Origin of the sequence: Pseudomonas sp. p21 (assembly GCF_001642705.1) — a bacterium.
Taxonomy (GTDB): Bacteria; Pseudomonadota; Gammaproteobacteria; order Pseudomonadales; family Pseudomonadaceae; genus Aquipseudomonas.
This window is the reverse complement of the sequence record NZ_LWBV01000009.1, coordinates 170618-332588: the sequence shown is the minus strand read 5'-3', so window position 1 is coordinate 332588 and position 161971 is coordinate 170618. Positions and strand designations below refer to the sequence as shown.

The window sequence follows — 161971 nt, the reverse complement described above, 5'->3', positions numbered from 1 at the left end:
CCGCAGCCTGAAAACATGGCGCAAATCACAGCGTGATCCTGTGGGAGCGGGTTACCCGCGAGACGACACCGCGGTGGATGGCACGGGCTTCGCCCGTGTTCGCGGGCACGCCCGCTCCCACAGGGGGCGCGCCAGCTTTTAGAAATTGAGCAAGACAGTTGCTCCCACAGGGATATATGTTGCCTCACGTTATGTATGGCAGCAGTGAGGTTTGTCCGGCTGCCCTTCATAACGGTCATGGTGCCGCACCCAGTCCATGGTCCCACCCTCATTGCGCCCCAGTGGCGCAATGTCGAGGAAGTTGTAGGTATTGACCAGGATATCCAGCCCGCGGGCATAGGTTGAGTAGGTGTGGTACACGCTGCCATCCGGCTCGCGGTAGAACGCACTCAGCCCGGGAAGCTCGCTTTCGTTGCCGTCATAGGGCTCATAGTTGTACTGCCGCTGGCCCTCACTGCCAACGCTGACGCCAAAGTCCTCGTTGAACCCGCTGCCATGTGACGAATACCAGGGGAACTGCCAGCCCATGCGCCGGCGGAACGCCTGGAACTCGGCATACGGCGCCCGCGACACCGCCACCAGCGACACGTCGTGATGCGCCAGGTGCAGGTTGGCGCCGTCAAAGTGGTCGGCCAGGAACGAGCAGCCGGGGCAGCCTTCGCTCCAGCCCTCGGCGAACATGAAGTGGTAGACCAGTAATTGGCTGCGGCCCGCGAACAGGTCGGCCAGGCTCAGTTCGCCGTCCGGCCCGTGGAAGCGATAGCCGTGCTCCAGCTTGACCCAGGGCAGGGCGCGACGGGCTGCGGCCAGCGCGTCGCGGTGGTGAGTAAAGGCTTTTTCGTGCAGCCACAGCTGCCGGCGGGCCGCCAGCCACTGGCTGCGGGAAACCACCGAGTGACTGCTTTCGCTCGTGCTCATGGTGCTATCTCCACATTGGGGGATTCACACACTAGTCGAGCACGGGCGGGTTGAATCGACAGGCCGCGCAGGCCGGGCGATGAGCGGTACTGCGCTCAGCCCGAATGGGCGATATGCCCCTCGCTCAGTTCATCCGTTGCCTCATCTTCCCCAGGCAGCGCGGTGATCACGCTGAAGTCGCTGATTTCCACCTGGCCACCGCCATAGCCCAGCAAATGGAAGGAAAACGCCTTGCGTGCGGTCGGGTTGTCGAAACTGAACTCCATCTCCAGCGGCTCATCGGTGGTGACTTTCACTTCATCAGGCAAGCCCAGCGGTACGTCCTGCTCCAGCTGCTTGGCCTTGAGCTGGATATAGGCTGCGCGCTGAGGGTCCAGCGAGCGTACCTTGACCCGCACGCGGGTATGCGAGCCCTCGGGCATTTCCAGGTACTGGGCGCCGATCAGGTTGTCGGCCCAGTCATCGTGAATGCGTTTGCGCAGCCGGATCGGCGATGGGCTGCCGAACTGGTAACGCAGGTTGAGCGGTGTTTGCAGCAGGGACTGGTCGAGCACCCCGGCGAGGGCACTGATCTGCTGGCCGAGCAGGCTGTCGCCCGGACCAAGGTAACGTGCCTGGTCGGCGATGAAGCCCTCGCTGGCGTAACGCCGGCAGCGCTGTTGGAAGTCGCATTCGGTGAACACGCCCTGGCCGTCGTGATAACGCAGCATGCCGTTGGTGTAGGAGATCATCTCGCGACCGCTGTCGTAGTCGCGGTACAGCGAGCGACCGCCGAGCGCCACTGGGATGGGCAGGGCAAAGTAGTCGAGCAGGGAGGTGGCCAGGTCGATGTGGCCGTAGGTTCCGCGCTTGATCCGTGGCAACTGCGCCTGCTCCGGCGCCAGGGTGAGGTTGAAGCCCCAGGACGAGGCCAGGCGCACACCGTCGATGCCGTGGGACTCGTCGGAGGTGACCACCACCAGGGTGTCCTTGAGTACGCCCTGGCGTTCGAGGTTGTCGAGGAACGCCCCGAGCGCGTCGTCCAGGTAGGCGACTGCCGCCTGTTTCGGCGTGTCGTAGCGCTCCAGGTAATCGGCCGGTGCCGAGTACGGCTGGTGGGTGCCCACGGTGAGCAGGGTCAGCATCCAGGGCTTGTCCTGCTTTTGCAGCTGCCCGACATAGTCCAGCGCACCTTCGAAGAAGGACCGGTCATCCTTGCCCCAGGGGAAGTCCAGGTAGTTCTTGTTGCGGAACCACTCCTGGCCGTGCACCGCGTCAAAGCCGATGTGCGGCATGATGCGGTCCTTGGCCATGAAGCGCAGGCCGGCGCCTTGCAGGTAGTGGGTGGTGAAGCCAGCCTGGCGCAACTGCGCCGGCAGGCAGGCCTGGTTGCGTTCGTTCTGGGTCAGCAGCTCCACGCCTTTGGGTGTGCCGTTGGCCAGCTTGTCGTAGTCACCGCACAGCATTGCGTACAGGCCACGGATGGTCTGGTGGGTATGCAGCACGTAGTCCGGGGTGTTCATGCCGCGCTCGGCCCACTGGCTGAGCTTGGGCATCAGCTCTTCGTCGAAGCGGCTGTGCAGGGCCTGGCGGTTGGGCCGCAGGTAGGCCCCGGGGATGCCTTCCACGGTGATGACCAGCAGGTTGCGGGCGTTACCTGGCCCGGCGAGCAGGCGTTGGCCATGCAGGTCGGACTGGGTCAGGCCAGTGCTGGCCAGGGGCGTGAAGGTTTGCGTCCGGCCCATCCAGCCTTCGACCTGGCGTTGCAGGTTGCCGGCCCCGGCCGACAGCAGTTGGTGGGTGAGGTTGTATTGCCGCCATTGATCGGCGTCGGAAGGTACCAGTTGCTGGCTGCCCCAATGGGCGCCAAACAGCAGCAGCGGAATGGCCCAGGCCTTGCGTGGCAGTGGCTGGCTGCGCTGTGTGCGGCTGCGCCAGGCGGTGGCCAGCCAGGCCAGCAGGCCGGCGCCCATGGCCCAGGGCAGCCAGGCATGGGCCAGACCGCCACCGGTCGAATTTCCCATGAACTGCGGGTCGACCAGGTACGTCAGGTCGGCGCTGGTGGGCAGGCGGCCCACTGCGCTCACCAGTTCGGCCGAAGCCACCCAGAGGGCCACCCAGGCCAGCAATACGGGCAGCGCCAGCCACCACGGCCGACGGTGCAGCAGCAAAACCAGCAGGCTGCCGAGGGCAAGGTCGGACAGGTAACCGAGCGGGTTGGACCAACCCAGCATGGCGCGCGTACCCAGTGGGATCACCAGTACCAGGGTCGCCAGGGCGACAAGCCGGGTACGTGGGTGGTCTGACAGGTTCTTCACAAAAACATCCCTTTTGCCATTAAAACGTCATGCATCCGTGCTTGATGATAACAGGCCGGGGCAGGGAAGGCGGTCCGGGACAAGGCTGGTAACCAAAAGCCGGGCCCGTTCGTGCGGGCCCGGCGATGGCAAGTATCAGAAGTAGTAGGGGAATTTCAGGCTGAAGGAAAAGTCTGGCGCGTCATCGGTCAGACCAATGGCCAGGTTAGGCACGATGGTCAGATTGTCGGTGGCGGCGAAGGTCATGCCGATGTTGAAGTTGGCCGCGTTGTAGTCGCTGTTGGAGATCGACTGCCAGTCGCCGCCATCCGGTTTGATCTTGCTCTTGCGGGCGAACTGGTCGGACACCGAGAACGACATGCTCATCTTCTCGTTCAGGGCAAAGGCGATACCGCCGCCGATCTGCCAGGAGTCGCCCAGCTTCACGTCACCGGGCACCTTGCTGTTGGCCTGCGGGCTGATGTCGCTGAACGAGTCTTCCATGTTGTAGGTGTAGGACAGGCTGCCGAACAGCACGGCCGGGTCGAAGGTCTTGACCAGCGAGATGCCCGGCGTGATCGACCAGACGCCGTTGCCGGTCGGCAGGCTTTCCGGCACTGACAGGTTGTCGTTGCCGGGCACTTCGCGCAGCTTGATGCCATACGGGTCCTTGCCGGTGGGTGCCTTGATGCGCAGGGTGGCCACGGCGTCGGGCCAGGTCTCCGACTCGTCGAGGAACTTGTAGGCCACGCCAACGTTGATATCGCCGATTTCCGGGTCGCGAGTGACGGTTTCGTCGGAGGTGCTCGGCCCGGCACCGCCCGCGCCGCCGGAGGAATAGGTGGACTGGCGATACACCACCGGTACGTTGATGTCGAACTGCCAGCGCTGCGCCACGTTATAGCGCGCGGTCATGTCCAGGGTCCAGTTGTCTGCCTTGATCCGGTCGAGGTTGATGCTGCCGAGGAAGATAGAGTCCAGCGCCAGGAAACCGTTGAGCACCAGTGCCCGGGTATCGTAGTGGGTGTAGGTGACGCCGGTCTCGAAGCTGAACTTGCCGCCGCCGAAGAAGCCGCTGGCCTCGTCATACAGGTTGGATACGCTCTGTGCCGGTTCGGCGTCGGCGGTCAGCGCCTGGCCATAGGAGCTGCCGGTGGTGCCCGGCGCGCCCGAGGCCACTGTCTGCGCGCCCTTGACCCCTTCGGCGGGGGACCTGACCAGGCGTTTTGGGGGCGGCGCTGCCGGGGTTTCCTCAACCTGGCGTACGCGCTGCTCCAGCACCATCAGCGCTTGTTGCTGTGCCTCGTAGCGTTGCTTGAGCTCGAGCAGTTCTTGCTTCAGTGCTTCGACCTGCGGGTCGGCAGCTGCGAAAAGGGCGGTGGCCGGAGCCAGGCTGGTCAAACAGACAATGGCGCTGAGCGTAAATGATCGGTGCATGGATTTGCCGTCCCTTTCGACTGCCAGTGAACTTGGAGATCAATAGCCGAACGTGCGCAGGCCCTTGAGCTGGTCAAGGCTGCCGTTCAACGAAGCGGCTGTGGGTACGTTCTCGCGCATGACCACGTTGAGGGATGTGACGTTGTTGACGTGGTTGCCATTGCCAAGCAGTGTCGAGTTCTGCATCAGGCCACCCTGGGCCAGGCGCTGTACGCTGCTGCCCTGGTTGTTGTTGGCGTTGATGTTGAGTTGCACACCCACACCGGTCGACGACACGCTGAGCGAGCCGGCACCGTTTTTGCCGACCAAGGTCTGGCCCGCGGCCAGTACCTGGCCCTGTGGTTGTGTGGCGGGTGCCTGGTTGGCCTTGGTCACATTGATGTCAACGTTGTTGTAGGCGGTGTTGTTGTCACCGGCCGCGCGCACCACCTGGGTCACCCCTTCGGTGTTGTTGAGCCCGCTGCCGCCGGTGACCGTACCGTTGCCGGCGGAGGCAGCGCCGCCGGCGGTCGAACCGGTGCCTTTTTCGTCGATCAGCGACACATAGAACTGTGGCTTGATGGTCGACTGCTGGATCTGCAGGGTGGAAGTCGCACCGATCACCTCACCGTTGGCGTTCTGCCAGGTGCTGGTCATGACGATGCCGAAACTGACGATGCGCCCCGGCAGCACATAGCGCCCGCGCAAATTCGCCAACTCCTGGTCTTTCAGTTCGATGGGCTTGAACGTTTCGGCGTGGGCCGGCAGGCTGGCTGCCAGGCAAACCACTGCAAGCCAGAAAGGATTCTTCATTGGGGTGCTCCCCGGAGCGTCGTGCTCCTTGTCGTTGCAAGCGTCGTTAGAAGAAGTCGCTTTTGATGAAACCGAAGTCCAGAAGCTCTGCGTCCTGCACCGGGCTGAAGTCGTTCACCCGGCCCTTGGCGGTCAGGGGCAGTGGCGGGTCGAGCAAGACGTTGTTCTTGTCGTAGCCCTTGCCGATCACGGCGAAGATGATGCCGTTCCAGCCTTTGAGAAAATCGTCGACCTTGTAGCGTTTGTGGCCCAGTACCGGGTCACCGATGTACACCCAGCCCTTGTCGACCTTCTGCATGACCACGAAGTGCTTGTAGCCGCGCACATCCATCAACACCACGACCGGAATACGCACGCTGTGCAGGGTCTCGGGCGCCACCCGGTAGCCGCGGGCACGCATCCCCAGGCTTTCCACGTAGCGTTTCATGTCGAGCATCGAGAAACCTTGGGTGCGCACCAGATCCTGGTCGGCGTGGGCCAGCATGCCTTCGATGATCTGTTGTTCGTCCACGTCCAGCCAGTAGGCCTGGCGCAGGATGGTGGCCAGCGCGGCGGCGCCGCAGCTGAAGTCGGTCTTTTGTTGCACCAGGTCGGCGAACTTGCGCTCGCGTACGCTCTGGATGGGCTTGAACACCACGGCACCGCCCGGCAAGACGGACAGCGGCATTTGTGCCGCTTCGCTCACGCTGGCCAGGCACAGCAAAAACGCCAAGGCAATAATGCGCATGATCGGATGCCTTCCGGTTCTGTTGAAGAAAGGCCCCCCGGAGGGGGCCTCGAGCACAGCGATCAGAACGAGGTGTTGGAGATGGCCAGCGAGTTGCTCTGCTGGTTGCCCACACCGGCTGCCACGTTCACGCCCAGGTTGCCGCTGCCACCGTTCACCGAACCGCTAAGGGTTGCAGTGTTGGTCACAGGGTTAGCCCATCCGGTCGGAGTCAGCACTTGGAAGGACACGGTATTGCTCAGCTCGAACGAGCTGCTTTCGCGGATTTTCTTGTCCACGTCTTCCGACGATTTGGACTGGTTCTTGGCCGACTTCTCGAAAGACGCATCAAACGATTTCTTGAACGAAGAATCGTAGGAATTTTCGGACGTGGATTTGTCCGATTTCTCATGCGACTTCTCGACGGTCACATCGAGTTTGGCGTACAGGTCAGCGTCTACGGATACCGTGCGGCTGCGGTCGTGACGGCCATGATCCACGGTGACGGTTTTCGAAGCATCCAGCGATGCGTCCAGGGTGGCGTCCAGCGTCGCCTTGCTGTGGGATCGGGCGTCGTAGCTGTTGGCGTTTTTGCTCTCCCAGCTGTTGGTGCCTTTGGCATCGAAGTGCTTGGCGCCGGAGGCCATCCAGCTTGACGAGTCCTCCTTGTCAACATGGAGCTCGAAGTCCTTGTTGTAGGAGGACATGCCGCTGCTGGTCTTGGTGAAGGTCAGCGTATCAACCCGGTAGGTGCGGTCGGCGCTGTTGTTCACCACCAGGCCTGGGCCGTTCTGGTCGGCAGAGGCCGTGGCCGTGGCGTTACCCAGTGGTGCGTGGGTGTTGGCGATGGCCATGGTGTTTTTCTGCTGGTTCAGGTCGCCGCCAGCAATGTTGACACCCACGTTGCCTTCCGCGCCGTCGGCCGAGCCGCTCATGATCGCCGAAGACTGGGTAGACCAGTTGTCGACGCGGTTGCCGTTGCTGTACTGGCGGACGTCAGCGGTGGCTTCGGCAGTGCCGAAGACGAAGCTGTTGTCCAGGCTCGAGTCGGACGCTGCGTTGGCAATGGCCGCGGCGTTGTCCTGCTGGTTGCCGTTACCGGCCGCAACGTTGACGCCGACGTTACCGCTGGCGCCAACGGCCGATTGGTTCATCTCGGCTTCGTTGATGGTCCCTTGGTTGGTGATGGTGTTGTCGGTACTGCTCTGGCTGTCCCAGGCATTGGCCGTTGCATACACAGGGATCTTGGTTGGTGGAGGCGTGTGATGACCATTGTTATGGTGGTGGCCGTTATGGTGGTCATTACGCCGATCGTTTTGCCCAGCTTGTACAGCAACAGCCATGACCGCAGCAATTGCGAAAACCAGAGGCTTTATTGCCATCGAGGGTTTCATGGTGATTCTCCGTACTTTTTTAGGTTAAGTGTTGTTCTTAACTGAATGGGTCAATCCGCGACCCGTATGCTCAAGGTGTTGGCCATTCGGTTTCCCACCCCGGCACTCTGATTCAACTGGATCACCCCGCGGCTACCGGTGAATGCCTGGTCACTGGTGGTGACCTGGCGATGGCCGAGTGAGGCGTCAGCTGGATCGGAGCTGTTGCGCAGCGCCACGTTCTGTTGCATGAGGACGCTGTCGTCGATGCTTTGCGGCTGGGCACTGAGGCTGATGCGCAGTGCGTTGGCTTGCTGGGTGCCGGCGCCGGCGCTCTGGTTCACCCCGAGGGCACCACTGCCGTTGCTGAAGGCGTTGCCCTGGATGCTCGAGCGGGCATCCATCGCCGGGGCTGCGGGGGTGTTCAGGCGCTGGCGGATCTGCGTGGTGGCGCTGGCCTCGGGCCCCACGGCGAAGGCGCGCGCGTTGGCCTGTTGCTGTTGGTCACCGGCCGCCTGGTTGACCGACAGGTTGCCATGGTAACGGCTGCCCGAGCTGTCGATGTCGGCGTTGTTGATCACGGGAACCGGGGATTGCGCGAAGGCCGAGGTACTGCACAGCGTGGCCAGGATCAGCAGCCTGTGCTTCATCTCACTTGCCTCCGGTCAGGATCTGCAGCGGCGCCAGGCCGCGCTGCACACTCGAATTGACCATGTTCGAGATGCCACTGCCCGAGCCTGTACCACGGCCACCGGCGAGGTTGGGCAGCTGGGTCTGATTGTTGAGGTTGCCGCCCAGGTTGTTGGTCTGCTGGGTAATCAGCGTGCTGATACCCGCACCGCTGCTGATGTTGGCGAAGTCGCCATCACTCAGTTCGCTGGTATGCTTGAGGATGTGGGCGGAAGGGTTGGCGTTGGCGGTGGTGGGGTTCGGGTCGGGTCGCAACGGCGGGACCACGGCGTTGCGTGTCTGCACATCACGGGTTATCACGATGATGCCGTTGTCGGCCTGGGCCGTCAGGCTCAACGAGCCCAGCACACAGCTCATCAGCAAAAGGTAATAAAGGCCTTTGTCAGGTTTCCTCACGACGGCAACTCCTTTATAGAACGCTGGCCCTGTTCAGCGATACGAAGGAGCGAGCAGAAGGTGTGCCGCTTTTGAGAAGCGTTTTCAGATCAACAGCTTAAGGTGAGCGCATGACAAGCTGCGGCGTATTCTGTCTCAGGGGTGAAACAGGCAGCCGCGAGCGTTGCCGGCAAAGCCAGTGGTGGTCTTGATTGGAAGGGTTTTTGCCGGGGTGTATCAGCAGCTTGACACTACCCCCGAAGCAGGGGAAAGCCCCGCAATTTCGGGGCCTTTGCCCATGGGAGTGTGTCAGTGGGTTAACACTCGGTGGGGCAGGCTGGCGCATCGCTATCAATGAGCTTAGCCACTGTTTGCAGTGCCAGCAACTGGCGCTGTGGCCAATTGCCTTCAATTATTTGGTATGCCTGGTCATGCCGTTGCAGCCAGTGCAGGCTGTCGTCGAAAAAGCGCTGGCGGTCGCTCAGTTCGGGCTGGCTGCGCTGGCCATCGGCAACCCAATCCACGCCTTGCGGGCTTAGCAACAGGTGCAGGTGGTAATGCCGAGCCAGCAAAGCCTGTTCCAGCCAGGCCGGGCAGTCGTCGAACAGGGCGTGGCTCCAGAGCATGTTACTGAGCAGGTGGGTGTCGAGAATCAGCAGCGGCGGCGCCTGCTCGCGGGCGTGGTCTTCCCAGGCCAGCTGGCCGCGGGCGATGGTGGGGATATCGGCGTAGCAGGTGTCGCGGCCTTCCTGGTCGATGAAGTGGCGCACGTATTCGGCCACCACCACGCCGCCGAAATGCGCCTGGATCACCCCGCTGAGCCAGCTTTTACCGCTGGATTCCGGACCGCACAGCACCACCACTTTCATGGCCTGCGCCGCGCTCATGGCTGCACCAGTGCCGGGTCACGGCGCCATTCCAGCCAGCCGCGCACGGCAATCAGGGTCAGCACGGCGAAGAAGCCCGCGGTGAAGTACAGCTGCTGGTGCAGGTACAGGCCCACGTAGGCGATGTCTACCACCACCCACAGCGGCCAGCACTGCAGGCGCTTCTGCGCCATCCACAGTTGTGCCACCAGGCTGAAGCCGGTCAGGCTGGCGTCCAGCCAGGGCAGGGCGGCGTCGGTCCAGTTGGCCATGGCCGCGCCCAGGGCGGCGCTCAGCAGCACCCCGACGGCCAGGCCGGTGAACAATGCCGGGCGTTGCAGGCGTGAGACCTGGCGGGCGTCTTCAGCATGGCCTGGGCGCTTCCATTGCCACCAGCCGTAAACTTGCAGGATGGCGTAGGCCAGTTGCAGCAGCATGCCCGAATACAGCTTTACTTCGTAGAACAGCCAGCCATAGATCAGCACCATGACCAGGCCGATCGGCCAGCACCAGGCGTTCTGCTTGACCGTGAGCCAGACAGCGGTGACGCCGAGGGCAGCGGCGATGAGTTCAAGGCCGGACATCGGCGATCCTTGGAGACTACGGGGGAGGGGCGCGATTGTAGCGGGTCGGCCGGGGAAGGTGTAGGGCGTAAGCGGTGGAGATGCACATACCCCCCCTGTGGGAGCGGGCATGCCCGCGAACACCGGCGAAGCCGGTGCCATACACCGCGTCGCATGCTTCGCGGGCATGCCCGCTCCCACAGGGGCTTGGCCTTATACCCGGAACTGCCGCAACAGCTGCTCCAGCTCTTCGCTCAACTGCCCCAGTGCCACCCCGGCATCGCTGGACTGCCGTGCCGCATCAGCGGTCTGCTGCGACAACCCGGCCGTATCCAGCACATTGCGGTTGATTTCTTCGACCACATGCGACTGCTGCAAGGTGGCGCTGGCAATGGAGGCATTCAATGCGGTGAGGTTGTTCAGCGCCTGGTTGATGGCATCCAGGCTGGCACCTGCCTCGCGGGCCTGCTCGACGGTCTGGCGCGAGGCTTCGCTGCTGGTGTCGATGGCTTTGACCGCGGCGTCCGACTGGCTTTGCAGGTGCTCGATCATGGTATGGATCTCGGCCGTCGACTGCGCCGTGCGCTGGGCCAGCAGGCGGACCTCGTCGGCGACCACGGCAAAGCCACGACCTTGCTCGCCGGCCCGCGCCGCCTCGATGGCTGCGTTCAGCGCCAGCAGATTGGTCTGTTCGGCGATGGAGCGGATCACATCCAGCACACCACCGATGCGTGTGCTATGCCCGGCCAGGTCGCGGATCACCTGCACGGCCTGGTCGATGGTCAGTGACAACCGGTCGATCTGCGCCAGGCTGCCGTGAATGGCCTCCTGACCGTGTGCCACCTGCTGTTGTGCGGTGCGCATTTCCCCGGCGGCCTGCTCGGCGGTCTTGGCCACGTCCTGCACGGCGTAGGTCACTTCGTTGACCGCAGTGGCCACCTGGTCCATCTGCAGCGATTGCTGGGCGCTGTGCTGTTGCGCGGCCCCGGCATTGTCGCCGACATGCCCGGCGGACTGGGCCAGGGCGTGTGCTGCCCCTTGCAACTGGCCGACCACGCCTTGCAGCTTGCCGTTGAAGCGGTTGAAGTGCTCGCTCAGGTGGGTGATCTCGTCGCGGCCGTGAGTGTCCAGGCGCCGGGTCAGGTCGCTTTCGCCGCTGGCGATGTTACCCATGGCCTGCACTGCCTCTTGCAACGGGCGGGCGATGCTGCGGGCAATCAGCATGACCACCAGCGCCATCAGCAGGGCAATGGCCACGCCCACCAGCGAGGCGTCGCGCAACTGGCGGGCGAACTCGGCTTGCACGTCGTCGACGTACACGCCTGAGCCGATAATCCAGCCCCACGGCTTGAACAGCTGGATATAGGACGTCTTGGCCACCGGCTCGCTGGCACCGGGCTTGGGCCAGCGGTAGTTGACCGCCCCGGCATCCTGCTGACGGGCCAGGGCGACCATCTCGTTGAACACGGCAAAGCCGTCGGGGTCGCGGATGGCCGAGAGGTCCTGGCCGTCGAGCTTGGGGTTGGCCGGATGCATGATCATCTTCGGCCCCAGGTCGTTGATCCAGAAGTAGTCGTCGTGGTCGTAGCGCAGCGCGCGTACCACTTGCAGCGCCTGTTGCTGGGCGGCTTCGCGGCTAAGCGTGCCGGCCGCCTCCAGGCCTTGGTAATAGGCCAGTACACCAGCTGCGGTCTGTACCACGTGGCGGGTCTTTTCCGCTTTGGCCTGGTACAGGTCACCGTGGATCTGGCGCAGCATCAGCAGGCCCAATACCACCAGCATGGCCACCGCCACCAAAAGGATCAGCCACAGACGGCGGCTGATAGACATCGATCTCAGGGTTTTCATCCCACAGCTCCCGCATTGTTCTTTTTATTCAGGCGCATCCAAGCATGCTTTGCGTCCGGCCCCCACTCGACTAATGGCTAAGTGCTATCCATCCAATAGTCTGCAGCGGGTTGTACAAGGCGTTTGCAAAGGCGCTCTGCTAGGATTTCGGCCGCGCAAGATGAAACCTTTAGGCGGCGTGAACTTTTCTACTGGCATTGCGCCCAACAGTCGCTGTAAAACAGCCGGGCCGCGTGCGGCAAATTCAAGCAAATCAAGAACAAGGGGCCTGCAACGAGCAGCGCTCCATCGGGGGAACGATGGATTTTTGGACTGCCTTCCAGGCAATCATATTAGGCGTGGTCGAAGGGCTGACGGAGTTTCTGCCGATCTCCAGTACTGGCCACCAGATCATCGTCGCCGATCTGATCGGGTTTGGCGGCGAACGGGCCATGGCCTTCAACATCATCATTCAGCTGGCGGCGATCCTGGCGGTGGTGTGGGAGTTTCGCGGCAAGATCTTCGACGTGGTCTTCGGCCTGACCAGCCAGCCCACGGCGCGACGTTTCACCGGTAACCTGTTGCTGGCGTTCCTGCCGGCAGTGGTGCTGGGCGTGCTGTTCGCCGACCTGATTCACGAATACCTGTTCAACCCGATCACCGTGGCGGCGGCGCTGGTGGTGGGCGGGGTGATCATGCTGTGGGCCGAGCGCCGCGAGCACCGTGTGGAGGTGGACCACGTGGACGACATGCGCTGGAGCCACGCGCTGAAGATCGGCTTCATCCAGTGCCTGGCGATGATTCCGGGCACTTCGCGCTCCGGCTCGACCATTATCGGTGGCCTGTTGTTCGGCCTGTCGCGCAAGGCAGCGACCGAGTTCTCGTTCTTCCTGGCGATGCCGACCATGGTCGGTGCGGCAGTGTATTCGGGCTACAAGTACCGCGACCTGTTCCAGCCCGGCGACCTGCCGGTATTTGCCATTGGCTTCGTGACCTCGTTCATTTTTGCCATGATTGCCGTGCGTGGCCTGCTCAAGTTCATTGCCAACCACAGCTACGCGGTGTTCGCCTGGTATCGCATTGCGTTTGGCCTGCTGATTCTGGCGACCTGGCAGTTCGGCTGGGTTGACTGGGCGACGGCTCATGGCTGAGGCCGCGCGGGGGCAAAGGGGGGAGGGCGTACGTAATGTGCGCCTGAAGCTGCTGGTATTGGGCCTGCTGTGCCTGCTGCCGGGGCTGGGCGCGGCGCGCATGGCCTGGGTCGATCAGGCCTGGTGGCCGCTGGCGCTGTACCCGGCAATGAGCCTGATCAGCCTGTTGCTGTATTGGCAGGATAAACAGCAGGCGCGTACCCAGGCCTGGCGAACGCCCGAGAAAGTGCTGCATGCCAGTGAGCTGCTGGGCGGCTGGCCGGGGGCGCTGCTGGCGCAGCAGCTGTATCGGCACAAGACGCGCAAGGTGTCGTACCAGTTGGTGTTCTGGGGCATTGTGCTGGTGCACCAGGTGTTCTGGGCGGACTGGCTGTTTCTTGGTGGGCGCTATCTGGCTTTTGGTTGACAGGTGGCTGTGTCGGCCTCTTCGCGGGCTTGCCCGCTCCCACAGGTACTCCACAGGTCTTGAGGGCAGTGAAAATCCTGTGGGAGCGGGCAAGCCCGCGGTACAAACCGGAGACATCGTTTACATTTCAAACCGGGGACATGGTTTACAGGCTAATACGCATGATCAGGAGGTATCTGATCATGCCCTGGAACCAAGAGTCCCCCATGGATCAACGAGTCAGATTGGTTGGCGAGTGGCTTTCCGGTGATTACACCAAGAGCCAGCTCGCTCGCCGGTACAACGTCAGCCGCCCGACGGTCGACAAGTGGATATCGCGATATTCGGCAGGCGGTGCTGAAGCCCTGACTGATGCCTCACGACGCCCTAACAACAGTCCTAACAAGACAAGTGATGAGTTATTGGCTCGGATTGTTGCGATGAAAGAGGCGCACGATAAATGGGGCCCCAAGAAGCTGATTGAACTGCTGCGCCTTGAAGATCCATCGATTGATTGGCCGTCTCCGAGCACAGCTGGGCAGTGGTTGGACCGGATGGGCATGGTCCACAAGCGCGGGCCAAAACGGCGCTACGGAAAAAGCCCCACGAAAATGCGAGAGGCCAACGAGCCGAACCAGACCTGGTGCATCGATTACAAAGGCCAGTTCAAAATGCTCAACGGCCAGTGGTGCTAGCCGCTGACAGTTACGGATCATGCCTCACGCCTCATTTTGGCCTGCAAAGCCCACAAGAACATCATGACGCAACCGGTCATGCAGACGCTTGAGTGGCTTTTTCAGGAGCATGGCATGCCGGAGGTCATCCGCTCTGACAACGGCAGCCCGTTTGCGTCGACGGGCTTGGCAAGGATGTCCACAATTGCTGTCTGGCTGATCCGTCTCGGCATCTACCCCGAACGAACGGCCCCCGCGCGCCCTGACCAGAATGGCCGTCACGAGCGGATGCACCGCAGCATGAAGCTTGAACTGCCTGTGGGGCACAATTTGATTGATCAGCAGTTGCTGCTTGAGCACTTCAGGCAGGAGTTCAACTATATCCGCCCCCACGAAGCACTGGGGATGAAACGCCCATTCGAGCTGTATGTGCCATCCAACCGGCCTTACCCAGGATGTCTGCCTATCGTGGAGTACCCCACCGCAATGGTGGTCCGCAGTGTTAGGCAGAATGGCTCAATCAAATGGAAGAACAAGCTGCTGTTCATCAGCGAGGCCTTGTCTGGCGAGAGGATAGGCCTGAAGGAGGTGGAAGATGATGTTTGGGATGTGTTCCTGTGTGACCATCTCCTGGGGAGGCTTGAACGGGGTGCAAACCGCGTCCAAGCCTCAAATGTGTAAACCATGTCCCCGGTTTACGATGTAAAGGATGTCTCCGGTCGTACACCGCGAAGAGGCCGGCACAGGGTATCTAGATCACCAACCCCACCTGCAACCGCTTCGGCAACCGCCGCACCACCAACTGGTGCGAGCGTTGCAACGCATCACACAGCTCATCACGCCCCATGGGGTAGGGCAGCGCCATGCTGATCCATCGCGCCCTCGCCAGGTACGGCGCAGGCCGCACCCCCGGGCGGTCGCAATAGCCGAGAAACAGTTCGTCGGCCACCTTGAACGACAACCCCGCACCTGCCAGGTCGAGCACCGCGAACATCTTGTTGCCTGCCACCGAAAACACCCGAATGCCGCCCCATTTGTAGTCTTCCCGCGCACCCGGCAGGCTCAGGCAAAACGCCGCCACCTCGGCTTCGCTCATGTTCCGCTCAGACATACTGCTCTCCACAGGCCTCGAACGACGCCGCCAGATGATCGATCCACACTCGCACCGCAGGCAGCAAACCGCGCCGGTGCGGGTACACGGCCTGCAAGTAGCCACCCGGTAGCGACCAGTCGGGCAGCAGGCGCACCAGTTCGCCGCGTTCCAGCTCTTCCTCGCAGAACATGCTGGGCAGCGCGGTAAACCCGAGGCCAGCCCGTACAGCAGCATTACGTACTACGAAATCATCGATGGCAAGGCGCGGTTCCAGGGCGATTTCCTGCTGCTTGCCATGGGGGCCGAACAGGCGGAAGTGTACCAAGCGGTCTGCCTCGGCGGCGCCCAGCACCGGCAATGACGCCAGTTCGCCCGGTTCGCGAATGTGGTCGGCGAAACCAGGCGCGGCAACCAGTTGCATCTGTGCCTGGCGCAGGCGGCGGGTGACCAGGGCCGGGTCTTCATCGCCCAGGTCGCGCACGCGCAAGGCCACGTCGATGCCTTCGGAAATCAGGTCGACCCGGCGGTTGAGCAGCACCATGTCCAGTTGCACCAGCGGGTACTGCGCGAGAAAGCGGCTGATCACATCTGGCAGGAAGGCGTGGGCCAATGCCACCGGGCAGGACACCCGCAAACGCCCGCGCGGTTCGCTGCTCATGCTGGCCACGGCTTCATCGGCGGCTTCGGCTTCCAGCAGCATGGCCTGGCAATGGTGCAGGTAGCGCTCGCCCACCGCGGTGAGCTTCAGTTGCCGCGTGGTGCGTTGCAGCAGGCGTGTGCCCAGGCGTTCTTCAAGCTCGGCGATACGCCGCGACAGGCGCGACTTGGGGATGCCCAGCTGGCGGCCGGCAGCGGCGAAGCCGCCGGCTTCGACTACGCGGGCAAAGTAGAAGAGGTCGTTGAGGTCTTGCATGGGAATGTCTCACTGTTCCACCTGTGGGACAAACTAGCGCATTTTTGCCGACTTATCAGCCATTGGTGAGGTCGGTAGGATTCTCCCCATCGTGATCGCCCAACGTCGCGGTCTTCATTCACAGGAGAGTCCCATGAAACTGTTGCATATCGATTCGAGCATCCTGGGCGACAATTCCGCCTCCCGCCAACTGAGCCGCGAAGTGGTCGAAGCCTGGAAAGCCGCCGACCCGAGCGTGGAAGTGGTGTACCGTGACCTGGCCGCCGACGCCATCGCCCACTTCTCTGCGGCTACCCTGGTAGCGGCTGGCACCCCGGAAGACATGCGCGACGCAGCCCAGGCCTTCGAAGCCAAGCTGAGCGCGGAAACCCTGGAAGAGTTCCTGGCTGCCGATGCCGTGGTGATTGGTGCGCCGATGTACAACTTCACCGTGCCGACCCAGCTCAAGGCCTGGATCGACCGCGTCGCCGTCGCCGGCAAGACTTTCCGCTACACCGAAGCCGGCCCGGAAGGCCTGTGCGGCAACAAGAAGGTAGTGCTGGTTTCCACCGCTGGTGGCCTGCACGCTGGCCAGCCGACTGGCGCCGGGCATGAGGATTTCCTCAAGGTGTTTCTGGGCTTCATCGGTGTCACCGACCTGGAAATCGTCCGTGCCCATGGCCTGGCCTATGGCCCTGAGCACCGCAGCCAGGCGATCGATGCTGCCCAGGCGCAGATCGCCAACGAGCTGTTTGCTGCTGCCTGACCCTGCTGGTTTGCACAAGCGCTAAAGGCTTGCGCAAACCTTGTGGGAGCGGCCTTGTGTCGCGAATGGGGCGCAAAGCGGCCCCAGAGATCTCGGTGTAAAACGCTGGCATCCTGGGGCCGCTACGCGGCCCCTTCGCGACACAAGGCCGCTCCCACAATCAACCTCAGGCCACCGGTATAGCCGGGTCAGCGGCTGCCAGCGCCGCAGCACGTTCGGCCGCTGGCGGATAGATCCACACCGTATTGATCTGCGCCTTCAGCACCTTGGCCTCAGCCTTGTCCTCCGGTGGCGACACCGTGCGCTCCCACCCTTCGGTATACACCGCCCCCCAGGCCCCAAGGTCCAGGCAGGTCACGTACTTGGGCTGGCTGTAGGTCTTCGGTGCCACGCCAATCAGCTCGGCCGCCGCATTGTTGCCCGCATGACGCCCCAACGGAATCGAATGCTGGCAGGACATCACCGCGTAGTTGCCAAGCTCGTCGCAGGCGGCGTAGGCCACATCACCCGCTGCGTACACGGCATCATTGCCTGTCACCTTGAGGTTGCCATCGACGTGCAAGCGGCCCTGGCGGTCGCGCTCGCCACTGATCTGTTCGGTGAGCGGGTTGGCCTTGAAGCCCACGGTCCAGATCACCGTGCTGGCGTCGATGCGCTGGCCGTTGTCCAGCTGCACGCCGGCAGGGTCCACCGAGGCTACCGTGGCGCCACAGATCCACTCCACGCCCAGGGCCTCGGAGGCCTGCTCGATGGCGGGGCGGATGCCATCACCCAGGGATGCGCCAATCCTCGCCCCACGGTCGACCACCACCACGCGCAACGCCGGGCCCTCGCCGAGGATTTTGCGCAGGCGGGCCGGCAGTTCGGTGGCGGTCTCGATGCCGGTAAAGCCACCGCCGGCCACCACCACGGTATTGCGTGCCGGTGTGTCGGGCAGGCTGGCCAGTGATTTCAGGTGGGTTTCCAGGCGCGCGGCGCTGTCGAGCTTGTCGACATCGAACACATGCTCGATGCCGACCATGTCAGGCCGGTTTAGCACGCTGCCGCAGGCCATGATCAGCCGGTCGTAGGGCAGGGCGCACTGGGTGCCGCTGCGGGTGCGGTAGCTGACGCGGCGGGCCGCTTCATCGATGTGGAAGGCCGTGCCTTGCACGAAGCGGACGTTGACGGCATCGAACAGCTCCTGCAACGGCGCGGCCATGGTGTGTACGTCGGGTTCGTAGAAGCGCGGGCGCACATGCAGCTCGGCCTGGGGGGCAAGCAAGGTGACCTCGACATCCTTGCGGCCATGGAGGTCAAGCTGGCGGACGGCGCTGAGCGCGCTCCACAGGCCGGCAAAGCCCGCGCCAATGATCAGGATCTGCTTCATGTTTGTGCTCCTCTAAAGTTCGGTTAACAAGGTAGACCCTGTTGCTGGATATTGGGGAGCGAGCATGCTTCAGAATGTTGGCGGCGTGATCACCCAGATCACCACGGCATCCACCTCACCGGGGTTGCCATAGCGGTGCGGTTCCTGGCTCGAGAAGCTGAAACTGTCCCCCTCACCCAGCTGGAAATGCCGTTCGCCTACCCACAGTTCGAAGCTGCCGCTGAGGATGTAGCCAGCCTCTTCGCCGTCATGGCTGTAGCTCTGCTGGCTGTAGCTACCCGGGGGGAAGCGCGAATGCAGGATTTCCAGCTGGCGGTTGGGCTGGGGCGTGAGCAGTTGATCGACGATGCCATCTTCGTAGTGCACGCTCAGGCGGCTGTTGCGTCGTACTACATAGCCCTGGTCCTCGGGCGCAGTGGTGGCTTCACTGGCGAAGAACCACTGGATGGTTACACCCAGGCTGCGGGCGATGTTGAACAGCGCCGGGATCGACGGATAGGAGAGGTTGCGCTCCAGCTGGCTGATGTAGCCAGCGGTCAGTTCACTGTGCGTGGCCAGCTCCGCCAGGGTCATGCCACGGCGCTTGCGCAGGCCGCGAATGCGGCTGCCGAGAAACTGCGGCGCGGCGCCCCCGGCTTCGCTGGTGGGGGGCTGGGGGAGTTGGCTCATGCACGTCGGTCCATCGTAAAAGCCGCAGTATGTACAGCCTCAGAGCGCCCAGGCAACCGTCAGGCCATCATGAATCGCTTCTTCGGCGGTACGTGGCGCCAGGCAGTCGCCAACGCGGCGCACCTCGACCAGGCCAGCCAGCTCCGTGGCCAGGCGGTCTTCCGGTTGATGGCCCAGGCACAGTACCAAGGTGTCGATGCCTTCGAAGATCATCGGTTCGCCGCTGGCGGTGTGCTGCAGGTACACCGTGTTGTCGTCGCTGCCATACAGGCGGGCGTACGGTGTGATGGGGATTCCCAGGCGATGCAGCTCGCCGGCCAGTTGGTCGCGCACATACAGCGGCAGGCTTTCGCCGCAATGGGTGCCATTGACCGCCAGTTGCACCTGGTGGCCCTCGCGCACCAGGCGTTCGGCGATGCCGGGGCCGATCCAGTCGCACCGCCAGTCGATTACCAGCACCGAGCGCCCCGGTTTTGCCTCATTGCGCAGTATTTGCCAGGCATCCACCACCTGAAGATCACCAGTGCGCTCGAAGGCCGGCCAGTAGGGGGTGGCACCGGTGGCAGCGATTACCAGGTCGGGGCGCTCGCGCTCGACCAGTGCGCGGTCGACCCGAGTGTTGCGTACCACTTCCACGCCCGCCAGGGCCATTTCCCGCTGCAGGTTGGTGCTGGCGCCACCGAACTCGCTGCGTCGTGGCAGCAACTGGGCCAGCAGCACCTGGCCGCCGAGTTGCGGGCCAGCCTCGTACAGCGTGACTTGGTGCCCGCGTGCAGCGGCCACGGCGGCGGCTTTCATGCCGGCGGGCCCGCCACCGGCCACGAGGATGCGCTTGGGACGGGTGGTGGGTGTCAGTTGCCCGTACTGCAACTCGCGGCCGGTTTCCGGCCGCTGGATGCAGGAAATGGGCAAGCCACGGTGGAAATGGCCGATGCAGGCCTGGTTGCAGGCAATACAGGCACGTACGTCTTCTACCTGCCCATGCTCGGTCTTGTTCGGCATTTGCGGGTCACAGATCAGCGCGCGCGTCATGCCGCAGACATCGGCCTGGCCACGGGCCAGGATCAGTTCGGCTTCCTGTGGCTGGTTGATACGCCCGGTGACGAACAGCGGGATGTCCAGGTGTTGCTTGAAGGTGCCGGCCTCACGGGCCAGGTATGCCGGCTCTATGGCCATCGGAGGCACGATATGCACGGCACCGCCCAGGGACGCCGACGTGCCGGCAACGATGTGCAGGTAATCGAGCTGGTCCTGCAAGGCAACCGCTGCGGCCAGCGACTCGTCCTCGCTCAGCCCCAGGCTGTCGCGCTCGTCGGCACTGATGCGCAGGCCGACGATGAACTGCTCGTCGGTCGCCGCGCGTACGGCGGCCAGCACTTCGCGCAGGAACCTCAGGCGCTGCTCCAGTTCACCGTTGTAGCCATCTGTGCGCTGGTTTACCCGCGGGTTGAGGAACTGCGCAGGCAGGTAACCATGGCTGGCCACCACTTCAACGCCATCCAGCCCGGCCTGGTGCAGGCGGTGGGCAGCGCTGGCATAGCCCTGGACGATCTCGTCGATCATCGCCTGGTCCAGCGCGCGCGGCATCACCCGGAAGCGCTCATTGGGCACCGCGGACGCCGAGTAGGCCACCGCCAGCAAACCGTCCGCCGATTCCATGATCTCCCGCCCGGGGTGGAACAGTTGCGACAGCACCACGGTGCCATGCTCATGGCAGGCCTTGGCAAGCTGGCGGTAGCCGTCGATGCAGGCATCGTCGGTGGCCATCAGCACATGCGAGGTGTAGCGGGCGCTGTCATGTACCCCGGCCACCTGCAGCACGATCAGGCCGACGCCACCGGCGGCGCGGTCGCGCTGGTAGGCGATGAGCTTGTCGTTGACCAGGTTGTCGGTGGGCAGGCAAGTGTCGTGGCCGGTGGACATGATGCGGTTTTTCAAGCGTTTGCCGCGGATCTGCAAGGCTTCGAACAGGTGAGGGAAGGCGGTCTGCATACAGGCGGCTCCGGTGCGGTGTTGTTCTTGTTTTTCCTATAAAAGTGCAGTCACAGTAAAAAATCAAACTGTTTTTTTACTGATGCGCGACCAGGCTTTCTCATCCTCACGGCGAGGACATGGCGAGCGGCAGTTCAACGTGCCGGGGAGGGAACTGAAACAGGGGGCGTCCTTCCCTGGCACCGCGTTGGTGGTGCCAGGGCGAGACGTTTGTACGTTGGTGGCGAGAGGACTCAGTGTGCGTCAGGTACGATCATCGCTGCCGGTGCCTCTTGCACCCGCCGCCGTGCCACCCAGTAGTACAGCACGCTCGGCACTACCAGGCCGATCAGCCACGAGATATCCACGCCGCCCAGGTGAGCGACCAGCGGACCTGTGTACAGTTTGGTGTCGATGAACGGCATCTGTATCAGCACGCCCACGGTGTAGACGATGATTCCTGGCCAGTTCCAGCGGCCGTAGCGACCCTGCGGGTCGGCAAGGGCGGGGATGTCGTATCGCTCCTTGGTGATGAAGTAGTAGTCGACCAGGTTGACCGCGCTCCAGGGCACGAAGAACGTCAGCAGGAAGAGGATGAAGGATTTGAACGCGCTGAGAAACGAATGCTGGCCAAGCAAGGCCACCAGGGTGGCGGCGCCGACGATGCCCAGCACGAACAGCAGGCGCTGTGCACGGCTGATCGCCAGGTGGCCACGGAAGCCGCTGATGATGGTGGCAATGCACATGAAGCTGCCATAGGAATTCAGCGTCGAGATGGTCACCTTGCCAAAGGCGATGCAGAAATACAGCAGCGCTGCGGTGCTGCCGGCGCCACCCAGGCCGACGATGTAGGCCACTTCGTGACCGGAGAACCGGGCACCGGCGATGGCGGCGGCGAACACCCCGAGGATCATTGACGCCTGGGCGCCGATCACCGAACCCAGACCCGCGGCGAGGAAGGTTTTGAGTGGTGAAGTGTTACTGGGCAGATAGCGCGAGTAGTCGGCCACATAGGGGCCGAAGGCGATCTGCCAGGACGCCGCCAGCGATACGGCGAGCAGGAACGATGCCCAACTGAAGTGGCGGTTGTCGAGTAACTGCCCGATGTCGGCCAGCAGCATGATGCGACTGAACAGGTAGACGAAGGCGATGATGCCCAGCACGCTGGCGACCCGGCCGATCCAGTGGATCACCCGGTATCCGGCCAGGGTGGCGAGCACGATTATGCTGGCGAATATCAGGATACCGGTGCTGTCGCTGACGTTGAGCAATTGTCCGATCGCCTGTCCGGAGAGCACTGTGCCGGTGGCGGTGAAGCCCAGGTACATCAGGCATACCAGCACCATCGGGATGGCCGCGCCGTAGACGCCGAACTGCACGCGGCTGGAAATCATCTGCGGCAGCCCCAGACGAGGGCCCTGAGCGGCATGGAGGGCCATGACCGCGCCGCCAATCACTTGACCGAGCAGCAGGCCTATCAGCGACCAGAACACGTCGCCACCGAGCACCACGGCCAGGGCTCCGGTCACGATTGCCGTGATCTGCAAGTTGGCTCCGAGCCACAGGGTGAACTGACTGTACACGCGTCCATGGCGTTCAGTCTCGGGTATGTAGTCGATCGAGCGTCGCTCGAGTACGGGTTTGCTGGACATACAGTGGCTCCGCTTCATTGTTCTTGTGTAGCGAGTCAGTCATCGGCGGGGACTCGAGGCCGATGACCTCTTCGTCATGTGAGCATGTATATACAAGCTAGGTCAAACAATGTCTTGCGCGTTAAACAGTGTGCTGTTGCGCAATGATCGGCGGCAACTGTGCAGGTCCCTGGCAACGAAATAACCTTATGCTGTAACGAAATATGTCTAGAAAACCTGAAGAAGGAAGCTGCAATGCCACTCAAGGACCTGCTCATCGCGCTGGTGGTGATTGTCGCGTGGGGAGTCAACTTCGTGGTCATCAAGGTTGGCCTTGATGGCTTGCCGCCGATGTTGCTGGGGGCATTGCGCTTCTTGTTGGTGGCGTTCCCGGCGATCTTGCTGGTAAAACGGCCCAAGCTGCCCTGGCGTTGGCTGATCGCTTACGGTGCGACCATTTCGTTGGGCCAGTTCGCCTTCCTTTTCCAGGCCATGTACAGCGGCATGCCGCCGGGGCTGGCCTCGCTGATCCTGCAGTCGCAGGCGTTCTTCACCCTCGGCTTTGCCGCACTGTTCCTCGGTGAGCGGCTGCGCCTGGCCAGCGCGCTGGGGCTGCTGGTCGCGGCCAGCGGCCTGGCGCTTATCGGCAGCGAAGACGGTGGCCATGTACCGATGCTGGCGCTGGTGCTGACCCTGTGTGGCGGCGCCATGTGGGGCTTGGGCAACATCATTACCCGGCGCTTTGGCTCGGTTGACCTGGTGGCGCTGGTGATCTGGGGCGGGCTGATCCCGCCACTGCCGTTCCTGGCACTTTCCTGGTGGCTGGAAGGGCCGGAGCGCATTGGCCATGCCCTGGCCAATATATGCTGGAGTTCGGTATTGGCCCTGGTCTACCTGGCCTTTGTCGCCACCATGCTCGGCTACAGCCTGTGGAGCAAGCTGCTGTCGCGCCACCCGGCCGGCAAGGTAGCGCCGTTCTCGCTGCTGGTGCCAGTGATTGGCTTGAGTTCGTCGGCGTTGTTGCTGGGCGAGCGTTTGACTGCAACCCAGGGTTGGGGTGCCTTGCTGGTGATGGCCGGGTTGCTGGTGAACGTGTTCGGCGCCCGCATTGGCCAACGGCTACGCGCGGTCAGCGCGTAGTCGACCCCTCAAGCTGTGGGAGCGGGCGTGCCCGCGAACACCGGCGAAGCCCGTGCCAAGCAACGCGCTGCCTGCTTCGCGGGCGCGCCCGCTCCCACAATGGAGGCGTATCTGCGAGGGGAATTGCGCTCTGTTAGAATCGGCCTCTTTTGCCAGGCCAATGGAGCGCAACCCATGATCATTTCCACCACCAGCCAGCTCGAAGGCCGCCCGATTGCCGAATACCTGGGCGTGGTCAGTTCCGAATCGGTGCAGGGCATCAACTTCGTGCGCGATTTCTTTGCACGTTTTCGCGACTTCTTCGGCGGCCGTTCGCAAACCCTGGAAAGCGCACTGCGCGAAGCCCGGGAACAGGCCACCGAAGAACTGAAGGCGCGGGCACGCCAGTTGCAAGCCGATGCGGTAGTGGGGGTGGATTTCGAGATCAGCATGCCGTCGGTACAGGGCGGCATGGTCGTGGTATTTGCTACCGGCACGGCGGTGCGCCTGAAGTAGAGCGTTCTGCCGCTGGTCGGGTCCAGGGCTCTAGCCTGGGCGGTCCGCAAATGACCAGCTAGTCTCACTTTCACTGGTCGCGTTTACCTGGGCAACTGTTCTGGTTGCCGGCGCGTCCGCCACTGGAGGGAGACAGGGCATGAGCGAATCCTTTTTCGAAGACCTGAACGACGCGTTCCCGATCAACAGCCAGGTGCGTTGCGGCCAGGCGGCATTCCGTCTGGGCTTCGCCCACATGACGCTGGATGATTCCGAACAGCTCCAGCCTGCACACCTGCAGCGCAGCAAAAAAGGCCGCTTCATGCCGCGGGTTCCGCTGAAGAAGTGATCCCGCTCCAGCACAACCCCGCCAAATGGCGGGGTTTTTATTGCCATTTCTTGATCCGCCTCATGGCATTGCCGGGTAGCGCTCGCAGGATGGCCAAGGCTGTGGTTTTCTGGCGCGGCATTCCAGCAACGGAGGATTGAATGCTCATGCGAGTCAGGGAAGAGACCTATTGGCAGTGGGCCGACACCCAGCTGCACAGCCGCTGCCACGAAGAAGCACTCAGTGACGGCACCACGCTGGACGTGCAGGTTCGCTTGTCGCGCTTGGGGGCGACCCAACTGTTCCTGGGGCTGTATGCCGGGGATGGGCGGGCACTGCTGGAGGAGTATTACCCCGCACGGCCAGGCGAGACCATGACCCGCGCCCTGGTGTGGGGTGTTGACCGCGCCCGGGCGATGGCAACCGGCGCATTGCCACTGCCGGAGCCCCGCAGCCAGCGGCGCCGGGCGTGAAAAAGCCCGGCCTATGCAGGCCGGGCTCAGGTAAGGGTGGGAACCCTCAGTTGAGCGGTTCGATCACCTTGACTGCCTGCTGCTCACGGGCAGCGGGCCATTCTTGTTGCAGGGTCTGCAGGACGCGGCCAACGAACTCGGTGTCGGCGGCAGCCTTCTTGCCGACGTAGCCTTGGCCACGGCGGTAGACCTTGAAACGGGCACGCATGCTGGGCAGGTGCTCTTCGAATTCATCTTCGACGGTGTTCGGTGGCAGGCGGTCGAGGCGCACTTCACCGGTCTGGCTGACCCACAGCAAATGGTCGTCAAGGCTGTCCTTGCGTACGGCGAACAGCTGGGCCAATTGGTCGATAGTCGGATTGTTGTTCAAGTTCATCATAAAGCCCCCATTACCCATTCGTAGGTGATTTTTCACAGTTGGCGCTACCACGGTGTAGCGCACTACCAAGGCTGCTACAGCAGCATCGCAACAGGGGCTTTCTCACGCTGCCTTTTGGACAGTTTCCCTCTCCACGGACGGCCTGCGTTACCGCGCAGGCCGTCTGGAACACCCTTGCCACCGCTCCCGATCGGGGAGACGGCTTCATCATGCCCAAGGGCGATGAACGGCGTCAACCGTTTTGTAGTGAATATTTTTTCTCACTACATTCTGTCGTTTTGTTCGACAATCGTTGCCGGCACTACAGCCCGGACAGAATGTCGAAGGCTGCACGCACCCGGGCTTCGTTCGGGTAATTTCGGTTGGCCAGCAACACCACGGCCAGTTGTTCGGCGGGCACGAACGCGGCGTAGGCGCCAAAACCATTGGTCGAGCCGGTCTTGTTGTACCAGGCTGCCGGCAGCGCGGGCAGGGCGGGTTGCAAGCGCTTGGTTGCCTGCGGTTCACGGATAAGCTGCGGGCCATTGCCATCTACCAAGGTGCCCAGCGTGACCGGGTAGGGGTAGCGCTCCCAGCCCAGGCCTTGGGTCATGGCGCCGACCTGGAAGTAGCCCTGCCGGGTAATGGCCGTGGCTTGCACCAGCGCCGGGGGCAGACCCTCCGGCTGCATGTGCAGGCGCACATAGCGCAGCAGGTCGCTGGCGCTGGTCTTGATGCCGTAGGCTTCGTCGGCGTAAGGGCCGGGGCCGACGCGCACCGGCTTGTCGTCGGCATCGTAACCTTGGGCATATAGCCCCTGGGCGCTGGCCGGAACGTGCAGATAGGTGTTTTCCAGGCCCATTTTTGCCAGTAGGCCCTCGCTCATCAGTGTGGAAAACGGCTGATGTTGCGCGCGGGCGGCCAGGTCGCCGAACAAACCCAGGCTAGGGTTGGAGTAGCAGCGCTGGGTGCCTGGTTTGGCGCGGGGTTGCCAGTGGCGGAAGAAATCGACCACTTGCTGCGGTGTCTGTACCGCATCCGGGAATTGCAACGGCAGGCAGTCGGCACTGTAGGCGCCCAGCTCCAGCACGCTCGCGTCGCCGATGGATGTGCCGGCAAGGGCCGGGTGATAGCGCTTGGCCGGAGCATCGAGGTCCAGCTTGCCTTCGGCACTGGCCAGTGCGGCCAGGGTGGCGGTGTAGGTCTTGCTCAGCGAACCGATCTCGAACAGCGTGTCGCGGCTGACCGGCACATTGTCGGCCTTGCTGGCCACGCCATAGCTGAAGTAGTGCGCGTGGTCGCGAGCATAGATCGCCACGGCCATGCCGGTGATGCCTTGCTCCTGCATCAGCGGGCGGATGATCTGGTCGACCTTGGCCTGCAACTGGTCATTGGCGTGGGCGGCACTGTGGCCCAAGGTGAGGGTGATGGCGGCAGCAAGTGCAGCCAGGCGGGAGAGGGGCATGGGCGGGTCCTGTGCTGGAGCGTGTCCGTTGAGCGATACCGGTGGGGGTTCCGGCGTTAGCGGCGAAAAGCCGAAGACCTTATCGTCTGCCCTTGCACAATGACAAGACGGAAACTGTGATGAAGTATTTGCGCATGTTATTCGACAATTTCACCCTGGCCTTGCTCGGGGTGGTGCTGATAGCCACCGTGCTGCCTTGCTCGGGCGACGGCGCGGTGTATTTAGGTTGGCTGACCAACCTGGCCATCGGCCTGCTGTTCTTCCTGCACGGCGCCAAGCTGTCGCGCGAGGCGATCATCGCCGGTGCCGGGCACTGGCGCCTGCATTTGCTGGTGTTTTCCTGCACCTTCGTGCTGTTCCCGCTGCTGGGCCTGGCGTTCAAGCCGCTGTTCGTGCCGTTGGTGGGCAACGAACTGTACCTTGGCGTGCTCTACCTGTGTGCGTTGCCGGCCACCGTGCAGTCGGCCATCGCCTTCACCTCGCTGGCGCGTGGTAATGTGCCAGCGGCCATTTGCAGCGCGGCGGCATCCAGCCTGCTGGGCATCTTCCTCACGCCGTTGCTGGTGATGATGTTGCTGGGGGCCAGCGGTGATACCGGTTCTGGCCTGGATGCAGTGCTGAAGATCACCCTGCAGCTGCTGGTGCCGTTCGTGGCCGGGCAGGTCGCCCGGCGCTGGATCGGCGCCTGGGTCAAGCGCAATGCGCGCTGGCTCAAGGTGGTGGACCAGGGCTCGATCCTGCTGGTGGTCTACACCGCGTTCAGCGAGGCGGTGGTTACCGGGCTGTGGCACACGGTATCGCCGCAGCACCTGGCCGGGTTGTTTGCCGTGTGCGGGATATTGCTGGCGGTGGTGCTGTTCGGTACCCGGCTGCTCGGCAAGCTGCTGGGCTTTGACCTGGAGGACCGCATTACCATCCTGTTCGCCGGTTCGAAGAAGAGCCTGGCCACTGGCGTTCCCATGGCCCAGGTACTGTTCGTCGGCAGTGGCATAGGTGCGATGATCCTGCCGCTGATGCTGTTCCACCAGATCCAGCTGATGGTTTGTGCGGTGCTGGCGCAGCGTTATGCCAGCCGTGAGCAGGTGGCTGAAGAAGCTTCGGCGGCGTAACGGTTGTGGGAGCGGCCTTGTGTCGCGAAAGGGCCGCAAAGCGGCCCCGGCAATATATGCCCCACGCCGAACTCAGGGGGCTGCTGCGCAGCCCTTTCGCGACACAAGGCCGCTCCCACAGGGTAAAGCAGCCGCTGCTGCTATCTCGCCTGCCCTGAACCACGCTCGCGCAGCGCCTTGCTGACCTCGGCCTCGATCTTGTAGGCCGGCGCTTCCAGGTCGTCGTAGTTGCGCGTATAGCGCCGGGCGAACTCTTCCACACCCAACTGCTGATACTGCTGCACATGCTTGAGCTCGTGGGCCCACAACGCCACGTTGTCCTCGGCATCGGCGGGGCGGCGGAAGATGATCGTGTCGATCAGCGTCACGGCGTTCACGTCGGGGTTCTGCAGCAGCGCATTGGCCGCGCTCATCTGCTGTTCGTCACCTACCCGGAAGCGTGCCGCGTCGAGTACGGCAAAGTCGTACCAGGGTTCGAGTTGCGCGCGGATATGCAACGGGATCGGCTCGACGCCGCTGGCGGTGGCTTCGTCGCGTGCCTGGTGCAAGGCGTAGGTCAGGCTGGACGAAGCCAGCACTTCCACATCCTTGAAAATCTGCCCGGCTTGCCCGGGGTCGATGGGCGCACAGAAACACCCCATCAGGCACACCTGGTACTGCCCTGGCGGGCAGGCTTGTTCGGCGAGCGCAGGCAGGGCCAGCAGTACCCCCAGCAGGAGACTAATCCGCTTCATGCAGGGCCTTCTCGACAAAGTGGCGGCTGGCGCCCAGGACCTGCGACTGCACGCTTTCACTGGCCAGCATGCGCCCGACCAGCAAGGCGCCTACGCACTGGCTGATCAGCACCCAGGCCAACTCGTCGTCTTCCAGGGTCGCGCTCCAGGCCCGGTGCAGTTCCACCAGCCAATGCTCAGCCACCGCGCGCACGGGTGCTTGGGCCCGGGCAATCTCCACCCCCAATGGCGGCAGCGGGCAGCCACCTTCGGCATTGTGCAGATGGGCCAGGCTCAGGTACTGCTGCAGGCAACGGCCCAGGCGTTCGCGGCTGGCCTCCTGGTTGGCCAGGCGCGCCAGGGGGCTGTTGCACAGTTCCTGCCGCACTACCTCGGTGAACAGGTCATCCTTGGACGGGAAGTGGTTGTAGAAGGCGCCGCCGGTCAGGCCGATCGCTTTCATCAGCCCGGCCACACCGGTGCTGGAAAAACCCCCGCGTTTGGCCAGCGCGCCGCTGCTGGCCAGCAACCGCTCACGGGTTTGCTGTTTGTGTTCGTTGGTGTAACGCATTCACTTGCCTCTGCAGGCGGGCTTGACGGTGGCGGCGATCATAACATAGCGTTCGTTTACTAAACGATCATTCACCTATGGAGGCGGGCATGGCAGAACAACAAAAAGTAGTGCTGGTGATAGGAGCGGGGGATGCCACCGGTGGCGAGATCGCCAAGCGCTTTGCCCGCGAGGGCTACATTGCCTGTGTGACTCGGCGCCAGGCTGACAAGTTGCAGCCGCTGCTGGACGAAATCCGCGCTGCCGGCGGCCAGGCCCACGGTTTTGGCTCCGATGCGCGCAAGGAGGAGGAGGTGACCGCGCTGGTCGAAACCATCGAGCGTGATATCGGCCCGATCGAAGCATTTGTGTTCAATATCGGCGCCAATGTGCCCTGTAGCATTCTTGAGGAAACCCCGCGCAAATACTTCAAGATCTGGGAGATGGCCTGTTTTGCCGGTTTTCTTACCGCCCAGGCGGTGGCCCGGCGCATGGTCCAGCGCGAGCGCGGCACCATTCTGTTCACCGGCGCCACCGCCGGCACCCGTGGCGCGGCGGGCTTTGCGGCTTTCGCCGGGGCCAAGCACGCCTTGCGCGCCCTGGCCCAGAGCATGGCACGCGAACTGGGGCCGCGGAACATCCATGTCGCCCATGTGGTGGTGGACGGGGCTATCGACACTGCTTTCATTCGTGACAGTTTCCCTGAGCGCTACGCCCTCAAGGACCAGGATGGCATCCTCGCCCCGGCCCACATCGCCGACAGCTACTGGTTCCTGCACGCCCAGCCCCGAGACGCCTGGACCTTCGAGCTGGACCTGCGCCCCTGGATGGAACGCTGGTAAACCTCTTTCACCGAGCAAGGACCGTAACCATGCACAAGACTGTCGATTTCTTTTTTGACCTAGGCAGCCCGGCCAGCTACCTGGCATGGACCCAACTGCCTGGCCTGTGTGCCCGCCAGGGTGCCACGCTGCGCTACCGGCCGATGCTGCTGGGCGGGGTTTTCCAGGCCACCGGCAACGCCTCGCCTGTCATGATTCCGGCCAAGGGTCGTTACATGTTCACCGACCTGGCGCGCTTCGCCGCGCGCTATGGGGTTCCGTTCGAGTTGCCGCCGGGGTTCCCGGTCAATACCTTGACCCTGATGCGCGGGGCAGTGGGTACCCAGCTGCGTTCGCCGGAGCGGTTCGAGGCGTTACTGGCGGTGCTGTTCAACGGGCTGTTTGTGCAGCGCCGCAACCTGGGCGATAGCGCCGTCCTCGACGAGACGCTCAGCCAAGGCGGCTTCGACCCGCAAGCATTTCGCGCGCTGGCGGGTGATGACGAGGTGAAGGCTGCGCTCAGGCACGCGACCGAAGAGGCAGTGGGGCGCGGGGTGTTTGGCGCGCCGACCTGCTTCGTCGGTGACGAGATGTTCTTCGGCCAGGACCGCCTGGACTTTGTCGAAGAGGCTCTGCGTCAGGGCGCCGGCAGCCCCACCTGAATGCGCGCTCCCACAGGGTTGGCGCTTTACCTGTGGGGGCGGCTTTAGCCGCGAACACCGGCGAAGCCGGTGCCATCCCCCACGCATGAAGCAATCAGAAGTTAGCCGGGGTGTTGGCGCTGATGATCTCGGCCTCGTCCGGGCCGATGTTCTTGAAACTGTGCGGCAGGGTAGTGGGAATGTAGTACCCGTCGCCCGAGTTCAGCACGCTGACCTGGCCATCGACCCACAACTCGACGGTGCCGCGGGTGACCAGGCCACACTCTTCACCCTCGGCATGCACGATCGGTTCGCCCGAATCGGCACCCGGTGCATACAGTTCACGTAGCATGCGCATCTGCCGGCCTTCGACACTGGCACCGACCAGCAGCATACGCAGGCCGTTGCGGCCCAGGTCTGGCTGTTCGCCGCCACGGAACACGTAGCGCTCTTCGCGCACTGGCTCGTCGAAGCTGAAGAACTCCGCCAGGCTCATCGGAATGCCTTCGAGCAGTTTTTTCAGGGAGCTGACCGAAGGGCTGACGCGATTCTGCTCGATCTGCGAGATCGTCGAATTGGTCAGCCCGCTGCGGCGGGCCAGTTCCCGTTGGGAGAGGTTGTTGCGTTCACGCACCAGTTTGAGTCGCGTCCCCGTGTCCATAGCCGCCTTGTAATCAGAGGTGTCAAAAATAATGAGCGATGCGCATTAAAACACACTCTGCACGCTTGCGCGCTGTGCTTGTCAGGCCCGCTGATCGCGCGGTATCGGCCATAACCCGACCAGCAGCAACAGCGCTGCCACCGCCAGGAATGGCAAGCGTGGATCGATGGCATATACCAAGGTGCCGGCCAGTGGTCCGATCACTGCGCCCATGCCTTGGGCAGCACCGATAGAGCCGGCCGTGGCGCCTTGCTCGGAGGCGTGCATGGCATTGGCCGCCAGCGCCGAAAACGCCGGGAAGACAAAGCCCATGCCCGCCGCCGCGACGAAGTAGCAAGCCCACAGCCAGGGTGCCGTAGTGGCGAGCGAGCCGCAGGCAAAGCCCAAGGCCGAAACCGTGGCGCCGACCCGGATCATCTTAAGCGGCGACCATTCCAGCTGGCGCAGCAGCACCTGTGCCAGGATCAGCGCCACGCCCACCGTGGTCAGGGCGATGCCGGCGGCCTGGGCGGCTTCGGCTGGGCCCAGGTGCAGGCGGTCGAGGGCGAAGAAACCAACGATGATTTGTGACACCGTGACGCTGAGCATGGCGCTGAATGCCACCAGCAAGGGCCGGCGCAGGCGCGGGTCGTTCAGCCGCACCGGGCTGGGGGTATGGCTGTGCGGCAGCGCCTGCGGCTTGAGGGTGAACAGCAGGACCAGGAAGGCACAGGCAGGCAGCAGCGACATGATATGGAACGGCAGGCTCAAGCTATGCCGCGCCAGCAGCGCCGCCAGCGCCGGCCCCACCACCAGGCCAACGGCGTTGGCCGCCCCCAGCGAGGCCATGGCCCGGGCCCGGCGTTGCGGTTCGACATGGTCGGCGATCAGCGCATTGCAGCCCACCGGAATGGCCGCATAGAAGGCGCCGATACAGCCGCGCGCGACCATCAGGCCGATGAAGGCAAGGCTCGCCCCCGGCAGCCAGCGCAGCGCGCCTTCGACGAACAGGCATAGCAGCCAATAGGCCAGGGTGAAGCCGGCGCTGCCCAGCAGCAGGATGCGCCGACGGCCCAGGCGGTCTGCCGCGCGTCCCCAGGGCCGGGCCAGCAGCACCCAGACCACGCCCGCCACGGTTACGGCGGCACCGGCTTGCCAGGTGGCCATGCCGAGCTGACGGGCGATCGGGCCGATCAGGGCGACGAAGGCCATCATCGACATGGTACAGGCCATGTTGGCCAGCAGCAGGGGACGCAAGTCCAGGGTGCTGGCGGGTGCAAGGGTGGCAGGATCCTTTGCGACGTTCATAGGGCAGTCCAGGGCGGTACGGCAAATAGAAAGCCGATCTTGATAAGAATTATTGTCGATTGTCGAGGCCCTGGCTGCCGAGCGTCATTCGCTGCGGCGCAATGGGCCAGGCCACATGCTACGCAACACGCCGTCGCGGCGCACCCATGCGTGCATCAAGGCCGCGCCCACATGCACCAGCACCGTGGCAAACAGCAGGTAGCCAGCCCAGCCATGGGCCTGGCGCAGCACGGCGTACAACTGCAGGTCGCGGGGGGCGATGGCTGGCAAATCCAACGGGCGTGGGTAGCCACCGGCCGACAGCATGGCCCAGCCCAGCAACGGCATGGCCAGCATCAGGCCATAGAGCAGCAGGTGCGAGGCCCCGGCGGCCCAACGTTGCAGTCTGGGCAGGTCGTGAGGCAGGGGCGGGTGGGGCAGGGCCAGGCGTACGCCGATGCGCAGCAACACCAGTACTAGCAGGGCCAGGCCGGTGGCCTTGTGCAGCCCGATCAGCACGGGGTGGCGTGGCGACAGGTCGGCGACCATGCTCACACCGATGAACAACATGGCCAGGATCAGCACGGCCATCAGCCAGTGCAACAGGCGGGCAAGGGGGTGGAAGGCGTCGGTTTTCATGGGCGGGCTCCGGTGCCGAGCGATTCGCGGCTGCGGCGGTTGAAGGATTCCGAGTAGGCGGCCGAACGGGCGGCGAGGATAGGGTCGGCGGAGGCCTGGATGCCCCGGGGCAGGATCAGCGGGTCGAAGTTGAGGTCGCGGCAGGCCCCTTGCTCGGGGCCGTCGACCTGCTCCAGCACCAGCGTGCCGGCGTCCACGCTGCGCCGTTCGGCAGGCCAGGGTCTGGCAGGGTCGTCCACCGCATCGCCAGGCTCCGCCAGTACCAGGCGCAGCGTCCAGCGCAGCGGGCCTTGGGCCAGGCGTTGCTGCAGGTCGTGCTGCAGGAACTGTTTGTCATCGACTTGGGCCGGCAGGGCGGCAAACGCCGTTTGCGGCTCCAGTTGCCAACGCACCGGGTGGGCCGCACCGCTTGCGTCGATCAGGCGGAAGGTGTTGATGCTGTGGTATTGCGTGCTGGCGAAACTGTTGCTGGGCTTGTAGCCCGCCGCCCACTGTCGAAACGCCGCGCTTTCCGGGTGGGCGGCGAAGAATGCCTGCAGTTTGCCCGGGTCCGGTTTGCCTGTGGCCGGGTCTGGTGCTCCCGCCAGTACCTGCTCATAGAAGGCTTGTGGCGTGCTTACCGCCAGCACCGGTGGGTTGTTCATGCCGGTGCGCCAGACTTGCCCGTCGTCGGTGCTCAGCTCGATGGCCAGGCTGCGCACCGGTATGCCGGTATCCGGCGCGAACGGGTTGGCGCCGCCGATGGCGAAACGGCCGATCACGGGCACCCGCGGCTGGCTGAACGCCCGCGCCGTGGACAGGCTGGCGGCCTGCCTGCTGGGCTGGAAGTAGCCGCTGACGCACAGGCCCTTGGCGTGGTTCTTGCGATAACCCGGGTAGTGCCCGGCCTGGGCTTCGAAGGTGTCGATGATGCGCTGCGGGGTCAGCCGGGGTTCGCCGAGCCAGCCGGCGGCATAGGCAAAGCCGGCGCCCGCGGCCAGCATCACGGCGCCGATGGCGGCCAGGCGCAGGGCCTTGGCCGGGCCGTGCAGGGGTGAGTTCATGGTGATTGTCCGGTTCAGTGAAGGTGCCGGTACGACGGCGCAGCGAAAAACTTATTCCCTTGTTGGGAATAGAATTTCCTCACAGGCGTCTGCCTTTTACACTGATAACCCCAGAGGCCGGGACTTTGCCATGCATGATCTGGACGACCACCAGTGGCGCGAGCTGCTGGCCCGCCTGCGCCGCTTTGCCGTGTGGCTGACCCGCGAGCCGGGCAGCGCCGACGACCTGGTGCAGGCCACGGTCGAGCGGGCCTTGAGCCGGCGCGACCAGCAACGCGACGCCGATGCACTGCGGGCCTGGCTGTTCACCATCCTTTATCGGCTGTTCCTCGACGGTAAGCGCCGCGAGCGCCTGCATGCGCGCTGGCTGTCCTGGTTCGGCCGCGCCGAGCACGACGAAGAGCCGGTCGGCGGTGACCTCGAGGCCATTGTCCTGGCCCAGGCCGACCTGCAGGCCTTTGCCCGGCTCACGGCCGAGCAGCGTGCGCTGCTGCTGCTAGTCAGCATCGAAGGTTTGAGCTACAAGGAGGCCGCCCAGGCCCTGGGCATCCCCATCGGTACTGTGATGTCGCGCCTGTCGCGCGCCCGCAATGCCTTGCGCGAACTGACCGAGGGCAAACCCCAGCCCCCGGCCTTGCGGAGACTGAAATGACGCGCCTGATTCCCAGCGAAGACGAATTGCACGCTTACGTCGACGAGCGCCTGGAGCCTGTGCGCCGGGCCGAGGTGCAGACCTGGCTGGCGGCCAACCCGCAGGCTGCGGCGCGGGTAGAAGGCTGGCGAGCTGACGCGCGGCGTTTGCGTGCGGCGCTGGCCGGGCTTGGCGAACTGCCCGCGACCGGGCAACTGGAGCTGGGCCAGTTGCGCCGGCAATTACGCCAACGCCGGCAGCGGCGCTGGGCCACGGCGGCGGTGTTGTTGTTGGCGTTGGGCGTGGGTGGCCTGGGCGGTTGGCAGGTGCGCGATGTGACCTTGGCGCGTGGCGACCTGCCGATGGCCGACGCCGTCCAGGCGCACCGCTTGTTTGCCGGCAGCGAGGCGCTGGATATCCAGGCCAGCGACCCGGGCCAGTTGCGCGACTGGCTGGGGCGCCACTTCAGCCGCGTGGGCCAGTTGCCGGACCTGGCAGGTTATGGCTTCAAACCGGTGGGTGCGCGCCTGCTCAGCAATGAGCAGGGGCCGGCGGCGTTGCTGGTGTTCGAGGATGGCAAGGGCCAGCGCATCAGCCTGTTCCTGCGCTCACCTGGGGATCAGTACCGGCGCATGCCGGACGGGCAGCGGGTGGATGGCCAACTGGAGGCGCGGTATTGGTCGCATGGGGCCTACAACTTTGCTCTGGTCAGCGCGGCGGACGATGTGCGCGGGGCGGGGGTGGGGGAGGCGTTGCGGTTGGGTTTGTGAGCAAGGAAGGTTGCCTTGAGTCTCTTTCGCTCGTGTCATTTTGTGGCCGCTTTGCGGCCCATCGCCGGCAAGCCAGCTCCCACAGGTATCGCACAATTCTTGAGCTGTGCGCTGTATCTGTGGGAGCAGGCTTGCCGGCGATGGACTGCGCAGAAGCCCCCGGCGATCAGCTCAATTCCAGCCAGATCGGCGCATGGTCCGACGGCTTTTCCATCCCGCGCAACTCATAGTCCACGCCCGCCGCCTTGATCCGCGGCACCAGGTGCTGCGAAGCCATGATCAGGTCAATGCGCAGGCCGCGCTTGGGCTCGTCCTCGAAGCCGCGGCTGCGGTAGTCGAACCAGCTGAAGCGGTCGCTCACTTCCGGGTACAGGTGGCGGAAACTGTCCACCAGGCCCCAGCCTTTCAAACGTTCCATCCACTCGCGCTCTTCCGGCAGGAAGCTGCACTTGCCGGTCTTGAGCCAGCGCTTGGCGTTGTCCGGGCCAATGCCGATATCGCAGTCCTGCGGCGAGATATTCATGTCGCCCATCACCAGCAGTGGCTGGTCGTTGCGGAACTGGCCTTCCAGCAGCGCCTGCAGGTCGCTGTAGAAGCGCTGCTTGGCCGGGAATTTGGTGGGGTGGTCGCGGCTTTCACCCTGGGGGAAGTAGCCGTTCATGATGGTGATCGGGGTGCCATCGGCATCGGCGAAGGTGCCCCAGATGAAGCGGCGCTGGGCGTCTTCTTCATCGCTGGCGAAGCCCTTGTGCAGGCTCAGCGGTGCCTGGCGCGACAGCAGGGCCACGCCATAGTGGCCTTTCTGGCCGTGGTAATGCACGTGGTAGCCCAGCGCCTGCACGTCGGCCAGTGGGAACTGATCGTCGCTGACCTTGGTTTCCTGCAGGCCGATCACGTCCGGCTGGTGCTTTTCGATCAGCGCCGCCAGCTGGTGCGGGCGGGCTCGCAGGCCGTTGATGTTGAAACAGACGATCTTCATGGAAAGATAATCCCGGTAAAAGGCGCGATGCTAGCCGACATCGCTTGCCATCACCAGCATGGCGGCTTCGGGAGGCTGCTGCTAACGTCCTTTCCAGGGCACTGTACGCCCATTCCAGGAGGACTGCCCGCAATGCCCGAAACCACTGCCGTTCCGGCCCGAGTCTGCCTGCTCGATGATGGCTACAGCCGCGAGGCGCGTTCGCTGTTGTACAACGCCTACCGCCATGAACCTACCTTCGCCTATATCTTCGAGGCCCAACGCCCAGGCTATGAGCAGCGCCTGCGGGTGATGGTGCGCGAATGGGTACGCCAGCACTTCTACCTGCAGTTGCCTGCCATCGGCTTGCTGGTGGAGGACCGCCTGATCGCCCTGGCCCTGATCGTGCCGCCGCTGCGCCGGCTGGGGGTGGCCGACAGTTGGGCCTGGCGCCTGCGCATGATATTAGGTACCGGCCTGCGCTGTACGCGCCGCTACATGGACTACCAGGCCGCCCTGGGCACCTGCCTGCCCACCGATCAGGTGCATGTGCTACCGCTGTTGGGCGTGCACCCGCAATTTCAGGGCAAGCACTACGGCGAGCAATTGTTACAAGCTGTGCATGACTGGTGCGCAGACGACCCTGGCACCCAGGGGGTGGTGCTGGACACCGGCAACGAGCACTACCTGGCCTTTTACCAGCGCCAGGGCTATGAGGAAATTGGCGAGGTAGCTGTAGGACCAATCCGGGAGAGGGTGTTCTTCCATCCCAACCCGGTCTCATCCAATTCCGCTTTTGCCTGAGCAGGCCGTGCGGCGGCTCCCTTGAGCGCCCGGCTCTGGTAGCATGCGCCGCATGACGTATTCAGGAAGATTGACCTGGGGCCTGGTTATCTGGGCCGCCAGTTTCGCAGCATGGGGCCAGAGTGAGTTGCTGGTGAAGGTCAAACCGGCCAACAAGGCGCTCAAGGCCAATGTCGAAGGCTATATCGGTACCCTTGGCGACCGCGATGAAGAAGCGCTGCTGCGCTTCAGTCGCGGCGCCCAGGAGCAGGCGCGCAAAGCCGCGCAGGCACTTGGCTACTACCAGGCGCAGATCGATACCGAGGTCAAGCCCGCCAGCGAGGCTGACCGTTCCCCGCAACTGATCATCACCATCGACCCCGGTGAGCCGATTAGACTGCGCAACGTGACCGTGCGCATCGAAGGCCCCGCCAGCGAGATGAAGGCCTTTCGCGTGCCCGATAGCAGGGCCCTGCGCGCGGGCGAACAACTCAACCACGGCCATTACGAAGATGCCAAGCGGCTGATCCAGAACCAGGCGTCGCGCTATGGCTTCTTCAGTGGGCGCTTCAGCCGCCAGCGCCTGGCGGTCGACCCCCAGGCTGGTGTGGCCGATATCGAACTGGTCTACCAGAGCGGCCCGCGCTATCGCCTGGGCGCCGTCACCTTCGGTGGCGACACGCCGCTGGACGACGACCTGCTGCAGCGCATGGTCTCGTTCAAGCCGGGCACGCCTTACGACTCGGAACTGATCGCCGAGCTGAACAATGACCTGCAATCGAGCGGCTACTTCGAAGGCGTGCGCGTGGATGCGGCGCCCACCGCTGCGGTAGGCGAAGAAGTCCCCGTGGATGTCCGCCTGGATACCCGCAAGCCGCGCACCATGGGCCTGGGCCTGGGCTTCTCGACCGACGTCGGGCCACGCGGCAAGGCCAACTGGACCCGCCACTGGGTCAACCCGCAGGGTCATAGCTACGGCTGGGAAACCGAACTGTCGGCGCCACGGCAGAACGTCGGTCTTTGGTACGACATTCCCCTCGACCCGCCGCTGACCGACAAGCTGCGCTTTGCCGGTGGCTACCAGAACGAAGAAATTGCCGGCACCGATACCCTCAGCAAACTGCTGACGGTGGGCCCCGAGTGGCACAGCAAGCTGGCCAGTGGCTGGCAGCGGGTGATTTCCCTCAAGTACCAGCGCGAGGAATACCGCCTGGGTGATGACTCCGGGTTGAGCAACCTGCTGATGCCGGGTGTGAGTTTCTCCTTCCTGCGCAGTGACAACCGCATCGACCCCCATAACGGTTACCGCCTGCAGTTCGATGTGCAGGCGGCCAAGGAAGGGCTGGTCTCGGACACCAACCTGCTGCATGGCAACGTGCTGCTCAAGGGCCTGACCACCCTTGGCCATGACCACCGCCTGCTTGGCCGGGTGCAGTTCGGTGGCAGCGCGACCAATGGTTTCAAGAACAACATTCCGCCCTCGCTGCGCTTCTTCGCCGGTGGCGACCAGAGTGTGCGCGGCTATGACTATCAGACCCTGTCGCCGAAGAACAGCGACGGTGACCGCATTGGCGGGCGCTACCTGGTGGCCGGCAGTGTCGAGTACCAGTATTCGCTGGCCGAAAAGTGGCGGCTGGCAACCTTCGTCGACCAGGGCAACTCGTTCAACGACCTGGAACTGCCAAGCCTCAAGACCGGTATCGGTTTTGGCGTGCGCTGGGTGTCGCCAGTCGGGCCGCTGCGCCTGGACCTGGCCAAGGCGCTGGATGATGAAGGGGGAATTCGCCTGCACTTTTCCATGGGGCCTGAGTTGTGAAGCGCGTGATCAAGTACATTCTGCCGGGCCTGCTCGGGGTCGTCGCGAGCCTGGGCCTGGCTCTCGGCCTGCTGTTGGGGACCGAGGCTGGCAGCCGCTGGGTGCTGGGCAAGGTGCCCGGGCTTGAGGTCGCTGACTTCCAGGGCCGCCTGGCAGGTAGCTGGCAAGCCAGTCGGCTGAGCTGGGCCGATGGTGGCAGCACGGTAGAGGTGCAGGCACCGCTGCTGGCCTGGTCGCCGGCATGCCTGTTGCGCTCTGCCTTGTGCATTGACCAATTGCAGGCACAGCGTATCGACATGGCCTTTGCGCCCGGCGCCGAATCGGCCGACAGTGGCCCGCTGCAGTTGCCGGCCCTGCGCTTGCCGCTGGACATCGAACTGGGTGAGGTCAAGGTTGGCCAGTTGCGCCTGGATGGCAGTGACCTGCTTGGCGACTTGCAACTGGCGGCGCACTGGACCAACACCGGGCTGCGCATCGACAGCCTGCACCTGCAGCGTGACGCCCTGCAATTGAACCTGCAGGGCGACCTGCAGCCCGAAGCTGACTGGCCGGTGCAACTCCAGGCGCAGCTGCAACTGCCTGCGGTAGACGGCAAACCCTGGCAGCTGGCGCTGACCGCCACTGGTGAGTTACAGAAAACCCTGAAGCTTGCCGGCGCCAGCAGCGGTTACCTTGACGCCACGTTGAGCGGGCAATTGCAGGCGTTGGGCGAGCACCTGCCGGCGACCTTGCAGATACGCTCCGAGGCATTCAAGCCGGTTGGCTCGTTGCCCGATACCGTGCAGTTCAACCAGCTCAAGCTCGATGCCAGTGGTGACCTGCTCAAGGGCTATCAACTGTCGGGGGCGGCCAGCCTGCCGGCCGAGCAGTCGCCGATCGCCCTGCTGTTGTCCGGGCTGGTCGACAGCAAAGGCGTCAGGCTCGATGCCCTGGACCTGAATGCCAGCGATACCCAGCGGGTCAAGTTGCAAGCCACGGCTGACTGGCAGCAAGGCCTGGTCGCCGATGCCCGACTGGACTGGCAGGACTTCCCGTGGCTGCGCCTGTATCCACTGGAGACGCCGCCCGAGGTCACGCTCAAGCGCTTCATGGCCCAGGTGCATTATCGCGATGGCAACTATCAGGGCACCTTCAATGGCGATCTGGATGGCCCGGCCGGCGCGTTCAGCCTGGCCAGCCCGTTCGAGGGTGACCTGAGCCAGGTAAAGCTGCCGCAGTTGGTGCTGACCGCCGGGCAAGGCAAGGCCGCCGGCAGTGTCGCCGTACGTTTTGCCGACAACCTGGCATGGGATGTCGACCTGCAGCTGTCGGCGCTCGACCCGGCCTTTTGGCTGGCCGAGCTGCCGGGTGCCCTGGCGGGGCCGCTGCGCAGCAAAGGCGAACTGAAAGGCGACGCTTTGACCCTCGATGCCCAGCTTGACCTGAAAGGCCGTTTGCGCGGCCAGCCGGCAATGCTCAAGGTGCAGGCCCAAGGGGCAGGGCAGAGCTGGACCTTGGGCGCCTTGGCAGTCCAGTTGGGTGATAACCGTATCAATGGCAGTGGCAGCCTGCAGCAGCGCCTGGCCGGGCGGCTCGACCTCGACCTGCCGCGCCTGGGCCAGTTGTGGCCAGGGTTGCAGGGCCAGGTCAAGGGCCGGCTGGACGTCGCCGGCACCTTGCAGGCCCCGCAAGGTACGCTGACCCTGCAGGGCCTGCGGCTGGCACAGGCGGAAAACCGCCTGCAGCAGCTGGACCTTGATGCCCGCCTGGACAACGCCCAGCGCGGCGTGATCGAGCTCAAGGCCAGCGGCATTCAGCTGGGTGACACGGCATTGGGCACCTTGCATGCCAACGGCAAAGGCGACATTCGCCAACAAGCGCTGACCTTGGCGCTGGACGGCCCGCAACTCAAGCTCGACCTCGGCCTGGATGGCCAGTTGAACAAGGGTGACTGGCGTGGGCGCCTGGTCAGTGGGCGGGTCCAGGCCGGCGGCCAGGACTGGCAGTTGCAGGCACCGGCGCGCCTGCAGCGGCTGGCCAGCGGGCAGCTGGACTTTGCTGCGCACTGCTGGCGCTCCGGCCAGGCCAGCTTGTGTGGCGACGACCAGCGCCTGGCCCCCGAGCCACGCTTGCGCTACCACCTCAAGCAGTTTCCGCTGGACAGCCTGGCCCAGTGGCTGCCGAAGGACTTTGCCTGGCAGGGCCTGCTCAATGCCGACATCAATCTGGACATCCCGGCCAGCGGCCCCAAGGGCAACATCGTCGTCGACGCCAGTGGCGGTACCCTGCGCGTGCGTGACAAGGACCGCTGGCTCGACTTCCCGTACCAGGCCCTGCGCCTGGATAGCACGCTGGCGCCACGGCGCATCGATACCCGCCTGGCGTTCCGCGGCGAGCGCCTGGGCGAGCTGAACGTCAACACCCGCCTCGACCCACTGGGCAAGAACAAGCCACTGTCGGGTGATTTCCGCCTGGCCGGCCTTGACCTGTCAGTGGCGCGCCCGTTCGTGCCGATGGTCGAGCGCCTGGCCGGGCAGCTCAATGGCAGTGGCCGGCTGTCGGGCACCTTGCTGGCCCCGCAGGTCAACGGCAACCTGATGCTCAGCGGCGGCGAAGTCAGTGGTGCCGAGCTGCCGGTCAGCCTCGAGGACTTGTCATTGCAGGCATTGATTGCCGGCGAGCAGGTACAGCTCAATGGCGGCTGGCGCAGTGGCGAGGCGGGGCGTGGCCAGTTGAGTGGTAATCTCACGTGGGGCCAGGCACTGGGCATGGACCTGCGTCTGCAGGGTCAGCAACTGCCCGTCACGGTCGAGCCCTATGCGACGCTGGAGGTCGCTCCCGACCTGACCTTGCGCCTGATCGATGACAAGCTGGCGGTGACCGGCAAGGTCCAGGTGCCCAAGGGCACGATCACCGTACGGGAGCTGCCACCCTCCACTGTCAAGGTCTCGGATGACACGGTGATCGTCGGCCACCAGACCGAAGAGGGCAAGCCACCCATGGCGATGGCCATGGACATCGATGTCGAAGTGGGCCGCGACAAGCTTTCGTTCAGTGGCTTTGGCCTCAAGGCCAACCTGCTCGGCCATGTGCACATTGGCGACAACCTCGATACCCGTGGCGAGCTGAGCCTTGCCGACGGCCGCTACCGTGCCTACGGCCAGCGCCTGACCATCCGCCGTGCGCGGCTGCTGTTCGCAGGCCCAATCGACCAGCCCTACCTGGACATTGAGGCGATCCGCAAGGTCGACGATGTGATTGCCGGTATTCGCCTGAGCGGCAGTGCCGAACAGCCCACCAGCAAAGTGTTCTCGGAACCGGCCATGAGCCAGGAGCAGGCGCTATCGTACCTGGTATTGGGACGGCCTCTGGGCGCCTCCGGCGAAGACAACAACATGCTCGCCGAGGCGGCCTTGGGCCTGGGGCTGGCGGGTAGTGCCGGCATTACCGGCAGCCTGGCCTCGAACCTGGGCATCGACGACTTCCAGCTGGACACCGAAGGTTCGGGCAATACCACCAGCGTGGTCGCCAGCGGCAACCTCACCGAGAAACTGAGCCTGCGCTACGGGGTAGGGGTGTTCGAGCCCGCCAACACCATTGCGTTGCGCTACAAGCTGAGCAAGAAAGTGTACCTTGAGGCCGCCAGCGGGCTGGCCAGCTCACTGGACATCTTCTACAAGCGCGACTTCTGAGCCGGCGCGGGGCGGTCATCAGCGGACGGTGGCCGCCTCGATGAACTCATTGGTATCGGGCGAGGGCGGCGGGCTTGGGGCTCGTACCGGGACGATCAGGCTGGTGTATTCCTCGATCAGCCGGTTGAGGGCTTCTGGTGGTTCGCTGGCCTGGAACTGCATGCGGATCTGCACTTCATCGGGGTCACGGCTGTCGCCCTGGCGGCCTTGGCCGCCGATGGTGACCTTGAAGCTCGCGGCCTTGTTTTCGCCCTCGGTCAGCACTGCCTGCTGTGCTTCGGTGCCTTTGACCCTTACCGACAGGTCGACCTGCATGCGTTCAAGGGCCAGGCCCTTGGGCGACACCAGCGCGAACAGCGGCACGCGCATGACGTGCTGGCCGTCCATGGCCACCTCGACCATCTTGGCTTTCATGGGGGCGCCCAACGCTTCGGTGTCGCAGTCGAAGAACTGGTCGAACAGGTTGATGTACTGCTGCGCGATCAGGCTGTTGGTAGCGCTGGCGGCTTCCTGCAGGCCGCGGGTAATTTCGCGCAGGTCGATGGAGGTCATGGGGGCGGGGGCTTTGTCCATTCACTTGCTTCCTCTGTGCCGATGGTGCCCCCATTTACATAATGGGGGCTGTTTTGCAGGTGGCAGCAGTTCAAGGTGTTTGGGCACCAGCACCAGCACCAGCACCAGCACCAGCACCAGCACCAGCACCAGCACCAGCACCAGCGCCCGCACCGACCGATTTGCCATTCAGGGTATCAGCCTGCGAGATCTCGTCGGGGCTTTCCAGGGCTGCAGTCTTGACCACGGTCGGTTTGGTGGCCGCGTCTGTAAGGAATTCGATCACCCGCATCATCGCCTCAGGTGGTTCCTGGCGCTTGAGCGTGGTGTTGAAGGCATAGCGGGCGCGGGTATCGGTCTTGCGGGTTTGCGTGGACTTGTGGCTGATGCTGCCCTTGACGTTCAGCCGGAACGGTCCCCAGCCCAGTGAACCGGTCGCGGTTGCACTCATGTCCTTGGTGGATACATCTTCCGACATCTGATTGATGGTCAGTTCGAACTCGACATTACCCTCTTCGATGGAGATGTTCGGGTGGGTGATGGCCGCCACCAGCGGCACTTTCATGGTCTTGCTGACCACGCCCTTGTATTCGCCTTGTTCGTCGACGATGGTTTCGTCGTAGTCGAACTGGATGGCAACGGCCTTGCCGTCCTGGACGCACACTTGCATCAGGAAGTCAGCGTACGACTTGCTTGCGGTGACCTGCGCCTGGACCATGGCCTGCAGGGGGCCTGCGATCATGCGGTCCATCGGCAGGGCATTGATTACGGAGCCGATGAGGCTGTTATCGATCGACATATCGGGATGCTCTTTCTAGTGGGGTAAGGTGGCCGTCAATGGCGGCCACGATGTTTGGGCTTCAGCGAGCGCAAGGTTCCTGGCGACGGATGTTGCCGATCTGGCGCAGGCTCAGGCCGTACTTGTCGGCCAGCAGACTGCGGGACAAGCCGCTGGCGCTTTCCTTCTGGATCTGCAGGTTGCGCAACTGGCGCAGGAAGTGGTCAGCCTTGGGGATTTCCAGGGCGACACCGGCAAAGCGCTTGATCAGCGCGTCGAGCGCCTCGGCCGGCAGCACGTCGGCAAGCTTGGTGCGCTCGCGGTGCTTGGGGATGTACTTGGGCCTGCCGCCGTAGGCGCAGGTCAGCTGGTAGGCGTTGTCGATGCCGATGCAGTCGATCAGGGCCTGCAGCGAGTGGGGCAGTTGGCTGATATCGATGTGGCTCAAGTCTGGCAATTGCATATGGCGCTCCTTCGGGGCGTATGGGCTTTGCTACCCGATCACCAGCGGCGTTATGTCGAAGGTGTGACTGGATTTTCTGTGACAGCCGAGGCGCGTCGCTAGGCGGCATATGGGTTGGGGTTTGTAGCTTCAGCGAACAGGTTTTGCAGGCAGCGATATCCGGCGTTGTAGGACATGGCTTCAACGTTTGGATGTGGCGGTTGATTTCCCATCAGGTTTCTCCCTGTGTTGCGTGCTGGGTCTGGTAACCCTCAATCGCACGGATAGCTGTTCAGCAGACTGGCGCTGCGCAGGTAGGCCTGTGGGGTGTCGCGCATGCCTTGTGGCAACGTGCGCCAATCGACCAGCAGGCACAGCGCATGCAGCGGCTGCCCGTCACGCCGGCCGATGATCTGGTCGGCAAAGCTGCGGCGGTACAACGCCTGGGTCTGGTGCAGCGCTTGTACCTGGTCGGCCCGGGCCAGGGTTTGCCGGGCCAGTTCGGGCAGTTGCGCCGGCGGTGCGCTGAAATGCAGCGGAACACCATTCGCCTGCAGATAACCCGCCTGGCGTACGCGTTGCCAGAGTTGTTGCCATTGGCTGGCGCCGGCATGGGCAGCCAGTTCGCGACCCAGTTCGAGCAGTTGCTCGGCCGGGACCTGGCGGGTGTCCAGTGCATGAAGGGAAAAGGGTGTCAGAAACAGCGATGCGAACAGCAGGGGTTTGTACATGGTGCCTCCGGCATAAGTGCTTGGGAGCCCCATGCTTTCAGGCAGTCGCCGCCCCACCCAGCAGGAAATGCAGCGCCGGGGTTGGTGGCCGTTGTATCATTGCCGCGGCTCGTTGCGAGCCATTTGCCCCTGATGTTGCAAGGAACCTTCGATGACACACGTGCAGCGCCTCAAATATTCTCTTCTGATCATCCTGGTGGTATTGGGCCTGATGCTGGGCCTGTCCCACCTGCAGAAGCAGGGCACGATCAGTGAGCAGACCTTCCAGATGCTGGCCATCGCCATCGCGGTGGTGGTCGTGGTGATCAACGGCATTCTGCGGCGCAAGGTCAAGCCTTGAGCGTGGCGGGCCGGCCAGTCATGGCCGGCCATGCGCTCAGCGCGAAGGCGTTTGCTCCAGCACGGCGCGCGCCTGGGGGTTGAGGCTGTAGCATTTGTCGCTGCCCAGCTGGATGACGCCCTCGGCGCACAGCCGCTTGAGCACTTCGCGCACGCTGAGGAACGACAGCGGGATGTCCAGCTGTTCCAGTTGCGCGTGCACGCCGCGCACGCCAATGCTGCGGCCATTGCGGTCGGCGGCGTGCAAGGCATCGATGACTTTCAGGCGGATCAGGCTGGTGCGCAGGCCGAAGCTGCGCAATAGCTCGCGGATATGTTCGTTGCCGATGCGTTCGTCAGCAAAAACGCCCTGTCCCTTGGGCGCTTTGTCTGGGACGCGCCCAGCCTGGATCGAGGTTTGCGGGTTGTACATGTGAATGCTCCTTTTCGTGGACGAACCCGAAATATGGGTGGCTCACTTACTAGGACGAATGAGAACGGAAAAACTGCAGCCCACTCGCAAAAAAAATTGCCTGGTTCTGTTCGAGACGTTCCATTGCCTTGTAGTACGTAAAATTTTCACCTGGCCATTCGTCTGATCGGGATGACCCCGAAGCCGAGGAGTGCCCGTGTTTCCACTTTCCCGTCCCATGACTTGCGCTGGCCTGGCCGCAGCCCTGATAGCCTTCAGCGTCGGTGTAGTGCCGGCGCAGTCCGTCGCAGCCGATGCCAGTGCGCAGATTCGCCGAACCAGTTACGGGGTGCCGCACATCGTGGCCAAGGACGAGCGTGGCCTGGGCTACGGCATCGGCTACGTCTACGCCCAGGACAACCTGTGCCTGCTGGCCAATGAAGTGCTGACCGTGAGCGGTGAGCGCTCACGCTACTTCGGTGCCAAGGGCAAGACCCTGGAGCAGCGTGACAACCTGGCCAGTGATGTGTTCTTCACCTGGCTCAACACGCCGGCGGCAGTCGATGCGTTCTTGCAGGCGCAGCCGGTGCCGGTACAGGCACTGCTGGCAGGCTATGCCAGCGGCTACAACCGGGCGCTGGTCGAGCGCCGCAGCCAAGGGTTGCCCGCCGAATGTGGCAACGGCGAGTGGCTGCGGCCGATCAGCAGCGAGGACCTGGTCAAACTGACTCGTCGGCTGCTGGCCGAAGGCGGTGTCGGGCAGTTCGTCGAAGCGCTGGCGGGGGCGCAACCGCCAACACTGGCTAGTCAGCAAGCACCGACAGGGTTTGCCACGGCGCTGGCCCGGCAGCAACGCTTTGCCACGGAACGCGGTAGCAACGCAGTGGCCGTCGGGGCGCAGCGTTCGGCTAATGGCCATGGCCTGTTGCTGGCCAACCCGCACTTCCCATGGATGGGCGGCATGCGCTTTTACCAGATGCAGCTGACCATTCCCGGCCAGCTCGATGTGATGGGGGCGGCATTGCCGGGCCTGCCAGTGGTCAACATCGGTTTCAACCAGCATCTGGCCTGGACGCACACCGTCGACACGTCGAATCACTTTACCCTGTACCGCCTGCAGCTCGACCCCAAGGACCCGACCCGCTACCTCCTTGATGGCAAATCGCTGCCGCTGGCCCGGCAAACCGTCAGCGTTGCGGTCAAGGCCGAGGATGGCGGCCTGAGCCAGGTACAGCGCCAGGTCTACAGCTCGCAGTTCGGCCCAGTGGTGCAATGGCCAGGGCGCCTGGACTGGGATGCACATGTGGCCTACAGCCTGCGCGACGCCAACCTCGAGAACACCCGGGTGTTGCAGCAGTGGTATCAGATCAACCGTGCCGATAGCCTGGTGACGTTGAAAGGCTCGATCGAACAATTGCAGGGCATTCCCTGGGTCAACACGCTGGCGGTGGACCAGGCAGGCAAGGCCTTGTACCTGAACCAGTCAGTGGTGCCATATGTGGATCAGCAACTGCTTGACGCATGCAGCAACCCGCAAGCACAAGGGCGCCTGGTAGTACTGGATGGCTCACGCAGCGCCTGCCAGTGGAAGGTCGATGCACAGGCCGCGCAGCCGGGGATCTTCCCGGCACGGCTGCTGCCGAGCCTGGAGCGCGAAGATTTCGTGCAGAACTCTAACGACCCGGCCTGGATGGCCAACCCGGCGCAGCCGCTGACCGGTTATTCGCCGCTGGTCAGCCGCAGTGACCAGCCGCTGGGCATGCGGGGCCGCTTTGCCCTGCAACGCCTGCAGGGTCAGGCCCGGTTGGGCGTTGACGACCTGCAGCGCATGGTGACCGATGACGAGGTCTACCTGGCCAGCCTGGTACTGCCTGACCTGTTGCAATGGTGCAAGGGCGCCGATGCGGATCTGCGTGCCGTATGCAGTAGCCTGGCGGCTTGGAATGGCAAGGCTGACCTCGACAGTGGCATTGGCCTGGTGCACTTCCAGAACCTGTTCGATGCCCTCGCCGAGCACCCGGAAAGCTGGCGGGTGGCCTTCGACCCGGCCGATCCGCAGCACACCCCGCGTGGGCTGGCGGTCGAGCAGGCGGCCGTGCGCAAGCTGCTGCACCAGGCCGCGCTGGCTTCGCTCAAGCAGGTGAGTGACAGCGGCATAGCGGGGGAGGCGCGTTGGGGGCAGGTGCAACAGGCGAGCGATGGCACGCCGGTGCCGGGTGGCCCGCAGGCATTGGGTGTGTACAACGCGATCTACAGTGTGCCGCAAGGGCAGGGCAAGCGGCTGGTGGTCAGTGGTACCAGCTACCTGCAGCTGGTCAGCTTTACCGACAAGGGGCCAGAGGCCCGTGGATTGCTGGCGTTTTCCCAGTCGAGTGAAGCGGCGTCGGTGCATGCCAGTGACCAGACCAAGGCGTTTGCGGCCAGACAACTCGCGGTGATTCCGTTTACCGAGGCGCAGATCAAGGCTGATCCTGAGTACCGGGAAGTGGTGATCAGTGAGCGGGACAAGGGGGCGGTAGTCCAGCAGTAAGGCATACCGGCCTCTTCGCGGGCTCGCCCGCTCCCACAGGTACTGCACCAGGGCTACAAGCGGTGCGGCACCTGTGGGAGCGGGCGAGCCCGCGAAGAGGCCGGCCCTGCAAGGTCAGGAAAACTCGAACGGCGCCAGCTGAAACCCTTGCTCGTCAACCTGCAAGGCCCAGCCCCGGCGGTCCCAGTCGCCCAGCACGATACGCCGTGCCGGTTGCCCGTCGACCACCAGCTTGTGTATCGCCGGCCGATGGGTATGGCCATGCACCAACGTGCGCACACCATGCGCCGCCATCACCTTCGGCACTTCCTCCGGCGTGACATCGACGATCTCGGTGGATTTCATCCGTGTTTGTGTGCGGCTTTCGCTGCGCAGCTTGCGTGCCAGCTTGTAGCGGGCCGACAGCGGCAGGTGCCGCAACAGCCACAGGCTCAGCGGGTTGCGCAGCAGACGGCGCATTTTCATGTAGGCCAGGTCGCGGGTGCACAAGGTATCGCCATGCATCAGCAGCACCTCTTCACCGCCCAGTTCGATCACGCTGGGGTCGTGCAGCAGCGTGCAGCCGGCAGCGTCGCAGAAGGCCTGGCCAATCAGGAAGTCACGGTTGCCATGCATCAGGTAGATGGCCGTGCCGCTGTCGCTCAGCCGGCGCATGGCGTGGCAGACCGACTGCTGGAAGGGTGTCATGGCATCGTCGCCGATCCAGGCTTCGAAGAAGTCGCCAAGGATGTACAACGCCTGGGCGTGGCGGGCACGGCCATCGAGCAGATCAAGAAACGCCCGGGTAATGTCCGGGCGTTCTTCTTGCAGGTGCAGATCGGAGATCAGCAGGATCACTCAATGATCTCGGCTTTCTCGATGATCACGTCGTCTTTCGGCACGTCCTGATGGCCAGCCTTGGAACCGGTGGCGACCTTTTCGATGGCGTCGACGATTTCACGGCCTTCGATCACTTCGCCGAATACCGCGTAGCCCCAGCCCTGCACATTCTTGCCGCTGTGGTTGAGGAAGTCGTTGTCGGACGAGTTGATGAAGAACTGCGCCGAGGCGGAGTGCGGCTCCATGGTACGGGCCATGGCGATGCTGTACTTCTTGTTCTTCAGGCCGTTGTCGGCTTCGTTCTGGATGCTGGCGCGGGTTTTCTTCTGGCTCATGCCAGGCTCGAAGCCGCCGCCCTGGATCATGAAGCCCTTGATCACACGGTGGAACACGGTGCCATTGTAGTGGCCGTCCTTGACGTACTGAACGAAGTTTTCGGTAGTCAGCGGCGCTTTCTCGGCGTCCAGTTGCAGGACGATGTCGCCGTGGTTGGTGCTCAGTTTGACTTTGGACATGCTGAAACTCGCTCTTTCAAGGCAATCGGGAATTAGGGTGCGCAGGGCGCGGGTTATCACCTGACGCAGGATCAGGCGATCGCGACACATGGCGCGCGCTGGCCATTTTGCCAGGCTGCGGCAAAAAGCCGTGATAAATCACGCCAGTTTGTCCGGGCCCGACTGTCAGCAGCTTGACTGCTTCGGCTATGATAGGCCCTTTGATTCAATCGGCCTACCCAGGCCGGACACGTGCATTCAAGGATCCTATGAGCAAGCCCACTGCCGACAACGCGCCCAACGCCGCTGCCAAAGGCGCCCCCGCTGTCCCTGCGAACTTCCTGCGGCCGATCATCCAGGCCGACCTGGACTCGGGCAAGCACAGCAGCATCGTCACCCGTTTCCCGCCGGAGCCCAATGGCTACCTGCACATCGGTCACGCCAAGTCGATCTGCGTCAACTTCGGCCTGGCCAAGGAATTCGGGGGTGTCTGCCACCTGCGTTTCGACGATACCAACCCGGCCAAGGAAGACCAGGAGTACATCGACGCCATCCAGAGCGATGTCAAGTGGCTGGGCTTCGACTGGGCCGGCGACGTGCGCTACGCCTCCGACTACTTCGACCAGTTGCACGATTGGGCGGTCGAGCTGATCAAGCGTGGCAAGGCCTATGTCTGCGACCTTACCCCTGACCAGGCCAAGGAATACCGCGGCAACCTCAAGGAGCCGGGCAAGAACAGCCCGTTCCGCGAGCGCAGCGTGGAAGAGAACCTCGACCTGTTCGCCCGCATGAAGGCTGGCGAGTTCAAGGATGGCGAGCGCGTGCTGCGGGCCAAGATCGACATGGCCTCGCCGAACATGAACCTGCGCGATCCGATCCTGTACCGCATCCGCCATGCCCACCACCACCAGACCGGTGACAAGTGGTGCATCTACCCCAACTACGACTTTACCCACGGCCAGTCGGACGCAATCGAGGGCATCACCCACTCGATCTGCACCCTGGAGTTCGAAGGGCATCGTCCGCTGTACGACTGGTTCCTCGACAACCTGCCGGTGCCAGCTCACCCGCGCCAGTACGAGTTCAGCCGCCTGAACCTGAACTACACCATCACATCCAAGCGCAAGCTCAAGCAGCTGGTTGACGAAAAGCACGTCGAAGGCTGGGACGACCCGCGCATGTCGACCCTGTCCGGCTTCCGTCGCCGTGGCTACACCCCGGCCTCTATTCGTAACTTCTGCGAAATGATCGGTACCAACCGTTCCGACGGCGTGGTCGACATGTCGATGCTCGAGTTCAGCATCCGTGACGACCTGGACCGCACCGCACCGCGTGCCATGTGCGTGCTGCGCCCGCTGAAAGTGGTCATCACCAACTATCCGGAAGGCCAGGTCGAGCAGCTCGAACTGCCGCGCCACCCGAAGGAAGACATGGGCGTGCGCGTGCTGCCGTTCTCCCGTGAGCTGTACATCGACCGTGACGACTTCATGGAAGAGCCGCCGAAGGGCTACAAACGCCTGGAACCGGCCGGTGAAGTGCGCCTGCGCGGCAGCTACGTGATCCGCGCCGACGAGGCGATCAAGGATGCCGACGGCAACATCGTCGAGCTGCGCTGCTCGTACGACCCGGACACGCTGGGCAAGAACCCGGAAGGCCGCAAGGTCAAGGGCGTGATCCACTGGGTGCCGGCCGAGGGCAGCGTCGAGTGCGAAGTGCGCCTGTACGACCGTCTGTTCCGCTCGCCGAACCCGGAAAAGACCGAGGAGGGCGGCAGCTTCCTGGACAACATCAACCCAGGCTCGCTGCAAGTGCTCAGCGGCTGCCGTGCCGAGCCGTCGCTGGCCCAGGCGCAGCCCGAGGACCGCTTCCAGTTCGAACGCGAAGGGTACTTCTGCGCCGACCTGAAAGACAGCCAGCCGGGTCGCCCGGTGTTCAACCGCACTGTCACCCTGCGTGACTCCTGGGGCAGCTGAGGAACCGCCGTGCTTACCATCTACAACACGCTGAGCAAAGCGAAGGAAGTCTTCAAGCCGCTGGATGGCAACAAGGTACGCATGTACGTGTGCGGCATGACCGTGTACGACTACTGCCACCTGGGCCATGGCCGCAGCATGGTGGCCTTCGACCTGGTCACCCGCTGGCTGCGCAAGAGCGGCTATGAGCTGACCTACGTGCGTAACATCACCGACATCGATGACAAGATCATCAACCGGGCCAACGAGAACGGCGAAAGCTTCGACGCCCTGACCGCCCGCATGATCGACGCGATGCACGAAGACGAGCGCCGCCTGAACATCCTGCCGCCGGACCAGGAGCCGCGTGCCACCGACCATATTGCCGGCATGCACGCGATGATCCAGACCCTGATCGACAAGGGTTACGCCTACGCCCCGGGCAATGGCGACGTGTACTACCGCGTCGGCAAGTTCGTCGGCTACGGCAAGCTGTCGCGCAAGAAGATCGAAGACCTGCGCATCGGTGCCCGTATCGAGGTCGATGAAGCCAAGCAGGACCCGCTGGACTTCGTGCTTTGGAAGGGCGTCAAGCCGGGCGAGCCGAGCTGGGAATCGCCATGGGGCCCTGGGCGTCCGGGCTGGCACATCGAGTGCTCGGTGATGTCCACCTGCTGCCTGGGTGAAAGCTTCGACATCCACGGTGGCGGCAGCGACCTGGAGTTCCCGCACCACGAGAACGAGATTGCCCAGAGCGAGGCGGCCACCGGCAAGCAGTATGCCAACGCCTGGATGCACTGCGGCATGATCCGTATCAATGGCGAGAAGATGTCCAAGTCGTTGAACAACTTCTTCACCATCCGCGACGTGCTCGAGAAGTATCACCCGGAAGTGGTGCGCTACCTGCTGGTGGCCAGCCACTACCGCAGCGCCATCAACTACTCGGAAGACAGCCTGCGTGACGCCAAGGGCGCACTGGAGCGCTTCTACCACGCCTTGCGCGGCTTGCCGCGGGTGGCGGCCAAGGGTGGCGAAGAGTTTGTCGAGCGCTTCAGCGTGGCCATGAACGACGACTTCGGCACCCCCGAAGCCTGCGCCGTGCTGTTCGACCTGGTGCGCGAAATCAACCGCCTGCGCGACAGCGACGTGGAGGCCGCTGCCGGCCTGGCCGGTCGCCTGCGCGAGCTGGGTGATGTGCTGGGTGTGCTGCAGTTGGAAGCCGATGACTTCCTGCGTGCTGGTGCCGAAGGCAAGGTGGATGCCGCTGAGGTCGAGGGCTTGATCCAGGCGCGCCTGCAGGCACGTGCGGACAAGAACTGGGCCGAGTCCGACCGTATTCGCGACCAGCTGACCGCCATGGGGGTGGTGCTGGAAGACGGCAAGGGTGGTACTACCTGGCGTCTGGCTGACTAATCGGCGTAAATGGGGCTGCTTTGCAGCCCATTCGCAGCACAAGGCTGCTCCTACAAGGGAACACGTGTCCCTGTAGGAGCAGCCTTGTGCTGCGAATGGGCCGCATGGCGGCCCCCAGCCTTTACTTGGGCAGCCCGGCAAGCGGGCAGTGCAACACCAACCTGGCCCCACCCAGTTCGCTGTCCCCCACCTCCAGCCCGAATCCATGCAGGTCGACGATCGCCGCAACGATCGACAACCCCAGTCCGAACCCCGCATGGCGGTGGCCTTCATCGCTACGGTAGAAGCGCTTCAGCACTGCCGCCCGTTCCTCTTGCGGAATACCCGGCCCGCTGTCCTCGATGGCCAGGTGCAGGCCCTTGTCATCCTGCGTCGCAGCAATCCGCACCAGCCCACCCTCGGGCGTGAACTTGATGCCGTTACCCACCAGGTTGGCCAGCGCCTCGAACAGCAGCTCGCGGTCGCCGTGCAGTGCTGGCAGCTCATCTGGTTGCAGCAGTTCCAGGCGAATGCCGCCATCTTCGGCCAACGGCAGGTAAAAGTCGTGCAACTCCACCAGCAGTTCGTGCGGGTCAAGCTGGACGAAACCGGCCCGACGCTGGCGGTCTTCCAGTTCACTGATGCGCAACAACCCGCGAAAACGCGCCATCAGGGTGTCGGTTTCGCCGATGGCCTGGTCCAGCGCCTCTGCCTGGGTGGAGTCGACGTCACTTTGCTGGCGAATGCGGTACAGCTGGGCGCGCAGGCGCGTGAGCGGGGTGCGCAGGTCGTGGGCGATGTTGTCGCACACGCCCTTGACCTCATGCATCAGCCGCTCGATGCGGTCGAGCATGGCGTTGACGATGGCCGCCAGCATGTCCAGCTCGTCACGCCGGGCTGACAGCGGCAGGCGGTGGGTAAGGTCACCGGCGACGATCAGTTCGGCCTGGGCCTGGATCGCGCGGATGCGCTTGAGCGGTCGGCGCCTTAGCAGGTACCAGCCGGCAAACCCCGGGATCAGGGTCAGCGAGATCCCCCAGAGCAGGGCATGCAGGATGATCCGGGTGACCACGAACAGCGAGCCGTTGTCGCGCACCAGCACCAGCCAGCGGCCATCCTGCACCTTGATTGCCACCGCGTCGCAGCTGTCACGCGGCATGTGCGGGTCGTCGGCGTCCAGGCAGCGCTTGAGTTCGTGAACCTTGCCGTCCAGCCCCAGCTCTGGCGGGACGGCACGAATGCGCCCGCCGATCGGGTTGAGCTGGTTGTCGAACAGGCCATAGGCGTCGAAGCTGCGTTCCTCGAAGGCCTGGCTGGCGACCAGGGCGTCGTCCAGCTGTTTGCCGCTCATGTGTGCGAACAGGTGCTGGCGCTGCAGCATGGAATGGCGGGTGAGTTTGTTCAGGTAGCTGGACACCTCGAAGTACAGCACCCCCATGAGGATGCTGCTCCAGGCCACGAACAGAAAGCTGTACAGCGCCAGCAGGCGGCTGGTCGAGGAGCTCCAGCCCTTAGACGGGTTCAGCAATGGCATAGCCGGAGCCCCGTACTGTACGGATCAGCGGCGACTGGCCGGGTGAGTCGATTTTCTTGCGCAGACGGCCGATGTGCACGTCAATCAGGTTGGTGCCCGGGTCGAAGTGGTAGCCCCAGACTTCCTCGAAAATCATCATCCGCGTGATCACCTGGCCGCTATGGCGCATCAGGTACTCCAGCAGCTTGTACTCGGTGGGCAGCAGGTTGAGGGTTTGTTCGCCGCGGCGGGCTTCGTGGCTGATCAGGTCCAGTTGCAGGTCGGCGACCTGCAGGCGGGTCTGGGTCATGGGCACGCTGTTGCGGCGCAGCAGTACTTCCACTCGTGCGGCCATCTCGTCGGAGGCGAACGGCTTGGTCAGGTAGTCGTCACCCCCGGCACGCAGGCCGCGCACCCGCTCGTCGACATCGGAGAGGGCGCTGATCATCAGGATCGGTGTGGCGATCTTGAGGCTGCGCAGGGTGGTAACGATGGTCAGCCCATCGACCTCGGGCAGCATGCGGTCGAGGGTGATCAGGTCGTAGCCGCCGGCAATGGCCTTGGCCAGGCCTTCACGGCCATTGTCGGCCCAATCCACCTCCAGGCCGTGGCTGGTAAGTTCGGCGACGATTTCCTGGCCGGTGACGGCGTCGTCTTCGATGGTCAGTACGCGAGGCATGCTGGTTCCCGGGCATCTAATGGAGACTTGATTGTGCCAAAGAATAGCCAAACGGCGATTTAAGAAAAATTCATCTAGCGTCTTTTGCCTGCACTGGCCTCTTCGCGGGTAAACCCGCTCCCACAGGTGCAGCGTCGCCCCCAAAGAGTGGTGACATCCCTGTGGGATCAGGTTTACCCGCGAAGCAGGCGCCGTGGTGTTTCAGCGTGCGCCAATCCCTTCGGCATGCATGATCTGCGCAATGATCGGCACCGGGGTCATCAGGTGCGAACGCATCATGGCACTGGCGCGCTTGGCGTCACGGGCCAGAATCACTTCGACCAATGCAGCATGCTCCTGGCGCTTGAGCTCCAGGGCCTGTTCGGAAAATACCGTCTGGGTCAGCCACAGGTGCCGGTAGCGTTCGGCCTGGTCGAACAGATAGGTGCGCGCCTGCAGCAGGTGCTTGGAGCCGCAGCCCGAGGCAATGGCAGTGTGAAACGCCTTGTGCCGCTCGTCCCATACATCCAGGCGCTGTTCGCGGGTCTTCACTTCCACCACCTTGGCCAGGGTATGCGAGTGGGCCAGTACCGACGCCTCCCAGGCGTCGTCGCCACGCTCGATGGCCAGGGTGATGATCATCGCCTCCAGGTTGGCGCGGGCATCGTAGATGTCGTTCATCTCGTCCAGCGACATGGGCGCCACGCGGTAGCCCTTCTGGCTGATCGCGTTGACCAGGTGCTCGGCCACCAGCTGCGACAGCGCTTCGCGCAGCGGGCCCACGCCCAGGTCGTAGCGGTCCTTCAGGGTGCTCATCAACAGCTTTTCTCCGGGCTTGAACACGCCGCGGATGATGTCCTTCTTGAGCCTCTCATACCCGCTGAATGCTGAGTTTTGTCGGGGGGCGAGCGCTTCCAAGATCCTGTTCCTCAAACGGTTTTGTCGATCATACCGAAAGCGTTCGCTGGCGAAAAACAATGGACAAACAAGTGTTTTGTCGCCGAACAACAAAAATGTAGACATTTTAAGTTTGTGGCGATATTTTTACCTCGCCCGCACTGATCCAGCTCATGCCCGGACGGCGCCACCCACTTTTCTTTGCCAGGACACTGCCATGAACGCTTTTACGCAGATCGACGAACTTGTGATGCCACTGCCGCTCGAACCGCGTGGTTACACCATCGCCCCCTCGAAACAGTCGCCGCGCCTGCTTGAACTCACTTTTGCCCGCGAAACGGTCGAAGCGTTCGTCCAGGCCGTTGCCCAGTGGCCGGTGCAAGCGTTGGAGTACAAGTCGTTCCTGCGCTTTCGGGTTGGCGAGATCCTCGACGAGCTGTGCCAGGGCACCCTGCGGCCGGTGCTGCTCAATACCATCCTCAATCGCGCCAGCGGCGGCATGCTGATCACCCCGGTCGGCCTGGATGACGTGAGCCAGGCCGAGGACATGGTCAAGTTCACCACCGCCTGCGCACACCTGATCGGCCGCTCCAACTACGACGCCATGAGCGGCCAGTTCTATGCCCGCTTCGTGGTGGTCAACACCGACAACTCCGACAGCTACCTGCGCCAGCCGCACCGGGTCATGGAGCTGCACAACGACGGCACCTTCGTCAACCAGATCACCGACTACGTGCTGATGCTGAAGATCGACGAAAAGAACATGGAAGGCGGCAACTCGCTGCTGCTGCACCTGGACGACTGGGAGCAGTGCGACGAATTCTTCCGCCACCCGCTGGCTCGTCGCGAAATGCGCTGGACCGCACCGCCGAGCAAGAAGGTGTCCGAGGATGTGTTCCACTCGGTGTTCGACACCGATGCCGAAGGCCGCCCGACCATGCGCTACATCGACCAGTTCGTGCAGCCGGAGAACTTCGAGGAGGGCATCTGGCTGAACGCCCTGTCCGAATCGCTGGAAGGCAGCGATAAGAAGCTGTCGGTACCAGTGGGCGTGGGTAGCTTCCTGCTGATCAACAACCTGTTCTGGCTGCATGGTCGCGACCGCTTCACGCCGCACGAAGGCCTGCGCCGCGAGCTGATGCGCCAGCGTGGCTACGTAGCCTTCCCCAAACCGCTGTACCAGCGCGGGCAATAATGACAGGGCGCGGGGCGGGCGCCCGCCCACGCGTCTTTGCACAAAACGATGCCATCAGGGCCCGCGCGGGCCATGGTGAGCCAGTCAGGCAATGCCTGCGTGTGAGGTAAGGCTGTGTACGATTTCATCATCATTGGCGGTGGCATTGTGGGCATGTCCACGGCCATGCACCTGATCAAGGTCTACCCGGACGCGAAGATTCTCCTGCTGGAGAAAGAGTCCGGCCCGGCCCGCCACCAGACCGGCCACAACAGCGGCGTGATCCACGCCGGCGTGTATTACACCCCCGGCAGCCTCAAGGCGCGCTTCTGCCTGGAAGGCAACAAGGCCACCAAGGCCTTCTGCACCCAACACGGCATCCGCTTCGATGAGTGCGGCAAGCTGCTGGTGGCCACCAACGACCTGGAAATGCAGCGCATGAAAGCGCTGTGGGAGCGCACCGCGGCCAATGGCCTGGAGCGCTACTGGCTGTCGGCGGCCGAACTGCGCGAGCGCGAGCCCAATATCGTCGGCATGGGCGGCATCTTCGTGCCCTCCAGCGGCATCGTCAATTACGCCGAAGTGACTGCGGCCATGGGTGCCGAGTTCCAGCGCGCCGGCGGCGAAATCCGCTATGGTGCCGAGGTGGTCGGCCTGCAGGAACTGGCCAGCGAAGTGATCGTGCGCACGCAGGGTGACGAATTGCGCAGCCGTTTCCTGGTGACCTGCTCCGGCCTGATGGCTGACCGCGTGGTGAGCATGTTGGGCTTGCGTACCGAGTTTGTCATCTGCCCGTTCCGCGGCGAGTACTACCTGCTGCCCAAGCAGCACAACCAGATCGTCAACCACCTGATCTACCCGATTCCCGACCCGTCCATGCCGTTCCTGGGTGTGCACCTGACACGCATGATCGACGGCACCGTCACCGTTGGCCCCAACGCCGTGCTGGCGATGAAGCGTGAGGGTTATCGCAAGAGCGACGTCAGCCCCAGCGACCTGTTCCAGACCCTGACCACCCCCGGCATCCTCAAGGTGCTGGCGAAGAACTTCCGCCCGGGCCTGATCGAGATGAAGAACTCGCTGTTCAAGGGCGGCTACCTCAAGCAGGTACAGAAGTACTGCCCGAGCATCACCAAGGCCGATCTCACGCCTTACCCGGCCGGCGTGCGTGCCCAGGCCGTGTCGCGTGACGGCAAGCTGATCGACGACTTCCTGTTCGTCAACACCGCACGCAGCGTCAACGTGTGCAATGCGCCGTCGCCGGCCGCCACCTCCGCCATTCCGATCGGCGCCTACATCGTCGACAAGGTCTGTGAGCAGGTTGGCCACCAGGGCAGCGGTTTCCCCAAGGCCGACCTGGCACCCCGTCGGCGGGTTGCCGGCTGACCTACCGGTAATACGTTCTGCGGTTTCGTTTTACTCAACCCGTACTGCCCTACTCACCATCTAGGGCAGGGCGGGCTTTTTCGCGCCTGCGTCGGTGACGTGCAAGCCGGCGGCCCCCGCGTGGGCATGACAAAAACAACAAGGTAGCGCCATGCAAACCCACAAGAACAATTTGAGTCATGGATTGAAATCACGGCATGTCACCATGCTGTCCATTGCCGGCGTGATCGGTGCCGGCCTGTTCGTCGGCTCCGGCCGTGCAATTGCCGAAGCAGGGCCCGCCACCATCCTGGCCTATATCCTGGCCGGCGCACTGGTGGTGCTGGTGATGCGCATGCTGGCCGAAATGGCCGTTGCCTCGCCGGACACCGGTTCGTTCTCTACCTATGCCGACCTCGCCATTGGCAAGTGGGCCGGCTACACCATCGGCTGGCTGTACTGGTGGTTCTGGGTACTGATCATCCCCATCGAGGCCAATATCGCCGCCACCATCATCAATTCCTGGGTCCCGCAGATGGAGATCTGGGTATTGTCGCTGGTGATTACCCTGTTGCTGACCGCCACCAACCTGTTCAGCGTGAAGAACTACGGTGAATTCGAGTTCTGGCTGGCGTTGGTGAAGGTGGTGGCCATCGTCGGTTTCATTGCGCTGGGTGTGTGCGCCATCTTCGGCCTGCTGCCAGGCTCCGGTGTCAGCGGTGTGTCGCGCCTGTGGGATAGCGGCGGTTTCATGCCCAACGGTTTTGGTGCCGTACTGAGTGCCATGCTGATTACCATGTTCTCGTTCCTCGGGGCCGAGGTGGTGACCATCGCCGCGGCCGAATCCGACGAAGCAGGCAAGCATATTTCCAAGGCCACCAACTCGGTGATCTGGAGGATCACCCTGTTCTACATCCTGTCGATCTTCATTGTCATCGCGCTGGTGCCGTGGACTGACCCACGCCTGGCCACCGAAGGCTCTTATGTCACGGTGCTGGACACCCTCGGGGTGCCGAATGCCAAGGCCATCATCGACTTCGTGGTGCTGACGTCGGTGACCAGCTGCCTCAACTCCTCGCTGTACACCGCCTCGCGCATGGTCTATTCGCTGAGCCGCCGCGGTGACGCCCCTGCCTGCGCCCAGGTGACCAGCCGCAGTGGCACGCCGGTGGTGGCGGTGCTGCTGTCTACCGGTGCGGCGTTCCTGGCGGTGATCGCCAATTACCTGGTACCGGCCAAAGTGTTCGGCTTCCTCATGGCAAGCTCCGGCGCCATTGCCCTGCTGGTGTACCTGGTGATCGCCGTTTCCCAACTGCGCTTGCGCCAGCGCCTGACCGCACAGGGCAAGACATTGGGCTACCGCATGTGGCTGTTCCCGTGGCTGACCTGGGGCGTGATCCTGTTCATCAGTGGCGTGCTGGTGCTGATGCTGTTCCGCCCGGACCACCGCCTGGAAGTGGTATCGACCATGGTGCTGGCGGTGCTGGTGGTGTGTTCCGGGCTGCTGGTGACACGGCGTCGGGCGCGCGGGGTGGCGGTTGGCAGTGTAGGGCAGGGCGCCTGAGACGTTCGCCCTGAAGACAGACGAGCAAGTCGCATCAGGCTGTGAGAGGATGTCCGCCAACACAGCCAGGACCCCGAACGCAGCCTGATGAAGACACCCAAAAGAATCGAACCCCTGATCGAAGACGGCCTGGTCGACGAAGTACTGCGGCCGTTGATGAGTGGCAAGGAAGCCGCCGTGTATGTGGTGCGCTGCGGCAGCCAGGTACGCTGCGCCAAGGTCTATAAAGAAGCCAACAAGCGCAGTTTCCGCCAGGCCGCCGAGTACCAGGAGGGCCGCAAGGTGCGCAACAGCCGCCAGGCCCGGGCCATGGCCAAGGGCAGCAAATACGGCCGTAAAGAAGCCGAAGACGCCTGGCAGAACGCCGAAGTGGCGGCACTGTTCCGCTTGGCCGGCGCTGGCGTGCGGGTGCCCAAGCCCTACGATTTCCAGGACGGCGTGCTGTTGATGGAGTTGGTGACCGATGCCGACGGTGACGCGGCCCCACGCCTGAACGACGTGCACCTCGACGCCGAGGATGCCCGGGCGTTCCATGCCTTCGTCATTCGCCAGATCGTGCTGATGCTGTGTGCCGGGCTGGTGCATGGCGACCTGTCGGAGTTCAACGTGCTGCTTGGTCCGGACGGGCCAGTGATCATCGACTTGCCGCAGGCTGTGGATGCAGCGGCCAACAACCATGCCTTCAGCATGCTGCAGCGCGATGTGGCCAACATGGCCCACTACTTCGGGCGCTTTGCGCCGGAGCTGAAAAGTACCCGGTATGCACAGGAAATGTGGGCCTTGTACGAGGCGGGCGAACTGCGCCCGGACAGCCCGCTGACGGGGCTGTTCGAGGATGACGAGCAGGCGGCCGACGTGGCCGGGGTGATGCGCGAGATAGATGCAGCGCGGCTGGATGATGCGCGCCGGCGTGCCGCGCGGGTCGAGGCCGAGCATGGGGTGGCCAGGGCAGAGGAGCCTGCGCCGCCCTGGCTGCAGTAACAGGTTGCTTGCAGTGGCCTCTTCGCGGGTAAACCCGCTCCTACAAGTACAGCGCGAATCCTGTGGGAGCGGGTTTACCCGCGAAGAGGCCGGCCCAGGAAAAATGCAGCCATTGCTTTTGACGCAAGACAATATCTCGTCATCTGGCCTTTTCACTGGCGCGAGACAGGCATAAGGTATACGCCGTTCAAATTCCCTGGAGCTGTCATGTCCAACCAATTCCCGTCCGTTCGTCCACGCCGCCTGCGCCAGAACGAGTCCCTGCGCACGATCTTCCAGGAAACCGAGTTCCGCCTTGAAGACCTGATCCTGCCGATCTTCGTCGAAGAGGGCATCGATGACTTCGTGCCGATCACCAGCATGCCGGGCGTCAACCGCATCCCCGAGAAGCTGCTGGCCCGGGAAATCGAGCGCTATGCCCGCGCCGGTATCAAGTCGGTAATGACCTTTGGCGTTTCGCACAACCTGGACGCCGTTGGCAGCGACACCTGGAACGAAAACGGCCTGGTGGCGCGCATGTCGCGCATCTGCAAGGACACCGTGCCGGAAATGGTGGTGATGTCCGACACCTGCTTCTGCGAATACACCAGCCACGGCCACTGCGGTGTGTTGCACGACCATGGCGTGGACAACGACGCCACCCTGGCCAACCTGGGCAAGCAGGCAGTCATCGCCGCCGCTGCCGGTGCCGACTTCATTGCCCCGTCGGCGGCGATGGACGGCCAGGTCCAGGCCATCCGCAGCGCGCTGGATAGTGCCGGTTTCCACGATACCGCGATCATGGCCTATTCCACCAAGTTTGCCTCGTCGCTGTATGGCCCGTTCCGTGAAGCCGGTGGTACCGCGCTGAAGGGCGACCGCAAGAGCTACCAGATGAACCCGATGAACCGCCGCGAAGCCGTGCGTGAGTCGCTGCTCGACGAGCAGGAAGGGGCGGATGTGCTGATGGTCAAGCCGGCCGGTGCCTACCTCGACGTGATCGCCGATATCCGCGCAGCATCGCGCCTGCCGCTGGCGGCCTACCAGGTGAGCGGCGAGTACGCGATGATCAAGTTCGGCGGCCTGGCTGGTGCCATCGATGAAGGCCGGGTGGTGCGTGAAAGCATTGGCGCGATCAAGCGTGCCGGTGCCGACCTGATCCTCACCTACTTCGCCATGGACCTGGCCCGCGAAGGCATCTGATTTCAGTGCGCGCCGCTTTCGCGGCGCATCGCCAACCAGCTCCCACAGGTGATCAGCGCGGCATGTAACCGCGCTGCCAGGCGCCCGGGATGAAGCGCGACACCATGGCCAGTACGCAGGCCAGTGCGCAGCTGCCGGTCAGTGCCAGCAGGCCCAGGTGGTGTTGCAGCCAGGCACCCAGCGCGGCACCCAGCAGCATGCCGGCCCAAGGCACCAGTTGCACCCGCCAGCCATTGCGCCGCTCGCCCAGCAGCCAGCGCCCCAGGCCACGACCGAAGCGCGACAGGGCACCGGTGACGTAGGTCAGGCCGATAGGCAGGCCATTCACCTGTTCGACCACGGCATTGATCATGCCCATGGCCAGTGTGGCCGCGAGCAACGCCGGAAAAGTGACCGCCAAGGGCCATGCCGCCGCGAAGGCCAGCAGGGCGGCGACCACCAGCAGCATCGGCCAGGCCCGACGGCGGAAGCCGCGCGCCAGCAGCACGCCCAGGGCGTTGCCAGCGACGAAGCCCAGCACCGCAGCACTCAGGCGCAGCACCAGAGCCAGGTCCGCCTCGCTGATGGCGACGGCCAGGCGCGTGGTATTGCCACTCATGAACGATACGAAGTCGCCCAGGGCCAGCAGGCCAATGGCATCGGTCATGCCGGCCAGCACCGACAGGCCGGCGACCAGGCCAAGGCCGACACGGCCACGCAGAATTTGCAGGCGCAGCCGTTTGGCTGTGCGTGCGGGGAGGGCGGTAGGCAGCATGGGCGGGTCTCAGGGCAGCAGTTTTTCGCGGGCCAGGGTGCCTTTGATGGTGCGCTCCACCACATCGACCAGGACCATGGTCTGGTGGTCCACTTCGATATTGAGCAGCTCGCCGGCCTTGTAGCTGGAGAAGGTAGTCTGGCGCAGGGTTTCCGGGATCAGGTTGATGGTGATCACGTTGTCCTCGACATCGGCGACGGTCAGGCTGCAGCCGTTGACCCCGATGAAACCGCGCGGGAACACGTACTTGCCCCATTCCGGTGGCATGCGGAACTTGATGAAGGCACCGGTTTCCTTGATCGACAGCTCGACGATTTCGGCGGTGGTGGCGATGTGGCCCGCCATCAGGTGGCCACCGACTTCGGCGTTCATCTTCGCCGAGCGTTCAATGTTGACGCCCTGGCCGGCCTTGAAGTTGCGCAGGTTGGTGCGCTCGAGGGTGGCGGTCATGGCGTCGAACCTGACCTGGGTGCCGTCGATTTCGGTGACCGACAGGCAGGTGCCCTCGACACTGACGCTGGCGCCGATCTTCAGCTCGTCGAGCAGTTCCGGGGTGAGGTCGATGGTGAACTGGTTGTGGCCCGGGTAGGTGGTCACATCAAGCAGAGGGCGGACGGCCTGGACGATGCCGGTGTACATGGAGTTGCTCCTGGGCACAGTAAAGAAAACTTCCGAACGCTATGCCCGTGGAGCGGTAAAAGCAAGCCGGCCTTGGTCTGGATACTTGAAAGCTACGCGGCCCCTGTGGGAGCGGGCATGCCCGCGAAGAGGCCGGGCCTGCAAAAACCTGGTCAGCGCCGTGCCGACAACTGCTGCGGCGCCAGAAATGCATCATGGAAGTAATTGCGCACGGCCTGCATCGCCGGGCTGAACGCCCGTTCCCGGTGCCAGGCCAACCCCACGCTCATCGGCGTCACCGGGTCGCTGATGGTCACCGTCTCGATACGCTTGCCCTCCAGCGACCACGGGCGGTGCACCAGGTCCGACAGGATCGCCACACCGCTGCCATTGGCGACCATACTGCGCACGGCTTCCACCGAACTGGTCCGCACCCGCACTTTCGGCCGCTGCCCGGCCTGTTCCCAATAGCGCATGGCGCTTTGCTCGGCTTCATCCACGGTCAGCAGGATGAACGGCTCGCAAGCCACATCGGCCAGGCTTACCGCCGAGCGCTCGCACAGCGGATGGTGGCCGGGCAGCCACAGGCGGCGTTCGGAGTTGAACAGGGTTTCCGAGACGATGTCCGGGTGGGTGAGGTTGGCGGTGAGCACTACCGCCATGTCGAAACGCCCCTCCAGCAGGCCTTGCTCGATGGCGCTGCGCTCTTGTTCGTAAAGCTCCAGGGTCACGTCCGGGTGCCAGTGTTCCAGGCGTTGCAGGTGATGCGGCAGGAAGTAGCCGATCACCGTATAGCTTGCTGCCAGGCGCAGCAGGCCGCTGGCGCGCACATCCGGCAGCGGGCTGTTAAGTGCATCGTCCACGCTGCGCAGGATCACGTAGGCGCGGTTCAGGAAGTGCCGACCGGCCTCGGTCAGGCTCATGCCCTGGGCCGAGCGCTGGAACAGCATCACGCCGAGCATCGCCTCCAGCTCCTTGATCGCCGTGGTCACGGCAGACTGGGAAATGTTCAGGTGGATCGCCGCCTGGGAAATCTGGCCGATCTCGGCGGTGGCGACGAAGTAGCGGACCTGGCGCAGGGTCAGTGACACGGTAGGCTCCCTGGGTATCTGATTTTCCGAAGACACCCTATCTGTTTATAGATCTTCCCAAGGGGGTGCGGAGAATCTAACGTGGCTTGCATGCAGTCACAAGTGCCAGGAGAGACAGTCATGCAGGTGGTGGATTTCAACTCGGACATGGGGGAGGGCTTTGGCCCGTGGACCATTGGCGACGGCGTCGACAACGAGCTGATGGGCTACATCAGCACGGCCAACATCGCCACCGGCTTCCATGCCGGTGACCCCGGCACCATGCGCCGCACCGTCGAGCGGGCCAAGGCCTTTGGCGTTGCTGTGGGGGCGCACCCTGGGTTCCGCGACCTGGTCGGCTTCGGCCGCCGGCACATCAATGCCCCGGCCCAGGAACTGGTCGACGACATGCTCTACCAGCTCGGCGCACTGCGTGAAATTGCCCGCGCCCAAGGCGTGCGCCTGCAGCACATCAAACCGCACGGTGCGCTGTACATGCATCTGGCACGTGACGAACAAGCCGCGCGGCTGCTGGTGGAAAACCTGCGGGTGATCGAGCCGGAGCTGCTGCTGTACTGCATGCCGGGTTCGGTGATCTGCCGCATTGCCCAGGCACTGGGCCAGCCGGTGATTCGCGAGTTCTACGCCGACCGCGAGTACGACCTGAGCGGGTCGATCGTGTTTACCCGCAATGTGCGGGGCTACGAGCCCAGGGCCGTTGCTGAGCGGGTGTTGCGGGCTTGCCAGCAAGGCGTGGTACGCACGGTCGAGGGGCAGGACCTGGCCATCGAGTTCGATTCCATCTGCCTGCACAGTGATACCCCAGGTGCACTCGACCTGGTCGAGGCCACGCGCAAGGCGCTGGACGCTGCCGGTATCGTGGTACGCGCGCCACGCTGAGCCTGTGCAGTTTGCTTTCGCCTGCCTTTCTATAAAGACTCCAAGAAAAGGAACAGTCATGGCCGAACCGCTTGTTACAACCCCGATCCGCTACAGCTTTGGCGCCGACGAGCACCTGTTTGCCGAAGTCAGCGAGAGCATGTCGCTGGAGGCTTTTTTCAAGGGTATGGCCGTTACCCGAGCGGTGGAACGGCTGGCCCTGGATGGCGTGCTGGATGTGTGCCTGGCCAACGCCTCGTTCCAGATCCGCTTCGACCCGGACCGTATTGCGCCGCAGGCGCTGCTGGCGGCGGTGCGTGGGGCTGAAGCGCAGGCGGTGGCCGAGCGCTCGTTGCAGACGCGGATCATCGAGATTCCGGTGCTGTACAACGACCCCTGGACCCATGAAACGCTGATGCGTTTTCGTGACCGCCACCAGGACCCGGGCAGTACCGACCTGGAGTACGCCGCGCGGGTCAACGGCCTGGCCGATGTCGAGGCATTCATTGCCGCACACAGCGGCGCACCGTGGTTCGTGTCGATGGTGGGCTTCGTCGCTGGCCTGCCGTTCATGTTCCAGATGGTCGAGCGCGAGCGGCAACTGCAGGTGCCCAAGTACCTGCGCCCGCGTACGGACACCCCCAAACTCACCCTCGGCCATGGCGGCTGCTTCGGGTGCATCTATTCCGTGCGCGGGGCCGGCGGCTACCAGATGTTCGGCGTGACCCCGGCGCCGATCTACGACCCGCAGCAGACACTGAACTACCTGAAGGAGCATATGGTGTTCTTCCGCCCGGGAGACATCGTGCAGTTCAAGCCCATCGATCGCCGTACTTACGACCAGGCGGTAGCGAATGTAGCAGAAGGCCGTTTCGACCTGCGCATTCGCCCGGTGGAATTCTCCCTGGACGCGTTCCTCGCCGACCCGGTCGGCTATCCGCAGACCCTGCAAGAGGTGCTGGCATGATCAAGGTACTCAAACCCGGCCTGGCTACCTCGGTGCAGGACCTGGGCCGCGAAGGCTACTACCACCTGGGCATCCCGCCGTCCGGCGCTCTCGATCAGTACGCCCTGAGGGCGGCCAACCACCTGGTGGGCAACCCGGCCGGCACCGCGGGCCTGGAGTGCGCGCTGGTGGGGCCGGAGCTGGAGTTTCAGCAGGATGCACTGGTGGCGGTGTGCGGTGCGCAGATGCCAGCCTTGCTCGATGGCCGCGAGCAACGCCCGGACACCGCATTTGCCGTGCGTGCCGGGCAGGTGTTGCGTTTCAGCTTCCCTACCGCAGGCGCCCGGGCGTATCTGGCGGTGGCCGGTGGTATCGATGTACCCGAGGTGCTCGGCAGCCGCTCCACCTATGCGCTGGGTGCATTGGGTGGCTTCCATGGGCGCAAGCTGATGGCGGGCGACCTGTTACCGGTCGGCGTACCCAGCGGCAAGACCCGCGCCGGTGCAAGCCTGCCGATGGCCTTGCGTCAGGCCCTGGGTGGCGAGGTGGTGCTACGGGTGGTGCCGGGGCTGTATTTTCACCGCCTGACCAAGGCTGCGGCGCAGAGCTTTTTCACCGAAGCCTGGACGGTCGGTTCCGAGGCAGACCGTATTGGCTATCGCTACAAGGGCGGCAGTGCCTTGAGCTTCCAGCCGCGCGAGCAGCCGTTCGGGGCCGGCTCGGACCCGTCGAACATCGTCGACAGCTGCTACCCGATCGGCTCCATCCAGGTACCGGCGGGGCTGGAGCCGATCATCCTGCACCGTGATGCGGTGTCGGGTGGCGGCTACGCCATGATCGGCACGGTGATCAGCGCCGACCTGGACCTGATCGGGCAGATGCAGCCCAACCAGCAGGCGCGGTTCCTGGCGGTGAGCCTGGAGGATGCGTTGGAAGCACGGCGCTCGTACAAGAAGAAGCTGGGTTTTCTGGCCAGGTTGTTTGGCTGATTGACCGGTGCGGTGCAGCCGGTGCCATGCACCGCGTCGCGTTCTTCGCGGGTGAACCCGCTCCCACAGCGCGCTTACGGAATCTGTTGGCCTGGGAAACCATATCAGCATGCCCTCCGGCATTACCCGTCCATTGGCCTAAGCTTGTGGCTTGAATCATGGACAGCAGCGATGCACGGGAGAGGTTATGAAGATTACCATCAAGCCGCTACTGGCGCTGACCGGGCTGACCTTGGCATTCGGCATGCTCGATGCCCAGGCAGCGGAAACCAGAAAGGTCGATGTCATGCTGGTGGGCGGCGGCATCATGAGTTCAACCCTGGCCGTCTGGCTCAATGAGCTGGAGCCGGGTTGGTCGATGGAAATGGTCGAACGCCTGGACAAGGTCGCCGAAGAAAGCTCCAACGGCTGGAACAACGCCGGCACTGGCCACTCGGCCCTGGCCGAACTGAACTACACCCCGGAGAAGGACGGCAAAGTCGATATCAGCAAGGCGGTGGAGATCAATGAGTCGTTCCAGGTCACCCGGCAGTTCCTCGCCTGGCAGGTGAAGCAGGGCGTGCTGAAGAACCCGCATTCCTTCATCAATACCACCCCGCACATGAGCTTCGTCTGGGGCGACGACAACATTCGCTTCCTGAAGAAACGCTACGAGGCGCTACAGGCCAGCCCGCTGTTCAAGCCCATGCAGTACTCCGAGGACCACGAGCAGATCCGCAAGTGGGTACCGTTGATGATGGAAGGCCGCGACCCCAACCAGAAACTGGCCGTGACCTGGACGCCGATCGGCACCGACGTCAACTTTGGCGAGATCACCCGGCAATACGTGGGTTACCTGCAGACTCGGCCGAACTTCGACCTCAAGCTGTCGAGCGAGGTGCAGGCCATCACCCGCAATGACGACGGCTCCTGGCATGTCGAGTACAAGAACCTCAAGGACGGCAGCAACGCGGCTACCGACGCCAGATTCCTGTTCATCGGCGCTGGCGGCGCGGCGCTGCCGCTGCTGCAGAAGTCGGGCATCGATGAAGCCAAGGACTATGCCGGCTTCCCGGTCGGTGGTTCGTTCCTGGTCACCGACAACCCGGTCATCGCCCAACGTCACATGGCCAAGGCCTACGGTATCGCTGCCACCGGCGCACCACCGATGTCGGTGCCGCATCTGGACACCCGCGTGCTCGACGGCAAGCGCATGATCCTGTTCGGGCCGTTCGCCACCTTTTCGACCAAGTTCCTCAAGCAGGGCTCGCTGCTTGACCTGTTCGCCAGTGCCAGTGTGCACAACGCCTGGCCGATGGTACGGGTCGGGGTACGCGAGTTCGACCTGGTGCAGTACCTGATCGGCCAGGTGCTGCAATCTGACGATGACCGTTTCGAAGCGTTGCGCACCTACTTCCCCGGGGCGAAAAAGGAAGACTGGCGGCTGTGGCAGGCGGGCCAGCGGGTGCAGATCATCAAGAAGGACGAGGCACTGGGTGGCGTGCTCAAGCTCGGCACTGAAGTGGTGACGTCCAAAGATGGCAGCATTGCCGGGTTGCTCGGGGCTTCGCCCGGCGCCTCGACCGCGCCGCCGATCATGCTTGAGGTGCTGAGCAAAGTGTTCAAGGACAAGATGGCATCGCCGCAGTGGCAGGCGAAGATCAGGCAGATCATCCCGTCCTATGGCATTCGCCTGAATGACCACCCGGACCAGGTGCAGAAGGAGTGGGCCTACACCAACGAGGTGCTGCAACTCAATCCTCCTGAGAGTGCCGTTATGCCTTTGTAAAGCAACGTCCGGCCCTTCGCGGGCACGCCCGCTCCCACAGGATCCTGCTAATTCAATGAGGTATGTGCAGTTCTATGAGAGAGGGATGCCCGCGAAGGGCTGCAAAGCAGCCCCAATAGAGCCTGCAGAAGCTTTGACTGACAGGCCCTAAGGCGAGCCCGCCCAGTCGAAGCGGTAGACGTGACTTGGGGCTGTGGCCTTGCACTGGCCGTTATCGGCATCGGCGCCGACCACATACCACTCGGCGCGCGAGGTCTCGCCCAGCCTCTGTGCCTTCTCGGCAGCGAAGCAGCGGCCCAGTTCCGAAGCCGGGATCAGGGCGAAGGCCGTGGGGTTGTGGCGCAGCCAGTAGGCGGCCGCATCTGCCTTGGACTGGCCGGTGAAGCCGAAGTGCACGATGGGTTGCCGGGCAAACAGCCAATGCCCCTCGCGCCAGTCGACCAGCACCAAGTCGGCGCCGCCGGTGGCCCGTGCGGCTTCACTCATCAAGGTCTCATGCGGGTTGCGGCCTTCCTTCAGCGGCTCGACGAAGCCGCGCGCGAACCACAGCGCGAACCATGCCAGGGCCACGACCGTGAATGCCCTGCGCCAGGCCGGTCGGCGCTGCAGCCAGCGCTTGAGCAGCCACGGCAGCAGTGGCGCGATGGCCAGCACCAGCCCCGGCAGCGCCGGGAAGATGTACAGCTTGCGCTTGCCGCTGCTGAGGCTGAAAAACAACAGCACCAGCGCCACCCAGCCAAGCAGCAACAGGAAGCGCCCGTCGCGTTTTTGCAGCTGCCGGCGCCAGGCCGGCACCAGCCAGGGCAGGGCCAGCACCAGTGGCAGCCAGTATTTGGGGATGACCATGACGAAGAAGTACCAGAACGGTTCGCGATGGTCCCAGGCATTGGCATAACGGCTGGCGGTCTGGCGCAGCAGGATTTCCTTCAGGTAGGCCAGCTCCGCCTCGCCACCGCCATGGGCGATCGATACCAGCAGTGGCAGCAGCCACACCGCGCAACCGGCCAGCAACCACAGCAGCCCCAGGCTCCAGCGCCAACCCTGGCCGGGCATGGCCACCACCCCGTGCCAGCGCTGGCGCACCGCCAAGGCATAGGGCAGCAGCATCAGCGCCGGCACAAAGCCCACGCCCTTGCTGATGATGCCCAGGCCCATGGCCGCGCAGGCCAGATAGAACCAGCCCCAGGCCGGCCCCAGCAGCAGATGGCGAACCATGCCGTAGAAACCCAGCGCCACCCACAGGCACAGAAAGCTGTCGATCTGCCCGGTGCGCAGGATGCTGTAGCTCTGGTAGGTGGCCAGGAACAGTAAGGCGGCAATCACGCCGATGCGCCGGTGCCACAGGCGTTGCCCCAGGTCATGCAGCACCCAGGTGATGGTCGCCGCCGACAGCAGCCCTGGCAGGTACAGGGCAACCTTGGGCGAGCCGGTCAGGTGGCTGAACAGGGCCACGGTCCACATGAACAGCGGCGGCTTGTCGCCGTAGATTTCCGCCGCCCGGTGCGGGATGAACCAGTTGCCGCTCTGCAGCATTTCAAGGGCGACGCCGAGAAAGCGTTCTTCATCCACATTCATCGGCTGGCGCCAGCCGATGCCCGCGCCTACCAGCAACACCGCGAGGGCAATCAGGGCCAGGCGTTCGGCCCTTAGCGTCTTGAACCTTGGCAAGGGCTATTCCTTCTGTTCCTGGTGGCGGGCGATCAGTTGCAGGTTGCGCAGGTAGACCAGGAAGCCGAAGCTCTGGCCGATGATGAACACCGGGTCCTGGCGATAGATGGCGTAAGTCAGCAGCAGTGCGCTGCCGAGCATGCTCAGGTACCAGAAACCCACCGGGATCACGCTGCGGCGCTTGAACTCGCTGTACAGCCACTGCAACACGAAGCGCCCGGTGAATACGGCCTGGCCGGCGAAGCCGATGATCAACCACAGGGTTTCTCGGGTCATCCTTCCAGCTCCTGGGGATGCGTGTCCAGGCGGGTGCGACGGATCAGCCACCAGACCCCGAACAGGTCGAGGATACCGACCAGGGCGCGGTCCAGATTGCCGTACTTTGACACCCCGGCATGACGTGGCCGGTGGTTGACCGGGTGCACCAGCATACGGCCGTTGTGGCGCAGGATCAGTGCCGGGATGAAGCGGTGCATGTGGTCGAAATAGGGCAGGCGCAGGAAGGCCGCGCGCTCGATCAGTTTCAGCCCGCAGCCGGTATCTGGTGTGGCGTCCTTGAGCAGGCGGCTGCGCAGGCCATTGGCAAGGCGCGAGGCCCAGCGCTTGCTGGCGCTGTCGCGGCGGTTGATCCGGTGCCCGGCCACCAGCTTGACGCCACCGGCCAGGCCCTGGTTGGCGCGCACCAAGGCCAGCATGCCGGGGATGTCTGCCGGGTCGTTCTGACCGTCGCCGTCCAGGGTCGCCAGCCAGCGACCGCGCGCAGCCTGGGCGGCATGCCACAGTGAGGTGCTCTGGCCCAGCGAGCGCTCGTGGCGGAGGATGCGCAGTTGCGGGTAACCCTGGCTTTTCAGTTGCTGCAGTACGCTCAGGGTGCGGTCGCTGCTGCCGTCATCGACCACCAGCACTTCATAGTCTTCAGCCGCCAGCGCGGTGCGTATTTCCATCAGCAGTGATGGCAGGTTGTCGACCTCGTTCTTGGCGGGGATGAGTACCGAGAGGTCAAGTGGATCTGTCATGAGGCTACCTGTGATCTTGTGGTGATTGCACGGCTCAAACCCGGTAGAAATCCCGGTACCAGCCAACGAAGGCGTCGACGCCGTGTTCCAGCGATGTGTCCGGGGTGTAGTCGATCCAGCGCGCCAGCGAGCCGACGTCGGCCCAGGTTTCCAGCACGTCACCCGCTTGCAGCGGCAGGTAGTCGCGCCGGGCCTTGATGCCCAGTGCACGCTCCAGGTTTTCGACGAAGTGCAGCAGCCGTACCGGCTGGCCTCGGCCGATGTTGAACAGCTGGCAGGGCGGTTGCCCCTCAGCCGGCAGTGGCGGCTTCAGGCGCAAGCGCACGATGCTCTCGACGATGTCGTCGATGTAGGTGAAGTCGCGCCCCATCAGGCCGTTGTTGTAGACCTCGATCGGTCGGCCCTCGAGCATGGCGCGGGTGAACTTGAACAACGCCATGTCCGGGCGGCCCCAGGGACCGTAGACGGTAAAGAAGCGCAGGCCGGTGGTCGGTAGCCGGTACAGGTGTGCGTAGCTGTGCGCCATCAGTTCATTGGCGCGCTTGCTGGCGGCATACAACGACACTGGTTGCTCGACCGGGTCGTCGACGCTGAACGGCAGCTTGGCGTTGGCGCCGTACACCGAACTGCTGGAGGCGTAGATCAGGTGGCGGGGGGGCTGCTGGCGGCAGGCTTCGAGGATGTTGAGAAAACCGACCAGGTTGGCCTGGCCATAGGCACCAGGGTTGTCCAGCGAATAGCGCACCCCGGCCTGCGCCGCCAGGTGGATAACTTCACTGAACGCCTGCCCGGCGAACAGCTGTTGCAGTTCGCTCGGGTGGGCGATGTCGAGGGTGTGGAAGCGGAAATTGGCAAAGCCGAACAGCTGCTGCAGGCGCGCCAGCTTCAGCTGGACGCTGTAGTAGGCATTGAGGTTGTCGATGCCGACCACCTCGATGCCTGCCTCGCACAGGCGCCGTGCAACGTGGTAGCCGATGAAGCCGGCCACGCCGGTAATCAGTACGGGCATGCTGGCTGCACCTGGCCACGGCCGATGCCGTAGTAAGTCAGACCGGCGGCGGCCATGTGCTCGGGTTCGAACAGGTTGCGCCCGTCGAACACCACCCGGTCGGCCAGTTGTTGCGGCACCTTGTCCAGGTTGAGCACACGGTAGTCCTGCCATTCGGTGACGATCACCAGGGCATCGGCGCCGCGCAGCGCATCCTCCTTGCACGGCACCAGTTGCAGGTCGGCGCGCGGGCCATAGTGGCGCTGGATCTCTTCCATGGCCTGCGGGTCGTGGGCCTGCACCCGCGCACCGGCTGCCCACAGCGCTTCCAGCAGGACCCGGCTGGAGGCTTCGCGGATGTCGTTGGTATTGGGCTTGAACGACAACCCCCACAAGGCGAAGACTTTGCCGCGTAGGCCACGTGGGTAGTGGCGCTGGATCTTGCTGAATAGCCGGCCCTTTTGCTGCTCGTTGACCGACTCCACCGCACGCAGCAACTGCGGCTCGAAGCCTTCGGCCTCGGCGCTGCGACGCAGGGCTTGCAGGTCCTTGGGGAAGCACGAGCCGCCAAAGCCGCAGCCGGCGTAGATGAAGTCGTAGCCGATGCGCGGGTCCGAGCCGATGCCGCGGCGCACCATTTCGATGTCGGCGCCCAGGTGCTCGGCCAGGTTGGCGATTTCGTTGATGAAGGAGATCTTGGTCGCCAGCATGCAGTTTGCCGCGTACTTGGTCAGCTCGGCACTGCGCGCATCCATGACCATGAGCTTTTCGCGGTTGCGGCTGAACGGCAGGTACAGCTCGCGCAGCAGCTCTACCTCGGCGGGCTCCGCGCCCCCAATGATGATGCGCTCCGGGCGCATGCAGTCATCGACTGCCGAGCCTTCCTTGAGGAACTCGGGGTTGCTGATGACGTGGAAGCGGCTGGTATCGGCCACGGCCTGGGCGATGCGCGCCTTGATGCGCTGCACCGTGCCGACCGGTGCGGTGGATTTGTTGACGATCACCTTGGGGCCGTCGGCATGTTCGAGGATGCTGTCGACCACGGCGAATACGTGCTTCAGGTCGGCGCTGCCATCGGCTTGTGGCGGGGTGCCGACGGCGATGAACTGCAACCTGGCGTAGTTCGCCGCTGCGCTGGCGTCGGTGGTGAAGCGCAGGCGACCGCAGGCCAGGTTCTTCTCCAGCATCGGCGCAAGGCCGGGCTCGAAGATCGGACAATGGCCTTCATTGAGGCTGGCGACCCGCTCGGCGTCGACATCCATGCACAACACCGAGTGCCCCACCTGTGCCAGGCACACTGCCTGGGTGAGGCCGACATAGCCTGTACCGAAAACCGTGACCTTCATTTGACAGCTCCTTGGCGAGAAAGCTGAAAAAAAATGTCACATTGTTGTTTAGAAATTGTTACTTGCGCCGGCCGCTGCCTCCTGGGCAACGCTCCATAGCTGTTGGCGGAACCAGCGCCGCAAAGGATCGGCATGGGTGCGTTCGTGCCAGATCTGCATCACCTCGACCGCTGGCAGTGTCAGCGGCAGCGGGTACATGAGCAGGTCGTCATCACGCTCGGTGGCTTCGATGGCCAGCGAGTGCAGGCAGGTGAGCAGCAGGTTGGTACCGCGCAGCAGGCGCGTGGGTGCTACGAAGCTCGACAGGCCAGCCACGACCCGTCGTTGCAGTCCCAGGCTGCGCAAGGCGCGGTCGACCAGGCCATCGAGGTCGCCGGTGAGGGTGGTGAGCAGGTGGTCGCTGGCGAGGAAGGTATCGAGGTCCAGGCCTTTGTCCAGGCCTGGATGGCTGCGCGAGGCCAGCACCACGAAGTGCTCGGTGAGCAGGCGCTGTTGGTGGAAGGTTTCTGGCAGGTCGGTGTAGAACCCGGCAACGGCCAGGTCACAGGTGCCTTTCTCCAGTTCTTCGCGAGGTAGCTGTCCGCGGGTGTTGTGGGTGACCAGTGTCAGGTTCGGTGCCTGGCTGCGCAGGATCGGCAGCAGCCTGGGCAACAGCGTCTGTTCTACATAGTCGGTGCTGTACAGGTGCAGGCGGGCAGGGCGGGCGAGGAAATCCTGTCCTTCGCAGCGCTCATAGAAACCCTCCAGGCCCACCACCAGGCGTTCTACCTCGGGCGCCAGTTCGTGGGCGCGCGGTGTCGGGGTCAGGCCCCTGGGGGCGCGGACGAACAGGGGGTCACCAAACTGATGACGCAGCTTGTTGAGCTTGTGGCTGAGCGCGGGCTGGCTCAGCGCCATGCGCTGGGCGGCAAGGGTGGCGTTGCGTTCCTGATACAGCACATGGAACAGGTACAGCAGGTTGAGGTCCTTGCTGGTGATATTCATTTTCTGGATCACAGGCATGCGAGCTTTCGAATTATCGAATCATAGCCTTGCCTTTAGCATGAACGCATCCCGCCAACGTGAGCGGAAGGCCCTATTTGCCAAATCAGGAGATTGTTGCATGACCAAGATGTCCCGGCTTGCCTTGGCTGTTGCCGGCACCCTGCTTGCCGCCGGTGCCCATGCTGCACCCAAGGGTGAAGTGCTGGTGCTGCTGTCCAGCGAGCACCAGCTGCCGTTGCAGGACGGCAAGCGCTACGCAACCGGCTACTACCTCAACGAGTTCGGCGTGCCTGCCGACCGATTGCTCAAGGCTGGTTACAAGCTGGTGCTGGTTACCCCCAAGGGTAATGCCCCGCGCGTCGACCAGGGCTCGATCGACCCAAGCTACTTTGCCGGTGATGCGGCGGAGATGCGCCGGATCGAGCAGGTCGTGCAAGGCCTGCCGGGCATTGACGATACCCTGTCGGTGAAAGAAGTACTGGCAGGTGACCTGGGGCGCTATGCCGGGCTGTTCATCCCCGGCGGCCATGCGCCGTTGATCGACCTGGCCAACAATCCGGACGTGGGCACCTTGCTGCGGCATTTCCACCAGGCTGGCAAGCCCACAGCCGCCATCTGCCACGGCCCCATCGCCTTGCTCTCGGCCCAGCAGGACCCGGCAAGCTACCAGTCGGCGCTGGCACGTGGTGAAAAGCCGGCAGCCAACGACTGGTTGTACAAGGGCTACAAGATGACCATTTTCTCCGACCCGGAGGAGCAGGTGTTCGAGGGATCGCTCAAGGACCAGCGGCTGTTGTTCTACCCGGCCAACGCCATGGCAATGGCAGGGGGCGACATGGGCTACGCCAAGGCCTGGCAACCCAATGTCGTGGTAGACCGCGAACTGATCACCGGGCAGAACCCGTTCTCGGACAAGGCGCTGGCCAAGGTGCTACTGGAAAAGTTGGCTGGGCAGGCAAAGCCTTCTGATCAGGGCATCTAGACTTACAAGTGGCCTGCGTTGGGCAACGCTCGGCAGGCCCACACCATTCAATCGACCACCGCCTCCCCGGAGCGGATGTCCCTCGCTGGCGATGGCCTTCTTGCAGAGGAGGGCAGGTCATGGACGAGGCAAGGCTTCACGACTTCATGGGCAAGCTGGTGGGCGACATGGGCGCTGCGGCGACCTTGGCCAACGTGATTCTTGGCGATGAGCTGGGGTTGTATCGGGCCATGGCCGACAGCCAGCCGACCACCCCCGAGGCGCTGGCGGAAAAGACCGGCTGCCACCCGCGGCTGGTGCGCGAATGGCTCAGCGCCCAGGCCGCCTCGGGTTACATGGTGCATGACAAGGGCCGTTTCGTGTTGCCCGAAGAGCAGGCCATGGCCCTGGCGCTGGAGGATTCCCCGGCCTATATGGCCGGTGGTGCGGCGGTGGTGGCAGCGCTGTTCCATGACAAGGACAAGTTGGTCGCAGCCATGCGCGGTGACGGCGGGCTGGCCTGGGGCGACCACCACCCCAGCATGTTCAGCGGCACCGAACGGTTCTTCCGGCCGGGCTACCGCACCTTCCTGGTGGCCGAATGGTTGCCGGCACTGGAGGGCGTCGTGGCCAAGTTGCAGGCGGGCGCCAAGGTGGCGGATGTGGGCTGTGGGCATGGTGCTTCCACGCTGGTCATGGCCCAGGCGTTTCCGGCATCCACCTTCGTCGGCTACGACTACCACGGGCCTTCCATCGCCACCGCCAACGAGCGTGCGCGCGAGGCGGGGTTGGCGGGAAGGGTGAGCTTCCAGCAGGCCAGCGCCAAGGACTACCCGGGGCATGACCATGACCTGGTGTGCTTCTTCGATTGCCTGCACGACATGGGCGACCCGGTGGGGGCTGCGAAGCATGCTTACCGCGCGTTGAAGGCCGACGGCACGGTGATGCTGGTGGAGCCTTACGCCGAGGATTCGCTGGAGGGCAACCTGACACCGGTTGGGCGCTTGTTCTATGCGGCATCGACGTTTATCTGCACGCCGAATTCGTTGTCGCAGGAGGTGGGGCTCGGGCTGGGCGCGCAGGCCGGGGAAGCGCGGTTGCGGGCGGTGTTCGAGGAGGCGGGGTTCAGCCGGTTCCGGCGGGCGACGCAGACGCCGTTCAACCTGATCCTGGAGGCTCGGAAATAGAGGTAAGCCTGTGCCGGCCCTTTCGCGGGTAAACCCGCTCCCACAGGCATGTCACAGGTCTGTAGGAGCGGGTTTACCCGCGAAGAGGCCGGGCCTGCAAAAACAGAAGGGGCGCCTTGATGGCGCCCCTCTGTCTTGCTGCTTAGGCTTCAGCGTCCCAAGGACGATCACCTTTTTCATCCTTGACGCGGGTCGGCAGGCCCATCACGTCCAGCGCCTTGAGGAACGGCTCGGCTGGCAGCTCCTCGACGTTGACCATGCGCTTGGCATCCCACTCACCACGGGCAACCAGCAGGGCGGCAGCCACTGGCGGTACTCCGGCGGTGTAGGAAATGCCCTGGCTGTCGGTCTCGGCGTAGGCTTCTTCGTGGTCAGCCACGTTGTAGATGAACACTTCGCGCGGCTGGCCATCCTTGGTGCCCTTGACCAGGTCACCGATGCAGGTCTTGCCGGTATAGCCCGGAGCCAGCGAGGCTGGATCCGGCAGCACGGCCTTGACCACTTTCAGCGGTACCACTTCCAGGCCTTCGGCGGTTTTCACCGGTTGCTCGGAGAGCAGGCCCAGGTTCTTCAGCACGGTGAACACGTTGATGTAGTGCTCGCCGAAGCTCATCCAGAAACGCACGTTCGGCACGTTGAGGTTCTTCGAAATCGAGTGAACTTCGTCGTGGCCGGTCAGGTACAGGTTTTGCGAACCTACCACCGGCAGGTCGTCGGTACGCTTGACCTCGAACATGGTGTTGCTGGTCCACTGGCTGTTCTGCCAGCTCCACACTTGCCCGGTGAACTCGCGGAAGTTGATTTCCGGGTCGAAGTTGGTGGCGAAGTACTTGCCATGTGAGCCGGCATTGACGTCGAGGATGTCGATAGAGTCAATGCTGTCGAAATACTGTTGCTGCGCCAGCTTGGCGTAGCTGTTCACCACACCCGGGTCGAAACCGACGCCGAGAATGGCGGTAATGTTCTTTGCCTGGCACTCTTCGAGGTGTTTCCACTCGTAGTTGCCGTACCACGGCGGGGTCTCGCAGATCTTGCCCGGCTCTTCGTGGATGGCGGTGTCCAGATAGGCGGCACCGGTATCGATGCAGGCACGCAGCACCGACATATTGAGGAAGGCGGAACCAACGTTGATCACGATCTGCGATTCGGTCTCGCGGATCAGCGCCTTGGTTGCCTCGACATCGAGGGCATTGAGCGAGAAGGCCAGGATGTCGGCGGGTACCTTGAGGCTACCCTTGGCCTTGACGCTGTCGATGATGGCCTGGCATTTGGAGATGTTCCGTGACGCAATAGCGATACGACCCAGTTCGTCGTTATGCTGCGCGCACTTGTGGGCCACCACCTTGGCGACACCTCCTGCACCAATGATAAGAACGTTCTTCTTCAATTTGTCACTTGCTCCTTACTGAAAGCCGGTCTTACGACAGGCTGGAAACGTAGTCTTCGAAACCGAACTCGCGCACCACTTCGACGCTGCCGTCGAGTTGCTTGACCACGATGGATGGCATTTTCAGACCGTTGAACCAGTTTTTCTTGACCATGGTGTAACCCGCCGCGTCGACGAACGACAGGCGATCACCGATGGCCAGCGGACGATCGAATTGGTACTCGCCGAAGATGTCACCGGCCAGGCACGACTTGCCGCAGACCATGTAGGTGTGCGCGCCGTCGTTGGGGGCCATCTTGGCGTTGAGGCGGTAGATCAGCAGGTCGAGCATGTGCGCTTCGATCGAGCTGTCGACCACGGCCAGGTGCTTGCCGTTGTACAGGGTATCGAGCACGGTCACCTCCAGCGAAGCGCTGTTGGTGATGGCAGCTTCGCCCGGCTCCAGGTACACCTGCACGCCGTACTTTTCCGAGAAGGCTTTCAGGCGCGCACAGAAGGCGTCCAGCGCGTAGTCCTCACCGGTGAAGTGGATGCCGCCACCGAGGCTGACCCACTCGACCTTGTGCAGCAAGTGCCCGAAGCGTTCTTCGATGTGCGTGAGCATCTTGTCGAACAGGCCGAAGTCGCCGTTCTCGCAGTTGTTGTGGAACATGAAGCCGGAGATCTGCTCGATCACCTGTTCGACCTTGGCCGGGTCCCATTCGCCCAGGCGGCTGAACGGGCGGGCCGGGTCGGCCAGCAGGTAGTCGGAGCTGCTGACCTGCGGGTTGACGCGCAGGCCGCGGACCTTGCCTTCGGACTGAGCGGCAAAGCGTTGCAGCTGGCCGATCGAGTTGAATATGATCTTGTCGCAGTTCTCGAGCATTTCCTCGACCTCGTCGTCGGCCCAGGCCACGCTGTAGGCGTGGGTTTCGCCGGCGAACTTCTGGCGGCCGAGCTTGAGCTCGTACAGCGACGAAGAGGTGGTGCCGTCCATGTACTGTTGCATCAGGTCGAAGACCGACCAGGTGGCAAAGCACTTGAGGGCGAGCAGCGCCTTGGCACCGGAGTGTTCGCGCACGTAGGCGATCTTCTCCATGTTGCCCAGCAGCTTGGTTTTATCGATGAGGTAGTACGGCGTCTTGATCATTTAAAGGCCCCCGGCCAGGCCGGCCAAAAAAAGGACACGCATTGTGCCTTCACTTGCCGCAGACCGAAAGGGTGGGTTACGCATTTCGTCGTGGTTGACGCCGTTGCGAGGGGATTTTTCCGGTTGCGGCGGGCTTAGTAGAACAGCGGCATGTGACTATCGTAATCACCGCTGGGGGGTGGCAAGGAGTATCCGATGAGTGTTGTATCGGATGGCACCGGCTCCGCCGGTGTTCGCGGGCTTGCCCGCTCCCACAGGTTTAGCGCGAGGCTAAGAAAATGCGCGGTTCCTGTGGGAGCGGGCAATCCCGCGAAGAGGCCGGTATCGGCAACCTCAATCAACCTGCTTCAACCACGCCTGGATCTGCTCCAGCGTGGCGGTAGCCCCACCACAAACCACCACCAGCACATTCTGGTACTGCGCCAGGGCGCCTGGTGTATAGGCCAGTGCCAACGCCGCCCCACAGGCAGGTTCCACCAGCACGCGATGGTCTCGCAGGAACCGCTCGCAGGCTTCCAGGGCAGCGCGGTCACTGACCAGATGGCTGTGCACCGGATGCTGCTGCACGCACACCAGCGCCTGGTCAGCCACACGCTTGGCCCCCAGCGACGTCGCCACCGAGGCAATACGTTCCAGCTCCACCGAATGCCCCGCCTGGATGGCCGCATGCAGCGATGCCGCGCCTTCGGTTTCCACCGCCAGCACCGGCACATCGCCCCAGCCGTTGCGCTGCAGCCCCTCGACCACGCCACTGAGCAAACCGCCACCGCCCACCGACAACACCACGGCATCCGGCTTCATGCCGGCCTCGGCGACTTCATCCACCAGGCTGGCATGCCCGGCCCACAGCAGCGGGTCGTCAAATGGGTGGATGAAGGCGTCATCCGGGCCGACCAGGGTCTGCGCCAGGGCGTTGGCTTCTTGCCAGGAGCTGCCATGCACCACTACCTGTGCGTCCTCCAGGCGCAGCAGCTCCTTGGCCCGCTCAGTGGTGGTCTCGGGCACCACCACGGTCACCGCCACGCCCAGCTTGCGCCCGGCATAGGCCACTGCCAGGCCCGCGTTACCGCCCGAGGAAGACACGAAATGCCGCGCGCCACGGGCATGGTGCACCTCGCAGGCGTGGCCCACGCCGCGCAGCTTGAACGAGCCGCAGGGCTGCAGGGCCTCGAGCTTGAGCCAGACGTTGCGGCCAGCGGCCAGCGAAAGCGGCCGGGATTCGATCAGGGGGGTATGAATATGCAAGGTCATTGGCTGGCTCCGCGCAGTTGCTCAAGGTAGTTGTAAACGGTGTAGCGGGTCACGCCAAGGGCGCTGGCGGCCTTTTCCACGCCGCCCTTGACGATGAACAGGCCACGCTCCTGCATCACTCGTACGGCCTCGACCTTGGCCTGTTTGTTCATCCGCCCTTGGCCGCTGCGCTGCAGGGATGCCTGGATTATCTCGCTCATCAGCAGTTCCATGTCGGCGGGTTCACTGACGGCAGGCGCTGCCCCCAGCGGCTGGAACTGCTGGAGAAAACTCATGGCGGCGTCGAGGCCGGTGACGTCGGTGTTGACACAGAGGCTGGCGAAGGGGTGCCCGCTGCGGTCGCGGAAGATCGCCGTGGCGCTGCGCAGGGTGCGGCCCTTGAGGGTGGTAGGGTAGTCGGGCAGCACTACCGGCGTGCAGCCGTGCTGGTCGGCCGACGCCTGCATCAGTGCCTTGAAACCTTGGTCCTGTTCCGGGGCGGCGAGGATCGGGCTACCGACGCTGCGGCCGGAAAGGTGGCCGTTGACGATCGCCACCACGGAGTGTTCCGGGTGGTCGAGGTCGTGCAAAAGGATTTCCATGTTGCGCGCGGCAACGCTGCCCAGGGCCTGGATGGCGGCCTTGAGGACGGTGAGGGTGAGCTGGCGTTCTTCGCTGGGGGTGATAGGCATGGCAGATCGCAAAATCAACGTTTTGTGTATTTTTACACATGAAGTTGAATTTTGCGATTTGCTTTTTCAGGTCTATTCGCGGGTAAACCCGCTCCCACAGGTTCACCACAGGTCTTGAGTACTGTGGGGTCCCTGTGGGAGCGGGTTTACCCGCGAATGGGCCGCAAAGCAGCCCCTTCAGGCCTCAGCTCAGGGCCGGGGTACGCGGCGGGATCATCCGCCGCGACCCGGTTGCCTCGAAGGCTGCACCGAAGCTAAGCAGCGCATTGTCGCTGTAAGCCCGGCCCGCAAAGGTCAACCCCACTGGCATGCCGATATCGGCCATCACGCCCATCGGCACAGTCACGGTCGGCACCCCCAGGTGACGGATCGCCAGGTTGCCGTTGGCCACCCAGATTCCGTTGCTCCAGGCGATGTCGGCCGATACCGGGTTGACGTCGGAATCAGCCGGGGCCACATCGGCAACGGTGGGGAACAGCACCGCATCCAGGCCCAGCTTGTCCATCCAGTCTTCCAGGTCCATCTTGCGGGTCTGCTCCAGACCGCGCAGGCCGTCGGGCAGGGTCTCGATCTGGTCCCAGGTCTTCAGGCCACGCTTGGCCATGTTGACGTATTCGTCCATGCCGGCAGCCAGGTCGTCCTCACGGTTGGGCAGGGTGCCCGGGTCGTGGGGGAAAATCTGCGGCCCGTCGACGTCGGCCAGGCGGTTGAGCCTGGGGTCACCATTGGCGCGCAGGAAGTCGTCAAAGGCCCAACCCGACAGCTCCCACAGTTCGTCATGCAGGAACTCCTTGCTGACGATGCCGCGGTTGTACACGGTCGGTGCGCCCGGGCGATCACCTTCGCAGTTCGACACCAGCGGGAAGTCCACTTCCAGCACTTCGGCACCGGCCGCTTCCAGTGCCTGGCGAGCCTGCTGCCACAGGTCGATCACCGTGGCGCGGGTGTTGATGCGCTGGCCGGTCGGGCCGCCAATGCCAGGCTTTTCGGAAGTACCGGCTTCGGCATCGGCATTGATGTACATGCGCGGCACGCCAAAGCGCTTGCCCTTGAGCGCGCTGGCATCAACGGCCAGGTCCAGGTACGAAGCCGGGCGCACCGTCGAAGCCGCCGGGATGGGCACCCAGGGTTGCAGGCGCCACAGGTCGCCACGCTTGTCGGCGTCGTCAGCTACGACTACATCGAGAATTTCCAGCAGGTCGGCCATGGTGCGGGCATAGGGCACCACCACGTCCATGGTCGGTGTGAGCGGCCAGTTGCCACGCACCGAAATCACCCCGCGCGACGGGGTATAGGCGCACAGGCCGTTGTTGGACGCCGGGCCGCGGCCGCTGGACCAGGTTTCTTCGGCCAGGCCGAAGGCACTGAAGCTGGCGGCGGTGGCGGTGCCGGCACCGTTGGACGAGCCCGAGGCGAACGGTGCGGTCAGGTAGTTGGCGTTGTACGGGCTTTCGGCGCGGCCATATACGCCGCGCTGCATGCCGCCGTTGGCCATGGGCGGCATGTTGGTCTTGCCCAGGCACACGGCGCCGGCGGCGCGCAGGCGTTCGATGGTGAAGGCGTCGCGCTGGGCCACCAGGTCCTTGAAGGCCGGGCTGCCCGATGCAGCGGTCAGGCCCTTGACCAGGTAGCTGTCCTTGGCGGTGTAAGGGATGCCGTCCAATGGGCTCAGGACCTGGCCTTTGGCACGACGGGCGTCGGAGGCCTCTGCTTCTTTCAGTGCCTCGGGGTTGCGTACCACTACGGCGTTCAGGGCAGTGGCGGTGTCGGCGCCATCGTAGGCGTCGATGCGTGCCAGGTAGGCCTGGACCAGCTCGACCGCCGTCGTGCGACCCGATTCGAGCGCGTCGCGCAGCTCGGCAATGGAAACCTCGGTTACCTCGATCATGCGTTCACCAAAAAAAAATGTGCAGGTGGGGGCTAATGCGAGGAGTGTACAAGAAGGGCTTGCCGGGCGCAGGTTTGCGCGGGGGCAAATGGTTTTTTGCAGGCGGGCATTGTCGGGGCCTTCCCAAGCACTGCACGGACTCTTGTGGGAGCGGCCTTGCGTCGCGAAAGGGCCGCAGAGCGGCCGCGGCGATTTCACAGTGGTACGAAGACCCTGGGGGCGCTTCGCACCCCTTTCGCGACGTAAGGCCGCTCCCACAAGGGGGCGCGTCAACCGTCCAGGTCTGCCGCCGCATGCCGCTCCGGCACCTGGCTGGCTTCATCCCCCCAGGTCCGGTTCACCCGGGTGCCGCGCTGTACCGTCGGGCGCAAGGCAATCTCCTCGGCCCAGCGCTGCACATGTCGGTACTCGTCCACCGCCAGGAACTCTGCAGCGCCATACAGGTTGCCGCGCACCAGCTGGCCATACCACGGCCACACGGCGATGTCGGCGATGCTGTATTCCTCGCCGCCCAGGTAGCGGCTTTCGGCCAGGCGCCGGTCGAGCACATCCAGCTGGCGCTTGGCTTCCATGGTGAAACGGTTGATGGCGTACTCGAACTTTTCCGGCGCATACACATAGAAGTGGCCAAAGCCACCGCCCAGATAAGGCGCCGCCCCCATCTGCCAGAACAGCCAGTTCAGGCTCTCGGTGCGTGCAGCTGGCGCTTTCGGCAGCAAAGCACCGAATTTTTCCGCCAGGTACAGCAGGATCGAACCCGACTCGAACACCCGCACCGGCGGCTCGACGCTGCGGTCGAGCAGGGCGGGGATTTTCGAGTTGGGGTTGACCTGGACGAAGCCGCTGGAGAACTGCTCGCCCTCGCCAATGCGGATCAGCCAGGCATCATATTCGGCACCCTGGTGGCCCTGCGCGAGCAGCTCTTCGAGGGCGATGGTGACCTTGACGCCATTGGGCGTGGCCAGGGAGTACAGCTGCAGCGGGTGCTTGCCCAGCGGCAGGTCCTTGTCATGGGTCGGGCCGGCAACCGGGCGGTTGATGCTGGCGAACTGGCCGCCGGACGCTGCGTCGTTGCGCCAGACCTTGGGTGGTACGTAGGCGGGCTTGCTCATGCATGAATCTCCTTCAATGGCGCGAAACGGTCACGTAAGAACGTGGATCTGCATCTATGCCACGGGTTCGACGAATAGCGCAAATGCATAGGGTGCGAGCGTGAAGTGCATGACTTCGGTTTCATCCAGGTTTCATCCGGCGCAGGCCAGGCCGGTTCTATGCTGGGCTATCTCTTCGCCCTGCAAGGAACCGCCGGCCGATGACTCTTGCACGCTGCGTGTTGGCGCTGGCCTTGCTCGGCGGCCTGCTGGCCCACGCCGAGGCCGCGCCCTGGGTTGCCGGCCTGCACTACATGACCTTGGCCGACCCGGTCGACGCCCGGCCCATGCAGGCACTGGCGTTCTACCCGGCCATTGGCAAAACCCGCACCAGCCGCATCGACGGCTACCCGGTCAACGTGACTGAAGAGGCGCCGGTAGCGTTGGGCCAGTTCCCGTTGCTGGTGCTGTCCCACGGCAACACTGGCAGCCCGCTGGCCTTGCACTACCTGGCGACGTCGCTGGCGCGCCAGGGCTTTATCGTGGTGGCGGTGGTACACCCCGGGGACAACGCCCGCGACCACAGTCGCCTGGGCACCCTGAGCAACCTGTATGGCCGGCCACTGCAAGTCAGTGCCGCCATCACGGCCGCTCGCGATGATGCCTTGCTGGGGCCCTACCTGAACGACGGCAAGGTGGGGGTGATCGGCTACTCGGCCGGTGGTGAAACCGCTTTGATTCTCTCCGGCGCGCGCCCCGACCTGGACCGCCTGCGACAGTATTGCCTGGAGCGCCCGAACGACGGCGACGCCTGCAAGACCCACGGCGTACTGATTGCTGATCGCAGCGAGCTGGCGCCCGAGGCCGACCAGCGGGTGGGGGCGGTGATGCTGATGGCACCGTTGAGCCTGTTGTTCGGGCGCCATGCCCTGGCCGGGGTGCAGGTGCCGGCACTGATCTACAGTGGCGACAGCGACCAGTTGGTGGCTGTGGACCGTAACGCCGAAGCCCTGGCCCGCAAGCTGCCTGTCACACCGGATTACCGCCTGTTGGCCGGTGCCGGGCACTTCGTGTTCATGGCCCATTGCGATGCCGAGCAGTACATGCGGATGCCAGCGCTGTGCAAGGACGCCGAAGGTGTGGACCGCCGTCATATCCATCATTCACTGCAGCGTGAAACCGCGGCGTTCTTCAGCCAGGCGCTGGGCGCGCCGCAGCCGGCCGAGCGTTCAGCCGCGACCAGCGCACCGCGCCAGCAACAGCGTTAGGCCGACACCGGCCAGGGCGAGCAGGGCCGCCACACAGAAGATCGAGGCATAGCCCAGGTGCACGGCCACCGCGCCCATCACCGGCCCGGCGATGGCCAGGGCGATGTCGAAGAACACCGCGTAGGCGCCCAGCCCTGCGCCACGACTGCTGCTAGGCACCTGCTTGATCGCCTCCACCCCCAGCGCCGGGTATACCAGCGACAGCCCGAACCCAGTAAGCCCGGCACCGATCAGCGCCCACGATGGCGACGGTGCCAGCCACAGCAGGCTCAGGCCGAGCACTTCAGTGGCCATGCACGTGACTGCGACGTTGTAGCCGCCAAAACGGTTGACTGCGTTGACGAACAGCAGCCGCGAAATGATGAAGCACACGCCAAAGGCACTCAGGCACCAGGCCGCGCCCACCCAGCCGCGCTCCAGGTAATACAGGGTGACGAAGGTGGTCAGGGTGCCGTAGCCGATAGAAGCCAGGGTCAGGCCCAGGCCGCACGGTGCGACGCGGCCGAAGGCCGACCAGAAGGGCAGGCGCTCGCCGCGCACCACCACTGCGTCTGGCCGCCTGCGCAGCACCAGCAGGGCCGATACCGCCAGCACCAGCAATGCCGGCCCCAGCACGCTGAAGCCCAGCCCGTCCACGGTCAGTACGCCCAACGGGGCGCCGATGGCGATGGCGCCATAGGAGGCGATACCGTTCCAGGAAATCACTCTGGCGGTATGCTCGGGCCCGACCTGGCTGATACCCCAGCTCAGCGTGGCCACGCCGATCAGCCCTTGGGCGATGCCCAGCAGCAAGCGCCCGCCGAGCAACAGCACCAGGCTCAGCAGCGGTAGCGTCAGGGTCCAGGCCGATAGCAGGGTCAACGCCCCGCAGCCGGCAATCCCCAGCAAGCCGAAGCGAATGGCCCGCTTGCCCCCCAAGGTATCCGCCACGCGCCCGGCAAACGGGCGGCTGAGCAGGGTGGCCAGGTATTGCAGGCCAATGGTCAGCCCGGCGACCACCGCGCCATAGCCCAACTGGTCGTGCACATGGCTGGGCAGCACGGCGATGGGCAGGCCGATGCAGAGGAAGGCAATGAAGGTGTAGAAAACGATCGACAGGATCTGCAGGGTGATTTGCAGCGTGTTGCTGGCGGGGACGGGCTGTTGCGCGGTCATGGGCTCGTTCGCGGGCGGGCGGTTGGGCGTGGTCCCATCATGGCCGTTGCGTGAAGGAAATGAAAGCAGGCTAACGAATTATTCGTCGGGCAGTGCCAGACTGTGGGATTGACGGTGGATTGTTCGCGGGTGAACCCGCTCCCACAGGATTTGCATAGGCCTCAAATGCTACGCAGTCCCTGTGGGAGCGGGTTTACCCGCGAAGAGGCCGGCCCTGCCATACAACATGGCCAGGCCGCCCTGTCAATCAGACCAGTACGCCCTGGCTACGCAGGTAATCGTCGTAGGTACCGCTGAAGTCCACCACGCCATCAGCCGACAGCTCGATGATGCGCGTGGCCAGCGACGACACGAACTCACGGTCGTGGCTGACGAACAGCAGGGTGCCTGGGTAGTTTTCCAGCGCCAGGTTCAGCGCCTCGATCGATTCCATGTCCAGGTGGTTGGTCGGCTCGTCCATCACCAGTACGTTCGGCTTCTGCAGGATCAGCTTGCCGAACAGCATGCGGCCTTGCTCACCACCGGAAATCACCTTCACCGACTTGAGGATCTCGTCGTTGGAGAACAGCATGCGCCCGAGGGTGCCGCGGATCACCTGCTCGCCGGAGGTCCACTGGCCCATCCAGTCGAACAAGGTCATGTCGTCTTCGAAGTCGTGGGCGTGGTCCTGGGCGTAGTAGCCCACTTCGGCGCTGTCGGTCCACTTCACTTCACCCTTGTCCGGGGCCATTTCACCGACCAGGGTGCGCAGCAGGGTGGTCTTGCCGATACCGTTGGGGCCGATGATCGCCACGCGCTCGCCAGCTTCGATGGTGAAGCCCAGGTCCTTGAACAGCACCTTGTCGTCGAAGGCCTTGGCCATTTTCTCGACGGTAACGGCCTGGCGGTGCAGCTTCTTGGTCTGTTCAAAGCGGATGAACGGGCTCACCCGGCTCGACGGCTTGACCTCGGCCAACTGGATCTTGTCGATCTGCTTGGCCCGCGAGGTGGCCTGCTTGGCCTTCGAGGCGTTGGCCGAGAAGCGGCTGACGAAGGTCTGCAGTTCAGCGATCTGGGCTTTCTTCTTGGCGTTGTCCGACAGCAGTTGCTCGCGGGCCTGGGTGGCAGCGGTCATGTACTCGTCGTAGTTGCCCGGGAACACGCGCAGCTCGCCGTAGTCCAGGTCGGCCATGTGGGTGCAGACACTGTTGAGGAAGTGCCGGTCGTGGGAAATGATCACCATGGTGCTGTTACGCGCGGTGAGGATGGTTTCCAGCCAGCGGATGGTGTTGATGTCCAAGTGGTTGGTCGGCTCGTCGAGCAGCAGCACGTCCGGGTCCGAGAACAGCGCCTGGGCCAGCAGCACGCGCAGCTTCCAGCCCGGTGCCACTTCGCTCATCGGGCCGAAGTGCTGTTCCAGCGGAATACCCAGGCCCAGCAGCAGTTCACCGGCGCGGGATTCGGCGGTGTAGCCGTCCATCTCGGCGAATTCGGTTTCCAGCTCTGCGACGGCCATGCCGTCTTCCTCGGTCATTTCCGGCAGCGAGTAGATGCGGTCACGCTCGGCCTTGACCTTCCACAGCTGGCCGTGGCCCATGATCACCGTGTCGATCACGGTGAATTCCTCGTAGGCGAACTGGTCCTGGCGCAGTTTGCCCAGGCGAGTGTTTGGCTCGAGCATGACCTGGCCACCGGACGGCTCCAGGTCACCGCCGAGGATCTTCATGAAGGTCGACTTGCCGCAACCGTTGGCGCCGATAAGGCCGTAGCGGTTGCCGTTGTTGAATTTGACGGAAACGTTTTCGAACAGCGGCTTGGAGCCGAACTGCATGGTGATGTTGGCGGTGGAGATCAAAAGGCTTACCTATCAGTCACTTACAGAGCTGGTTTTCAACCTGATACCGATTTGATACCAATCTTGAGTTTTTCCAGCTCGCTCCAGTCGGAGCTTGAGTTGAGCCAACGGGCATACGTCGACAGCAGCATTTGAACGCTGTGACCCAGCTGTTGGGCGATAAATGCGGGGTTGAGGCCGGACATTAAGCATATTGTCGCATAGGTGTGCCGGCAGTTATATGGGGGACGACGCCGAATGCCCAGCTCATTCAGCACCGGCACCCACTGTTTGTGCAGATCGGAGGTCTGTTTCACGTGCTCGGCGTTCTTCGACGGCGGGAACGAGAATGGCGTTTCGGTCACCGCTCCCTTCCCATGCCGGCGGCGGTCCGCATATTCCCTGGTGAACTGGATCGCGCGCAAGGCCCGGTCATTCAGCAGCACGAAGCGATCCCTGCCTGTTTTCGTCCTTTCCTCCACCTCGCCCAAGGCGACGGTCCTCTTTACGTGCACAGTCCTCTCTTCCATATCGATCACATCCCAGCGCACTGCCAAGGCCTCCGACAAGCGGAGGCCGTTGAAGAACATAAACTCGAACAGCGCGGCATAGATGAGGCTCGGCCAATGCTTGTGTTCGTAGAGCTTGTCGATGATGGTGTTGGCTTCGGCCAGGGTGAACGGGTCGATCTCCTTATGCGACCGCTTCGGCAACTCAATCACCTCGGCGGGGTTCTTGGTCAGCAGTCCTTCCCGGGTTGCCGCAGCCATGCGCCGTATCGTGGCGCTCAGATCCTTGTTGCGGCACTATGCAGTCTCTGTACAGATATCTCAGGGAGTGAGGCGTGAAGAATTTTTTTAAAGCGATCTGCATGGGATCGTTGCTCGTGATGGGTGCTGCCCATGCTGATGTGGGCCGTGAAGAAGAGCTGGATGAGGCGGTCCGTCAGTTCGCAGCCAAGGTGGAGGCCGTGTGGCAGCAGTGCCTTAGGAGACCAGACGTGCACACTACGAACGATAGCGATATGTGTCTCTTGGCGATGGTGCGCTCAAGTAACGAAGCGGTCGAACAGAAGTACCAGGAGAAACTGATCACTGCTCGAGATGTGGCCGAGCATCCAAACGCGTTTGCGACATTTGAGACGGTTCCGATCTTGCTGGAGGAATCTCAGGCGCGGTGGAAGCAATACGTCAAAACAGACTGCGACGGAATAGGTGCACAGAGTGCTGACGGGACCGCTCGCGCCACCTATGCACTCCGCTGTGAATATCAACACGCCCTCCAGCGCTTACGCGCACTGGATGCGTGGTACTGACTGCTTAAGGCTTCTATCCACCCGCATTGGCCGCATGTCGACTGCACATTGATCTCTACCAATACCGGCGACATGCCATCCTAAGAAGGCACAAGTGACCCATGAGCAGACCGACGCCGCCGTCTGATCTGCGCGAGTGCTTGTGGCTGGCGCTGCGTCCGGCCACTGATGTGTGGGACTGGGTGCAGAGCGAGATCCTGGCCGACACCGGCAGCATCCATAACCCCGAGCACGCACACCTCATCGACGCCAACATCTGAGTGCTGTGGGCATCGACTGAGTTCGCCAAGCCAGCGGACCCGGTCAGCTGAGGTTGATTTGTAAAAGACTCGCCTCCATATCAGTCATGGCATTTCGCCGCATGGAGAGCTTCATGGACAACCTACAGTTGCTGTGAAGGCCGCTATGGCCCCTAAGCTGCCGCTGGCAAGAGCCGCTAACGGCCGGAACAGGGAATTCGGATGGCGTTTACCCACCGGGTTTCCTGTACGGTTAACTCGAACATTCAAATTACCGTACAGGACACTAGCGAATAAACCTGTGGCTCAAGCGGATCGCCGTGCTCGATGCGCTGAAATGTGATATTCACGTTTCAGGATCGGTTATTACCCTTTTTGCTTGGTTTGAAGAGCATAGCCGCCGAGATCCCAATGAGAGCCAGGATCATCCCAATTAATACTGTCAAGTCCCAGTTTGACCTCGTCGGCAGATTGGCAAGAGCTCCATAGCGGCCGTTTATCACATCCTGATAAAGCTTGGCTGCGAAATGGCAAGCTAGAGAGAAGCTAATTGCAGCAACTATGATGCGCTGTATGAAAGCCAATGTGGACTGTTTACAGATGATCGCACAGGCGACCAAAAAAATCCCGATTGCCAGCAGGCCAGAGCCCTCTGCCCAACTACCTGGAAGTCTGGTATAACCGGAGTACGAAACAACGCCTCCTAGCATCAGCCAAGCTCCTCGGCGCCGGTCACTGCTTTTTTCGTCTTCGTGGCTCGGTTCAGTGCCGGTTTGTTTGGCACGCCACGGCAGGAACTTTTTGAGAGGGCTGGGTTGGGGCATCATGTTTTGGATGATGCCGAACTGATCGGCAAGCTCTCCCACCTTGGTGATCAGCTTCGCAATGTCTTGTTCCGGGTCGACGTAGAAGTACTCGATCACAAAGCGAAGCGTCGTGCCGAATTGCTCTCCAATAGGCGGAAGCGCCAAGGACCTGACCTGAATAGGCTCACCACCGCGCGCAGCATCGCGCACGCACCAGGAGATAAGCTCCAGAGCTTGAAGCCCTGCTAAATCTCGCGAGATGCCAAAGTTAACGGTAATTATGACTTCGTCCGCCAGGCCGCCGTGAGTACGGCGCAGTGCGCCGAGCGGCAAGTCCCCGTAGGGAAGAAGACTAAAATGATCCTCTGAGAGTTCCGACACGTATTCCTTATCAACCACTGCATCGGTGACGCCAGTAATTGCTTCAATTGTTTTTTGCAACTTTTCTATTTCAGGGGGCATCCCAGTCCTCGGAAACAAGGGGCAATCAAGTACCGGCAACGGCGGGAGTTCACTCTATCCGGGCGATAGCCCTAGTATGCGTAAGGCAGCGCACCGTACAGAAAGCCAGTTGTCGGTTTAGGATTGTGAGGCTAGCAGATTTTCAAAGTGCAAGTAACCACTGCAGTCATGCAGGGTGTAGTTACCGTCGTCCAGGCGGTGAGCTCGGGCTGCTAGAGCGTAAACGGATTCCACCCTCTCTTGCGCAAGGTTATGTGTGCACGCTTTTGTAGATAATCCTCACCGGCTGCTTTGGGTCGAAAGCGGACAGCCAACGGCGGCTACCAGGTGATACCAATTTTGATACCACTGACGGGGAAATGAGGGGGGCAGGAGGGGTGTTTTGCCGAATAAACTCAACCCCTTAGCACCGCCAGACACCCCTAGGAAACTACATGGTGATGTTGGTGGTGGAGATCAAGGAGCTTATCTATCAATAACTTACGTGGCTTCTTCGCAGCTACGGACCAATTTCGGACCAATCTGGAGCTTTTTCGGCTCCCGCCAGTCGTTGGACGAGTTAATCCAGCGCGCATAAGTCGATAGAGCATCTGCACGCCATGCCCGAGCTGTTGGGCGATAAATGCGGGGGGTGAGACCAGACATTGAACCTATTGTCGCATATGTGAGACGGCAGTCATACGGGGGCGGCCAGGCACCGCGCTTGCCACGATGCAGGTCAAACGGATTCAGCGCCTGCCCGCAACCGGGTCAGCCCGCCGCTGCGGGCGCCGGCTGCAGGCTGCCTGCCTGCTCGGGAATCCTGACGAACACGCTGTATTTGCCACCTTCCATTTCTTCGAAGGCAATCAGTTTTTTTACCAGCAGACCGCTCAGTACCTTGCCGGCATTCAATAACAGCATGCCGTTGTCGGCATTGAGGTTGCGCGCCAGTATCATGCCCTCTGCCAGCTCGTGGGTGCTCAATACCTTGATCGCCGGGTCGGTCAAGGTAATGTCACGCATGTACTCGGCACAGACGTTGACGAAGTCTTCCACCAGGTCTGGGTCATACAGCTTTCCAGAATATTTGCGTATGTAGAGCAGTGCCTCATCGCTGTTGAGCTGGCGATCCAGGACCAGTCCGCGCTGCAATTCGATGAAATCCACGGCCATTTTCAGCCAGCGGGCGCCCAGTGGAATTGCCGCGCCTTTCAGGTGGCCCGGAAAACCGCTGCCGTCCCAGCGTTCCTGGTGGTGAAGTATGAGTTGTGCGGCCTCCTTCATTGGCTCCAGGGTCATGACCAGCGCTTCGCTCTGTTTCGGGTATGACCGGTATAGTTCGCGCTCTTGTGGAGGTATGAGATCGGCAGGGCAGGTGAGCATGCTGTCGGTCCAGCTCATCTTGCCGATGTTGTAGAGGGCTGCAGCCATGGTCAGGTTGCGACAGGTACCTTCGTCCAGCCCATGGCTGGCGCAATACACCCGTATCAATTCTATGACTTGCCGGTTGGTCTGCTTGGCCTTGGGCAGGCGCATGTTGCCTAACTGCGAAAAGAACTCGGTGCTGGTCACGTAACTGCGCTTGAGTTCTTCATAGGCAAGGTCAAGCATGTCGGCAGTTTGTTGCAACTCGGCGGTGCGCGCCGCTACACGCTGTTCAAGGCTTTCGTTAAGCGCCTTGAGCTGCTTGATCTGAACCTGAGTAAGCTGTTCCAGGCGCTTACGTTCGCTTTCCGAATGTTGGTGGGCCAACGCCTGGCGCAAGGTGACCACCAGCTCTTCATCATTCCAGGGTTTGCTGATGTAACGATAGATATGCCCATCATTGATGGCTTTTGCGATGGTGTCCGTGTCAGCGTAACCCGTAAGCAGAATGCGCAAGGTGTCGGGAAAACGCTCATGTACGTGCGCCAATAGCGTGGCCCCGTCCATGTTTGGCATGCGTGCATCACTCATCACCAGATTGATCGGGCGCTGCTGGAGCAACTGCAGGGCATCGGCGCCGCTTTCGGCGAGGAGGAGTTCGTAGGGTTGGTTGCGTAGCAGACGACGAAGGCTGTTGAGAATCGAGGGTTCGTCGTCAACCAGAAGTATCACGGCTTTGTCTGCTGTGCCATCGGTAACGGGTAGCTCCATGGGTCCCTCCCTTGCCGGTCTCAGCCAGACTAGTCCCTGGCCACAGCCTAGATGATATTTGCCCCGGCCGTTAGCTTTTGTCGGTTGGCCTCACTATGCTCGGAGACAGGTGCTTCTTGCCAGGGAGGGTTGCGCTGTGCCGATCTGTCTGCAGGTTCGCATCGTTGCCACGATGCTTGTGGTTTTGCCAGCATTGGCGTTGGCCCAGAGCATCGGTGGTCCGCTGACGCCATTGCCGGCGGTGCCTGAGCTTGACCCTGCCCGGGTGGAGCTGGGACGCAAACTGTTCAATGACCCGCGTTTGTCCCCCGATAACAGCCAGTCCTGTGCTGATTGCCATCGCCTGGACCGTGGTGGCGCGGACGGGCAGGTGCGCTCGCCTGGTGCAGATGGCAAGCCCTTGGCAGTTCACACCCCCAGCGTTTTCAACGCCAGCCTGAACTTCCTGCAGTTCTGGGATGGGCGTGCGCAATCGTTTGACGGCCTGGTGCACCTGGCAACCGGCAGTGCGGACGACAAAGGAGATGGCTGGTCTGCCGTGGTTCAACGAATTGCTGGCGATCCGGCCTACCAGGCTGGTTTTGCCCAAGCCTATGGCAAGCCAGTGACTACCCTCGATGCCAGGGATGCCCTCGTCACGTACCAGCGTACCTTGCTGACACCCGATTCACGCTTCGATCGCTATCTGAAGGGCGATACCAGCAGCCTCAGCCTGGAAGAGAAGCATGGCTATCAGCGCTTCCAGGAATACGGTTGCATAGCCTGCCATCAGGGCGTGAACATCGGCGGCAATATGCTGCAGAAGTTTGGTGTTTTCGATGATTATTTCGCCAACCGTGGCAATGTTACCGAGGCGGATCGGGGGCGCTACAACGTGACCGGTGACCCGGATGACCTCTATCTGTTCAAAGTTCCCAGCCTGCGAAACGTAGCGGTTACTGCCCCTTACTTTCATGACGGATCGGCGCCTACCTTGGAAGCCGCTGTCGATGCCATGTTTCATTTTCAGTTGGGACGTACGCCGAGCGACGATGATAAAGCGCTGATCATCAAGTTTCTCCAGACTCTCACAGGCCAGTGGGAGGGTAAACCGCTATGAGACTGAACGCTCGGCGCAGTCTGCTGCTGTTGGCTACGTGTGCCATGTCGCTGGCGTCCGTGCTGGTCTATCTGTACTGGATGTCCCGGTCCGATGAGAGTGGTACCTACGCCCAGGCGCGTGATCTGATCCGCCAGATCAAGCAGTACGACGCACAGTGGGAAGGCGCAGTGCTCAAGTCGCGCACCACTACCAATTACAACTATGACCCGCTGGTGCTGCCGTTGCTGGAAATGAAGCGTCTTTGGCGGGAATTCGGGACGCTGGAGGGGCGTCACCCACAAACAGATATGCTTGCCTGGCAAACGGCCTTTCGCGATTACCAACAAGCCTTTGACGACAAGGTGCTGCTGGTCTCGCGCTTCAAGTCGCACAATGCGATCCTGCGAAACTCCCTGGCTTTTCTACCGGCTGCAGCCGATGTAATACAAGTGCACCTTCGTCAATTGGTCGATGCCGATACGCTGCGCCTGCGCAGAACCACCAGCGATACCTACGACTTGATGCTAAGCAGCCTTGAGTTTGCCCAGACCACAACCGATGACAAAGCTGCCGACATCCTGGTTGGGCTGAACAATCTTTCGGTCAACAAGGAGCGCTTGCCTGTCGACTTTCAGGTGCCCATCGATACCATCAGCAAACACATAGAGTTGATTCTTCGTGAGCAACCCAAGGTCGATCAGCTGCTTGAAGCGATCGAGGCGGTTCCGATCGCCGAGCGCCTGGACGCCATTGCCCTGATGCTGGACCGCGACGAGCAAGCAGCAGCGCTGACGGCTCAGCGATACCATTTCTACCTGTTGGTGTTTTCCACCCTGCTGGTTTTGCTGTTGCTGTACATGGGGATGTGGCTGATGCGCAGCTACGCCGAAATTAACCGTGTAAACCGAGCGCTGGTGAGCGCCAATGACGAATTGGAACAGCGGGTTGAACGGCGCACCCAGGCACTGACCCAAGCCAGCGCTGCACTGCAGCGCGAGGTGGATGAACGCCGGCAGCTCGAAAACCAGTTGGTCCAGTCGGAAAAGCTCGCCTCGCTCGGTCAGCTGGCAGCCGGCGTCGCCCATGAGGTCAATAACCCGATTGGTTTTGTCTCGTCCAACCTCGGCGCACTGGATGATTATTTTGGCCGTTTGCAGGACATGCTCAAGGCATATGCTGACGCGGAAAATACCCTGATTCCGAACGGGCTCAGCGCGGAGCTGGCGAAATTGCGCACGGAAATCGAGCTGGACTACTTGCTGGAGGACATTCCGGCGCTGATCCGCGAATCCAAGGACGGTATCAGCCGCGTTGCGCGGATCGTCAAGGACCTCAAGGACTTTTCACGAGTAGACAGCAGCCATGACTGGCAACTGGCAGACCTGCATCACGGCATAGAGTCAACGCTGAACATTGTTGCCAGCGAACTCAGGCACAAGGCAGACCTTGTCAAGAATTACGGCGCATTGCCGCAGGTCGAGTGCCTGCCTTCGCAGATCAATCAGGTAATCATGAATCTGCTGGTCAATGCCACCCAGGCGATGGGCGCCGAGCGTGGCAGAATTACCCTGCGAACCGGCGCCAGTGACAATTGGGTGTGGATCGAAGTTGCAGACAATGGGTGTGGCATTCCTGCCGAAAGCCTGCAAAAGATCTTCGATCCGTTCTACACGACGAAGCCCATCGGCGAGGGCACCGGGCTGGGGTTGTCACTTTCCTACGGAATCATCAAGCGTCATGGTGGCGAGATCCGCGTAGACAGCGAGGTGGGAGTCGGTACGACATTCAGGGTCGAACTACCCATCCATCAGGCCAGGTCGGCCTGAACCCGCCCCCGAGGGCACCACGGCGGTGGATTGCAAATTGCTGTGCCCCCTGGACCATTAGCACGAACAAACGATTCAAGTGTAGTGGTGAGGATAAAGCTTCATGTCATGTTCCAGCTTTTCGGCATCCCTCACCCGTTTGCGAACCTCGGCATAAAATTGCTGGCTGTGATTCTGGAATCTTTTGTAGTTTTGCGCACTTGCTTTCAGGGCTGCCTTCAGTTCGTCTCCGCTCAGGCCTTCAGCATTTTTTTGGGAAACTACATATTTTTGCCAGCTGTTCTCTACTTGCGAGAGCCCTTGTGCTAGGGCTTGTGTCTCGATTGTCGCCATGGGTGCATCCTCTTCAAGGCCAGTTCTGGCCAGATGGTATGGATCGCTAGAGCGACTATGCAGATGCAGGGTGCTGAGGCCATCGAAAAAGCGCCCGAACGTGGAGCTTAGCTTGTATGCAGAGCTTTGCGGGGCCGTTCAGTGTCAAGATGTTGGAACGGGAATTGCTGCGACCCTGAGGCATCGATCATGCGGGGTACGCAGAAATGACTCAGAATGACCGCTACTACATGATCTTCGTTGTGGTTGCTGTGCTGGTCCTGGATCTGGCAGCGACGTTTGTGTTTCTGAAGGCCATCGCCTGATCCCCGATTGTGGGACCAACTGCACCCGAAATCGGGGGCATCTGCAGGGTGACAATCCGGTTTGGGACAAGTTTTGCCAGCCCCTGTCTGGTTCATGGCCGTACGGCACTGCAGGCCCTGAGTCGACCACCAGCTGAAATTTCGCGGGCAAGAAGACCAGCGGCGTACCTTTGCCTGAACATGCCACCTTTGTGCGGTCCAACATAAGCAAGGCCTGGCTTTGCCTGTCCGGAGGTAGGCACCACCACCGGCATTACTAGGACGGGGACCATGGTGGCCAGGAGTACCGCCGCTATTGATGCAGGGCAGCAGTCCCTTCCGCCTGCGGCCACGCCTGTGCGAACCCACTGTAAATAACGGAAGCTCGCCCAGGCTGGCCGGTCTGGAACTTGCCGGGCAATCGATGCATGAAGGTTATCTTCGCGGCAAAAGCCCGTCCTGAAACCGATATAGCAAACAAGCATATTGCCCGGCCGACATTGAGCAGTACCATGGGCAAACGAAAACAAAAAAAGGGCATGCGGCTTTGCAACACTTTCCCAGGTTACTCGATGGGGCAGCAGGAGCGTGTCGCGTGAAGAACTCAAGATCGGTAGCAGGCGCAATACTGATGTCAACTTTCGCCACACTGTTCATGGCGGGCTGCGCGCATGACCCCGATGTGCGTGAGGGCCATGGGTATGCGTCCGGAGCCACGGAAAGAAGTACGCCGGCGTACCTGGGATGCGTCAAAAGCGAACTTCCAGGGAGTGTGACAACCTACCAGGTCGATGGTGACAACTCGGTCAAACTGTTCGTCGATAGCACCGACCCCAACAAGGCGGGTGGCTTGGTCGAGGTGCGGGGCACGGGAACCCGGCAACGGTTCACGGCCTATCAACGCGATGCCTGGTACGACCATGGCAGGCTGCTGGACGCCGCGCTGATGTGCTCAAAAGCTTGATCAACTGGCCCTAAAGCACACGAAGCCCGCCTACGAGAGCGGGCTTTTTGCATTTGCCGACCCCAGCCGCAATAGTCCTCCCATTTGAACGGAGAGCACCGGGATGGAAGCAAGAAGCGTTGTCGCTGACTGGATGCGTTCTACGTACTCAGTGGGTGGGCATTGAGCAGAGTGGCCAAGCTCAAGTTAAGCTGAGCGATGTAGCGTCAGGTCATCAACACGGATGCCAGTAGCTTGATTGCCGACGTGCGGTGATGGCCAGTACTGTAGGCGAGCACTATGTCGCGGCAGTACCTTGGATCATCGCTCAGAATCAGCGCGTTTGACGATTGCTCCAGCAATGACGGCCATTGCGGTACCAAGGAAACGCCTTGCCCCAGCGACACGAGCAGGCTGATGGCCTCGAGCGCATCCAGATCGCAAGCAACGCAGGGCGCGAGACTCAAATCGTCCAGATAACGCTGTGTTATCAAACCTCCCCAGGAATTGACGGCATACCGGATATAGGGCCCGGTGGCCAGCATGCTGTGTGCTTCAGCCTGTGAGGTCGGGGCAGGTGTCAACAGGCACAGCGGTTCGCTGCGTAACGTGAACATTCTCAACGATTTCGCTGTTTTGAAGGGTGGGGCGACCAGAATTGCCGCATCCAGTTCTTGATTGATCAGCTTGTCATAAAGCAGTTTCGAGTCACCGGGTGTGATCGTGAGTTTGAGGTCAGGCGCGGAGGATGACAAATGCTCCAGTGCTGCCGGTAAAAGGCCGGTGAGGGCGGTTGATATAGCCCCGATGCGCAGTTCCCCAGTCAGTGTGTCGGCGTTCAGGTCGCTCCTGAGTTGATGGGCATGTTCGACGATGCAACGCATCCGTGGAAGCAATACCAGCAGCTTTTCTGTTGGCCTTATGGCATGTGCCTCTCTATTGAAGAGCGCACACCCCAGTTGTTTCTCCATGTTTCGAATGCGTAAACTTATTGCAGCAGCTGAAATATTTGCTCTTTTTGCTGCACCAGCAATGGAACCGCAATCGACAACGGATAGGAGGCTTTCCAGATTCTGAATGTCCATAAGGAATGCTTATGCTCAGGCCGAGTGTTAGTTGGTGTACATGGCTGCTGCGTGGTGTGAGGATAGTGGCTCCGTTTCAGGAGTACCATCATGTTGACACCCTTTCATGTTGCTTATCATGTTAGAAATCTGGATGAGGCGAGAAAATTCTATAAGGAAGTTCTAGGCTGCGTCGAGGGGCGTAGCACTGATACATGGGTAGATTTCGAGTTCTTTGGTCACCAAATATCTCTGCATGTGGGCGAGCCCTTTGAAACCAGCCGCACTGGCAAGGTTGGCCCGCACCTTGTACTGATGCCTCACATCGGGGTGATACTGCCTCTGGATCGCTGGCAGGCCTTGGCTGAACGCCTTGAAGTGCTGGGCGTGCAGTTCGACATTCCGCCGGTTGTACGTTTCGAGGGCGAGCCTGGTGAGCAGAGGACAATGTTTTTCCTGGATCCAAGTGGTAACCCGATTGAAATCAAGGGTTTCAAAAATTTTCGTGCCATCTTTGCCTGCTAGCGCGCTTTATAAAAACCAGAGATGAATCCTGTGAGAATAAAAATAAATTTAATCACGCAAATTGCAATGGGCCTGGCCATCGGTGTATTCGTGGGGCTGTTGTTGAACTATTCTCCCGATTACAAGGGTTGGTGGATCGAGCAGGTACTACAGCCAGCGGGCGACGCGTTTATAAAACTGATGAAAATGATCATCGTGCCGTTGGTGTTTTCCTGCATGGTGGTAGGCATAGCTGGCTCTGGAAGGCGCTCCCTGGGGCGGGTGGGAACAAAGAGCCTTGTCTATTTCTTTGCGGTGACCGGTGTCGCAATCATTTTTGGCTTGCTGGTTGGTAACGTGCTCCAGCCAGGAACCGGTGCGGATTTCGCTGTCTCATCGGTGAGTGAAGCAGTCACACCTGTGCAAAATGGTTCGGCGGGGCTCGGCAAGGTACTGTTGGGCATCATTCCGGATAATATAGTGGCCGCAATGGCAGAGGCAAAGCTGTTGTCGGTACTGTTCTTCGCAATCTTGTTCGGGGTGGCACTGTCTACGCTGGAAGAACATAAAAGACGGCCTTTGGTTGCTGTACTGCAGACGGTAGTGGACACCATGTTCAAGGTCACTCATATGGTCATGGCCTACTCACCGATCGGCATCTTTGCCCTGATAGCCGTCACGGTGTCGACCTTCGGGATTGATTCGCTAATGCCCTTGGCAAAGTTGATAGCGATTACTTATGTGGCGGTATTATTCTTCGCAATCGCCGTGTTAGGCCTTGTTGCCAGGGCTGTTGGCGAGAATATTTTTGAAATCATCAGAGCCTTCAAGGATGAACTGATACTGGCCTTCAGTAGCGCGAGCTCTGCCACCGTCATGCCGCAGTTGATGGCCAAAACTGAAGCACGGGGCGTCCCGCGAGCGATCACCTCGCTGGTGATTCCATTGGGCTACTCATTCAACCTGGATGGCGCGTCGCTGTTTGCAGGCCTGGGTACGCTGTTTATCGCGCAGGCTTACAATATTGAGTTGGCACTGGCAGACCAGGTCATGCTGGTATTCATCATGGTATTGACGTCCAAAGGCGCTGCCGGAGTGCCCGGGTTCATGTTTGTGATACTCACTGCAACCCTGACAGCGGCAGGTTTGCCATTGGAAGGCGTGGCCCTGATTGCAGGGGTATATCGATTGATGGACATGCCCGTTACGGCACTGAACGTGCTCGGCAATGCGCTGGCGCCGATCGTGGTCGCAAAATGGGAAAGCCGCTCTGGCTCATTACCGGCTGATTCGGGTGTTCATGACGGTGATGTTGTGGTTACGGAACAATCATCTCGATAACAGGTGGGCAGCCTCGTCCAGCGAGGCGTTTGGAACGGGAATTGCTGCATCCCTGAAAACCGTGCATTTGGGGATACGGCCATGCTTCCAGAAGATCTGTACGTCATGTTCCTTTTCGCCGTTGCCGTGCTGGCCCTCGATGTGGCAGCCATCGTGCTCTATCGGGGGGCCAAGCCCTGACCCGCGTCTGGGGACTTTCACCCTGAACCGGGTTTTGGTCTACAGTGCGGGGACGTCCCCTTGTGTAAGGAAACAGCATGGCAATGCATCGATGGGCAGTCGTGGCTACTTCAATCGCGTTGGCAGTGGCACCTGCGCTCACTTATGCCGACCCGGGTAATGGTAAAGGGCAGGGCCATGGCAAGGACAAGGGCCAGCACAGTCAAGGTCACGGTGCCGCCTATGGTGGCCCGTCGATAAACCGTGGCGATGTGCTTGGCATTCTCGACGGGCACCGCAACTACTGGAGCGCTGGGGCGGCGCTGCCCCCCGGCATCCAGAAGAACCTGGCCCGTGGCAAACCACTGCCGCCGGGTATCGCCAAGAAGCTGGACGGCAGGCTGCTGGGGCAGCTCCCTCATTATGATGGCTATGAATGGATGCAGGCGGGAGTGGACCTGATCCTGGTGGCAGTCGCTACAGGGGTCATCTACGAGGTGTTGAACGGCGCGCTGGATTGACGTCAGGCGCTGTTGTCAGCATGCGCCTTGAATGGCGTCGATCCTTGCCGCTACAGAGCGCAACTCATCGGTCACTACATCGATGGATTTGATATTCGCCCTGACATCGACCTTGTCCTCCAGGCTGCCTCGCGCCTCCATGAACCTGGCGTGCCCACTAGTGGCCTGGCTGAGTTCATCCAGATGGTCGGCCGTTCTGACCAAGTCTGATTTGATGTTTTGAAGCGTTTCCATGGTGTTCTGTGCATTCCTTGACAGTGGCTTCCAAGACGCTGTGAGGAGCGCCGTAGACCAAGGTGCAACGCAACCTTTTTGTAGGCGTGGATGGCACCGGTTGCGCCGGTGTTCGCGGGTGAACCCGCTCCCACAGGATCACCACAGCCTTCAAGGCAGATGCAGTACCTGTGGGAGCGGGCATGCCCGCGAAGCAGGCGACGCGGTGGATGGCACCGGCTGCGCCGGTGTTCGCGGGCGCGCCCGCTCCCACAGGGTCAGGTGTTTTCCTGCACGTTCAGCACTGAACTCTTGTCGTCCGTCGCCAGAAATCTGTTGGGGTGCGTGCCTTTCGTTGGCGTTTCGGCGAGCGGCACATCTGCAGCACGAAGAATGCTGCGACCTTGTTCACCAATCTTCAGGGTGACGAGTTTTCCATTCTGATAGAAGAAGCGCGTGCTGTCGGTATGCTTTTGCATGGCGTGTGCTCCGATGTCTATTGGTCATTGCACTTTGTCAGCGTCCATCCGTCCATGCCACTGGCAGAATTATCAGGTGCAGCCTGTGCCGCGAGACTTTGGTTGATTGGTAAGCCAGCACAACCCCCGTTAGAATGCAGCGTATCCTTGATGGCCAATTGCAAATGTCTACGTTTCGTATCTTTCTCGCTGCTCTGCTGGTCACCGGCCTTGCCGGCTGCGCAACCCCTGGCAAACCCACTGCCAGCAAACTGACCCACAAATCGCCCCAGCAATACGCCGCCTGCGTACTACCCAAGTGGCAAGCGTTGGCGCCACAGGCCACGCAGAAGTCGATCGCCCACGGCTACCGGTTGACGGCACCCAGCGCCGTGGCATCCGATGATGTGCTAGACGTAGTCGACTCTCGCGAGGGCAGCCGCGCGACGTTCTACAAGGGCAGCTTCCTGTCTGGCGACAAATTGCGCCAGGCTGCCAAGGAATGCCTGGACTGATTCAGTAGCCGGAGCCGCTTGAGCCGCCCATGCTGGGCAGGCGGGCCTTGCGCTGGGCATTGCTCCACTCGGCGCAGGTCATGAACGCGGTATTGTCCACTTTGCCGGTGCCGTCGAAGCTGACGCTGTAGGGTTGCCGGTTGTCGGCCTTGGTCAGCATGTAGTCGAAGCAGGTGCCGGGCACCACGGTGCGCTCGGTCTCGGCAGCGGGTTTGCCGCCGATCTGCACGACTTGGTCTTTGCTCATGCCGTTGTCGACTTTCGCCACCAGCGGCTGGTCGTGGTACAGCGCGGAATTGGACGAGCAGGCAGAAAGCGCTGTCAGTGCAAAGATCAGCGCGTGAAAGGGTTTGTTCATGGCAGTGCTCCGGTAGAGGATGCCAATCGCCTGATTGCCGGTTGGCAGCAGGGCGAGATCACGAACACATGACACCCTGTGGGAGCGGCTTTAGCCGCGAACACCGGCGCAGCCGGTGCCATGCAGCGCGTTGGATTCTTCGCGGCTAAAGCCGCTCCCACAGGGTACGCGGACCGCTTGCGAACTCAGCTCTCTACATGACAGCGCAACCCGAAAGGCTGGGTGATCTCCCACAGGGTTCGAGCAAGGCAATTGCTTGCTCGGTCAGCCTACATCACCGCGCTTGTTCAACTGCTCGCACTGCACCTGCGCATCCGTCCTGCTTGGATAGCTGGGCTTGAGCCGCTCCTTCGCTTGGTTGTCGTAAATGTCGAACCCCCCACAAACGGTAGCGGCGTAATAGCGGCTACCCACGCGGAACGACTCCTTTTCGATCGGTACAGCGGGAACGATAACGAATCTTGGTTGCATTTTTCGTGCCTCCCCAGGCAGAGACTTAAGTATTAGTCTGACCATGGATAAGCATCAAGGAGGCTCATGAATAAAACGCGGTTTTCGTGAACGACAGGTCGACGCCCGTACTGTCATCAAATGAAAACCCGCTGTCGTCCGATGCGAAGCACCCCGCACACCAAGGGCATACAGTCCAATCACCCAGAACTGACGCCATGCGTCCAGATCGATGATTGGAGAGACAAGCATGTCCAAAGTCGTACGTTTCCATCAGACCGGTGGCCCCGAGGTGCTGCGCTACGAGGACGCCGAGGTCGGCGAGCCCGGCCCGGGGCAGGTGCGCTTGCGCCAGGTGGCGGTGGGCCTGAACTACGCCGATACCTATTTCCGCAACGGCACCTACCCGATCCCGCTGCCCAACGGCATCGGCGTGGAGGCGGCCGGTGTGGTCGAGGCGGTGGGCGAGGGCGTGACCCAGGTGGCGGTCGGTGACCGGGTCACCTACACCGGTTTCCTCAACACCCTGGGCGCTTATTGCACCGAGCGCCTGATCCCTGCTGCTGCGCTGATCAAGCTGCCAGATACCATCGCCTTCGAAACCGCCGCCGCCATGACCATGCGCGGCCTGACCTCCGCCTACCTGCTGCGTCGGCTGCATGATTTCAAACCCGGCGACAGCGTGCTGCTGCATGCCGCTGCTGGCGGGGTCGGCCTGATCGTCGCGCAGTGGGCGCGGCTGCTTGGGTTGAACGTGATCGGCACGGTGTCCACCGAGGCCAAGGGCGAAGTGGCTCGCGCCCATGGCTGCAACCACGTCATCAACTACAGCGTCGAGGATGTGGCCACGCGCGTGCGTGAGCTGACCGACGGGGTGGGGGTGAATGTGGTGTTCGACAGCGTTGGCAAGAACACCTTCATGGGCTCGCTCGATTCGCTCAAGCGCCGCGGCCTGATGGTATGCGTCGGCACGGCGTCGGGCACCATCCCGCCGTTCGACCCGCAGTTGCTGGCGATCAAGGGCTCGCTGCAGCTCACCCGCCCGGCACTGGCCGACTTCATCGCCGACCCGGCGGAAAAGGCCGACCTGGCCGGCGAGCTGTTCGACCACGTCGGCAGCGGGCGCATCCGTATCGAGATCAACCAGCACTACGCACTGCAGGATGCCGTCCAGGCCCACCGCGACCTGGAAGCGCGCAAGACCACCGGCTCGTCGATCTTCGTCATCTGAAGAGGGCAACAGCATGCACATCGAACAACTGACCTGCGCGATCGGTGCCGAGGTAAGTGGGGTCAACCTGGCCGACGCGATCCACGACGACGACCTGTTCGCCCAGCTGCGCGCGCAGTTGCTCCGGCACCGTGTGCTGTTCCTGCGCGACCAGCACTTCAGCCGCGCCGAACACGTGGCCTTCGCCCGCCGCTTCGGCGACCTGGAGGACCACCCGGTGGCCGGCAGCGACCCGGAACACCCGGGGCTGGTGCAAATCTACAAGCGCCCGGACCAGCCCAACGACCGCTATGAAAATGCCTGGCACACCGACGCCACCTGGCGCGAGGCCCCGCCGATGGGCTGTGTGCTGCGCTGCATCGAATGCCCACCAGTGGGCGGCGACACGATGTGGGCGAATATGGTGCTGGCCTATGAAAACCTGCCAGGCGATGTGAAGGCCAAGATCGAAGGCTTGCGCGCCCGCCACAGCATCGAGGCCAGCTTTGGCGCCGCCATGCCGCTGGAAAAGCGCCTGGCGCTGAAGGCGCAGTTCCCCGATGCCGAGCACCCGGTGGTGCGCACCCACCCGGAAACCGGCGAGCAGGTGCTGTTCGTCAACGCCTTCACCACTCATTTCAGCAACTACCACACACCGCAGCGGGTGCGCTTCGGCCAGGACGCCAACCCCGGTGCCAGCGACCTGCTGCGCTACCTGATCAGCCAGGCCTACCTGCCGGAGTACCAGGTGCGCTGGCGCTGGCAGCCCAACAGCGTGGCGATCTGGGACAACCGCAGCACCCAGCACTACGCCGTCATGGACTACCCGCCGTGCCACCGCAAGATGGAGCGCGCCGGGATCAAGGGCAGCGCCACGTTCTGAGTTCGTCGCCGTCGCTGGCGGCAACCGCACAATAACAATAGCGAGGACTACAGCATGCAATTCTTCGACGATTCGTTGCACCCGGAAAACATGGAAAAGGTGGTGATCACCGTGGCCCCCTATGGCCCGGAGTGGATGCCCGAAGACTTCCCTGAAGACATTCCCCTGACCATGGACGAGCAGGTGCAGAAGGCCGTCGACTGCTACGAGGCAGGCGCCACCGTGTTGCACCTGCATGTGCGTGAACTGGACGGCAAAGGCTCCAAGCGTCTGTCCAAGTTCAACGAGCTGATCGCCGGGGTGCGTGAGGCGGTGCCGGACATGATCATCCAGGTTGGCGGGTCGATTTCCTTCGCCCCGGAAAGCGAAGGCGAGGCGGCCAAGTGGCTGTCGGACGACACCCGGCACATGCTCGCCGAGCTGACGCCGCGCCCCGACCAGGTGACCGTGGCCATCAACACCACGCAGATGAACATCATGGAGTTGCTGTACCCCGAGTACCTGGAAGGCACCTCGCTGGCCAGCCCGGCGATTCATGCCGCCTACAGCGAGATGACCGTGCCGGCCGGCCCGGCCTGGGTCCGCGAGCACCTGCGTCGCCTGCAGGCCAGCAACATCCAGCCGCATTTCCAGCTGACCGGCATGCATGCCCTGGAGACGCTCGAACGCATCGTCCGCCGCGGTGACTACATGGGGCCGCTGAACCTGACCTGGATCGGCATCGGCGGCGGCTTCGACGGCCCCAACCCGTTCAACTTCTTCAACTTCATCCACCGCGCGCCGGACGGTTGCACCCTGACCGCGGAATCGTTGCTGAAGAACGTGCTGCCGTTCAACACCATGGCCCTGGCGATGGGCCTGCACCCGCGCTGTGGCAACGAAGACACCATCATCGACCAGCATGGCAAGCGCTTCACCTCGGTGCAGCAGATCCAGCAGACCGTGCGCGTGGCCCACGAGCTGGGCCGCGAGATTGCCAGCGGCAAGGAAGCACGCGCCATTTACCGCATCGGACAGCAGTACGACAGCATCGAGCAGACCCTCAAGGCCAACGGCATGGCGCCGAATCGCCAGCCGGGTGTGAAGGGTGTGCCGCAGCGTACCTGACACGGCAGGTACGTCCTCTTCGCGGGCATGCCCGCGAAGAGGCCCGCAAAGCAACATGAATGTTGGCTGTAACCCATAACAACAAGAACAACCTCACGCCCCACACCCAAGGAGGCAACATGGCCACCTATCTCGCCAGTGCCGAACATTCCGGTACCGACACCGCCCCCAGCGTCCCCCGGCGCTATGCCTGGGTGGTCTTCGCCCTGACCTTTGGCCTGTTGATCTCTGACTACATGTCGCGCCAGGTGCTCAACGCGGTATTCCCGCTGCTCAAGGGCGAATGGGCATTGAGCGACAGCCAGCTCGGCCTGCTCAGCGGTATCGTCGCGCTGATGGTCGGTCTGCTGACCTTTCCGCTGTCGCTGCTGGCCGACCGCTTCGGCCGGGTGCGCAGCCTGGTGCTGATGGCGGTACTGTGGAGCCTGGCTACCCTCGGCTGCGCCCTGGCGGAAAACTACCCGCAGATGTTCATCGCACGGTTTCTGGTCGGGGTGGGCGAGGCAGCCTACGGCAGTGTCGGCATTGCAGTGGTGGTCGCCGTGTTCCCCCGCGACATGCGCTCGACCCTGGCCGGGGCGTTCATGGCCGGTGGCATGTTCGGCTCGGTGCTGGGCATGGCCCTGGGCGGTGTACTGGCCCAGCACCTGGGCTGGCGCTGGGCATTCGCCGGCATGGCGCTGTTCGGCCTGGTGCTGGCGATGCTGTACCCGCTGATCGTCAAGGAGGCGCGTATTGTGCCTCGGTGCGCGCAGCATTTGCAGGGCAAGGCCAGTCGCCCGCTGCGCACCCTGTACAGCAGCCGTTCGGTCATCGCGGCCTACGTCGGCAGTGGGCTGCAGCTGTTCGTCGGCGGCACCGTGATCGTGTGGGTGCCCAGCTACCTGAACCGCTATTACGCCATGGGCACCGACCGCGCCGGGGCAATTGCCGCGGTCATCGTGCTGTGCAGCGGCATCGGCATGATCCTCTGCGCCATGCTGTGCGACCGCCTCGGGCGGCAGCGCCCGGACCGCAAGATCAGCCTGGCAATTACCTACTGCCTGGGCAGTTGTGCGCTGCTGTCCATCGCTTTCGCTCTGCCAGCCGGCACCGCGCAACTGGTGCTTATCTGCCTGGGCATGATGATTGCCGCCGGCACCAACGGCCCGTCCAGTGCCATGGTCGCCAACCTCACCCACGCCTCGGTGCACGGCACCGCGTTCGCAACCCTGACCCTGGCCAACAACCTGTTGGGCCTGGCAACCGGACCGTTGATCACTGGGCGCGTTTCCGACCTGATCGGCCTGCATGCCGCCTTCCAGCTGGTGCCGCTGATGAGCATCGGCGCGGCGGCCGTGTTTTTCCTTGCCAAACGTCATTACCACCGCGACATGGAGCGTCTGCATGCACCGGCACAGAACGCTGCTGGCGTACCCCGGGAGTTGAAACCGTGAAACAGCTGTTGTCCGTCGAAGTGTTCTTCGATTTCGTCTGCCCGTGGTGCCTGATTGGCCAGCGGCACCTGCAGGCCGCCCTGTTGCTGTTGCAGCGCGAACAGCCGCAAGTGCAAGTACAACTGCAATGGCGAGGTGTGCAGTTGTTGCCTGGCTTGCCAGCTGGTGGCGTGCCGTTCCATGCCTTTTATCTGCAGCGCCTGGGCAGCGAGGAGGCGGTGCGCGAGCGCCAAGCCCAGGTGCGCGCCGCTGCTCGCGTGGTCGGTGAGGACATCGACTTCACGCGTATTCGCCGCATGCCCAACACCGCCAATGCCCATCGGCTGCTGCAACGGGCCACCCGGCTGCTCGATGCATCGCAACTGGAAAACCTGCTGGCACAGCTGTTCATCGCCTATTTCCACCAGGGCCGCGACCTGGGGGATAGCCGCACATTGCTCGACATCGCCCAGTGTTGTGGGCTGGAGGCCGTACAGGTTGCCGACTGCCTGCGTGACGACGGCAGCCCGTTCCTCGATGGGGCAGGGCGCGCAGGCAGTGCCGTGCCGCGTTTCCGCTTCAATCAGGGGCCGCTCATCGCTGGCGCGCAGCCTGCCGAGGTGCTGTTTGCGGCCATGACCGAAGCGCTGCAAGAGGTTGAACGGGTATGACCCGGCGTATTGCACTGGCCCCCCATCAGGTGCCGGAACGTAACGGCCGCGTGCTGCTGGCCTGCGAAGGGCGCAGCGTGGCGTTGTTCAACGTGGCCGATTCGCTCTATGCCATCGAAGACAGCTGCCCGCACCAGGGCGCGTCGTTGTGCGGCGGGCGGCTGGAGGGCCGTGTCATCCAGTGCTGCGCGCATGGACTGCGCTTTGACCTGGCCAGCGGCTACCTGGTCAATTCCAGGGCTTTGAAGGTTGCCAGCTACCCGGTCGAGCAGCAGGGTGGGCAGGTCTACATCGTGTTTGACAGTGAGGAAGCGGGGCAATGAATACACTGGCACTGAGCGCTACCCATCAGCGTATCCGCACCCTTGCCCCGGGGGTGGTGGTCAGTCTTGTCGTCGGCGCGGCCGCCAGTTTCCTCAGCGAGCATTACGCGGCGCCGGTCATGCTGTTTGCCCTGCTGCTGGGGATGGCGCTGAACTTTCTCGCGGTCGACGGCCCCTGCAAGGCCGGTATCGAATTTACCGCCCGCACGGTACTGCGCCTGGGTGTGGCGCTGCTCGGCATGCGTATCACGCTTGACCAGATCGCCAGCCTGGGCTGGAAACCCGTGGTCCTGGTCATCACCCTGGTGGTGGTGACGATCCTGGTCTCGGTGGTGGTGGCCAAGGTGCTGGGTTTTTCACGGCTGTTCGGCATGCTCACCGGCGGTGCCACGGCCATTTGCGGTGCCTCGGCGGCGCTGGCACTGGCAGCGGCCTTGCCCCAGCACCCGCGCAAAGAGCATGCAACGCTGTTCACCGTGATCGGCGTGTCGGCGCTGTCGACCCTGGCGATGATCCTCTATCCGATGATCGCCCAGTGGTTGCACCTGTCACCCGCGCAGGCCGGGGTCTTCCTCGGTGCGACCATCCACGACGTGGCGCAGGTGGTGGGGGCCGGCTACAGCATGTCCACCGAGACCGGTGACATCGCCACGGTGGTCAAGCTGATGCGGGTGGCCATGCTGTTGCCGGTCATTGTCTGCGCGGCCATGATCACCCGGCGCCAGGGCCTTGAGGCCGGTGGCCAGCGGCCGCCCTTGCTGCCATGGTTCGCGGTCGGCTTCCTGCTGCTGGCCTGCGCCAACAGCACAGGCTGGGTGCCCGCCGCTGTGCAGGGCGGTATCAACGACCTGTCGCGTGGCTGCCTGGTGGTGGCGATCAGTGCCCTGGGCATGAAAACCCAACTCAAGGCGCTGGCTTCGGTCGGGGTAAAACCCATTGCGCTGATGGTGGGGGAGAGCGTGTTTCTGGTGCTTTTGGTGCTGGCGTTGATGCGTTGGGTGGGTACGGCTTGAGATGTGTGGCGCCTGTGAGATCGAGCGCCGCCCGCGCGGCGCTCGATCTCAAAATCACCAAAAATATCAGCTCAGGCGGCTGGTGGCCCTGACACAATCTGTCCATCCCGCTGGGCCCGCCAACTGGCCGGCGGCATGCCGAACTGGGCGATGAACCAGCGGGTGAACGAGCTGGGCATCGAATAACCCAGCATGTCGGCGATACGCCCCAGCGAATAGCCGGGGTTTTCCAGGTAGCGCATCACCAGGTCACGGCGCACGCTGTTGATCAGGTCCTTGAAGGTCAACCCGCTTTCTTCCAGGCGTCGCTGCAGGGTGCGCACGTTCATGCCCTGGGTCTGTGCCACCTGCTCGATGGTGGCGCGGCCCATGGGCAGCAGCAGGTAGATGGTCTTGCGTAGCTCCAGCTCCAGCGACGGCGTGCCGCCCGCCGGCAGGCTGTCCAGGTAGCGCTGCGCCAGGCGCGCCATGGCATCGTTGGCCTGCGGGCTGGCGCTGTCGAGATCGGCGGCCGGGCAGACGATGCCGTTGAACTCGCTGCCGAACACCAGCGTGCAGCCGAAAATGCGCCGGTGGGTGGCCAGGTCGGCAGGCGCCGCGTGGGTGAAGTTGGCACTGACCGGGTGCCAGTGGGCACCTAGCAGTGCCGCGCACAGGCGCATCATCACGCCAATGGCAAGCTCGGTGGCCTGGCGACTGCAGGGCGCGCGTTCGTTGACCACCTCTTCGCGAATGACCACGGTCTTGCCGGCTTCCTCGATATGGATGGCCAGGGCGTCGTTGAGCAGGTGGCGGTACTGCACGATCACCTGCAGCGCATCACGCAGGGTGCGTTGGTGGCTGAGCAGCAGGCTGATTTCGCCGAAGTCCGACAGTTGCCGCAACTCGGCCATGCGCAGGCCGAAGCTTTCGCAGCGGGTGGCGCTGGCGGAGGCCTCCAGCAAGGTGATGACGCTGGCAACCGGGATGCGCCGGTTGGGGTCATCGAGCAACGCGGCGCTCAGGCCAACCTGTGCCAACAGCGCATGGGGATTGAGGCCCAGGTGGCGGGACACCTCAAGGTAATTGGTCAAACTGGCGGCACGGACTAGGGCAGGCATCTTTTGTTGTTTTCCATGCGGTTTCTTGTTGTTGGGTATGCCGACATGCGTTTTGTGTCTTATAGCCTGCGTGTCATGAATTGAAAAGCAAAGCCCTGCCTGGGCTATTGTCATCAAATGAAAAGCCCCTGACGCCCAATGTGAAGCACCCGGTGGGTGGGCTGTTTACTGTGAACCTCAAGAGCTACACCGCACACGAGGTTCACCGTGGAAAAACTGCAAACCACTGCCACCGTGCTGATCGTCCCCGGCCTGCGCGACCATGTCGCCGAGCACTGGCAGACCCTGCTCGCAGGCCGCCTGGCCAAGGTGCGCAGCGTACCGCCGCTGCAGGTCGATGGCCTGTGCTGCGAGGCCCGGGTCGAGGCGATCCAGCGCGAGCTGGACCAGATCGAGGGTGAAGTGATTCTGGTGGCGCACAGCGCTGGCGTGCTGATGGTCGCCCACTGGGCGGCGCGCTACCGGCGGCCGATCAAGGGTGCATTGCTGGCGGCTCCGCCCGACCTGAACGCGCAATGGCCGGCCCACTACCCAAGCCCGGCCAGCCTGGCCGAACACGGCTGGTCGCCATTACCCCATCAGCCGCTGCCGTTCCCCAGCATTGTCGCGGCCAGCAGCAATGATCACCTGGCCAGCTTTAGCGCGGCCAGCGCCCTGGCCCACGGCTGGGGTAGCGAACTGGTCGCACTGGGGGCCGTCGGCCACCTTAACCCGGCCTCCGGCTTCGGTCCCTGGCCGCAGGCCGAGGCCTTCATCCAGCGACTGGACCAGCCCAACCTGCAATAGCGCATGGACGCCCCAGCCACGCTCGCAAAAGACGGGCGGCGCAAAAAACAATAACAACACGTGGAGCCATCGTAATGCCAGAACACCGCATTCACCGTGCTGTGAAACCACAGCGCTGCCTGCTCGCCTGCGCCATCGGCCTGCTCACGCTGCCCGCTGCCCAGGCGTTCGAAGTCGATACCGGCAATGAAAACTGGGCCGTGCGCTTCGACAATACCGTCAAGTACAACTATGGCGTGCGCACCGAAAGCGCCGACAAGCGCATGCTGGGCACGCCCAACAGCAACGACGGTGACTACAACTTCCGCAAGGCCGGCACCAACATCACCAACCGGGTCGACCTGCTGACCGAACTGGACGTGGTCTACCAGGGCAACACCGGGTTCCGCGTCAGCACCGCCAGCTGGTACGACAAGGCCTATGACAACACCGGTTCCAATAGCAACCCGTTCGTCAACGGCAACGGCGACCAGTCCGGCATCAACCCCAGCCTCAATGGCTTGCCCGGCACCGGTGTGCCGCTGGGCAGCCCGCACCTGAGCAACTACGCCCAGCGTTACTACAGCGGCCCGTCCGGTGAAGTGCTGGATGCCTTCGTGTTCTTCAGCCGTGAAGTCGGCGAGGCCTCGCAGGTCAGCGCCAAGCTGGGCCAGCACAACCTGTTCTGGGGTGAGACCCTGCTCAACCCGGTGCATTCGCTGAGCTACGGCCAGTCCGGCCTCGATCTGGCCAAGCTGGCCGCCTCGCCGGGCACCGAGGCCAAGGAGCTGTTTGTTCCGCGCAACCAGCTGTCGACCTCGTTCCTGGTCAACTCCGAACTGACCCTGGGCGCCCAGTACTTCTTCGACTGGGACGCAGCCCGCCTGCCCGAAGCCGGTACCTACTATGGCGGCTCGGACGTGGTAGGCGAGGGCGCCCAAAGCTTCCTGCTCGGCCACACCGGCACCCCGGGGCTGATCCCGGTGCGCGGCGCGCTGACCACCATCCGCCGTGGCCATGACCTGAAACCGGGCAAGAGCGGCGACTGGGGCATCATGGCCAAGTGGTCGCCCGAGTGGCTGGGCGGCACTCTCGGCTTCTACTACCGCAAGACCTCCGAAATCCTCCCGCAGGCCTGGCTCGACGCACGTGGCATGACCGTCGCCAACGGCCCGTTCGGCAACCCGCCGGGCAGCCGCCAGGGCGCGGTCGGCAACCTGTACAACTCGCTGCAAAGCACTACTTACCAGTTCGCCTACGCCGACGACATCGACATCTACGGCCTGAGCCTGTCCAAGGATGTGGGCGGCATCAGTGTCGGCAGCGACCTGAATATCCGCCACAACATGCCGCTGGCGAGCATCCCGGCAATCGTCAGCGCCCCCGGCCAGGGTGGCCTGGGCGGCGGCTTCGGCCTGCTGCCGGCACGCCTGCCCAGCAGCGGGGTGGTCTACGACCTGCCCAAGGATGGCGACAGCCTGAGCGCCACCGGTGACACCCTGCACTGGACCTTGAACGGCCTGATGACCATTGGTGACACGCCGCTGTTCGATTCGGCAACCCTGCTTGGCGAACTGTTCTACAGCAACCTGCTCAAGCTCGATAGCCACAACGAGGCCTTGTACAAGGGCAAGAGCAGCTACCGCGGCATCGACAAGGCTACCCGCGACAACTGGGGCATCGCCGTCAATTTTACCCCTACCTGGTACCAGGTGCTGCCGGGCATGGACCTGAGCATGCCGCTGTCGGTCAACGTTGGTCTGGACGGCGTGTCGCCGGTGCAGGGCGGTGGCGCCGAGAACACCGGCAACTATGCGGTAGGCGTGAGCGCCGCGATCTACAACCAGTACTTCGTCGACCTCAAGTACGTAGACAGTTTCGGTGAGACCAAAGCCTGCAAGGACGGCCAGACCGACGGCAGCACCCCCAACGCCCTGGACGGCGAACAGGATTACACCTGCTACGGCGGCGGCTACGCCTCCTTCTCCGGCGGTGGTGCCACCACCGAGGACCGTGGCGCCCTGTACCTGACCGTCAAGACGACCTTCTGAGTCGTGTTTCCTACAGCCTACACAGGAAGACAACCATCATGAATTTCGTACGTACCCTGCTGGCCTCGTGCCTTTCACTGGCCGCCCTGAACGCTGCCCAGGCCGCCGTCTCCAATGACCAGGCCGCACGCCTGGGCACCAGCCTCACCGCCATTGGCGCGGAAAAGGCCGGCAACGCCGATGGCTCGATCCCGGCCTACCAGGGCGGCCTGCTGACACCGCCGGCCAGCTACCAGAGCGGCGCCAGCATGCGCCCCGACCCGTTCGCCAGCGACAAGCCGCTGCTGGTCATCGATGGCAAGAACGCCGAGCAGTACAAGGGCCAGCTGACCGCTACCACCCTGGAACTGCTCAAGCGCTACCCTAGCTACCGCGTCGATGTGTACCCGACCCACCGCAGCGTGGCGCTGCCGCAAGCGGTACTCGACAACACCCGCAAGAACGCCACTGGCGCCAACAGCAAGGAGGGTGGCACCGCGGTAGACAACGTGCTGCCCGGCATACCGTTCCCGATCCCGCAGAACGGCGCCGAGGCCATGTGGAACTTCCTGCTGCGCTACCAGGGCGTGAGCATGACTGCCAAGTACGACTCGTGGAACGTCGACGCCGCCGGCAAGCCATCGCTGTCGACTACCGGCCAGGCCAATATCAGCTACCCGATCTACGAAGACATGGCCAAGCCGATCGGCGCCAAGGACACCTACTACCAGATGAAACTGGTGTACACCGGGCCCGCACGCCGTGCCGGCGAAGCGATGATGCTTCGCGATGCTGCCAACCCGCTGGTGCAGCCACGCAGCGCCTGGCAGTACCTGCCGGGCCAGCGCCGGGTCAAGCTGGCACCGAACCTGGCCTACGACACGCCCAACCCGGGTACCTCGGGTTCGGGTACCTACGATGACGTGTTCGTCTTCAACGGTGCGCTGGACCGCTACGACTGGACCCTGGTCGGCAAGCAGGAAATGTACGTGCCGTACAACACCTACCAACTGACCTACAACACCGACGTCAAGCAGGTGATCACCCCCAACCACCTGGCGCCACAGTTCGTACGCTGGGAGAAACACCGGGTGTGGGTGGTGGAAGGCAAGCTCAAGGACGGTGCACGCCATATCTACCACAAGCGCCGCTTCTACCTCGACGAAGACAGCTGGATCGCCCTGGCCTCGGACCAGTACGACGCCCGTGGCCAGCTGTACCGCGGCTCGTTCGCCTTCCTCACCCAGAGCTACGACAAACAGACCCCGGACGCCACGCCGTTCATGATCTACGACCTGATCGGCGGCACCTACAACCTCAATGGTGTAGTCGGAGCCTACGGCGGCATCCGCTACATCGACCCGCTGTCGAAAACCCAGTGGTCGCCCGAGTCGCTGGCCGGCAACGGCATCCGCTGAACGCACGGAGCATAGATGGCAATGTCTGTCTTCAAACGATGCAGCGTGGTCGTTCTGGCCTTGGCCGCGCTGCAGGGCGCGGCCCAGGCGGCGCCCTTCACCGATGTGCTGGACCTGCCCGCCATGCCCAGCGCCCTGGTCGCCAGCAGCGCCTTGCGCGATGTAACCCAAGCCGGGCAGCGCCTGGTTGCGGTGGGCCCGCGTGGGCACATTGTGTATTCCGATGACCACGGCGCGCACTGGCAGCAAGCCCAGGTGCCGGTCAGCGCCGACCTCAATGCCGTGAGCTTCGCCACGCCCGAACTGGGCTGGGCGGTGGGCCACGATGGCGTGGTGCTGCACAGCCGCGATGGCGGCGTGCACTGGCAGAAGCAGCTGGATGGCCGGGCGCTGGCCGAACAACTGCCGGGCACGGGTAGCGACAATGCCTTGCTCGACGTGTGGTTCAGCGATGCCCGCAATGGCTATGCGGTCGGTGTGTTCAACCTGCTGTTGCACACCGTTGACGGCGGCGAGCACTGGCAGCCCTGGCTCGACCACAGCGATAACCCGCAAGGCCTGCACCTGACCAGCCTGGCCGCGGTGGGGGACGAACTGTACATCACCGGTGAGCAAGGCCTGCTGCTGAAGCAGGACGGCGAGCGTTTCAGCCGTGTCGAAACACCCTACGCCGGCACACTGTTCGGGGCTGTCGGCAAGCCCGGCGTACTGCTGGTGTACGGCCTGCGCGGGCATGCCTACCGCAGCACCGACGGCGGCCGGCAATGGCAAGCGGTCAGCACCGGTGTGAACACCAGCCTTACCGCCGCCGGCGTCGACCGTGACGGCCAGCTGTGGCTGGCCAGCCAGGCCGGCGACCTGTTGCTCAGCCAGGATGATGGCGCCAGCTTCAGCCCGGTGCCGCAAAGCGCCCCTGGCCCGGTGACCGCGCTTGCCACCGATACCGGCAACGGCCTGGTACTGGTCGGCGAGCGGGGCGTGCGCAACCAGGCCGGTAACCCCACGCTGCACCCATAACAAGAGAAGACCCTGATGGCCGCTACCCGCCAAGAAACCCTGCCGGTAATCCGCAATCTCGACGATTTCGACCCACGTTCGGGCAACCGCCTGGAGCGCCTGGTGTTCAACCATCGCCTGCCGTTCCTGCTTTGCATGCTGCTGGCGACCCTGGTACTGGGCTACATGGCGTTGACCCGCCTGGAGCTACGCCCCAGTTTCGACAAGATGCTGCCGCAGAGCCATCCCTACATCCAGAACTACCTGGAAAACCGCCCATCGCTGCGTGGCCTGGGCAACGCGGTGCGGGTGGTGGTGGAGAACACCCAGGGCGACATCTACGACCCGGGCTACCTGCAGACCCTGCGCCACATCAACGACGAACTGTTCCTCAGCCAAGGTGTGGACCGGGCCTGGGTGAAGTCGCTGTGGAGCCCGGCGGTGCGCTGGACCGAGGTGACCGAGGAGGGCTTCCAGGGCGGCCCGGTGATGCCCGACGGCTATCAGGGCGCGGCGGGTGACATCGAGCAACTACGGCAGAACATCGAGCGCGCGAACATCGTCGGTAGCCTGGTGGCGCGCGACTTCAAGTCGAGCATGCTGATCGTGCCGCTGCTGGACCAGGACTCGGCCACTGGCAAAGGCCTCGACTACCACGCCTTCTCGCAAAAACTCGAACAACTGCGCAGCCAGTACCAGGCCAGCGGCCAGTACCGCATCCATGTCATCGGCTTTGCCAAGCTGATGGGTGACCTGATCGACGGGCTGATCCAGGTGATGGCGTTCTTCGCCCTGGCGGTGTTGACCAGCCTGCTGATCATCTACTGCTATACCCGTTGCGTGCGCAGCACCTTGCTGGTGGTGCTGTGTTCGCTGACTGCGGTGGTGTGGCAACTGGGCATCGTCGCCTGGCTGGGCTACGCCATCGACCCGTATTCGATCCTGGTGCCGTTCCTGATCTTCGCCATTGGCGTATCCCACGCGGCGCAGAAGATGAACGGCATCCTCCAGGACATCGGCCGTGGCACCCACCGCCAGGTGGCGGCGCGCTATACCTTCCGCCGCCTGTTCGTGGCCGGGGTGACCGCGTTGCTGGCCGATGCGGTGGGTTTTGCCGTGTTGATGCTGATCGACATCCCGGTGATCCAGGACCTGGCGATCACCGCCAGCATCGGCGTGGCGGTGCTGATCTTCACCTCGCTGCTGCTGATGCCGGTGGCGCTGTCTTATGCAGGTGTTGGCCGCAAGGCTGCCGAGCGGGCCCTGGAAATTGATGCTCGTTGGGGCTGCAACGCAGCCCCAATCAATCCATGGGGCCTGCTCCACCGCTTCACCGAACGCAAATGGGCCAGCGCCGCACTGCTGGTGGCCCTGGCCCTGGGCGCCCTTGGCATCTGGGGCAGCCTGCAGCTGAAAATCGGCGACCTCGACAGCGGTGCCCCCGAGCTGCGCGCCGACTCCCGCTACAACCTCGACAACGCCTACATCACCCAGCACTACGCGCTGTCCAGCGATACCTTCGCGGTCATGGTCAAGACCGCTCCGGAAGGCTGCCTGCAATACCAGACGCTGGTCCTTGCCGACCGCCTGGCCTGGCAGCTGCAGCAATTGCCGGGTGTGCAGACCACCGTGTCGCTGGCCAACGCAGTGCGCCAGATCACCGCAGGCACCTACGAAGGCAACCCGCGCCTGAACAGCCTGCAGCGCAATCAGGACGTGCTCAACTACGCCGCCCAGCAGGCCTCGGTCAACGCCCCGGAGCTGTTCAACAACGACTGCTCGCTGATGCCGGTAATCGCCTACCTCAAGGACCATCGCGCCGACACCCTGGCCCAGGTGGCCGCCGTGGCCGAGCGTTTTGCCCAGGTCAACAGCAGCACCAAACAGCAGTTCCTGCTGGCCGCCGGCAGCGCTGGCATCGAGGCCGCCACCAACGTGGTCGTCCGCGAGGCCAACCACCGCATGCTGTTGCTGGTGTACCTGGCGGTCACGCTGTTCTGCCTGTTCACCTTCCGCAGTTGGCGCGCCACGTTGGTGGCGATCCTGCCGCTGATGCTCACCTCGGTGCTGTGCGAGGCGCTGATGGTGGTCATGGGCATTGGCGTCAAGGTTGCCACCTTGCCAGTGATCGCCCTGGGCGTGGGCATAGGCGTGGACTACGCGCTGTACCTGCTCAGCGTGCAGCTGCACTACCAGCGCGCCGGGCTGAGCCTGGCCCAGGCCTACCAGAAAGCCGTGGCCTTCACCGGCCGGGTGGTGGGGCTGGTCGGCATTACCCTGGCGGCCGGCGTGGTCGGCTGGGCCTGGTCGCCGATCAAGTTCCAGGCCGACATGGGCCTGCTGCTGACCTTCATGTTCCTGTGGAACATGCTCGGCGCGCTGGTGCTGATTCCTGCGTTGTCGCATTTCCTCCTGCGTGGCCAGGCCGCCCCGGCGCCTGCCGAGGCCCAGGCCACGCCGCTTCCGCAAACCCAAGAAACCGAGTGCTCGCCTCATGTCTGATTACCGTGCACCACTGCGCGACATGGATTTTCTGTTCAACGAAGTGTTCGACATCCCGGCCTGGTGGGCGCAAACGCCCGCCCTGGCCGAGCAGGTCGATGGCGACACTGCCCGGGCCGTGCTGGAACAGGCCGGCAGGCTGATTGCCGAGGTGGTGGCGCCGCTCAACCGCAGTGGCGACGAGCAGGGCTGCCGCTGGGAGGCCGGCCAGGTGCGTACCCCTGACGGCTTCGCTGACGCCTACCGGGCATTCGCCGCGGATGGCTGGGTGGGCGTGGCCGGCGCCCCTGAGTACGGGGGCATGGGCATGCCGAAAGTGATCGGCGCCCAGCTCGAAGAAATGCTCAATGCCGCCAATCTGTCGTTCGGCCTGTACCCGATGCTGACCGCCGGGGCTTGCCTGGCGCTGCTCAACCATGCCAGCGAGCCGTTGAAGGCGCTGTACCTGCCGCCCATGTACCAAGGGCGCTGGACCGGTTCGATGTGCCTGACCGAGCCGCATGCTGGCACCGACCTGGGCCTGATTCGCACCCGCGCCGAGCCGGTTGCCGATGGCCGTTATCGCATCAGCGGGACCAAGATCTTCATCACTGGCGGTGAGCAGGACCTGACCGAGAACATCATCCACCTGGTGCTGGCGCGGCTGCCGGATGCGCCCGCCGGGCCCAAGGGCATCTCGCTGTTCCTGGTGCCCAAGGTGCTGGTTGACGCCGACGGCGCGCTGGGTGAGGCCAATGCGGTGAGTTGCGGTTCGATCGAGCACAAGATGGGTATCAAGGCCTCGGCCACCTGCGTGATGAACTTCGACGGTGCAATCGGCTACCTGGTGGGCGAGCCGAACAAAGGCCTCAACGCGATGTTCACCATGATGAACTACGAGCGCCTGGGCGTAGGTATCCAGGGCCTGGCCCTGGGCGAACGCTCCTATCAGGGCGCCATCGCCTATGCCCGTGATCGCCAGCAGGGTCGTGCACCGAACGGCGCCGAAGCACCGGAGCAAAGCGCTGACCCGATCATCGTCCACCCGGACGTGCGGCGCATGCTGCTGACCATGAAAGCGCTGAACGAAGGCGGGCGGGCCTTTTCCACCTATGTGGCGCAGCAGCTGGACCTGGCCAGATACAGCGAGGCCCCGGTCGCGCGCGCGCAGGCCGAGGCCAGGGTGGCGTTGCTCACGCCGGTGGCCAAGGCCTTTCTGACCGACATGGGGCTGGAGACCACCGTGCACGGCCAGCAGGTGCTGGGCGGTCATGGCTATATCCGTGAGTGGGGCCAGGAGCAGCTGATCCGCGACTGCCGCATCACCCAGATCTACGAAGGCACCAATGGTATCCAGGCCCTCGACCTGGTGGGGCGCAAGCTGTTTGCCGATGGCGGCCAGGCCTATCGCAGCGTGTCCGACGAAATCAGCGCCTTTGTCGAAGCGCTGCCCGCGGCGTGCACCGAGTTCGGCGCGCCGCTGCTGGCTGCCGTGCGCAACCTCGACGATCTGAGCGCCTGGTTGCTCGACCGGGCCCAGGGTAACCCGCGCGAGCTTGGCGCGGCGGCGGTGGAGTATCTGCAGGTATTTGGCTACACCTTCTACGCCTACCTGTGGGCACGCATGGCCGTGGCATGCCAACAACATACGGCCCCCGAGCCGTTCCACCTGAGCAAGCTGGGCACCGCGCGTTTCTACTTTGCCCGCTTGCTGCCACGCATTCATTCGCTTAGCGCCAGCGTCAGGGCCGGTAGCGATAGCCTGTATCTGCTCGAGGCCGGGCAACTATGAAGGCCGCCGACATGATCACCACGCGCGTCATGCCCGCGGCCGAGCAGGCCTACGCCTATCCGCTGCTGATCAAGCGCCTGCTGCTGTCGGGCGTGCGCTACCAGCCCAATCAGGAAATCGTCTACGCCGACAAGCTGCGCTACACCTACACCATGTTGCTCGAACGCATCCAGCGGCTCGCCAATGTGCTGACTGCCGCCGGGGTCAAGCCTGGCGACACCGTGGCCTTGCTCGACTGGGACAGCCACCGGGCGCTGGAGTGCTTCTTTGCCGTGCCGATGCTGGGTGCGGTGCTGCACACGGTGAACGTACGGCTGTCCACCGAGCAGGTGCGCTACACCATGAACCATGCCGAGGATCGCCTGGTGCTGGTGCATGACGACTTCCTGCCATTGATGGCGCAGTTACGCGAGCACTTGCCGACGGTCGAGGGCTTCATCCGCCTTGGTGACGGCGGCCCCGTGATGCAGGGCGTGCCGTTGCTGGGCGAGTACGAAGCGTTGCTGGCGGCTGCCGAGCCGCAGTTCGACTTCGCCGATTTCGACGAGCACTCTCTGGCCACGCTGTTCTACACCAGCGGTACCACCGGCAACCCCAAGGGCGTGTACTTCAGCCACCGGCAACTGGTGCTGCATACCCTGGTCGAGCAGGGCACCCTGGCTGCCTGTGGGGAGGTGCCGCTGCTGCGCAGCGGCGACGTCTACATGCCCATCACGCCGATGTTCCACGTGCATGCCTGGGGCGTGCCCTATGTGGCTACGGCGTTGGGCATCAAGCAGGTCTACCCCGGGCGCTACGAGCCCAACCGCCTGGTGCGCCTGTACCGCGACGAGGGCGTGACGTTTTCCCACTGCGTGCCCACGGTGCTGCAGATGATGCTCGACAGCGAGGAAGGGCGCCGCGCCAATCTGACCGGCTGGAAGATGCTGCTGGGCGGCAGCGCCCTGACCCTGGGCCTGGCGCAACGCGCCAGCGAGCGCGGCATCAGTGTGCATTGTGGCTACGGCATGTCGGAAAGCTGCCCGCTGCTCAGCATCACCCACCTGAGCGCCGACCTGCTGGCACTGCCCATGGCGCAACAGTTGCCGCTGCGGATCGATGCCGGTGTACCGATTGCCCTTGTGGACCTGCGCATCGTCGACGCTGAAGGCAATGATGTGCCCCGCGATGGTGAAAGCCTGGGTGAAATCGTGGTGCGTGCGCCATGGCTGACCCAGGGCTACCTGCACGAACCGGAGCAGGGCGCCGCGTTGTGGCTGGGGGGCTGGATGCACACCGGTGACCTGGCCTGCATTGACCCGGCGGGTGTGGTGCGTATTCGTGACCGGATCAAGGATGTGATCAAGACCGGTGGCGAGTGGGTCAGCTCGGTGGCACTGGAAAACCTGATCAGCCAGCATCCGGCCGTCGCGTCGGTGGCAGTGATCGGCATTCCGGACCCGCAGTGGGGTGAACAACCGTTGGCCTTGGTGGTCCGTTGTGACGGCATGCAGTTCGACCAGGCGGCATTGGCCGGGCACCTGCAGCCGTTTGTCGACAGCGGGCACCTGAACAAATGGGCGATACCGCGGCAGCTGCGTTGCGTGGACGAGATCCCCAAGACCAGTGTTGGCAAGATCGACAAGAAGCGGATCCGGCAGGCATTTCTCTGAACGCTGACAGGACTGGCTGATGGGCACCTGTGGGAGCCGGCATGCTCGCGGAGCAGGCGACGCGGTGGATGGCACCGGCTGCGCCGGTGTTCACGGCTAAACCCGCTCCCACAGATATGGCGCATTCCTTCAGCTGGTGGGAGCCCTGTGGGAGCGGGCATGCCCGCGAAGCAGGCGACGCAGTGGATGGCACCGGCTGCGCCGGTGTTCGCGGGCGCGCCCGCTCCCACAGGTATGGCGCATTGCTTCAGCTGGTGGGGGCCCTGTGGGAGCGGGCATGCCCGCGAAGCAGGCGACGCGGTGGATGGCACCGGCTACGCCGGTGTTCGCGGGCGCGCCCGCTGCCACATTGCTTGAGCAAGAAAGCGGATGCAGGCGGGGCTGTGGATGCGTACAGTAGGTTGATCGCAACCTGGCAGGAACCCGCTTATGTCCAGCGCATTCACCTTCATGCAGTCGCCCGTCGGCACCTTGACCCTGGTAGCACGTGGCGAGTGCCTGGCAGCCGTACTCTGGGAGGAGGAGCGGGAAAACCGTGTGCGCCTTGGCGCCCTGCACCGTGACGACCAATGCCCGGTACTGCTGGAAACCGCCCGCCAGCTCGGCGAGTACTTTGCCGGCAAACGTCAGCGTTTCGAACTGGCGCTGGATTTTGCCGGCACCGAATTTCAGCGCCAGGTGTGGGCCGCGCTGCTGGCGATACCGTTCGGAGAGACCCGCAGCTACAGCGACATCGCCCGGCAGATCGGCAACCCCAGCGCGGTGCGTGCAGTCGGCGCCGCCAATGGTCGCAACCCGATCTCTATCATCGCCCCGTGCCATCGGGTAATTGGTGCTTCGGGCAGCCTCACCGGCTTTGCCGGCGGCCTGGCCGCCAAGCAGTACCTGCTAGCGCTGGAGGGCCGGCAAAGCCTGGCGCTGGACCTGTAAGGTGTCAGAACCAGCTGGCGACCAGGCAGGCCAGCACGGCCAGCGCCGTGCCGGCCATCAGGGTGTACTGCCGATGGGCACGGCGTGCATGGGGCTTGACGGCGCGCAGGTACTCGCCGGGTGTCGGTGCATCGGGCCGGTGGCGCAACCCCTCGGCCACATCGGCTAGTTGCCCCTGAATGAGCAAACCAGTCAGGTAGTAAGTACAGGCATAGCTCAGCAACGCCAGAAACAGGTAGATCATGCCGGGTGCGGGTCCAGGGGTACCGCCATGGCACTGGCGTTGGCGGTGTCTAGCACGATCAGCCCTTCGCTGTGGTCGTCCAGGCTGGCCAGCAAACGCCCCTGGCTGTCCCACGCCGCCGAGCCTCCGGCGCCGATGAAGGTGTCGGCCGGCCCCACGCAGTTGGCCAGTAACACCGGCATGCCCAGTTCGCGAGCCACCTCGGGGTAGTGCAGGTAACCCTCGTGGATGCCCTTGGCAGTTTTCGCCACGCTGACCAGGTACAGGTCGGCGCCGTGTTCCCGCGCTGCGGCCGCATGCGCCATGAACATCGATTCGTAGCAGATTGCAGGCGCTACCCGGTGCGCGCCCACCTGCAGCAGCAAGGCTTGATCGCCTGGGGTGAACCACGGCAATTCATCATCATGCAGGCGCCGCTTGGCATAGGCCTGGCGCGGAACCCCGGGGCTGAGGATTGGCATGCCGATGCGGATGCCATCGGGTGCCGGTAGTGGCAGGCCCACGGCGACGGTGATACCCAGCCGGTCGCAGGCTGCCTGGAGCGGGTCCAGCCGTGCCGAGCTGACGGGCAGGGCAGCCTGGCGCGCGAGGCTTGGCTCATAGCCGGTCAGCGACAGTTCGGGGAACACCACCAGTTCGGCGCCCAGGGCCGCGGCCTGCTCGACGCAGGCCAGGTGGCGTTCGAGGTTGGCTTGCACATCGCCCTTGAGCGACGCCAGTTGCACGGCGCACAACTTCATGAAAAACCCTTCCCTGGTACAGGTTGAAGGGCCGAGCATACTACTGGCACCAAGGCCTGTTCCAGTGAAGGGTTTTTCAGGATGCCGGGTGGACGGCGAAGCGCTGGCGGAACCAGTCGTTGAGCATGGCCTTCTCGGCATACAGGCGGTCGCTGCTGCTGGCGACCCGGCCCGGGCGGCTGAGGTACATCTTGTCACTGACCCGTTCCTGCGCCTGCTGGTCGGGTTTGCCCGGTTGGCTGAGGGTGTAGCTGAGGTCGATGGTCGGCCAGGTGATTTCGCGCATGAAGCGTACATCGTAGGCCTGGCTGTGCCAGGGTTCGAAGCGCCCGGCCAGGTCGATGTCGCGGATGTCGATGACCAGTTGCTGGCCGGGTTGCAGGTAGCGTTGGCCAAGCTTCTGCAAGTACTGGGTCAGGGTGTTCATCACATAGGCGTCGGCGCCACGCTCGTACCCGTGGCTGTCGAGGCTGGCATCGCGGAATTTTTCCGGGTGGTCGAAACGCACCTCGACCTGCGCGGCCGGGGCACCTTGTGCCATGCTGTCCAGTGACAGCACCATGAGCACGGCACACACGAGGGCGGTACGCATGATGCACCTCCGGAGTGGTTGGCTGTGCCTCCATTTTACCCCTGGCATGGCGGCACCAGCAGAGGAAGATTGTAATGGGACGGTTTCGGCGTCTGATTGCCAACCTGCGGGGACGTGACCTGGCGGTGGGCGATATCCATGGTCACTTCCAGCGCCTGCAGCAATGCCTGGATGCGGTGGGGTTCGATCCGGCCGTGGACCGCCTGTTCAGCGTGGGTGACCTGGTCGACCGTGGCCCGGAAAGCGAAGCGGCGCTGGAATGGCTCGCGCAGCCCTGGTTCCATGCCGTGCAAGGTAATCATGAGGCCCTGGCAATTACCCGCGTACGCGGCGGGCGGCTCGATCTGGACATGTATCGCGCCGCCGGGGGGCGCTGGTTTCTTGACCTTCCGCGAAGCGAGCAGTTGCGTTTCGTAGAGCGCTTCGAGAAGCTGCCGATTGCGATAGAGGTTGAAAGTGCAGCGGGTCTGGTAGGCCTGCTGCATGCCGACAGCCCGTATGCCGATTGGGCAGTATTAAGGACCTGGCTGGAACTGTATGACGACCCTGAAGTACGGGAAGTGTGCCAGTGGTCGCGGCGACGGCTGAAGGTAGGCGATACCCAGCCCGTGCAGGGCCTGCGGGCCTTGTTGGTGGGCCACACGCCGGTGCTGGAAGCCAAGCTGCTGGGCAACGTCTGGCACCTGGACACCGGGGGCTGGGCCAGTGGCCATTTCACCCTGATGGACATGCGGACCTTGCAACTGGTCAGCCCCAGGCCAGGTGAGACAGCAATGCCGCAGCCAATAGCACCAACATGACCCCGGAGCCCCGCTCCAGCCACGGCAGGCTGCGGGCGAAGCGCCGCAGCACCAGCGGGTTGCCGATGGCCACGGCAACCAACAGGTCCCAGAGCAGCACGATGCTGAACATCCACATGGCGTAGGTTGCTTTCCAGGCAATGCTGGCGTTGGCGACCATGCTGACCAGGCTGGCATAGAACAGCGCATTCTTGGGGTTGAGGATACCGGACAGGAACCCCATGCCCAATCCCCGCCACCACCCCTGGACTGTTTGCTTGCCAACGACGGAGCCCAGACTGGTTTGCCCGGCATGGCGCAGGAACAGGGTGCCGATGTACAGCAGGTAGCCAGCCCCGGCCAGTTGCAGAAGGGTGAACGGCAGGCTGCCTTCCTGTAGTGCCGACAGCCCGGTGAAAGCCATGGCGATGAAAACGCCATTGGCCAGGGCGATGCCCAGGCAGGCGCCGCTGGCAACCCGCCAGCCACTACTGACCGAGGTACGTGCGACCAGGAAGAAGTCCGGGCCGGGAGAGAGCAGGGCGAGGAAGTGGGCGAGGGCGATGATCAGGAATTGTTCCATTGGGGTGGGCGGCTCTGGCGGAAAAGCCGAACTCTGCCCTTCGGCGTACAGGCCGTATTGAACAATATTGCAGGCTCATTGCCGGGGCTGCTGCGCAGCCCTTTCGCGACACAAGGCCGCTCCCACATTGAACGGCGTACGCAGCACCTGCGGTCGCGAAAGGGGCGCAAAGCGCCCCATGGTCTCAGAGTCCGTGCAAATCCCGATACTGCCCTGGCGTCACCCCCACATGGGCCTTGAACACCCGCTGGAAATGACTCTGGTCGGCAAACCCGAGCCGATAGGCCACCTCAGCCAGGGCCTGCCCCTCGCTCAGCAGCTGGCGCCCACGGTTGACCCTGGCATTGAGCAGGTAGGCATGCGGCGTAAACCCGGTAGCCGCGCGAAATGCGCGAATCAACTGGTAGCGCCCAAGCCCGGCCTGCCGTGCCAGTACCGCCAGGCTCAACTGCGCCGGGTCCTGGCCTTCGATGTGCGCGATCAGCCCACTCAGCTCGCTCGCCTCCAGGGCAGGTGCCGGCGCCAGCGGCGCGTGCCTGGCAAAGTCCAGGTCACCCAGAAAGGCAATCAGCGCCGCATCCTTCTCACCATTGCTGGCGTTGGAGAACAGCAGACTGTTCAGTTCGCAGAACTGCCGATACACCTCCGGCACCTGGCAGATACGTGCCGGCTCGCCGGGCCCGGTAGCCTCCAGCCCGGACTCCAGGCGCAGCTGCGCCAGCCAGTCGGCATCCACATGCAGCATCTGGTAGCTCCACGCTTGCCCGGGCTCGGGGTTGCAGGCATGTACCCGGTGGGCCGGGACCAGCACCAGCGTGCCGGGCGTCAGGCATTGCTGGCCGTTGCCGGCACCGGTGAAATGACTGTGGCCGGCATCCACCACACCGATGGAAAACGTCGGGTGGCTGTGGGCCTTGTAGCAGGCGCGGCTATGGCAGGCGCGGCGGCTTTCGACATGCGGCAGGGCCGGGTCGCGCCACAGCGCGGCATGGGAGCGGGGCATCACAGGGTCCTCGGTATGCCCGGCAGCTTATCAGGCGCTGCGCACCCATACAGTTTTTTCCGCTGGCTGTAACTTGACCGCACGGCCCGGTACCCGCCGAAATAGACGGCTGTTGCCAAAGGAAAACAATTATGGACCTTTCAAGCCTGCTGCTTTTCATTCCCGCCTGTTTCGCCCTGAACATGGCGCCGGGGCCGAACAACCTGCTGTCGCTGCACAATGCCAGCCGCTACGGCCTGCGCACGGCCTGCGTGGCCGGTGGCGGACGCATCGTCGCCTTCAGCGGCATGATCGCCCTGGCGGCCATGGGCCTGGCCGTGGTGCTGCACACCAGCGAATACCTGTTCCTGGCCATCAAGTTGGCGGGGGCTGCCTACCTGTTCTATATCGCCTGGCAACTGTGGCGGGCACCGGTGGGCGAGGCGGCGGTGGCAGGTGATCAGCCGCGCGGCACCTGGCGCTTGGTACGCCAGGAGTTCTGGATGGCCGCCGGCAACCCGAAGGCTATCCTGATCTTCACCGCGTTCCTGCCGCAGTTCGTTTCGGTCGGCAGTACCACTCCGGTAAGCGAGCAGTTCCTCTGGCTGGGTGCGTTGTTCCTGTTGCTGGAATGGGCCGCCATCGCCATCTACGCCGGCCTGGGGGCGTACATGCAGCGCTGGTTCAGCCAGCCCGGCCCGCGCCGGTTGTTCAACCGGGTCAGCGCCTCCTTGCTGGGTTGCGCAGGTCTGGGTCTGCTGGCTGCGCGTCGCGCTTAATCGCGGTAGAAGGTCTGCACCAGGTGGTAGCCGAACTTGCTCTTGATCGGCCCATGTACCACGCGCAGGGGCTTCTTGAAGATCACCTGGTCAATGGCGCCGACCATCTGCCCGGGGCGGATTTCACCCAGGTCGCCGCCCCGCTTGCCCGAAGGGCAGATGGAGAATTTTTTCGCGAGCACGTCGAAAGCCTCGCCATTGGCGATGCGCTGCTTGAGCTTTTCGGCTTCATCAGCGGTCTTGACCAGGATGTGGCGGGCTTGGGCTTTCATGGGGTACCTGTGCTTCAGGGGCGAAAAAGGCGCGCATTATGCCTGATCGAGCCGGGTTGAGGCCATTGTGGGAGCGGCCTTGTGTCGCGATAGGGCTGCAAGGCAGCCCCAGGATTTCAGCAGCGATGCATGAACTTCTGGGGCCGCCCTGCGGCCCTATCGCGACACAAGGCCGCTCCCACAATGACGGTGAATACCTTCATTATGGGGTACGCAACTCCTCGCGATCCCGAAACTGCTCCAGCGCCTCGGGGTTGGCCAGGGCATCGGTGTTCTTCACCGGCAGGCCATGCACCACATTGCGAATCGCCAATTCCACCAGCTTGCCGCTGATGGTACGCGGGATGTCATCGACCTGGGCGATCACCGCCGGGACATGGCGGGGCGTGGTGTACTGGCGGATCACCTGGCGGATGTGCTGGCGCAGGGGCTCATCCAGTTTCAGGCCGTCACGCAGGCGAACGAACAGCACCACCCGCACATCGCCTTGCCAGTCCTGGCCGATGGCCACGCTTTCCAGCACCTGCTCGACCTTTTCCACCTGGCGGTAGATCTCCGCCGTGCCAATGCGCACCCCGCCCGGGTTGAGCACGGCATCGGAGCGGCCGTGGATCACCAGCCCGCCATCGGCACGCTGTTCGGCATAGTCGCCTTGGGCCCACACCCCCGGGAACTGGCTGAAGTAGGCATCGTGGTAACGGCTGCCGTCCGTATCCTTCCAGAACCCCAGTGGCATGGACGGGAAGTTGCGCGTGCACACCAACTCGCCTTTTTCGCCCTGCACCGGCTGGCCGTGCTCGTTCCACACCTCCACTGCCATGCCCAGGCCCTTGCACTGGATTTCGCCACGGCGCACCGGCAAGGTCGGGTTGCCCAGCACGAAACAGGAGACGATATCGGTGCCGCCGGACATCGACGCCAGGCACAGGTCGGCCTTGATCTTGCGGTACACGTAGTCGTAGCTGTGTGGCGACAGTGGCGAGCCGGTGGACAGTAGCAGGCGCAAGCTCGCCAGGCGGTGGCTTGCCGCAGGCTCCAGGCCCGCCTGCTCCAGCGCCGCCAGGTACTTGGCGCTGGTACCGAAGGCCTGGATGCCCTCGGCGTCGATCAGGTCCAGCAGCCGCTCGGGGCCGGGGTGGAAGGGCGAGCCGTCGTATAGCACCAGCGTGGCGCCCACCGCTAGGCCGCTGGCCAGCCAGTTCCACATCATCCAGCCGCAGGTGGTGTAGTAGAACAGCACGTCATCGGCCTTCAGGTCGTTGTGCAGGCCATGTTCCTTCAGGTGCTGCAACAACACGCCGCCGGCGCGGTGGACGATGCACTTGGGCACACCGGTGGTGCCGCTGGAGTACAGGATGTACAGCGGGTGGTCGAAGGGCAGCGGGGTGAAGCTGGGGTCGCCGCCAGGCTGAAAGAACTCATCCCACAGGCTGACGTTGGCGGCCAGGAACTCGTCGGCGCGCGTACCACTGCGGGTATGGGGCACCACGATCAGCCGCTCCAGACCGGGCAACTGCGCGCACACCTGGTTCACCTTGTCCACCTGGTCGATGTTTTTGCCGGCGTACTGGTAGCCGGCGCAGGCGATCAGCAGCTTGGGCTCGATCTGGCCGAAGCGGTCGATGATGCCGTGTACGCCGAACTCCGGCGAGGAACTGGACCAGACCGCACCGAGGCTGGTGCAGGCAAGCATGGCGACCAGTGTCTGCCAGGTATTGGGCATGACGGCGGCTACCCGGTCGCCGGGGACGATGCCGGCGGCCTTGAAGGCTTTTTGCAGGCCGGCCACCTGGGCGGCCAGCTGGGCATGGGTGAACTGCTGGCGTTGGCCGTCTTCGCGCACGGCGACCAGGGCCGGGCGGTCGTCGCGGCGGCGCAGCAGGTGTTCGGCGAAGTTGAGGGTGGCGTTGGCGAACCACTGGGCATCGGGCATCTGCGGCCCTTCGCTGAGCACCTGGCTCGGCGGTGTATGCCAGTGAACGTGGAAATAGTCGGCAAGGGTTTGCCAGAAGGCAGGGCGCTGCTCGATGCTCCAGCGGTGCAGCGCCTGGTAGTCGTCGAGTTGCAGGTTGTAGCGCAGGTTGACCCGGCGGCGGAAGGCATCCATCCGGCTGGCCTCGATCTGCGCCGTGGAGGGGCGCCAGAGCACATCGTTCATGCCGAACCTCCAGGTGATCATTTGGATTCGACGGCCTATTCGCGGGCACGCCCGCTCCCACAGGTACAGCGTAGACATCCAGCCTAGTGATATCCTGTGGGAGCGGGCGTGCCCGCGAAGAAGCCCCCTGGCAGCAGGGGCTTGCGCGTTACTCTACTTTAGCCTTTTGCACGTCCTGCGACGCGGTCCAGACGCGGTAGCGCACTTCGACATCCTTGGGCACATACACCACCACCGGTAGCTTGCTGTTGTAGCGCAACATGAAGCCTTCACCGACCACCGGCACGAAGGCCTCGGTCTTCTTGCCATCGGGGCAGGCCATCAATGTGCTGACCGGGCCGCTGACCTTGTCCAGGCGGTAGTAGCTGTAGCCCCAGCCTTCCAGGGTGCGTTCCTCCAGGCTGCCGCCCAGGCGCTGGCGATTGCAGTCCACCTTCAGGGTCTTGCCGGCGAGGATTTCCAATTGATAGGCCGATTCATCAGCCTGGGCCGGCAGGTGGATGACCTGCCGGGTGAAGCCTTTTTCCGCCTCGGGGTAGGGCGCGACGTCCTTCAGGCTGGCTGCCATCGCGGGTGCGGCGGCAGCCAGGGTCAGGGCCAGGATCGCGGTCATCGGGGTTGGGCGCATAGGGCCTCCTTGCTGATAAACGAATGCAAGACCGCCGCCAGGCCCAGGCCGCCCGTCACTGGGCCAACCAGCCACCATCGACGTTCCAGGCGGCACCGCGAACCTGGCTACCGGCCTCGCTGCACAGGAATAGTACCAGCTCACCCAGGTGTTCGGGGGTGACGAAGGCCAGTGATGGCTGTTTTTCTGCCAGCAGATCGTGCTGCGCTTGCAGCGGATCGCCACCGTTGGCAGCACGATCGTCGATCTGCTTCTGTACCAACGGGGTCAGCACCCAGCCAGGGCAGATGGCGTTGCAGGTGACGTTGCTGGTGGCGGTTTCCAGGCCCACCACCTTGGTCAGGCCGACCACGCCGTGCTTGGCCGCCACATAGGCCGCCTTGCCGGTCGAGCCGACCAGGCCATGCACCGAGGCGATGTTGATGATGCGCCCCCAATTGCGCGTGCGCATGCCGGGCAGGGCCAGGCGCGTACCATGGAACACGGCCGACAGGTTGAGGGCGATGATCTTGTCCCAGCTTTCCGGCGGGAACTGCTCCACCGGCGCCACATGCTGGATCCCGGCATTGTTGACCAGGATGTCGACGCCGCCAAACTCGCGCTCGGCCAAGGTGAACAGGGCTTCGATCTGGGCCACCTCCGACAGGTCGGCCGGGTGATGGGCTACCTTCACCCCGTGCCGGGCGATCTCGGCCAGCGCCGGTGCCGGGTCGCCGAAGCCGTTGAGCATGATGTTGGCGCCTGCGCGGGCCAGCACCTGGGCAATGCCCAGGCCTATGCCGCTGGTGGATCCGGTGACGAGTGCAGTCTTGCCTTTGAGGGTCATGCAAAGCTCCTTAGACGATGCCGGTGGCGTAGAACGTGGCGATGACCACGAACACCGCCAGGGTCTTGATCAGGGTAATACCGAAAATGTCCTTGTAGGCCTCGCGATGGGTCAGCCCGGTTACGGCCAGCAAGGTGATGACCGCGCCGTTGTGCGGCAGGGTGTCCATGCCGCCGCTGGCCATGGCAGCCACCCGGTGCAGCACTTCGAGCGGGATGTTGGCGGCATTGGCGGCGGCGATGAAGCTGTCGCCCATGGCCGCCAGGGCGATGCTCATGCCGCCCGAGGCAGAGCCGGTGATGCCGGCCAGCAAGGTCACGGTGATGGCTTCGTTGACCAGCGGGTTGGGGATGCCGCGCAGGGCATCGGCCAATACCAGGAAGCCCGGCAGCGAGGCGATTACCGCGCCAAAACCGTATTCCGAGGCGGTATTCATGGCCGCTAGCAAGGCACCGCCCACGGCGCTTTTGCTGCCTTCGGCCAGGCGGGAGCGGATGGCGCCGAAGGCACACACCAGCACCATCAGGATGCCTACCAGCAACGCCGCCTGCACTGCCCAGATGGCGGTGAGCTTGGCCACATCGCTTTGCACCGGCGCGCTCATGCCGGGCAATTGCAGGCTGTGGCTGGGGCCGTACCATTGCGGGATCCAGTGGGTGAACAGCAGGTTCATCACCCCAACCAGCAGCAGCGGCGACAGGGCCAGCCAGGGGTTGGGCAGGGCCAGGTCGGCAGCGGTTTCCGGCTCGTTGCGCAAGTCGCTGCCATAGCCTTCGCCGGCGCGCAGGGCCTTGTTGCGCTGGCGTTGCAGGTAGGCCATGCCGACGCAGAACACGAACAGCGTGCCGATCAGGCCCAGCCAGGGCGCGGCCCAGGCGGTGGTGTTGAAGAAGGTGCTGGGGATGATGTTCTGGATCTGCGGGGTACCGGGCAGGGCGTCCATGGTGAACGAGAACGCGCCCAGGGCAATGGTTGCCGGGATCAGGCGCTTGGGGATATTGCTCTGGCGGAACATCTCGGCAGCGAACGGGTACACCGCGAACACCACCACGAACAGCGAGACACCGCCGTAGGTGAGCAGGGCGCAGACCAGCACGATCACCAGCATTGCCTGGCGGGTGCCGAGCACGCGGATGGCGGCGGCAACGATCGAGCGGGAAAAGCCGGACAGCTCGATCAGCTTGCCGAACACGGCGCCCAGCAGGAACACCGGGAAGTAGAGCTTGATGAAACCGACCATTTTCTCCATGAACACCCCGGTGAATGCGGGGGCCACGGCGGATGGGTCGGTGAGCAGTACCGCGCCGAGGGCGGCGATGGGGGCAAAGAGGATTACGCTGTAGCCACGGTAGGCAGCCAGCATCAGCAGGGCCAGCGCGGCAAGGGCGATGAGCACGGTCATCGGGGTGGGTCTCCTGGGTGAGTCTTGTTTTTATCGGTGAGCAGGAGGTAGCGGGAATCGTGCCAGTTTTTAACTCGTTGATTTATATGGGTATTTTGTTTTCTTGTGATTTTTTGTCTCTGACTTGAGACGTTGCGGCCGCTTTGCGGCCCATCACTACACAAGGCCGCTTCTACAAGTGAACCGCGAACTCCTGTAGGAGCGGCCTTGTGTCGCGATCAAGGGCAAAGCCCTCGCGACAATCTTGAAATGGAAACAAAAGTCTCCAATCAGAGACCAAGTGCTACCATCTTCTTGTACAGCGTCGACCGCCCCAGTCCCAACGCCGACGCAGCTTCCGGTACATTTCCCGCATGTTCGGCCAGTGCCCCGGCAATCAGCTCCCGCTCAAACGCCTCACAGGCCTCACGGTAAGTCAGCCGCACAGGCTTAGCCGCGACCGGGCTCAACGGCCCCAATGCCGCCCGTAGATCCGCCACCCCCAGCCGCGGCTGGTCCGCCAGCAGCGTGGCCCGCTCAAGCACATTGCGCAGCTCGCGAATGTTCCCCGGCCATGCATGCCGCGCCAATAGCTGCTGCGCTTCGGCCTCCAACTCGTACTGGCTGCCCAGCTCACCCAATATGGACTCGCACAGCGCCGGCAGGTCCTCCAGCCGGTCCCGCAGTGGCGGTACCTCGATCGGCAGCACATTCAGCCGGTAATACAGGTCGGCGCGGAATGCCCCGCGGGCAATGGCGGCCTGCAGGTCGATGGAGGTGGCGGCAATGATGCGCACATCGCTGCGCAGCATCTGGTTCGAGCCTACCGGCTCATACTCCTTTTCCTGTAGCACCCGTAACAGCTTGCTCTGCAGGGCCAGTGGCATGTCGCCGATCTCGTCGAGGAACAGCGTGCCGCCTTCGGCCAGTTGCAGCTTGCCGCTGCGGCCCTTGCGATCAGCGCCGGTAAAGGCGCCGGGGGCGGTGCCGAAGAACTCGGCTTCCAGCAGTGTCTCGGGGATCGCCGCACTGTTGATGCTGACGAACGCCTTGTGCGCCCGCGCCGACGCCGCGTGGATGGCATGGGCCAGCAGTTCCTTGCCGGTGCCGGTTTCGCCCAGCAGCAATACCGGCGAATCACTGCTCGCGCCACGCCGGGCGCGGCGCTTGGCTTCCAGGCAAGCGGCGCTGCTGCCGACGAACTGGGCGAAGCTGTACTTGGCCTGGCGGGCGCGCAACTGGGAGCGGGTCGAGGCCAGCTCCTGCTGCATGCTGGAGTAGCGTTTGAGCAGCGGCGACAGGCTGCGCAACTCATCGAACAGGGCAAAGCCGATGGCGCCGATCAGCGCGCCCTGGTCGTCGTGGATGGGCAGGCGCATCACCACCAGCGGCTCGTTCGGGGTGTCGAGCATGTCCAGCAGTATCGGCCGGCCATTGCTCACCACCTCGCGCATCAGGCTGCCCGGGATCACCGCCTCGCACGGCTGGCCGATGGCACTGGCGGCGTCGGCCAGGCCAAAGCGCCGGGCGTAGCGCTCGTTCATCCAGACGATACGCGCCTGGCGGTCGACGATTACCGTGCCCTCGCTGGACTGCTCGATGATCTCGAACAGCGAGCGGATCGCCAGTTGCCGTACCTGAGGGTAGTCCTTGAGGCTGTCGCTGTCGTGCATGGGGCTCCCCTATGAGTAACAAGGGAGTATGCCTTGTTCCCCTTGTCATTAGAATGGTGCGTGGTACTAGTAAAACTGCCAGTTTTACCTGGCGCGCAAAAAATATATGTTGGGGCAGTGCGTCAGATATCAAGTGAAGGAAATGCATACTCGACGATTCTACAAAATGGATAAAATGATTACCCTTTTAGAAGCGGGGGAATCTGTCTCGCTATTTCAGGTGAAGGCTGCATGCTTGGCAACGTTGTCCGGCAAGAAGTGTACGATGGTAGCTAGTGATGCGAAGCACACGGGATTGGCGTTTCTGCGTAATCGCACGCTTGATATTCATACGTATTTACCCTTCGGGTATTCTGCCCAGGCGCTTATCCATCCGTTGAGGCCTGGATATAACGGAGAATGGTTGTGTTCAGCTTCAGGTGGGTATCTGTTAGGGAATGGTCATCGCTTATTCAAGCCACAACGCATGGGTTTCGAATCGCCAGACGCATTAAGCCCCTTGGGGATCGGAGGTATTAACGCTTACACTTATTGCCAAGGCGACCCTCTAAACTATGTGGACCCGTCCGGACAGTTCAGGATTGGCCGACTAAAATTTTCTAATCTCTTCAGGTGGCCATTCAGAAAACGTTTTCGAGTCAGCGACAGTCAAGCGAACAAGGGCGTCGCGGCTGTTACGAAAGAGCTGGCGGGTGGGGCGGAGGAGCAAAAAGCATCGCTGCGGAAACTCAGTGAAGATCGCCGTGCTTTTATTGAAATCTCACATGAGGTGTTATCGCTCGGATTGACTGCCTCTAGAATTATGTGGCGTGGCTCTGATTATCGCGGCATCATTAATAATATTATTATTGATCCGTTGGTTTGGAAGCAAAGAAAATATTCGTATGCACATCAAGTTAGTCTGCTGGAGAAGCAAAAGGCCTTTCTAACAGCATTTGTGGGGGCTGGGCCGGATCGAGATCTCATTCCTTTGGCAGAATCTATAAGCGCCAATCAGGCGTTGATCAGGTCCGGGGATCAAAGGCCTCCCGCAAGGCATCCCCTGTAAACACCAGCAGCGACAGGATCACCGCCAATGCAAAGAACGCGGTAAAGCCCAGCCACGGTGCCTCCAAGTGTTGTTTGCCCTGGGTCACCAGCTCACCCAGCGAGGCACTCCCGGCCGGCATGCCGAAACCGAGAAAATCCAGTGCAGTCAGGGTGGTGATCGACCCGGTCAGCATGAACGGCACATAGGTCAGCGTTGCGTTCATGGCGTTGGGCAGGATGTGCCGCAGCATCACCTGGCTGTCTGACAGCCCCAACGCCCGGGCGGCCTTCACGTACTCCAGGTTGCGACCGCGCAGGAACTCGGCGCGCACCACATCGACCAGGGTCAGCCAGGAGAATAACGCCATGATCCCCAGCAGCCACCAGAAGTCTGGCTCGACGAACCCGCTGAGGATGATCAGCAGGTACAGCACCGGTAACCCCGACCACACCTCCAGCAAACGCTGGCCGAACAGGTCGACCCAGCCGCCGTGGTAGCCCTGCAAGGCACCGGCCGCCACCCCGATCAGCACGCTGACCAGGGTCAGGGCGAAGGCGAACAGCAAGGATACCCGCGTGCCATACAGCACCCGGGCCAGCACATCGCGGCCCTGGTCGTCGGTCCCCAGCCAGTTGCTCGCGCTTGGCGGGCTGGGGGTGGGCACTTGCAGGTCGTAGTTGGGGGTGTCGGCGCTGAACGGGATCGGTGCGAACAGCATCCAGCCGCCTTGCTGTTCGATCAGTTGGCGTACATAGGCGCTGCGGTAGTCCGGCTGGAACGGCAGCTGGCCGCCGAACTGCTGCTCGGTGTAGCGCTTGAGCGCCGGCACGTACAGCTCGCCCTTGTAGCCCAGCAGCAGTGGTTTGTCGTTGGCCACCAGCTCGGCACACAGGCTCAGCAGCAGAAGGCCGGCGAACAGCCACAGCGAGACCCAACCGAGGCGGTTGCGGCGAAAGCGTTTCAGGCGACGACGCGAAATCGGTGAAAGCATCAGCGCGCCCTCGTGTCGAAGTCGATACGCGGGTCGAGCAGGGTGTACGACAGGTCGCCGATCAGGCGGATCAGCAGGCCCGCCAGGGTGAAGATGAACAGCGTGCCGAACACCACCGGGTAATCCCGCGACACGGCCGCTTCGTAACTCATGCGGCCCAGGCCATCGAGCGAGAAGATCACCTCGATCAGCAACGAGCCAGCAAAGAACACCGTGATCAATGCCTGCGGCAACCCGGCCACCACCAGCAGCATGGCATTGCGCAGCACGTGGCCATACAGCACGCGGCGCTCGCTCAGGCCCTTGGCGCGGGCGGTAACCACGTATTGCCGTGAAATCTCGTCGAGGAAGGCGTTCCTGGTCAGCAGTGTCAGGGTGGCGAAGCCGCCAATCACCAGGGCGCCGACCGGTAGCACCAGGTGCCAGAAGTAGTCGGCGACCTTGCCCAGCAGGCTGAGCTCGTCGAAGTTGTCCGAGACCAGGCCGCGCACCGGGAACCAGTCGAGCGAGGTTCCGCCGGCGAACAGCACGATCAGCAACAGGGCGAACAGGAACGAGGGCAGGGCATAGCCAACCACGATCAGCGCGCTGCTCCAGGCATCGAAGCGGCTGCCATGGCGAACCGCCTTGCGGATGCCCAGCGGGATCGACACCAGGTAGGTGATCAGCGTGGCCCAGAAGCCTAGCGACAGGGTGACTGGCAACTTGTCGAGGATCAGGTCGGTGACCTTGGCGCCGCGGAAGAAGCTGTTGCCGAAGTCCAGCCGGGCATACTGGCCCAGCATCAACCACAGGCGCTCGGGGGCGGATTTGTCGAAGCCGTACTGGCGCTTGATCTCCTCGATCAGTTTCGGGTCCAGGCCACGGGTGGCCCGTGACTCGCCGTGCACCACCTCGGCCCGGGCGCCGGGAGCGCCGCCGCCAATCCCTTGCAAGCGTGCCACCGCCTGTTCCACCGGGCCACCCGGTGCGGCCTGGACGATGGCGAAGTTGACCAGCAGGATCGCCAGCAAGGTCGGGATGATCAGCAGCAGGCGCCGCAGGATGTAGGCGGTCATGGCGAGGATTTCCGGCGTTCGGCCATTTGCGCGTTGGTCAGCGCGGTGGGGCTGACTTCCCACCAGGTGTCAAGGCCTTCGTCATAGGCAGCCTGGACCTTGGGCACGCCGAAGCGGTTCCACCAGACGGTGGAACTGCCAGGCGGGTAGTAGTTGGGGATCCAGTAATAGTTCCATTGCAGGACCCGGTCCAGGGCATGGGCGTGGTGCAGCATGTCGGCCTGGGTGTCGGCGCGCACCAGGCCGTCGATCAGGCGGTCCACGGCGGGGTCCTGCAGCACCATCAGGTTATTCGACCCGGGGTCGTGGGCCGCTGCCGAGCCAAAGTAGTTGTACAACTCGGCACCGGGCGACAGGGTGACCGGGTAACCGGTGACGATCATGTCGTAGTCACGCGCCATCAGGCGGTTGACGTACTGGGCGGAGTCGACGTTGCGGATGTCCAGGGTCACACCAATCTGGGCCAGGTTGCGCTTCCACGGTAGCAGCAGGCGTTCCATGCCTGCCTGGCCATTGAGGAAGGTGAACGCCAGCGGCGTGCCCTGGCTGTTCACCAAGCGGTCGCCTTCGGGGCGCCAGCCGGCTTGCTCGAGCAGCGCCAGTGCCTGCAGCTGCTGCTTGCGGATGATCCCTGATCCATCGGTGACCGGGGCGGTGAACACGGTGCTGAAGACTTCGTCCGGTACCTTGCCGCGCAACGGTTCGAGCAGTTTCAACTCGCCTGCATCCGGCAGTTTGCGGGCGGCCAGTGGGGTATTGGAGAACACGCTCTGCTGGCGGATGTACATGTTGCGCATCATCTGCCGGTTGCTCCACTCGTAGTCCCACAGCATGCCCAGCGCCTGGCGCACGCGACGGTCCTTGAACTGCGGCTGGTCGAGGTTGAACACGAAGCCCTGGGCCACCTGCGGCTTGGCCGGGCCCAGGTGGGCGCGCTGCAGGCGGCCGTCGTCCAGTTGCGCGCCGTTGTAGCCCAGGGTGTAGGCGGTGGCGGAGAATTCGCGGTTGTAGTCGTAGCCGCCGCCCTTGAGCACTTGCCGCGCCACTTCGGTATCGCCGAAGTACTCGATGCGCAGTTTAGCGAAATTGTAGCGCCCACGGCTGACCGGAAGGTCGCGCGCCCACCAGCTAGGGTCGCGCTCGAAGGTGATGCTGCGGCCGTTGTCGATGTGCCCGATACGGTACGGCCCGCTGCCGACCGGCTTGTCGAAGCCGGCACCGTTGGCGAAATCGCGCTGCTGCCAGTCGTGTTCGGGCAGTACCGGCAAGCCGGCGAGGTCCAGCGGCAGGGTGCGGCCGTGGTCGGGCTTGAAGTCGAAGCGCACGCTGTGCGGGCTTTCCACGATGACGGCGGCAACATCAGCGAACTGGGTGCGGTACTTGAGGCTGCCCTTGCTCATCAGTAGGTCGAAGGTAAAGCGTACGTCCTCGGCGCGCACCGGCTTGCCATCGGCGAAGGTGGCGCGCGGGTCGATCTCGAAACGCAGCCAGGCATCGTCCGGGCCGCGCTCCATGCGCCGGGCGATCAGGCCGTAGACGGTGTAGGGTTCATCGAACGAGCGCACGGCCAGTGGCGCGTACAGCAGGCCATCGACCTCGCTGACGCCGATGCCTTTGTCGATGTACGGCAGAATATGGTCGAACTGGCCGATCTCGATGGCCGAGCGGCGCAGGATGCCGCCTTTGGGGGCGTTTGGATTGACGTAGTCGAAATGCTGGAAGCTGGCGTTGTAGCGGGGGGCTTCGCCGTAGACGGTGAGGGCGTGGGTGGAGGCGGCGTGGGCGTTGAAAGCCAGGCAAAGCAGGAACAGGCACCACAATCCCTGTGAGAGCGGCGGTGCGCCGCTGCGCTCTACCCGCGAATGCGTCCGAGCATGCTGCCTCGTTGCCTGAGCTGACGCATTCGCGGGTAAACCCGCTCCCACAAGGGATCTCATCACCTGAACAGGTGAATCAGTCCTGGCGGCTGGTCACTTCCAGCAGGTGGTAGCCGAACTGGGTCTTCACCGGGCCTTGCACGGTGTTGATCGGGGCGCTGAACACCACGGTGTCGAACTCCTTGACCATCTGGCCCGGGCCGAACGAGCCCAGGTCACCGCCCTGGCGGCTGGACGGGCAGGTGGAGTTGGCTTTGGCAATTTCAGCGAAGTCGGCGCCTGCTTCGATCTGGGCTTTCAGTTCGTTGCATTTGTCTTCGCTGCTGACCAGGATGTGGCGGGCGGTTGCACGGGCCATGGGTACTGCTCCTTGGGGTAAAAAGGCAAGCCTAGCGCACTTGTCCGGGGTATGTCTCGCCAGGCTTGCAACCCGCTGCCTACAGTTTTTGTGCCGCCTCACGCAACAGGGTTTCGGTCGAGGCCCAGCCCAGGCAACCATCGGTGATCGACACGCCGTATTTCAGCGCGCCCTTACCCAGCGCCTGGCAGCCGTCGAACAGGTGCCCTTCGATCATCACGCCAACGATCGAGCGGTCACCGGCCATGCGCTGCTCCAGCACATCGTTGAATACCGCCGGCTGACGCGCCGGGTCCTTGCCGCTGTTGGCGTGGCTGCAATCGACCATGATCCGCGCTTGCAGCCCGGCCTTGGCCAGTGCCTGGCGGGCCATGGCGATGCTGTTGGCGTCAAAGTTCGGGCCTTTGTGGCCGCCGCGCAGCACCAGGTGGGTGTCCGGGTTGCCCAGGGTTTCGATGATGGCCGGGTAACCCTGCGCATCCATGCCGAAGTGGCGATGCGGGTGGGCGGCGCTGCGCATGGCGTCGCTGGCGATGGCGATGCCGCCGTCGGTGCCGTTCTTGAAACCGACCGGCAGCTCCAGGCCACTGACCATTTCGCGGTGGATCTGCGATTCGGTGGTGCGTGCGCCAATCGCGGCCCAGGCCAGCAGGTCATCGAAGTAGCCGGCGGCCATGGGCTGCAGCAGTTCGGTGGCGACCGGCAGGCCGCGCTCGATCATGTTCAGCATCAGCCCGCGGGACAGGGCGATGCCGGCGTGCATGTCGTCGCTGCCATCGAGGTGCGGGTCGTAGGCCAGGCCTTTCCAGCCGACCGTGGTGCGGGGTTTTTCGACGTAGGCGCGCATCACCAGCAGCAGCTTGTCGTCGACCTCGCGGCTGAGGGCGGCCAGGCGGTCGGCGTACTCCAGGGCCGAGCGCGGGTCGTGGATCGAGCACGGGCCAACGATCACCAGCAGGCGCTGGTCGCGGCCTTCGAGGATGTCGCGGATGGCCTGGCGGTGGGCATGGACTTGCTGGGTAAGTTCGCTGGACAGCGGCATTTGCTGCTTGAGCAGGTGCGGGCTGGGCAGGCGCTGGCTGACGGTGGTGTTGGCGGCTTGCGGCTGGGTCAGGGCGAGGCTGGAAGCTTGCATGGCGTTTTTTCCCTGGGCGGACGGCGGGTTCTGGCCCGCGTGGTCGGCCCTATCGAGGTGTTCGACAGATCGTTGAATTCGTATTGGCTGCTGCATTGCCACCTGTGGAAGACCGAACGGAGGCGGCAGGCTGGCCCGAACGGGATTGGCTAAATCGCCAGGCGTAGGTGTTTGCGTAGTAATAGGTGGCGTAGTTCATGAATCTGTCCTCAATGTGAATCGGTGTTGTTCAAAGGCCTGAAAAGCAAAACCCCCGGTCGGGAAGCCGACCGGGGGTTTGAGTATTCTCATGTTCGGCGGCCCCTCGAAGGTGGGCGCCGTGTGGGTATCGGCGCCTAGTGGCTAAACCAATACCCGAAGTAATAGCTGGCAGGTGCCACGCAGCCGGCAACGGCCAGCACAGGACGCAGGGTGCGACCGGTGTGGTTGGCGTGGTTGCGGGTGTGTTTTGGCATGTTGCTCTCCAGTGAATGAGCCCGAGCTTACTTCAGTTCGGTCGGGCCATTCAATGGATAAATGCTATGGGGGCGATCATTTGTTTTTGTACTGGATGGTTCAATGGCCATAGCGCCCGACCAGACTCTGCGCCCCTAGCGCGTGGCCTTGCAGCAGTTGCAGCAGGCCACTGCGGTCCAGGCCCTCGGGCAGGGTGCCCAATGGCAGGTCGGTGGCGATCAGCGTCAGTGCGTAGTGGTGCGGGTTGTCGCCGGCGGGTGGGCAGGGGCCTCGGTAGCTGAGCGTGCCCCGCGAGTTGCGACCCACGGTCACGCCTGGCCCGGTCAGCCCGGCGATGCCTTCCTTCAGCCCATCCTGGGCCGGGTCAATGTTGTAGGCGATCCAGTGGACCACGCCAATACCCTTGCCGCCGTCCGGGTCGAACATGATCAGGGCCAGCGACCGGGTGCCTGCGGGGAGGTTGTCCCAGCTCAGTTGCGGGGTGCGCTCTTCGCCAGCGCCGCAGGCCGGGTCCGGGCCAACCTGCTGCAGGGCGATCACGCCACCATCGGTGAACGACGACGAACTGATCGACAGCGCACCCTGGCCGCCAGCGACGGCCAGGGTGCTGCACGGCAGCAGGGCGGCAAGCAGCCAGGGTTTGAGGTTCATGGTGAATCCTTGGCAGGGCGTTCGGGCGCAGTGTAGCCCAGGCTGGTCTCAATGGCTGTCCTGGTCCTCGGCGGTGCCGCCGGTGCGCCCGGCGCCGGAACCGGTGGCTTCGCCGGTGCTGTTGGAGCCGCCAGCGGCGCCGTCGGCGGCATCGCTGTTGCTGCCGGTGTCGCTGCTGTCGTTGCCTTTGCTGCTGCCAGGGCTGTTGACGCTGCTACCTTCACCGGCAGTCTTGCCACCGGACTGGTCGGTTTGCGGGTGGCTGTCGGTATGGGTGTCGGTGGCGGCCAGGCTGGTGCCAGTGGCGGCGGCCAGGGCAAGGGCAAGGGCAAGGGCAAGGCACAGCGAGAGTGGGCGAATGCGGATCATGGAACGTCTCCTTTGCGGATGATCTGTCATTCGTTGGGCTGGGGGCGGGGAGTGGGGTGCCGTCTGGGCGACGGATGGTCATTCGATCAGGCTGCTGTGCAGCCCGATCGATTGCAAGGGGGCCGATCAGCGGCAGTTGCCCGCCTTGCGATACCCCGCTGCCTGCGCCTCACCCTCTGTGGCGAAGGTGACCTGGTTCTTCGCGGTAACCTGGGTATAGCCCGGGCAGCCGACGGAGAGGTGATAGACGTGGCTGTTGCGGTTGCCAAGCACCGCTCCTACCGACTCGGCACTGGCCAGGCTCGGCTTGGCCTCTGGCTTGGCAGCCTTCGCCGGCACCGCTTGCACCACGCCACTGCCGACCGGCTTGTAGTTGGCGGTCCATTTGCGTTCCCCGGTCACGAAGGGGTTGGCATGCCCCATGATCGCGGCAATGCGCCGGTCACGCTCTTTTTCCCAGGCCGACACCGGGTGCTGTTTGTCCCAGGCCATCAGCAACTGTTGCTGTTGGCGCGACATGCTCAGCTTGTAGCGGTCGTACATATAGAAGGTGGTGCGGGCGACCAGGCCTTTCACTTCGTCACGGGGTTCGGCAGCACGCTGCACGAAGTTGACCTTGGTGCTGCACTGCCCGTATTGCCCTGCATTGCCAGCAACCATGCCGTAGTTGAAATTGCTGCGGTCGCCGTTGACCTCGCCTACTGCCGGGTACAGGTTGAACAGGTCGGCCTCCATGGCGCGGAACACCGGGTCGTCATCCACGCAATGCTCGCGGCCACCGTTCTTCCAGCACTGGCGCTGGTTGCCAAAGGTATAGGCCGGCACGATGTGCTCCCATTCGGTGCGCTCTGCTCGGTTCTGCTGCTTGCGGGTCTGGTAGCCGCACGAGGCGGCATCGATGCGCCCGCCGGACTTGCCCACCCAGGTCCATTTGCAGCCGCAGTACAGGTCGCCCATGGCACTACTGGCCTGGTCCATGTACACCTTCTGCTTGGCCACTACCTTGGCCTCGGTGAAGGTCGCCGGCGGGTTGGCCAGGGCGGGGAGGGTGAAGGAAAATAGTAAGGATACGGCGTAAAGCAGTGATTTCATGAGAAAAACATATTTCAGGTCGGGGCGCGCATTGTAATCATTTCCTCGGGGCTGGCCAGCCTGGACAAGTTGACTGTCAACTTGCGCGCTCTTACAGCGGCTCGCAGTAAAGGCTTCAATCCGTGAGGGTCGGCACGAAAAGGCCAGTCTTCACATTGCTCATCGACACCAGTGTCTTGAAGCGCTTGACGTTGTTGTTCTCGAAGAACAGCTCACGGGTCAGCTGGGTGTACTGCTCCATGTGCCGCACCAGCATGATCAGCACGAAATCGCATTCCCCGGCCACGTAGTAGCACTGTTGCACCTGCGGGCAGGCGAGGAAGGCGCGTTTCATCTCGTCCAGCAGGTCCAGGCGCTCGTTCTCCACTTCAACCTCGGTGATCACGGTCAGCGTGTACCCCAGCTGCTCCGGGTTCACCTGTGCCACCGTGCCGCGGATCACGCCGTCGGCCGCCAGCTTCTTCAGGCGCCGGTTGACCGCCGCCGAGGACAGGTTGACCTGCGCACCGAGGTCCAGCTGTGAAGTGCCGGCGTCGCGCTGCACGGCATCGAGCAGGGCCAGGTCGAAGTGATCGAGGGGCATGGGAGGGGCTCCGTAGGCGAACAGCGGTAAATGCCGAAAGTGCGTAATAAAAGTGCATGAATTGGCCAAAAATCAAGATTTTCATACGCAGCGAGCGAATAGAATTTCCCGTGAACAAAAACGGCGGTGTAGAGCCAAGGCTTTTCACCCAGGGAGAAACGGTTGATGAATGCGAGTACCCCACTGCAACTGAACGGCGCTTTGCTGCTGCAGCAGATCCGTGCACTCGGCCAGGTAGGTGTTGACGCCACGCATGGCGGGCGCACCCGGATCGCCCTGAGCGATGCCGACAAGGCCGGGCGCGACCTGCTGGTCGGCTGGATGCGCGAGCTTGACCTCGACGTGCAGGTCGACCGCATCGGCAACATTTTCGGTACGTTACGCGCAGCCGCTGACAGCGGCGAGCAAAGCCCGCTGATGATGGGTTCGCACATCGACACTGTCACCAACGCCGGAGCCCTGGATGGCTGCTATGGCGTGCTGGCCGGATTGGCGGTGGTTCGGGCGTACCGTGAGGCCGGGCGCTTGCCTGAGCGTTCGATCACGGTCGGCGCGTTCACCAATGAAGAGGGTGTGCGCTACCAGCCCGACATGATGGGCTCACTGGTTTACGCTGGCGGCCTGCCTTTGCAACAGGCACTGGATACCCTTGGCACCGACGGTACGCGCCTTGGCGATGAACTGGCGCGCATCGGCTATGCCGGCACGCTGGAGCCTGGCGCCATCGTGCCACACGAATACCTCGAACTGCATATCGAGCAGGGGCCGGTTCTCGAAGCCGAAAACACCCTGATCGGCGTGGTCGAGAACCTGCAGGGCATTTCCTGGCAGCAAGTAGAGGTGAAGGGGCACGCCAACCATGCCGGCACCACGCCGACCCACTTGCGCCATGATGCAGGCTTCGTCGCCAGTGCCATCGTCGCCGAGTTGCGCGCCATGGCCGTGGATTCCGGCACGACCTTGGCCACGGTCGGCTGCATGCAGTTCGAGCCGAACGTGATCAATGTCATCCCGCGCAAGGCCACCTTCACCGTTGACCTGCGCGACCCCGACGAAACCTGCCTGGCTTACGCCGAAAACCGCCTGAGCCAATACCTGGAGGCGCTCGCCGAGCGTGAAGGGGTCACCATTACCACCGAGCGGCTGGTGCGTTTCGAGCCGGTGATCTTCGACGCAGGGCTGGCCGATGCCATCGAAGCCTCGGCCCGGCGTTTCGGTTTCAGCCATCGGCGCATGACCTCTGGCGCCGGCCACGACGCGCAAATGATCGCCCGCATTGCCCCCGCCGCGATGATCTTCGTGCCCAGCCAAGGCGGCATCAGCCACAACCCGCGCGAGCATACCGACGACGAACAACTGATCCAGGGCGCCCAGGTGCTGCTGGATGTTGTCAGCCGTCGCCTGACCCACGCCTGATCCCCACTGTAATGCCCCGCCCGCTGAAGCCTGGTTTCAGCGGCATGGGCTTCCTGTTGCCTGTAGAAAGGAGTGCCGCATGTTTGTTTCCAACCCCAAGGCTGGCCGCCAGCCTTACCCGCAAGCGTTGCAGAAGGTAATGAGCATCGCCAAGGCTGAAGAAAGCCGTCAGTGGCTGGCCGGCTGGGCGCGCTTGAACGCGGGTGCTACGCCGCTGTACAGCCTGCCTGACCTGGCCGCCGAGCTGGGTGTCGCCAAGGTGTCGGTGAAGGACGAATCGGTGCGTTCGGAACTGGGCAGTTTCAAGGCGCTGGGCGCGCCGATTGCCCTGGTGCGGTTGATCCTGCGTACCTTCCCCGCGCAGCAATTCGACCCGCGCGGCTTGCTGGCAGGCCAGTACGCGAACCTGCTGGCCCCCTTCACCGTGGTCAGCGCCACCGATGGCAACCATGGCAAGGGCCTGGCGGCCGCCGCGCAAAGCATTGGCTGCCACTGCGTGATCGTGCTGCATGCCAACGTCAGCATAGAGCGCGAGCAGGCGATTGCCGCCTACGGCGCGCGGATCGTGCGCATTGCCGGCAATTACGACGAGTCGGTCCAGCACGCTGCGGAGCTGGCGGCCAGCAACGGCTGGACCGTGGTTTCCGATACCTCTTATGAGGGCTACGAAGTGATCCCGCGTGATGTGATGCAGGGCTACGGCACCATCGCCGCAGAAATCATCGAAGCCACTGCCGGCCAGCCGCCTTTCACCCATGTGTTCCTGCAGGGCGGGGTGGGTGGCCTGGCGGCTGGCATCGTCAGCTACCTGTGGGAGCACTACGGCGCACAACGCCCACTGATGGTCATGGTCGAGCCGGAGCAGGCGGACTGCCTGTACCAGAGTGCCTTGCTCGGCAAACCGGCCAGGGCGACCGGTTCGGTGGACTCGGTAATGGCGGGCCTGGCGTGCGGCGAGACATCGCCGTTGGCCTGGCGCTTTCTCGAGCCGAGCGTCGATTACTTCATGACTATCACTGATGAGCAGGCCGTCGCCGCCATGCGCCGCCTGGCGGCTGGCAGCGCTCGCGACATTCCGCTGGTGGCCGGTGAGTCCAGCGTCGCCGGCCTGGCCGGGCTTGCCCGCCTGGTAACGGATGCTGGCGCAGCTGCCGACCTGGGTATCGACGGCAACGCCCGTATTCTCTTCATCAGCACCGAAGGCGCCACCGCCCCTGGCGTGTATGCCGATCTGCTGGGCGAGCCGGCCAGCTCGGTACTGGCACGCCAGCAAGCCTGGGTACGCACCTGATCCACCCCTGAGGGCCAGGTTATACCGGCCGTTCCGGTCAACGCCCGACGTTGGCCCAGCAACAGGAATTTCAAGCATGAGCAATGACCCTGCATTCGAACAGCGCCTCAAGCACTGGCGGCACGCGTTTCACCGCCACCCGGAAACCGGCTTCGAAGAGTTCGACACCGCCGAACAGGTCGCCAGCATCCTGGCCAGCTTTGGCCTGGAGGTGCACCGAGGCATCGGCGGCACTGGCCTGGTTGCCAGCCTCACTGTCGGTGACGGCCCAGGCGTGATCGGCCTGCGTGCCGACATGGATGCCCTGAACATCACCGAACAGGCGCATGAACGGCCCCATGCGTCCTGCAACCACGGCAAGATGCATGCCTGCGGCCACGACGGGCACATGGCGATGGTACTGGGGGCCGCAGACCTGCTGTGCCGTGAGCGCAACTTCAACGGCACCGTGCGTTTCCTGTTCCAGCCGGCCGAGGAGCATGGGCGCGGGGCCAAGGCGATGATGGCCGATGGCTTGTTCGAGCGCTTCCCGGTCGATGCCCTGTATGGCGCGCACAACATGCCGGGCATGCCGGCTGGCCATATTGCCACGCGGGCTGGTGGGATCATGGCCAGCGAGGACAACTTCGTCATCCACATCCAGGGCAAGGGCACCCATGCGGCACGGCCGCACATGGGGATCGACCCGATGGTGATCGGTGCCGAAATCGTGCTGGCCTTGCAGACCATTGTTGCGCGCAATGTCGACCCGAGCCTGTCGGCGGTGGTTTCCTGCACCGAGTTCATTACTGATGGCATCCGCAATGCGATACCGACCCATGTCACGATCAAGGGTGACACCCGCAGCTACAGCCCCGAGGTGCAACGCCTGCTGGAAAAGCGCATGCGCGAGATCAGCGAGGGTATCTGCCACTTGCACGGTGCATCCTGCCGGTTCGAGTACAGCCACGAGTTTGCGCCGACGGTGAACTGGGCGGCGAACACGGAAATTGCCGTGACGGCGGCGCGCAATGTGGTGGGGGCGCAGGCGGTGAATGCCGAAGTGATGCCGATGATGATTTCCGAGGACTTCGGTGCGTTCCTGCAGCAGGTGCCGGGCAACTTCGTGTTCATCGGCAATGGTACCGAGGGCGAGGCGGGGGCTACGCCGTTGCATAACGCTTCGTATGATTTCAACGATGCGATCCTGGCGACCGGGGCCCGCTATTTTGCCGAGGTGGCAAGGGTCAGCCTGCCGCGTTGATCGTTGAATCAGGGGCCGCACAGGGACCGCACAAATTTAAAGCATTGTGCGGTCTCTGTGGGAGATTGCCCAGCCCTTTGGGCCGCGCTGTCGCACAGATAACTGAATTCGCAAGCGATACTCGTACCCTGTGGGAGCGGCTTTAGCCGCGAAGCATCCAACCGCGGTGCATGGCACCGGCTGCGCCGGTGTTCGCGGCTAAAGCCGCTCCCACAGGGTCCCTGCTAATTCAATGACTTATGGGCTCATGGCAGCCCCGTTTCAGTGCCCGCCCTTCATCCGCCGTGCCACCAGGTAGATCCCCAGCCCGACCAGCGCCGTCGCTGCGCCGATGTAGCCGGTGCTGGTCCAGCCCATGCCCGCGGTAATCGCCATGCCACCCAGCCACGGCCCCAGCGCATTGGCCAGGTTGAATGCCGCATGGTTCGACGCCGCCGCCAGGCTTGGCGCTTCATGGGCAATGTCCATCAGGCGGATCTGCAACGGTGCCGCCAGGGCAATCATGGTCCCCACCAGGCCAATGCCCAGCAGCAGGCTCCACAGCGCCTGCGCGGCAAAGCTGAAGAACAGCAGCACGGCAATCGACCACACCAGCACCAGCCCCACGGCGCGGAACTGCAGGCGGTCGAACAGTTTGCCGCCGGCGATGTTGCCGACGATGCCGCCCACGCCGAACGCTGCCAGGCCGAACGGAATCCACTGCGGTGACACCTGGGTTACCTGCAACATGGTCGGCGCCAGGTAGCTGAACACACAGAACATGCCGGCAAAGCCGATCGAGGCGATGCCCAGCGCCATCCACACTTGCGGCAGGGTGAAGGCTTGCAGTTCCTTGCGCGGGTTGCTGCGCGTTTCATCGTGGCGCTGGGGCACGAAGCGCCAGACCAGGGCTATGGTGCACAGGGCTATCGCGCCGACCAGCACGAACGCCGAGCGCCAGCCGAAATACTGGCCCAGCAAGGTGGCGACCGGGTTGCCGAGCAACATGGCCAAGGTCAGGCCCATCATCACCCGGGCCACGGCCCCCGCCCGCTGGTCTTTGGCCACCATGCTCGACGCCACCACCGCCGCAATGCCGAAGTAGGCGCCATGGGGCAGGCCGCTGATGAAGCGGAAGGCGACCAGGCCACCGAACGAGGGGGCGAAGGCGGTAGCCAGGTTGCCAAGGGCATACAGCGCCATCAGCAACAGCAGCATGTGCTTGCGCAACAGCTTGGCACCGATGATCGCCAGTGCCGGGGCGCCGACCATCACCCCCAGCGCATAGGCGCTGATGGCATGGCCCACCTGGGGCTCGCTCAATTGCAGGTTACTGGCGATGTCGGGCATCAGGCCCATGATGGCGAACTCGCCAGTGCCGATCGCAAAGCTGCCCAGCGCCATGGCGGCTTCCAACTTTGCGACGGTGCTTTTGCTAGGGAGAGGGGGTAATTCCTGAACTGACATCTGGATCCTTGTTGAAACATGCTGAAACGTTCAAGGCGGGATCATAGTCAATCCGTGATGGCGACGTCGAGGAAGGTGGCTGGCTTCCTCGTACGTCTGTCGGGAGCACATGTGGGAGCGGGCATGCCCGCGAAGAACCCTGCGCGGTGGATGGCACCGGCTGCGCCGGTGTTCGCGGGCACGCCCGCTCCTACAGGTATCGCGCAGATTTCCTTTGGGAGCGGGCGTGCCCGCGAAAAGGCCGGAACGGGCTGGCTTCAACGCTCCAGGTAATGGGTCTGGGCGGCAAAGTCGATGAAGCGCTTGCTGGCCAGCGACAGGTATTCCCCCGAGCGCCAGCACAGCCTGAAGCTCATCAGCTGCGCCGGGCGGAACGGTACGCCGACGATGCCCGGGGTGCGCTGTTGCACCGAGCGCAGCAGGGTCGCCACGCCCATGTTGTCCAGCGCGGCCTGCACCACCAGCGATACGAAGTTGCTTTGCAGCGCCACCTGGTAAGTGATGCCATGTTCGGCGAAGAACGCGTCCAGCAGGTGGCGCTGCACGAAGGTGCGGTCGAACACCACCATGTCGGTATTGCGCAGGTCTTCGGCTGTAAGGAAGGCCTTGCCGGCATAGGGATGGTCAGGGTGCATGCACGCCAGCATCTCGTCGCTGCCCAGCAGGATCGATTCCTTGTCGGGCGGCACGCGCCTGGACTCTAGCAGTGCCAGGTCGATTTCCCGTTGCTCCAGGCGATGGCCAATGTCCTCGGCGCTGCCTTCGAACACGGTCATGGCTATGCCCGGGTACAGCTTGCGGAAGGCGTTCATCAACCCGGGCACATAGTGCAGGCCGAACATCGGCGGGATACCCAGGCGTATTTCGCCGCGTTTCAGGTCGGCCATGTCGCGCAGCTCCTGGCGGGCCACATCCATTTCGCGCAGGGCCGATTCGATACGTGGCAGGAACCGTTCGCCCTCGGCCGTCAGGATGACTTTGCGCGTGGTGCGGTTGAACAGGGTCACGCCCAGTTCTTCTTCAAGACGGGTAACGGCCATGCTCAGTGCCGGCTGGGCGATATGCAGGTGCTGCGCGGCTTTGGTGAAGCTGCCTTGGCGTACGATCTCGACGCAGCAGCGCAATGCCTTGAGGTTCATTGAGGGGGTTACCGTTCATAACAAACTGTGATGCCAAGCATCATAACAATATATTTATTATTATTAACCAGAGGGCCTACGATGCGCGCCACTGAGACATCCTGCAACATCTCAGTCACGCAGCTTAATAAATCTGCAATCCCATAAAGATTTTGAGGTAGTACCCCAAATGGCCAAGGCCGCCGATGTCGTTGTGCAATGCCTGGAAAACGAAGGTGTCGAGTATGTGTTCGGCATTCCCGGTGAGGAAAACCTCGACCTGCTCGAATCCCTGCGCAAGTCGAAGATCAAGCTGGTACTTACCCGTCACGAGCAGTCCGCAGGTTTCATGGCTGCTACCTATGGTCGCCTGACCGGCAAGACCGGCGTCAGCCTGTCGACCCTCGGCCCTGGCGCGACCAACCTGGTCACCGCCAGCGCCTACGCCTACCTGGGCGGCATGCCGATGATGATGATCACCGGCCAGAAGCCGATCAAGAAGTCCAAGCAGGGCCGCTTCCAGATCATCGACGTGTGCGGCATGATGGACCCCATCACCAAGTACACCCACCAGTTTGCCTCGGCCGACAACATCCCGGCCCGTATGCGCGAAGCCTTCCGCCTGGCTGAAGAAGAAAAGCCGGGCGCCGTGCACCTGGAGCTGCCGGAAGACATCGCTGCCGAGCAGACCGACGCACTGCCAATCCCGCCAAGCCTGCACCGCCGTCCGCTGGCCGAGCACGTGGCGATCGACGCTGCCGTGCAAAAGCTGAAAAACGCCCGTAACCCGATCCTGGTGATCGGCGCCGGCGCCAACCGCAAGATGACCGCCAAGGTCCTCAAGCAACTGATCGACAAGACTGGCATCCCGTTCATCACCACCCAGATGGGTAAAGGCGTGGTCGACGAGCGTCACCCACGCTTCCTGGGCAACGCCGCGCTGTCGTCGGGTGACTTCGTGCACCGCGCCGTCGAAGCTGCCGACCTGATCGTCAACATCGGCCACGACGTGATCGAGAAGCCGCCGTTCTTCATGGTCCGTGGCGGCACCGAGGTCATCCACATCAACTTCCGCTCCGCCGAAGTCGATGCCGTGTACTTCCCGCAGGTGGAAGTGATCGGCGACATCGCCAACGCCGTTTGGCAGATCAGCGAAGCGCTGAACGACACTTCGCACTGGGACTTCACCCGCCTGATGGCCATCCGTGAAGCCAACGAAGCACAGATCGCCGAAGGTGCCGACGACAACCGCTTCCCGGTCTACCCGCAGCGCATGGTCGCCGACATCCGTCGCGTGCTGCCGTCCGAAGGCATTGTTGCCCTGGACAACGGTATCTACAAGATCTGGTTCGCCCGTAACTACAACCACTTCCAGGTCTACCCGCAGCGCATGGTCGCCGACATCCGTCGCGTGCTGCCGTCCTAAGGCATTGTGGCCCTGGACAACGGTATCTACAAGATCTGGTTCGCCCGTAACTACAAGGCGCACAAGCCGAACACCGTACTGCTGGACAACGCCCTGGCGACCATGGGCGCCGGCCTGCCATCGGCCATGGCTGCGCACCTGGTGCACCCGGACCGCCCGGTGATCTCGGTTTGCGGTGACGGCGGCTTCATGATGAACAGCCAGGAGCTGGAGACTGCGGTACGCTTAGGGATGCACATCACCGTGGTGATCCTGCGTGACGACGGCTACGGCATGATCCGCTGGAAGCAGGCGAACATGGGCTTCACCGATTTCGGCCTGGACTACGGCAACCCGGACTTCGTCAAGTACGCCGAAGCCTACGGTGCCAACGGCCACCGCGTGGAAAGCGCCGAAGGCCTGCTGCCGCTGCTCGAGCACTGCATCAAGACCCCGGGCGTGCACGTGATCGACTGCCCGGTCGATTACAGCGAGAACGACCGCATCCTCAACAGCGAGCTGCGTGAGCGCGCGCTGGCGGTGTAAGGCCTGACAGGTACGGTTTTATCAGTTAAACCAATTGGGGCCGCTTTGCGGCCCTTCGCGGGCTTGCCCGCTCCCACAGGCGATGATTTGCGCGATCCCTGTGGGAGCGGGCAAGCCCGCGAAGGGCTGCAAAGCAGCCCCTATTAGACTGGGAAACCTTAACTGACTGGCAGTTTCAGCTGGCGCTGTAGCGAGGTGCCAGTCGGTTGCTGGAAAGCTCACCGAACAGGGCCTGACGGCTGCTCTCGTAGGTTTCGTAGCGCTGCAGCTCGTGCAGGGCCGGTATGGAAACCAGTACCTTGTTGTCGAAGTCCTGCAGGGCGCCTTCCACCAGATCATCAACCGACATCACGATACCTGGGTCCAGGTTCTCTATCGGCAAGCCGCCAATCGCCCAGAAATCGGTGGCCGTCGCGCCAGGCAGCACGGCCTGAACCTGGATGCCGTGTGGCGCGAGTTCCTTGTGCAGCGACTGGCTGAAGGCGGTGACATACGCCTTGCTGGCGCCATATACGCCATTGAGCAACTCCGGGGCCAGGCTGACGATCGACGAAATGTTGATCACTGCACCTTGCTGGCGGGCAACGAAACCCGGGGTGACGGCATAAGTAAGGCGGGTGAGGGCAGTGACGTTGAGGCTGATCATTTCGGCCATGCGTTCGACATCGCTTTCCAGCAGCGGGGTATGGGTGCCGATACCGGCATTGTTCACCAGCAAGGTGATGCTCGCATCTTCACGCAGCTTGCGCTCTACCCGGGCGAGTTCATCAGGGCGGGCCAGGTCTGCGGGGAAGACTTCGACACTTTGCCGGGTTTCCTGGGTGATGCGGCTGGCCAGTGCATTGAGGCGGTCTCGGTTGCGTGCGACCAGCACGAGGTCATAGCCGAGGCGAGCCAGGCGTTCGGCGTAGACCGAGCCGATACCCGAGGATGCGCCGGTAATGAGCGCGGTGCCTTTGTGCGAGTGAGTCATGATTCGAGCTCCAGTGGGTGGGGACTGGGGCCATGATGCGGTAGATTTTCACTGGCTCAAATGACGTATATGGTAGTGTTTTCGGACGCTACAAGATGGAGCCCAGTCATGCATCGCATCGGCTATCTGATCACCGAAGGCTTTCAGCTCATGGGCCTGGCCACGCAGACGGTGTTCGAATTCGCCAATATCGTCGCCGGGGAGGAGGTTTACCGAGTGCAGAACTTCTCGGTAGGTGGTGGCATGGTGCGCTCATCACTGGGCATGTCCATCGATACCCTGCCGTTGGCTGCACCAGGCCTGGCTGATACCTGGATGGTCAGCGGTACCCTGACCCCCGAGACACCGCCCGCCGATCAGGTGCTGGCATGTGTGCAAGGCTTTGTCGCCAGTGCGCGCAGAACCGCCGGGCTGTGTACCGGCACCTTTGTGCTGGCGCAAGCCGGCGTGCTGGACAATCGCCGGGCCACCACCCATTGGGCTTATGCCAAGGCGCTGCGCATCATGCACCCCAGGGTCGAGGTCGACGATGACCGGATCTTCATCGTCGACGGGCCGGTCTGGACATCGGCGGGCATGACGGCGGCGCTGGACATGGCGCTGGCGATGGTGGAGAAAGACCTGGGTGCCGAGCTGGCCAGGTCGGTGGCGCACAAGCTGGTGATGCACCAGCGGCGCTCGGGTGGTCAGTCGCAACATTCTGAACTGCTCGCGCTGGCACCGAAGTCGGACCGTATCCAGAGCGCCCTGGAATACGCCCGCCAGCACCTGAGCCGCCCGCTCAGTGTCGAAGAGCTGGCCGGTGTAGTTCACCTGAGCCCCAGGCAGTTCACCCGGGTGTTCACTGCCGAAACCGGGCAGTCTCCGGCCAAGGCCGTGGAAAACCTGCGCCTGGAGGCTGCCCGCTTGATGATTGAGCAAAGCCGGCACAGCCTGGACGTGGTGGCCAGGGAGACCGGCTTCAGAGACCGCCGGCACCTGCGCGAGGTGTTCATCCGCGGGTTTGGCGTGCCGCCGCAGGCTGTGCGCAGGGATGCCAGGCGAGTGATCTAGAGGGCTGCTCAGGCTTCCTCGAAATGCATCCGCCGTACTGCATGGGCCCACTGATATGCGGTGAATCCTGTGGGCGATCGCCCAGTACTTTGGGCTGTGCTATCGCGTAGAAAACTGATTTCGCGAGCGGTCCGCGTACCCTGTGGGAGCGGCTTTAGCCGCGAAGAATCCAACGCGGTGCATGGCACCGGCTGCGCCGGTGTTCGCGGCTAAAGCCGCTCCCACAGAGTCCCTGCTGATTCAACAAGTGATGTGCAGTTCCAAGAAAGCGGGTACCCCCGCTCCTACAGGCCCCCGTTGCGTCGCTGGCCTCCACAACCCTTGAAGGCAGACCACGATCAATGGTTTTATCCCGCCCCTGGCCCGACTGGTAATGATAAATGACCCGCCCGCTGTTTGTTTCCATCGATGGGCCCAAGGGCACCGGTAAAACCACACTTCTTGAGGCCGTTACCAAAGCCCTGAGGGCTGACAACAAGAAAGTGATCCGGCTTTGCGAGAAAAAAAGCGACCCCTACCGGGGGGAAACCATGGCCCTCGTCAATCAACTGGCCAGAAACCCCTCCCGGGACCTGGAGCTGAGGGTTTGCGAGCGCTTTGCCGAAAGCCGTGCCTGGATTTCCAGGCACGTGCTCCCCAGGCAGCCAGCGGGCAGTATCATCCTGATCGATCGCTGGTACCCGTCTGATGCCGCATTTCGCCGTACCGTGCCGTTCGACGAGATCCTGCGCCTGAACATCGAGCGAAATGTGCAAGTGCCCGATTTGCACGTAGGCGTTGTCACGGCCCCCGATACCTCATGGGCAAGGGCCGCGGCACGAACGCGTGGGCTGGGCAGTACGGTAATCCATAGCCTGGACGAGCAGGTTGCCTGTACTGAGGCGTTCGAGCGTGCGATTGCGGATCACGGCTGGGTTCTATGCCGTAATGAAGGCACCATCGAGGACGCAACACGGCAAGTGGTGGCCGAGATCGATAGCGTGCTTCGACCACGCCATCGATCGCGCTGCGATCACTGCTGACACAACGGCGGAGTACTGGTTACTGCTTCATGGGCATATCCATCATCGACGACTGCTGATCCATCATCTTCATCATCATGTCCATCATTCCGTCGCCCATACCCATGCCACCCTTGGCTCCCGACATTCCCATGCCCGAGCCCATGCAGCCCGCAGCATGGTGCTGGTGCATCATGGCCATGCTCTCCTTCATCGTCTTCATGCCCTCGTGCATGGCGGCTTGCCGCTCGGCAGGGGTCTTCGCTGCGGCAGCTTTGTCATGAGCAACCTGCATCTTGTGCATTTGTTCGCTCATTGCCTTGTTCATGGCCGACTCGGAAGTTGTACTGGCGGCTGGTGCGCTGGCGGAGGCATCGCCAGCGTGATGTTTTTCTTCGGCATGCGCCACGAGCGCACTACCGGCCAGAACAACAGCAAGAAACAATTTCAATTGCGTTTGCATGGCGAACTCCACGTTTCTGGGTATGGATGGCGTGCTTCAAGGCCTTGGTATGCCTGGACGTTTTCAGTGTAGGCAGCCAGTTGGTCGCTGGTTTGACTTGAATCAAGCAAGAGTGGTCCATGTGGTTCCGATGGGCTGATCATCCATCCAATGTCTGCTTCGTACAGTTCCATTGCGTTGGTCCATCCGGTTCTCGCATATCCTGTGTCTCGTCATTACATTGCCAGCCCAAACCACATTGCCCCGAGGATGATGATCTGCGCTGGAACGAGATAACGCGCAAACCGGAAACCGCCATTGCTGAGCGCCAGCACACATTTGGTCAGCGTGTTCCCGGTCACGGCCATCATGCCCGGAACCACAACATCGGCTACCTCCAGCCGTCCGGCCTTCACTAGCGAGGCCACCGACGCAGTTGCTGCGTGGGCATCACCCAGCCCGCTGACGAATGCCGCAATGCTGACGCCGTTGTGGCCCAGGTGCTGAAGAAGAAACGCTGAGAACAGGGCGACGCCGGTCAGGGCAAGCGTGATGATCAGTGCGGTCCAGAGACTGAAGGCACCGTTACCCTGATGTGCCGCGGAACCGCCAGAAGCGGCACGCCAAGGTGCCAGCAGTAATATTCCGTAAACCACCGTGACCAATGCGCCAAGCCCGATCGATATCACGAAAGGGCTCAGCAGGTGCCGGTCGATGATAGTCAGCACCAAGGCGAATTGCGTAATGCTGGCAAGGTTGGAGAGCACCGCCGCTGCCGCGAAAGATCTGACTGCAAGTTTTTGTTGCCGCGCTTCACGGGCCAGCAGCGCAATGGTGGCCGTGCCTGAGGCAAAGCCTGACGCTATTGCGCTCAAAGGCAAGCCATATCGAGGGCCCATCAGGCGCATGGCGATATGGCCCACTGCACCGACAGCCATCAGCAGGACGACCAACGTGCAGATCGTGCGGGGGTTGAGCACGCTGTAGGGGCCCAGGAACCGGTCCGGCGTCAACGGCAGTACCACTAGTGCAACCGTTAGCAACATCAAGCCATCGCGCAGTTCTTCTTCACTCAGCTGCTGCAGTACGAAGTGATGAAGCTCACGCTGCATGGCCAACAGCACCGTCAGTACCACGCCTACCGCTGTAGCAAGCTCGGGCTCGTTCAGGCTCAGCGCGCCCAGAGTCAGCACCAGCAGCAGAGCGATTTCGCTGGTGACCTCAGGATCTTTGTCGGCATGCTTGCGGTAGTGCATGCAGAGCATCAGTACCAGGCCCAGACTGGCTACCCCGACCAGCATCGGGCCTGCCAGCAACATGCTGACGTAACCCAGCAGGGCGGTGATAGCGAAGGTCCTGAGTCCGGCTGCGGCATGGTCTTCGTTGCGGCCTTTCTTGCGTTCGCGCTCAAGCCCTACCAGCATGCCGATGCCCAGCGCCACGGCGCCGTGTCCGACATTCAGGGTGTCGAGCATGGTGCCTTCAGGCCGCTGCCCCGGCATTCCCTGCACAAGGTCATCAGCGGTTTCAGGTAAATCGGATTTGCCACGCGCGACGAAACAGACTGATCAAGAAGCGTGACTTTCAATTGATCGGGCACTTTCAGGCCTCCGAGCATCGGAGATTGGCAAAGCGGGGGCGGGCTTACCAATCAGCGAATCTTCATGACACCATCGCGCAGATGGGCGAACAGTTCATAGGCAGCCTCAATTTCACCGAGTCGATAGCGGTGCGTGACCAGTTGTGAACGTCAACCCGGCCGTTGGCGACTACCGCCATCAACCGGCGCATGCGCTCTTTGTCGCCATGGCGCGCCTACAAAGCAAGAAATCATTGTTGATATGCCAGTAGCGTGCTCCGTTAGCGGCTAGAAGCCTTGATCCGCATCAAATTCCCGCGCCATCCAGAATGCCGTTTGTCTGCGCGGAAGCGGGTAGTTGACAAACATCAAATTTGCAAAAGATGAGTGGCAGATGCTCCAGGTACGTACCGCAACCGCAGAGGTGTGCCATGGAAAATCCACAAAGACTGCTGCTGATAGCATCAGCCCTGATGCGCCGGACTCCGGTCTATGATCGCGCAGCAGCGCTGGCCAAGGCCAAGGGCATGGCGCTGCACATTGTGGCGTTCGATTATCTGGAAGGGCTTGCCACGGCGGGCCTGGTCAATGACCAGGCGCTGGCTGCCATGCGCGAAGGTTATGTGCAGCAGCACCGTGACTGGCTGGAGTCCCAGGCGCTGTCGATGCGGCGCAACGGTGTCACGGTCACCACGGAAGTGGTGTGGGTGCAACATCCGATGGACGAGATCCTCGCGCACTTGCGCGAGCAGCCTTTCGCCATGCTGATCAAGGAGCTCGAGCATGAGCCCTGGTGGATACGCGCCATGTTCACGTCACTGGATGTTCAGCTCCTGCGCGATACACGCATCCCGTTGCACCTGGTACACAACGCCAGCCATGCGTTGCCGCGCAGGATCCTTGCAGCCGTCGACCTGTCCAGGCCTGAAGATCAGTATGAGGGCTTCAACGACCAGATCATCAGTGAAGCGCTGAAGTTGGCATTGCAATGCAATGCCCAGATCGAATTGTTATATGCCTATGACCTGGGCTCGATGTATCTGGACGCTGGCGGCAGCCGGGAACATTCGTTCCTGTTCGACTCGAATTCCGCCCGAACCCTTCATGAGGCCCAGAGCGAAGCTTTCCAGTCGCTTGCCGAGCGCAATGGTATCGCCGCCGAACACCGCCACATGCGAATAGGCGATCCAGCCAAGGTCCTGGCGGTGTTCATGGATAACAATGATATCGATGTGCTGGTCATGGGCAGTTATCACCATCATGGCATCGGCTGGTTTATCGGCAGCACGGCGGAACGGGTGATGCATCGGCTGTCCAGCAGCGTACTGGTTATTTCACCGGAGCATTCCCAAGGCTGAAGGGCAAGGCCCGCAAGGGCCTGCTTTCAAAGCTTTCAAGGACGCAACATGCGCTCGTAGCCATTAGGGCGTGCTGCGTCTATCAAGTGTGCCAGCAGTTGCGGCTGATCGGCGGGAGGTGTTCATGAACACGCAAGCAAGGGCAAAACTCAGGGCTTGGATGCATCGCCCCAAGGGCAGCCTCGGGTGGATCGTGGCGATCCTTGCATTGCTCCTCGCCGCGTCGGCCTACCGTGGGCTTAGCCCGATCTGGCGCCTGCCCATGCGCGATCCGGCGGTATTGCTGGCCTTGCTGGGCTTGAGTGTGGCGCTGGGCTGGGCGGTGCAGCGCGGCGTGAAGCGCACGGTCGGCAAGGCCATTTTCAACGGCCAGCAGACGGGCTGGCCGGCCAGACTGGCGTTCCTTCGTTCAGTGACCCGGGAATCGAACATCCTGCTGGTGATGCTGTTGTGCCTGGCCCTGCTGGGTACAGGCACCTTGTGGTTGGCGGGGCGCTCCGTGGCGCAGATCGTGGCGATTTGCGAGGCAAACCTGCAGGCCCAGGTGGATATCCCCGAAGATGAAAAACTCACCGCGCTGGTCGGTAAACCTGTTTGCACCTGCCTGGCGCAGACCTTTCTGGAACGCAATGGAGTACTGCGCATGGCGTTGTTCGAAACGCCCATGCAGGAAGTGAGCGGCTTGAAGGCGCTCACACCCGTTGATGAGCAGCGCTGCCTTGAGCAGTTCGACCTGCTGCCCGAGGAGGCTCGCGCAATCGTGCCTTGAACCCGGTGCCCGCCAGAAGCTGAAACGACAGGCGCCATCTCGGCGCGGGAGGTTTCCATGTCATATGACCTTGCAGTGCAGACCTTGTTTCCAGACCGTTGCGAGGCCGGGCGTTGCCTTGTCGAACCGCTCACCCGGTTCGCCGGCAGGTCCGATGTGATCGTGTTAGCGCTGCCGCGCGGCGGTGTTCCCGTTGCTTATGAGGTTGCGACTGCCCTCGGGGTTCGCCTGGATCTGCTGGTGGTACGCAAGCTCGGCATGCCTTCTCATCCCGAGTTCGCCATGGGGGCAATTGCCGGGGACGGGGTAATGTTCCTGAATGACGACATGCTGCAGGCCTATCCAGTGGATCCGGCGTTGTTCAAGGCTGTAATCCTCAGGGAAACGGAGGAGCTGGAGCGACGGGAGCGGGCCTACAGGGGCGGTCGTGCACCTCTTGATCTCAAGGATCAGGTAGTGATTCTCATCGATGATGGGCTAGCGACTGGCTCGACCATGAGAGCGGCAATTCTGGCTGTACGTGCTCGGTCACCTGCATGGGTCGTGGTCGCGATCCCGGTTGCGCCACCGGAAACCCTGGACGTGATGCACCGCGAAGTGGATGAACTGGTGTGCCCGCTGGTACCCGAGCGGATGATATCGGTTGGCTATTGGTATCAGGAGTTTCCGCAAACTTCGGATGAAGAGGTCATGGTGCTCATGCGTCAAGCGGACGCGCGTGTGCTTTCCCAGGATACTTCCCAGGAGCGACGACATGACTGAGGTACGATCGCAGACTATCAAGCTGCCCGGCGTCGAATTGCTGGCCGACTTACGGTTGCCGGGCAATTGCCGCACTCTGGTCATTTTCGCCCATGGCAGTGGCAGCGGTCGTTTGAGCGCCCGGAACCAGTTCGTAGCTGACATCCTCGCGGCACGTAGCCTGGGATCGTTGCTGTTCGACCTGCTGACGCAAAAAGAGCAGCGATTGGATAACGAGACCGGGGAACTGCGTTTCGATATT

At 63.1% G+C, this 161971-nt stretch carries 155 protein-coding genes and 6 pseudogenes (1 of these 161 only partly in view); 71 read left to right on the top strand and 90 right to left on the bottom strand.

All coding sequences use genetic code 11. The features are described from left to right. Positions 1 to 189 precede the first annotated feature (189 nt). The 11 genes from A4C63_RS23790 to mcpP all read right to left on the bottom strand — a co-directional run bounded on the left by A4C63_RS23790 (position 190) and on the right by mcpP (position 11844). On the bottom strand, positions 190 to 918 hold the full coding sequence (locus A4C63_RS23790) for a thioredoxin family protein (protein ID WP_063914879.1): 729 nt from the start codon (positions 916 to 918) through the stop codon (positions 190 to 192). Between the two features lie 95 nt (positions 919 to 1013). Then, positions 1014 to 3215, bottom strand: coding sequence for an LTA synthase family protein (locus A4C63_RS23785; RefSeq protein WP_063914878.1), 2202 nt, complete (start codon positions 3213 to 3215; stop codon positions 1014 to 1016). Positions 3216 to 3350: 135 nt separating this feature from the next. After that, positions 3351 to 4631 (bottom strand): hypothetical protein, encoded by a 1281-nt coding sequence (locus A4C63_RS23780; protein ID WP_063914877.1) that lies wholly within the window; start codon positions 4629 to 4631, stop codon positions 3351 to 3353. Between the two features lie 39 nt (positions 4632 to 4670). Further along, positions 4671 to 5423 (bottom strand): hypothetical protein, encoded by a 753-nt coding sequence (locus A4C63_RS23775; protein WP_063914876.1) that lies wholly within the window; start codon positions 5421 to 5423, stop codon positions 4671 to 4673. Between the two features lie 46 nt (positions 5424 to 5469). Then, positions 5470 to 6150 carry a C39 family peptidase gene (locus A4C63_RS23770; protein ID WP_063914875.1) on the bottom strand — a complete coding sequence of 227 codons (681 nt, stop codon included), beginning with the start codon at positions 6148 to 6150 and terminating at the stop codon, positions 5470 to 5472. Positions 6151 to 6212: 62 nt separating this feature from the next. After that, positions 6213 to 7523, bottom strand: a complete 1311-nt coding sequence (locus A4C63_RS23765; protein WP_063914874.1) for a hypothetical protein — start codon at positions 7521 to 7523, stop codon at positions 6213 to 6215. 50 nt (positions 7524 to 7573) lie between these two features. Beyond that, positions 7574 to 8152 (bottom strand): hypothetical protein, encoded by a 579-nt coding sequence (locus tag A4C63_RS23760; protein WP_063914873.1) that lies wholly within the window; start codon positions 8150 to 8152, stop codon positions 7574 to 7576. 1 nt (position 8153) lies between these two features. Next, positions 8154 to 8588: a hypothetical protein gene (locus A4C63_RS23755; protein WP_063914872.1), complete on the bottom strand. Its 435-nt coding sequence runs from the start codon at positions 8586 to 8588 to the stop codon at positions 8154 to 8156. A gap of 296 nt (positions 8589 to 8884) precedes the next feature. After that, entirely contained in the window at positions 8885 to 9454 is a 570-nt protein-coding gene (locus tag A4C63_RS23750) for an AAA family ATPase (protein WP_063914871.1), read from the bottom strand. Continuing rightward, positions 9451 to 10017, bottom strand: coding sequence for a nicotinamide riboside transporter PnuC (gene pnuC, locus A4C63_RS23745; protein ID WP_063914870.1), 567 nt, complete (start codon positions 10015 to 10017; stop codon positions 9451 to 9453). Before pnuC ends, A4C63_RS23750 begins: the two co-directional genes overlap by 4 nt. Before the next feature lie 192 nt (positions 10018 to 10209). After that, entirely contained in the window at positions 10210 to 11844 is a 1635-nt protein-coding gene (gene mcpP / locus A4C63_RS23740) for a methyl-accepting chemotaxis protein McpP (RefSeq protein WP_063914869.1), read from the bottom strand. 299 nt (positions 11845 to 12143) lie between these two features. On the opposite strand from mcpP, the gene A4C63_RS23735 reads away from it, so the two are divergent. The 3 genes and pseudogenes from A4C63_RS23735 to A4C63_RS27145 all read left to right on the top strand — a co-directional run bounded on the left by A4C63_RS23735 (position 12144) and on the right by A4C63_RS27145 (position 14714). Beyond that, positions 12144 to 12974: an undecaprenyl-diphosphate phosphatase gene (locus A4C63_RS23735; RefSeq protein ID WP_025339410.1), complete on the top strand. Its 831-nt coding sequence runs from the start codon at positions 12144 to 12146 to the stop codon at positions 12972 to 12974. Next, positions 12967 to 13380 (top strand): DUF1294 domain-containing protein, encoded by a 414-nt coding sequence (locus A4C63_RS23730; protein ID WP_063914868.1) that lies wholly within the window; start codon positions 12967 to 12969, stop codon positions 13378 to 13380. The genes A4C63_RS23735 and A4C63_RS23730 overlap by 8 nt, the downstream gene beginning before the upstream one ends. A gap of 182 nt (positions 13381 to 13562) precedes the next feature. Then, positions 13563 to 14714, top strand: a pseudogene (locus A4C63_RS27145) (DDE-type integrase/transposase/recombinase). Positions 14715 to 14784: 70 nt separating this feature from the next. On the opposite strand, the gene A4C63_RS23720 reads toward A4C63_RS27145, so the two are convergent. Continuing rightward, positions 14785 to 15144, bottom strand: a complete 360-nt coding sequence (locus A4C63_RS23720; RefSeq protein WP_063914867.1) for an MmcQ/YjbR family DNA-binding protein — start codon at positions 15142 to 15144, stop codon at positions 14785 to 14787. Beyond that, positions 15137 to 16039 carry a LysR substrate-binding domain-containing protein gene (locus A4C63_RS23715; protein WP_063914866.1) on the bottom strand — a complete coding sequence of 301 codons (903 nt, stop codon included), beginning with the start codon at positions 16037 to 16039 and terminating at the stop codon, positions 15137 to 15139. The genes A4C63_RS23720 and A4C63_RS23715 overlap by 8 nt, the downstream gene beginning before the upstream one ends. A 133-nt stretch (positions 16040 to 16172) precedes the next feature. Between A4C63_RS23715 and A4C63_RS23710 the strand changes: the two genes are divergently transcribed. Continuing rightward, complete coding sequence (locus tag A4C63_RS23710; RefSeq protein WP_049277030.1) at positions 16173 to 16784, top strand: FMN-dependent NADH-azoreductase; 612 nt, start codon at positions 16173 to 16175, stop codon at positions 16782 to 16784. Positions 16785 to 16950: 166 nt separating this feature from the next. On the opposite strand, the gene A4C63_RS23705 is transcribed toward A4C63_RS23710, so the two are convergent. The 4 genes from A4C63_RS23705 to A4C63_RS23690 form a co-directional block, all read right to left on the bottom strand. Then, positions 16951 to 18153, bottom strand: coding sequence for an NAD(P)/FAD-dependent oxidoreductase (locus tag A4C63_RS23705; protein ID WP_063914865.1), 1203 nt, complete (start codon positions 18151 to 18153; stop codon positions 16951 to 16953). 69 nt (positions 18154 to 18222) lie between these two features. Next, complete coding sequence (locus A4C63_RS23700; RefSeq protein ID WP_063914864.1) at positions 18223 to 18822, bottom strand: helix-turn-helix domain-containing protein; 600 nt, start codon at positions 18820 to 18822, stop codon at positions 18223 to 18225. Positions 18823 to 18861: 39 nt separating this feature from the next. Beyond that, positions 18862 to 20814 (bottom strand): FAD-dependent oxidoreductase, encoded by a 1953-nt coding sequence (locus A4C63_RS23695; RefSeq protein WP_063914863.1) that lies wholly within the window; start codon positions 20812 to 20814, stop codon positions 18862 to 18864. Between the two features lie 233 nt (positions 20815 to 21047). Further along, positions 21048 to 22445, bottom strand: a complete 1398-nt coding sequence (locus A4C63_RS23690; RefSeq protein ID WP_063914862.1) for a cytosine permease — start codon at positions 22443 to 22445, stop codon at positions 21048 to 21050. A 234-nt stretch (positions 22446 to 22679) separates the two neighbouring features. Here A4C63_RS23690 and A4C63_RS23685 point away from each other — a divergent pair, with 234 nt between their 5' ends. From A4C63_RS23685 to A4C63_RS23670, 4 genes are all read left to right on the top strand, one after another. Then, complete coding sequence (locus tag A4C63_RS23685) at positions 22680 to 23564, top strand: EamA family transporter (RefSeq protein WP_063914861.1); 885 nt, start codon at positions 22680 to 22682, stop codon at positions 23562 to 23564. A 174-nt stretch (positions 23565 to 23738) separates the two neighbouring features. Continuing rightward, positions 23739 to 24059 (top strand): YbjQ family protein, encoded by a 321-nt coding sequence (locus tag A4C63_RS23680; protein WP_003258990.1) that lies wholly within the window; start codon positions 23739 to 23741, stop codon positions 24057 to 24059. A 139-nt stretch (positions 24060 to 24198) separates the two neighbouring features. Then, positions 24199 to 24387: a hypothetical protein gene (locus A4C63_RS23675; RefSeq protein ID WP_003253897.1), complete on the top strand. Its 189-nt coding sequence runs from the start codon at positions 24199 to 24201 to the stop codon at positions 24385 to 24387. 140 nt (positions 24388 to 24527) lie between these two features. After that, positions 24528 to 24839 carry a hypothetical protein gene (locus A4C63_RS23670; protein WP_063914860.1) on the top strand — a complete coding sequence of 104 codons (312 nt, stop codon included), beginning with the start codon at positions 24528 to 24530 and terminating at the stop codon, positions 24837 to 24839. Between the two features lie 46 nt (positions 24840 to 24885). On the opposite strand, the gene A4C63_RS23665 is transcribed toward A4C63_RS23670, so the two are convergent. Beyond that, positions 24886 to 25218, bottom strand: a complete 333-nt coding sequence (locus tag A4C63_RS23665) for a hypothetical protein (protein WP_003253895.1) — start codon at positions 25216 to 25218, stop codon at positions 24886 to 24888. Positions 25219 to 25519: 301 nt separating this feature from the next. Beyond that, entirely contained in the window at positions 25520 to 26662 is a 1143-nt protein-coding gene (ampC, locus tag A4C63_RS23660; RefSeq protein WP_063914859.1) for a class C beta-lactamase, read from the bottom strand. Between the two features lie 119 nt (positions 26663 to 26781). Between ampC and A4C63_RS23655 the strand changes: the two genes are divergently transcribed. Further along, positions 26782 to 27771 carry a bile acid:sodium symporter family protein gene (locus A4C63_RS23655; RefSeq protein ID WP_063914858.1) on the top strand — a complete coding sequence of 330 codons (990 nt, stop codon included), beginning with the start codon at positions 26782 to 26784 and terminating at the stop codon, positions 27769 to 27771. 140 nt (positions 27772 to 27911) lie between these two features. Here A4C63_RS23655 and A4C63_RS23650 read toward each other — a convergent pair whose 3' ends face one another. Together A4C63_RS23650 and A4C63_RS23645 are read right to left on the bottom strand one after the other, a co-directional pair. Next, positions 27912 to 28505 (bottom strand): DUF4157 domain-containing protein, encoded by a 594-nt coding sequence (locus A4C63_RS23650; RefSeq protein ID WP_063914857.1) that lies wholly within the window; start codon positions 28503 to 28505, stop codon positions 27912 to 27914. Further along, positions 28492 to 29055: a TetR/AcrR family transcriptional regulator gene (locus A4C63_RS23645; RefSeq protein ID WP_063914856.1), complete on the bottom strand. Its 564-nt coding sequence runs from the start codon at positions 29053 to 29055 to the stop codon at positions 28492 to 28494. Before A4C63_RS23645 ends, A4C63_RS23650 begins: the two co-directional genes overlap by 14 nt. A gap of 89 nt (positions 29056 to 29144) precedes the next feature. Between A4C63_RS23645 and A4C63_RS23640 the strand changes: the two genes are divergently transcribed. Together A4C63_RS23640 and A4C63_RS23635 are read left to right on the top strand one after the other, a co-directional pair. Further along, positions 29145 to 29876, top strand: coding sequence for an SDR family oxidoreductase (locus tag A4C63_RS23640; RefSeq protein WP_063914855.1), 732 nt, complete (start codon positions 29145 to 29147; stop codon positions 29874 to 29876). A gap of 29 nt (positions 29877 to 29905) precedes the next feature. Beyond that, positions 29906 to 30517 (top strand): 2-hydroxychromene-2-carboxylate isomerase, encoded by a 612-nt coding sequence (locus tag A4C63_RS23635; protein WP_063914854.1) that lies wholly within the window; start codon positions 29906 to 29908, stop codon positions 30515 to 30517. Positions 30518 to 30611: 94 nt separating this feature from the next. Here the strand turns inward: A4C63_RS23635 and A4C63_RS23630 are convergent, their stop codons facing one another. The 4 genes from A4C63_RS23630 to A4C63_RS23615 form a co-directional block, all read right to left on the bottom strand. Next, the gene (locus A4C63_RS23630) at positions 30612 to 31157 is read right to left on the bottom strand and encodes a cupin domain-containing protein (RefSeq protein ID WP_003248033.1); all 546 of its coding nucleotides are present in this window, start codon (positions 31155 to 31157) and stop codon (positions 30612 to 30614) included. An 81-nt stretch (positions 31158 to 31238) separates the two neighbouring features. After that, positions 31239 to 32444, bottom strand: coding sequence for an MFS transporter (locus A4C63_RS23625; protein WP_063914853.1), 1206 nt, complete (start codon positions 32442 to 32444; stop codon positions 31239 to 31241). 84 nt (positions 32445 to 32528) lie between these two features. Beyond that, positions 32529 to 33062 carry a cytochrome b gene (locus A4C63_RS23620; protein WP_063914852.1) on the bottom strand — a complete coding sequence of 178 codons (534 nt, stop codon included), beginning with the start codon at positions 33060 to 33062 and terminating at the stop codon, positions 32529 to 32531. Next, the gene (locus tag A4C63_RS23615) at positions 33059 to 34111 is read right to left on the bottom strand and encodes a catalase family peroxidase (RefSeq protein WP_063914851.1); all 1053 of its coding nucleotides are present in this window, start codon (positions 34109 to 34111) and stop codon (positions 33059 to 33061) included. The genes A4C63_RS23620 and A4C63_RS23615 overlap by 4 nt, the downstream gene beginning before the upstream one ends. A 124-nt stretch (positions 34112 to 34235) precedes the next feature. Here A4C63_RS23615 and A4C63_RS23610 point away from each other — a divergent pair, with 124 nt between their 5' ends. Together A4C63_RS23610 and A4C63_RS23605 are read left to right on the top strand one after the other, a co-directional pair. Next, a complete protein-coding gene (locus A4C63_RS23610; RefSeq protein ID WP_063914850.1) occupies positions 34236 to 34757 on the top strand; it encodes a sigma-70 family RNA polymerase sigma factor in 522 nt (173 codons plus the stop codon). Next, positions 34754 to 35506, top strand: a complete 753-nt coding sequence (locus A4C63_RS23605; protein WP_063914849.1) for an anti-sigma factor — start codon at positions 34754 to 34756, stop codon at positions 35504 to 35506. Before A4C63_RS23610 ends, A4C63_RS23605 begins: the two co-directional genes overlap by 4 nt. A 166-nt stretch (positions 35507 to 35672) precedes the next feature. Here A4C63_RS23605 and xthA read toward each other — a convergent pair whose 3' ends face one another. Further along, positions 35673 to 36485, bottom strand: coding sequence for an exodeoxyribonuclease III (xthA, locus tag A4C63_RS23600; RefSeq protein ID WP_063914848.1), 813 nt, complete (start codon positions 36483 to 36485; stop codon positions 35673 to 35675). A 132-nt stretch (positions 36486 to 36617) separates the two neighbouring features. Between xthA and A4C63_RS23595 the strand changes: the two genes are divergently transcribed. From A4C63_RS23595 to A4C63_RS23585, 3 genes are read left to right on the top strand one after another with little or no spacing between them, the layout of a single operon-like run. Continuing rightward, complete coding sequence (locus A4C63_RS23595; RefSeq protein WP_063914847.1) at positions 36618 to 37268, top strand: N-acetyltransferase; 651 nt, start codon at positions 36618 to 36620, stop codon at positions 37266 to 37268. A 52-nt stretch (positions 37269 to 37320) separates the two neighbouring features. Further along, positions 37321 to 39063: an autotransporter assembly complex family protein gene (locus A4C63_RS23590; protein ID WP_063914893.1), complete on the top strand. Its 1743-nt coding sequence runs from the start codon at positions 37321 to 37323 to the stop codon at positions 39061 to 39063. Continuing rightward, positions 39060 to 42734 (top strand): translocation/assembly module TamB domain-containing protein, encoded by a 3675-nt coding sequence (locus A4C63_RS23585; protein ID WP_063914846.1) that lies wholly within the window; start codon positions 39060 to 39062, stop codon positions 42732 to 42734. The genes A4C63_RS23590 and A4C63_RS23585 overlap by 4 nt, the downstream gene beginning before the upstream one ends. A gap of 18 nt (positions 42735 to 42752) precedes the next feature. Here the strand turns inward: A4C63_RS23585 and A4C63_RS23580 are convergent, their stop codons facing one another. The 4 genes from A4C63_RS23580 to A4C63_RS23565 form a co-directional block, all read right to left on the bottom strand. After that, complete coding sequence (locus tag A4C63_RS23580; RefSeq protein WP_063914845.1) at positions 42753 to 43307, bottom strand: DUF2589 domain-containing protein; 555 nt, start codon at positions 43305 to 43307, stop codon at positions 42753 to 42755. Positions 43308 to 43377: 70 nt separating this feature from the next. Further along, positions 43378 to 44085: a DUF2589 domain-containing protein gene (locus A4C63_RS23575; protein ID WP_063914844.1), complete on the bottom strand. Its 708-nt coding sequence runs from the start codon at positions 44083 to 44085 to the stop codon at positions 43378 to 43380. Positions 44086 to 44146: 61 nt separating this feature from the next. Then, positions 44147 to 44527 carry a Mor transcription activator family protein gene (locus A4C63_RS23570; RefSeq protein WP_063914843.1) on the bottom strand — a complete coding sequence of 127 codons (381 nt, stop codon included), beginning with the start codon at positions 44525 to 44527 and terminating at the stop codon, positions 44147 to 44149. A gap of 251 nt (positions 44528 to 44778) precedes the next feature. Continuing rightward, positions 44779 to 45237, bottom strand: a complete 459-nt coding sequence (locus A4C63_RS23565) for a hypothetical protein (RefSeq protein WP_063914842.1) — start codon at positions 45235 to 45237, stop codon at positions 44779 to 44781. 151 nt (positions 45238 to 45388) lie between these two features. Between A4C63_RS23565 and A4C63_RS23560 the strand changes: the two genes are divergently transcribed. Beyond that, positions 45389 to 45577, top strand: coding sequence for a hypothetical protein (locus A4C63_RS23560; RefSeq protein ID WP_003248064.1), 189 nt, complete (start codon positions 45389 to 45391; stop codon positions 45575 to 45577). Between the two features lie 36 nt (positions 45578 to 45613). Here A4C63_RS23560 and A4C63_RS23555 read toward each other — a convergent pair whose 3' ends face one another. Then, positions 45614 to 45988: a hypothetical protein gene (locus A4C63_RS23555; RefSeq protein WP_063914841.1), complete on the bottom strand. Its 375-nt coding sequence runs from the start codon at positions 45986 to 45988 to the stop codon at positions 45614 to 45616. Between the two features lie 217 nt (positions 45989 to 46205). Between A4C63_RS23555 and A4C63_RS23550 the strand changes: the two genes are divergently transcribed. Beyond that, positions 46206 to 48497 (top strand): penicillin acylase family protein, encoded by a 2292-nt coding sequence (locus A4C63_RS23550; protein ID WP_172827553.1) that lies wholly within the window; start codon positions 46206 to 46208, stop codon positions 48495 to 48497. Between the two features lie 114 nt (positions 48498 to 48611). Here A4C63_RS23550 and A4C63_RS23545 read toward each other — a convergent pair whose 3' ends face one another. Further along, a complete protein-coding gene (locus tag A4C63_RS23545; protein WP_063914839.1) occupies positions 48612 to 49334 on the bottom strand; it encodes a UDP-2,3-diacylglucosamine diphosphatase in 723 nt (240 codons plus the stop codon). Beyond that, on the bottom strand, positions 49331 to 49831 hold the full coding sequence (locus tag A4C63_RS23540) for a peptidylprolyl isomerase (RefSeq protein ID WP_063914838.1): 501 nt from the start codon (positions 49829 to 49831) through the stop codon (positions 49331 to 49333). The genes A4C63_RS23545 and A4C63_RS23540 overlap by 4 nt, the downstream gene beginning before the upstream one ends. A gap of 248 nt (positions 49832 to 50079) precedes the next feature. Here A4C63_RS23540 and A4C63_RS23535 point away from each other — a divergent pair, with 248 nt between their 5' ends. Both A4C63_RS23535 and cysS read left to right on the top strand, forming a co-directional pair. Next, positions 50080 to 51783, top strand: a complete 1704-nt coding sequence (locus A4C63_RS23535; protein WP_063914837.1) for a glutamine--tRNA ligase/YqeY domain fusion protein — start codon at positions 50080 to 50082, stop codon at positions 51781 to 51783. Between the two features lie 9 nt (positions 51784 to 51792). Beyond that, positions 51793 to 53175 carry a cysteine--tRNA ligase gene (gene cysS, locus A4C63_RS23530; protein ID WP_063914836.1) on the top strand — a complete coding sequence of 461 codons (1383 nt, stop codon included), beginning with the start codon at positions 51793 to 51795 and terminating at the stop codon, positions 53173 to 53175. A 121-nt stretch (positions 53176 to 53296) separates the two neighbouring features. Here the strand turns inward: cysS and A4C63_RS23525 are convergent, their stop codons facing one another. From A4C63_RS23525 to csiR, 3 genes are all read right to left on the bottom strand, one after another. Then, positions 53297 to 54688, bottom strand: a complete 1392-nt coding sequence (locus A4C63_RS23525) for a HAMP domain-containing sensor histidine kinase (protein ID WP_063914835.1) — start codon at positions 54686 to 54688, stop codon at positions 53297 to 53299. Further along, on the bottom strand, positions 54666 to 55346 hold the full coding sequence (locus tag A4C63_RS23520; protein WP_025338946.1) for a response regulator transcription factor: 681 nt from the start codon (positions 55344 to 55346) through the stop codon (positions 54666 to 54668). Before A4C63_RS23520 ends, A4C63_RS23525 begins: the two co-directional genes overlap by 23 nt. Before the next feature lie 201 nt (positions 55347 to 55547). Further along, a complete protein-coding gene (csiR, locus tag A4C63_RS23515; protein ID WP_063914834.1) occupies positions 55548 to 56243 on the bottom strand; it encodes a DNA-binding transcriptional regulator CsiR in 696 nt (231 codons plus the stop codon). 196 nt (positions 56244 to 56439) lie between these two features. Here csiR and glaH point away from each other — a divergent pair, with 196 nt between their 5' ends. The 5 genes from glaH to hemB all read left to right on the top strand — a co-directional run bounded on the left by glaH (position 56440) and on the right by hemB (position 62488). Then, positions 56440 to 57417 (top strand): glutarate dioxygenase GlaH, encoded by a 978-nt coding sequence (glaH, locus tag A4C63_RS23510; RefSeq protein WP_063914833.1) that lies wholly within the window; start codon positions 56440 to 56442, stop codon positions 57415 to 57417. Positions 57418 to 57531: 114 nt separating this feature from the next. Continuing rightward, positions 57532 to 58782, top strand: a complete 1251-nt coding sequence (gene lhgO / locus A4C63_RS23505) for an L-2-hydroxyglutarate oxidase (RefSeq protein WP_063914832.1) — start codon at positions 57532 to 57534, stop codon at positions 58780 to 58782. Between the two features lie 151 nt (positions 58783 to 58933). Continuing rightward, positions 58934 to 60325 (top strand): GABA permease, encoded by a 1392-nt coding sequence (gene gabP, locus A4C63_RS23500; RefSeq protein WP_063914831.1) that lies wholly within the window; start codon positions 58934 to 58936, stop codon positions 60323 to 60325. Between the two features lie 87 nt (positions 60326 to 60412). Then, a complete protein-coding gene (locus A4C63_RS23495; RefSeq protein ID WP_063914830.1) occupies positions 60413 to 61306 on the top strand; it encodes a PA4780 family RIO1-like protein kinase in 894 nt (297 codons plus the stop codon). 207 nt (positions 61307 to 61513) lie between these two features. Further along, positions 61514 to 62488: a porphobilinogen synthase gene (hemB, locus tag A4C63_RS23490; RefSeq protein ID WP_063914829.1), complete on the top strand. Its 975-nt coding sequence runs from the start codon at positions 61514 to 61516 to the stop codon at positions 62486 to 62488. Positions 62489 to 62540: 52 nt separating this feature from the next. Here the strand turns inward: hemB and A4C63_RS23485 are convergent, their stop codons facing one another. The 3 genes from A4C63_RS23485 to A4C63_RS23475 all read right to left on the bottom strand — a co-directional run bounded on the left by A4C63_RS23485 (position 62541) and on the right by A4C63_RS23475 (position 64951). Next, positions 62541 to 63242, bottom strand: a complete 702-nt coding sequence (locus A4C63_RS23485; RefSeq protein ID WP_063914828.1) for a YoaK family protein — start codon at positions 63240 to 63242, stop codon at positions 62541 to 62543. Positions 63243 to 63251: 9 nt separating this feature from the next. Next, positions 63252 to 63881 carry a riboflavin synthase gene (locus A4C63_RS23480; protein WP_063914827.1) on the bottom strand — a complete coding sequence of 210 codons (630 nt, stop codon included), beginning with the start codon at positions 63879 to 63881 and terminating at the stop codon, positions 63252 to 63254. A gap of 152 nt (positions 63882 to 64033) precedes the next feature. Further along, entirely contained in the window at positions 64034 to 64951 is a 918-nt protein-coding gene (locus A4C63_RS23475; RefSeq protein ID WP_063914826.1) for a LysR family transcriptional regulator, read from the bottom strand. A 120-nt stretch (positions 64952 to 65071) separates the two neighbouring features. Here A4C63_RS23475 and A4C63_RS23470 point away from each other — a divergent pair, with 120 nt between their 5' ends. From A4C63_RS23470 to mqo, 4 genes are all read left to right on the top strand, one after another. Then, entirely contained in the window at positions 65072 to 65830 is a 759-nt protein-coding gene (locus tag A4C63_RS23470) for a 5-oxoprolinase subunit PxpA (protein ID WP_063914825.1), read from the top strand. 58 nt (positions 65831 to 65888) lie between these two features. Next, positions 65889 to 66776: an allophanate hydrolase subunit 1 gene (locus A4C63_RS23465; protein WP_063914824.1), complete on the top strand. Its 888-nt coding sequence runs from the start codon at positions 65889 to 65891 to the stop codon at positions 66774 to 66776. Further along, the gene (locus tag A4C63_RS23460) at positions 66773 to 67744 is read left to right on the top strand and encodes a biotin-dependent carboxyltransferase family protein (RefSeq protein ID WP_063914823.1); all 972 of its coding nucleotides are present in this window, start codon (positions 66773 to 66775) and stop codon (positions 67742 to 67744) included. Before A4C63_RS23465 ends, A4C63_RS23460 begins: the two co-directional genes overlap by 4 nt. A 187-nt stretch (positions 67745 to 67931) precedes the next feature. Beyond that, positions 67932 to 69512, top strand: a complete 1581-nt coding sequence (gene mqo / locus A4C63_RS23455) for a malate dehydrogenase (quinone) (protein WP_063914822.1) — start codon at positions 67932 to 67934, stop codon at positions 69510 to 69512. Positions 69513 to 69659: 147 nt separating this feature from the next. Here mqo and A4C63_RS23450 read toward each other — a convergent pair whose 3' ends face one another. Genes A4C63_RS23450 through A4C63_RS23425 form a run of 6 tightly spaced genes read right to left on the bottom strand, consistent with a single transcriptional unit; the run spans position 69660 to position 75514 of the window. Further along, on the bottom strand, positions 69660 to 71180 hold the full coding sequence (locus A4C63_RS23450) for a glycosyltransferase family 39 protein (protein WP_063914821.1): 1521 nt from the start codon (positions 71178 to 71180) through the stop codon (positions 69660 to 69662). Positions 71181 to 71183: 3 nt separating this feature from the next. Next, entirely contained in the window at positions 71184 to 71456 is a 273-nt protein-coding gene (locus A4C63_RS23445) for a lipid-A-disaccharide synthase N-terminal domain-containing protein (RefSeq protein ID WP_016486575.1), read from the bottom strand. Then, a complete protein-coding gene (locus A4C63_RS23440) occupies positions 71453 to 72196 on the bottom strand; it encodes a glycosyltransferase family 2 protein (protein ID WP_063914820.1) in 744 nt (247 codons plus the stop codon). Before A4C63_RS23440 ends, A4C63_RS23445 begins: the two co-directional genes overlap by 4 nt. A gap of 34 nt (positions 72197 to 72230) precedes the next feature. Then, positions 72231 to 73205, bottom strand: coding sequence for an NAD-dependent epimerase/dehydratase family protein (locus tag A4C63_RS23435; RefSeq protein WP_063914819.1), 975 nt, complete (start codon positions 73203 to 73205; stop codon positions 72231 to 72233). After that, on the bottom strand, positions 73193 to 74530 hold the full coding sequence (locus tag A4C63_RS23430; RefSeq protein ID WP_063914818.1) for a UDP-glucose/GDP-mannose dehydrogenase family protein: 1338 nt from the start codon (positions 74528 to 74530) through the stop codon (positions 73193 to 73195). The genes A4C63_RS23435 and A4C63_RS23430 overlap by 13 nt, the downstream gene beginning before the upstream one ends. Before the next feature lie 48 nt (positions 74531 to 74578). Further along, positions 74579 to 75514, bottom strand: a complete 936-nt coding sequence (locus A4C63_RS23425) for a LysR family transcriptional regulator (RefSeq protein WP_063914892.1) — start codon at positions 75512 to 75514, stop codon at positions 74579 to 74581. A 118-nt stretch (positions 75515 to 75632) separates the two neighbouring features. On the opposite strand from A4C63_RS23425, the gene A4C63_RS23420 reads away from it, so the two are divergent. Both A4C63_RS23420 and A4C63_RS23415 read left to right on the top strand, forming a co-directional pair. Then, positions 75633 to 76496, top strand: a complete 864-nt coding sequence (locus A4C63_RS23420) for a type 1 glutamine amidotransferase domain-containing protein (RefSeq protein ID WP_063914817.1) — start codon at positions 75633 to 75635, stop codon at positions 76494 to 76496. A gap of 119 nt (positions 76497 to 76615) precedes the next feature. Further along, positions 76616 to 77662, top strand: a complete 1047-nt coding sequence (locus A4C63_RS23415; protein ID WP_063914816.1) for a class I SAM-dependent methyltransferase — start codon at positions 76616 to 76618, stop codon at positions 77660 to 77662. Between the two features lie 142 nt (positions 77663 to 77804). Here the strand turns inward: A4C63_RS23415 and A4C63_RS23410 are convergent, their stop codons facing one another. From A4C63_RS23410 to yghU, 6 genes are all read right to left on the bottom strand, one after another. Then, positions 77805 to 79049, bottom strand: a complete 1245-nt coding sequence (locus tag A4C63_RS23410) for a saccharopine dehydrogenase family protein (RefSeq protein ID WP_063914815.1) — start codon at positions 79047 to 79049, stop codon at positions 77805 to 77807. A 31-nt stretch (positions 79050 to 79080) separates the two neighbouring features. Then, complete coding sequence (locus A4C63_RS23405; RefSeq protein WP_063914814.1) at positions 79081 to 80178, bottom strand: carboxynorspermidine decarboxylase; 1098 nt, start codon at positions 80176 to 80178, stop codon at positions 79081 to 79083. A 333-nt stretch (positions 80179 to 80511) separates the two neighbouring features. Next, positions 80512 to 81429 carry a pyridoxal-phosphate dependent enzyme gene (locus A4C63_RS23400; protein WP_063914813.1) on the bottom strand — a complete coding sequence of 306 codons (918 nt, stop codon included), beginning with the start codon at positions 81427 to 81429 and terminating at the stop codon, positions 80512 to 80514. Further along, entirely contained in the window at positions 81426 to 82100 is a 675-nt protein-coding gene (locus A4C63_RS23395; RefSeq protein WP_063914812.1) for a transcriptional regulator, read from the bottom strand. Before A4C63_RS23395 ends, A4C63_RS23400 begins: the two co-directional genes overlap by 4 nt. Positions 82101 to 82284: 184 nt before the next feature. Then, a complete protein-coding gene (locus tag A4C63_RS23390) occupies positions 82285 to 83988 on the bottom strand; it encodes an amidase (protein ID WP_063914811.1) in 1704 nt (567 codons plus the stop codon). A gap of 269 nt (positions 83989 to 84257) precedes the next feature. Further along, the gene (gene yghU / locus A4C63_RS23385) at positions 84258 to 85100 is read right to left on the bottom strand and encodes a glutathione-dependent disulfide-bond oxidoreductase (RefSeq protein ID WP_063914810.1); all 843 of its coding nucleotides are present in this window, start codon (positions 85098 to 85100) and stop codon (positions 84258 to 84260) included. Positions 85101 to 85300: 200 nt separating this feature from the next. On the opposite strand from yghU, the gene A4C63_RS23380 reads away from it, so the two are divergent. After that, the gene (locus A4C63_RS23380; protein WP_063914809.1) at positions 85301 to 86347 is read left to right on the top strand and encodes a dienelactone hydrolase; all 1047 of its coding nucleotides are present in this window, start codon (positions 85301 to 85303) and stop codon (positions 86345 to 86347) included. On the opposite strand, the gene A4C63_RS23375 is transcribed toward A4C63_RS23380, so the two are convergent. The 3 genes and pseudogenes from A4C63_RS23375 to A4C63_RS23365 form a co-directional block, all read right to left on the bottom strand. Then, positions 86309 to 87502: an MFS transporter gene (locus tag A4C63_RS23375; protein WP_063914808.1), complete on the bottom strand. Its 1194-nt coding sequence runs from the start codon at positions 87500 to 87502 to the stop codon at positions 86309 to 86311. The two genes, A4C63_RS23380 and A4C63_RS23375, sit on opposite strands and share 39 nt — an antisense overlap. Positions 87503 to 87749: 247 nt before the next feature. Further along, positions 87750 to 89336: an ABC-F family ATPase gene (locus tag A4C63_RS23370; protein WP_063914807.1), complete on the bottom strand. Its 1587-nt coding sequence runs from the start codon at positions 89334 to 89336 to the stop codon at positions 87750 to 87752. A gap of 35 nt (positions 89337 to 89371) precedes the next feature. Further along, positions 89372 to 90064: pseudogene (locus tag A4C63_RS23365) on the bottom strand (tyrosine-type recombinase/integrase); the annotation flags it as partial. A 95-nt stretch (positions 90065 to 90159) separates the two neighbouring features. Here A4C63_RS23365 and A4C63_RS23360 point away from each other — a divergent pair. Then, positions 90160 to 90630 carry a lysozyme inhibitor LprI family protein gene (locus A4C63_RS23360; protein WP_156510919.1) on the top strand — a complete coding sequence of 157 codons (471 nt, stop codon included), beginning with the start codon at positions 90160 to 90162 and terminating at the stop codon, positions 90628 to 90630. A 101-nt stretch (positions 90631 to 90731) separates the two neighbouring features. After that, positions 90732 to 90890: a hypothetical protein gene (locus A4C63_RS26445; RefSeq protein ID WP_156510918.1), complete on the top strand. Its 159-nt coding sequence runs from the start codon at positions 90732 to 90734 to the stop codon at positions 90888 to 90890. Positions 90891 to 91222: 332 nt separating this feature from the next. Here the strand turns inward: A4C63_RS26445 and A4C63_RS26635 are convergent, their stop codons facing one another. From A4C63_RS26635 to A4C63_RS23350, 3 genes and pseudogenes are all read right to left on the bottom strand, one after another. Further along, positions 91223 to 92137, bottom strand: a complete 915-nt coding sequence (locus A4C63_RS26635; protein ID WP_063914805.1) for a hypothetical protein — start codon at positions 92135 to 92137, stop codon at positions 91223 to 91225. A 480-nt stretch (positions 92138 to 92617) separates the two neighbouring features. Further along, positions 92618 to 92824, bottom strand: a pseudogene (locus A4C63_RS26885) (site-specific integrase); the annotation flags it as partial. Between the two features lie 63 nt (positions 92825 to 92887). Then, positions 92888 to 94255: an HD domain-containing phosphohydrolase gene (locus A4C63_RS23350; RefSeq protein ID WP_063914804.1), complete on the bottom strand. Its 1368-nt coding sequence runs from the start codon at positions 94253 to 94255 to the stop codon at positions 92888 to 92890. Positions 94256 to 94427: 172 nt separating this feature from the next. On the opposite strand from A4C63_RS23350, the gene A4C63_RS23345 reads away from it, so the two are divergent. Further along, the gene (locus tag A4C63_RS23345) at positions 94428 to 95354 is read left to right on the top strand and encodes a cytochrome-c peroxidase (protein ID WP_063914891.1); all 927 of its coding nucleotides are present in this window, start codon (positions 94428 to 94430) and stop codon (positions 95352 to 95354) included. Further along, positions 95351 to 97162 carry a DAHL domain-containing protein gene (locus A4C63_RS23340; RefSeq protein ID WP_063914803.1) on the top strand — a complete coding sequence of 604 codons (1812 nt, stop codon included), beginning with the start codon at positions 95351 to 95353 and terminating at the stop codon, positions 97160 to 97162. Before A4C63_RS23345 ends, A4C63_RS23340 begins: the two co-directional genes overlap by 4 nt. Before the next feature lie 75 nt (positions 97163 to 97237). Here A4C63_RS23340 and A4C63_RS23335 read toward each other — a convergent pair whose 3' ends face one another. Then, positions 97238 to 97495 carry a hypothetical protein gene (locus tag A4C63_RS23335; protein WP_063914802.1) on the bottom strand — a complete coding sequence of 86 codons (258 nt, stop codon included), beginning with the start codon at positions 97493 to 97495 and terminating at the stop codon, positions 97238 to 97240. 712 nt (positions 97496 to 98207) lie between these two features. On the opposite strand from A4C63_RS23335, the gene A4C63_RS26440 reads away from it, so the two are divergent. Together A4C63_RS26440 and A4C63_RS23330 are read left to right on the top strand one after the other, a co-directional pair. Beyond that, positions 98208 to 98378, top strand: a complete 171-nt coding sequence (locus A4C63_RS26440) for a hypothetical protein (protein ID WP_156510917.1) — start codon at positions 98208 to 98210, stop codon at positions 98376 to 98378. 32 nt (positions 98379 to 98410) lie between these two features. Then, positions 98411 to 98743, top strand: a complete 333-nt coding sequence (locus A4C63_RS23330; protein WP_063914801.1) for a hypothetical protein — start codon at positions 98411 to 98413, stop codon at positions 98741 to 98743. Between the two features lie 206 nt (positions 98744 to 98949). Here A4C63_RS23330 and A4C63_RS23325 read toward each other — a convergent pair whose 3' ends face one another. Next, entirely contained in the window at positions 98950 to 99807 is an 858-nt protein-coding gene (locus A4C63_RS23325) for a LysR family transcriptional regulator (RefSeq protein ID WP_063914800.1), read from the bottom strand. A gap of 90 nt (positions 99808 to 99897) precedes the next feature. Here A4C63_RS23325 and A4C63_RS23320 point away from each other — a divergent pair, with 90 nt between their 5' ends. From A4C63_RS23320 to A4C63_RS23310, 3 genes are all read left to right on the top strand, one after another. After that, positions 99898 to 100311 carry a VOC family protein gene (locus A4C63_RS23320; RefSeq protein WP_063914799.1) on the top strand — a complete coding sequence of 138 codons (414 nt, stop codon included), beginning with the start codon at positions 99898 to 99900 and terminating at the stop codon, positions 100309 to 100311. A 66-nt stretch (positions 100312 to 100377) separates the two neighbouring features. Further along, positions 100378 to 101631: a cation:dicarboxylate symporter family transporter gene (locus tag A4C63_RS23315; protein ID WP_370464251.1), complete on the top strand. Its 1254-nt coding sequence runs from the start codon at positions 100378 to 100380 to the stop codon at positions 101629 to 101631. Between the two features lie 257 nt (positions 101632 to 101888). Continuing rightward, positions 101889 to 102311, top strand: a complete 423-nt coding sequence (locus A4C63_RS23310; protein ID WP_156510916.1) for an anti-virulence regulator CigR family protein — start codon at positions 101889 to 101891, stop codon at positions 102309 to 102311. Positions 102312 to 102326: 15 nt separating this feature from the next. Here the strand turns inward: A4C63_RS23310 and A4C63_RS23305 are convergent, their stop codons facing one another. Together A4C63_RS23305 and A4C63_RS23300 are read right to left on the bottom strand one after the other, a co-directional pair. Next, the gene (locus A4C63_RS23305) at positions 102327 to 102545 is read right to left on the bottom strand and encodes a hypothetical protein (protein ID WP_063914797.1); all 219 of its coding nucleotides are present in this window, start codon (positions 102543 to 102545) and stop codon (positions 102327 to 102329) included. 257 nt (positions 102546 to 102802) lie between these two features. After that, a complete protein-coding gene (locus tag A4C63_RS23300; protein ID WP_063914796.1) occupies positions 102803 to 103003 on the bottom strand; it encodes a hypothetical protein in 201 nt (66 codons plus the stop codon). A gap of 134 nt (positions 103004 to 103137) precedes the next feature. Here A4C63_RS23300 and A4C63_RS23295 point away from each other — a divergent pair, with 134 nt between their 5' ends. After that, complete coding sequence (locus A4C63_RS23295; RefSeq protein WP_063914795.1) at positions 103138 to 103497, top strand: hypothetical protein; 360 nt, start codon at positions 103138 to 103140, stop codon at positions 103495 to 103497. Position 103498: 1 nt separating this feature from the next. Here A4C63_RS23295 and osmE read toward each other — a convergent pair whose 3' ends face one another. Both osmE and A4C63_RS23285 read right to left on the bottom strand, forming a co-directional pair. Then, positions 103499 to 103855, bottom strand: coding sequence for an osmotically-inducible lipoprotein OsmE (osmE, locus tag A4C63_RS23290; RefSeq protein ID WP_063914794.1), 357 nt, complete (start codon positions 103853 to 103855; stop codon positions 103499 to 103501). 264 nt (positions 103856 to 104119) lie between these two features. Further along, a complete protein-coding gene (locus A4C63_RS23285; RefSeq protein ID WP_063914793.1) occupies positions 104120 to 104326 on the bottom strand; it encodes a hypothetical protein in 207 nt (68 codons plus the stop codon). 229 nt (positions 104327 to 104555) lie between these two features. Between A4C63_RS23285 and A4C63_RS23280 the strand changes: the two genes are divergently transcribed. The 7 genes from A4C63_RS23280 to A4C63_RS23250 all read left to right on the top strand — a co-directional run bounded on the left by A4C63_RS23280 (position 104556) and on the right by A4C63_RS23250 (position 110927). Then, on the top strand, positions 104556 to 105536 hold the full coding sequence (locus tag A4C63_RS23280; RefSeq protein ID WP_063914792.1) for a quinone oxidoreductase: 981 nt from the start codon (positions 104556 to 104558) through the stop codon (positions 105534 to 105536). Between the two features lie 13 nt (positions 105537 to 105549). Continuing rightward, positions 105550 to 106398 (top strand): TauD/TfdA family dioxygenase, encoded by an 849-nt coding sequence (locus A4C63_RS23275; RefSeq protein WP_063914791.1) that lies wholly within the window; start codon positions 105550 to 105552, stop codon positions 106396 to 106398. A 54-nt stretch (positions 106399 to 106452) separates the two neighbouring features. Beyond that, on the top strand, positions 106453 to 107505 hold the full coding sequence (locus tag A4C63_RS23270; protein ID WP_063914790.1) for a 3-keto-5-aminohexanoate cleavage protein: 1053 nt from the start codon (positions 106453 to 106455) through the stop codon (positions 107503 to 107505). 119 nt (positions 107506 to 107624) lie between these two features. Further along, complete coding sequence (locus A4C63_RS23265) at positions 107625 to 108941, top strand: MFS transporter (protein WP_063914789.1); 1317 nt, start codon at positions 107625 to 107627, stop codon at positions 108939 to 108941. Further along, a complete protein-coding gene (locus A4C63_RS23260; RefSeq protein WP_063914788.1) occupies positions 108938 to 109591 on the top strand; it encodes a DsbA family protein in 654 nt (217 codons plus the stop codon). Before A4C63_RS23265 ends, A4C63_RS23260 begins: the two co-directional genes overlap by 4 nt. Further along, a complete protein-coding gene (locus A4C63_RS23255) occupies positions 109588 to 109914 on the top strand; it encodes a Rieske 2Fe-2S domain-containing protein (protein ID WP_063914787.1) in 327 nt (108 codons plus the stop codon). Before A4C63_RS23260 ends, A4C63_RS23255 begins: the two co-directional genes overlap by 4 nt. Continuing rightward, positions 109911 to 110927, top strand: a complete 1017-nt coding sequence (locus tag A4C63_RS23250; protein ID WP_063914786.1) for a YeiH family protein — start codon at positions 109911 to 109913, stop codon at positions 110925 to 110927. Before A4C63_RS23255 ends, A4C63_RS23250 begins: the two co-directional genes overlap by 4 nt. Positions 110928 to 110998: 71 nt before the next feature. Here A4C63_RS23250 and A4C63_RS23245 read toward each other — a convergent pair whose 3' ends face one another. Further along, complete coding sequence (locus A4C63_RS23245) at positions 110999 to 112027, bottom strand: AraC family transcriptional regulator (RefSeq protein ID WP_063914785.1); 1029 nt, start codon at positions 112025 to 112027, stop codon at positions 110999 to 111001. Positions 112028 to 112234: 207 nt separating this feature from the next. On the opposite strand from A4C63_RS23245, the gene A4C63_RS23240 reads away from it, so the two are divergent. From A4C63_RS23240 to A4C63_RS23205, 8 genes are all read left to right on the top strand, one after another. Further along, complete coding sequence (locus A4C63_RS23240; RefSeq protein WP_063914784.1) at positions 112235 to 112813, top strand: alpha/beta hydrolase; 579 nt, start codon at positions 112235 to 112237, stop codon at positions 112811 to 112813. 74 nt (positions 112814 to 112887) lie between these two features. Continuing rightward, complete coding sequence (locus tag A4C63_RS23235; protein WP_063914783.1) at positions 112888 to 114843, top strand: DUF1302 domain-containing protein; 1956 nt, start codon at positions 112888 to 112890, stop codon at positions 114841 to 114843. A gap of 38 nt (positions 114844 to 114881) precedes the next feature. Further along, complete coding sequence (locus tag A4C63_RS23230) at positions 114882 to 116240, top strand: DUF1329 domain-containing protein (RefSeq protein WP_063914782.1); 1359 nt, start codon at positions 114882 to 114884, stop codon at positions 116238 to 116240. 21 nt (positions 116241 to 116261) lie between these two features. Continuing rightward, positions 116262 to 117257 (top strand): YCF48-related protein, encoded by a 996-nt coding sequence (locus A4C63_RS23225; RefSeq protein WP_063914889.1) that lies wholly within the window; start codon positions 116262 to 116264, stop codon positions 117255 to 117257. 15 nt (positions 117258 to 117272) lie between these two features. Next, positions 117273 to 119738 carry an RND family transporter gene (locus A4C63_RS23220; protein WP_063914781.1) on the top strand — a complete coding sequence of 822 codons (2466 nt, stop codon included), beginning with the start codon at positions 117273 to 117275 and terminating at the stop codon, positions 119736 to 119738. Beyond that, positions 119731 to 121509, top strand: a complete 1779-nt coding sequence (locus tag A4C63_RS23215) for an acyl-CoA dehydrogenase C-terminal domain-containing protein (RefSeq protein ID WP_063914780.1) — start codon at positions 119731 to 119733, stop codon at positions 121507 to 121509. The genes A4C63_RS23220 and A4C63_RS23215 overlap by 8 nt, the downstream gene beginning before the upstream one ends. A gap of 11 nt (positions 121510 to 121520) precedes the next feature. Continuing rightward, positions 121521 to 123161, top strand: coding sequence for a fatty acid--CoA ligase (locus tag A4C63_RS23210; RefSeq protein ID WP_063914888.1), 1641 nt, complete (start codon positions 121521 to 121523; stop codon positions 123159 to 123161). A 429-nt stretch (positions 123162 to 123590) separates the two neighbouring features. Further along, positions 123591 to 124091, top strand: a complete 501-nt coding sequence (locus A4C63_RS23205; RefSeq protein WP_025339247.1) for a methylated-DNA--[protein]-cysteine S-methyltransferase — start codon at positions 123591 to 123593, stop codon at positions 124089 to 124091. Between the two features lie 4 nt (positions 124092 to 124095). On the opposite strand, the gene A4C63_RS23200 is transcribed toward A4C63_RS23205, so the two are convergent. The 3 genes from A4C63_RS23200 to A4C63_RS23190 all read right to left on the bottom strand — a co-directional run bounded on the left by A4C63_RS23200 (position 124096) and on the right by A4C63_RS23190 (position 125667). Then, complete coding sequence (locus tag A4C63_RS23200) at positions 124096 to 124335, bottom strand: hypothetical protein (RefSeq protein WP_063914779.1); 240 nt, start codon at positions 124333 to 124335, stop codon at positions 124096 to 124098. Then, complete coding sequence (locus A4C63_RS23195) at positions 124332 to 125075, bottom strand: carbon-nitrogen hydrolase family protein (RefSeq protein ID WP_063914778.1); 744 nt, start codon at positions 125073 to 125075, stop codon at positions 124332 to 124334. Before A4C63_RS23195 ends, A4C63_RS23200 begins: the two co-directional genes overlap by 4 nt. 76 nt (positions 125076 to 125151) lie before the next feature. Continuing rightward, entirely contained in the window at positions 125152 to 125667 is a 516-nt protein-coding gene (locus A4C63_RS23190) for a DUF3016 domain-containing protein (RefSeq protein WP_063914777.1), read from the bottom strand. Between the two features lie 74 nt (positions 125668 to 125741). Between A4C63_RS23190 and A4C63_RS23185 the strand changes: the two genes are divergently transcribed. Then, the gene (locus A4C63_RS23185) at positions 125742 to 126467 is read left to right on the top strand and encodes a metallophosphoesterase (protein WP_063914776.1); all 726 of its coding nucleotides are present in this window, start codon (positions 125742 to 125744) and stop codon (positions 126465 to 126467) included. On the opposite strand, the gene A4C63_RS23180 is transcribed toward A4C63_RS23185, so the two are convergent. Together A4C63_RS23180 and A4C63_RS23175 are read right to left on the bottom strand one after the other, a co-directional pair. Beyond that, entirely contained in the window at positions 126415 to 127029 is a 615-nt protein-coding gene (locus A4C63_RS23180) for a LysE family translocator (RefSeq protein ID WP_063914775.1), read from the bottom strand. The genes A4C63_RS23185 and A4C63_RS23180 overlap by 53 nt on opposite strands. A gap of 184 nt (positions 127030 to 127213) precedes the next feature. Next, a complete protein-coding gene (locus A4C63_RS23175) occupies positions 127214 to 128032 on the bottom strand; it encodes an AraC family transcriptional regulator (RefSeq protein WP_063914774.1) in 819 nt (272 codons plus the stop codon). A 131-nt stretch (positions 128033 to 128163) separates the two neighbouring features. Between A4C63_RS23175 and A4C63_RS23170 the strand changes: the two genes are divergently transcribed. Continuing rightward, a complete protein-coding gene (locus tag A4C63_RS23170) occupies positions 128164 to 128790 on the top strand; it encodes a LysE family translocator (protein ID WP_063914773.1) in 627 nt (208 codons plus the stop codon). Here A4C63_RS23170 and A4C63_RS23165 read toward each other — a convergent pair. From A4C63_RS23165 to A4C63_RS23140, 6 genes are all read right to left on the bottom strand, one after another. Further along, entirely contained in the window at positions 128787 to 129062 is a 276-nt protein-coding gene (locus A4C63_RS23165) for a peptidylprolyl isomerase (protein WP_016715601.1), read from the bottom strand. The two genes, A4C63_RS23170 and A4C63_RS23165, sit on opposite strands and share 4 nt — an antisense overlap. Before the next feature lie 202 nt (positions 129063 to 129264). Beyond that, entirely contained in the window at positions 129265 to 131220 is a 1956-nt protein-coding gene (locus A4C63_RS23160) for an acetoacetate--CoA ligase (protein WP_063914772.1), read from the bottom strand. Between the two features lie 148 nt (positions 131221 to 131368). Beyond that, complete coding sequence (gene eco, locus A4C63_RS23155) at positions 131369 to 131848, bottom strand: serine protease inhibitor ecotin (protein ID WP_063914771.1); 480 nt, start codon at positions 131846 to 131848, stop codon at positions 131369 to 131371. Between the two features lie 55 nt (positions 131849 to 131903). Beyond that, a complete protein-coding gene (gene hbdH / locus A4C63_RS23150; protein ID WP_063914770.1) occupies positions 131904 to 132674 on the bottom strand; it encodes a 3-hydroxybutyrate dehydrogenase in 771 nt (256 codons plus the stop codon). A 10-nt stretch (positions 132675 to 132684) separates the two neighbouring features. Next, positions 132685 to 134076, bottom strand: a complete 1392-nt coding sequence (locus tag A4C63_RS23145) for a GntP family permease (RefSeq protein ID WP_063914769.1) — start codon at positions 134074 to 134076, stop codon at positions 132685 to 132687. A 269-nt stretch (positions 134077 to 134345) separates the two neighbouring features. Then, on the bottom strand, positions 134346 to 135728 hold the full coding sequence (locus tag A4C63_RS23140) for a sigma-54-dependent Fis family transcriptional regulator (protein ID WP_063914768.1): 1383 nt from the start codon (positions 135726 to 135728) through the stop codon (positions 134346 to 134348). Between the two features lie 166 nt (positions 135729 to 135894). On the opposite strand from A4C63_RS23140, the gene A4C63_RS26110 reads away from it, so the two are divergent. Beyond that, positions 135895 to 136776 carry an RHS repeat-associated core domain-containing protein gene (locus A4C63_RS26110; RefSeq protein WP_256202971.1) on the top strand — a complete coding sequence of 294 codons (882 nt, stop codon included), beginning with the start codon at positions 135895 to 135897 and terminating at the stop codon, positions 136774 to 136776. Here A4C63_RS26110 and A4C63_RS23135 read toward each other — a convergent pair. From A4C63_RS23135 to A4C63_RS23095, 9 genes are all read right to left on the bottom strand, one after another. Next, positions 136733 to 137749 (bottom strand): ABC transporter permease, encoded by a 1017-nt coding sequence (locus A4C63_RS23135; protein WP_063914767.1) that lies wholly within the window; start codon positions 137747 to 137749, stop codon positions 136733 to 136735. The two genes, A4C63_RS26110 and A4C63_RS23135, sit on opposite strands and share 44 nt — an antisense overlap. Then, entirely contained in the window at positions 137749 to 138807 is a 1059-nt protein-coding gene (locus tag A4C63_RS23130) for a microcin C ABC transporter permease YejB (protein ID WP_063914766.1), read from the bottom strand. The genes A4C63_RS23135 and A4C63_RS23130 overlap by 1 nt, the downstream gene beginning before the upstream one ends. Further along, positions 138804 to 140744, bottom strand: a complete 1941-nt coding sequence (locus A4C63_RS23125; RefSeq protein WP_256202970.1) for an extracellular solute-binding protein — start codon at positions 140742 to 140744, stop codon at positions 138804 to 138806. Before A4C63_RS23125 ends, A4C63_RS23130 begins: the two co-directional genes overlap by 4 nt. A 16-nt stretch (positions 140745 to 140760) precedes the next feature. Then, positions 140761 to 141042 (bottom strand): peptidylprolyl isomerase, encoded by a 282-nt coding sequence (locus A4C63_RS23120; protein WP_039602126.1) that lies wholly within the window; start codon positions 141040 to 141042, stop codon positions 140761 to 140763. A 79-nt stretch (positions 141043 to 141121) separates the two neighbouring features. Continuing rightward, positions 141122 to 142177: a 3-deoxy-7-phosphoheptulonate synthase gene (locus A4C63_RS23115; RefSeq protein WP_063914764.1), complete on the bottom strand. Its 1056-nt coding sequence runs from the start codon at positions 142175 to 142177 to the stop codon at positions 141122 to 141124. 555 nt (positions 142178 to 142732) lie between these two features. Further along, positions 142733 to 143284 (bottom strand): YbhB/YbcL family Raf kinase inhibitor-like protein, encoded by a 552-nt coding sequence (locus tag A4C63_RS23110; RefSeq protein WP_063914763.1) that lies wholly within the window; start codon positions 143282 to 143284, stop codon positions 142733 to 142735. Between the two features lie 48 nt (positions 143285 to 143332). Further along, positions 143333 to 143653, bottom strand: a complete 321-nt coding sequence (locus A4C63_RS23105) for a hypothetical protein (RefSeq protein ID WP_063914762.1) — start codon at positions 143651 to 143653, stop codon at positions 143333 to 143335. A 126-nt stretch (positions 143654 to 143779) separates the two neighbouring features. After that, a complete protein-coding gene (locus A4C63_RS23100) occupies positions 143780 to 144745 on the bottom strand; it encodes an endonuclease (RefSeq protein WP_063914761.1) in 966 nt (321 codons plus the stop codon). A gap of 115 nt (positions 144746 to 144860) precedes the next feature. Then, positions 144861 to 145328, bottom strand: a complete 468-nt coding sequence (locus A4C63_RS23095; RefSeq protein ID WP_063914760.1) for an Lrp/AsnC family transcriptional regulator — start codon at positions 145326 to 145328, stop codon at positions 144861 to 144863. 165 nt (positions 145329 to 145493) lie between these two features. Here A4C63_RS23095 and A4C63_RS23090 point away from each other — a divergent pair, with 165 nt between their 5' ends. The 3 genes from A4C63_RS23090 to A4C63_RS23080 all read left to right on the top strand — a co-directional run bounded on the left by A4C63_RS23090 (position 145494) and on the right by A4C63_RS23080 (position 149278). Further along, positions 145494 to 146744, top strand: coding sequence for a Zn-dependent hydrolase (locus tag A4C63_RS23090; RefSeq protein ID WP_063914759.1), 1251 nt, complete (start codon positions 145494 to 145496; stop codon positions 146742 to 146744). Positions 146745 to 146823: 79 nt separating this feature from the next. After that, positions 146824 to 148035, top strand: a complete 1212-nt coding sequence (locus tag A4C63_RS23085; protein WP_063914758.1) for a diaminopropionate ammonia-lyase — start codon at positions 146824 to 146826, stop codon at positions 148033 to 148035. A 76-nt stretch (positions 148036 to 148111) separates the two neighbouring features. Further along, positions 148112 to 149278, top strand: coding sequence for a M20 aminoacylase family protein (locus tag A4C63_RS23080; RefSeq protein WP_063914757.1), 1167 nt, complete (start codon positions 148112 to 148114; stop codon positions 149276 to 149278). 261 nt (positions 149279 to 149539) lie between these two features. Here the strand turns inward: A4C63_RS23080 and A4C63_RS23075 are convergent, their stop codons facing one another. Both A4C63_RS23075 and A4C63_RS23070 read right to left on the bottom strand, forming a co-directional pair. Beyond that, positions 149540 to 150724 (bottom strand): MFS transporter, encoded by a 1185-nt coding sequence (locus tag A4C63_RS23075; RefSeq protein ID WP_063914756.1) that lies wholly within the window; start codon positions 150722 to 150724, stop codon positions 149540 to 149542. Positions 150725 to 150981: 257 nt separating this feature from the next. Next, positions 150982 to 151863 carry a LysR family transcriptional regulator gene (locus A4C63_RS23070; RefSeq protein ID WP_063914755.1) on the bottom strand — a complete coding sequence of 294 codons (882 nt, stop codon included), beginning with the start codon at positions 151861 to 151863 and terminating at the stop codon, positions 150982 to 150984. 169 nt (positions 151864 to 152032) lie between these two features. Between A4C63_RS23070 and A4C63_RS23065 the strand changes: the two are divergent. Both A4C63_RS23065 and A4C63_RS26615 read left to right on the top strand, forming a co-directional pair. Beyond that, positions 152033 to 153193: pseudogene (locus tag A4C63_RS23065) on the top strand (acetolactate synthase large subunit); the annotation flags it as partial. A gap of 102 nt (positions 153194 to 153295) precedes the next feature. Further along, positions 153296 to 153793, top strand: a pseudogene (locus A4C63_RS26615) (thiamine pyrophosphate-dependent enzyme); the annotation flags it as partial. Positions 153794 to 153968: 175 nt separating this feature from the next. On the opposite strand, the gene A4C63_RS23055 reads toward A4C63_RS26615, so the two are convergent. Continuing rightward, entirely contained in the window at positions 153969 to 154766 is a 798-nt protein-coding gene (locus tag A4C63_RS23055; protein WP_063914754.1) for an SDR family oxidoreductase, read from the bottom strand. Positions 154767 to 154874: 108 nt separating this feature from the next. Between A4C63_RS23055 and A4C63_RS23050 the strand changes: the two genes are divergently transcribed. Further along, positions 154875 to 155819: a GlxA family transcriptional regulator gene (locus A4C63_RS23050; protein ID WP_063914753.1), complete on the top strand. Its 945-nt coding sequence runs from the start codon at positions 154875 to 154877 to the stop codon at positions 155817 to 155819. A gap of 380 nt (positions 155820 to 156199) precedes the next feature. Beyond that, positions 156200 to 156841, top strand: coding sequence for a dTMP kinase (locus A4C63_RS23045; RefSeq protein WP_063914752.1), 642 nt, complete (start codon positions 156200 to 156202; stop codon positions 156839 to 156841). Between the two features lie 19 nt (positions 156842 to 156860). Here A4C63_RS23045 and A4C63_RS23040 read toward each other — a convergent pair whose 3' ends face one another. The 3 genes and pseudogenes from A4C63_RS23040 to A4C63_RS26875 form a co-directional block, all read right to left on the bottom strand. Then, the gene (locus A4C63_RS23040; RefSeq protein WP_063914751.1) at positions 156861 to 157283 is read right to left on the bottom strand and encodes a hypothetical protein; all 423 of its coding nucleotides are present in this window, start codon (positions 157281 to 157283) and stop codon (positions 156861 to 156863) included. 215 nt (positions 157284 to 157498) lie between these two features. Further along, positions 157499 to 158737, bottom strand: a complete 1239-nt coding sequence (locus A4C63_RS23035; RefSeq protein WP_063914887.1) for a DUF4010 domain-containing protein — start codon at positions 158735 to 158737, stop codon at positions 157499 to 157501. A 176-nt stretch (positions 158738 to 158913) separates the two neighbouring features. Then, positions 158914 to 159068 (bottom strand): annotated as a pseudogene (locus tag A4C63_RS26875) (NAD(P)-dependent alcohol dehydrogenase); the annotation flags it as partial. A 204-nt stretch (positions 159069 to 159272) separates the two neighbouring features. Here A4C63_RS26875 and A4C63_RS23030 point away from each other — a divergent pair. The 4 genes from A4C63_RS23030 to A4C63_RS23015 form a co-directional block, all read left to right on the top strand. Next, positions 159273 to 160199: a universal stress protein gene (locus A4C63_RS23030; protein ID WP_063914750.1), complete on the top strand. Its 927-nt coding sequence runs from the start codon at positions 159273 to 159275 to the stop codon at positions 160197 to 160199. Positions 160200 to 160359: 160 nt separating this feature from the next. Further along, positions 160360 to 160968, top strand: coding sequence for a hypothetical protein (locus tag A4C63_RS23025; RefSeq protein ID WP_172827552.1), 609 nt, complete (start codon positions 160360 to 160362; stop codon positions 160966 to 160968). 57 nt (positions 160969 to 161025) lie between these two features. Next, entirely contained in the window at positions 161026 to 161730 is a 705-nt protein-coding gene (locus tag A4C63_RS23020; RefSeq protein ID WP_063914749.1) for a phosphoribosyltransferase, read from the top strand. Next, a protein-coding gene (locus A4C63_RS23015) for a dienelactone hydrolase family protein (protein WP_063914748.1) crosses the window boundary here: on the top strand, positions 161723 to 161971 show its beginning. The gene runs 426 nt beyond the window's last position; the window shows 249 of its 675 coding nt (coding positions 1-249); the start codon lies at positions 161723 to 161725; the stop codon falls past the right edge of the window. Before A4C63_RS23020 ends, A4C63_RS23015 begins: the two co-directional genes overlap by 8 nt.

Coding starts and splice junctions, on each gene's coding strand:
- A4C63_RS26440 (WP_156510917.1), top strand. CDS start 98,208: ATGAAGGTTATCTTCGCGGCAAAAGCCCGTCCTGAAACCGATATAGCA.
- pnuC (WP_063914870.1), bottom strand. CDS start 10,017: ATGTCCGGCCTTGAACTCATCGCCGCTGCCCTCGGCGTCACCGCTGTC.
- xthA (WP_063914848.1), bottom strand. CDS start 36,485: ATGAAGATCGTCTGTTTCAACATCAACGGCCTGCGAGCCCGCCCGCAC.
- A4C63_RS23635 (WP_063914854.1), top strand. CDS start 29,906: ATGCACAAGACTGTCGATTTCTTTTTTGACCTAGGCAGCCCGGCCAGC.
- A4C63_RS23330 (WP_063914801.1), top strand. CDS start 98,411: ATGTCAACTTTCGCCACACTGTTCATGGCGGGCTGCGCGCATGACCCC.
- A4C63_RS23350 (WP_063914804.1), bottom strand. CDS start 94,255: ATGGAGCTACCCGTTACCGATGGCACAGCAGACAAAGCCGTGATACTT.
- A4C63_RS23700 (WP_063914864.1), bottom strand. CDS start 18,822: ATGAGCCAACTCCCCCAGCCCCCCACCAGCGAAGCCGGGGGCGCCGCG.
- mcpP (WP_063914869.1), bottom strand. CDS start 11,844: ATGAAAACCCTGAGATCGATGTCTATCAGCCGCCGTCTGTGGCTGATC.
- A4C63_RS23715 (WP_063914866.1), bottom strand. CDS start 16,039: ATGCAAGACCTCAACGACCTCTTCTACTTTGCCCGCGTAGTCGAAGCC.
- A4C63_RS23650 (WP_063914857.1), bottom strand. CDS start 28,505: ATGAAGCGGATTAGTCTCCTGCTGGGGGTACTGCTGGCCCTGCCTGCG.
- A4C63_RS23090 (WP_063914759.1), top strand. CDS start 145,494: ATGAATGCGAGTACCCCACTGCAACTGAACGGCGCTTTGCTGCTGCAG.
- A4C63_RS23640 (WP_063914855.1), top strand. CDS start 29,145: ATGGCAGAACAACAAAAAGTAGTGCTGGTGATAGGAGCGGGGGATGCC.
- A4C63_RS23790 (WP_063914879.1), bottom strand. CDS start 918: ATGAGCACGAGCGAAAGCAGTCACTCGGTGGTTTCCCGCAGCCAGTGG.
- A4C63_RS23340 (WP_063914803.1), top strand. CDS start 95,351: ATGAGACTGAACGCTCGGCGCAGTCTGCTGCTGTTGGCTACGTGTGCC.
- A4C63_RS23205 (WP_025339247.1), top strand. CDS start 123,591: ATGTCCAGCGCATTCACCTTCATGCAGTCGCCCGTCGGCACCTTGACC.
- A4C63_RS23595 (WP_063914847.1), top strand. CDS start 36,618: ATGCCCGAAACCACTGCCGTTCCGGCCCGAGTCTGCCTGCTCGATGAT.
- A4C63_RS23780 (WP_063914877.1), bottom strand. CDS start 4,631: ATGCACCGATCATTTACGCTCAGCGCCATTGTCTGTTTGACCAGCCTG.
- A4C63_RS23655 (WP_063914858.1), top strand. CDS start 26,782: ATGAAGTATTTGCGCATGTTATTCGACAATTTCACCCTGGCCTTGCTC.
- A4C63_RS23270 (WP_063914790.1), top strand. CDS start 106,453: ATGCAATTCTTCGACGATTCGTTGCACCCGGAAAACATGGAAAAGGTG.
- A4C63_RS23625 (WP_063914853.1), bottom strand. CDS start 32,444: ATGAACGTCGCAAAGGATCCTGCCACCCTTGCACCCGCCAGCACCCTG.
- A4C63_RS23465 (WP_063914824.1), top strand. CDS start 65,889: ATGGCCGAACCGCTTGTTACAACCCCGATCCGCTACAGCTTTGGCGCC.
- A4C63_RS23445 (WP_016486575.1), bottom strand. CDS start 71,456: ATGACCCGAGAAACCCTGTGGTTGATCATCGGCTTCGCCGGCCAGGCC.
- A4C63_RS23075 (WP_063914756.1), bottom strand. CDS start 150,724: ATGTCAGTTCAGGAATTACCCCCTCTCCCTAGCAAAAGCACCGTCGCA.
- A4C63_RS23415 (WP_063914816.1), top strand. CDS start 76,616: ATGGACGAGGCAAGGCTTCACGACTTCATGGGCAAGCTGGTGGGCGAC.
- A4C63_RS23570 (WP_063914843.1), bottom strand. CDS start 44,527: ATGCAATTGCCAGACTTGAGCCACATCGATATCAGCCAACTGCCCCAC.
- A4C63_RS23710 (WP_049277030.1), top strand. CDS start 16,173: ATGAAACTGTTGCATATCGATTCGAGCATCCTGGGCGACAATTCCGCC.
- A4C63_RS23760 (WP_063914873.1), bottom strand. CDS start 8,152: ATGAAGCACAGGCTGCTGATCCTGGCCACGCTGTGCAGTACCTCGGCC.
- A4C63_RS23735 (WP_025339410.1), top strand. CDS start 12,144: ATGGATTTTTGGACTGCCTTCCAGGCAATCATATTAGGCGTGGTCGAA.
- A4C63_RS23280 (WP_063914792.1), top strand. CDS start 104,556: ATGTCCAAAGTCGTACGTTTCCATCAGACCGGTGGCCCCGAGGTGCTG.
- A4C63_RS23580 (WP_063914845.1), bottom strand. CDS start 43,307: ATGGACAAAGCCCCCGCCCCCATGACCTCCATCGACCTGCGCGAAATT.
- A4C63_RS23045 (WP_063914752.1), top strand. CDS start 156,200: ATGACCCGCCCGCTGTTTGTTTCCATCGATGGGCCCAAGGGCACCGGT.
- A4C63_RS23110 (WP_063914763.1), bottom strand. CDS start 143,284: ATGAACCTCAAACCCTGGCTGCTTGCCGCCCTGCTGCCGTGCAGCACC.
- A4C63_RS23030 (WP_063914750.1), top strand. CDS start 159,273: ATGGAAAATCCACAAAGACTGCTGCTGATAGCATCAGCCCTGATGCGC.
- gabP (WP_063914831.1), top strand. CDS start 58,934: ATGCAAACCCACAAGAACAATTTGAGTCATGGATTGAAATCACGGCAT.
- A4C63_RS23170 (WP_063914773.1), top strand. CDS start 128,164: ATGGACCTTTCAAGCCTGCTGCTTTTCATTCCCGCCTGTTTCGCCCTG.
- osmE (WP_063914794.1), bottom strand. CDS start 103,855: ATGAACAAACCCTTTCACGCGCTGATCTTTGCACTGACAGCGCTTTCT.
- A4C63_RS23435 (WP_063914819.1), bottom strand. CDS start 73,205: ATGCCCGTACTGATTACCGGCGTGGCCGGCTTCATCGGCTACCACGTT.
- ampC (WP_063914859.1), bottom strand. CDS start 26,662: ATGCCCCTCTCCCGCCTGGCTGCACTTGCTGCCGCCATCACCCTCACC.
- A4C63_RS23040 (WP_063914751.1), bottom strand. CDS start 157,283: ATGCAAACGCAATTGAAATTGTTTCTTGCTGTTGTTCTGGCCGGTAGT.
- A4C63_RS23480 (WP_063914827.1), bottom strand. CDS start 63,881: ATGTACACCGGCATCGTCCAGGCCGTCCGCCCTCTGCTTGATGTGACC.
- A4C63_RS23695 (WP_063914863.1), bottom strand. CDS start 20,814: ATGCAGACCGCCTTCCCTCACCTGTTCGAAGCCTTGCAGATCCGCGGC.
- A4C63_RS23300 (WP_063914796.1), bottom strand. CDS start 103,003: ATGCAAAAGCATACCGACAGCACGCGCTTCTTCTATCAGAATGGAAAA.
- A4C63_RS23235 (WP_063914783.1), top strand. CDS start 112,888: ATGCCAGAACACCGCATTCACCGTGCTGTGAAACCACAGCGCTGCCTG.
- A4C63_RS23125 (WP_256202970.1), bottom strand. CDS start 140,744: ATGAGATCCCTTGTGGGAGCGGGTTTACCCGCGAATGCGTCAGCTCAG.
- A4C63_RS23190 (WP_063914777.1), bottom strand. CDS start 125,667: ATGCGTACCGCCCTCGTGTGTGCCGTGCTCATGGTGCTGTCACTGGAC.
- A4C63_RS23630 (WP_003248033.1), bottom strand. CDS start 31,157: ATGGACACGGGGACGCGACTCAAACTGGTGCGTGAACGCAACAACCTC.
- A4C63_RS23425 (WP_063914892.1), bottom strand. CDS start 75,514: ATGAATATCACCAGCAAGGACCTCAACCTGCTGTACCTGTTCCATGTG.
- A4C63_RS23665 (WP_003253895.1), bottom strand. CDS start 25,218: ATGATGAACTTGAACAACAATCCGACTATCGACCAATTGGCCCAGCTG.
- A4C63_RS23140 (WP_063914768.1), bottom strand. CDS start 135,728: ATGCACGACAGCGACAGCCTCAAGGACTACCCTCAGGTACGGCAACTG.
- A4C63_RS23070 (WP_063914755.1), bottom strand. CDS start 151,863: ATGAACCTCAAGGCATTGCGCTGCTGCGTCGAGATCGTACGCCAAGGC.
- yghU (WP_063914810.1), bottom strand. CDS start 85,100: ATGAGCAAGCCCGCCTACGTACCACCCAAGGTCTGGCGCAACGACGCA.
- A4C63_RS23310 (WP_156510916.1), top strand. CDS start 101,889: ATGGCAATGCATCGATGGGCAGTCGTGGCTACTTCAATCGCGTTGGCA.
- mqo (WP_063914822.1), top strand. CDS start 67,932: ATGAAGATTACCATCAAGCCGCTACTGGCGCTGACCGGGCTGACCTTG.
- A4C63_RS23675 (WP_003253897.1), top strand. CDS start 24,199: ATGAGCGAATCCTTTTTCGAAGACCTGAACGACGCGTTCCCGATCAAC.
- A4C63_RS23165 (WP_016715601.1), bottom strand. CDS start 129,062: ATGAAAGCCCAAGCCCGCCACATCCTGGTCAAGACCGCTGATGAAGCC.
- A4C63_RS23255 (WP_063914787.1), top strand. CDS start 109,588: ATGACCCGGCGTATTGCACTGGCCCCCCATCAGGTGCCGGAACGTAAC.
- A4C63_RS23670 (WP_063914860.1), top strand. CDS start 24,528: ATGCTCATGCGAGTCAGGGAAGAGACCTATTGGCAGTGGGCCGACACC.
- A4C63_RS23440 (WP_063914820.1), bottom strand. CDS start 72,196: ATGACAGATCCACTTGACCTCTCGGTACTCATCCCCGCCAAGAACGAG.
- A4C63_RS23550 (WP_172827553.1), top strand. CDS start 46,206: ATGACTTGCGCTGGCCTGGCCGCAGCCCTGATAGCCTTCAGCGTCGGT.
- A4C63_RS23720 (WP_063914867.1), bottom strand. CDS start 15,144: ATGTCTGAGCGGAACATGAGCGAAGCCGAGGTGGCGGCGTTTTGCCTG.
- A4C63_RS23210 (WP_063914888.1), top strand. CDS start 121,521: ATGATCACCACGCGCGTCATGCCCGCGGCCGAGCAGGCCTACGCCTAT.
- A4C63_RS23055 (WP_063914754.1), bottom strand. CDS start 154,766: ATGACTCACTCGCACAAAGGCACCGCGCTCATTACCGGCGCATCCTCG.
- hemB (WP_063914829.1), top strand. CDS start 61,514: ATGTCCAACCAATTCCCGTCCGTTCGTCCACGCCGCCTGCGCCAGAAC.
- A4C63_RS23245 (WP_063914785.1), bottom strand. CDS start 112,027: ATGCCTGCCCTAGTCCGTGCCGCCAGTTTGACCAATTACCTTGAGGTG.
- A4C63_RS23115 (WP_063914764.1), bottom strand. CDS start 142,177: ATGCAAGCTTCCAGCCTCGCCCTGACCCAGCCGCAAGCCGCCAACACC.
- A4C63_RS23405 (WP_063914814.1), bottom strand. CDS start 80,178: ATGATCAAGACGCCGTACTACCTCATCGATAAAACCAAGCTGCTGGGC.
- A4C63_RS26110 (WP_256202971.1), top strand. CDS start 135,895: ATGGATAAAATGATTACCCTTTTAGAAGCGGGGGAATCTGTCTCGCTA.
- A4C63_RS23160 (WP_063914772.1), bottom strand. CDS start 131,220: ATGAACGATGTGCTCTGGCGCCCCTCCACGGCGCAGATCGAGGCCAGC.
- A4C63_RS23380 (WP_063914809.1), top strand. CDS start 85,301: ATGACTCTTGCACGCTGCGTGTTGGCGCTGGCCTTGCTCGGCGGCCTG.
- A4C63_RS23050 (WP_063914753.1), top strand. CDS start 154,875: ATGCATCGCATCGGCTATCTGATCACCGAAGGCTTTCAGCTCATGGGC.
- A4C63_RS23620 (WP_063914852.1), bottom strand. CDS start 33,062: ATGAAAACCGACGCCTTCCACCCCCTTGCCCGCCTGTTGCACTGGCTG.
- A4C63_RS23730 (WP_063914868.1), top strand. CDS start 12,967: ATGGCTGAGGCCGCGCGGGGGCAAAGGGGGGAGGGCGTACGTAATGTG.
- A4C63_RS23080 (WP_063914757.1), top strand. CDS start 148,112: ATGAGCAATGACCCTGCATTCGAACAGCGCCTCAAGCACTGGCGGCAC.
- A4C63_RS23135 (WP_063914767.1), bottom strand. CDS start 137,749: ATGCTTTCACCGATTTCGCGTCGTCGCCTGAAACGCTTTCGCCGCAAC.
- A4C63_RS23320 (WP_063914799.1), top strand. CDS start 99,898: ATGTTGACACCCTTTCATGTTGCTTATCATGTTAGAAATCTGGATGAG.
- A4C63_RS23285 (WP_063914793.1), bottom strand. CDS start 104,326: ATGCAACCAAGATTCGTTATCGTTCCCGCTGTACCGATCGAAAAGGAG.
- A4C63_RS23035 (WP_063914887.1), bottom strand. CDS start 158,737: ATGCTCGACACCCTGAATGTCGGACACGGCGCCGTGGCGCTGGGCATC.
- A4C63_RS23315 (WP_370464251.1), top strand. CDS start 100,378: ATGGGCCTGGCCATCGGTGTATTCGTGGGGCTGTTGTTGAACTATTCT.
- A4C63_RS23145 (WP_063914769.1), bottom strand. CDS start 134,076: ATGACCGTGCTCATCGCCCTTGCCGCGCTGGCCCTGCTGATGCTGGCT.
- A4C63_RS23485 (WP_063914828.1), bottom strand. CDS start 63,242: ATGCTGCCTACCGCCCTCCCCGCACGCACAGCCAAACGGCTGCGCCTG.
- A4C63_RS23130 (WP_063914766.1), bottom strand. CDS start 138,807: ATGACCGCCTACATCCTGCGGCGCCTGCTGCTGATCATCCCGACCTTG.
- A4C63_RS23770 (WP_063914875.1), bottom strand. CDS start 6,150: ATGCGCATTATTGCCTTGGCGTTTTTGCTGTGCCTGGCCAGCGTGAGC.
- A4C63_RS23610 (WP_063914850.1), top strand. CDS start 34,236: ATGCATGATCTGGACGACCACCAGTGGCGCGAGCTGCTGGCCCGCCTG.
- A4C63_RS23565 (WP_063914842.1), bottom strand. CDS start 45,237: ATGTACAAACCCCTGCTGTTCGCATCGCTGTTTCTGACACCCTTTTCC.
- A4C63_RS23590 (WP_063914893.1), top strand. CDS start 37,321: ATGACGTATTCAGGAAGATTGACCTGGGGCCTGGTTATCTGGGCCGCC.
- A4C63_RS23195 (WP_063914778.1), bottom strand. CDS start 125,075: ATGAAGTTGTGCGCCGTGCAACTGGCGTCGCTCAAGGGCGATGTGCAA.
- A4C63_RS23775 (WP_063914876.1), bottom strand. CDS start 5,423: ATGAAGAATCCTTTCTGGCTTGCAGTGGTTTGCCTGGCAGCCAGCCTG.
- A4C63_RS23100 (WP_063914761.1), bottom strand. CDS start 144,745: ATGAAATCACTGCTTTACGCCGTATCCTTACTATTTTCCTTCACCCTC.
- A4C63_RS23685 (WP_063914861.1), top strand. CDS start 22,680: ATGCCACTCAAGGACCTGCTCATCGCGCTGGTGGTGATTGTCGCGTGG.
- A4C63_RS23495 (WP_063914830.1), top strand. CDS start 60,413: ATGAAGACACCCAAAAGAATCGAACCCCTGATCGAAGACGGCCTGGTC.
- A4C63_RS23575 (WP_063914844.1), bottom strand. CDS start 44,085: ATGTCGATCGATAACAGCCTCATCGGCTCCGTAATCAATGCCCTGCCG.
- A4C63_RS23390 (WP_063914811.1), bottom strand. CDS start 83,988: ATGATCGAGGTAACCGAGGTTTCCATTGCCGAGCTGCGCGACGCGCTC.
- A4C63_RS23535 (WP_063914837.1), top strand. CDS start 50,080: ATGAGCAAGCCCACTGCCGACAACGCGCCCAACGCCGCTGCCAAAGGC.
- A4C63_RS23645 (WP_063914856.1), bottom strand. CDS start 29,055: ATGCGTTACACCAACGAACACAAACAGCAAACCCGTGAGCGGTTGCTG.
- A4C63_RS23265 (WP_063914789.1), top strand. CDS start 107,625: ATGGCCACCTATCTCGCCAGTGCCGAACATTCCGGTACCGACACCGCC.
- A4C63_RS23120 (WP_039602126.1), bottom strand. CDS start 141,042: ATGGCCCGTGCAACCGCCCGCCACATCCTGGTCAGCAGCGAAGACAAA.
- A4C63_RS23085 (WP_063914758.1), top strand. CDS start 146,824: ATGTTTGTTTCCAACCCCAAGGCTGGCCGCCAGCCTTACCCGCAAGCG.
- glaH (WP_063914833.1), top strand. CDS start 56,440: ATGAACGCTTTTACGCAGATCGACGAACTTGTGATGCCACTGCCGCTC.
- A4C63_RS23250 (WP_063914786.1), top strand. CDS start 109,911: ATGAATACACTGGCACTGAGCGCTACCCATCAGCGTATCCGCACCCTT.
- A4C63_RS23230 (WP_063914782.1), top strand. CDS start 114,882: ATGAATTTCGTACGTACCCTGCTGGCCTCGTGCCTTTCACTGGCCGCC.
- A4C63_RS23470 (WP_063914825.1), top strand. CDS start 65,072: ATGCAGGTGGTGGATTTCAACTCGGACATGGGGGAGGGCTTTGGCCCG.
- A4C63_RS23690 (WP_063914862.1), bottom strand. CDS start 22,445: ATGTCCAGCAAACCCGTACTCGAGCGACGCTCGATCGACTACATACCC.
- A4C63_RS23705 (WP_063914865.1), bottom strand. CDS start 18,153: ATGAAGCAGATCCTGATCATTGGCGCGGGCTTTGCCGGCCTGTGGAGC.
- A4C63_RS23180 (WP_063914775.1), bottom strand. CDS start 127,029: ATGGAACAATTCCTGATCATCGCCCTCGCCCACTTCCTCGCCCTGCTC.
- A4C63_RS23460 (WP_063914823.1), top strand. CDS start 66,773: ATGATCAAGGTACTCAAACCCGGCCTGGCTACCTCGGTGCAGGACCTG.
- A4C63_RS26445 (WP_156510918.1), top strand. CDS start 90,732: ATGAGCAGACCGACGCCGCCGTCTGATCTGCGCGAGTGCTTGTGGCTG.
- A4C63_RS23275 (WP_063914791.1), top strand. CDS start 105,550: ATGCACATCGAACAACTGACCTGCGCGATCGGTGCCGAGGTAAGTGGG.
- A4C63_RS23025 (WP_172827552.1), top strand. CDS start 160,360: ATGCATCGCCCCAAGGGCAGCCTCGGGTGGATCGTGGCGATCCTTGCA.
- A4C63_RS23305 (WP_063914797.1), bottom strand. CDS start 102,545: ATGGAAACGCTTCAAAACATCAAATCAGACTTGGTCAGAACGGCCGAC.
- A4C63_RS23175 (WP_063914774.1), bottom strand. CDS start 128,032: ATGCCCCGCTCCCATGCCGCGCTGTGGCGCGACCCGGCCCTGCCGCAT.
- A4C63_RS23430 (WP_063914818.1), bottom strand. CDS start 74,530: ATGAAGGTCACGGTTTTCGGTACAGGCTATGTCGGCCTCACCCAGGCA.
- A4C63_RS23225 (WP_063914889.1), top strand. CDS start 116,262: ATGTCTGTCTTCAAACGATGCAGCGTGGTCGTTCTGGCCTTGGCCGCG.
- A4C63_RS23605 (WP_063914849.1), top strand. CDS start 34,754: ATGACGCGCCTGATTCCCAGCGAAGACGAATTGCACGCTTACGTCGAC.
- hbdH (WP_063914770.1), bottom strand. CDS start 132,674: ATGACCCTCAAAGGCAAGACTGCACTCGTCACCGGATCCACCAGCGGC.
- A4C63_RS23020 (WP_063914749.1), top strand. CDS start 161,026: ATGTCATATGACCTTGCAGTGCAGACCTTGTTTCCAGACCGTTGCGAG.
- A4C63_RS23200 (WP_063914779.1), bottom strand. CDS start 124,335: ATGATCTACCTGTTTCTGGCGTTGCTGAGCTATGCCTGTACTTACTAC.
- A4C63_RS23375 (WP_063914808.1), bottom strand. CDS start 87,502: ATGACCGCGCAACAGCCCGTCCCCGCCAGCAACACGCTGCAAATCACC.
- A4C63_RS23345 (WP_063914891.1), top strand. CDS start 94,428: ATGCTTGTGGTTTTGCCAGCATTGGCGTTGGCCCAGAGCATCGGTGGT.
- A4C63_RS23750 (WP_063914871.1), bottom strand. CDS start 9,454: ATGAGCGCGGCGCAGGCCATGAAAGTGGTGGTGCTGTGCGGTCCGGAA.
- A4C63_RS23335 (WP_063914802.1), bottom strand. CDS start 97,495: ATGGCGACAATCGAGACACAAGCCCTAGCACAAGGGCTCTCGCAAGTA.
- A4C63_RS23765 (WP_063914874.1), bottom strand. CDS start 7,523: ATGAAACCCTCGATGGCAATAAAGCCTCTGGTTTTCGCAATTGCTGCG.
- A4C63_RS23520 (WP_025338946.1), bottom strand. CDS start 55,346: ATGCCTCGCGTACTGACCATCGAAGACGACGCCGTCACCGGCCAGGAA.
- A4C63_RS23220 (WP_063914781.1), top strand. CDS start 117,273: ATGGCCGCTACCCGCCAAGAAACCCTGCCGGTAATCCGCAATCTCGAC.
- A4C63_RS23525 (WP_063914835.1), bottom strand. CDS start 54,688: ATGCCATTGCTGAACCCGTCTAAGGGCTGGAGCTCCTCGACCAGCCGC.
- eco (WP_063914771.1), bottom strand. CDS start 131,848: ATGCGCCCAACCCCGATGACCGCGATCCTGGCCCTGACCCTGGCTGCC.
- A4C63_RS23105 (WP_063914762.1), bottom strand. CDS start 143,653: ATGATCCGCATTCGCCCACTCTCGCTGTGCCTTGCCCTTGCCCTTGCC.
- A4C63_RS23185 (WP_063914776.1), top strand. CDS start 125,742: ATGGGACGGTTTCGGCGTCTGATTGCCAACCTGCGGGGACGTGACCTG.
- A4C63_RS23680 (WP_003258990.1), top strand. CDS start 23,739: ATGATCATTTCCACCACCAGCCAGCTCGAAGGCCGCCCGATTGCCGAA.
- A4C63_RS23325 (WP_063914800.1), bottom strand. CDS start 99,807: ATGGACATTCAGAATCTGGAAAGCCTCCTATCCGTTGTCGATTGCGGT.
- A4C63_RS23560 (WP_003248064.1), top strand. CDS start 45,389: ATGACACACGTGCAGCGCCTCAAATATTCTCTTCTGATCATCCTGGTG.
- A4C63_RS23555 (WP_063914841.1), bottom strand. CDS start 45,988: ATGTACAACCCGCAAACCTCGATCCAGGCTGGGCGCGTCCCAGACAAA.
- A4C63_RS23540 (WP_063914838.1), bottom strand. CDS start 49,831: ATGTCCAAAGTCAAACTGAGCACCAACCACGGCGACATCGTCCTGCAA.
- A4C63_RS23295 (WP_063914795.1), top strand. CDS start 103,138: ATGCAGCGTATCCTTGATGGCCAATTGCAAATGTCTACGTTTCGTATC.
- A4C63_RS23215 (WP_063914780.1), top strand. CDS start 119,731: ATGTCTGATTACCGTGCACCACTGCGCGACATGGATTTTCTGTTCAAC.
- A4C63_RS23395 (WP_063914812.1), bottom strand. CDS start 82,100: ATGCCTATCACCCCCAGCGAAGAACGCCAGCTCACCCTCACCGTCCTC.
- A4C63_RS23095 (WP_063914760.1), bottom strand. CDS start 145,328: ATGCCCCTCGATCACTTCGACCTGGCCCTGCTCGATGCCGTGCAGCGC.
- A4C63_RS23420 (WP_063914817.1), top strand. CDS start 75,633: ATGACCAAGATGTCCCGGCTTGCCTTGGCTGTTGCCGGCACCCTGCTT.
- A4C63_RS23400 (WP_063914813.1), bottom strand. CDS start 81,429: ATGACCTTGCATATTCATACCCCCCTGATCGAATCCCGGCCGCTTTCG.
- A4C63_RS26635 (WP_063914805.1), bottom strand. CDS start 92,137: ATGCCCCCTGAAATAGAAAAGTTGCAAAAAACAATTGAAGCAATTACT.